The sequence below is a fragment of the Halomonas sp. AOP12-B1-6 genome (assembly GCF_052379225.1).
GTDB classification, from domain to species: Bacteria; Pseudomonadota; Gammaproteobacteria; order Pseudomonadales; family Halomonadaceae; genus Vreelandella; species Vreelandella casei.
This window is the reverse complement of sequence record NZ_JBQSYK010000006.1, coordinates 1-221,596: the sequence shown is the minus strand read 5'-3', so window position 1 is coordinate 221,596 and position 221,596 is coordinate 1. Positions and strand designations below refer to the sequence as shown.

The 221,596-nt window shown below is 54.4% G+C and carries 213 protein-coding genes, 7 tRNA genes, 1 other RNA gene, 4 pseudogenes and 1 CRISPR repeat array; of the genes and pseudogenes, 134 read left to right on the top strand and 91 right to left on the bottom strand.

Annotation, left to right across the window (positions count from 1 at the left end):
• Nucleotides 1-21: 21 nt before the first annotated feature.
• From ACT3TR_RS16970 to uvrA, 4 genes and pseudogenes are all read right to left on the bottom strand, one after another.
• Nucleotides 22-288 (bottom strand): annotated as a pseudogene (locus ACT3TR_RS16970) (SDR family NAD(P)-dependent oxidoreductase); the annotation flags it as partial.
• A 155-nt stretch (nucleotides 289-443) separates the two neighbouring features.
• Nucleotides 444-974, bottom strand: coding sequence for a hypothetical protein (locus ACT3TR_RS16965; protein ID WP_444625724.1), 531 nt, complete (start codon nucleotides 972-974; stop codon nucleotides 444-446).
• 47 nt (nucleotides 975-1,021) lie between these two features.
• Nucleotides 1,022-1,765 (bottom strand): Crp/Fnr family transcriptional regulator, encoded by a 744-nt coding sequence (locus tag ACT3TR_RS16960; protein ID WP_096276611.1) that lies wholly within the window; start codon nucleotides 1,763-1,765, stop codon nucleotides 1,022-1,024.
• 162 nt (nucleotides 1,766-1,927) lie between these two features.
• On the bottom strand, nucleotides 1,928-4,774 hold the full coding sequence (gene uvrA / locus ACT3TR_RS16955; protein ID WP_096276609.1) for an excinuclease ABC subunit UvrA: 2,847 nt from the start codon (nucleotides 4,772-4,774) through the stop codon (nucleotides 1,928-1,930).
• A gap of 204 nt (nucleotides 4,775-4,978) precedes the next feature.
• On the opposite strand from uvrA, the gene ACT3TR_RS16950 reads away from it, so the two are divergent.
• From ACT3TR_RS16950 to ACT3TR_RS16935, 4 genes are all read left to right on the top strand, one after another.
• Nucleotides 4,979-6,358 carry an MFS transporter gene (locus ACT3TR_RS16950; RefSeq protein ID WP_096276607.1) on the top strand — a complete coding sequence of 460 codons (1,380 nt, stop codon included), beginning with the start codon at nucleotides 4,979-4,981 and terminating at the stop codon, nucleotides 6,356-6,358.
• 78 nt (nucleotides 6,359-6,436) lie between these two features.
• On the top strand, nucleotides 6,437-7,102 hold the full coding sequence (ssb, locus tag ACT3TR_RS16945; protein ID WP_444625725.1) for a single-stranded DNA-binding protein: 666 nt from the start codon (nucleotides 6,437-6,439) through the stop codon (nucleotides 7,100-7,102).
• Nucleotides 7,103-7,154: 52 nt separating this feature from the next.
• Nucleotides 7,155-8,045, top strand: a complete 891-nt coding sequence (locus ACT3TR_RS16940; protein WP_096276603.1) for a sugar nucleotide-binding protein — start codon at nucleotides 7,155-7,157, stop codon at nucleotides 8,043-8,045.
• Nucleotides 8,042-8,776, top strand: a complete 735-nt coding sequence (locus tag ACT3TR_RS16935; protein ID WP_441685825.1) for a lysophospholipid acyltransferase family protein — start codon at nucleotides 8,042-8,044, stop codon at nucleotides 8,774-8,776. Before ACT3TR_RS16940 ends, ACT3TR_RS16935 begins: the two co-directional genes overlap by 4 nt.
• Before the next feature lie 141 nt (nucleotides 8,777-8,917).
• Here ACT3TR_RS16935 and fabB read toward each other — a convergent pair whose 3' ends face one another.
• The 11 genes from fabB to ACT3TR_RS16880 all read right to left on the bottom strand — a co-directional run bounded on the left by fabB (nucleotide 8,918) and on the right by ACT3TR_RS16880 (nucleotide 18,999).
• Nucleotides 8,918-10,141 carry a beta-ketoacyl-ACP synthase I gene (fabB, locus tag ACT3TR_RS16930; RefSeq protein ID WP_444625726.1) on the bottom strand — a complete coding sequence of 408 codons (1,224 nt, stop codon included), beginning with the start codon at nucleotides 10,139-10,141 and terminating at the stop codon, nucleotides 8,918-8,920.
• Nucleotides 10,142-10,154: 13 nt separating this feature from the next.
• A complete protein-coding gene (fabA, locus tag ACT3TR_RS16925) occupies nucleotides 10,155-10,670 on the bottom strand; it encodes a 3-hydroxyacyl-[acyl-carrier-protein] dehydratase FabA (protein ID WP_096276597.1) in 516 nt (171 codons plus the stop codon).
• Between the two features lie 294 nt (nucleotides 10,671-10,964).
• On the bottom strand, nucleotides 10,965-11,474 hold the full coding sequence (locus ACT3TR_RS16920; protein WP_444625727.1) for a DUF2878 domain-containing protein: 510 nt from the start codon (nucleotides 11,472-11,474) through the stop codon (nucleotides 10,965-10,967).
• Nucleotides 11,475-12,743, bottom strand: coding sequence for a class I SAM-dependent methyltransferase (locus ACT3TR_RS16915; protein ID WP_444625728.1), 1,269 nt, complete (start codon nucleotides 12,741-12,743; stop codon nucleotides 11,475-11,477).
• Nucleotides 12,740-13,495 (bottom strand): DUF1365 domain-containing protein, encoded by a 756-nt coding sequence (locus ACT3TR_RS16910; protein WP_444625729.1) that lies wholly within the window; start codon nucleotides 13,493-13,495, stop codon nucleotides 12,740-12,742. Before ACT3TR_RS16910 ends, ACT3TR_RS16915 begins: the two co-directional genes overlap by 4 nt.
• 17 nt (nucleotides 13,496-13,512) lie before the next feature.
• Entirely contained in the window at nucleotides 13,513-14,880 is a 1,368-nt protein-coding gene (locus ACT3TR_RS16905) for an NAD(P)/FAD-dependent oxidoreductase (RefSeq protein WP_444625730.1), read from the bottom strand.
• Nucleotides 14,877-15,662, bottom strand: coding sequence for an SDR family NAD(P)-dependent oxidoreductase (locus ACT3TR_RS16900; RefSeq protein WP_444625731.1), 786 nt, complete (start codon nucleotides 15,660-15,662; stop codon nucleotides 14,877-14,879). The genes ACT3TR_RS16905 and ACT3TR_RS16900 overlap by 4 nt, the downstream gene beginning before the upstream one ends.
• Nucleotides 15,663-15,698: 36 nt before the next feature.
• Complete coding sequence (locus ACT3TR_RS16895) at nucleotides 15,699-16,130, bottom strand: nuclear transport factor 2 family protein (RefSeq protein WP_096276586.1); 432 nt, start codon at nucleotides 16,128-16,130, stop codon at nucleotides 15,699-15,701.
• Between the two features lie 37 nt (nucleotides 16,131-16,167).
• Nucleotides 16,168-17,580, bottom strand: coding sequence for a deoxyribodipyrimidine photo-lyase (gene phrB / locus ACT3TR_RS16890; protein ID WP_096276584.1), 1,413 nt, complete (start codon nucleotides 17,578-17,580; stop codon nucleotides 16,168-16,170).
• Nucleotides 17,581-17,658: 78 nt separating this feature from the next.
• On the bottom strand, nucleotides 17,659-18,579 hold the full coding sequence (locus ACT3TR_RS16885; protein WP_176483346.1) for a MerR family transcriptional regulator: 921 nt from the start codon (nucleotides 18,577-18,579) through the stop codon (nucleotides 17,659-17,661).
• Between the two features lie 246 nt (nucleotides 18,580-18,825).
• Complete coding sequence (locus ACT3TR_RS16880) at nucleotides 18,826-18,999, bottom strand: hypothetical protein (protein WP_441685835.1); 174 nt, start codon at nucleotides 18,997-18,999, stop codon at nucleotides 18,826-18,828.
• 225 nt (nucleotides 19,000-19,224) lie between these two features.
• Here ACT3TR_RS16880 and ACT3TR_RS16875 point away from each other — a divergent pair, with 225 nt between their 5' ends.
• Nucleotides 19,225-20,127, top strand: coding sequence for a TIGR01777 family oxidoreductase (locus ACT3TR_RS16875; protein ID WP_444625732.1), 903 nt, complete (start codon nucleotides 19,225-19,227; stop codon nucleotides 20,125-20,127).
• A 13-nt stretch (nucleotides 20,128-20,140) separates the two neighbouring features.
• On the opposite strand, the gene rapA is transcribed toward ACT3TR_RS16875, so the two are convergent.
• On the bottom strand, nucleotides 20,141-23,086 hold the full coding sequence (rapA, locus tag ACT3TR_RS16870) for an RNA polymerase-associated protein RapA (protein WP_096276578.1): 2,946 nt from the start codon (nucleotides 23,084-23,086) through the stop codon (nucleotides 20,141-20,143).
• Between the two features lie 112 nt (nucleotides 23,087-23,198).
• On the bottom strand, nucleotides 23,199-24,002 hold the full coding sequence (locus tag ACT3TR_RS16865; RefSeq protein WP_444625733.1) for a redoxin family protein: 804 nt from the start codon (nucleotides 24,000-24,002) through the stop codon (nucleotides 23,199-23,201).
• A 77-nt stretch (nucleotides 24,003-24,079) separates the two neighbouring features.
• On the opposite strand from ACT3TR_RS16865, the gene ACT3TR_RS16860 reads away from it, so the two are divergent.
• The 3 genes from ACT3TR_RS16860 (at nucleotide 24,080) to ACT3TR_RS16850 (ending at nucleotide 27,218) form a co-directional block, all read left to right on the top strand.
• Complete coding sequence (locus ACT3TR_RS16860; protein WP_096276573.1) at nucleotides 24,080-24,316, top strand: hypothetical protein; 237 nt, start codon at nucleotides 24,080-24,082, stop codon at nucleotides 24,314-24,316.
• Nucleotides 24,303-25,850 carry a phospholipase D-like domain-containing protein gene (locus tag ACT3TR_RS16855; RefSeq protein WP_444625734.1) on the top strand — a complete coding sequence of 516 codons (1,548 nt, stop codon included), beginning with the start codon at nucleotides 24,303-24,305 and terminating at the stop codon, nucleotides 25,848-25,850. Before ACT3TR_RS16860 ends, ACT3TR_RS16855 begins: the two co-directional genes overlap by 14 nt.
• Nucleotides 25,851-26,009: 159 nt before the next feature.
• The gene (locus ACT3TR_RS16850) at nucleotides 26,010-27,218 is read left to right on the top strand and encodes an ABC transporter substrate-binding protein (RefSeq protein ID WP_096276569.1); all 1,209 of its coding nucleotides are present in this window, start codon (nucleotides 26,010-26,012) and stop codon (nucleotides 27,216-27,218) included.
• Nucleotides 27,219-27,332: 114 nt separating this feature from the next.
• Here the strand turns inward: ACT3TR_RS16850 and ACT3TR_RS16845 are convergent, their stop codons facing one another.
• The 6 genes from ACT3TR_RS16845 to typA form a co-directional block, all read right to left on the bottom strand.
• A complete protein-coding gene (locus tag ACT3TR_RS16845) occupies nucleotides 27,333-28,658 on the bottom strand; it encodes a branched-chain amino acid ABC transporter permease (RefSeq protein ID WP_444625735.1) in 1,326 nt (441 codons plus the stop codon).
• Nucleotides 28,658-29,662: a branched-chain amino acid ABC transporter permease gene (locus ACT3TR_RS16840; protein WP_193063255.1), complete on the bottom strand. Its 1,005-nt coding sequence runs from the start codon at nucleotides 29,660-29,662 to the stop codon at nucleotides 28,658-28,660. The genes ACT3TR_RS16845 and ACT3TR_RS16840 overlap by 1 nt, the downstream gene beginning before the upstream one ends.
• Nucleotides 29,663-29,678: 16 nt before the next feature.
• Complete coding sequence (locus ACT3TR_RS16835) at nucleotides 29,679-30,338, bottom strand: ABC transporter ATP-binding protein (protein ID WP_226938602.1); 660 nt, start codon at nucleotides 30,336-30,338, stop codon at nucleotides 29,679-29,681.
• A 181-nt stretch (nucleotides 30,339-30,519) separates the two neighbouring features.
• Complete coding sequence (locus ACT3TR_RS16830; RefSeq protein ID WP_444625736.1) at nucleotides 30,520-31,290, bottom strand: ABC transporter ATP-binding protein; 771 nt, start codon at nucleotides 31,288-31,290, stop codon at nucleotides 30,520-30,522.
• Nucleotides 31,291-31,339: 49 nt separating this feature from the next.
• Nucleotides 31,340-32,785 (bottom strand): sodium-dependent transporter, encoded by a 1,446-nt coding sequence (locus ACT3TR_RS16825; protein WP_444625737.1) that lies wholly within the window; start codon nucleotides 32,783-32,785, stop codon nucleotides 31,340-31,342.
• A gap of 274 nt (nucleotides 32,786-33,059) precedes the next feature.
• Nucleotides 33,060-34,910, bottom strand: a complete 1,851-nt coding sequence (gene typA / locus ACT3TR_RS16820; RefSeq protein ID WP_444625738.1) for a translational GTPase TypA — start codon at nucleotides 34,908-34,910, stop codon at nucleotides 33,060-33,062.
• A gap of 234 nt (nucleotides 34,911-35,144) precedes the next feature.
• Here typA and ACT3TR_RS16815 point away from each other — a divergent pair, with 234 nt between their 5' ends.
• From ACT3TR_RS16815 to rpsG, 16 genes are all read left to right on the top strand, one after another.
• Complete coding sequence (locus ACT3TR_RS16815; RefSeq protein WP_193063246.1) at nucleotides 35,145-36,152, top strand: biotin--[acetyl-CoA-carboxylase] ligase; 1,008 nt, start codon at nucleotides 35,145-35,147, stop codon at nucleotides 36,150-36,152.
• On the top strand, nucleotides 36,149-36,988 hold the full coding sequence (locus ACT3TR_RS16810; protein WP_444625739.1) for a type III pantothenate kinase: 840 nt from the start codon (nucleotides 36,149-36,151) through the stop codon (nucleotides 36,986-36,988). Before ACT3TR_RS16815 ends, ACT3TR_RS16810 begins: the two co-directional genes overlap by 4 nt.
• A gap of 131 nt (nucleotides 36,989-37,119) precedes the next feature.
• Nucleotides 37,120-37,203, top strand: a tRNA-Tyr gene (locus ACT3TR_RS16805).
• Nucleotides 37,204-37,348: 145 nt separating this feature from the next.
• Nucleotides 37,349-37,422, top strand: a tRNA-Gly gene (locus ACT3TR_RS16800).
• Nucleotides 37,423-37,435: 13 nt separating this feature from the next.
• Nucleotides 37,436-37,510 (top strand) — tRNA-Thr (locus ACT3TR_RS16795).
• Nucleotides 37,511-37,672: 162 nt separating this feature from the next.
• Nucleotides 37,673-37,748: transfer RNA gene (locus ACT3TR_RS16790), tRNA-Trp, on the top strand.
• Between the two features lie 71 nt (nucleotides 37,749-37,819).
• Nucleotides 37,820-38,203: a preprotein translocase subunit SecE gene (secE, locus tag ACT3TR_RS16785; protein WP_193063244.1), complete on the top strand. Its 384-nt coding sequence runs from the start codon at nucleotides 37,820-37,822 to the stop codon at nucleotides 38,201-38,203.
• Nucleotides 38,204-38,211: 8 nt separating this feature from the next.
• Nucleotides 38,212-38,745: a transcription termination/antitermination protein NusG gene (gene nusG, locus ACT3TR_RS16780; RefSeq protein ID WP_096276548.1), complete on the top strand. Its 534-nt coding sequence runs from the start codon at nucleotides 38,212-38,214 to the stop codon at nucleotides 38,743-38,745.
• 87 nt (nucleotides 38,746-38,832) lie between these two features.
• Nucleotides 38,833-39,264 carry a 50S ribosomal protein L11 gene (rplK, locus tag ACT3TR_RS16775; protein WP_007112017.1) on the top strand — a complete coding sequence of 144 codons (432 nt, stop codon included), beginning with the start codon at nucleotides 38,833-38,835 and terminating at the stop codon, nucleotides 39,262-39,264.
• 2 nt (nucleotides 39,265-39,266) lie between these two features.
• Nucleotides 39,267-39,959: a 50S ribosomal protein L1 gene (gene rplA / locus ACT3TR_RS16770; protein ID WP_193063242.1), complete on the top strand. Its 693-nt coding sequence runs from the start codon at nucleotides 39,267-39,269 to the stop codon at nucleotides 39,957-39,959.
• A gap of 323 nt (nucleotides 39,960-40,282) precedes the next feature.
• Entirely contained in the window at nucleotides 40,283-40,789 is a 507-nt protein-coding gene (gene rplJ, locus ACT3TR_RS16765; protein ID WP_096276544.1) for a 50S ribosomal protein L10, read from the top strand.
• Between the two features lie 112 nt (nucleotides 40,790-40,901).
• Entirely contained in the window at nucleotides 40,902-41,270 is a 369-nt protein-coding gene (gene rplL, locus ACT3TR_RS16760; protein WP_096276542.1) for a 50S ribosomal protein L7/L12, read from the top strand.
• Between the two features lie 278 nt (nucleotides 41,271-41,548).
• Nucleotides 41,549-45,625, top strand: a complete 4,077-nt coding sequence (gene rpoB, locus ACT3TR_RS16755) for a DNA-directed RNA polymerase subunit beta (protein ID WP_193063240.1) — start codon at nucleotides 41,549-41,551, stop codon at nucleotides 45,623-45,625.
• 10 nt (nucleotides 45,626-45,635) lie between these two features.
• Nucleotides 45,636-49,850: a DNA-directed RNA polymerase subunit beta' gene (gene rpoC, locus ACT3TR_RS16750; RefSeq protein WP_444625740.1), complete on the top strand. Its 4,215-nt coding sequence runs from the start codon at nucleotides 45,636-45,638 to the stop codon at nucleotides 49,848-49,850.
• 225 nt (nucleotides 49,851-50,075) lie between these two features.
• Nucleotides 50,076-50,450, top strand: coding sequence for a 30S ribosomal protein S12 (rpsL, locus tag ACT3TR_RS16745; RefSeq protein WP_008959173.1), 375 nt, complete (start codon nucleotides 50,076-50,078; stop codon nucleotides 50,448-50,450).
• Nucleotides 50,451-50,588: 138 nt separating this feature from the next.
• Nucleotides 50,589-51,059: a 30S ribosomal protein S7 gene (gene rpsG / locus ACT3TR_RS16740; protein WP_096276536.1), complete on the top strand. Its 471-nt coding sequence runs from the start codon at nucleotides 50,589-50,591 to the stop codon at nucleotides 51,057-51,059.
• Here the strand turns inward: rpsG and ACT3TR_RS16735 are convergent.
• Nucleotides 50,992-51,159 (bottom strand): pentapeptide repeat-containing protein, encoded by a 168-nt coding sequence (locus tag ACT3TR_RS16735; protein WP_444625825.1) that lies wholly within the window; start codon nucleotides 51,157-51,159, stop codon nucleotides 50,992-50,994. The two genes, rpsG and ACT3TR_RS16735, sit on opposite strands and share 68 nt — an antisense overlap.
• A gap of 145 nt (nucleotides 51,160-51,304) precedes the next feature.
• Here ACT3TR_RS16735 and fusA point away from each other — a divergent pair, with 145 nt between their 5' ends.
• From fusA to ACT3TR_RS16575, 32 genes are all read left to right on the top strand, one after another.
• On the top strand, nucleotides 51,305-53,428 hold the full coding sequence (gene fusA, locus ACT3TR_RS16730) for an elongation factor G (protein ID WP_444625741.1): 2,124 nt from the start codon (nucleotides 51,305-51,307) through the stop codon (nucleotides 53,426-53,428).
• A gap of 29 nt (nucleotides 53,429-53,457) precedes the next feature.
• Nucleotides 53,458-54,651 (top strand): elongation factor Tu, encoded by a 1,194-nt coding sequence (gene tuf, locus ACT3TR_RS16725; RefSeq protein WP_444625742.1) that lies wholly within the window; start codon nucleotides 53,458-53,460, stop codon nucleotides 54,649-54,651.
• Between the two features lie 159 nt (nucleotides 54,652-54,810).
• On the top strand, nucleotides 54,811-55,122 hold the full coding sequence (gene rpsJ / locus ACT3TR_RS16720; protein WP_096276530.1) for a 30S ribosomal protein S10: 312 nt from the start codon (nucleotides 54,811-54,813) through the stop codon (nucleotides 55,120-55,122).
• 163 nt (nucleotides 55,123-55,285) lie between these two features.
• Complete coding sequence (gene rplC / locus ACT3TR_RS16715; protein ID WP_008959169.1) at nucleotides 55,286-55,924, top strand: 50S ribosomal protein L3; 639 nt, start codon at nucleotides 55,286-55,288, stop codon at nucleotides 55,922-55,924.
• A gap of 15 nt (nucleotides 55,925-55,939) precedes the next feature.
• Nucleotides 55,940-56,545 (top strand): 50S ribosomal protein L4, encoded by a 606-nt coding sequence (gene rplD, locus ACT3TR_RS16710; RefSeq protein WP_444625743.1) that lies wholly within the window; start codon nucleotides 55,940-55,942, stop codon nucleotides 56,543-56,545.
• Nucleotides 56,542-56,838 (top strand): 50S ribosomal protein L23, encoded by a 297-nt coding sequence (gene rplW / locus ACT3TR_RS16705; protein ID WP_444625744.1) that lies wholly within the window; start codon nucleotides 56,542-56,544, stop codon nucleotides 56,836-56,838. Before rplD ends, rplW begins: the two co-directional genes overlap by 4 nt.
• Nucleotides 56,839-56,854: 16 nt before the next feature.
• Nucleotides 56,855-57,685: a 50S ribosomal protein L2 gene (rplB, locus tag ACT3TR_RS16700; protein ID WP_444625745.1), complete on the top strand. Its 831-nt coding sequence runs from the start codon at nucleotides 56,855-56,857 to the stop codon at nucleotides 57,683-57,685.
• A 33-nt stretch (nucleotides 57,686-57,718) separates the two neighbouring features.
• Entirely contained in the window at nucleotides 57,719-57,994 is a 276-nt protein-coding gene (gene rpsS, locus ACT3TR_RS16695) for a 30S ribosomal protein S19 (protein ID WP_096276522.1), read from the top strand.
• Between the two features lie 18 nt (nucleotides 57,995-58,012).
• Complete coding sequence (rplV, locus tag ACT3TR_RS16690; RefSeq protein WP_007112002.1) at nucleotides 58,013-58,345, top strand: 50S ribosomal protein L22; 333 nt, start codon at nucleotides 58,013-58,015, stop codon at nucleotides 58,343-58,345.
• Between the two features lie 10 nt (nucleotides 58,346-58,355).
• Nucleotides 58,356-59,054, top strand: a complete 699-nt coding sequence (gene rpsC, locus ACT3TR_RS16685) for a 30S ribosomal protein S3 (RefSeq protein ID WP_008959164.1) — start codon at nucleotides 58,356-58,358, stop codon at nucleotides 59,052-59,054.
• Between the two features lie 15 nt (nucleotides 59,055-59,069).
• Nucleotides 59,070-59,483 carry a 50S ribosomal protein L16 gene (gene rplP, locus ACT3TR_RS16680; RefSeq protein ID WP_007112000.1) on the top strand — a complete coding sequence of 138 codons (414 nt, stop codon included), beginning with the start codon at nucleotides 59,070-59,072 and terminating at the stop codon, nucleotides 59,481-59,483.
• Nucleotides 59,483-59,674, top strand: a complete 192-nt coding sequence (rpmC, locus tag ACT3TR_RS16675; protein WP_096276518.1) for a 50S ribosomal protein L29 — start codon at nucleotides 59,483-59,485, stop codon at nucleotides 59,672-59,674. Before rplP ends, rpmC begins: the two co-directional genes overlap by 1 nt.
• A gap of 1 nt (nucleotide 59,675) precedes the next feature.
• Entirely contained in the window at nucleotides 59,676-59,936 is a 261-nt protein-coding gene (gene rpsQ / locus ACT3TR_RS16670) for a 30S ribosomal protein S17 (RefSeq protein ID WP_096276515.1), read from the top strand.
• A 49-nt stretch (nucleotides 59,937-59,985) separates the two neighbouring features.
• Nucleotides 59,986-60,357 carry a 50S ribosomal protein L14 gene (gene rplN, locus ACT3TR_RS16665; RefSeq protein WP_096276513.1) on the top strand — a complete coding sequence of 124 codons (372 nt, stop codon included), beginning with the start codon at nucleotides 59,986-59,988 and terminating at the stop codon, nucleotides 60,355-60,357.
• A 14-nt stretch (nucleotides 60,358-60,371) separates the two neighbouring features.
• Complete coding sequence (rplX, locus tag ACT3TR_RS16660; protein WP_096276511.1) at nucleotides 60,372-60,686, top strand: 50S ribosomal protein L24; 315 nt, start codon at nucleotides 60,372-60,374, stop codon at nucleotides 60,684-60,686.
• An 18-nt stretch (nucleotides 60,687-60,704) separates the two neighbouring features.
• On the top strand, nucleotides 60,705-61,244 hold the full coding sequence (gene rplE, locus ACT3TR_RS16655) for a 50S ribosomal protein L5 (protein WP_096276508.1): 540 nt from the start codon (nucleotides 60,705-60,707) through the stop codon (nucleotides 61,242-61,244).
• A gap of 10 nt (nucleotides 61,245-61,254) precedes the next feature.
• Nucleotides 61,255-61,560, top strand: a complete 306-nt coding sequence (gene rpsN / locus ACT3TR_RS16650) for a 30S ribosomal protein S14 (protein WP_096276506.1) — start codon at nucleotides 61,255-61,257, stop codon at nucleotides 61,558-61,560.
• A gap of 32 nt (nucleotides 61,561-61,592) precedes the next feature.
• Nucleotides 61,593-61,985, top strand: coding sequence for a 30S ribosomal protein S8 (gene rpsH / locus ACT3TR_RS16645; protein WP_096276504.1), 393 nt, complete (start codon nucleotides 61,593-61,595; stop codon nucleotides 61,983-61,985).
• 9 nt (nucleotides 61,986-61,994) lie between these two features.
• Entirely contained in the window at nucleotides 61,995-62,525 is a 531-nt protein-coding gene (gene rplF / locus ACT3TR_RS16640; protein WP_444625746.1) for a 50S ribosomal protein L6, read from the top strand.
• 9 nt (nucleotides 62,526-62,534) lie between these two features.
• The gene (gene rplR, locus ACT3TR_RS16635) at nucleotides 62,535-62,885 is read left to right on the top strand and encodes a 50S ribosomal protein L18 (protein WP_008959159.1); all 351 of its coding nucleotides are present in this window, start codon (nucleotides 62,535-62,537) and stop codon (nucleotides 62,883-62,885) included.
• Between the two features lie 11 nt (nucleotides 62,886-62,896).
• Nucleotides 62,897-63,397 (top strand): 30S ribosomal protein S5, encoded by a 501-nt coding sequence (gene rpsE, locus ACT3TR_RS16630; RefSeq protein ID WP_096276500.1) that lies wholly within the window; start codon nucleotides 62,897-62,899, stop codon nucleotides 63,395-63,397.
• A 6-nt stretch (nucleotides 63,398-63,403) separates the two neighbouring features.
• Nucleotides 63,404-63,586 carry a 50S ribosomal protein L30 gene (gene rpmD / locus ACT3TR_RS16625; protein WP_096276498.1) on the top strand — a complete coding sequence of 61 codons (183 nt, stop codon included), beginning with the start codon at nucleotides 63,404-63,406 and terminating at the stop codon, nucleotides 63,584-63,586.
• A gap of 3 nt (nucleotides 63,587-63,589) precedes the next feature.
• The gene (gene rplO, locus ACT3TR_RS16620; protein ID WP_096276496.1) at nucleotides 63,590-64,024 is read left to right on the top strand and encodes a 50S ribosomal protein L15; all 435 of its coding nucleotides are present in this window, start codon (nucleotides 63,590-63,592) and stop codon (nucleotides 64,022-64,024) included.
• Nucleotides 64,025-65,356, top strand: coding sequence for a preprotein translocase subunit SecY (secY, locus tag ACT3TR_RS16615; protein WP_444625747.1), 1,332 nt, complete (start codon nucleotides 64,025-64,027; stop codon nucleotides 65,354-65,356).
• 69 nt (nucleotides 65,357-65,425) lie between these two features.
• Complete coding sequence (gene rpmJ / locus ACT3TR_RS16610) at nucleotides 65,426-65,539, top strand: 50S ribosomal protein L36 (RefSeq protein WP_008959154.1); 114 nt, start codon at nucleotides 65,426-65,428, stop codon at nucleotides 65,537-65,539.
• Nucleotides 65,540-65,663: 124 nt separating this feature from the next.
• Nucleotides 65,664-66,020 carry a 30S ribosomal protein S13 gene (rpsM, locus tag ACT3TR_RS16605; protein WP_008959153.1) on the top strand — a complete coding sequence of 119 codons (357 nt, stop codon included), beginning with the start codon at nucleotides 65,664-65,666 and terminating at the stop codon, nucleotides 66,018-66,020.
• A gap of 52 nt (nucleotides 66,021-66,072) precedes the next feature.
• Entirely contained in the window at nucleotides 66,073-66,459 is a 387-nt protein-coding gene (gene rpsK, locus ACT3TR_RS16600) for a 30S ribosomal protein S11 (protein ID WP_096276490.1), read from the top strand.
• A gap of 12 nt (nucleotides 66,460-66,471) precedes the next feature.
• Nucleotides 66,472-67,092, top strand: a complete 621-nt coding sequence (gene rpsD, locus ACT3TR_RS16595) for a 30S ribosomal protein S4 (protein ID WP_096276488.1) — start codon at nucleotides 66,472-66,474, stop codon at nucleotides 67,090-67,092.
• A 140-nt stretch (nucleotides 67,093-67,232) separates the two neighbouring features.
• Nucleotides 67,233-68,228 (top strand): DNA-directed RNA polymerase subunit alpha, encoded by a 996-nt coding sequence (locus ACT3TR_RS16590; RefSeq protein WP_113269833.1) that lies wholly within the window; start codon nucleotides 67,233-67,235, stop codon nucleotides 68,226-68,228.
• A gap of 39 nt (nucleotides 68,229-68,267) precedes the next feature.
• Nucleotides 68,268-68,654 (top strand): 50S ribosomal protein L17, encoded by a 387-nt coding sequence (gene rplQ / locus ACT3TR_RS16585; protein WP_096276486.1) that lies wholly within the window; start codon nucleotides 68,268-68,270, stop codon nucleotides 68,652-68,654.
• A 231-nt stretch (nucleotides 68,655-68,885) separates the two neighbouring features.
• Nucleotides 68,886-70,280: a D-alanyl-D-alanine carboxypeptidase gene (locus ACT3TR_RS16580; RefSeq protein ID WP_444625748.1), complete on the top strand. Its 1,395-nt coding sequence runs from the start codon at nucleotides 68,886-68,888 to the stop codon at nucleotides 70,278-70,280.
• A gap of 81 nt (nucleotides 70,281-70,361) precedes the next feature.
• On the top strand, nucleotides 70,362-71,237 hold the full coding sequence (locus tag ACT3TR_RS16575) for a DMT family transporter (RefSeq protein WP_444625749.1): 876 nt from the start codon (nucleotides 70,362-70,364) through the stop codon (nucleotides 71,235-71,237).
• A gap of 7 nt (nucleotides 71,238-71,244) precedes the next feature.
• Here ACT3TR_RS16575 and ACT3TR_RS16570 read toward each other — a convergent pair whose 3' ends face one another.
• The 5 genes from ACT3TR_RS16570 to thiM all read right to left on the bottom strand — a co-directional run bounded on the left by ACT3TR_RS16570 (nucleotide 71,245) and on the right by thiM (nucleotide 74,878).
• Nucleotides 71,245-71,982: a DODA-type extradiol aromatic ring-opening family dioxygenase gene (locus ACT3TR_RS16570; RefSeq protein WP_441686872.1), complete on the bottom strand. Its 738-nt coding sequence runs from the start codon at nucleotides 71,980-71,982 to the stop codon at nucleotides 71,245-71,247.
• Nucleotides 71,983-72,038: 56 nt separating this feature from the next.
• Entirely contained in the window at nucleotides 72,039-72,473 is a 435-nt protein-coding gene (locus ACT3TR_RS16565; RefSeq protein ID WP_441686758.1) for a DoxX family protein, read from the bottom strand.
• A 65-nt stretch (nucleotides 72,474-72,538) separates the two neighbouring features.
• The gene (locus tag ACT3TR_RS16560; protein WP_444625750.1) at nucleotides 72,539-73,459 is read right to left on the bottom strand and encodes a LysR family transcriptional regulator; all 921 of its coding nucleotides are present in this window, start codon (nucleotides 73,457-73,459) and stop codon (nucleotides 72,539-72,541) included.
• Nucleotides 73,456-74,079 (bottom strand): thiamine phosphate synthase, encoded by a 624-nt coding sequence (thiE, locus tag ACT3TR_RS16555; RefSeq protein ID WP_444625751.1) that lies wholly within the window; start codon nucleotides 74,077-74,079, stop codon nucleotides 73,456-73,458. The genes ACT3TR_RS16560 and thiE overlap by 4 nt, the downstream gene beginning before the upstream one ends.
• On the bottom strand, nucleotides 74,069-74,878 hold the full coding sequence (gene thiM / locus ACT3TR_RS16550; protein WP_444625752.1) for a hydroxyethylthiazole kinase: 810 nt from the start codon (nucleotides 74,876-74,878) through the stop codon (nucleotides 74,069-74,071). The genes thiE and thiM overlap by 11 nt, the downstream gene beginning before the upstream one ends.
• A 180-nt stretch (nucleotides 74,879-75,058) precedes the next feature.
• Here thiM and ACT3TR_RS16545 point away from each other — a divergent pair, with 180 nt between their 5' ends.
• A complete protein-coding gene (locus ACT3TR_RS16545) occupies nucleotides 75,059-75,427 on the top strand; it encodes a DUF6164 family protein (protein ID WP_441686754.1) in 369 nt (122 codons plus the stop codon).
• Here ACT3TR_RS16545 and ACT3TR_RS16540 read toward each other — a convergent pair.
• The 6 genes from ACT3TR_RS16540 to ACT3TR_RS16515 form a co-directional block, all read right to left on the bottom strand.
• On the bottom strand, nucleotides 75,424-76,089 hold the full coding sequence (locus ACT3TR_RS16540) for a cupin domain-containing protein (protein ID WP_441686753.1): 666 nt from the start codon (nucleotides 76,087-76,089) through the stop codon (nucleotides 75,424-75,426). The genes ACT3TR_RS16545 and ACT3TR_RS16540 overlap by 4 nt on opposite strands.
• A 158-nt stretch (nucleotides 76,090-76,247) precedes the next feature.
• Entirely contained in the window at nucleotides 76,248-77,411 is a 1,164-nt protein-coding gene (gene ampC / locus ACT3TR_RS16535) for a class C beta-lactamase (protein ID WP_444625826.1), read from the bottom strand.
• A gap of 146 nt (nucleotides 77,412-77,557) precedes the next feature.
• Nucleotides 77,558-78,643 (bottom strand): metal ABC transporter solute-binding protein, Zn/Mn family, encoded by a 1,086-nt coding sequence (locus ACT3TR_RS16530; protein WP_444625753.1) that lies wholly within the window; start codon nucleotides 78,641-78,643, stop codon nucleotides 77,558-77,560.
• Between the two features lie 36 nt (nucleotides 78,644-78,679).
• The gene (locus tag ACT3TR_RS16525) at nucleotides 78,680-79,570 is read right to left on the bottom strand and encodes a metal ABC transporter permease (protein WP_444625754.1); all 891 of its coding nucleotides are present in this window, start codon (nucleotides 79,568-79,570) and stop codon (nucleotides 78,680-78,682) included.
• Nucleotides 79,563-80,288, bottom strand: coding sequence for a metal ABC transporter ATP-binding protein (locus tag ACT3TR_RS16520; protein ID WP_444625755.1), 726 nt, complete (start codon nucleotides 80,286-80,288; stop codon nucleotides 79,563-79,565). Before ACT3TR_RS16520 ends, ACT3TR_RS16525 begins: the two co-directional genes overlap by 8 nt.
• Nucleotides 80,285-80,434: a hypothetical protein gene (locus ACT3TR_RS16515; RefSeq protein ID WP_176483343.1), complete on the bottom strand. Its 150-nt coding sequence runs from the start codon at nucleotides 80,432-80,434 to the stop codon at nucleotides 80,285-80,287. Before ACT3TR_RS16515 ends, ACT3TR_RS16520 begins: the two co-directional genes overlap by 4 nt.
• Nucleotides 80,435-80,914: 480 nt before the next feature.
• On the opposite strand from ACT3TR_RS16515, the gene cas1f reads away from it, so the two are divergent.
• From cas1f to cas6f, 6 genes are all read left to right on the top strand, one after another.
• Nucleotides 80,915-81,889 (top strand): type I-F CRISPR-associated endonuclease Cas1f, encoded by a 975-nt coding sequence (gene cas1f, locus ACT3TR_RS16510; RefSeq protein ID WP_444625756.1) that lies wholly within the window; start codon nucleotides 80,915-80,917, stop codon nucleotides 81,887-81,889.
• The gene (gene cas3f, locus ACT3TR_RS16505) at nucleotides 81,886-85,230 is read left to right on the top strand and encodes a type I-F CRISPR-associated helicase Cas3f (RefSeq protein ID WP_444625757.1); all 3,345 of its coding nucleotides are present in this window, start codon (nucleotides 81,886-81,888) and stop codon (nucleotides 85,228-85,230) included. Before cas1f ends, cas3f begins: the two co-directional genes overlap by 4 nt.
• A gap of 425 nt (nucleotides 85,231-85,655) precedes the next feature.
• On the top strand, nucleotides 85,656-87,038 hold the full coding sequence (csy1, locus tag ACT3TR_RS16500) for a type I-F CRISPR-associated protein Csy1 (RefSeq protein ID WP_444625758.1): 1,383 nt from the start codon (nucleotides 85,656-85,658) through the stop codon (nucleotides 87,036-87,038).
• Nucleotides 87,031-87,999 (top strand): type I-F CRISPR-associated protein Csy2, encoded by a 969-nt coding sequence (csy2, locus tag ACT3TR_RS16495; RefSeq protein WP_444625759.1) that lies wholly within the window; start codon nucleotides 87,031-87,033, stop codon nucleotides 87,997-87,999. The genes csy1 and csy2 overlap by 8 nt, the downstream gene beginning before the upstream one ends.
• Before the next feature lie 15 nt (nucleotides 88,000-88,014).
• Entirely contained in the window at nucleotides 88,015-89,040 is a 1,026-nt protein-coding gene (gene csy3 / locus ACT3TR_RS16490; RefSeq protein ID WP_444625760.1) for a type I-F CRISPR-associated protein Csy3, read from the top strand.
• 3 nt (nucleotides 89,041-89,043) lie between these two features.
• On the top strand, nucleotides 89,044-89,613 hold the full coding sequence (gene cas6f, locus ACT3TR_RS16485; RefSeq protein WP_444625761.1) for a type I-F CRISPR-associated endoribonuclease Cas6/Csy4: 570 nt from the start codon (nucleotides 89,044-89,046) through the stop codon (nucleotides 89,611-89,613).
• A 129-nt stretch (nucleotides 89,614-89,742) separates the two neighbouring features.
• Nucleotides 89,743-92,411: a CRISPR direct-repeat array (repeat unit 28 nt; unit sequence GTGCGCTGCCGCCCAGGCAGCTCAGAAA).
• 113 nt (nucleotides 92,412-92,524) lie between these two features.
• Here cas6f and ACT3TR_RS16480 read toward each other — a convergent pair.
• Together ACT3TR_RS16480 and ACT3TR_RS16475 are read right to left on the bottom strand one after the other, a co-directional pair.
• Nucleotides 92,525-92,827, bottom strand: a complete 303-nt coding sequence (locus ACT3TR_RS16480; protein ID WP_441686441.1) for a hypothetical protein — start codon at nucleotides 92,825-92,827, stop codon at nucleotides 92,525-92,527.
• A gap of 45 nt (nucleotides 92,828-92,872) precedes the next feature.
• Nucleotides 92,873-93,853, bottom strand: a complete 981-nt coding sequence (locus ACT3TR_RS16475; protein ID WP_444625762.1) for an alpha/beta hydrolase — start codon at nucleotides 93,851-93,853, stop codon at nucleotides 92,873-92,875.
• 101 nt (nucleotides 93,854-93,954) lie between these two features.
• Between ACT3TR_RS16475 and ACT3TR_RS16470 the strand changes: the two genes are divergently transcribed.
• The 4 genes from ACT3TR_RS16470 (at nucleotide 93,955) to ntrC (ending at nucleotide 99,773) form a co-directional block, all read left to right on the top strand.
• On the top strand, nucleotides 93,955-94,983 hold the full coding sequence (locus tag ACT3TR_RS16470) for an acyltransferase family protein (RefSeq protein ID WP_096276450.1): 1,029 nt from the start codon (nucleotides 93,955-93,957) through the stop codon (nucleotides 94,981-94,983).
• Nucleotides 94,984-95,586: 603 nt separating this feature from the next.
• The gene (gene glnA, locus ACT3TR_RS16465; RefSeq protein ID WP_444625763.1) at nucleotides 95,587-96,993 is read left to right on the top strand and encodes a glutamate--ammonia ligase; all 1,407 of its coding nucleotides are present in this window, start codon (nucleotides 95,587-95,589) and stop codon (nucleotides 96,991-96,993) included.
• A 292-nt stretch (nucleotides 96,994-97,285) separates the two neighbouring features.
• Nucleotides 97,286-98,347, top strand: coding sequence for a nitrogen regulation protein NR(II) (gene glnL / locus ACT3TR_RS16460; RefSeq protein WP_096282218.1), 1,062 nt, complete (start codon nucleotides 97,286-97,288; stop codon nucleotides 98,345-98,347).
• Entirely contained in the window at nucleotides 98,340-99,773 is a 1,434-nt protein-coding gene (gene ntrC / locus ACT3TR_RS16455) for a nitrogen regulation protein NR(I) (RefSeq protein WP_444625764.1), read from the top strand. The genes glnL and ntrC overlap by 8 nt, the downstream gene beginning before the upstream one ends.
• Nucleotides 99,774-99,776: 3 nt before the next feature.
• Here ntrC and ACT3TR_RS16450 read toward each other — a convergent pair whose 3' ends face one another.
• From ACT3TR_RS16450 to ACT3TR_RS16400, 11 genes and pseudogenes are all read right to left on the bottom strand, one after another.
• Complete coding sequence (locus tag ACT3TR_RS16450) at nucleotides 99,777-99,950, bottom strand: DUF6435 family protein (protein ID WP_441686420.1); 174 nt, start codon at nucleotides 99,948-99,950, stop codon at nucleotides 99,777-99,779.
• A 42-nt stretch (nucleotides 99,951-99,992) separates the two neighbouring features.
• A complete protein-coding gene (locus tag ACT3TR_RS16445; protein ID WP_444625827.1) occupies nucleotides 99,993-100,559 on the bottom strand; it encodes a YqiA/YcfP family alpha/beta fold hydrolase in 567 nt (188 codons plus the stop codon).
• Nucleotides 100,560-100,564: 5 nt separating this feature from the next.
• Entirely contained in the window at nucleotides 100,565-100,693 is a 129-nt protein-coding gene (locus tag ACT3TR_RS16440) for an entericidin A/B family lipoprotein (RefSeq protein WP_441669175.1), read from the bottom strand.
• 1,120 nt (nucleotides 100,694-101,813) lie between these two features.
• Nucleotides 101,814-102,353, bottom strand: a complete 540-nt coding sequence (locus tag ACT3TR_RS16435; protein WP_444625765.1) for a phosphatase PAP2 family protein — start codon at nucleotides 102,351-102,353, stop codon at nucleotides 101,814-101,816.
• Nucleotides 102,316-103,479, bottom strand: coding sequence for a glycosyltransferase family 4 protein (locus ACT3TR_RS16430; protein WP_444625766.1), 1,164 nt, complete (start codon nucleotides 103,477-103,479; stop codon nucleotides 102,316-102,318). The genes ACT3TR_RS16435 and ACT3TR_RS16430 overlap by 38 nt, the downstream gene beginning before the upstream one ends.
• Before the next feature lie 561 nt (nucleotides 103,480-104,040).
• Entirely contained in the window at nucleotides 104,041-104,706 is a 666-nt protein-coding gene (locus ACT3TR_RS16425) for a glutathione S-transferase family protein (protein WP_444625767.1), read from the bottom strand.
• Between the two features lie 44 nt (nucleotides 104,707-104,750).
• Nucleotides 104,751-105,041 (bottom strand): hypothetical protein, encoded by a 291-nt coding sequence (locus ACT3TR_RS16420; protein ID WP_444625768.1) that lies wholly within the window; start codon nucleotides 105,039-105,041, stop codon nucleotides 104,751-104,753.
• An 87-nt stretch (nucleotides 105,042-105,128) separates the two neighbouring features.
• Nucleotides 105,129-106,229: a TRAP transporter substrate-binding protein DctP gene (gene dctP, locus ACT3TR_RS16415; RefSeq protein WP_441686431.1), complete on the bottom strand. Its 1,101-nt coding sequence runs from the start codon at nucleotides 106,227-106,229 to the stop codon at nucleotides 105,129-105,131.
• Between the two features lie 213 nt (nucleotides 106,230-106,442).
• Nucleotides 106,443-108,062, bottom strand: a complete 1,620-nt coding sequence (locus ACT3TR_RS16410) for an acyl-CoA synthetase (protein WP_444625769.1) — start codon at nucleotides 108,060-108,062, stop codon at nucleotides 106,443-106,445.
• An 18-nt stretch (nucleotides 108,063-108,080) separates the two neighbouring features.
• Nucleotides 108,081-108,641, bottom strand: a complete 561-nt coding sequence (locus ACT3TR_RS16405; protein WP_444625770.1) for a LuxR C-terminal-related transcriptional regulator — start codon at nucleotides 108,639-108,641, stop codon at nucleotides 108,081-108,083.
• A 331-nt stretch (nucleotides 108,642-108,972) separates the two neighbouring features.
• Nucleotides 108,973-109,201, bottom strand: a pseudogene (locus tag ACT3TR_RS16400) (IS3 family transposase); the annotation flags it as partial.
• A gap of 572 nt (nucleotides 109,202-109,773) precedes the next feature.
• Here ACT3TR_RS16400 and ACT3TR_RS16395 point away from each other — a divergent pair.
• Complete coding sequence (locus tag ACT3TR_RS16395) at nucleotides 109,774-110,775, top strand: porin (protein WP_444625771.1); 1,002 nt, start codon at nucleotides 109,774-109,776, stop codon at nucleotides 110,773-110,775.
• A 181-nt stretch (nucleotides 110,776-110,956) separates the two neighbouring features.
• Nucleotides 110,957-112,594, top strand: a complete 1,638-nt coding sequence (locus ACT3TR_RS16390) for a bifunctional metallophosphatase/5'-nucleotidase (protein WP_444625772.1) — start codon at nucleotides 110,957-110,959, stop codon at nucleotides 112,592-112,594.
• 26 nt (nucleotides 112,595-112,620) lie between these two features.
• Here the strand turns inward: ACT3TR_RS16390 and ACT3TR_RS16385 are convergent, their stop codons facing one another.
• From ACT3TR_RS16385 to ugpB, 4 genes are all read right to left on the bottom strand, one after another.
• Nucleotides 112,621-113,676 (bottom strand): sn-glycerol-3-phosphate import ATP-binding protein UgpC, encoded by a 1,056-nt coding sequence (locus ACT3TR_RS16385; RefSeq protein WP_444625773.1) that lies wholly within the window; start codon nucleotides 113,674-113,676, stop codon nucleotides 112,621-112,623.
• Nucleotide 113,677: 1 nt separating this feature from the next.
• Nucleotides 113,678-114,526, bottom strand: a complete 849-nt coding sequence (gene ugpE, locus ACT3TR_RS16380) for a sn-glycerol-3-phosphate ABC transporter permease UgpE (RefSeq protein WP_444625828.1) — start codon at nucleotides 114,524-114,526, stop codon at nucleotides 113,678-113,680.
• Nucleotides 114,527-114,560: 34 nt separating this feature from the next.
• The gene (gene ugpA / locus ACT3TR_RS16375) at nucleotides 114,561-115,445 is read right to left on the bottom strand and encodes a sn-glycerol-3-phosphate ABC transporter permease UgpA (RefSeq protein WP_096276418.1); all 885 of its coding nucleotides are present in this window, start codon (nucleotides 115,443-115,445) and stop codon (nucleotides 114,561-114,563) included.
• A 161-nt stretch (nucleotides 115,446-115,606) separates the two neighbouring features.
• Nucleotides 115,607-116,935, bottom strand: coding sequence for a sn-glycerol-3-phosphate ABC transporter substrate-binding protein UgpB (ugpB, locus tag ACT3TR_RS16370; RefSeq protein ID WP_441686898.1), 1,329 nt, complete (start codon nucleotides 116,933-116,935; stop codon nucleotides 115,607-115,609).
• Nucleotides 116,936-117,141: 206 nt separating this feature from the next.
• Here ugpB and argE point away from each other — a divergent pair, with 206 nt between their 5' ends.
• Nucleotides 117,142-118,305: an acetylornithine deacetylase gene (argE, locus tag ACT3TR_RS16365; RefSeq protein WP_444625774.1), complete on the top strand. Its 1,164-nt coding sequence runs from the start codon at nucleotides 117,142-117,144 to the stop codon at nucleotides 118,303-118,305.
• A gap of 89 nt (nucleotides 118,306-118,394) precedes the next feature.
• On the opposite strand, the gene ACT3TR_RS16360 is transcribed toward argE, so the two are convergent.
• Nucleotides 118,395-118,706, bottom strand: a complete 312-nt coding sequence (locus tag ACT3TR_RS16360; RefSeq protein ID WP_096276403.1) for a hypothetical protein — start codon at nucleotides 118,704-118,706, stop codon at nucleotides 118,395-118,397.
• A gap of 186 nt (nucleotides 118,707-118,892) precedes the next feature.
• On the opposite strand from ACT3TR_RS16360, the gene ACT3TR_RS16355 reads away from it, so the two are divergent.
• The 9 genes from ACT3TR_RS16355 (at nucleotide 118,893) to ACT3TR_RS16315 (ending at nucleotide 128,530) form a co-directional block, all read left to right on the top strand.
• Complete coding sequence (locus tag ACT3TR_RS16355; RefSeq protein ID WP_444625775.1) at nucleotides 118,893-119,366, top strand: YchJ family protein; 474 nt, start codon at nucleotides 118,893-118,895, stop codon at nucleotides 119,364-119,366.
• The gene (locus tag ACT3TR_RS16350) at nucleotides 119,359-119,658 is read left to right on the top strand and encodes a GIY-YIG nuclease family protein (RefSeq protein ID WP_096276399.1); all 300 of its coding nucleotides are present in this window, start codon (nucleotides 119,359-119,361) and stop codon (nucleotides 119,656-119,658) included. Before ACT3TR_RS16355 ends, ACT3TR_RS16350 begins: the two co-directional genes overlap by 8 nt.
• 9 nt (nucleotides 119,659-119,667) lie before the next feature.
• Nucleotides 119,668-120,705: a histone deacetylase family protein gene (locus ACT3TR_RS16345; RefSeq protein WP_444625776.1), complete on the top strand. Its 1,038-nt coding sequence runs from the start codon at nucleotides 119,668-119,670 to the stop codon at nucleotides 120,703-120,705.
• Between the two features lie 88 nt (nucleotides 120,706-120,793).
• Complete coding sequence (locus ACT3TR_RS16340) at nucleotides 120,794-121,129, top strand: hypothetical protein (protein WP_096276395.1); 336 nt, start codon at nucleotides 120,794-120,796, stop codon at nucleotides 121,127-121,129.
• 263 nt (nucleotides 121,130-121,392) lie between these two features.
• Nucleotides 121,393-123,249: an ABC transporter ATP-binding protein gene (locus tag ACT3TR_RS16335; protein WP_444625777.1), complete on the top strand. Its 1,857-nt coding sequence runs from the start codon at nucleotides 121,393-121,395 to the stop codon at nucleotides 123,247-123,249.
• A gap of 113 nt (nucleotides 123,250-123,362) precedes the next feature.
• The gene (locus tag ACT3TR_RS16330) at nucleotides 123,363-124,892 is read left to right on the top strand and encodes an ABC transporter substrate-binding protein (protein ID WP_444625829.1); all 1,530 of its coding nucleotides are present in this window, start codon (nucleotides 123,363-123,365) and stop codon (nucleotides 124,890-124,892) included.
• 97 nt (nucleotides 124,893-124,989) lie between these two features.
• Nucleotides 124,990-125,913, top strand: a complete 924-nt coding sequence (locus ACT3TR_RS16325; protein WP_096276391.1) for an ABC transporter permease — start codon at nucleotides 124,990-124,992, stop codon at nucleotides 125,911-125,913.
• Nucleotides 125,914-125,915: 2 nt separating this feature from the next.
• The gene (locus tag ACT3TR_RS16320; RefSeq protein ID WP_441686398.1) at nucleotides 125,916-126,770 is read left to right on the top strand and encodes an ABC transporter permease; all 855 of its coding nucleotides are present in this window, start codon (nucleotides 125,916-125,918) and stop codon (nucleotides 126,768-126,770) included.
• Entirely contained in the window at nucleotides 126,767-128,530 is a 1,764-nt protein-coding gene (locus ACT3TR_RS16315; RefSeq protein WP_444625778.1) for a peptidase M14, read from the top strand. Before ACT3TR_RS16320 ends, ACT3TR_RS16315 begins: the two co-directional genes overlap by 4 nt.
• Before the next feature lie 77 nt (nucleotides 128,531-128,607).
• Here ACT3TR_RS16315 and ACT3TR_RS16310 read toward each other — a convergent pair whose 3' ends face one another.
• Nucleotides 128,608-129,654: a hypothetical protein gene (locus tag ACT3TR_RS16310; RefSeq protein WP_444625779.1), complete on the bottom strand. Its 1,047-nt coding sequence runs from the start codon at nucleotides 129,652-129,654 to the stop codon at nucleotides 128,608-128,610.
• 321 nt (nucleotides 129,655-129,975) lie between these two features.
• Here ACT3TR_RS16310 and ACT3TR_RS16305 point away from each other — a divergent pair, with 321 nt between their 5' ends.
• Nucleotides 129,976-130,758 (top strand): TSUP family transporter, encoded by a 783-nt coding sequence (locus ACT3TR_RS16305; RefSeq protein ID WP_441686392.1) that lies wholly within the window; start codon nucleotides 129,976-129,978, stop codon nucleotides 130,756-130,758.
• A gap of 21 nt (nucleotides 130,759-130,779) precedes the next feature.
• On the opposite strand, the gene ACT3TR_RS16300 is transcribed toward ACT3TR_RS16305, so the two are convergent.
• From ACT3TR_RS16300 to ispB, 3 genes are all read right to left on the bottom strand, one after another.
• The gene (locus tag ACT3TR_RS16300; protein ID WP_444647239.1) at nucleotides 130,780-131,925 is read right to left on the bottom strand and encodes an MFS transporter; all 1,146 of its coding nucleotides are present in this window, start codon (nucleotides 131,923-131,925) and stop codon (nucleotides 130,780-130,782) included.
• Between the two features lie 231 nt (nucleotides 131,926-132,156).
• Nucleotides 132,157-132,233, bottom strand: a tRNA-Pro gene (locus ACT3TR_RS16295).
• A gap of 90 nt (nucleotides 132,234-132,323) precedes the next feature.
• The gene (gene ispB, locus ACT3TR_RS16290) at nucleotides 132,324-133,328 is read right to left on the bottom strand and encodes an octaprenyl diphosphate synthase (RefSeq protein ID WP_441686388.1); all 1,005 of its coding nucleotides are present in this window, start codon (nucleotides 133,326-133,328) and stop codon (nucleotides 132,324-132,326) included.
• Nucleotides 133,329-133,655: 327 nt separating this feature from the next.
• Between ispB and rplU the strand changes: the two genes are divergently transcribed.
• The 4 genes from rplU to proB all read left to right on the top strand — a co-directional run bounded on the left by rplU (nucleotide 133,656) and on the right by proB (nucleotide 136,851).
• Nucleotides 133,656-133,967 carry a 50S ribosomal protein L21 gene (rplU, locus tag ACT3TR_RS16285; protein WP_444625780.1) on the top strand — a complete coding sequence of 104 codons (312 nt, stop codon included), beginning with the start codon at nucleotides 133,656-133,658 and terminating at the stop codon, nucleotides 133,965-133,967.
• 29 nt (nucleotides 133,968-133,996) lie between these two features.
• A complete protein-coding gene (gene rpmA / locus ACT3TR_RS16280) occupies nucleotides 133,997-134,254 on the top strand; it encodes a 50S ribosomal protein L27 (RefSeq protein WP_096276340.1) in 258 nt (85 codons plus the stop codon).
• Nucleotides 134,255-134,425: 171 nt separating this feature from the next.
• Nucleotides 134,426-135,613 (top strand): Obg family GTPase CgtA, encoded by a 1,188-nt coding sequence (gene cgtA, locus ACT3TR_RS16275; RefSeq protein ID WP_444625781.1) that lies wholly within the window; start codon nucleotides 134,426-134,428, stop codon nucleotides 135,611-135,613.
• Nucleotides 135,614-135,711: 98 nt separating this feature from the next.
• Nucleotides 135,712-136,851: a glutamate 5-kinase gene (gene proB / locus ACT3TR_RS16270; RefSeq protein ID WP_444625782.1), complete on the top strand. Its 1,140-nt coding sequence runs from the start codon at nucleotides 135,712-135,714 to the stop codon at nucleotides 136,849-136,851.
• Here the strand turns inward: proB and ACT3TR_RS16265 are convergent.
• Nucleotides 136,846-137,853 carry a DUF1853 family protein gene (locus ACT3TR_RS16265; RefSeq protein WP_444625783.1) on the bottom strand — a complete coding sequence of 336 codons (1,008 nt, stop codon included), beginning with the start codon at nucleotides 137,851-137,853 and terminating at the stop codon, nucleotides 136,846-136,848. The two genes, proB and ACT3TR_RS16265, sit on opposite strands and share 6 nt — an antisense overlap.
• A gap of 147 nt (nucleotides 137,854-138,000) precedes the next feature.
• Nucleotides 138,001-138,477 carry a PepSY domain-containing protein gene (locus ACT3TR_RS16260; protein ID WP_441686380.1) on the bottom strand — a complete coding sequence of 159 codons (477 nt, stop codon included), beginning with the start codon at nucleotides 138,475-138,477 and terminating at the stop codon, nucleotides 138,001-138,003.
• Nucleotides 138,478-138,625: 148 nt separating this feature from the next.
• On the opposite strand from ACT3TR_RS16260, the gene ACT3TR_RS16255 reads away from it, so the two are divergent.
• The 8 genes from ACT3TR_RS16255 (at nucleotide 138,626) to ACT3TR_RS16220 (ending at nucleotide 146,057) form a co-directional block, all read left to right on the top strand.
• Nucleotides 138,626-138,994, top strand: a complete 369-nt coding sequence (locus ACT3TR_RS16255; protein ID WP_441672895.1) for a PepSY domain-containing protein — start codon at nucleotides 138,626-138,628, stop codon at nucleotides 138,992-138,994.
• A 30-nt stretch (nucleotides 138,995-139,024) separates the two neighbouring features.
• Nucleotides 139,025-139,699 (top strand): response regulator transcription factor, encoded by a 675-nt coding sequence (locus ACT3TR_RS16250; protein WP_096276329.1) that lies wholly within the window; start codon nucleotides 139,025-139,027, stop codon nucleotides 139,697-139,699.
• A complete protein-coding gene (locus ACT3TR_RS16245) occupies nucleotides 139,696-141,075 on the top strand; it encodes a sensor histidine kinase (protein WP_444625784.1) in 1,380 nt (459 codons plus the stop codon). The genes ACT3TR_RS16250 and ACT3TR_RS16245 overlap by 4 nt, the downstream gene beginning before the upstream one ends.
• 15 nt (nucleotides 141,076-141,090) lie before the next feature.
• Nucleotides 141,091-143,022 carry an alkaline phosphatase family protein gene (locus ACT3TR_RS16240; protein ID WP_444625785.1) on the top strand — a complete coding sequence of 644 codons (1,932 nt, stop codon included), beginning with the start codon at nucleotides 141,091-141,093 and terminating at the stop codon, nucleotides 143,020-143,022.
• A gap of 162 nt (nucleotides 143,023-143,184) precedes the next feature.
• A complete protein-coding gene (locus tag ACT3TR_RS16235; RefSeq protein WP_444625786.1) occupies nucleotides 143,185-143,814 on the top strand; it encodes a histidine phosphatase family protein in 630 nt (209 codons plus the stop codon).
• Between the two features lie 67 nt (nucleotides 143,815-143,881).
• Complete coding sequence (locus tag ACT3TR_RS16230) at nucleotides 143,882-144,394, top strand: C40 family peptidase (protein ID WP_441686845.1); 513 nt, start codon at nucleotides 143,882-143,884, stop codon at nucleotides 144,392-144,394.
• A gap of 236 nt (nucleotides 144,395-144,630) precedes the next feature.
• On the top strand, nucleotides 144,631-145,209 hold the full coding sequence (locus ACT3TR_RS16225; RefSeq protein ID WP_441686844.1) for an antibiotic biosynthesis monooxygenase: 579 nt from the start codon (nucleotides 144,631-144,633) through the stop codon (nucleotides 145,207-145,209).
• A 176-nt stretch (nucleotides 145,210-145,385) separates the two neighbouring features.
• Nucleotides 145,386-146,057, top strand: a complete 672-nt coding sequence (locus ACT3TR_RS16220) for a glutathione S-transferase family protein (RefSeq protein WP_441686843.1) — start codon at nucleotides 145,386-145,388, stop codon at nucleotides 146,055-146,057.
• Between the two features lie 43 nt (nucleotides 146,058-146,100).
• Here the strand turns inward: ACT3TR_RS16220 and nhaD are convergent, their stop codons facing one another.
• Nucleotides 146,101-147,579, bottom strand: coding sequence for a sodium:proton antiporter NhaD (gene nhaD / locus ACT3TR_RS16215; protein ID WP_444625787.1), 1,479 nt, complete (start codon nucleotides 147,577-147,579; stop codon nucleotides 146,101-146,103).
• Between the two features lie 467 nt (nucleotides 147,580-148,046).
• Between nhaD and ACT3TR_RS16210 the strand changes: the two genes are divergently transcribed.
• Complete coding sequence (locus tag ACT3TR_RS16210; RefSeq protein ID WP_444625788.1) at nucleotides 148,047-149,024, top strand: TAXI family TRAP transporter solute-binding subunit; 978 nt, start codon at nucleotides 148,047-148,049, stop codon at nucleotides 149,022-149,024.
• 110 nt (nucleotides 149,025-149,134) lie between these two features.
• The gene (locus ACT3TR_RS16205) at nucleotides 149,135-150,937 is read left to right on the top strand and encodes a TRAP transporter permease (RefSeq protein WP_444625789.1); all 1,803 of its coding nucleotides are present in this window, start codon (nucleotides 149,135-149,137) and stop codon (nucleotides 150,935-150,937) included.
• Here ACT3TR_RS16205 and ACT3TR_RS16200 read toward each other — a convergent pair.
• Nucleotides 150,899-151,477 (bottom strand): hypothetical protein, encoded by a 579-nt coding sequence (locus ACT3TR_RS16200; RefSeq protein ID WP_444625790.1) that lies wholly within the window; start codon nucleotides 151,475-151,477, stop codon nucleotides 150,899-150,901. The genes ACT3TR_RS16205 and ACT3TR_RS16200 overlap by 39 nt on opposite strands.
• Nucleotides 151,478-151,566: 89 nt before the next feature.
• Nucleotides 151,567-152,523, bottom strand: a complete 957-nt coding sequence (locus tag ACT3TR_RS16195; RefSeq protein WP_441686514.1) for a calcium/sodium antiporter — start codon at nucleotides 152,521-152,523, stop codon at nucleotides 151,567-151,569.
• Between the two features lie 351 nt (nucleotides 152,524-152,874).
• Between ACT3TR_RS16195 and ACT3TR_RS16190 the strand changes: the two genes are divergently transcribed.
• From ACT3TR_RS16190 to ACT3TR_RS16175, 4 genes are all read left to right on the top strand, one after another.
• Nucleotides 152,875-153,081, top strand: coding sequence for a cold-shock protein (locus ACT3TR_RS16190; RefSeq protein WP_007111857.1), 207 nt, complete (start codon nucleotides 152,875-152,877; stop codon nucleotides 153,079-153,081).
• A 214-nt stretch (nucleotides 153,082-153,295) separates the two neighbouring features.
• Entirely contained in the window at nucleotides 153,296-153,694 is a 399-nt protein-coding gene (locus tag ACT3TR_RS16185) for a lysozyme inhibitor LprI family protein (protein ID WP_444625791.1), read from the top strand.
• Nucleotides 153,695-153,976: 282 nt separating this feature from the next.
• Nucleotides 153,977-154,717, top strand: coding sequence for a TIGR04255 family protein (locus tag ACT3TR_RS16180; RefSeq protein WP_444625792.1), 741 nt, complete (start codon nucleotides 153,977-153,979; stop codon nucleotides 154,715-154,717).
• A 347-nt stretch (nucleotides 154,718-155,064) separates the two neighbouring features.
• Nucleotides 155,065-155,691 carry a hypothetical protein gene (locus ACT3TR_RS16175; RefSeq protein WP_444625793.1) on the top strand — a complete coding sequence of 209 codons (627 nt, stop codon included), beginning with the start codon at nucleotides 155,065-155,067 and terminating at the stop codon, nucleotides 155,689-155,691.
• A gap of 3 nt (nucleotides 155,692-155,694) precedes the next feature.
• Here the strand turns inward: ACT3TR_RS16175 and ACT3TR_RS16170 are convergent.
• The 4 genes and pseudogenes from ACT3TR_RS16170 to ACT3TR_RS16155 all read right to left on the bottom strand — a co-directional run.
• Nucleotides 155,695-155,928: pseudogene (locus ACT3TR_RS16170) on the bottom strand (tyrosine-type recombinase/integrase); the annotation flags it as partial.
• Nucleotides 155,929-156,021: 93 nt separating this feature from the next.
• Nucleotides 156,022-156,189 (bottom strand): annotated as a pseudogene (locus ACT3TR_RS16165) (transposase); the annotation flags it as partial.
• Nucleotides 156,190-156,236: 47 nt separating this feature from the next.
• Nucleotides 156,237-156,443 carry a hypothetical protein gene (locus ACT3TR_RS16160; RefSeq protein WP_444625794.1) on the bottom strand — a complete coding sequence of 69 codons (207 nt, stop codon included), beginning with the start codon at nucleotides 156,441-156,443 and terminating at the stop codon, nucleotides 156,237-156,239.
• Nucleotides 156,440-156,670: a DUF1654 domain-containing protein gene (locus ACT3TR_RS16155; RefSeq protein ID WP_444625795.1), complete on the bottom strand. Its 231-nt coding sequence runs from the start codon at nucleotides 156,668-156,670 to the stop codon at nucleotides 156,440-156,442. The genes ACT3TR_RS16160 and ACT3TR_RS16155 overlap by 4 nt, the downstream gene beginning before the upstream one ends.
• A gap of 196 nt (nucleotides 156,671-156,866) precedes the next feature.
• Between ACT3TR_RS16155 and ACT3TR_RS16150 the strand changes: the two genes are divergently transcribed.
• Nucleotides 156,867-157,523 carry a hypothetical protein gene (locus ACT3TR_RS16150; RefSeq protein WP_444625796.1) on the top strand — a complete coding sequence of 219 codons (657 nt, stop codon included), beginning with the start codon at nucleotides 156,867-156,869 and terminating at the stop codon, nucleotides 157,521-157,523.
• A gap of 365 nt (nucleotides 157,524-157,888) precedes the next feature.
• Here ACT3TR_RS16150 and ssrA read toward each other — a convergent pair.
• Nucleotides 157,889-158,267, bottom strand: a transfer-messenger RNA (tmRNA) gene (ssrA, locus tag ACT3TR_RS16145).
• A 45-nt stretch (nucleotides 158,268-158,312) separates the two neighbouring features.
• Nucleotides 158,313-158,804 carry an SsrA-binding protein SmpB gene (gene smpB, locus ACT3TR_RS16140; protein WP_235041110.1) on the bottom strand — a complete coding sequence of 164 codons (492 nt, stop codon included), beginning with the start codon at nucleotides 158,802-158,804 and terminating at the stop codon, nucleotides 158,313-158,315.
• Between the two features lie 125 nt (nucleotides 158,805-158,929).
• On the opposite strand from smpB, the gene ACT3TR_RS16135 reads away from it, so the two are divergent.
• Nucleotides 158,930-159,364 carry a type II toxin-antitoxin system RatA family toxin gene (locus tag ACT3TR_RS16135; RefSeq protein WP_441686520.1) on the top strand — a complete coding sequence of 145 codons (435 nt, stop codon included), beginning with the start codon at nucleotides 158,930-158,932 and terminating at the stop codon, nucleotides 159,362-159,364.
• Nucleotides 159,354-159,671 (top strand): RnfH family protein, encoded by a 318-nt coding sequence (locus ACT3TR_RS16130; protein ID WP_441686521.1) that lies wholly within the window; start codon nucleotides 159,354-159,356, stop codon nucleotides 159,669-159,671. The genes ACT3TR_RS16135 and ACT3TR_RS16130 overlap by 11 nt, the downstream gene beginning before the upstream one ends.
• Before the next feature lie 7 nt (nucleotides 159,672-159,678).
• On the opposite strand, the gene ACT3TR_RS16125 is transcribed toward ACT3TR_RS16130, so the two are convergent.
• Nucleotides 159,679-160,137 carry an outer membrane protein assembly factor BamE gene (locus tag ACT3TR_RS16125; protein ID WP_441686527.1) on the bottom strand — a complete coding sequence of 153 codons (459 nt, stop codon included), beginning with the start codon at nucleotides 160,135-160,137 and terminating at the stop codon, nucleotides 159,679-159,681.
• Nucleotides 160,138-160,209: 72 nt separating this feature from the next.
• On the opposite strand from ACT3TR_RS16125, the gene fur reads away from it, so the two are divergent.
• A complete protein-coding gene (gene fur, locus ACT3TR_RS16120; RefSeq protein WP_096276274.1) occupies nucleotides 160,210-160,662 on the top strand; it encodes a ferric iron uptake transcriptional regulator in 453 nt (150 codons plus the stop codon).
• Nucleotides 160,663-160,869: 207 nt separating this feature from the next.
• Here fur and recN read toward each other — a convergent pair whose 3' ends face one another.
• Nucleotides 160,870-162,543 (bottom strand): DNA repair protein RecN, encoded by a 1,674-nt coding sequence (recN, locus tag ACT3TR_RS16115; RefSeq protein WP_444625797.1) that lies wholly within the window; start codon nucleotides 162,541-162,543, stop codon nucleotides 160,870-160,872.
• 198 nt (nucleotides 162,544-162,741) lie between these two features.
• Here recN and grpE point away from each other — a divergent pair, with 198 nt between their 5' ends.
• The 4 genes from grpE to ACT3TR_RS16095 all read left to right on the top strand — a co-directional run bounded on the left by grpE (nucleotide 162,742) and on the right by ACT3TR_RS16095 (nucleotide 167,738).
• On the top strand, nucleotides 162,742-163,383 hold the full coding sequence (gene grpE, locus ACT3TR_RS16110) for a nucleotide exchange factor GrpE (protein WP_441686523.1): 642 nt from the start codon (nucleotides 162,742-162,744) through the stop codon (nucleotides 163,381-163,383).
• 136 nt (nucleotides 163,384-163,519) lie between these two features.
• Entirely contained in the window at nucleotides 163,520-165,454 is a 1,935-nt protein-coding gene (gene dnaK, locus ACT3TR_RS16105; RefSeq protein ID WP_441686524.1) for a molecular chaperone DnaK, read from the top strand.
• Between the two features lie 138 nt (nucleotides 165,455-165,592).
• Nucleotides 165,593-166,738 (top strand): molecular chaperone DnaJ, encoded by a 1,146-nt coding sequence (dnaJ, locus tag ACT3TR_RS16100; RefSeq protein WP_096276265.1) that lies wholly within the window; start codon nucleotides 165,593-165,595, stop codon nucleotides 166,736-166,738.
• 88 nt (nucleotides 166,739-166,826) lie between these two features.
• Nucleotides 166,827-167,738 carry a DMT family transporter gene (locus ACT3TR_RS16095; protein WP_441686525.1) on the top strand — a complete coding sequence of 304 codons (912 nt, stop codon included), beginning with the start codon at nucleotides 166,827-166,829 and terminating at the stop codon, nucleotides 167,736-167,738.
• Here the strand turns inward: ACT3TR_RS16095 and ACT3TR_RS16090 are convergent.
• Genes ACT3TR_RS16090 through ACT3TR_RS16080 form a run of 3 tightly spaced genes read right to left on the bottom strand, consistent with a single transcriptional unit; the run spans nucleotide 167,716 to nucleotide 170,667 of the window.
• Complete coding sequence (locus ACT3TR_RS16090; RefSeq protein WP_444625798.1) at nucleotides 167,716-168,465, bottom strand: ABC transporter ATP-binding protein; 750 nt, start codon at nucleotides 168,463-168,465, stop codon at nucleotides 167,716-167,718. The two genes, ACT3TR_RS16095 and ACT3TR_RS16090, sit on opposite strands and share 23 nt — an antisense overlap.
• Nucleotides 168,459-169,544, bottom strand: a complete 1,086-nt coding sequence (locus tag ACT3TR_RS16085; RefSeq protein WP_444625799.1) for a FecCD family ABC transporter permease — start codon at nucleotides 169,542-169,544, stop codon at nucleotides 168,459-168,461. The genes ACT3TR_RS16090 and ACT3TR_RS16085 overlap by 7 nt, the downstream gene beginning before the upstream one ends.
• A complete protein-coding gene (locus tag ACT3TR_RS16080; RefSeq protein ID WP_444625800.1) occupies nucleotides 169,534-170,667 on the bottom strand; it encodes an ABC transporter substrate-binding protein in 1,134 nt (377 codons plus the stop codon). The genes ACT3TR_RS16085 and ACT3TR_RS16080 overlap by 11 nt, the downstream gene beginning before the upstream one ends.
• A 311-nt stretch (nucleotides 170,668-170,978) precedes the next feature.
• Between ACT3TR_RS16080 and ACT3TR_RS16075 the strand changes: the two genes are divergently transcribed.
• The 5 genes from ACT3TR_RS16075 to greA all read left to right on the top strand — a co-directional run bounded on the left by ACT3TR_RS16075 (nucleotide 170,979) and on the right by greA (nucleotide 177,500).
• Nucleotides 170,979-171,260 carry a DUF2218 domain-containing protein gene (locus ACT3TR_RS16075; protein WP_444625801.1) on the top strand — a complete coding sequence of 94 codons (282 nt, stop codon included), beginning with the start codon at nucleotides 170,979-170,981 and terminating at the stop codon, nucleotides 171,258-171,260.
• A 92-nt stretch (nucleotides 171,261-171,352) separates the two neighbouring features.
• A complete protein-coding gene (gene dapB, locus ACT3TR_RS16070) occupies nucleotides 171,353-172,159 on the top strand; it encodes a 4-hydroxy-tetrahydrodipicolinate reductase (RefSeq protein WP_444625802.1) in 807 nt (268 codons plus the stop codon).
• Between the two features lie 393 nt (nucleotides 172,160-172,552).
• Nucleotides 172,553-173,698 (top strand): glutamine-hydrolyzing carbamoyl-phosphate synthase small subunit, encoded by a 1,146-nt coding sequence (carA, locus tag ACT3TR_RS16065; RefSeq protein WP_444625832.1) that lies wholly within the window; start codon nucleotides 172,553-172,555, stop codon nucleotides 173,696-173,698.
• Nucleotides 173,699-173,796: 98 nt separating this feature from the next.
• On the top strand, nucleotides 173,797-177,027 hold the full coding sequence (gene carB / locus ACT3TR_RS16060) for a carbamoyl-phosphate synthase large subunit (protein WP_444625803.1): 3,231 nt from the start codon (nucleotides 173,797-173,799) through the stop codon (nucleotides 177,025-177,027).
• Nucleotides 177,024-177,500, top strand: coding sequence for a transcription elongation factor GreA (gene greA, locus ACT3TR_RS16055; protein WP_444625804.1), 477 nt, complete (start codon nucleotides 177,024-177,026; stop codon nucleotides 177,498-177,500). The genes carB and greA overlap by 4 nt, the downstream gene beginning before the upstream one ends.
• A gap of 122 nt (nucleotides 177,501-177,622) precedes the next feature.
• Here greA and yhbY read toward each other — a convergent pair whose 3' ends face one another.
• On the bottom strand, nucleotides 177,623-177,949 hold the full coding sequence (yhbY, locus tag ACT3TR_RS16050) for a ribosome assembly RNA-binding protein YhbY (protein ID WP_096276247.1): 327 nt from the start codon (nucleotides 177,947-177,949) through the stop codon (nucleotides 177,623-177,625).
• 114 nt (nucleotides 177,950-178,063) lie between these two features.
• Here yhbY and rlmE point away from each other — a divergent pair, with 114 nt between their 5' ends.
• The 19 genes from rlmE to ACT3TR_RS15955 all read left to right on the top strand — a co-directional run bounded on the left by rlmE (nucleotide 178,064) and on the right by ACT3TR_RS15955 (nucleotide 199,155).
• The gene (rlmE, locus tag ACT3TR_RS16045; protein ID WP_096276245.1) at nucleotides 178,064-178,711 is read left to right on the top strand and encodes a 23S rRNA (uridine(2552)-2'-O)-methyltransferase RlmE; all 648 of its coding nucleotides are present in this window, start codon (nucleotides 178,064-178,066) and stop codon (nucleotides 178,709-178,711) included.
• 254 nt (nucleotides 178,712-178,965) lie between these two features.
• The gene (ftsH, locus tag ACT3TR_RS16040) at nucleotides 178,966-180,969 is read left to right on the top strand and encodes an ATP-dependent zinc metalloprotease FtsH (RefSeq protein WP_096276243.1); all 2,004 of its coding nucleotides are present in this window, start codon (nucleotides 178,966-178,968) and stop codon (nucleotides 180,967-180,969) included.
• A 103-nt stretch (nucleotides 180,970-181,072) separates the two neighbouring features.
• Nucleotides 181,073-181,999, top strand: coding sequence for a dihydropteroate synthase (folP, locus tag ACT3TR_RS16035; protein ID WP_444625805.1), 927 nt, complete (start codon nucleotides 181,073-181,075; stop codon nucleotides 181,997-181,999).
• The gene (gene glmM / locus ACT3TR_RS16030) at nucleotides 181,996-183,345 is read left to right on the top strand and encodes a phosphoglucosamine mutase (RefSeq protein WP_096276239.1); all 1,350 of its coding nucleotides are present in this window, start codon (nucleotides 181,996-181,998) and stop codon (nucleotides 183,343-183,345) included. The genes folP and glmM overlap by 4 nt, the downstream gene beginning before the upstream one ends.
• 93 nt (nucleotides 183,346-183,438) lie before the next feature.
• Complete coding sequence (gene tpiA, locus ACT3TR_RS16025; RefSeq protein ID WP_444625806.1) at nucleotides 183,439-184,188, top strand: triose-phosphate isomerase; 750 nt, start codon at nucleotides 183,439-183,441, stop codon at nucleotides 184,186-184,188.
• 4 nt (nucleotides 184,189-184,192) lie between these two features.
• Nucleotides 184,193-184,552 (top strand): preprotein translocase subunit SecG, encoded by a 360-nt coding sequence (secG, locus tag ACT3TR_RS16020; protein ID WP_096276235.1) that lies wholly within the window; start codon nucleotides 184,193-184,195, stop codon nucleotides 184,550-184,552.
• A 45-nt stretch (nucleotides 184,553-184,597) separates the two neighbouring features.
• A tRNA-Leu gene (locus tag ACT3TR_RS16015) sits at nucleotides 184,598-184,684 on the top strand.
• A gap of 162 nt (nucleotides 184,685-184,846) precedes the next feature.
• Nucleotides 184,847-184,923: transfer RNA gene (locus ACT3TR_RS16010), tRNA-Met, on the top strand.
• Nucleotides 184,924-185,235: 312 nt separating this feature from the next.
• Entirely contained in the window at nucleotides 185,236-185,697 is a 462-nt protein-coding gene (gene rimP / locus ACT3TR_RS16005; protein WP_096276233.1) for a ribosome maturation factor RimP, read from the top strand.
• Nucleotides 185,698-185,769: 72 nt separating this feature from the next.
• Nucleotides 185,770-187,284 (top strand): transcription termination factor NusA, encoded by a 1,515-nt coding sequence (gene nusA, locus ACT3TR_RS16000; RefSeq protein WP_096276231.1) that lies wholly within the window; start codon nucleotides 185,770-185,772, stop codon nucleotides 187,282-187,284.
• 27 nt (nucleotides 187,285-187,311) lie between these two features.
• Nucleotides 187,312-189,879, top strand: a complete 2,568-nt coding sequence (infB, locus tag ACT3TR_RS15995) for a translation initiation factor IF-2 (RefSeq protein WP_444625807.1) — start codon at nucleotides 187,312-187,314, stop codon at nucleotides 189,877-189,879.
• Nucleotides 189,880-189,897: 18 nt separating this feature from the next.
• Complete coding sequence (rbfA, locus tag ACT3TR_RS15990) at nucleotides 189,898-190,332, top strand: 30S ribosome-binding factor RbfA (protein WP_441685309.1); 435 nt, start codon at nucleotides 189,898-189,900, stop codon at nucleotides 190,330-190,332.
• Complete coding sequence (truB, locus tag ACT3TR_RS15985) at nucleotides 190,332-191,252, top strand: tRNA pseudouridine(55) synthase TruB (protein WP_444625808.1); 921 nt, start codon at nucleotides 190,332-190,334, stop codon at nucleotides 191,250-191,252. The genes rbfA and truB overlap by 1 nt, the downstream gene beginning before the upstream one ends.
• Before the next feature lie 192 nt (nucleotides 191,253-191,444).
• On the top strand, nucleotides 191,445-191,714 hold the full coding sequence (gene rpsO, locus ACT3TR_RS15980) for a 30S ribosomal protein S15 (protein WP_007111823.1): 270 nt from the start codon (nucleotides 191,445-191,447) through the stop codon (nucleotides 191,712-191,714).
• Nucleotides 191,715-192,028: 314 nt separating this feature from the next.
• Nucleotides 192,029-192,829: a DUF4886 domain-containing protein gene (locus tag ACT3TR_RS15975; RefSeq protein WP_441685313.1), complete on the top strand. Its 801-nt coding sequence runs from the start codon at nucleotides 192,029-192,031 to the stop codon at nucleotides 192,827-192,829.
• Between the two features lie 163 nt (nucleotides 192,830-192,992).
• Nucleotides 192,993-193,916: a hypothetical protein gene (locus ACT3TR_RS15970; RefSeq protein ID WP_441685314.1), complete on the top strand. Its 924-nt coding sequence runs from the start codon at nucleotides 192,993-192,995 to the stop codon at nucleotides 193,914-193,916.
• 57 nt (nucleotides 193,917-193,973) lie between these two features.
• Complete coding sequence (locus tag ACT3TR_RS15965; RefSeq protein WP_444625809.1) at nucleotides 193,974-195,497, top strand: porin; 1,524 nt, start codon at nucleotides 193,974-193,976, stop codon at nucleotides 195,495-195,497.
• A gap of 200 nt (nucleotides 195,498-195,697) precedes the next feature.
• A complete protein-coding gene (gene pnp, locus ACT3TR_RS15960) occupies nucleotides 195,698-197,866 on the top strand; it encodes a polyribonucleotide nucleotidyltransferase (RefSeq protein ID WP_444625810.1) in 2,169 nt (722 codons plus the stop codon).
• Nucleotides 197,867-197,985: 119 nt separating this feature from the next.
• Nucleotides 197,986-199,155 (top strand): MFS transporter, encoded by a 1,170-nt coding sequence (locus ACT3TR_RS15955; RefSeq protein WP_441685320.1) that lies wholly within the window; start codon nucleotides 197,986-197,988, stop codon nucleotides 199,153-199,155.
• 75 nt (nucleotides 199,156-199,230) lie between these two features.
• Here the strand turns inward: ACT3TR_RS15955 and ACT3TR_RS15950 are convergent, their stop codons facing one another.
• From ACT3TR_RS15950 to dksA, 11 genes are all read right to left on the bottom strand, one after another.
• The gene (locus ACT3TR_RS15950) at nucleotides 199,231-200,409 is read right to left on the bottom strand and encodes an acetyl-CoA C-acetyltransferase (protein WP_444625811.1); all 1,179 of its coding nucleotides are present in this window, start codon (nucleotides 200,407-200,409) and stop codon (nucleotides 199,231-199,233) included.
• 189 nt (nucleotides 200,410-200,598) lie between these two features.
• Entirely contained in the window at nucleotides 200,599-200,979 is a 381-nt protein-coding gene (panD, locus tag ACT3TR_RS15945; protein ID WP_096276210.1) for an aspartate 1-decarboxylase, read from the bottom strand.
• A gap of 28 nt (nucleotides 200,980-201,007) precedes the next feature.
• Entirely contained in the window at nucleotides 201,008-201,880 is an 873-nt protein-coding gene (gene panC / locus ACT3TR_RS15940) for a pantoate--beta-alanine ligase (protein WP_444625812.1), read from the bottom strand.
• Nucleotides 201,881-201,963: 83 nt separating this feature from the next.
• Nucleotides 201,964-202,755 (bottom strand): 3-methyl-2-oxobutanoate hydroxymethyltransferase, encoded by a 792-nt coding sequence (panB, locus tag ACT3TR_RS15935; protein WP_444625813.1) that lies wholly within the window; start codon nucleotides 202,753-202,755, stop codon nucleotides 201,964-201,966.
• Between the two features lie 146 nt (nucleotides 202,756-202,901).
• On the bottom strand, nucleotides 202,902-203,399 hold the full coding sequence (folK, locus tag ACT3TR_RS15930) for a 2-amino-4-hydroxy-6-hydroxymethyldihydropteridine diphosphokinase (protein WP_444625814.1): 498 nt from the start codon (nucleotides 203,397-203,399) through the stop codon (nucleotides 202,902-202,904).
• A gap of 6 nt (nucleotides 203,400-203,405) precedes the next feature.
• Nucleotides 203,406-204,794, bottom strand: coding sequence for a polynucleotide adenylyltransferase PcnB (gene pcnB / locus ACT3TR_RS15925; protein WP_096276202.1), 1,389 nt, complete (start codon nucleotides 204,792-204,794; stop codon nucleotides 203,406-203,408).
• 873 nt (nucleotides 204,795-205,667) lie between these two features.
• The gene (locus tag ACT3TR_RS15920) at nucleotides 205,668-207,056 is read right to left on the bottom strand and encodes a sigma-54-dependent transcriptional regulator (protein WP_444625815.1); all 1,389 of its coding nucleotides are present in this window, start codon (nucleotides 207,054-207,056) and stop codon (nucleotides 205,668-205,670) included.
• Nucleotides 207,034-209,982 (bottom strand): ATP-binding protein, encoded by a 2,949-nt coding sequence (locus ACT3TR_RS15915; protein WP_444625816.1) that lies wholly within the window; start codon nucleotides 209,980-209,982, stop codon nucleotides 207,034-207,036. The genes ACT3TR_RS15920 and ACT3TR_RS15915 overlap by 23 nt, the downstream gene beginning before the upstream one ends.
• Nucleotides 209,972-210,148, bottom strand: coding sequence for a hypothetical protein (locus ACT3TR_RS15910; RefSeq protein ID WP_007111811.1), 177 nt, complete (start codon nucleotides 210,146-210,148; stop codon nucleotides 209,972-209,974). Before ACT3TR_RS15910 ends, ACT3TR_RS15915 begins: the two co-directional genes overlap by 11 nt.
• Before the next feature lie 42 nt (nucleotides 210,149-210,190).
• Entirely contained in the window at nucleotides 210,191-211,084 is an 894-nt protein-coding gene (gene gluQRS / locus ACT3TR_RS15905; RefSeq protein ID WP_444625817.1) for a tRNA glutamyl-Q(34) synthetase GluQRS, read from the bottom strand.
• A 109-nt stretch (nucleotides 211,085-211,193) separates the two neighbouring features.
• The gene (gene dksA / locus ACT3TR_RS15900) at nucleotides 211,194-211,631 is read right to left on the bottom strand and encodes an RNA polymerase-binding protein DksA (RefSeq protein WP_007111809.1); all 438 of its coding nucleotides are present in this window, start codon (nucleotides 211,629-211,631) and stop codon (nucleotides 211,194-211,196) included.
• Nucleotides 211,632-211,827: 196 nt separating this feature from the next.
• Between dksA and ACT3TR_RS15895 the strand changes: the two genes are divergently transcribed.
• Complete coding sequence (locus ACT3TR_RS15895; RefSeq protein WP_444625818.1) at nucleotides 211,828-212,988, top strand: aminotransferase class I/II-fold pyridoxal phosphate-dependent enzyme; 1,161 nt, start codon at nucleotides 211,828-211,830, stop codon at nucleotides 212,986-212,988.
• Complete coding sequence (sfsA, locus tag ACT3TR_RS15890; protein WP_444625819.1) at nucleotides 212,985-213,773, top strand: DNA/RNA nuclease SfsA; 789 nt, start codon at nucleotides 212,985-212,987, stop codon at nucleotides 213,771-213,773. Before ACT3TR_RS15895 ends, sfsA begins: the two co-directional genes overlap by 4 nt.
• On the opposite strand, the gene metW is transcribed toward sfsA, so the two are convergent.
• From metW to ACT3TR_RS15865, 5 genes are all read right to left on the bottom strand, one after another.
• Nucleotides 213,720-214,313, bottom strand: a complete 594-nt coding sequence (metW, locus tag ACT3TR_RS15885) for a methionine biosynthesis protein MetW (protein WP_441672411.1) — start codon at nucleotides 214,311-214,313, stop codon at nucleotides 213,720-213,722. The genes sfsA and metW overlap by 54 nt on opposite strands.
• Entirely contained in the window at nucleotides 214,313-215,524 is a 1,212-nt protein-coding gene (metX, locus tag ACT3TR_RS15880) for a homoserine O-succinyltransferase MetX (RefSeq protein ID WP_444625820.1), read from the bottom strand. The genes metW and metX overlap by 1 nt, the downstream gene beginning before the upstream one ends.
• Nucleotides 215,525-215,608: 84 nt before the next feature.
• Nucleotides 215,609-216,202, bottom strand: a complete 594-nt coding sequence (locus tag ACT3TR_RS15875; RefSeq protein ID WP_096276186.1) for a YggT family protein — start codon at nucleotides 216,200-216,202, stop codon at nucleotides 215,609-215,611.
• A 38-nt stretch (nucleotides 216,203-216,240) separates the two neighbouring features.
• Nucleotides 216,241-217,065 (bottom strand): pyrroline-5-carboxylate reductase, encoded by an 825-nt coding sequence (gene proC, locus ACT3TR_RS15870; RefSeq protein ID WP_444625821.1) that lies wholly within the window; start codon nucleotides 217,063-217,065, stop codon nucleotides 216,241-216,243.
• A 75-nt stretch (nucleotides 217,066-217,140) separates the two neighbouring features.
• Nucleotides 217,141-217,857, bottom strand: coding sequence for a YggS family pyridoxal phosphate-dependent enzyme (locus ACT3TR_RS15865; protein WP_441685339.1), 717 nt, complete (start codon nucleotides 217,855-217,857; stop codon nucleotides 217,141-217,143).
• 32 nt (nucleotides 217,858-217,889) lie between these two features.
• Here ACT3TR_RS15865 and ACT3TR_RS15860 point away from each other — a divergent pair, with 32 nt between their 5' ends.
• Nucleotides 217,890-218,933 (top strand): type IV pilus twitching motility protein PilT, encoded by a 1,044-nt coding sequence (locus tag ACT3TR_RS15860; RefSeq protein ID WP_444625822.1) that lies wholly within the window; start codon nucleotides 217,890-217,892, stop codon nucleotides 218,931-218,933.
• A gap of 47 nt (nucleotides 218,934-218,980) precedes the next feature.
• Here ACT3TR_RS15860 and ACT3TR_RS15855 read toward each other — a convergent pair whose 3' ends face one another.
• Nucleotides 218,981-220,123, bottom strand: a complete 1,143-nt coding sequence (locus ACT3TR_RS15855; RefSeq protein ID WP_444625823.1) for an anhydro-N-acetylmuramic acid kinase — start codon at nucleotides 220,121-220,123, stop codon at nucleotides 218,981-218,983.
• Nucleotides 220,124-220,252: 129 nt separating this feature from the next.
• On the opposite strand from ACT3TR_RS15855, the gene tyrS reads away from it, so the two are divergent.
• Entirely contained in the window at nucleotides 220,253-221,452 is a 1,200-nt protein-coding gene (tyrS, locus tag ACT3TR_RS15850; RefSeq protein WP_444625824.1) for a tyrosine--tRNA ligase, read from the top strand.
• Nucleotides 221,453-221,596: the final 144 nt, after the last annotated feature.

Genomic DNA, 221,596 nt, shown 5'->3' with positions numbered 1-221,596 from the left:
TCCGGGGGATTTTTTTTTGCATTACCATTCAATAGGCTTACCATTCCAATCCCAAAAACTTCCGCTGTCATCGGGAGTCCTCTGTGAAATCACCGCGAGCAGCTGTTCGGCTACAAATGCGGGACTAAAAAGCTTTTCGCTAGGCACTCTTGCCTGAAAGGGTTTAGAGAGGGCGGTATCGGTGGTGCCTGGATGCAGGCAAAGTACGACCGTCTGTTTGTTAAGCCGCTTAAGTTCTATGGCGGCGGTTTTGAACAGCATATTGTGTGCTGCTTTGCTGGCAAGGTAGCAGCGCCGTATAGTGATGAGGCAGCAAGCTAAACATGAGAGGCCTTTGAATGTCCGCTAGATCAAGGCTTCCATTGAAACGTCATGTGCAGAGCTTGTCGAGAGAATGGCGTGATCAGTCAGGGGCGTTAATTGAGTACAACGCTCTGCCGCGATTATTTAGAATCACCCGCACCTTCACACTGGCCAAGCATATGATTAATGGCCGTGTCGGCTCCTTTCAAGCTAAAGGTCATGTACCAAGGCTCTCGCTCTTCTTGATCAAAGCCAAGAAACAGCTGCTCACCCTGACGCATATCGGCCATTAACGTCGTTAAGTCGCTTAAGTAAAAATGTGCGTAAAATCCATCGTCGCCGCGTTCGGTAATAAACTCGGCCATGGTATCTATCACCGGCTGCTCATCGATGCGTAGCCGAGAGGGTACTAAGTTCACCGTGCGGCTCTCATCCTGCTGCTGATCAAGCGTGACGCGCATTTCTAGCCACGGTAGATCGCATATGCCAGCCGTCACGTTTAGGCTCAGCGTCGCGTCCGAGTAGCTAGAGGCTTCAACCGCACGATAGTGCTGTTCACCATCCAGCGAGAGTGTCATTGACTGCCAATCTTCATGGCTTTGCATGTCATCGGTATGAAACGTCACCGCGTTTGCCAAGGGCGTAGCGGCCATCCATGTGATGGCCGTCATAGTAGCAAGCGTTATCGAGCAAGAGCGCAGAGGGTGAATCGCAGACATTATACAGCGTCCCCTAATAGGGGCCGGACGTTGTCGTTGAGATAGCAGTTGTCAAACTCACCTTCGTCGCTGAGTGCTTGTAAGTCCGGAATCGTTAAATGATGGCGATCGCGAAAGACCAGCCCATCATCACTGAGCGCGGTGAAGGTGCGGCTAACGTGTACCGGGCTGAGGCCAAGCACATCGGCCAACTGCTCTTGTGAAAGCGGTAGGCGAAACTGGTTGCTAATATCCGGGTTAGTTTGGCGCAGCCGCAGAAACATCTCGTAAAGAAAATGGGCCATTTTCTGACGAGCGCTACGTCTAGCGAGGGTGATCAACCGTTCGGTTAGCAGTGCCTGCTGGCGGCTACTAATGGCAAACATAACGGATGTGAGTGGCAGCGACTGACGAAATATTTCCAGCATGCGCTTATGCGGGAAATGGCAAATAACGCCATCCTCAATCATGCGCACACTCTCAAGCCGTTGCGAGAATGCAAACTCGCTTAGCCCAATAATATCGCCAGGCAAAAATACTTCAAGAATTTGTCGATCGCCGTTTTCAAGGTGACGATAAGAATAGGCCCAGCCGCTTTTCAACGTGCAGAACTCATTGGCGGTATCGCCCACCTCCCAAAGTAGCGTGCCTGACTTAATCTCAGTAGGGCTTTCCTCGAGGTTGATGAGCAGCTGTTTCTCCTCATCGGTTAGCGAGCAATAGTGGCTAAAGTGACTGATAATACAGCTTTTTTCATGGCCCATAACGTGTCCCTTTAAGAGAGAGCAAGTATTTCTCTCTCCTGTTTTTGCTCAATACTACAAAAATATGGCTACCAAAAATGCATGGCCACTATACCCCTCTTGTCGCCAGGAGGGGCTCCCTTGTTACCCTGTGCAACTAAATTTAGCCGCCTTCTCTGGCGGTCAGCGTTTAGTCGCGCGATTACCGCGTGCCAGCAATGGTGCTAAGAAGTGGCCAGTATGCGAGACCTCAAGCTTGGCGATCTGTTCAGGCGTGCCTTCTGCAATAATCTGACCGCCACCTGAGCCACCCTCGGGACCTAGATCAACAATCCAGTCAGCAGTTTTGATCACGTCCAAATTATGCTCAATGACCACGATGGTGTTGCCGTGGTCGCGCAGGCGGTGGAGCACCGTGAGCAGTTGGCGAATATCTTCAAAATGCAGGCCGGTGGTGGGCTCATCCAAGATATACAGGGTTTTACCCGTATCACGTTTGGCTAATTCACGAGCGAGTTTAACCCGCTGTGCTTCACCACCCGATAGGGTCGTCGCGCTTTGCCCCAGGCGAATGTAGGAGAGCCCTACATCTAGCAACGTCTGTAGGCGACGAGCAATGGCGGGCACCGGGCTAAAGAACGCCAAAGCATCTTCCACTGTCATGGCCAGCACTTCGTGAATCGTTTTGCCTTTGTAGTGGATATCAAGCGTTTCACGGTTATAACGCTTGCCTTTACACACGTCGCAGGGCACGTAAATATCCGGCAAGAAGTGCATTTCCACCTTGATCATGCCTTCGCCCTGGCACGCCTCACAGCGCCCGCCCTTGACATTAAAGCTGAAGCGCCCTGGCTTATAGCCTCGCGAGCGCGCTTCCTGGGTGCCCGCGAACAGCTCGCGAATCGGTGTGAAAATGCCGGTATAGGTCGCTGGGTTGGAGCGCGGCGTTCGCCCAATCGGGCTTTGGTCAATATCGATAACCTTATCCAACTGATCGAGCCCCTCAATTTTTTGATAAGGCGCCGGGGTTAGCGTCGTTGCACGGTTCAGTTCTCTTGCCGCAATCGGCATTAAGGTGCCGTTGATCAACGTCGATTTGCCTGACCCAGAGACGCCGGTAATTGCGATAAATAGCCCTAATGGCAGTGTCAACGTAACGTCTTGCAAGTTGTTGCCGGTAGCGCCACGCACAATCAGCTGTTTTTCCGGGTTGCCGGGAATACGCCAAGGCGGTACGGCGATTTCACGCGTGCCAGAAAGATATTGACCGGTCAGTGAGTTAGGGTTGTCCATCACATCTTGCGGCGTGCCCTGGGCGACAATCTCACCGCCGTGGACGCCAGCCCCTGGGCCAATGTCCAGCACGTGGTCAGCGGCACGGATGGCGTCTTCGTCGTGCTCGACAACAATCACGGTATTGCCCAAATCGCGCAGTCGCTCAAGGGTTTTCAACAGCCGGTCATTGTCGCGCTGGTGCAAGCCAATTGAAGGCTCATCAAGAATATACATAACGCCGACGAGGCCAGCGCCAATCTGGCTGGCTAAGCGAATACGCTGCGCTTCACCGCCGGAAAGCGTGTCAGCGCTGCGCTCCAAGTTGAGATAGTCCAGCCCTACATTGACCAAAAACTCTAGCCGAGCGTGGATCTCATGAACGATTTTATCGGCAATCTCACCCTTGCGCCCCGGTAAGCTGAGGTCGGCAAAGTAGCGCCATGCTTCGCCAATCGGGAAACGCACAATCTCGGCAATGTTGTGATCATCCACGTACACATGGCGCGACTCTTGGCGTAGTCGCGAGCCACTACAGGTAGCGCAGGGCTGCACCGCGATATACTTAGACAGATCATCGCGCACCATGTTGGACTCGGTTTCCCGATAGCGGCGCTGCATATTGGGCAGAACGCCCTCGAAAGCATGCTCGCGTGTGACTTTGCGACCACGATCACCCACGTAGACAAACGGCACCTGCTCATCACCGCTGCCGTTTAAGATAATTTCCTGCTCGTGGCGAGCGAGCTCCTTCCACGGGGTTTCAAGCTCAAAGCGATAGTGCTGAGCCAACGCCTGGAGCTGAGTGAAGTAGTAAATATTGCGTCGATCCCAGCCTTTGATAACGCCCTCCGCCAAGGAAAGCTCAGGATGGCTGATCAGCTTGTCAGGATCGAAATACTGCTGCACGCCCAGGCCATCACAGGTGGGGCAGGCGCCGGCTGGATTGTTGAACGAGAACATGCGCGGCTCAAGCTCTGCCAGCGAGTAGCCGCACACCGGACAGGCAAAGCGCGAGGAGAAGGCAAGATCACCGCGCTCACCGTCCATGAAGTGAATCATGGCGGTCCCATCGGCTAGATTTAGCGCTGTTTCGAAAGATTCCGCCAGCCGTTGAGCAAGGTCATCGCGCACTTTAAAGCGATCAACCACCACGCTGATATCATGCTTTTTGCGCTTATCGAGCGGTGCAATGTCATCGAGTTCAAGCACCTGGCCGTCGACAAGTGCGCGAACAAACCCCTGGGCCCGCAGCTCAGCTAATAATTGAAGGTGCTCACCTTTGCGACCTTTAACGACCGGCGCCAGCAGCATCAGCTTGGTGCCTTCGGCGAGATTCATGACCTGATCGACCATCTGCGAGATAGTTTGCGCTTCTAAGTCTTCACCGTGTTCTGGGCAGCGCGGCGTTCCCGCGCGGGCAAACAGCAGGCGCAGATAGTCATAAATTTCGGTAATCGTGCCCACGGTTGAGCGTGGGTTGTGGGAAGTGGACTTCTGTTCAATAGAGATCGCAGGCGAAAGCCCTTCAATGTGATCCACATCGGGCTTTTCCATGATCGACAGGAACTGACGCGCATAGGTGGAAAGCGATTCCACGTAGCGGCGTTGGCCCTCGGCATATAACGTATCGAACGCCAACGACGATTTGCCCGACCCAGAGAGGCCGGTAATCACAATGAGCTTGTTACGGGGCAGTTCCACATCGATCTGCTTGAGGTTGTGGGTGCGGGCACCCCTGACCAGAATGCTGTCCATCAACACCTCGAATCGCGCGGTAAAAACGTGATTATACGTTTGTCGTGCCCCTCCCGGCAAAACCGCATTATTAACCTGCGGCAACGTGCGACGTTTCCAGCGTGAGCGCAAACCGCTAGAATGGAGGATTATCTCAAAACGTTATGCTTATTCACCGCATGTTTATCCATCACGTAGCTATTTTTCATTGTACACAGGGGCATTATGCGCAAGGTTTCCGCGTTATTGCTGGGCTCTGAACGCCGTGCAATTAGCGGTTTGGCCGGGCTTTATGCGTCTCGTATGCTGGGTTTGTTCATGGTGCTGCCGGTGTTGGCGCTATACGCCGACACGCTGGAAGGATCGACACCTCTGCTAGTGGGCGTGGCGCTGGGTATTTATGGTCTAACTCAGGCGACGCTGCAAATTCCGTTTGGCTTACTTTCAGACCGTATCGGTCGCAAACGGGTGATTGCACTGGGGCTGGTGATTTTTGCGCTTGGCAGCATGGTGGCGGCCCTTTCCGACACCATGGTGGGCATCATCGCCGGGCGGGCCCTCCAAGGCGGGGGCGCCGTTGCAGCGGCTATTATGGCGCTTCTTGCCGATCAAACCCGTGAAGAGGTTCGTACGGCCGCTATGGCGATCATTGGGTTATCGATTGGCGTGTCGTTTGCGATTGCCATGGTGTTAGGCCCTTGGCTGGCGGCCTGGGCAGGATTAGCCGGCGTTTTCTGGTTTACTGCGCTACTGACGCTGGTGGGGTTGCTAGTGCTGTGGCGTTGGGTGCCTGCCGCGCCACGCCGTCGCCGCCATCGTGATGTCAGCATGGATCGTCAGCAGTTCAAAAGCGTGATTATGCGCCCCGATTTATGGCGGCTTGACGTGTCGATTTTTTCACTGCATTTGGTACTGATGGCGATCTTCGTGGCGGTTCCTTTCCGTCTATTGGGTGCCGGTGTTCCGATTGAGTATCATGGGCTGGCTTATCTAGGCATTATGGCACTCTCGTTTGTCGCTATGGTGCCGCTCATTGTTGTGGCGGAAAAAAAGCAGCAAATGCGGCTGATGTGTTTGCTGGCAATCGGCGCTATTGTCATTAGCTTGGCAGGGCTCGGGTTGCCATTCTTCGCAGGAGATTGGCTGTTTGTATGGCTGTTTGTGTTCTTTACCGGCTTCAATTTGCTGGAAGCCACATTACCTTCCATGCTCAGTAAGTTGGCGCCAGCCGGAGCGAAAGGCACGGCGATGGGGGTTTACTCTACCAGCCAGTTTTTAGGTGCTTTTTTAGGCGGTACTCTGGGGGGACTTTTGGCCCATTTCGGAGGGCTCAATGCAGTCTTTATTGGCTGTGCAGGGCTGGCCCTTTGCTGGTGGGTGGCAATGTGGTGGATGCCGTCGCCACCGCCGCTATCCAGTGAAATAGTTGCGTTAGATGACACGCATGCGGATACGCTGGACCTACTCATGGAGCATTTAGCCGACGTGGTCGGTGTTGAAGACGTTATGCTGGTGCCGGAAGAACGCTTGGTCTATTTGAAAGTGAATCGCCAGCAGCTGGATCGAGCGACATTGACTAGGCTAATGTCGCCACCCCAATCATAACCAAGCAGGGCCGCGACATTGGCCTTGGCTGGCAATTAACCCTACGTGACACTTATTAAAAGATAAAAGGAGCACCTTATGGCTCGCGGTATTAACAAGGTCATTTTGATTGGTAACCTCGGGCAAGACCCTGAGATGCGCTTCACGCCAAGCGGTACAGCCGTGGCAAATTTGAACGTGGCGACCAGCGATACATGGATGGATCGCCAGAGCGGTCAGCGCCAAGAGCGCACCGAATGGCACCGTGTCGTTATGTTCAATAAGACGGCCGAAATCGCCCAGCAGTACCTGAAAAAAGGCTCTAAAGTCTACATCGAAGGGCGCCTGCAAACGCGTAAATGGCAGGATCAGAACGGCCAGGATCGCTACTCAACTGAAATCGTTGCTAACGATATGCAGATGCTGGATGGCCGTACGGGTGATTTCCAGGGCGGCGGCGCGCCGCAAAATAGCTATCCTCAAAATAACGCTGCCCAGGGTAACGCTGCTCAAAACGGCGCTTCTCAGAACGGCCCTGGTCAGAATGCACCGGCTCAAAATCATGCCGCACCGAGCAGCCCGGCCCAGCATAATCAGGGGGGCGGTTATTCTCAGCAGAATAGCCCTCAGTCGACGCCTCGCCCCGCGCAGCCAGCACCGTCGCATCAGGGCAATCAAGCACCTCAGCCTCACCAGCAAAACAACAGCTATGGCGCTCCAGATCCGGGCAACTTCGATGACTTCGACGACGAGATTCCGTTCTGAGAGCGCTATTAGCCGCGCACCTTAGAATGAGGCGTGACGAGGAGATGCTGTCTTGAAGCTGCTGATACTGGATGCCGGACATTGCCTGAGCCTGGCATTGGCCCGGGAAGTAAGTCGTCGCACCGACACAGAGCTGGTCATTGAGCAAGGTACGTCTATCTCGGCGTCACGTCTTGAGACAATCGCGCCTGACGCTGTGATTATTCCGCCGCTGGCACGTCCGCTGGAGATGGCGCCAGCGGAGGTCACGGCTCATGCTGATGCGGTTGATGCCTGCTTGGATGCCTGCATATCGCAAGACGTAGCGCTGATATGGTGTGTCTCTGATCAGCTCTATGAAGATGGTTTGGACGTTCCTATCGACGAACATGTCGTGCCTGCCCCGCGAGACGAAAGCCTGCGTCGGCTGGTGCAGGCCGGGGATCGTATCCGCGCCGAGCTGCAGCGTCATTTGATTGTGCGCCTAGGCCCGCTGTTTGCTTTAGAGGGCAGCCATGCGTGGCTCAATGACATCATCGATAGTTTGGTCGCTCAAGAAGCGGTACGCGCGGCGGAAGACGTGATTTTTTGCCCGACATCTGCAGATGCTGTCGCGATGGCGCTAATCGGCATGCTTCAGCAACAGATCGGTGGTGCGAATGCTTGGGGGGCGTATCATCTTGCCGGCACCGAGCCCGTCAGCGCTTTTACGTTCACCTCGATGATACGCACTCAGCTGTTAACGCACCTTGAAGGGCGTGGCGAGCAGATTGTGCTGGGTGAGGTGCAACCGCTGAAGCACCATCACGATGCTAAGCTACGGCGCGTTTTAAACTGTCGGCGAGTGCTCGATGTCTTCGGTGTTCATCAAAAACCTTGGCGTTTAGAGGCGGGGCGTATGCTCGATGCATGGTGTTTGACCCGTGAGAATGACCGTGCTGACGATACAGGAGCATCGGCTTGATAAATGTGGTTCGCAGCCTGATCTTTTATGCTGGCTATTTTCTAGCTATGCTGATGATTGGCGTACTCTTTTTACCGATCGCTCCCTTTTTGCCGCTGTCGGGCCGCTATCGATTACTGAATTTGTATAACTACTTCTTAATGGTGTGGTTTCGAATCGCGTGCGGGGTGAGCTACGATATTCAAGGGCGAGAAAATCTGCCTAGCGGCCCCTGTGTGATTCAAGCCAATCATCAGTGCGAATGGGAAACCGTGTTTCTACAGGTGATGAAACCACCGGTATGCACCGTGCTGAAACGCGAATTACTGCGTCTGCCTATTTTTGGCTGGGGGCTACGACTGTTGCGCCCAATTAGCTTGGATCGCTCTAAACCAGCGCGAGCGATGAAGCAGGTGTTGACTCAAGGCGTTGAGCGGCTGGGCACCGGGCTATCGGTACTTATTTTTCCGGAAGGCACGCGGGTTGACCCCGGTCAGCGTAAACGTTACAACAAAAGTGGCAGCGTAGTGGCATGCCGTGCTGGCGTGCCGGTGTTACCCGTTGCCCATAACGCAGGGGAGCGTTGGCCTGGGCGTCATTGGGTTAAGCGTCCTGGCGTGCTGCGTGTGCGCATTGGCAAGCCCATTGAAACAGCGGGGCGTATGCCCGATGAAGTGCTCGCCGAAGTGGAAGTATGGATCGAGGCACAGCTGCAAGAAATTTCTGAGGTGCCACGACCTACCACTCGATAACGACATAGCTTTTAACAACATTGTTTTTAAAAACAATGTTTTTAACGACATAGCTTTGAACCAATAATGGCGCCCATAGGGCGCCATTATTGTATCAACCGTCGATATTACCCTGCGGTACTTATCAAGCCGGTCGTCGCCCTAGCGTCCATCTTTATAGCGTTGGAAGACCAAGCACGCATTGGTGCCGCCAAAGCCAAAGCTATTAGATAACGCGCGCTCGATGGTCACGCCATCTCGGCGTTCGGTGACAATATCAAAGCCATCAGCCTGCTCATCCAACTCTGTGATATTCGCCGAAGCCGCTACAAAGCTGTGCTGCATCATCAGCAGTGAATAGATCGCTTCCTGCACGCCAGTAGCGCCTAACGAGTGGCCGGTGAGCGATTTAGTTGAGCTCATCGCAGGCGTTGTGTTGCCAAAGACCATGCGTATGGCTTTTAACTCCGCAACATCACCTACCGGCGTCGACGTGCCGTGGGTATTGATGTAATCAATAGTGCCGTCAACCGTGGCCATCGCTTGATGCATGCAGCGCATGGCACCTTCGCCGGAAGGGGCGACCATATCATGGCCGTCGGAGGTCGCGCCGTAACCCACCAGCTCGCCATAGATCTTGGCGCCGCGCGCTTTAGCATGCTCCAACTCTTCCAGTACCAGCATGCCGCCGCCGCCTGCAATGACAAAGCCATCGCGCGCTTTATCGTAGGGGCGCGATGCCTTATCAGGCGTGTCGTTGTAGTGGGTCGAGAGAGCACCCATGGCATCAAAGAGGCAGGAAAGTGTCCAGTGCTCTTCTTCACCGCCGCCGGCAAACACCACGTCCTGCTTGTTTAGCTGAATTTGCTCCATTGCACTGCCAATACAGTGTGCAGACGTCGCACAGGCAGAAGAGATAGAGAAATTCACGCCTTTGATTTTGAACGGCGTCGCTAAGCACGCAGAAACGGTGCTACCCATTGTGCGCGTGACTCGATAAGGGCCAACGCGGCGCAGGCCTTTCTCGCGCAGCACATCGGCTGCCTCGACTTGGTTGGCGCTTGAAGCGCCACCAGAGCCGGCAATAAGGCCAGTACGCTCATTGGATACTTGTTCGTCACTGAGACCCGCATCTTCGATAGCTTGTGCCATAGAAACATACGCGTAGGCCGCGGCGTCACCCATAAATCGGCGCAGCTTACGGTCGATCAGCGCGTCAAGGTCAATATCGACGCTGCCCGCTACATGGCTACGGAAGCCACGCTCAGCATACTCTTCCTTAAAACGAATACCGCTACGCCCATTTTTGAGCGCGTCCAGGACCTGTCGTTGGTCATTGCCAAGGCAAGATACAATGCCAAGGCCGGTGACTACCACTCGTCGCATGGGAGCCTCCTGTTCAGAAATTCGCAGTGGAGGTGAATAGGCCAACGCGCAGATCATTAGCCTGATAGATGTCGCGTCCGTCGACGGTTACCGTTCCGTCGGCGATACCCAAAATGAGGCGGCGGGTAATAATACGCTTAATATTAATACTATAGGTCACTTTTTTAGCCTCAGGCAGGATCTGTCCGCTGAACTTGACCTCACCACAGCCCAGCGCGCGTCCGCGACCTGGATGGCCTAGCCAGCCCAAATAGAAACCGACCAGTTGCCACATGGCATCAAGGCCTAAACAGCCAGGCATGACAGGATCGCCAGGGAAGTGGCAGTCAAAAAACCACAAATCAGAGGCGATATCCAGCTCAGCGATCAGTTCGCCCTTGCCATGCTCACCGCCTTCTTCGTGAATGTGCTTGATGCGATCAAGCATCAGCATGTTAGGAGCTGGAAGCTGTGCATTTCCAGGGCCAAAGAGCTCGCCACGCGAGCAGGCCAGCAGTTCTTCGCGATTAAAGGAATGTTGCTTGGTCACTGAATCGTTCCGAGTATCAAGATGGTTGTTGGCCGCATGCGGCACCTAGAGCCGAGGCATAGCACCGGAGCATAACACGTGAGTCTAGCGTCAACGCTCGGCCCGCAAGGCAAAGCCTAGTCTACTTCCCGAAACCGCTGAATGCACGCCATCCTCTACCTGCCCTGTATTTTTACCACTTCCTTGCTGCGTCTGAAAGCGTGTAATAAGAGATGGCAATTCCATTAAATAGGAGGAGTTTGCGATTTCGTACTTTAAATAGAGCATTATGGCTTGCTAAAGGCCAGGTAATCATTAGAGGCTACTTTGCCGAATAGTAATATACCGGCTAATGCCGTAACAAAGCGTTGCCCATACAAGCGCATGAACGGGAAGAAGCCAGGGAGCTAGGCTCACTCCCGCGAGCAGTGCGCCGCCGTAATAAGACAGCGGGGCGCTGACGGCGCCACACAGTGCGGCCAGCCACGGGAAGCGCCACAGCCAGGCAAGCGAGTGATAAACCAGCGTGGCAAACAGTGGCCATAGCATCCACAGCCAAAGCGGTATTAGGCCAAACACTAGTGCTTGGTTATGAAAATCAAAGCCGCCTAGTAGGCGTAAGCTGCCATCAATGACCAGCCCGAGCAGCGTAAACACGGCGATAAATTGCCATTCCCCTGGCCGCCTGAAGCACCACAGGTGCCATGTTAATAATCCGCCTCCTGCAACCGCTGCAACCCATGGGCCACCTAACACGCAGAGCAGCCAGCCCGCCTCAAAGCGCAGGGCGTTAAACAGCAGTGCTTGCCATCGGCGTGCTGCCATTTATAGTGCGCCCGTTAACGGCGTTGGTTTGGCGGCTGGTTTCGCCAGCAGGAGGTGGCAGGTGCCGATAGAGCGTTCAATAAAGCCGCCCTCGCAATAGCACAGATAATAGCGCCACATGCGGATAAAACGCTCGTCATAGCCCAGCTTGCGCACTTGCTCAAGGTTGGCTTCAAAACGATGGCGCCATTCGCGCAGCGTGCGCGCATAATGTGGGCCGATTTCGTCTAATGCCAGCACGTTAAACGACGTTTTGCGCATAACGCTGCTTAGCATGGCATGGTGCGAAGGTAAAAAACCACCGGGAAAAATGTAGCGTTTGATAAAATCCATGTCGCGCTTTGCATCTTCAAAGCGCTGATCACGAATGGTGATTGCTTGCAGCATGGCCTGGCCATCATCGGTCAGGAGGCTATCCAACTTATTTAGATAGGTGTCGAGATACTGATGACCTACCGCCTCTATCATCTCTACCGAAATGAGCCGGTCATAGCGGCCGGTTAATTCACGATAATCCTGCTTTAGCAGAGTGATTCTGTCGGCCAAGCGCTCTTCCTGAATACGGCGCTGGGTGTGAGCATGCTGCTCATCCGAAATAGTGGTTGTCGTGACACGGCAGCCGCGAGTTTTTGCTGCGTGAATGGCCAATCCCCCCCAGCCTGTGCCGATCTCTAACAGATGATGCTCTGGCTGTACGTCGAGCTTTTCAAGCATCAGATCAAGCTTATAGGTGGAGGCCTCTTCCAGGCTAGCTTCTGGATGAGGGAACACCGCGCTGGAATACATCCAGTGATGGCGATCTAAAAAAGTCGAAAATAGATCGTTACCTATATCGTAGTGCGCGGCGATGTTGCGTTTAGAGCCGCTTAGGCTGTTGCGCTGAAAGCGATAGGCCGCACCTAGCAGCCAGCGAGCTAAGCGCGCGCTGCCGTTTTCCATTTTGCCATTCACTTGCTCAAGGTTGGCAGCGAACAGGCGTACCAGGGCGACGAGGTCGTCTGCATCCCAATCGCCGTCCATATAAGATTCAGCCGCGCCGACGGTGCCCCCGAAAGCCAGCCGTTTCCAGGCCCTGGAGTGGCGAATGACCACGGTGACCTGCAGTGATCCTTCTTGGCCCAGATGATGACACTGGTCGCCTTCAATCAGCGTGATGCGACCGCCGCGAAAAGTATTCAACTGAGCCATGAGCCGTGGTTTTAACCAGCGAGTAAAGCGATCCTGGCTAACCGGTTGAACGTTCGGTGGCGTGGAATTCAGCGTGGTCATTTTGAGCTCTCCTTGCGCTTAGGATGGTTATGAATGGGGACACCCTTTAACCATACGCGCAGCGCTTCAAAATGGATGCCTGCGACCGTTTTTAAGCTCATCCATGGCTGGCGGAGCAGTGTTTTAATGAGCACCGGGCGGGTAGCCGGGGCGGCCTTGAGCATCAGCGTGGCGTCAAAATGGCGCTGCTCGTTTTGCCAGTTCTCCATATGTAAAAAGAGTATGTCTTCCGGGGTGTTAAATTTCCAACGGTAGGTCATGTCCATCGGATTGAAGGGCGATACGTGCAGGTCTTTATCAAAATGCGCATGATGGCTGTGCCTTAGAGGGTCCACGGCGCTAGCGTACCGAGTCCGTTCACGCCAAGGGGTGTTAGTCACTTCGCTTAACACCGCTGCCAGTCGCCCCTGCTGATCAAAGGCGTAATAGACTGAAATAGGATTAAACATGCAGCCTAACGTGCGCAGTTGGGTCAATACGCAGATTCGACCACTTGGCGCGCTACCCAGCTGGCGAATGAGTTCTTCGCGTACAGCCGTTTTAAGCGGGCGGTCTACCGGGCCGAGATAGTCTTCGCGGCGAAAGCGGGCTAGTGCCGGCCGCCGGGCGCTAAACCCCGGCACCTTGTCGAACAGTTCTGGCAGCTCATCAAGATCCAGCCACGCCATCCACACCTGGTAGCTAAAGGTATGAGACTTCGGCATAAAGCGGCGGTGGCGAAGGGTGCCGCGATAAATGCGCGAGCGGGGCATGGTAGTTGTCCCCGCCATCATCCCAGCCCCTCAGCACCTTGCGGCGTCACCAGTTCATGGGCAGGCAGTGCGGATGGCTCGTCGGGTGTTGGGGCCGACTCATCACACCCCAGCGCTTGGGCGACGCGCAGAGCACTCCATACGCCGTCTTCGTGGAAGCCGTTGCGCCAATAGGCGCCGCAAAAGTGAGTCCGCTGAGCCGTGGACGATATCTCGGCGTGGCGAGCCTGGGCGGCTTGGCCCTCCAGCGTGAACTGTGGATGCGCGTAGCGGTAGTGCCCCAGCACTTTGCTGGGGTCAATGCTGGCGCTGTCGTTCAAGGTGACACAAAACGTGGTGTCACTTTCTATGCGCTGAAGAATATTCATGTCATAGGTGACAGAAACCCGCTCATCGCTATCGCGCTTATCTAAGCGGTAATTCCAGCTCGCCCAGGCGCGCTTACGGCGCGGTAGAAGGGCGGTATCGGTATGTAGCACAACGTCGTTAGTTTGATACGGCATGGCGCCGAGCACGTCGCGCTCGACGTTACTCGCGTCGCCCAGCATCGCCAGTGCCTGGTCGGCATGGCAGGCCAGCACTACCTGATCAAAGTGCTGAGAACCGGATGCGGTGGTAATCGTGACACCAGCGCTTTCGCGGGTAATACGTGTCACCGGCGTATTGAGATGAATGCGCGACGCATAGGGCGCCGTTAAGCTGGGGATATAGCTTTTTGAACCCCCGATCAAGGTGTACCACTGAGGACGATGACTGACCGACAGCAGGCCGTGATTGCGAAAAAAGCGTACAAAAAAGGCCAGCGGAAAGGCGCGCAAATCGCTAATGCTGGCTGACCAAATCGCGGCCCCCATGGGCAGCAAATAGTGGCGTTGAAAATCGCGGCTGTAATGATGTTGGTCTAGATACTCGCCCAGCGTCATGTGATCGGGAAGCTGCTGACTTTCTAGCGCTTTGGTCGCCTGTTTATTAAAGCGCATGATATCGCCCAGCAGGCGATAGAAAGACGGATTGAACAGATTACGCCGCTGGGCAAATAGCGACGTTAAGGTATGCCCGTTGTACTCAAAGTCGCGCTTCGTTTCGTGAACCGAAAAGCTCATTTCTGTCGCCTGAGCGGCAACGCCCAGCGTCGCCAGCAAACGCTGAAAGTGCGGGTAGGTCCAGTCGTTAAACACAATAAAGCCGGTGTCAATAGCGTATGAGCGACCCTCAACGTCCACGTCCATGGTGGCTGTATGGCCGCCCAGGCGCGAGTCGGCCTCAAACAGCGTCACTTCATGCTGAGCGGACAGATACCAGCCAGCGGCCATACCGCTAATGCCGCTACCTACAATTGCAATACGCTGCGATGCCACTGGCCCGTGGGCTGCCGTGGAACTCATGACGATTCCTTCTGAGCGCGGGTCATGCGCAGGCCAATTAGGCGGCGTACGGCGGGGGGCAAAATGCCCAGGAACTTGACGAGATACGTAAAGCGGCGCGGAAAGTGGATATCCAGGCGACCTTTCACTAGCCCTGCAATAATGGCGTCGGCCGCTTGTTCTGCGGTCACCTGCATTGGCATGGGGAAGTCATTACGTTCGGTAAGCGGTGTCTTCACAAAACCAGGGTGGATAACGCTGACATCGATGCCTTCCTGGTCAAGATCTAAGCGCAGCGATTCCAGAAAGTAGCTGACGGCGGCTTTCGATGCCCCGTAGGCTTCCGCACGGGGAAGCGGGAGGTAGGCGGAGGCGCTAGACGTTGCCGCCAGTCGCGCGGGCAGGCCTTCTTGGCGTGCCGCTCGCAGTAGCGGCAGCGCGGCCTCAACGCCGTACAGCGTACCAAATAGATTCGGTTTAAATACCCGCTCGACTAAATCCATATCGAACTGCTGAGCATTAAGGTATTCGCAGGTGCCTGCGTTAAACAGCGCCAAGTCCAGCGCGCCTAAGCGCTCGCGGATGGTCTCACCAGCGTCAAGCACCGCCTGACGATCGCTAATGTCCAGCGCCAGATAAGAAGCATGAGGATGGCCCTCGCACAGAGCCTCCAACGCCTCAACGTTGCGTGCGCTAAGCACCACGTGATGGCCTTGGGCAATGAGCTTGCGTGACAGCGCCTCACCAATGCCGGACGTCGCGCCGGTTAACCAAATGCGTTGGGGCGTTTTCCATGTGCTCATCAAACCTCCTAATGCGCCCCAATGCTATATATCAGCTTAGTTAAGGCGTTTTTTTAACCAGCGAATGATGCTGCCCATCAGCGGTAAATGCTCATAAAGCATGGCGCCAGCATCAAAGTAATCGCGATGTTTAGAAACGCGGCCATCTTCAGCAAACGTTAAGGCGCTGCATCCGTCTATTTCTATCGTACGTCCGCCAGCTAACTTTGGATGCACAAACGCCATGGTCCAAGTCACGAATCCTTGGTCACCCTGACATTGTTGAACGTGATAGGTGAATTGGCAGCGCTCAACGTTTTCATACATGCTGGAAAAATAGCGCCCTAAGGCGTCGCGACCTTCAATGTGGTGCAGTGGATCGTTGAAAACAATATTTTCAGTATATACCTCGTATAATTTTTCTGTACAGGTTTTGTCTAGTTTGTTGAAGAAGCTACAAAATGCTGCCAGCGCCGTAGGATCAGCCATAAAAGTCTCCCTAACTGTACAGTGAATATAGTAGTGGCTATTTACTGAGCGCTTTAAAGGCATCTAAGGCACGCAGGCGAGCCGCCTTGTGATCGACAATGGGGGCAGGGTAGTCCACATCGGTGAGCAGGTCTTGGCGAGGCGCATGGCGCACTTTCGCCGGCAGTTCAGCCAGTTCGGGCAGCCAATGGGCAATAAACTCACCTTCTGCATCAAAGCGGGTCGACTGGGTCGTAGGATTGAAAATACGAAAATAAGGTGCAGCGTCCGTGCCCGTTGACGCTGCCCACTGCCAGCCGCCGTTGTTAGCGCAGAACTCACCATCCACCAGGTGGCGCATAAAGAAGGCTTCGCCGCGCCGCCAATCAATCAATAGATGCTTGCTCAAAAACATCGCCGTGACCATACGCAGGCGATTATGCATCCAGCCTGTGTTTACCAGCTGGCGCATAGCCGCATCGACGAGAGGATAGCCGGTGCGCCCTTCGCACCAGGCCTGAAAGCCTTCATCATCATCACGCCATGCCAGCTGTTTTGTGTGTTCCTGAAAGGGGTGATAGCGGCAGACCTGGGGAAAGCCAACTGCGACGTGTTGATAGAATTCGCGCCAGATCAGCTCATTGACCCAGGTGGTTAAACCCAGGTCGCCATCGCCTAAATGACCGCTATTTTCGGCCATTACCGCTTGTAAACACTGGCGGTGGGAGATCATGCCTAGCGCTAGGTAAGGGGAAAGTTCGCTGGTGCCGCGCACCTTAGGCAAGTCACGTTGGGCCTTATAATGGCGCCCGCGAAAGCGCAAAAACCGCGCTAAGTTATCGGCCGCAGCGCTTTCACCGGCCGGCCAAAGGCGCTCATCAATAGGCGTCTCGTTAAGTTTGGGCAGTGACGGCAGCGGGTCGCTATTAATCGCCAGTTTGGCCTGTACGCTGGGCGTATCGCGCAGCGCGAGCTGATCGGCGGTGATGTGCTTGTGCCATGCGTTGGAGAACGGTGTAAATACGCCATAGTAGCTGCCTTTGCCTGTTAGCAGGCTGCCGGGTGCGAAAGCCACGCTATCGTGATAGCCATGGGCCGCAATGCCGGCCTGCTTAAAGGCGTCCTGCACGACTTGGTCTCGGCGCCGTTCGTTGAGTGCGTATTCATGATTAAAATGCAGCTGTTCTACGTCGTGTTCGCGTGCGATTTCAAGTAATACCGCTGGCGCCTGGTCATAGCGCTCAATGTCGCGATGCAGCAGCGGGATATTCAAGCCGTTGAGCGCTGTTTTCAGCGCTGCTACGCCGCGCCCCCAAAAATCTAGCTTATTGGCACCGTGGCCGTGCTCTTGCCACTGGGGAATACTGCGCAAAAACACCGCTATTACAGGGCCTTTGGCCGCAGCGGCGGCGAGTGCGCTGTTGTCATCAATGCGCAGGTCGCTGCGCAGCCAAATCAACTGTCGTTTCATAGAATCTCCGGCGCGGCATAAACAAAAAAAATGGCCGCTCACCGCGAGGGCGAACGGCCAAGATAAAAATGAGCGGTTTTACAGTACGCCTGACTCGCGTAGCAGAGGGCGCAAGCGAGCAATCGCTTGAGGAAGATCATCGCCCAGCAGATGTAGCGGCCCATCGCGCAAGTCGTCCGCACGCAGGCGAGCGACCTCGCCACACACCCCAATAGGTACGTTGAGCGCCTTAGCCGCATTGGGTAGCTCGTGCTTGATATAGCGATCGCTTTCACGCTGGCCGCTGGAAAGCAGCACCATCGATGAGTGCAGTCGCGCCACGGCCTGTGGTAGCGCCTCTAATGGCAATGAGTGATCTAGCATTTGCACTCGGTAGCCCTGCTCGCTGGCCATTAACGCGGACATCAGCACCCACAGAGGCCCCGGATCATCGGGCATCGCATTGAGTAAAATCAGCGGCCCGCGAGTGGTTTGATTAGCATAGTGCAAGCGAATGCCGACTTGACTGCGTAAAAAGGCTTCCAAGGTGCGGCGCACTAGCGGATCTGGGCTAATCGCCCATTTAGCTTCTAGCGTTAAAATAACCGGTTGCCACAGCTCGTCGATCGCAATACTTAGCGGGTAAAGCGCCAGGCTTTGATGATAAAACGCCTCTAATTTCGGCAAATCTAGCGCTTCTATAATGCCTTGCAGCTGCTGGCGCTGGCTGGTCCAGTCACCGGCATCTGTCGCAGGGGCTTCAATTGTTTCTGGCTGGTCAAGCAAGTCCACGACTTGACTGACCGGCACACCACGATTTAACCACTGCAGAATGCGTTCGATGCGGGTAATGTCGTTCTGGGCATAGAGGCGGTGGCCTTTCGGCGTGCGCTGGGGGCGAATAAGCCCGTAGCGTCTTTCCCAAGCGCGGAGGGTGACGGAGTTCACGCCGGTTAAACGAGACACTTCCCGTATGGGGTAAAGCGGTGTATCGGGTGGGTGGGTCGCCTTGAAACTCATGGGCGCCAGTACCTCTTCTTAGTTAACTGCCGTTGAGTCGTAAACGTTGGCATCGTCGTTAGCTGCAGCATAGGGCTACAGGCGCATCGCATTGTTCGCCGCGGCGAAGATGATTCATATTCCATGTAACGTTGTCCGATTAAAAAGCTGAACATGAACACGGTACTGTATGCCCATTTGTACAACTTGTCGCTACTCGGTACAACCTTTATAAGAATCCTTCTTACTAGTAAATATTTGTAACTATTAAACCGACCGGCCTATTAGCGCTTCTCCTAAGCGATGCCCTGATAACCAGGCATCTTCAACACGGCCATCGCTAAAACTGCCACCGCATAACGCCAACCCATCTCGACTGTATAAGTATTCACTGTCGCAGGGCGTCGCCAGCTCAGCGTAGCGCCAGCGATGGGCGCCCATGTCAATGACCGATGGCAGCAGGGAAGGGGTCGGCAGAATGCTTGCGATGTCATCATAGTTCCTCTAGGCCTTCGTCTTTCGCAAACATAGTTTTCACGATAGTTAGGCGTGTATTAGTCAAATTGTAGCAGGTTGGTATAAATATCGTACAATGTAAGGGTCACTTTACGATGCCGCGTGACGCGGTGATGAGTTTGCTCAGGCGGCATCAACAGGAGTAATAGCATGCGCGTATTAATAACCGGCGGCAGTGGCTTTGTCGGCCAGCGACTATGCCAGCAGCTGATTGAGCAAGGCCATGAGGTGCAGGTGGTTTCCCGACACCCGCACAAGGTACGTCAACGACTGCCTAGCGGCTGTGACATACGCGATAGCGCTCAGGCATTTATTCAATCGCCGCCGGACGCCATGATTAATCTAGCCGGCGAACCAATTGCTGCCAAGCGCTGGAGCGACGAGCAAAAAGCCAAGCTGATTAACTCGCGAAAGGCGGCGACACAACAGCTAGTAGCGCTGTGTGAGCAGTTGCAGGCTAACGGCCAGCCGCTGCCGAAGGTTATGGTGTCGGGCTCGGCAATGGGCTATTACGGCGATCAGGGCAACCGTGAGGTAAGCGAAGACACGGCGCCCAACGAGGAGTTTGCCCATCGGCTATGCCAGCAATGGGAGGCTGCGGCCCAGCCGATTGAGGCGCTGGGTGTGCGCTTAGCGATTGTGCGGATTGGATTAGTGCTGGAGACAGGTGGAGGCAGCCTGCAAAAGATGCTGCCGCCATTTAAGCTGGGTTTAGGGGGCCGTTTTGGCAGTGGCGAGCAGTTTATGCCATGGATTCACCGCGATGATTTAGTCGCAGCGCTGCTATTCCTGGTTCACCAGAACAACCTAAGCGGTGCTTTTAATGCCAGCGCGCCGCATCCTGTCACCAATGCTGTCTTTACCAAAACCTTGGCCAAGCAGCTCAACCGCCCGGCCATTTTCCCGGTACCCGCCTTTGTACTCAAAGCGGGATTTGGTGAAATGTCACGGCTGCTGCTGACCGGTGCCGACATGCGCCCGGAACGCCTTGAGGCCGCTGGGTTTACTTTCCAGTATCCCACCTTGGACAAGGCGCTTGGGGCCATTCTTTGAGCAACAAAAAAGCTTAACGATCGGCGTCAACGGTGATAATCACCCGCACGGAATCAAGCCGCAGACGGGTGTTTTCAATCGCGTCGCTGAGCGCCTGGCGTTCGTCCTTCAGTGCGTCGATTTCAACACTACGCACCGCCGGGTTGTGCTCGGCCAGCGCGGTTAAACGAGCAAGCTCAGCGTCCAACTGATCACGCATGCGCGCCTCGGCATTTTCTACAATGCTGGGCAGCTGGCGCTCAGCTTCACTCTCACCTTGAGTGAGCAGGCCACGCAGCTGATCGTGACGGCTTTTGATCAGGTCGCGCGCCAGCGATTTATTGACCTTCTGCAGATTTTTACTCAGCCCAGTGAAGGAGATTTTGCTGGTCAGATTGGCGCCTGATTCATCCAGCAATACGCGCACGGCAGTGGGCGGCAAGAACCGGTTTAGATGCAGTTTTTTGGGCGCAGGACACTGGGTGCGAAACACCAGTTCGGTCATCAAACGGCCGCTGGGAATAGCGTCGTGGCGCAGCAGCGCGAGCGCCGAGTTACCCATAGTGCCGTCCAGTACGCGGCCCATCATTTCGCGTACCAGCGGGTGCTCCCAGGAAAGCCGCTGCACATCGTCGCGCGCTAGCGCCTGGCTGCGGCTATACGTGGCGGTAAAGCCTTCTTCGCCTTTCACCAGGCCGGGCAGCCCATCCAGCATGTGCTGGCTGGGCTGCAGGTGCATTAAACCCTTGCCAATCTCCTGGCTGTCTACCCCGAAAATATCCAGCGCGCGTTCAAGATAGCGCGGCAAGGCGGTGTCATCGTCAAGCTCGCGTACGGCATCAATGACCTGCTGAGCGCGGGCTGGACGGCAGGCATTCAGCTCCAGCAGGCGATTACGCCCCGCATCGTGCTCGGCCAGTTTGGCGTTAAATAGCGTGCGCGTTTCAGCGATAATCTCGTCAAGCGCTTCATCATCCAGCAGTGCGTCAGCCAGGGCGTCGCCAAAGGCATCATACAAATCGTTGCCGACCCCGTGAGGTGCGCTAAAAGCATCCATACCTTCGTGATACCAGCGCAGCAAGCGTTCGCCGGGGCTACCTTCAAAGGTAGGGATATGCAGCTCAATCGCATGACGCTGGCCAATACGATCCAGGCGGCCAATACGCTGCTCCAACTGATCCGGGTGTTGGGGCATGTCGAACATAACCAGATGGCGACAGAACTGAAAGTTGCGCCCCTCTGAGCCAATTTCCGAGCACACCAGCACCTGTACGCCTTCATCTTCATCGGCAAAGGCCGCCGCTGCACGGTCACGTTCTATCAGTGAAAGGTCTTCGTGGAATACCGGTGCGTTGTAGCCACCCAGTACACGCAGCCCTTCGGCGAGACCTTCTGCGGTTTCACGATGGTGAGCAATGACCAGGACTTTTTCGTTGGCGAAGCCGCTGTCGCTATCGTCGCTGAGTTTTTCCAGCAGCCAATTAACCCTAGGATCGATGTGCCACCAGTCTTCGCTATTGAGCGGGTCGTTGCTGAGTTCGCGGTAGGCGGCATCGGGATAGATCAGCACATCCGGGTGATCCATCCCGGTCTCAATTAGCAGTTCATCGAGGTAGTCGTCGTCACGCTCGAGGCGGCGAACGACGCGGCGGTAAGCTGAGGGCAGCGCTAGCGGGGCTAAGTTTAAGCGCCGCTCAGGAAAGCCCCCTACGTGGCGTCGGCTGTTGCGAAACATCACGCGCCCCGTGCCGTGGCGGTCAAGCAGTGCCTCTCTCAGCTGAGCGCGCGCGGCATCTTGCTGTTCGCTACTGGCCTCCACGTTGCAGAGGGTGGCCAACAGCGCCTGGCTATCACGGTCATCGGCGACGGCGGAAACGGCGGCGCGCGCGTTAGGATCGCTTGGCAGTGTCTCTAACGCATCGATGGCGCGAGCAACGTCGGTGTAATGGCCTTCTTCTGCCTGAAAGCGCGCTAGGTCGTGGTAGCGCTCGCCATCCAGCAAGCGCAGACGGGCAAAGTGGCTTTTGATGCCCATCTGTTCTGGCGTAGCGGTAAGCAGCAATAGGCCCGGAATGGCCGCGGACAGTTGCTCTACACACCGATAGCCGGGGCCGCTGCCTTCCTCGTTCCAGTCGAGGTGGTGGGCTTCATCGACAATCAGTAGATCAAACTGGCTGGCGAGTGCCTGTTCTTGACGCTTCGGGTTGGCAAACAGCCAGCCTTGGCTCGCCAGTACAAGCTGGGCATTTTCAAACGGGTTCTCGTTCCCGTAGGCCTGGCTTTGGATTTCATCTAACAGCGAGACCTTGAGTGAGAAACGCCGTAGTAGTTCGACTAGCCACTGGTGAGTAAGGCTATCGGGCACCAGGATCAGCGCGCGCTCTACGCGGCCATTGAGCAACAGGCGGTGCAGAATCAGGCCGGCTTCGATGGTTTTACCCAAACCCACTTCGTCCGCCAGCAGCACGCGTGGGGCGTGGCGATGGGCGACTTCATCGGCGATGTAGAGCTGGTGGGGAATTAAATCGATCCGCGGCCCAGAAAAGCCCAGCGCGCTATGCTGCTCAACGCGTTGGTAGTGGTGCAGGGTGCGAAAACGCAGGTCAAACCAGTCGTTACGATCGACTTGACCGGTCAACAGACGGTCGCGAGCCTGGTCAAACTGCATGGTATCAGCGAGCTTGGCTTCGGGCAGTTCGCGCGTGTTGCCCTCTTTGTCTTCACCAATGTAGGTGATCAGGCCATGGGATTCTTTGCTGTCATCGACAATGATCTGCCAACCGTCGGCTGAAAGCACGCGGTCGCCGCTACCGAACATCACGCGGGTGAGCGGGGCTTGACGGGTATTGTAGGTACGGGTTTCCTGGCTGGCACTGAACAAAATGGTAACGCTACGGGCGTCGCAGTTAAGCACGGTGCCAAGCCCAAGCTCAGCTTCGCCGTCGCTAATCCAGCGTTGGCCGGGAGAAAAATCGCTCATGATGCCTCGGAGGAGTCTGCAAAACGGGTTGTCTACCGCCGGAGGGGAAACCGGCGGCAACAGGGCGGGGGATTCTAACGCAAAGCGGCGGGGGGATTAAGGTGTATCGCTATCAATCTTCTAACCAGCGGTCCAGATGGGCGCGGGTGAGCTCACCCACGTGAACATCCAGCGTATTGCCCTGACGGTCGAACAGCACGGTGGTGGGCAGCCCGGGGGCTTTAAAAAGCGCCATTAATTGCTGGCTGGGATCACGCAGCGCATAGCGAAACTTCAGCTGCTGATCGTCCAGGTAGCGTACTGTGGGCAGTAGGTCTTCGCCCTGATTGGCGACGACGACGCTAATACCCTCACGCTGTGCGGCGGCCTCAAGTAGCGGCATTTCGCGTCGGCATGGTGGGCACCAAGTGGCCCACAAGTTGACGATAATGAGATCACCACTTTTCGTCAGCGAGGGTAGATGCACGTCATTACCGTCCACATCTTCCAGGGTCACGTCCGGCAGGCTATCAACGACAAAGTCATTGCCCAAAGGCCCAAGCATGACCAGCATCAGCCATAGACTAGACGCAGCGGCGAGCAGCGCCATCGCACCGCCCATTGCCATTAGCCGTGCGCGTAAGTTCCAGGCGGTCCATGCTAATCCCGCAGCGAGGCCCCATAGGCCGTGATAACCCGGTTGCCAAACTTTTAGTATTTCAAGCGGTGCGCTGCTGTAGCTATCAAGATTGAGCAGTATGTGGCCTGCTCGCGCGCCGATGAGCCAGGCAATAATCAGCCCGTAAAACCAGCGCTGATGGGCCTGGCGTGAAAGTCCTAACAACCACCCGGCGCACAGCAACAGCAGCAGTGCACAGCCAATGGCATAAAGCCGAGGCAGCGAAATTAACAGTGGCCCAAGAGCAATAGCGTTCATGAGTTTCCAATTATGTTTTCCGTGAAGCAGGTACACTAGCAGACCATACCCGGCGAGCAGAACATTACGGAGACGTTATGCCCCCCCCCGCTTTTGATCGGCTGCGCGCGTTAGCGATCGGCTCCCAAGCGATTGGCTTGATATTGATTATTACCCTGGAAACAGTCATGCGGGATGCGGCCCGTCCCTGGCAGGGCGTTGTTCTAGCCGTCATGCTTGTGACGGCGCTAGCGCTCGCGCTGGTGCGCCTTTATCGGCGTAATCAAGCTCGCAAACGTTGGGCTCAGCGCCTGGACGATCATGACGATGCCTAGCGCTGGCCGCTGGTCTCAATGGTTCTGCTTGCTGTGGCTGTGCAGCCTGTTGGTAGGCTGCACTCACGCGGTGGTGCGCGAACATCATACCGCGCTTTCCTTAACCGACGCGCGGGATACCTGGCTCGGCACGCGAGCGCATCAGGCGCTAGCGGAGCAAACGGAGCCTGATGGTTTTGCGTTACTGGCCAATGGGCAGCAAGCATTTGCCGCCCGGGTCGGATTGATTCGCCAAGCACAGCGCGAGTTAGATATTCAAACCTATCTGTTGGGCGATGGACAAACCACACGCTTGATTTTATCGCAGTTGCTCGAGGCGGCTGAAGAGGGCGTTCGCGTGCGGCTGCTGGTCGATGATATCGGCGCGATTGGGCAGGGTGAGCGCCTAGCGGCACTGGCAAGCCATCCGGGTATTCATGTACGCGTTTATAACCCGCTGCCGGTAGGACGGGGGCATCTACTCACGCGGGTATTGGCGTCCGCTGTGAACCCCGCGCAGCAGCATCGGCGTATGCATAACAAGCTGTGGGTGGCTGACAACAGCGTCGCTATCGTGGGTGGGCGTAACCTGGGCGACGAGTATTTTGATGCCAACGACTCGCGCAATTTTGCTGATTTAGATTTTGCGACCATTGGCGCCGTCGTGCCCGAGCTTTCGCGCAGTTTTGATGTGTATTGGAATCACGGTTTGGCGCAGCCGATTGAGCGCTATCACGCGGTCAATAGCGATGCTTGGCAAACGCTTAAAGCCGGGCTTGCGGCGTGGTTAGATGATAATGCCGACTCGGAATACTTTAACGAGCTGCGCCACCGGTCGCGTAATGCCCCGCCTTGGGAAACGTTGCACTGGGGAGAAGGGCTGGCTATGTGGGATTCTCCGGGCAAGCTGTCGTCCGCGACACCTGAGTGGTCTGACACTCTGCTTGGTGAGTTAACCGAGGCCACCGAGCTTAGCCAGCGGCTGGTGATTATTTCGGCCTACTTTGTGCCCACCGAGCCCGGCGTTAAACGCCTAACCGAGCTAGCAGACCGCGGTGTGACCGTTGAGATTATTACCAATTCATTGGAGTCCACGGATGCCGCCGTGGTGCACGGCGCTTATGCGCCCTGGCGTAAAACGCTGCTAGAGCACGGTGTCAGGCTGTACGAGCTGCGACCAGAGCAAGAAGCCGGCAGCGACGATGGTATGCGCGTGCCCGGCGCCTCTGCCTCGGCGCTGCATATCAAGGCGCTAAGTTTTGACGATCAGCTTTTCGTGGGGTCATTTAACGCTGACCCGCGGTCTATCTATTGGAATACTGAGCTTGGCGTGCTGGCGCGTAGTGAGTCATTAATGCAGGCATTTAACGAGCTGGTGGCCGTAGGGCAAGAGCCGTCGCTAAGCTACCGGATTGATCTGACGCCGGACGGTGAGCTGAGTTGGCACCTTGAAAGCGAGGGTGAAATGGAGGTTTTAACCGCTGAGCCCGGCAGCGCTTGGCGTCACTTCAACGCATGGTTAAGCCATACGCTCAAGCTAGAGCGCTGGTTGTAGTGTGTTTGTCGCTGGTTTTAGCTTGTTTATCAAAGTAGCGTTAGAAACCGGCGCTTGTATTTTTGGCGTTCCAGTTCCAGATTAATAGCAGCCCTGCATGTGAACAGTGGGGCGCATTAAAAAAACAGACAGGTTTTTTCACTGGGAGCGACAAACAATATGATCAATAAGCGCGTATTAGCCACCGCTGTGGCGGCCTCTTCGCTGGCAATGGCCGGATTTGCTCAGGCCGAGGTGAAGGTTGGCTTCTTGGGCGGCTTCACGGGCGGTATTGAGAGCTTAACGCCACCGATTTTTGCCGGTGCGCAGCTGGCCGTTCAGCAAGTGAATGAGCAGGGCGGCATTTTAGACGGCCAAACGTTAGTGATGCCATCTGGCGACACCACCTGCTCCGATGCATCGGCTGCCTCTAACGCCGCCGACCGTATGGTCAACTCTGAGAACGTTACCGCTATTGTCGGTGCGCTATGTACCGGTGCCACGATTGCCGCGGCTAATAACGCCGCCGTTCCTGGCGGCGTTCTGATGGTCTCGCCAGCCTCAACGGCACCGGCAGTCACCGAGCTTGATGACAATGACTTAGTTTTCCGGACGGTCCCCTCTGATGCTTTCCAAGGCGAGATGCTCGCTAAGCTATTGCTCGACAAAGGGATCGATGCGGTCGCCGTCACCTATGTCAATAACGACTACGGTCAAGGCCTGTCGGATGCTTTTGGCGAGGCCTTTGAAGCAGGCGGCGGTGAGGTGGCGGAAAACCTTGCCCACGAAGATAATCGTGCGGACTACCGCTCTGAGCTGGGTTCGCTCTCGGCCAGCGGTGTCGAGACGCTGGTAGTGCTGGCCTATGCCGACACTTCGGGTCAAACCGTGCTGCGTCAAGCCTATGAAAGCGGCATGTTTACGCAGTACGTGGGCGCTGACGGAATGGTAGGTGATAGCCTCATTGAGGCTATTGGCGCTGACGTGCTTGATGGCATGATCGCTACTCGCCCCGGTAGCCCCGACCTACCCGGTACGAATATCTTTATTGAAGCGGCGCAGGCTGCAGAGCTAGACCCGAGCGCGGTGTTTGCCGCCCAGGCTTATGATGCCGCGTTCCTGGTGGCATTGGCCATTGAGCAAAATGGCAGCGCTGATCGTGAAGGGCTTTCTGAGGCGCTGCGCAGTGTTTCCAGCGCACCGGGTGAGGTCATTCTGCCCGGCGAGTGGGAAAAAGCAGTTGAGCTGATTGCGTCAGGTACTGACATCAACTACGAAGGCGCCTCCGGCTCCCATGAGTTCGACGACAACGGCGATGTGCCCGGCGTAGTGGTTGAAATGGTAGTTGAAGATGGCACCTTTACCAGTAAAGGTCTGGTTGATCTTTAAGCGCAAAATGTCAGTAGTTTGAGCACCGGATGATGGTGCCCGACGACTGGCGCTACATGTAGAAATACCCGGCTGATGCAGCCGGGTATTTTTTTCGCTCAACATTGGCAAGGGTTAGCTGTGGTTCTTGATCTTTTCCGGTAGCAACCCTTTGGGCGCAAAGCGCAGCACCATCGTGATCAGCAGGCCAATCACCAGTACGCGTGCCTGTAGGGCGCGGCTATCCATATTGCTGGGTGCATCCCAGCCGAAGGCGCCTTCACCGAAAGCCACCGCAAGTTGCATCAAAAACAGCGCTAGCGGCTCGGACATAATCCAGATGATGTACACCGCCACGGCACCTAAAATCGTGCCCAGGTTATTGCCCGGCCCACCAAGGATCACCATGACTAGCACCAGGAACGTGTGGTTGAGTGGCAGGTAGCCTTGGGGGTCAAAAAGGCTGTTAAAGGTGCCAAGCATGCCGCCGCCTAATCCCATTAGCACGCAGCCCAGTACAAAGATTTCTAAGCGGCGCTTATTGATATCTTTGCCCATCGCGGCAGCGGAGACTTCGTTATCGCGAATCGCCCGGATCATTCGCCCCCAAGGCGCATGGTAGGCGCGATGGAGAAGAAAGAAGATGGCGGCAATCACTACCGCGGTAAATGACAGATAGATGGCCCGAGAAAGCGTGAAGCCTAGCTCTGCCGGCCCTGGCGTCGGCCAGGGTAGGGGAGACACCGTGGCGGTGCCGCGGGTGAGCCAGTCCGAGTTTTTCAGAAACGCTTTAATGATCTCGGCAATGCCTAGGGTGGCGATGGCAAGATAGTCGCTGCGTAAGCCTAGGCATATATGGCCGATAAAGTAGCCAACGCCGCCGGCTAATGCGCCGCCAACAATCCAACCGGTCCAAGCGGGCAGGCCAAAGCCGCCCACAAATCCTGCCCGCGATTGAATTTCACCGGTGACCTCACGCAGCAGGCTGATAACCACCATATAAAGCACGAGTGCCAAGGCAACGGCGATCAACGTACGCAGTTTCTTAGGCACGCCCAGGCGGTCAAGTTTGGTGGCTGCGACGACCAGAAGCGTGGCAGCGATACCATAGAGCAATACGCGCCCTAGCTCGCCCGGCAGCTCGGTTCCCCAGAAGGCATCGTTCACCGGTACGCTGAACAGCATCGCGCAAAAACCGCCGAGCGCGACAAAGCCCATGACCCCGGCATTGAACTGGCCGGCGTAGCCCCACTGGATGGTGAGGCCTAGGGCAAGAATGGCATAGCAGGCAGCTTCCACTAACATTCGCGTGCTGTAGGCGGCGCCCATGACGGCGTATACCGCTAACACGGCGATTAGCAGCACCCCGAACAAAATGAGCTCGCGCAGCGGGAAGCGACGTGCCTGAGTGGCGTCTTTAGGGGTATAGGCAGGGTTGCGCGTTTTGGCTGAATTGCTCATTAGATCACCTTGCCCTTAAAGAGTCCGGTGGGACGCCATACCAAAATGGCCACGAGAATGAAAAACGGCACCACGATTTTGTATTCTGTGCCTACAAAGGCCAGGTTCGACGGTAGCTCCAGCCAGGCCGGCAGGCTGTCGTGAAAGGGGCGTAGCAGTACGTTCCAGTTAAACACCGCTAGCGTTTCCGCAAACCCCACCACAAAGCCCCCGGCAATCGCGCCATAAGGGTGGCCCACGCCGCCCACAATGGCCGCAGCAAAAATAGGCAGCAGCAGAAAAAAGCTTAGGTCGGGCTTGAAGGTCACGTCCAGGGCGAGCAGGGTGCCGGCAGTAGCGGCCAGCGCTCCTGCAATCATCCATGTCACGGCCACAATGGTGTTGGTGTTAATCCCCGATGCCTGGGCAAGTTCAGGGTTGTCTGACATCGCCCGCATCGCCTTGCCAAGCCGTGAGCGATGAAGAAATAGATGCAGTGCGACAACGGCAACCAGCGTAAGCACAAACAGATAAATTTGCGGCTCGGTGATCACGATGGGCGCGCGAGCACCTTCAAAGGGCAGGGCGAGGCGAAAGATTTCTTTACGGTCATCGACATACAGACTTTGCCCGCTAGTGCCTGCAAATAGCCGGATAAGCCCCTGCAAAATAAGCGTGACGCCCAGCGAGCCAATAACCAGCACGATGGGCTTTACCCCATGAGCGCGCAGTGGTTTGTAGAACGCTTTGTCGATGCCTACCGCTAATGCAGCGGTCAGCAGCATGGCCAGCGGTAGCATTAAGATAGCGGTGGGGATGCCAAGGCTCGCACCTGCGGCTGGAAACAGGGTGGTGAGCAGTAGCACCATAAAGGCACCGAAGGTCATCATGTCGGCATGGGCAAAATGGGCAAAGCGCATAATGCTGAATATCAGCGTTACGCCGACGGCTCCTATGGCATAGATGGAGCCGCTCACGCTGCCCGCAATCACCACATTATTAATAAAAAAAGCCAGTTCGTTCACGTGTTTCTCCCTGGGGCTAGCCGCCCAAAAAGCTTTTAGCGACGTCCGGATTAGCCAGCAGTGCGGCCCCTGTGTCGGTAAAGCGGTTTTGGCCAGCGGCTAGCACGAAGCCTTTATCGGCAATCGCCAACGCCTGCTTGGCATTCTGTTCCACCATCAAAATGCCAACGCCTGCGGCATTGATCTGTTTGACGCGATCAAAAATTTCATTCATGTACAGCGGTGACAGCCCTGCAGTGGGTTCATCAAGTAACAGCAGGCTAGGCTCGGCCATAAGCGCGCGCCCCATGGCGACCATTTGGCGCTGACCGCCAGAAAGCTCGCCGGCGGGCTGGCGACGCTTCTCATGAAGCGGCGGGAAGAACTCATATACCTGCGCGAGCATCCGCTTGACGTTTTGCGGCTTTAAAAATGCGCCCATCTCTAGGTTTTCCTGCACGGAAAGACTAGGGAAAATATTTTTCTCCTGAGGCACAAAACCCATACCACGCTGTACCAGCTGGTTAGGCGGCAAGTTATGAATCGGCTGGCCGAGGAGCAGTATGTCGCCCTGGTTGACATGTAAAAGGCCAAAAATCGCCTTCAGCATGGTGGATTTACCTGCCCCGTTAGGGCCAACGATAACGCCAATTTCATCCGCTGCTAGCGTCATGTTTACCCCGTTAAGGATATTCATACTGCCGTAGCCACCGTGCACATCGCGCGCGTCGATTAATGGCCGGTGTGCCGTTTCAATGGTTGAAGCCCCGGCTGTTGAGGGGCCGATGTTTGCAGGCATAGGGTAAGGAGTCTCTGCTAGGTCACTTACAGGAAGCGACATCATTGTAATCATTGGGTGTGGCTAGAGTCGGTCACGCTTAGGCGGCATCGCTGCCAAAGTAAGCTTCGATGACCTCTGGGTTATTCTGAATATCGCTAATGTGGCCTTCCACCATGACGCTGCCTTGGGCCAGCACAATGACCGGATCACACAAACGGGCAATCATTTCCATGTCGTGCTCAATGACTAAGAAGGTGTAGCCCATCTCGCGATTCAAGCGCTCGATATTGCCCATTAAATCGCCCAGCAGCGTGCGGTTTACCCCGGCGGCGATCTCATCTAAGAGCACGACTTTGGCATCGCTCATCATGGTACGGCCTAGCTCAAGCAGCTTTTTCTGCCCGCCCGACAGATTGCCCGCCAGCTCGTTACGCACGTGGTGCAGACCCACGAAGTCGATGACTTCCAGCGCGCGGCGGCGCACCTCGGCTTCTTCCCGGCGCACCGTGGCAGGCCGTAACCACGCGCTAAATAAATCCTCACCGGCTTGTTCGGGCGGCACCATCATCAGGTTTTCCAGCGCGCTCATCTGGCTAAATTCGTGGGCAATCTGAAAGGTGCGCAGCAACCCTTTATGAAACCGCTGGTCGGCGCTGAGCGCCGTTATATCTTCACCATCAAGCAACACGCGACCGCTGTCGGGGGGCAGTGAGCCGGCAATCAGATTAAACAGCGTCGATTTGCCCGCGCCATTGGGACCGATCATGCCGGTAATGGAGCCTTTTTCTACTTGTATAGAGCAGTCGTTAATAACCTGCAGGCCCCCAAATGCTTTGTTGACTCGCTGTACTTCAATAAGAGGGATCATGGTGTCTCCACGCGATGCAGGCGGCTAAGAAGCCGCCTGCGCACTATTATTAAATTGTTTGTCGTGGTTTTTTGAGCCACCGCTGGCTGGCAGCAAATGCGCCGACGATCAGTAGCGCGCCAAGGGCGGGGATAAGATAGCCATCCACCAGAGGAATCGTGCGTAAAAACACAAAGGCTACCGCCGCGGGCGCGACAAAGCGCACCAGGAACCGCCAGAATCTAAACCAAGTGACGTTGGTGCCCAATTCTTTCATCACCTCGCTTTGGGTGAGCGTCCACCCTGCAAACAAGGCAATCATCAGGCCCCCTACGGGCATAAAGATATTGGTCAGTAGTTCAATGAAATCAAACGCGGTGCGCCCAAAGAGGAGGTGGAAAATCGTCCCCTCGGCCCACACGTTAAAGCTCACGACGGTTAATAGCCCCATCGCCCAGGCGGCGGTGGCCATAATAGCGACCGCCTGCGGGCGGGTCATATCAAAGCGCTCCACCAGAAAAGCCGCAACGGGTTCAATCAGCGAAATAGATGAGCTGATCGCGGCGCCAAGCACCAATATAAAGAATACGCCACCGACCAGCGCGCCCATCGGCATGTCAGAGAACGCTAGTGGTAAGGTAACAAACATAAGCCCAGGGCCTTGCCCCGTTTCCAGGCCTGCGCCAAATACCAGCGCGAAAATAGCTAAGCCGGCCACCATCGCTACGGCGGTATCAACAATGGCCACGGCAAAGGCCGTGCGGGTCAGCGACACGTTGCTGGGCATATAGGCGCCATAGGCCATGATTGCCCCCATCCCTAGGCTCAGCGTGAAGAATGATTGCCCCATTGCCTGAAGCCAGCCCTCTAAGCTGAGGTCGGCAAGATTGAAGGTGAATAAGAAGGTCGCAGCGGCGCCCACATCGCCATTGATCACGCTGTAGGCCAGCACTACCAGCAGAATCACAAACAGCGCAGGCATCATAATGCGTAGCCCGGCTTCGATGCCGTTATGAATGCCCATGCCGACAATAAGCGCCGAGGCGGCAATAAATAGCGTGTGGTAGAGCGTCATCAAGCCCGGTGCCGCCAGTAGCGCATCAAAGCCTTGGCTAATCGTTTGCGCATCGGCACCGACTAGCGAGCCGGTGAGCATCAGCCAGGTGTAGTGAATCGCCCAGCCGGCAATCACGGAGTAGAAGCTTAAAATTAAAAAGGCGGAGGCGGCGCCCAGCCAACCAATCGATTCCCACGCACGGGAAGTGCGGTGTGTTTTGGTGAGGTGTCGCATACCCATAATCGGGCTTTGACGGCTGGTGCGCCCCAGCATGATTTCAGCAATCAAAATAGGAATGCCGACCGCGAAAATCGTCAGCGCGTAAATCAGAATAAAAGCGCCGCCGCCGTTTTCACCGACCAGATAAGGAAAACGCCATAAATTGCCCAGACCGACGGCAGAGCCAACGGCGGCCAGAAGAAACGTGCCTTTGTGCGTCCAGACGTTATGACCGCTCATGGATAAGAGTGTCCAGGTTCGGGTGCAAGAACGGGGATAAGTATCCAAACACCTGTATGAATATAGATAAGTCAGCGTGCCATGGACGCGCCGAAGTTAACGTTACTGTGCGATAGAATGCGCCGTCTTTCCAGAGCACTAGCGTTTAGGTTGCGTTAAGGAGCATGGCTTGGCAATTGGCTCGCGGTTAATGAAACATTGAAAAGCGCGGCGTACAGGCACAAAAAAGCCCGCTTGCGCGGGCTTTAATGATTTACCTATACGACTAATAGGCTTACTTCTTGCTATAACGCTTACGCTCGGTTTCTTTGAGCAGCTTTTTACGCAACCGGATGTGTACCGGCGTTACTTCGACTAGCTCGTCGGAATCGAGGAACTCAATCGCCTGCTCCAGCGAGAATTTCACCGGCGGCGTCAACACGATGTTCTCGTCGTTACCGGTAGAACGCATGTTGTCGAGCTTCTTACCTTTAGTGGGGTTAACCACCATGTCGTTAGCACGATTGTTGATACCAATCAGCATGCCTTCGTAAACTTCCGTGGCGTGATCGATAATCAGCTTGCCGCGCTCTTGCAGTGCATACAGCGCATAGGCAAGGGCTTTGCCGTCAACCATCGAGACCAATACACCGTTACGACGCTCGATAGAGGCATCAGGCTTCAGTTGACCGTAGTGATCAAAGCGGCTGGTCAAAATGCCGGTGCCGGAGGTCAGGGTCAGGAACTGACCGCGGAAACCGATCAGACCGCGTGCAGGAATAATAAAGTCGAGGCGAACCCGTCCTTTACCATCGGGCAGCATGTTGGTCATCTCGCCTTTGCGGTAACCCAGCTCTTCCATGATAGAGCCTTGATGCTGCTCTTCACAGTCGATGATGACTTCTTCGTACGGCTCTTGCTTCTCGCCGTCGATTTCTTTGATGATAACTTCTGGGCGGCCAACGGCCAGCTCAAAGCCTTCACGACGCATGGTTTCGATCAGCACCGAAAGGTGCAGTTCGCCACGGCCTGACACTTTGAATTTCTCAGGGGTTTCGCCCTGTTCAACGCGCAGCGCTACGTTGTGAATCAGCTCTTGCTCAAGACGATCCTTGATATTACGGCTGGTCACAAACTTACCGTCTTTACCTGCGAACGGTGAATCGTTGACCTGGAAGGTCATCGAAACGGTCGGCTCGTCGACAGATAGCGGCGGCAGTGCTTGGACATTCGCAGGATCACACAGGGTGTCAGAAATCGACAGATCATCGATGCCGGTGATGCAAACGATGTCGCCTGCGGTGGCTTCATTGGTCTGCACACGCTCAAGACCCATATGCGTCATGACCTGGCCGATTTTGCCCTTGCGTACGTTGCCGTCAACGCCGATCACTGAGATCTGCTGGTTCGGCTTCACCGCGCCGCGCTTGATGCGGCCAAGGCCGATAACGCCTACGTAGCTGTTGTAGTCCAGTGCAGAGATCTGCATCTGGAAGGGGCCGTTAAGCTCAACCTGAGGCGGCTCAACGATATCGACGATGGCTTGGAACATGGGATCCATGTTGTCAGCCAGCGCGTCAGGATCCATGCCCGCAATGCCGTTTAGGGCAGAGCAGTAGATGATCGGGAAGTCGAGCTGTTCGTCGGATGCGCCCAGGTTGTCGAAAAGATCGAAAATCTGGTCGATAACCCAGTCAGGGCGAGCGCCGGGGCGGTCAATTTTATTGACGACCACGATCGGACGAAGGCCTTGGGCGAACGCCTTTTGGGTTACAAAGCGAGTTTGCGGCATCGGACCGTCGACGGCGTCTACTAATAGTAGTACCGAGTCGACCATCGACATAACGCGCTCAACTTCACCGCCGAAATCGGCGTGCCCAGGCGTATCCACGATGTTGATGTGGTAGTCATTACCGTGACTGTCTTGCCACTGGATGGCCGTATTCTTGGCCAAAATAGTAATGCCGCGCTCTTTTTCCTGATCGCTTGAGTCCATAACGCGCTCTTGACCTTCCGCTTTGCGGTCAAGGGTGCCGGACTGGCTCAGGAGTTTATCGACCAGAGTTGTTTTGCCGTGGTCAACGTGGGCAATGATCGCTACGTTGCGCAGGTTATTAACCGCGCTGGAATTTTGCTGGTTTTGCATGCTGGGAGAGAACTCTTGTGAACACCCGTTTGTCCACGGGTCGGAAAATGCGGGTCGCAAGGGCTGGCAAATGCCGACCATCTTGGCTCAGGGCTTGCGTCCAACGATTATTCTACCATGTTGAAGGCTTCGCTGATATTACTGGCGCACTTATCGACCTTCGTCGCCCCCAGGAAAGTTTTCGGACTGGGGCTCCATCCGCTAGAATAGCGCTTTTCCCACTGGGGCAGGAGCATGACCATCGGTAATCTGATGCGTTTATTAAGCGATGGCGAGGTTCATTCTGGCGAGCAGCTGGGTGAGACGCTGGGTATTTCTCGTGCTGCGGTGTGGAAGCAGTTAAAAAAATTAGAAGTGCTGGGCGTTGAAATTATCGCAGTGAAAGGCCGCGGCTATCGACTGTCGCAGCGGCTGGAGCCCCTGGAGGGCGCTAAAATCGTTGAGCGGCTGCCTGCTCAAGCGCGTCATCACCTTACGCGGCTGTTTGTTGAAGATCAGTTGCCCTCCAGCAATGAGTATCTGCGCCAGCGTTTTGAGCAGGGTGCCGGGCATGGCGAAGTTTGTTTGGTTGAGCTGCAAACCGCTGGGCGCGGCCGGCGTGGGCGGGTTTGGTCGACGCCCTGGGGGCAAAGCCTCATGCTCTCGTTGGGCTGGCGGTTTGAATCCGGTATTGCGGTGCTGGAAGGTTTGAGTCTGGCGGTCGGCGTGGTCGTGGCCCAGGTGCTTGAGCAGCACGGCGTGGCGCCGAAGTTGAAATGGCCGAACGATATTTTGCTCTCTGAGCAGGCACCGACGGGCGACGCTGGCGCGCATAGTGAACTGGGCAAGCTGGCCGGTATTCTTGTCGAAGTCACGGGGGATGCTGGCGGTCCGTGTGAAGTGGTGATCGGCATGGGTATGAATCTGTGGCTACCGGCTGCACAGCGTGCCGCGATTGATCAACCTGTAGCGGCGCTTTTCGAGCGCCTGCCCAATATCTCGCGTAACCAGCTGGCCTCCGATGTGGTGGCGGGTTTATTGTCCATGCTGGCTAATTTTGAGCGAGTGGGTTTTAGTGCTTGGCGCGATGACTGGAATGATCGTCATGCCTATGCAGGGCTGCCCGTTCGCGTTATTCAAGGACAACAAACCAGTGATGCCGTCGCAGGGGACGTGGATGAGAGTGGTAATCTATGGGTTACTGAAAATGATCACTCTCGACGCCTCGCTGGCGGTGAGATCAGCGTGCGTAGGCGTTTATGATTCTGGATCTTGATATCGGCAACACGCTGTCTAAATGGCGGCTGAAGGATGCCGAGAGTAGCGAGATACGTTCACGCGGGGCAGTCTGGACGCGTGAAGAGTGGCGCCCCGGAGCTGATATTCCCGATCTCGATGTCGTCGAGGCGGTGCGTATCTCCAGCGTGGCGCGAGCGGCGGTGTTGGAGGAGACGGTCGCGTTACTGCGCCGCCTCGTTCGCCATGTGCATGTTGCCCACTCGACGTATGAAGCGCTGGGAGTTATTAACGGCTATGAAGAGCCGGGGCGCTTAGGTGTCGATCGCTGGATGGGAGCGCTGGCCGGCTATCAGTTGGCCGGTGGGTGCTGCGCGGTGGACTGCGGTAGCGCAATTACTATCGACTTCGTACTGCCGGGAGGCAGCCATCTCGGTGGCTATATCATTCCCGGCCTGCGGCTGATGAAAGAGAGTTTAAAACTTGGCACCCGCAACGTAGCGATCGATCCAGAAAGCGAGGCCGACGAGCTGCTAGAGCCTGGCCGGCGGACGGTTGACGCGGTGAATCACGGTATCTATATGGCGGCGGTCAGTGCTATTAATCGCATCTATAGTGAAGTGTGCGATCAGGAGGGCATTGCACTGCCGATGTTGCTAACCGGTGGCGATGCGCGGGTAGTGTCGCGGGGCGTGCAAGTGCCTCATGCGGTATGGCCCGATATGGTTTATGGCGGACTAGAGGCCTGTTTTCCAATGACCTTCGCTGAGCGAGCGGGTAAAATGTCCGGCGCACCGCGAGTACCTGAACCTGTTTCGTTAGAAAAGATTCGTGCAGGACTTGCATTCTCAATGCTGCTTTGACAAAATGCAGCGCGCTCTAGGGCGTGTCACAGATGCAACATTTCGCTAAAAGTTATGCGATGAGCTTTGATAAATAAGTGATTATCTGGCTTGACACTGTGATAGAGGTTGGCATAATGTGCCGCCACGTTGGAGAGATTCCCGAGTGGCCAAAGGGAGCAGACTGTAAATCTGCCGCGTAAGCTTCGAAGGTTCGAATCCTTCTCTCTCCACCAGATTTATATGCCAGCGATTGTTTTCGATGAGATTGCTTTCGATGGCGTAGAATGAAAAGCCGGTAGCGGGCACGGTCTACAGTTCAGTTTTACCAAGCTGTAGATTGGCAGGGCGGCGCAGCGGGTTGTCATTCGAGACAGGTTCGCGGGCGTAGTTCAAAGGTAGAACCTCAGCCTTCCAAGCTGATGGTGCGGGTTCGATTCCCGCCGCCCGCTCCAGTTGATGTGTTTCGCTCATGTAGCTCAGGGGTAGAGCACACCCTTGGTAAGGGTGAGGTCGACGGTTCAATTCCGTCCATGAGCTCCATATTGCGAAAAAAGCGAGCCGAGCTCGCTTTTTTTGTTTCTGTAGTTAGGCGAAGATTGGTGCCTGAGTGCAGGGTGGGGGTTGCCAGGAGTGGTTTTCTCCGCTACCATGGCGCCCGCTGTTGTCTAGGCGTTTTAAAGCGCTTGTGCAATGTGATGATACAGGCCAGTGGCTCAATTGGCAGAGCAGCGGTCTCCAAAACCGCAGGTTGGGGGTTCGAGTCCCTCCTGGCCTGCCAACCTTCCCCAGGTTGGCATGTTATTTTTCAGAATTCCTTTACTGTAGCTGCACCCTAAGGAGTCTCGTTTTATGAAGCCTGGTTCTGTAAAGCACGGTACCGAGGTGCAACAGGCGCGCCATGACGGGCTCAAGTGGGCAGCGGTTATAGCGCTGCTTGTCGTTGCTGTCGTTGGTAATACCTATTTCGCCAATATTGGCCTGCTCTACCGCGTCATTGGCGTAGTGGTGTTGTGTGTGATTGCTGGTTTGATCGCGCTGACCACTGCCAAAGGTCGTGATTTAGTGGAGCTAGCCGTTAGCGCCAAGAAAGAGATTCAGCGCGTTGTATGGCCGACCCGTCCCGAAACAATTCAGACCACCGCAATTGTTCTGGTGGCTGTTGTTGTGGTGGGTTTGATGCTGTGGTTGATTGACACTCTTCTTGGCTGGGCAATGTCCGGCGTCATTGGTTAGGAGTTTTCATGTCCAAACGTTGGTACGTCGTTCACGCTTATTCTGGGTTTGAAAAGCATGTCATGCGTTCACTGATTGAGCGTGTGAAGATGTATGGCATGGAAGATCGCTTTGGCGAGATTCTGGTGCCGACAGAAGAAGTCGTCGAAATGCGTGACGGTAAGCGACGCAAGAGTGAGCGAAAATTCTATCCCGGCTACGTACTGGTCGAGATGGAAATGGCCGACGAAACATGGCACCTGGTTAATGAAACACCCCGCGTTATGGGTTTCATTGGCGGTACCAAAGAAAAGCCGGCTGCTATTACCTCTCGCGAAGCGGATGCTATTTTGCTGCGCGTTAAAGATGGTACTGACAAGCCGCGGCCCAAAACAATGTTTGAGCCGGGTCAGTCAGTGCGTGTAGTCGATGGTCCGTTTGCAGATTTCAACGGCGTCGTTGAAGAAGTGAATTATGAAAAGAGTCGCCTGCAGGTCAGCGTGCTGATCTTTGGGCGCTCTACGCCTGTTGAGTTAGAGTTCTCGCAGGTTGAGAAAGAGTAAGCACGATATTCGTGCGAGGCGGCTAAATAGCCGTTTCGCTGGTACCGGGGAGCCTTCGGGCGTTATTACCCAATTGGAGTAAAAACGATGGCCAAGAAAGTACAGGCTTACATCAAGCTGCAGGTTGCTGCAGGTAAAGCCAATCCAAGTCCGCCGGTAGGTCCAGCACTGGGTCAGCACGGCGTGAACATCATGGAATTCTGTAAAGCGTTCAACGCCGCGACTCAAGAAATTGAGCCGGGCCTGCCGACGCCAGTTGTGATCACTGTCTACTCAGACCGTAGCTTCACGTTCGTCACCAAAACACCGCCTGCTGCCGTGCTGCTGAAAAAAGCCGCTGGTATCAAGTCGGGTTCCGGTGAGCCGAACAAGAAGAAAGTCGGTACCGTTACGCGTGAGCAGCTTGAAGAGATCGCCAAGACTAAAGAGCCTGATTTGACGGCTGCTAATCTTGACGCCGCAGTGCGCACCATTGCTGGCAGTGCTCGCAGCATGGGCCTAAACGTGGAGGGTCTTTGATCATGGCTAAACTGTCTAAGCGTGCGAAGGTAATTCGCGAGAAAGTAGACACTAATAAAGCTTACTCTATTGAAGAAGCCGTAGCGCTGCTCTCTGAGCTGTCTACCGTTAAATTCAAAGAGTCTGTTGATGTTGCCATCAACCTAGGCGTTGACCCACGTAAATCTGACCAGGTAGTGCGTGGCGCTACGGTTATGCCTAACGGCACTGGTAAAGATGTACGTGTCGCGGTCTTCACTCAGGGTGCCAATGCCGAAGCCGCTAAAGAAGCGGGCGCCGACATTGTGGGCATGGAAGATTTAGCTGAGCAAGTGAAAAAAGGCGTGATGGATTTTGACGTCGTTATCGCTTCTCCTGACGCAATGCGCGTTGTCGGTCAGCTGGGTCAGATTTTAGGTCCGCGCGGCCTGATGCCTAACCCCAAAGTTGGCACCGTGACGCCTGACGTCGCGACAGCGGTTAAGAATGCTAAAGCTGGTCAGGTGCGTTTCCGTACCGACAAAAACGGCATTATCCACACTACCCTGGGTAAAGTGGATTTTGACGTAGCAGCCATTAACGGTAACTTAGAAGCACTGGTTGCCGACCTTAAGCGCCTCAAGCCGAGCGCGTCGAAAGGCATTTACTTCAAAAAAATGACGCTGTCCACTACTATGGGCCCGGGTCTAACAATCGATCACTCTGCTTTTGCGTAAAGCGGGCGATCGTTGGTTTTTTTGAAAGAACAGAGCAAGAACTTTGCGGTCCCCCGTTTGGTGACTACCACTGGCCGGGGCATCGTCAAAGACCGCAGGTGCCGCACTTAGTACGTACAGCTTGTACGCACAAGGGCGGCTTAATTGCCCCATAAGCGCCTGCGCAGATGGTGTGGCCGCCAGTTGGTTAAAGCTTTAAGCAGCTTTCTGGTGAGCACCATCCCTAAGGCTTCTCACGCTTTCTAGCTGTATGGCAGGGCGGTGTGGGAAGAGATGGTAACCACCGGAACCTTCTTGGGTTCCGGCACGAAGGAGTGATCACTGTGCCACTAGCACTTGAAGGCAAGAAAGCGATTGTTGCCGAGGTCAGTGAAGCGGCCAAGGGCGCACTCTCCGTCGTAGTTGCTGATTCTCGCGGCGTAACGGTTGGTAAAATGACCGATCTGCGTAAGCAGGCGCGTGAGAATGGCGTAGAGCTACGTGTTGTCCGTAACACGTTGGCTCGCCGCGCACTCGAGGGCACTCAGTGGGAGTGCTTAAACGATAGCTTCGTTGGTCCTACGTTGTTGGCCTTCTCTACAGAACACCCGGGCGCTGCCGCTCGACTGTTCAAAGAGTTTGCTAAAGTAGACAAAAACTTCGAAGTGAAAGCGTTGGCCTACGAAGGTGAGCTGATTCCGGCTGCTGACATCGATCGTCTAGCAACCCTACCGACTTACGACGAAGCAATTGCCAAGTTGATGTCGGTAATGAAAGAAGCCTCCGCTGGCAAGCTGGTTCGTACTCTGGCCGCCCTGCGCGATCAGAAGCAAGAAGCAGAAGCTGCATAAGCAGCGTTTCTTGCAGGCAGCGTGAACTGTTTTATCGGCGTGCTGCCTGAACCAAGCAATGAATCCTGAGTTCTCGGCTGACCGAGACTCCCGCAAAGTTAGGAATGAGACAATGGCACTGACCAAAGACGATATCATCAATGCAGTAGCCGACATGTCCGTAATGGAAGTTGTCGAGCTGATCGAAGCAATGGAAGAGAAATTCGGCGTTTCTGCAGCGGCTGCCGTTATGGCTGGTCCTGCTGCTGGCGGCGAAGTTGCTGAAGAACAGACTGAGTTTGACGTTGTTCTGACCTCTGCTGGTGAGAAGAAAGTTAACGTGATCAAAGCAGTTCGTGAGATCACCGGTCTTGGCTTGAAAGAAGCTAAAGGCGCTGTTGATGGCGCTCCTGCGACCATCAAAGAAGGCCTGTCTAAAGACGACGCTGAAGCTGCTAAAGCTAAGCTGGAAGAAGCGGGCGCCACCGTCGAGCTCAAGTAATTTTTGTGCGGACGGCTTTGCGCGCTGCGTAAGCTTCCACGGCTGGCGGCGGGATATCCCGCTGCCGGCCTTTTTCTGTTGTAACTGATGTTTACTAGCAGCAGCGGCAGAAATGTAAGAACGTAATTGAATATAGTGTTATCGACTACAGTGTTATCGAACTAGATTTTCGACGGCGAGCTACCGATTTAGGAGCTTGCTGTCTGCGTCTGACGAAGCCCGCCGGGCAGCGATGACCACGCATCGGTCACCCATGGTGAACAAGCTGGGGAATACAGATGGCTTACTCATATACTGAGAAAAAACGCATCCGCAAGGATTTCGGCAAACTGCCCCAAGTGATGGATGTGCCTTACTTGTTGGCTATCCAGCTTGATTCCTATTACGACTTCCTCCAGCAAGATCGTTCGCCCGACGAGCGTCACGAAGTCGGCCTGAACGCGGCGTTTAAGTCCGTGTTTCCGATTGAGAGCTTCTCCGGCAATGCGGCGCTTGAGTATGTCAGCTACCGTTTCGGCACGCCGGCGTTCGATGTTAAGGAATGCCAGCTACGCGGCGTCACTTACTCCGCTCCGCTGCGCGTTAAGGTTCGCTTGATCATCTATGATCGCGACTCTTCGAACAAAGCAATCAAAGATATAAAAGAGCAGGAAGTCTACATGGGGGAAATCCCCCTGATGACCGAGAACGGTACCTTTGTTATCAACGGTACTGAGCGGGTTATCGTTTCCCAGCTCCACCGCTCGCCCGGTGTGTTCTTCGATCACGACAAAGGCAAGAGCCACTCTTCCGGCAAACTGCTCTACTCAGCCCGCGTTATTCCTTACCGTGGCTCCTGGTTAGACTTTGAGTTTGATCCCAAAGACAACGTCTTTGTGCGTATTGACCGTCGCCGTAAATTACCGGCCTCGGTGTTGATGCGTGCGCTGGGAATGAGCACCGAAGAGATCCTGGCCGAATTCTTTGAAACCAGCGTCTTCCACATCGAGAAATCAGGTTTCTCTGTGGAGCTGGTGCCGTCGCGTCTACGCGGTGAAACCGCTACGTTTGATATCAAAGATACCGCCGGTGAGACGATTGTTGAAGAAGGTCGTCGGATTACCCAGAAGCACATTCGTCAGCTTGAAAAAGCCGGCCTTGAGCGCCTGGATGTGCCGATGGAGTATCTCTTTGGTAAAACGCTAGCCAAAGACCAAATCGACACTAAAACCGGTGAGCTGATCTGTCCGTGTAATACCGAGATCACCCCGGAAGTGCTGGAGCGTATGGCTCAGGGCGGCATTGCGCTGATTGAGACCCTATACACCAACGATCTAGACTGCGGTTCTTTCGTTTCCGATACCTTGAAGCTGGATGCTACGAATTCCGCGCTTGAAGCATTGGTCGAAATTTATCGCATGATGCGTCCAGGCGAGCCGCCCACTAAAGAGTCTGCAGAGACGCTGTTCAACAACCTGTTCTTCTCTGAGGACCGCTACGACCTGTCGGGCGTTGGCCGCATGAAGTTCAACCGTCGCCTGCGTCGCGAGACTGACACAGGCTCTGGCGTATTGGATCGCAAAGACATCCTCGACGTGCTGCGCGAGCTGATCAGTATTCGTAACGGCTTCGGTGACGTTGACGATATCGATCACCTGGGTAACCGCCGTATTCGCTGTGTAGGCGAAATGGCCGAAAACCAGTTCCGCGTTGGCTTAGTGCGCGTAGAGCGCGCCGTTAAAGAGCGTCTTTCCATGGCGGAAAGCGAAGGCCTGATGCCCCAAGACTTGATCAACGCCAAGCCCGTAGCGGCGGCGGTGAAAGAGTTCTTCGGTTCCAGCCAGCTTTCGCAATTTATGGACCAAAACAACCCGCTTTCCGAGGTTACCCACAAGCGTCGTGTGTCTGCACTCGGCCCCGGTGGTTTGACCCGTGAGCGTGCTGGCTTCGAAGTACGTGACGTACACGCCACGCACTACGGGCGTCTATGCCCAATCGAAACGCCAGAAGGCCCGAACATCGGCCTGATTAACTCCCTGGCAACATATAGCCACACCAACAGCTACGGCTTTCTAGAAACGCCGTACCGGAAAGTGGTTGATCGCCAGCTGACTGACGACATCGTTCACCTTTCGGCGATCGAAGAGGGCGATTTCGTTATCGCTCAGGCGTCGGCGGCGGTCGATGAGTCTAACAAGCTGACCGATGATCTGGTGCAGGTGCGTCACCGCGGTGAAACCACCTTTATGCGTCCCGAGCAGGTTACCCTGATGGACGTATCGCCTCGTCAGGTAGTTTCGGTCGCTGCGGCATTGATTCCGTTCCTGGAGCACGATGACGCCAACCGCGCCTTGATGGGTTCGAACATGCAGCGTCAGGCAGTGCCGACACTGCGTGCTGATAAACCGCTCGTAGGTACCGGTATGGAGCGCTTTGTTGCTCGTGACTCCGGTGTCTGTGCGGTCGCGAACCGTGGCGGCGTGATTGACTCCGTTGACGCTCGCCGCGTGGTCGTACGTGTCAATGAAGATGAAATCATCGGCGGTGAAGCCGGTGTTGATATCTACAACCTGACCAAGTACACCCGCTCGAACCAAAACACCTGTATGAACCAGCGCCCCATCGTGCGTCCTGGTGACAGCGTAGCGCGCGGCGATATTCTTGCCGACGGCCCGTCTGTCGACATGGGTGATCTGGCCCTGGGCCAGAACATGCGCATCGCGTTCATGCCTTGGAACGGTTACAACTTCGAAGACTCCATCCTGCTTTCTGAGCGGGTGGTTCAAGAAGACCGTTTCACTACGATTCACATTCAGGAACTGACCTGTGTTTCTCGTGACACCAAGTTGGGCTCGGAAGAAATCACTGCCGATATTCCTAATGTAGGTGAATCCGCGCTCTCCAAACTGGATGAAGCCGGCGTCGTTTACATCGGTGCTGAAGTAGGCCCTGGCGACATTCTGGTTGGTAAAGTAACGCCGAAGGGTGAAACCCAGCTGACGCCTGAAGAGAAGCTGCTGCGTGCCATCTTCGGTGAGAAAGCGTCTGACGTTAAAGACACCTCGCTGCGTGCCCCTACCGGCATGAAAGGGACGGTCATTGATGTCCAGGTCTTCACCCGTGATGGCGTAGAGAAAGATTCGCGCGCGCTGACCATTGAACGGATGCAGCTTGATGAGGTTCGTAAGGACCTTCAAGAAACATACCGTATTGCCGAAGAAGCGACGTTTGAGCGTCTTCAGCGCACCCTGGAAGGTCAAGCGGTTAACGGCGGCCCGAACCTTAAGAAAGGCGATGTGCTTGATGATGCCTATCTTGAAGAGCTGCCACGTCAGCAGTGGTTCAAACTGCGTATGCAGGATGAGTCGTTTAATGAGCTGCTTGCTCAGGCCGACGAACAGCTGGAAAACCGTCGTAAAGAAATGGACGAGCGCTTTGAAGATAAGAAGCGCAAGTTAACCCAGGGCGATGACCTCGCGCCGGGCGTGCTGAAAATCGTCAAAGTTTATATGGCCGTCAAGCGCCGCATTCAGCCGGGCGATAAGATGGCCGGTCGTCACGGTAACAAAGGTGTTATCTCGGCGATTATGCCGATTGAAGATATGCCGTTCGATGAGAAGGGCGAGCCGGTCGACGTGGTGCTTAACCCGCTGGGTGTACCGTCACGTATGAACGTCGGTCAGATCCTTGAAACTCACTTGGGTATGGCGGCACGTGGCTTAGGCGTCAAGATTGAAGCCATGCTGCGCGATGCACGCGGTCAACAAGTTGCCGAAATTCGCGACTTCTTGGGTCAAATCTACAATACGCCAGGTACTCGCGTTGAAGATCTCGATTCTCTGACCGATGATGAAATCATCGCGCTGGCGAAGAACCTGAAAGGCGGTGTGCCCATGGCGACGCCGGTGTTTGACGGTGCTAAAGAGCACGAAATCAAGCATCTGCTGAAACTGGCGGACATTCCTGAGTCAGGTCAGATGGCCCTGTTTGATGGCCGTACCGGTGACGTCTTTGATCGTCCGGTTACCGTCGGCTATATGTACATGTTGAAGCTTAACCACTTGGTAGACGACAAGATGCACGCGCGTTCTACCGGTTCTTACTCGCTGGTTACCCAGCAGCCCTTGGGTGGTAAGGCGCAGTTCGGTGGTCAGCGCTTCGGTGAGATGGAAGTGTGGGCGTTGGAAGCTTACGGCGCGGCATACACGCTACAAGAAATGCTCACCGTCAAGTCGGACGACGTCGAAGGCCGCACCAAGATGTATAAAAACATCGTGGATGGCGACCACACCATGCAGGCAGGCATGCCGGAATCCTTCAACGTACTCGTGAAGGAAATCCGCTCGCTGGGCATCGATATCGAGTTAGAGAGCTAGGAGCCGTCCCATGAAAGATTTGGTGAAAGTACTCAAATCGCAGTCTCAGTCCGAAGAATTTGACGCGATCAAGATTACCCTGGCGTCGCCGGACATGATTCGCTCCTGGTCGTTTGGCGAGGTGAAGAAGCCTGAGACCATTAACTACCGTACCTTTAAACCGGAGCGGGACGGCTTGTTCTGCGCCAAGATTTTTGGCCCGGTAAAGGACTATGAGTGCTTGTGCGGCAAATATAAGCGCATGAAGCATCGCGGTATTATCTGCGAAAAATGTGGCGTTGAAGTCACCAAAGCCGCCGTGCGCCGTGAGCGCATGGGGCACATTGAGCTTGCCTCACCGGTCGCTCACATTTGGTTTCTGAAGTCATTGCCGTCGCGTATCGGCATGTTCCTCGATATGACGTTGCGTGATATCGAGCGCGTGCTGTATTTCGAAAGCTTTGTGGTGATCGATCCAGGCATGACCACGCTAGAACGTGGTCAGCTGCTGAACGACGAGCAGTACTTCGAGGCACTGGAAGAGTTTGGCGACGACTTTGATGCCCGCATGGGTGCCGAAGCCGTTCAAGAACTGCTGAAAGACATCGATCTGGAAGAAGAGATTAATCATCTGCGTGAAGAAATTCCGCAGACGAACTCTGAGACCAAGATCAAGAAGCTTTCTAAGCGCCTGAAACTGCTTGAAGCGTTCTACCACTCTGGCAATGCGCCCGCGTGGATGGTCATGGAAGTGCTGCCCGTGCTGCCGCCGGATCTGCGTCCGCTGGTACCGCTGGACGGTGGCCGCTTCGCGACCTCTGATCTCAACGACCTTTACCGTCGTGTGATCAACCGCAACAACCGTTTGAAGCGTCTGCTGGATCTTAATGCGCCGGATATCATTGTGCGCAACGAGAAACGCATGCTTCAAGAAGCCGTTGATGCGTTGCTCGATAACGGTCGTCGTGGCCGTGCGATCACGGGCTCTAATAAGCGTCCGTTGAAATCACTTGCCGACATGATCAAAGGTAAGCAGGGCCGCTTCCGCCAGAACTTGTTGGGTAAGCGCGTCGATTACTCGGGCCGTTCAGTAATCACCGTGGGCCCGACGCTGCGTCTGCACCAGTGTGGTCTGCCGAAGAAAATGGCGCTGGAGCTGTTCAAGCCGTTTATCTACTCCAAGCTTCAGTCGCTGGGCTACGCCTCGACGATTAAAGCCGCCAAGAAGATGGTTGAGCGCGAGTTGCCGGAAGTATGGGACATCCTTGCCGATGTTATCCGCGAGCATCCGGTACTGCTTAACCGTGCGCCTACGCTTCACCGTTTGGGTATCCAGGCGTTTGAGCCGCTGTTGATCGAAGGTAAGGCGATTCAGCTGCATCCGCTGGTCTGTGCTGCCTACAACGCCGACTTTGACGGTGACCAGATGGCGGTACACGTACCGTTAACGCTGGAAGCGCAGCTTGAAGCGCGTGCGCTGATGATGGCGACAAACAACGTGCTGTCGCCTGCTAACGGCGAGCCGATTATCGTACCGTCGCAAGACGTTGTTCTGGGTCTGTACTACATGACCCGCGAAAAGATCAACGCCAAAGGCGAGGGCATGGTGTTCTCTGACCTCAACGAGGTAGAGCGCGCGTTTGGTACTCAGTCGGTCGCGCTACACGCTCGTGTCAAAGTGCGTTTAGACGAGATCGACGTAGAAGAAGAAACTGGCGAGCGCAGCTTCCACCGCCGCATTTATGACACGACGGTGGGTCGTGCCATGCTATTCCGTATTTTACCGGAAGGCGTGCCGTTCGCGCTGATTGATCAGCCGATGAAGAAGAAGGCGATCTCCAGTCTGATCAACGAAGTGTATCGTCGTGCTGGTCTGAAGCCGGCCGTTATTTTCGCTGACCAACTGATGTATACCGGCTTCCGTTTGGCCACCTGGTCCGGTGCTTCTATCGGTGTTAACGACTTCGTTATTCCCGATGAAAAAACCGCGATTGTTGACGCCGCTGAAGCCGAAGTTAAAGAAATTGAAGACCAGTTCTCTTCTGGCCTAGTAACAGCGGGTGAGAAGTACAACAAGGTTATCGATATTTGGTCCAAGGCCAACGATAAAGTCGCCAAGGCGATGATGGTCGGTATCTCTAAAGAAACCGTCATCGATCGTGATGGCAACGAAGTTGAGCAGGATTCGTTTAACAGCGTCTTCATCATGGCTGATTCCGGGGCGCGTGGTTCTGCTGCCCAGATCCGTCAGTTGGCCGGTATGCGTGGCCTGATGGCCAAGCCGGATGGTTCGATCATCGAAACGCCGATTGTTGCCAACTTCCGTGAAGGTTTGAACGTACTTCAGTACTTCATCTCGACTCACGGTGCGCGTAAAGGTTTGGCGGATACGGCACTAAAAACAGCTAACTCCGGTTATCTGACGCGTCGTCTGGTCGACGTGGCGCAAGACTTGGTTATTACCGAAGTTGATTGCGACACTGAGAACGGTTTGACGCTGCACCCGATCATCGAAGGCGGCGACATCATTGTACCGCTCTCTCAGCGTGTGTTGGGTCGTGTTGTTGCACAAGAAGTCGTGCATCCGGGTACCGGCGAGATCTTGATTCCTCGCACAACATTACTGGACGAGAAGTGGTGCGCCGAGCTTGACACCATGGGTGTCGACGAAATTATCGTGCGCTCGACCATTACCTGTGAAACTGCTCACGGTGTATGTGCTTCTTGTTACGGTCGTGACTTGGCGCGTGGCCATCAGGTCAACATTGGCGAGGCTGTCGGCGTTATCGCGGCACAGTCAATTGGCGAGCCGGGTACCCAGCTGACCATGCGTACGTTCCACATCGGTGGTGCGGCATCGCGTTCTTCTGCGGTTGACAGCGTACAGGTTAAGCACGGCGGCAAGGTTCGTCTGCATAACATCAAGCACGTTGAGCGTGTCGACGGCAAATTGGTCGTGGTCTCTCGTTCCAGCGCCTTGGCAGTTGCCGATGAGCATGGCCGTGAGCGTGAGTACTACAAGCTGCCCTATGGTGCTGAGCTTTCCGTACGTGACGGCGATGTCGTTGATGCCGGTGCCATTGTTGCTAAATGGGATCCGCACACTCACCCGATCGTTGCTGAAGTAGAAGGTAAGGCGCAGTTTATCGATCTCGACGAAGGTGTCACCATGCACCGCAGCGTCGATGAAATGACCGGCCTGTCTTCTATTGAAGTTATCGAATCGGCGGCACGTCCGATCTCTGGTCGCGATAAGCGCCCGATGGTAATGCTGCAAGATAGCGCGGGCGAGTACGTGTCTGTTTCCGGTTCAAACACGCCGGTACAGTACTTGCTGCCTGGTAACTCGATTATTTCGGTTGATGACGGTGTCACTATCGGTGTGGGTGAAGTGGTTGCCCGTATTCCTGTAGAGGCTTCGGCTAACAAAGATATCACCGGTGGTCTGCCACGGGTTGCTGACTTGTTTGAAGCGCGTAAGCCGAAAGAGTCGTCTATCTTGGCGGAAATCAGCGGTGTTGTTAGCTTCGGTAAAGAAACTAAAGGTAAGCGCCGCTTGATGATTACCCCGGAGTCTGGCGATCCGTTTGAAGCCTTGATTCCGAAATGGCGTCAAATCGCCGTCTTCGAAGGTGAAGCCGTCGAGAAGGGTGAAGTTATTTCTGATGGCCCGAGCAATCCTCACGATATCCTGCGTTTGCTGGGTGTTGAGGAACTTGCCAAGTACATCACTGCCGAAGTGCAGGACGTTTATCGTCTGCAGGGCGTAGGTATCAACGATAAGCACATCGAAGTGATCGTGCGTCAGATGCTGCGCAAGGTAGAGCTTACCGACTCAGGTGACTCTGATTTCATCACCGGCGACCAAGCTGAGCTGGTTCGCGTGCTGGAGCAGAACGTTCGTCTTGAGAAAGAGAAGAAATTCCCGGCTAAGTATCAGCGTATGCTGCTGGGTATTACCAAGGCCAGTTTGGCCACCGAGTCGTTCATCTCTGCGGCCTCCTTCCAGGAGACAACACGAGTACTGACCGAAGCAGCGGTGACCGGCAAGCGCGATTATCTGCGCGGCCTGAAAGAAAACGTGGTAGTGGGTCGTCTCATACCAGCCGGTACGGGTTTGACTCACCACGCAGAGCGTCGTCGCAAGCGCGAAGACGTTGAGCAACTGTTCAACCCCTCGGCCACCGAGGTAGAGCAGGAGCTAGGTGCTCAGCTAACCGCTCTCGATTCTGACGATGAGCTGTAACGCTGGGGCTAGAAATAGTAAGTGAAGACAGTAAGTGAAAACGTAAGTAAAACGAATAGCTGACCTGAAAAGCGCAGTCTTGCCGGTTAAACCGCCGGCAAGGCTTGACGCCACATAGGGTCAGCCTTTAGAATGCGCAGCCTTTAACAGTGGGGTGGGTGCGCCCGCATCCGCTGCTTGTATTTGTTAAAAGGCTAAGGCAACCATTGGAGTCAGCTAAACACCATGGCAACGATTAATCAGCTAGTGCGCAAGCCGCGCAAGCGCCCCGTCACCAAAAGTGACGTGCCAGCGCTGCAGGCCTGTCCGCAAAAACGCGGCGTATGTACGCGCGTTTACACCACCACCCCGAAGAAGCCTAACTCGGCCCTGCGTAAGGTTTGCCGTGTGCGCCTTACCAACGGTTTCGAAGTATCTTCTTACATCGGTGGTGAAGGTCACAACCTTCAAGAACACTCTGTCGTTTTGATTCGTGGCGGCCGTGTAAAGGATTTGCCAGGTGTGCGTTATCACACCGTTCGTGGCGCCCTTGACACCTCCGGCGTTCAAAATCGTCGTCAGGGTCGTTCTAAATACGGTACTAAGCGTCCTAAGTCCTAAGTCTACGCTTAGAGTCTGCTGAGTAACGTTTTTCACGAATTTGACGGTCTGATAAGAGTAAGGTCGGGCGCCGCGAGTACTAGTAGGCGCAGCACGAGTCCCGGGTTTACCTGAAAGATCCTTAATTGAGGGCTTATCATGCCTAGAAGAAGAGTAGTAGCTAAACGCGACATCCTGCCGGATCCTAAGTTCGGAAGTGAGCGTCTGGCGAAGTTCATGAACCACCTGATGGTCAGCGGCAAAAAGTCCATAGCTGAGCGCATCGTCTACGGTGCGTTGGACAAGGTTGCCGAGCGTAGTAAAGAAGATCCGCTGGAAATCTTCGACAAGGCGTTGGAAGCCATCCAGCCTATGGTCGAAGTGAAGTCGCGCCGTGTGGGTGGTGCGACCTATCAGGTGCCGGTTGAAGTTCGTCCGTCACGCCGTCAAGCGCTTGCAATGCGCTGGCTGGTAGACGCTGCGCGTCGTCGCGGTGAGAAAACCATGGTGCACCGTCTGGCTGGTGAAATGCTGGATGCTGCTGAAGGTAAAGGTTCTGCTGTTAAGAAGCGCGAAGACGTGCATCGCATGGCAGAAGCCAACAAAGCCTTCTCGCACTACCGTTTCTAGATTTCGCGTTTTTAGATTTTTTAAAATCGGCGTTTCTAAAATCGGCGTTTTTAAACTCGGCGTTTTTGAGTACGACGTTTTTAAGTTCGGGTTTATATATGCACGTAGTTCAGCATGCGAATGTACGCTGAGTCGCTGTGTTGCAATACTTAGCCACTATCCTTCTAGGGTAGTGGCGGTAGCATAAGCCTCGCTTGCATGCGCCGCTAAATTAACGAGCATCGCCAACAAATGGGAGTTTCATCGTGGCACGCAAGACTCCACTGAATCGTTATCGCAATATCGGTATCGTTGCTCACGTTGACGCGGGTAAAACCACGACAACTGAGCGCGTACTGTTCTACACCGGCCTTTCCCACAAAGTGGGTGAAGTGCACGACGGTGCTGCGACGACAGACTGGATGGAGCAGGAGCAGGAGCGTGGTATCACTATCACCTCTGCTGCTGTTACTACCTTCTGGCAAGGCATGAGCAAGCAGTTTCCTGAGCACCGTATCAATATTATCGACACCCCAGGGCACGTTGACTTCACCATTGAAGTTGAGCGTTCTCTGCGCGTACTCGATGGTGCGGTGGTTGTACTGTGTGGTTCTTCCGGCGTTCAGCCCCAGACCGAAACTGTATGGCGTCAAGCCAACAAGTATGAAGTTCCGCGCATGGTGTTCGTCAATAAGATGGACCGTACCGGCGCTGACTTCTTCATGGTTGTTGAGCAGCTCAAAGAGCGTCTAGGTGCTAACGCTGTGCCGATCCAGATTAACTGGGGCACGGAAGAAGACTTTAAAGGCGTTATCGACCTTCTCCAGATGAAAGCCATCCTTTGGGATGAGGCAAGTCTGGGTATGAACTATGAGCTCGTCGATATTCCTGCTGACTTGCAAGAAACGGCTGAGAAGTATCGCGAAGAAATGGTTGAAGCCGCTGCCGAAGGCTCTGATGAGCTGATGGAGAAGTATCTCGACGGTACTGAACTCAGCATCGAAGAGATCAAGGCTGGTCTGCGCGCGCGTACTCTGCGTAACGACATCGTGCTGGTCACCTGTGGTTCTGCCTTTAAGAACAAAGGCGTTCAAGCAGTGTTGGACGGCATTATCGAATACATGCCTTCGCCGACTGAAGTTAAGGCGATCGAAGGTGAGCTTGACGATAAAGACGGTACCATTGCCACACGTATCGCCGATGACAGCGCGCCGTTTGCGGCGCTGGCGTTCAAGATCGCGACCGACCCCTTCGTTGGTACGCTGACCTTTATCCGCGTCTATTCGGGTGTTCTGAAATCTGGTGACGGCGTTTATAACTCCGTTAAACAGAAGAAAGAGCGCGTTGGTCGTATCGTTCAGATGCACGCCAACTCACGCGAAGAGATCAAAGAGATCCTGGCTGGCGATATCGCTGCTTGTATCGGTCTGAAAGACGTCACCACCGGTGACACACTGTGCGATATCGACAACAAAATTGTTCTCGAGCGTATGGAGTTCCCGGATCCGGTTATTTCGGTTGCTGTTGAGCCGAAGACCAAGAGTGACCAAGAGAAGATGGGTGTTGCTCTGGGCAAATTGGCTCAGGAAGACCCTTCCTTCCAAGTTAAAACCGACGAAGAAACCGGCCAGACGATTATTTCTGGTATGGGCGAGCTTCACTTGGACATTATCGTTGACCGTATGCGTCGCGAGTTCAAGGTTGAAGCTAATATCGGTAAGCCTCAAGTAGCCTACCGCGAAACGATTCGCGGCAGCGTTGAGCAAGAAGGCAAGTTCGTGCGTCAGTCCGGTGGTCGTGGTCAGTATGGTCACGTTTGGCTGCGTATCGAGCCGCTGACTGCAGCAGAAAAGGGTGAAGGCGAAGATGAAATTTTCTTCAAATTCAACTCTGAAGTCGTGGGCGGTACGGTTCCTAAGGAATACATCCCCGCGGTTGAGAAGGGTGCTTATGAGCAGCTCAAAAACGGCGTCATCGCGGGTTACCCGATGATCGACGTTAAAGTGTCGCTGTTCGATGGCTCTTTTCACGACGTGGACTCTAACGAGACTGCGTTCAAGATTGCTTCTTCTATGGCCGTTAAAGAAGGTGCCAGGAAGGCCAAGGCCGTGCTGCTGGAGCCGGTGATGAAGGTCGAAATCGTGACCCCCGAAGAGTTTATGGGTGACGTCATGGGCGACCTGAGCCGTCGTCGCGGTCTGGTGCAGGGCATGGATGACTCTTCCGCAGGTAAAGTCATTCGTGCAACGGTACCGCTGGGTGAGATGTTCGGTTACGCAACCGACCTACGCTCGCAATCCCAGGGCCGTGCGAGCTACTCTATGGAGTTCTCGAAGTACGAGGAGGCGCCCTCCAGCGTCGTTGAAGCCGTCATCAATCAAAACGGTTAACCGTTAGCTAACGTAAAGAGGTTATAGCAGTGGCTAAGGAAAAATTTGAACGTTCCAAACCGCACGTCAACGTCGGCACCATTGGTCACGTCGACCACGGTAAAACGACTCTGACAGCGGCCCTAACCCGCGTGTCTGCTGAAGTTTTCGGCGGCGACTGGAGCGAGTTCTCGTCTATCGATAACGCTCCTGAAGAGCGCGAGCGCGGTATCACGATCGCTACGTCCCACGTGGAATACCAGTCTGAAATGCGCCACTACGCGCACGTTGACTGCCCAGGACACGCTGACTACGTCAAGAACATGATCACCGGTGCTGCGCAGATGGACGGCGCGATCCTGGTATGTTCTGCCGCTGACGGCCCGATGCCGCAAACTCGCGAGCACATCCTGCTGTCTCGTCAGGTTGGCGTACCGTACATCGTTGTGTTCCTGAACAAAGCGGACATGGTTGATGACGAAGAGCTGCTCGAACTGGTAGAGATGGAAGTTCGTGAACTCCTCGATCAGTACGACTTCCCGGGCGACGACACGCCGATCATCACAGGTTCTGCGCTGATGGCGTTGAACGGTGAAGATGAGAACGGAATGGGTACCACCGCGGTTGCTAATCTGATCAAAGCTCTGGATGATTACATTCCTGAGCCGGAGCGTGCGATCGACCAGCCGTTCCTGATGCCGATCGAAGACGTGTTCTCTATCTCTGGCCGCGGTACTGTTGTAACCGGTCGTGTAGAGCGCGGTATCGTGAAAGCGGGCGAAGAAGTTGAAATCGTCGGTATTCGTGACACCACTAAAACGATCGTTACTGGCGTTGAAATGTTCCGCAAGCTGCTCGACGAAGGTCGTGCTGGTGAGAACGTTGGCGCCCTGCTACGTGGTACTAAGCGTGATGACGTCGAGCGTGGTCAGGTACTGGCCAAGCCAGGCAGCATTCATCCGCACACTACCTTCGAAGCAGAAGTTTACGTTCTGTCCAAAGAAGAAGGTGGTCGTCATACGCCTTTCTTCAAGGGCTACCGTCCTCAGTTCTACTTCCGTACCACCGATGTAACGGGTACTTGTGAACTGCCGGAAGGTGTTGAAATGGTTATGCCTGGTGACAACGTGCAAATGGTTGTTACCTTGATCGCTCCGATTGCCATGGACGACGGTCTACGCTTCGCAATTCGCGAAGGTGGTCGTACTGTCGGTGCTGGCGTTGTAGCTAAGATCGTCAAGTAAGCTATTTGCTTGAATGATGAAGGGGGCTCTGATGAGCCCCCTTTTCTGCGCACCATCAGCAAATGTTTGACATGGGCTTGTGGCGTGCCTATAATGCGCATCCTTTGAATGCGTGGGTAGACGGCTCGCGCCGTCGACATCCATTGGAGTTTAGGGCAAATGCAGAACCAAAAGATTCGCATTCGGTTGAAAGCGTTCGACCATCGCCTGATCGATCAGTCCACAGCGGAGATTGTTGAAACCGCTAAGCGTACTGGTGCTCAGGTTCGTGGGCCGATCCCGCTGCCAACCAACCGTGAGCGCTTCACCATTCTGATCTCGCCGCACGTCAATAAAGATGCGCGTGACCAGTATGAGATTCGTACTCACAAGCGTGTGCTCGACATCGTTGAGCCGACTGAGAAAACTGTTGATGCACTGATGAAGCTCGATCTCGCCGCTGGCGTTGACGTGCAAATCAAGCTCAACTAATTACACTAGTCACTTTGCGGCCCAGCGTTCATCGCTTGTTTTAAACAAGCTTAGTATGATCAGCAGCCGCCACGCCGTGAGGCGCCATACAATGTGCTAGTGGAATGCTCTGGAAAGGGCAGCCATAGCGGGTGATAGCCCCGTACACTATAGGAGACTGAGTATGACTATCGGTTTAGTCGGTAAAAAGGCCGGGATGACCCGTGTCTTTACCGAAGACGGCGCGTCTGTGCCCGTAACCGTTATTGAAGTTGATCCTAATCGTGTTACACGCGTTAAATCTGTCGAGTCTGACGGTTACGCAGCGATTCAGGTCACATCTGGTTCTCGTAAAGCCAAGCACCTCACCAAAGCGCAAGCTGGACAGTTTGCCAAGGCGGGTGTTGAGGCTGGTCGTGCACTGATGGAATTCCGTCTTGCAGAAGGCGAAACAATTCCTGAGGTGGGTGGCGAAATCACCGTATCCCTCTTCGAAGCTGGTCAAATGGTTGACGTGACTGGCACCTCTAAAGGTAAAGGCTTCCAGGGTGCTGTTAAGCGCTGGAATTTCCGTACCCAAGACATGACTCACGGTAACTCTCTGTCGCATCGCGCGCCGGGTTCTATCGGCATGTGTCAGACTCCGGGTCGCGTTTTCAAAGGCAAAAAGATGGCCGGTCAAATGGGTAATGCCCGTTGCACCGTTCAAAGCCTTGAGATCGTCCGTGTCGACGCCGAGCGTAACCTGCTGCTGATCAAAGGCGCAGTGCCGGGTGCTCCCGGTAGTGACGTTATCGTTCGCAGCGCCGTGAAAGCTGGCTGAAGGGGATAATTACCAATGAATCTGAATCTTGCTGCAGGCGCGGGTACCGTTGAAGTAGCCGACGCCACTTTTGGCAAAGAATTCAACGAAGCGCTCGTTCACCAAGTGGTTACTGCCTATTTGGCTGGTGGCCGTCAGGGAACTCACGCACAAAAGAGTCGTTCCGACGTTCGTGGCGGTGGTAAAAAGCCTTGGCGTCAGAAAGGCACCGGTCGTGCACGTGCCGGTACTATCCGCTCTCCGCTATGGCGTGGCGGCGGCGTAACCTTCGCGGCTCGTCCGCAAGACTACACTCAGAAGGTTAACCGCAAGATGTACCGCGCAGCGATGCGCTCCATCCTGTCTGAGCTGGTACGTCAAGAGCGTCTAGTCGCGATTGAAGAGTTCAGCGTCGATGCGCCTAAGACCAAGCAGGTAGCTGCCAAGCTGAAAGAGCTCAACCTTGAAAAAGTGTTGATCGTCACTGAAGAAGTTGACGAAAAACTCTATTTGGCCGCACGCAACCTTCCCCACGTTGATGTGGTGGATGTCGCGGCAGCTGACCCGGTAAGTCTGGTAGCCTTTGATAAGGTCCTGATTACCGTCTCCGCCCTGCGTAAATTCGAGGAGAAGCTGGCATGAACCAGGAACGCGTATTCAAGGTTCTGCTTGGGCCGCACGTGACCGAAAAGGCCGCGATGGCAGCCGAGCGCAACCAGTACGTTTTCAAGGTGGCACGCGATGCTACCAAGCCCGAGATCAAGAAAGCCGTAGAAGCACTTTTCGGCAAGAAGGTCGGTAGTGTTCAGGTACTGAACATGAAGGGTAAAACGAAGCGTACTGCGAACGGTGTTGGCCTACGTAAGGGTTACCGCAAAGCGTATGTGACCCTGGCTGCGGGTGAAACGCTCGAAGACTTCACAGGCGCCGAATAGGGCAGGAGTACGGATAATGGCAATCGTCAAGACCAAACCCACTTCCGCCGGTCGTCGCCACGTCGTCAAGATCGTTGGCGAGGAACTGTTCAAGGGCCGTGCTTATGCACCGCTTTTGGAAAAACAGTCCAAGTCCGGTGGCCGTAATAATAACGGTCGCATCACCACTCGCCACATAGGCGGTGGTCATCGTCACCACTATCGGTTGATCGATTTCAAACGTACCAAGGATGGCGTTCCAGCCACCGTTGAGCGTTTAGAGCACGATCCCAATCGCAGTGCGCACATTGCACTGCTGATGTATGCCGATGGTGAGCGTCGTTACATCATTGCACCGAAAGGTGTCAGCGCGGGTGACGTGCTGGAATCTGGTGTTAATGCGTCGATCAAGAAAGGCAATGCATTGCCGCTGCGCAACGTCCCATTGGGTTCTACGGTGCACTGCATCGAACTCAAGCCGGGTAAAGGTGCGCAGATTGCACGCAGTGCCGGTACAAGCGCCCAGTTGGTAGCTCGTGAAGGTAACTACGCCACGCTACGTCTTCGCTCTGGCGAAATGCGTAAAGTATTGGCTGAGTGCCGCGCGACGTTGGGCGAGGTGAGCAACTCTGAGCACAGCCTGCGTCAACTTGGCAAGGCCGGTGCGAAGCGCTGGAGAGGCGTGCGTCCGACTGTTCGCGGTGTCGCGATGAACCCGGTGGATCACCCACACGGTGGTGGCGAAGGCCGCACCAGTGGTGGTCGTCACCCGGTCTCCCCTTGGGGTGTGCCGACTAAGGGTCACAAGACGCGTAAGAACAAGCGCACCGACAAGCTGATCATCCGTCGTCGTAATAAGACGCGCTGATCTAAATTGCCCAGACACTAAGAGGTAACGGCTGTGCCACGTTCACTAAAGAAAGGTCCCTTCATTGACCTTCATCTTTTGAAGAAGGTAGAGGCTGCAGTGGAGAAGAACGATCGCAAACCAATTAAGACTTGGTCGCGCCGTTCAATGATCCTGCCAAACATGGTAGGCCTCACTATCGCTGTCCATAATGGTCGTCAACACATCCCGGTGCACGTATCCGAGGAAATGGTTGGCCACAAATTGGGCGAATTCGCTGCTACTCGCACTTATCGCGGGCATGCGGCGGATAAAAAAGCCAAACGGTAAGCCAGAGAGGATTGAGAGATGGAAGTCACAGCTAAGCTGCTTGGCGCTCGTTTATCCGCCCAGAAGGCCCGTTTGGTGGCTGACCAGGTGCGCGGTAAACCTGTCGCCGAGGCACTCGACCTGCTGACCTTCTCACCGAAGAAGGCTGCTAAGCTGGTTAAGAAGGTGCTGCAATCCGCCATAGCAAACGCGGAAGAAAATAACGGCATGGATATTGACGAGCTGCGTGTCTCGACCATCTGCGTCGATGAGGGCATGACGCTCAAGCGTATCAAGCCGCGTGCCAAAGGGCGTGCGGATCGTATCTTGAAGCGCACGTGCCACATCACCGTCAAGGTAGCCGAGAAGTAGGAGTCGACCGATGGGTCAGAAAGTCAATCCAACAGGCATTCGACTGGGCATCGTCAAAGACCATGCTTCTGTCTGGTATGCTGAGCGCGGCGCTTACGCCGATAAGCTCAATAACGATCTCGAAGTGCGTAGCTTCTTGGAAGAGCGTCTTAAAAGCGCTTCTGTGAGCCGCATCCACATCGAGCGTCCGGCGAACAACGCCCGCATCACCATTCACACCGCCCGTCCGGGTATTGTGATTGGTAAGAAAGGTGAAGATGTCGACCGTCTGCGTCGCGATCTCACCCAGATGATGGGTGTCCCCGTGCATGTGAACATCGAAGAAGTTCGCAAGCCGGAGCTGGATGCCAAGCTAGTCGCTGCTAACGTAGCGGGTCAGCTTGAGCGTCGCGTGATGTTCCGTCGTGCTATGAAGCGCGCGGTACAAAACGCAATGCGTCTTGGCGCTGGTGGCATCAAGATTCAGCTGTCAGGTCGTCTTGGTGGCGCTGAAATCGCACGTACCGAATGGTACCGCGAAGGTCGCGTTCCGTTGCACACGTTGCGTGCGGATATCGACTACGCCACTTACGAAGCTCACACCACCTATGGCGTTATCGGCGTCAAAGTGTGGATCTTCAAGGGTGAAATCCTCGGCGGTATCGAGGAAGTACGTGCCAAGGCCAAACAGCCTGCCGGCAACGCGCCCAAGAAGAAAGGTTCCAGGTAAGGGGAGAGCGAGTCGATGTTACAGCCCAAGCGTATGAAATTCCGCAAGATGATGAAAGGCCGCAACCGTGGCCTGGCGCATCGCGGAAGCAAGATCAGCTTCGGGGAATATGGCCTTAAAGCTACCGGTCGCGGCCGCATCACTGCGCGTCAGATCGAAGCAGGCCGTCGTGCGATCACACGTCACGTTAAACGTGGCGGTAAGATCTGGATCCGCGTCTTCCCTGATAAGCCGATCTCTAAGAAGCCGCTCGAAGTTCGTATGGGTAAAGGTAAAGGTTCTGTTGAGTACTGGGTAGCCCAGATCCAACCGGGTCGGGTCCTTTATGAAATAGAAGGCGTGTCGGAAGAGCTCGCTCGTGAAGCGTTTGAGCTCGCCGCACAGAAAATGCCCTTATCCACCACCTTTGCGAAACGGACGGTGATGTGATGAAAGCCCAGGAAATTCGTGAAAAGTCCGCAGGAGAGCTCCAGGAGCAACTCCTCGAACTCCTCCGCGAGCAGTTTAACCTGCGCATGCAGAAGGCCACTGGCCAACTGAGCCAGACTCATCTGCTCAAGCAGGTCCGTCGGGATATCGCCCGCGTTAAGACTATGCTCAACGAGAAGGCAGGTGATTGAGATGGCCGAAGAGAAAACAACGCGTACGCTCACCGGTAAAGTGGTGAGCGATAAGATGGACAAGTCCATCGTCGTTATGATCGAGCGGCGCGAGCGTCACCCGATCTACGGAAAATACGTTAAGCGCTCCACCAAGCTGCACGCCCATGATGAGGCGAACCAGGCAAAGGCAGGCGATACGGTTTCCATTCAGGAGTGCCGTCCGCTTTCCAAGAAGAAAGCCTGGACGCTCGTCGAGGTGGTTGAACACGCCAAGGGTTAATCCCGAGGCTGTCCAATCAGTGTAGTCAGATTAGGTTTGGAGAAAACCGATGATTCAGACTCAGACAATGCTGGATGTCGCCGACAACAGCGGAGCGCGCCGGGTGCAATGCATCAAGGTGCTAGGCGGTTCACACCGTCGCTACGCTCGTATAGGTGATGTCATCAAGGTCACGGTTAAGGAAGCGATTCCGCGTGGCAAGGTCAAAAAAGGCCAGGTGCTAAAAGCGGTCGTGGTCCGGACCCGTAGTGGCGTCCGTCGTCCCGACGGTTCGCTCATCCGTTTCGATGGAAATGCGGCAGTTTTGTTGAATAACACCAACGAACAGCCCATCGGTACCCGTATTTTTGGGCCGGTGACTCGTGAACTTCGTAATGAAAAGTTCATGAAGATCATTTCCTTAGCGCCTGAAGTGCTGTAAGGAGCGAGGCGGATATGCAAAAGATCAAACGTGACGATGAAGTCATCGTCATCGCCGGGAAGGATAAAGGCAAACGTGGCACTGTTAAGCGGGTATTAGAAAGCCGCTTCTTGGTGTCCGGTGTGAACATGATTAAACGTCACACCAAGCCAAATCCCATGGCGGGTAATCAGGGCGGTATCGTCGAGCGTGAGGCTCCGATTCACGCGTCCAACGTAGCCATCTTCAATTCGGAGACCGGTAAGGCGGATCGCGTCGGCTTCCAAGTTAAGGAAGACGGTACCAAGGTACGTATCTACAAGTCGACGCAGACGCAGATCGACGCCTAACGCGAGTCGGGTAGCAAAATGGCGAACTTGAAAGAACGTTATCAAAACGAGGTAGCAGCTGAACTTAAAGAACAGTTTAGCTATGCCAACGTTATGCAGGTACCCCGGATCACGAAAGTGACTCTGAATATGGGTATCGGCGAAGCAGTCAACGATAAAAAGTTGATTGACAATGCCATCGGCGACCTAGAGAAACTCTCTGGTCAAAAACCGTTGGTGACCAAGGCACGTAAGTCCATCGCGGGCTTTAAGGTGCGCGAAGGTTGGCCAATTGGCATCAAGGTAACTCTGCGCGCTGAGCGTATGTGGGACTTCTTGGACCGTTTGGTTTACATCGCGATTCCCCGCGTGCGTGACTTCCGTGGTCTCAACCCGAAGTCCTTCGACGGTCGCGGCAACTATTCTATGGGTGTGCGTGAGCAGATCATCTTCCCGGAGATCGAGTATGATAAAATCGATCGCATCCGTGGGTTGGACGTCACTATCACTACTACCGCCAAAACCGATGAGGAAGGTCGTGCGCTGCTAGCGGCGCTGAACTTCCCCTTCAAGAAATAAGGGTGGGATCATGGCTAAGAAAAGTATGATAGAGCGTGAGCTCAAACGTACGCAATTGGTGGCGAAGTATGCCACCAAGCGTGCCGAGCTCAAGAAGATCATCTCAGGCGTTGATTCGTCTGAGGAAGACCGCTTCGAGGCGACGCTGAAGCTGCAGCAACTGCCGCGCGACTCAAGCCCGGTGCGTCAGCGTAACCGCTGCCGCATCACTGGTCGTCCGCACGGTTTTTACAACAAGTTCGGCCTCGGCCGTAACAAGCTGCGTGAAGCCGCCATGCGTGGCGACGTCCCTGGACTCAAAAAGTCCAGTTGGTAACGCCACGTAGAATCATCAGGAGCGCACATTAAATGAGCATGCAAGATACTCTAGCGGATATGATAACTCGTCTCCGCAATGCGCAGATGGCCACCAAGGAGACGGCTACCATGCCGTCCTCCAAGTTGAAAGTGCAAGTGGCCCGAGTGCTAAAGGAAGAAGGCTACATTGCCGACTTTACGGTTGCAGAGGGTGTTAAGCCTGAGCTGACCGTGACTCTCAAATACTTTGAGGGTAAGCCGGTTATTGAGCATATTCAGCGGGTTTCCAAGCCGTCCCTGCGCCGCTATATGGGCAAGGACAACCTGCCTAAGGTCGCCGATGGTCTTGGTATTGCGATTGTCACTACGTCAAGTGGTGTCATGACCGATCGTGCCGCGCGCCAAGCCGGTGTGGGTGGCGAAGTCATCTGCACCGTATTCTAGGAGGCTGGAATGTCCCGCATAGCGAAATATCCGGTTAAAGTGCCCGCCGGTGTTGATGTTAAAATCAATGCTGACCAGCTGACCGCCAAGGGCGGCCAGGGCACGCTATCTTTGACCATCCACTCAGATGTAGTGGTCGGTCAAGAAGATGGCCAGCTGACCTTCGCCCCGAGCGAATCTGCCAAGAGCTGGGCAATGGCCGGTACTACCCGCGCCTTAGTTCAGAACCTGGTAACGGGCGTATCCGAGGGTTTCACAAAGACTCTCGAAATTGTTGGCGTCGGTTATCGTGCCCAAGCTAAGGGCCAGACGCTCAATCTTTCACTGGGCTTCTCGCACCCGGTCGACTACGAACTGCCTGAAGGTGTCTCAGCGGAAACGCCGAAAAACACCGTGATCGTGCTGAAAAGCGCGAACAAGCAGCAGCTCGGTCAGTGCGCCGCGGAAATCCGCGCTTTCCGTCCGCCTGAGCCATATAAAGGCAAGGGTGTACGGTACGCCGACGAGCAGGTGCGTCGCAAAGAAGCCAAGAAGAAGTAAGGCAGGGTTATGAACGCGAAGAAAGAATCTCGTCTCCGTCGTGCCCGCCGCGCTCGCGCAAAGATCCGCGAGCTGGGCGTGTATCGCCTGTGCGTCAACCGTACCCCGCGTCACATCTATGCGCAGATTATCTCGCCGGATGGTGGCAAAGTGTTAGCCAGTGCTTCTACGCTGGACAAAGCACTGCGCGAGGGTGCGACCGGTAACTCAGATGCTGCCTCTAAAGTAGGTGCACTGATTGCCGAACGCGCTAAAGAAGCAGGCATCACCCAGGTGGCCTTCGACCGTGCTGGCTTTAAGTATCACGGCCGCGTCAAGGCTCTGGCCGACGCCGCACGTGAAGGCGGCCTGGAATTCTAAAGGGTTTTACGATGGCGAAGAACGAACAGCAAAGCGGTGATCTGCAAGAGAAGTTAGTGCAGGTCAACCGCGTCGCCAAGGTGGTCAAGGGTGGTCGTATTTTCGGCTTCACCGCACTGACCGTCGTTGGTGATGGTAAAGGTCGTGTCGGTTTCGGTCGTGGCAAGGCGCGTGAAGTGCCGGTCGCAATCCAGAAAGCGATGGATCAAGCTCGTCGCAATATGGTCAAGGTGAACCTTGCTGGCCACACGCTGCAGTACCCGATTAAAGCCCGTCACGGTGCTTCTAAGGTGTACATGCAGCCGGCTTCCGAAGGTACCGGTATTATTGCCGGTGGCGCCATGCGCTCTGTATTAGAGCTCGCTGGTGTCCACGATGTACTGGCCAAGTGCTACGGTTCCACCAACCCGGTTAACGTGGTACGAGCGACTGTTAAAGGTCTCTCCTCCATGCAAGCACCGGAAGACATCGCCGCTAAGCGCGGTCTGTCTGTCGACGCGATCACGGGGTAAGACACCATGGCAGCAACGATCAAGTTTACTCAGATCCGCAGCACCATCGGCATTTTGCCTAAGCACAAGGCCACTATGAAAGGCCTGGGTCTGCGTCGCATCGGTCAGACGGTTGAACTGGAAGACACCCCAGCCGTACGCGGCATGATCAACAAGGTTAACTACCTTGTGCGCGTTGAGGGAGAGTAATCCATGAAACTTAATACCTTAAGCCCGGCACCGGGCTCCAAGCACGCTGCAAAGCGCGTTGGTCGTGGTATCGGTTCCGGTCTTGGTAAGACCGGTGGCCGTGGTCACAAAGGTCAGAAATCACGCAGTGGCGGTAGCGTCAAGCCTGGTTTCGAAGGCGGTCAGATGCCTTTGCAGCGTCGTTTGCCGAAATTCGGTTTTACGTCTGCAAAATCATTAGTATCTGAAGAAGTACGCCTGGCCGAACTTGCTAAAGTAGCCGGTGGCGAAGTCACTATGGCGACATTGAAGCAAGCCAACGTGCTGAAGGACTCTACGCTACACGCGAAGATTATCCTTTCTGGCGAATTGAAAACGGCAGTTACCGTTCGCGGAATCAAGGTCACCAAAGGTGCCCGTGAAGCGATCGAAGCTGCTGGCGGCAAGGTAGAGGACTAAATGGCCAAGTCAGGAAAAATGCCGGCGATGGGCAGCGGTCTGAGTGAACTGTGGGCGCGTTTGCGCTTCGTGCTCCTCGCCATCGTGGTGTACCGTATTGGTGCCCACATTCCCGTTCCCGGTATCAATCCTGACCAGCTTGCTGCCTTGTTTAGGGAGCAACAGGGTACTATCTTAGGCATGTTTAACATGTTCTCGGGTGGTGCCCTGGAGCGCATGAGTGTCCTCGCCCTGGGTATAATGCCCTATATTTCGGCGTCGATTATCATGCAGCTCATGACTGCGGTCTCCCCTCATCTTGAGCAGCTCAAGAAAGAGGGTGAGGCTGGCCGCCGCAAGATCAGCCAGTACACCCGCTACGGCACGGTGATACTGGCATTTGTCCAGGCTACCGGCATGTCCGTCGGTCTGGCTAGCCAAGGTATCGCGTACAGCGCTGACTTCAGTTTCTTCTTCACCGCCGTGGTTACGTTTGTATCAGGCGCGGTGTTTATGATGTGGCTGGGTGAGCAAATTACCGAGAAGGGCATCGGCAACGGTATTTCGCTGCTGATCTTCTCCGGTATTGTCGCTGGGCTACCGAGTGCCGTGGGCCAAGCCTTTGAGCTTGCCCGTAACGAAGGCGCCTGGAATGTTCTGCCGCTGTTAGCGTTGTCTGTGTTAGGTATTGCCACTGTCGCTTTCGTGGTTTTCATTGAGCGCGGCCAACGCCGTCTTAAGGTTAACTACCCACGGCGTCAGGTGGGCAATAAGATGTATGCAGGCCAAAGCAGTTACCTGCCTTTGAAGGTTAATATGGCTGGCGTTATTCCAGCTATCTTTGCCTCCAGTATTCTACTCTTCCCGGCCTCTATTGGTCAGTGGGTAGGTGCCGGTGAAGGTATGGAGTGGTTGCAGCGTGCATCCCAGGCATTAGGTCCAGGTCAACCGCTTTACATCTTGCTTTTCGCGGCGGCAGTGGTATTCTTCTGCTTCTTTTACACAGCGCTGGTCTTCAACCCCAAGGATGTGGCTGACAATCTTAAAAAGTCAGGCGCTTTCCTGCCGGGCATTCGCCCCGGCGAGCAGACCGCTCGCTATATCGACAAGGTCATGACACGCTTGACCCTGTTCGGTGCCTTGTATATCACTGCGGTTTCCTTGATGCCCCAGTTCTTGATTGTGGCGTGGAACGTGCCGTTCTTTTTCGGCGGTACCTCGTTGTTAATCGTAGTCGTGGTCATCATGGACTTCATGGCCCAGGTGCAATCGCATCTCATGTCGCATCAGTATGACTCAGTGATGAAGAAGTCCAACCTGAAAGGCTACGGTAGCGGCGGTATCATGCGCTGAGAGGCGCCGCCCACCCCTATTAAGTTAGTTAAGGTGGCGAGCCGCGAGCCGGTTTTTGGAGAAAGATCGATGAAAGTTCGAGCTTCCGTAAAGAAAATGTGCCGTAACTGCAAGATCATTCGTCGCAATGGCGCTGTCCGCGTCATTTGCAGCGAACCACGGCACAAACAGCGCCAGGGTTAATACCCCTGGGTTGTTTTAAGCGGGTGCCAGCATACCCCTTGCCCTCGGGCAAATGAAGGGGTATGCTGTTGCGCCTTTTGTAGATGAATAAACGAGCAAGCCGCTCAAATTTCGGAGTAAGCTGATGGCCCGTATTGCAGGCGTCAATATCCCGGACAACAAGCATGCGGCGATCTCGCTGACCTATATCTTCGGGATTGGCCGTACTCGTGCTGAGCACATCTGTGCAGCAGCCGGTATCGCCACTACTGCCAAGATCCAGGATCTGTCTTCTGAAGAAGTCGACACCCTGCGTTCTGAAGTTGGCAAGTACACCGTAGAAGGTGACCTTCGTCGTGATGTTACGCTTAATATTAAGCGTCTCATGGACTTAGGTTGCTACCGTGGTCTGCGTCATCGTCGTAGTCTTCCGCTGCGTGGTCAGCGGACTAAGACTAACGCGCGCACCCGTAAGGGCCCGCGTAAGCCGATCCGCAAATAATACGCAGGCTCTTTAATAGAGAGCCGGCGTAACGACAGGAATAGACATCAACATGGCTAACCCGCGTAGTAACCGTAAAAAGGTTAAAAAGCAGGTAGTGGACGCGATTGCGCACATCCATGCCTCTTTTAACAACACGATCGTGACGATCACAGACCGCCAGGGCAATGCGCTTTCTTGGGCAACTGCCGGTGGTTCGGGTTTTCGTGGTTCTCGCAAGAGCACCCCGTTCGCTGCTCAAGTGGCAAGTGAACGTGCAGCAACTGCTGCAGCCGAGTATGGTGTGAAAAACGTAGACGTACTGGTTAAAGGCCCCGGTCCTGGTCGTGAATCCGCCGTGCGTGCACTTAACGCCGCCGGCTTCCGCGTGCAAAGCATCACAGACGCGACGCCCATTCCTCACAATGGCTGCCGTCCGCCTAAGAAACGCCGCGTTTAAGGAGACAGATTCATGGCTCGTTATATTGGACCGAAGTGCAAACTGTCTCGTCGTGAAGGCACCGATCTCTTTTTGAAGAGTGGTGTGACTCCCTTCGAGAAAAAGTGTAAATCCGAGCAAATCCCGGGTGTACACGGCCAACGTCGTCAGCGTCTTTCAGACTACGGCTTGCAGCTTCGCGAGAAGCAAAAAGTACGTCGCATGTATGGCGTACTCGAAAAACAGTTCCGCAACTACTACAAAGAAGCTGCTCGCCTGAAAGGCGCGACCGGTGAAGTATTGTTGCAGTTGTTAGAATCCCGACTGGATAACGTCGTCTATCGTATGGGCTTTGGCTCGACTCGCTCTGAAGCGCGTCAGCTAGTAAGCCACAAGGCGATTTCAGTGAACGGACGTACCGTTAACGTGGCTTCCTATCAAGTTAAGCCGGGTGACGTTGTTTCCATTCGCGAAAAGGCGAAGAACCAAGCACGTATTCAAAGCGCACTGTCCATTGCGGCAAACCGTGGCGATATTGTTTGGATCGAGATCGACGCCAAGAAGATGGAAGGCACTTTCAAGGCTCTGCCTGAACGCGGTGACCTGACTGCCGACATCAACGAAAACCTGATCGTCGAGCTGTACTCCAAGTAAGCAGCGTTAATTAAGTAAGAGTCTGCTTCTTGAAGCCCGGACGGGTAGCGTAGCTCTCCGTCCGGTTGCTCTTGAGTACATGCTCTTGAGCCTATGCTCTTGAGACTGAGTATCCGTTTGGCAGCCTGAAAGGTGTTCATATGCAGCGTTCAGTGACAGAGTTTCTCCGCCCTCGCGACATCAAGGTCGAAGAAATCAGCGCACATCACGCCAAAATCGTACTCGAACCATTCGAGCGCGGATTTGGTCACACCCTTGGGAATGCACTGCGTCGCATTCTGCTTTCGTCTATGCCCGGCTGTGCCGTGGTAGAGGCTGAAATTGCCGGTGTAGAGCATGAGTACAGTGCGCTCGAAGGGGTGCAGGAAGATGTTATTGAAATCCTCCTGAACTTGAAAGATGTTGCGATCAAGATGCACAGCCGCGATGAGGCGGTGCTCACGCTGAACAAGCAGGGCCCAGCCGTCGTCACCGCTGGCGACATTGCGCTTGATCATAGCGTCGAAATCGTCAACCCGGACCACATCATTGCTCATGTCAATGAAGGTGCCGAGCTGAAAATTCAGCTTAAGGTAGCGCTGGGTCGTGGCTACGAACCGGCTGACGCCCGCGGCTCTGATGAAGAGTCACGTGCTATTGGCCGCCTGCAGCTGGATGCCACCTTCAGCCCTGTCCGCCGTGTTTCCTACTCGGTTGAGGCCGCTCGTGTTGAGCAGCGCACCGACCTCGATAAGCTAATTATCGATTTGGAAACCGACGGTACCCTGGATCCGGAAGAGGCTATCCGTCGCAGTGCGACCATTCTGCAAGAGCAGCTGGCCGCCTTCGTCGACCTGGAAGCTGATAAAGAACAGGAAGTCGAAGAAGAAGAGGATCACGTTGATCCAATTCTATTGCGCCCCGTAGACGATCTTGAGTTGACCGTTCGTAGCGCGAACTGCCTAAAAGCCGAGAATATTTACTACATTGGTGATTTGATTCAGCGCACAGAAGTTGAGCTGTTGAAAACACCTAACCTCGGTAAAAAGTCTTTGAATGAAATCAAAGATGTATTGGCGGCGCGCGGCTTGTCCCTCGGCATGCGGTTGGAAAATTGGCCACCGGCAAGCCTGAAGGACGACAAGGCCTCCGCGTGAGTGTCGACTTGAGTCCCAGTTTGGTAAGGAATTACAACCATGCGTCATCGTAAGAGTGGTCGTCATCTGAATCGTACCAGCTCGCATCGCCAGGCAATGTTTAAAAACATGTCTGTCTCGCTGGTCGAGCATGAAGTCATTAAGACAACCCTGCCGAAAGCCAAGGAACTGCGTCGCGTTATCGAGCCGCTGATCACCTTGTCTAAGCAGGATAGCGTTGCAAACCGTCGCTTGGCGTTTGCCCGTACGCGTTCTAAAGAAGCGGTCGGCAAACTGTTCAACGAATTAGGTCCGCGTTACGCTGAGCGTCCGGGTGGTTACATCCGTATTCTTAAGTGCGGTTTCCGCACCGGCGACAACGCGCCTATGGCGTATGTTGAGCTAGTTGATCGTCCCGTTGTTGAAGAAGCCGCAGCAGAAGAGTAATCCTCTGTCGTCAGCGTCTTGAATAGCGAATGAAAACCGACCCTTTGGGTCGGTTTTTTTATACCTCTCAGCTAACACTCTCTAGGTGAGCCGAACTGGGTATATACTGCGCCTATTATAGATAGCCATAATGACTACCTTGCCGCCATGGGAAAGCCTTGTGTTGCGCCTTGAGTGTGGCATGGTAGTGGAACAGTACGAGCGCGTTGATAACGAGCAAGGGGCAGAGGCATGTATGCGAGGGTAAAACACGCTGTCGGTAAAGCATCGGCAGCATGGGCAGTGAGTATGGGGCTACTACTCATGCTGTCGTTGATCACCAGCGCTCACGCTGATAATCCGCGCTACGCGGGCATTGTGGTCGACTTGGATAATGGTGAAGTGCTGTATGCCGAAAATATTGATGATCAGCGTTATCCTGCATCGCTGACGAAAATGATGACGCTGTATTTAGCCTTCGAGGCGCTTCAAGCCGGTACCCTGCGTATCGACCAGCCCTTACCCGTTTCTAGCGTTGCCGCTGCTAAGCCTGCCGTAAAACTCTGGCTGGCGGCGGGCAGCTCTATTCCTGTTGATACGGCGATACGTGCACTGGCGGTGCGTTCAGCTAACGATGTCGCTGCGGTGATAGCGGAAGCGCTGGGCGGCACCGAAGAGCGCTTCAGTGACATGATGACGACCAAAGCGCGCGAATTAGGCATGCACGCCACGACCTTTCGCAATGCATCCGGTTTACCAGATGACGGCCAGGTGACTACCGCGCGCGATATGCTGACGCTTTCTGTACGCGTGATGCAGGATTTTCCTCAGTACTATCATTATTTTGGCCTGCAAGAGTTTACTTACCGTGGCACCCGGCATACCAGCCACAACCGCTTAGTGCGTGATTACCCCGGGGCTGATGGCCTGAAAACTGGATTTATTCGCGCCTCTGGTTTTAACGTGGCGACGACGGCCGTGCACGGCAATCGCCGGCTGATGGCTGTGGTGATGGGTGGCTTTTCCGCTCAGTCTCGTGATACCCATATGGCTAACTTGCTCGACCGCGGCTTTTTGCGCGCGTCACTACGCGACCAGTCAACCTGGATGGCCAGCACCAATGTCGCGCAGGAATTTATGACATTTGGCCCGGCTGCTTTGACGCCGCCTCAACCGGCTACGCCGCCGTCGCAGCGCCAGCCCATGCTGGCCGTCGTGGAAACCACGCCGGCAGCATCCCCATCGCCCTCACTGTCGTCAACGCCTGCTCAAGATCTCGATGCTCAGCTGGCTGATGTGTCGAATATACAGCGCCCCAATGAGCAGCAAGCCGCGCCGCAGCAAGATCCCTTACAGACGTTTATTGAGCGTGAGCAGCAGATGGCCTCGGTATCTGAATCCGGTGGCAGTTGGGGAATTCAGGTAGGCGCCTTTAGCCAAGAAATGCAGGCAAGACATCTTGCCCAGCAGGCGGCGCAGCGGGTAGACCAAAGCGTCGGTGGCCGTGTTGAAGTAGATACCATTGCTGGTCAAACGCCTGTTTACCGTGCTCGTGTAGTCGCGCTTGATGAGCAGCGCGCGCGTCAGGCATGCCGCCAACTGCACTCTCAAGGCATGGACTGCATGGTGGTCAACGCCAGCTTATAGCGCATTTCACTGGCATATCACCCCGCCAATCTGCATTGGCGGGGTTTTTTGTTTTGGGCGATTAATAAACAGGAGGCTGCGGTGACAACGTCGCTAAAGGGCATACTCAGCATGTGTATCGGCGTATTTTTTCTAGCGCTGGGTGATGCCGTCGCCAAGTGGCTTGGTGAGGTGCACTCGCCCCTGCAGATTATTTTCTTTCGTACACTGATATCGCTGCCGCTGATTGCGCTGCTGGCCCATTTTTCGGGAGGGCTGCGTAAACTGGGTACTCGAAGGCCAGGGGTGCATGCCGTTCGAGGTTTGATTTATACCGGCACCATGGTGTTCTTCGTGGTGGGCTTAACACTGCTTCCGCTGGCTGAGGCGACGGCGATTGCCTTTGTCGCTCCGCTGTTTGTCACACTGCTGTCGGTGCCTTTGCTTGGCGAGCGAATTGCACCGCCGGTGCTCGCTGCCTCATTGGTGGGTTTTATCGGTGTGCTGGTGGTGGTTCGTCCTGGCGAGGGTGCGTTTCACATTGGTACGCTCAGCATGATAGCGGCGGCCCTGTTTTATGCACTGATGATGATTACGGCGCGTCGCTACGGCGCTCGCGAGAATCTCTGGGCTATGGTGTTCTATGTCACGCTAGTGCCGTTTATAGTGACCGCGGTGAGCCTGCCTTGGGTGTGGCAAACGCCCCAACTCTGGCACTGGGCAGGTTTTATGGCATCGGGCGTGCTTGGCGTGGCGGCAACGGTGTTTATCACGTTGGCCTTTCGGTTTGCTCCGGCGGCCATCGCCGCACCGTTTGATTACACCGCCATGCTGTGGGCAGTGATACTGGGCTGGTGGTTTTGGGGTGAAATGCCGGACATCTGGGTGTGGGTGGGCAGCGTCTTGATTGTGAGTAGTGGGATTGCCGTGGCGTACTACGACCGTCGGACTACCTTAAAACGCCGCCCAACCTCTTAATCTGCCCTCAAGCAAACTGGTAGACATCCATCGCCAGCACGCCGTGCTCAACGCTGTGATGTAGCTGAGTTGCCTCGTTACCGGCGCCCATCGCGACAAGCAGCGGTTGAAAGTGCTCAGGCGTAGGGTGATTTCTATTGGCCTGCGGCGCCTTTTCCCAGTGCAGCAGCGCATCACGATCATTGGCGACTATATGGGTTGTCACCCAGCTTGAAAACTCATCTACCCAGGTAGGCATTTGACTGCCCATCGGCATCAGCTCATACAAGTTATGGGTCAGGCTGCCTGAGCCGATAATCAAAATACCTTCTTCTCGCAGTGCCGACAGCTGTTCGCCGAGTGCGACAAGCTCGCTATTACGCCAGTGCACGGGCAATGATAGTGACACGACGGGCACATCAGCAGCTGGAAACATCAACGAAAGTGGCACCCAGGCACCGTGGTCCATGCCACGCTCTACTCGCTCGGCATCGAGTAACAGCGCCAGCCGTTCGGCAAGCTCAGGGTCGCCTGAAGCAGGGTACTGACATTCGAAAAGCGCCCGCGGAAATCCTCCGAAGTCATGAATCGTTTCTGGCTTGGCGGTGGTGTTTACTTTGAGTGACGAACTCTCCCAATGTGCCGATATCACGATGACGGCTTTAGGCGAGAGACGTTTGCCCAATTCGCGTAAAAAAGCATGAGCGGGAGTTTTGTTCAGCGCCAGCATAGGCGAGCCGTGGGATATAAACAGGCTAGGTAACATGAGTGACTCTCCATCGCAGTGCCAGCGCTAGCGGTAAGCAAGCGCCGGCGATAACGTTAGGCAAAGCGGCGATCTAACACCCAGCGCCCACTTCCTAGGCCGGCTTGAACCATCAGCGCCAGCGTCCAAAATACTGGGAATTCCCAACCGCCTCCGGCATTAGAGAACATCCAGCCGTTGCCGAGGTGTACCCAGGTGGCGCCCAGTAGCACCGGAATTAACGCCAGACTCACCCAGCGGGTATACACACCCAGCAGCAGCGCAGCGCCGCCGCCAATTTCCGCAGCGATAGTCAGGTAGGCCAAAAACCCCGGTAACCCAAGTGACTCAAAGTAGCCGACAGTGCCGGGCAGGGTAAATACAAATAGTTTGAGCGAGCCGTGGGCGAGAGCCATCACGCCTAGCGCGACGCGCAGCAGCGAAATAGCATGAGGCTGTAGAGAGGTGGCTGTCGCAGGCGGTGAGAGAGTGGTCATATGAGTCGCTTCCATCAAGGGTGGTCGATGGAGCTACTTTACCGCCAGACTTAGCTGAGATAATCAGCGCGCATTGCACATCACTGTTGCGCTGGCTGCGACAATCCGATCTGTTGTTCCCAAATAGGGGGGTCGCCCCATGCTACTGATAGCTGCTCGACAAAGCGTTCCACTTTGGCAGGTAGGTAGCGCCTAGCGGGATAAAGGGCGTGAACATCGAGTCGCACGGTGGGCTCATCGATCAAAATAGGCACTAAACGGCCACTGGCGATACTCTCAGTGACTAAAAAGCTGGGCTGCTGGGCGATACCCAGTCCGGCTTCTGCTGCGTGGGTTAATACATCGCCATTGTTGCTTTCCATCGGGCCACGAACGCTGATGGGCTGCGTTGCTAGCTGCCAGTCTGCGGTATTTTGGCCGCTGCGATAACGCAGGCAGCGGTGGTGTGCCAGCGCTTGAATACTTTTGGGCTCCCCGTGGGTGGCCAGATAATCCGGCGATGCGCAAAACAGTAAACGGCAGCGGGTTAGACGGCGGGCGATTAAGCTGGAGTCAGGCAGGCTGCCGATGCGAATTGCGACGTCATAGCCTTCTTCCAATAAATCAACGCGGCGATCGTTAAGGTCCAGGCGAACTTCAAGCGCTGGATGCGCGAGCATAAACTGAGCGACCAGCGGCGCCAGGTAGCGAGTACCGAAGCTCATGGGCCCATTGACGCGCAGCTGCCCGCGCACATCGCTGGTGCCCTGGCCGACCTCCGAGGCGGCTTCGTCAAGCGCCTGTAAAATGCTTTGAGCACGTGCCAGATAGCGCTCTCCGGCCTCAGTGAGATGCAAGCGTCGCGTAGTGCGCTGAATCAACCGCGCCCCCAGCGATGCTTCCAGTGCCATGACCTGACGCGACACTCGAGTGCGTGAAAGATCCAGCGCCTGCGCTGCTTGTGTATAGCTACCCAGCTCGGCAACGCGCACAAACGTAACGAGATGCTCTAGCTGATTCATGAGGCTGTTACCGCTTTAAACGCCCGCGCGGCTTGAGCCGGGTCAGGCTGGCCGCAAATAGCCGAAATGACCGCTAAGCCGTCTGCGCCTGCGCGCCGTACATGGTTCGCGTGTTCAGCCTTTAGCCCACCAATGGCAACGCTGGGGAGCCGGCATGCGGCTACCAGCGTGGCTAAGCCGTCAAAGCCAATTGGCTGTGCGTGATCTTGCTTACTTCCGGTGGCAAACACCGGGCCAATCCCTACATAGTCGAGCAGTGCCAGTGGCGCTGCATCAAGCTGGGAAGGCGTGTTGATCGAAAGGCCAATAATCGCCTGCTCGCCCATCGCCGCCCGCGCCGCTTGCACGGCGGTGTCGCTTTGCCCTACGTGCAAACCGTCTGCCTGGCTTTCTAGCGCCACCGTTAAGCGGTCGTTAATAATCAGCGGTACGCCGGTGCCTGCCAGTACGCTTTTCAGCCGTTTTGCTTGCGCAATCATCTGGGTGTCGCTGGCGTGCTTATCGCGTAGCTGGACGATCGTCACGCCGCCGTTTACCGCGGCTTCGACCGTGCTTTCCAATCCGTAATCGTGGCATAGCGCAGCATCGGTGACTAAATACAGCGACAGATCAAACCACATAGACCGCCTCCAGATGAGTATGAGTAGTGAGATCCGCAGGGGTGAGCTGGTAGAGCGCATCCAGAAGGGCTACTTGAAAGCTACCGGGGCCTTGCGCGTGGCTGCCTGCACGTTCGCCGGCAACGGCAAAACAGGTCAATGCTGCCGCTGTTGCGCCCAGTGCCGCCTTGCGATTAGCGGCCACAAAAGCGGCTACTAGCGCGCTCAGCCCGCAGCCCAGCGTCGTGACATGCGGCATCAATGAGTGGCCGCCCTCAATTCGATAATGCTGTGTGCCATCGGTCACCCAGTCGCTTTCACCGGTCATGGCCACCACGCAGCCGTGCTTTTGAGCCAGCGCGATTGCAGCCTCGACGGCTTGTCCTGTGGTGGCCGTCGCATCCACGCCGCGGCCCTGGCTGGTCAAGCCATTGAGGGCGAGAATTTCAGAAGCATTGCCGCGAATAACGCCAGGCTTCAAGGCCAGCAGTCGTGTGCAAAGCGTTTGACGATAGCGCGTTGCGCCAACGGCGACAGGGTCTAACACCCACGGGATAGCGTGTTGATCGGCGGCAGCCGCAGCGATCAGCATAGCATCGGCCCAGTGTGCAGAAATCGTACCAATATTGACAGACAGTGCCGCAGAGATAGCGGTGAACTCAGCCACTTCCTCAGGCGCATGCAGCATGGCGGGCGAGGCCCCCGTGGCTAGCAGCAAGTTAGCGGTGCTATTCATCGCGACGTAGTTCGTCATGCAGTGAACCAGCGGTGTCTCTGAGCGAAGTGCCTCAAGGTAATCGCCAAGCGGGCGGAGGGGCATAGTCTGTTCCTATAAAGCGGCCAGCGTTACTGGCTGAATGCCAGCATGGTAACGATTATTCATCATCAGTGCTGACCGAGATTCATGAAAGACAGCGCTTGATGACAGGCTTAGGGTAATAAAAGCCTATAGACTTGCCATAGAATCAATCTGCGAAGCAGCGATACATGAGGAAAACCAATGGCTGAACTACTGTTCCGGCTGCGCCACGTGACCGATGAGGAAGCGATGGAAGTGCGCGATCTATTCGCAGCGCACGGCTTTGATACCTATGAAACCCAGGCGGGCTTTTTCCGCTTGGGTGTCGATGCCATTTGGCTGCGTAATCCACATCAGCATGAAGCGGCGACCGCTGCGTTGAACGCTTATCAAGCCGAGCGCTTTGAGCGCGTGCAGCGTGAGCACCAGGCGACGGTTGAGCGCGGTGAGGCGGCAACGCTGTGGCGCCGCCTAGCCGCGCACCCGGTACAAGTTGTGCTGGTGCTGATAGCGGTAGTACTTATTGCCGCCCTCACGCTGCTCCCTTTTGTGGGTCTATCGCACGCCTAAGCGGCCGGTAAATGACCGCGTTTAAGATACATCATGACGCCTTCGCTACCGGCGGTGAGCGCCGGGGCCGCGCCGCTAGGGTAGCGGCACCAAGTACCCGCAGAGTAGCTTTGCTCAGTATCGCTGAGGGTACCTTCTAAGACCAAAAACTCCATGCCCCCTATCAGGGTCGGGTACGTAATAGACGTGCCCGCAGCCCAGTTTTCTAGGCTGATGCGCTCCTGCTTATAGGTGTGCAGCATTTTGTAGACAATGCGCGGGCGCCTATCAGGTTGCCAGGGAAGCCGGTGGGCAGGCACTGCCAGCTGTAGCGTGTCGTTAGGATCAAACTGATGCAGTTTGACAAAAATCAGCGCGCCTTCCTCGCCAATCTGCGGCGTATGGCCGGTACCCACAGGGTTTCTTAAGTAGCTACCCGCTGCGTAGCGGCCATGTTCATCGGCAAAGACACCCTCTAACACCAAAATTTCTTCACCGCCGCCGTGCGTGTGCCGCTCGAACTGCGAGTGGGGGGCGTAGCGAACCAGGCTAGTCGCACGTGCGACTTCGTCACCAATCCGGTCAAACATCATGCGTTCTACTCCCGGACTGGGGGAGTCGACCCATTGATACTCTTCCGGGGTAACACAGGCAAAGTGGCTAAAATCAGCGTTTAGGCGCATAGGAAGGCTCTTCGCAGGGGACGTAAAGTAAGGGGGAAGGGGTGCTAGTCTCCTTATCGAGAGCCGAGAATGCAACTTTCAGTGGTGCGATACGCGCGGTGACGGCATAAAAATACCGCCCGAAGGCGGCATTCTTTTAAGCATATGTGAAGATTACTTCAGGGCGCGTCGGTCAGCGCGGCAATAATATGATGAGCCGCTTCAATACGCGCACTGTTGGGGTAGCTACGATTAGCCAACAGTACAATGCCTATTTTCTCGCTAGGCACAAAGGCCACGTAGGCGCCAAAGCCGTTAGTCGAGCCGGTCTTGTTGTACCACATGGCTTGGTTTGCCGGTAACGGCGGCTGCAAACGACTTGCTTCATTGGCTTCCATAACCATTTCAAGCGAATTCCCTGCACGCAATTGCTCAAGCTGCACAGGATAGCTATAGCGCTCCCAACCCAGGCCTTGGGTCATGTCGCCCATATTGAAATAGCCCATTCGCGTCGTTTCTAGTGCCTCACGCAGAACCTCGTCCAGCGCTGAATCGTCCATGTTGGCTTCAACGAATGTCAGCATGTCAGCGGCATTCGACTTCAATCCGTACGCCTGGGCGTCCAGCACGCCAGGGTTCACCCGAATAGGCTCATCCTGCTTTGAATAACCAAAGGCATAATTCGCCTGCTCCTCTTCGGGCACCTGCAGATAGCTATGCTCAAGCCCAAGCGTTGAGAACAGGTGCTCTTGCATCGATATAGCATATGGCTCATCAAGGCTTTGGGCCGCCAGATAGCCTAGCAAGCCAATGCTTGGGTTAGAGTACCGACGGTAGGTGCCAGGAGCGTACTCAGGCGTCCATTGACGATAGTAGGTGATCATATCATCTTCATCTTGAACGTCTTCTGGGAACTGCAAAGGCAGCCCACCTGCCGTGTAGGTGCCGAGTTCAAGCAAACTGACGTCATCGAAGGCGCTACCTTCAAGCGCAGGCAGATACTGGCTAGCGGGGTCAGAGAACGATAGAGCGCCGCTGGCCTGAGCATAGGCAGCCAGCGCGGCGGTAAAGGTCTTACTCACCGAGCCCAGCTCAAACAGCGTGTCTGCCGTTACCGGTACTCCGGCCGCTTGATCGGCAACACCATAATTAAAGTAATAACGCTGCCCCTCAACACTGAGTGCCACCGCCATGCCCGGAATGCGATATTCCGCCATCAGGGCCGTTATGGTGTCATTGACCATGGCCTCGGTTTGGGAGCTGCTCAGCTTTTCGGTAGCCCAGCTTGAGGTACCGAGAAGTAGCGAACCTGCCACGATAAAACCTGCTTTGGCTGCTAGCATCCTATCCATATGAAACCTGCCTTCTTGTTTGTGAATACCGCATGATACGTCCTAGCAACGATAAAGCGTGGCCAGTAAGTCGTCGACAAACGTAAAAAAGCGCCCGTAGGGCGCTTTGGTTATCATTTTTCGCTACATTGTTCAGTTTAGTGGGCATGCTCGCTGTGATCGTGATCGTGATCGTGATCGTGATCGTGATCGTCGTCAGACGCATGATCATCATGACCTGCTTCTGCCAGCGAGTCGTGCAGCACGCGAGCATTGTGGCGCATCATACCCAGATACGTGCTGGCCTCGCCTTCACTTGCTAGCGCGTCCGCGTACAGCGTGCCTGCAATGGGCAAGCCGGTTTCTTCGGCTAGCTGGGTGATGATCGACTGGTTGGTCATGTTCTCGTGGAACAGTGCCTTAACGTTCTCTTGATTAATCACGTCTACCAGCGCTGCCATGCTGGCGCCACTAGGATCCGCTTCCGTGGAAAGTCCCACTGGAGACAGGAAGTTAACGCCATAAGCGTTTGAGAAGTAGCCAAACGAGTCATGGCCGGTAATCACGCTAGTGGAGGCCGGAATCTCGTCAATCAGCGCATGAATCTCGGCGTCTACCTCGGCTATTTCCTGTAAATACTGCTCCGCATTGGCGCGGTACGCATCGGCGTTGTCAGCATCAGCGGCGATTAATCCATCGCGAATGTTGGCAATATACACCTCAGCTTGGTGCATATCCTGCCATGCGTGCGGGTCCTCATCACCATGATCATGACCGGCATGGTCGTCGCCATGATCGGCATGCTCATGCTCATGCTCATGCGCTTCGTGATCGTGTCCTTCATGATCGTGGCCGTGATCGTCATGTCCGGCATAAGAGAGGGGCTCAATGCCGTCGGTCGCGGTGACCAGGGCGCCATCGTAGTCACTGGCGCTAATTAGCCGCTCCATCCAGCCTTCAAATAGCAGGCCGTTAAACACGACTAAATCGGCATCGGCCAGTGAGCGTGCATCGCCAGGGCTGGGCGAGTAAACATGGGCGTCGCCATCGGCCGCGACCAGGGAACTTACCTCAACATGGTCACCGCCTACGTTTTCCACCATGTCCGCCAATATAGAGAAACTGGTCACGACCTGAATACGCTCATTAGCCATGGCAGCAGGCAGTGCCAACAGGGCAGAAACACCGACTAACCAGCGTGCCGACCGGTGTGATAACCGGTATGAAACATGGCTAAGCGACATATAAAACTCCTTACGATTAAGCGTGAACGGGCGCCATTAACACCCGTGATCGACGGCCAGCGGCGTCGTTTTACGCCGTAGCTTGGCTGCTAAACTGTGATAACGGCCAAACAGCGCCGAGAATAGATAACCCGCCCCGGCCAGCAGAATAATGCTCGGGCCTGAAGGGATATCCAGGTGGAACGAAAGCAGTAGGCCGCCGGTGCTAGACACCATGGCCAGCACAATCGAAATACCGATCAGCCCTTCTAAGCGCTTGCTCCAAAAGCGTGCCGAGGTGGCGGGAAGCATCATTAAGCCCACCGCCATCAGCGTGCCTAGAGTTTGAAAGCCGGCCGTTAAATTCAGCACCAGCAGCCCCAAAAACACGCTATGCACCCAGCCGCTACGGCGGCTTTGGCCGCGCAAAAATAGCGGGTCTAAACACTCCACCACTAAGGCACGAAAAACCACCGCCAGCGTCACCACAATCAGCGTACTGATACCGGCAATCAGCATTAGGGCGGTGCCATTAATCGCCAAAATAGAGCCAAACAGCACGTGGGTTAGATCCACGCTGCTACCGCCTAGCGAAATCAGCATGACGCCCGCAGCCAGCGAAATAATAAAAAAGCTCGCCATGGCCGCATCTTCACGCTGGCCGCCCATTTTCGATACCGCGCCCGCCAGCAGTGCCACCAGCAAACCAAACAGCACGCCGCCAATACTCATAATGGGTAGCGAGAATCCTGCCAGCAGAAAGCCGAGCGCCACACCGGGGAGAATCGCGTGAGCCATGGCGTCGCCAATCAGGCTCATCCCGCGTAACACCAAAAACACCCCCAGCGCAGGGGCCGCCAGCGAAAGCGCTAAACCGCCCACCACCGCACGGCGCATAAAGCCGTAGTCGAATGGCGCGACAAACCATGCATTCAGTAGGTCAAGCATGCTGATCCCCCACGCTAAACGGCATCGCCTGAACGGGCGCATGCTGATGAGTCAGCGCAGCGGGGGCAACCCAGCGCGCGTGGCCGCCGTTGAGCATCAGCACTTCATCGGCAAGACGGCGCAAATGATCCATATCGTGTAACACCACAATAATCGTCGCGCCGTCATCGGCCATCTGACGCAGGATACGAATCAAAATGTCGACCGTTTCACTGTCCACATTGGCAAACGGCTCATCCAACAGTAATAGCTCGGCTTCCTGCATCAGCGTGCGCCCAATCAGCGCACGCTGGCGCTGGCCGCCGGAAAGCTCGCCCAGCGGGCGGTGGGCCAAGTGCGAGATACCCAGCCGCGCCATAATCTCGCGGCCTTTTCGATAATGCCCGGCGCAATAGCCGGTTAGCGCGCCGTGGCTAGGCCAGCTGCCGGTCATGACCAATTCTTCCACGCTCATTGGGAAGGTAAGGTCCAGCGCTAGCTGCTGGGGCAGCCATGCCCGGCGCTCTTTTGCTACCGTGCAGACCACTTCGCCGCTAATCGGCCGAAGCTCCCCCATGATCGCCTGAATCAACGTGCTTTTACCGGCACCGTTAGCGCCAATCAGTGCGGTAATGGCGCCTGGCTTGAAGTCGCCTTCAATGTGTTCCAGCACCGTGCGGCGCGCCTGGGCCAAATGTAGGTCGTGCAGCTGAAGACGAGAGACAGAACGCTCACTCATCCCCACCACCCGCCAGCCCAACTCACTAAACCCCACAGCGCTAGCAGCGGCACGGCAACAAACAACAGCCGTTTAACCGCCGACAATGACATTAAGGAGAAGTGACAAGGACCTTCCTTGTTATGGCGGTGCGTATGCTCACTCATCAAGCGGCCTCGTGTAATATAAAATAGGTTATAACATAACATGTTGCAAAGCCAAAAAATTGCTGGATATTTTACGCCTAAACGCCGCGCTGGCAATCATAAAGCTCAGGGTTAAGTAGTGCCGTAAATGCCGCCCCAGCCCGCCTGCCAAATAATGGCCGGGTACGCACCGTTCTCAAACACCGAATCGTATTCGCGCCGCTGCGCTTGTGCAGGATGAATCCGGCTGTGGATAAGTCTTTGGGTAAGGGTGTGAATAAGGCTGTGTATAAGTCAGAAGAGTAATAATCGGAGAAATAACCAACGCCGCTAACAAGCGGAAAAGATACAGGCGTACTGATGCATTTAATGGCGCTAAGAGTAGCACGGCGCTGGCACGTATCTAACGTGGAAACAGCATTGGCTAAGTAAGACTAAGTTTAATAGCGCTTAAGGGTAAAGAATGGTTTGATGAGGCAAGGTGATGACTAGGAGCGTGCCATGGATGATTTTTCGCCGTCTGATTTGAAAACGATACTCCATTCCAAGCGTGCAAACCTCTACTACTTACAGCATTGCCGCGTGCTGGTGAATGGTGGCCGGGTCGAGTACGTCACCGATGAAGGTAGTAAGTCGCGCTACTGGAACATCCCTATTGCCAACACCACGTCGATACTCTTGGGCACCGGCACTTCTATCACTCAGGCAGCCATGCGTGAACTAGCCAAGGCGGGGGTCTTAGTCGGGTTTTGTGGTGGCGGGGGAACACCGCTGTTTGCGGCTAATGAAGTCGATGTTGATGTCGCGTGGCTCACCCCGCAAAGCGAATACCGGCCTACAGAGTATCTCCAATACTGGGTGCACTTCTGGTTTGATGATGCAAAGCGCCTGGATGCCGCCCGTGCATTTCAGCAGGCGCGCCTGACGCGCATTGAAGCTCTGTGGACAAGCCGTGTGATGAAAGACGCAGGTTTTAGCATTTCAATGGATCAGCTGCATAGCGCTCTTAGCTACCACCGTGAAGCGATCAAGAAAGCACCTAGCACCGTTGACCTGCTCACCCTGGAAGCGCGCTTAACCAAAATGCTGTTTAAGCTGGCGGTGAATGCTACCGAGTATGGCGACTTCACCCGCGCCAAGCGCGGAACAGGCGTAGATCCCGCCAACCGCTTTCTTGATCACGGCAACTACCTCGCCTACGGATTGGCCGCCACGGCCACCTGGGTGCTGGGTATTCCCCATGGACTTGCGGTACTACACGGTAAAACTCGCCGGGGCGGCCTGGTGTTTGATGTCGCTGATTTAGTCAAAGACGCCGTTATTCTGCCTCAGGCGTTTATTTCCGCTATGCGCGGCGATGAAGAGCAGGAGTTTCGCCAAGCCTGTATCGAGCGGCTGACCCGCACCGAATCCCTCGACTTCATGATCGATACGCTCAAGGAAGTGGCTCAGGCGTTGGGGAGCGCCAAGCAATGAACGTGCTGCTGATTTCCCAGTGCAATAAAAATGCGCTGAAAGAAACCCGCCGCATTCTTGACCAGTTTGCCGAGCGCCGCGGTGACCGCACCTGGCAAACGCCCATCACCCAAGCCGGGTTGGATACCTTGCGCAAACTGCTGCGCAAAAAAGCCCGCAAAAACACCGCCGTTGCCTGCCACTGGATTCGGGGTCACGACCACAGCGAGCTGGTGTGGGTGGTGGGGGACGCCTCGCGGTTTAATATCAATGGCGCGGTGCCCACCAATACCACTGCCCGAGATATCCTGCGCCGCCGCGATGAAAACGACTGGCACAGCGGTGAAGACATTCTCCTGCTCACCGCCTTCGCTGCGTTACTGCACGACCTGGGCAAAGCCTGCGACGCCTTTCAGCAGCGGCTTAAAGGCAAGCTGGAAGGGCGCAACTTATACCGCCATGAGTGGATATCGCTTCGCCTGTTCCAAGCGTTTGTAGGCAGTGACGGCGACGCCACCTGGCTGGCACGACTGGCCGAAGGCAACTATCAAGAGCAGGACTGGCTGGATGGTTTAGAGCGTGACGGATTAGATAGCCCCACATCGGCGGTATTTAGTCGTTTGCCGCCGCTGGCTGCTACGCTGGGTTGGCTAGTGCTTAGCCACCACCGCCTGCCGTTAAAACCGCCGGAACAGGATGGCAATACTGAAAGGCGCTGGGGCAGAGGAAAGGCGCCACTACAGGCGGAGCAGTTGGGCGAACTGTTTGCTTCTATCCATGCCGAGTGGAATGAAATTCCCGAAACCCAAGACTCTAAGCGTATTGCCCCATACTGGCAGTTCAGCGGTGGGTTGCCGCTGAGTACCTCCCGCTGGCGTGAACGCGCTGCTAAGCTCGCAACGCGGCTACAGGCACGGCTAAAAGCGGATCGTCACTGGCTGGAAAGCCACTACGTCATGCACTTAGCGCGGCTAAGCCTAATGCTCGCCGACCATTACTACTCAAGCCTGGAAGATCTCCAGCACCGCGTGCGCGGCGAACCCAACTATCCGCTAATAGCCAATACCGTGCGTAAAACCGGCAAGCCCAACCAGCCGCTTGATGAACATATCCTGGGGGTGGAAAAACACGCTGCGGCGGTCGCCCGGGCACTGCCCAGTGTCGATAGTCACCTACCCCGTTTAGCGCGCCATAAAGGCTTTCGTAAGCGCAGCAGTCACCCGCGCTTTCGTTGGCAGGATAAAGCCTTTGACCTGGCCCAATCGCTAAGGGAGCGCAGCCAACGGCAAGGCTTTTTTGGTATCAACATGGCCTCCACCGGCTGCGGTAAGACCCTGGCGAATGGGCGCATCATGTATGCGCTGGCTGACCCTCAACAGGGCGCGCGTTTTAGCATTGCGTTGGGGCTGCGCACCCTGACCCTGCAAACTGGCCAAGCCCTTCGCGAGCGCTTGCATCTGGGGGAGGATGAACTTGCCGTGCGCGTAGGCGGCAGCGCCAATAAAGCGTTATTTGAGCATTACGAACAAGAAGCCGAAGCCAGTGGTTCGGCGTCTAAACAGGCGCTAATCGAAGAAGACGCCCACGTGGTGTTTGACGGCAATTTTGATAGTCATCCGGTGCTGCGCCGTTTGAGCGATGAGCCGGGCACTCGCGCGCTTATCGCCGCACCCATTTTGGTATGCACCGTTGACCACCTTGTGCCTGCCACGGAAAGCACACGAGGCGGGCGGCAGATCGTGCCCATGCTGCGGCTAATGAGCAGTGATCTAGTGCTCGATGAAATCGACGACTTCGATATCAACGACCTGCCTGCGCTTACTCGATTAGTGAATTGGGCAGGGCTGTTGGGATCGCGAGTGCTGCTGTCATCGGCCACCTTGCCACCCGCATTGGTCGAAGGGCTGTATGAAGCTTATCGCAGCGGTCGCGAAGCTTTTCAACGCCATCGTGGCGAGCCGGGATTAGCGACGGATATCTGCTGCGCCTGGTTCGACGAACATGATCGTCAGCATGCAAACTGCGCCAGTAGCGAGACCTTCAAGGCCGCGCATCACGCCTTTGCCAAGCGCCGGTTAGAACGCTTATCTATTAGCCCGGTGCGCCGCCGTGGCGATATTTTAGCGTTGCCAGCGTTGGGTAAACGGCCAGAAGAAATAAGGCCCGCGGTTGCAGCGTTGCTACGCGAGCATGCGCTGGCGCTGCACCAGCAGCACCACTCCATTGACCCCCACACCAGCAAACGCGTTAGTTTTGGCCTTATTCGTATGGCCAATATCGACCCATTGGTGGATGTAGCCAGGGCACTGTTTCAGCAGGGCGCGCCAGAAGGTGTGCGCATTCACCTCTGCGTTTACCACTCCCGCCACCCGCTGGTGATGCGCTCGGAGATTGAACGCCGCTTAGATAAAACGCTGCAACGAGCCGAACCCGAGCGCGTGTTTCAGCAGCCGGATATCCGCCGCCTACTCGACAGTAGCGAAGAAAACGACCACCTGTTTATTGTGCTGGGCTCGCCGGTAACGGAAGTGGGTCGCGACCACGATTACGACTGGGCGATAGTAGAGCCTTCTTCCATGCGCTCGATTATCCAGCTAGCGGGCCGGGTACGCCGACACCGTGAACAGGCGTGTGATTCGCCCAATATATTATTGCTTGATACCAACCTCAAACATTGGGAGCAGTTGGGAAAGCCCGCGTTCCACAAGCCTGGCTTTGAAACAGACAGTTATTGGCGGCTAAGTAGTCACTTCCTTAGTGAGCTGTTAACGAAAGATGAGTACCAGGTGATAGATGCCCGCCCCCGCGTTCTGGCGCGGGAAGTGCTGCACGCTAAAGAAAGTCTCGTCGATTTGGAGCATAAGCGGCTGCACCAGCTGATGATTGAACAACCCGCCGAGCCGTTAACTAAAAAAGAGATAAGAATGGAGAAAACGCCCAAGCCGCCGCCATTGGGAGCCTATAGCTGGCATGTCATGCCGCAACTGCATTTAACCGGTGTATTGATTCAGCGTGATCCATTTCGCAAGCAGCTCGAACCTGAAATAACCCTAGCGCTGCTGCCCGATGAGGGCGGTGAAACCTGGACGCTGCACCGCGTAGACGACGGCGCAAGACGCGGTGAGAAGCTTTATATCCCGGTGGAAGAGAGCCTGCTGGTGCGGGTAGACCTAGCAAATGAACGGGGCGAACGGATTCAGACTTGGGGCGCAAGTGACTACCTAACGGCTCTGGCCGATTTGGCGGAAGACCTGGATATCTCTCTTGATCGCGCTGCCCGTACCTTCGGCACGGTAACGGCCTCGGCCAGAAATCAGCGGTGGGGGTATCACCCGGTGTTGGGGTTTTGGCGGAGTAAATGAGGGCCGGTGATTGACACCGGCCTGCTGCCTGTGCGGCAGATGATGCTTATAAATAAAGCGAATGATGATATTTCTGAGCTGCTTGTCCGGCAGCCAATATCGTAACCCTACCAATCCATTTTATAGGTTTTTCAATTATGGTGCTGCTGGTTAATTTTATAATTAAAAAGTGAATGTTGATAGGGATTGATTGTTAGGGTGGGTAGGTCTATTCTTGAAATCACTCGGCAGCTGGCACTGCCGAGTGGTGAGACAAAAATCAGGCTGGTAGCTGCTGTAAGCAGTAAGGAGGTGAGAGAGTGGTTGGCTATTGCTCCGTGAGAAGAGTTTAGCGCTTTTCCAACACGCCCCGAGGAGTCTTGCCTCGGGGCATATATTGGCACGAATTATCGTGTTCCCCAAATATGAGTTTGAAAGGATGTTTAATGCCCACCATTCCTAGTGGAAGCTGGCAGCAACTCCGAACATTGATCGAAGTCTTTTTAAAAGAACGCTTCGATACCAAAGCGGAAAAGCTGCAGCCTGACGATCCGAAGTACCAAGCTCTAGTTGAACAATTTAAGTTCGATACCTGGATCAACGATGCGGCAAGGCGTGTAGGCCAGCTGCAAGTGGTTACCCACTCACTAAAACCTATTCACCCTGATGCTAAAGGCTCCAGCCTTTACGCCCCGCCAGAATCGTTAAATAAACATCATCTTGTCGGCAGTCATACGCTACCTGCTAATTTTGCGGGTGATGTCGTGGGAAACGCTGCAGCTTTGGATGTTTATAAATTTTTAAAGCTGACGTTTGAAGGGAAATCGCTGCTTGAACGCGCGCTGGAAAACGATAGCGATTTTGCCAAAGCGTTAAGTGACAACCCCGAACAAGCTCAGGCGTGGATCAACGCCTTCGCGGCGATTACCGAGCCGCGTGGTGAGCACGCCTCGCATACCCGCGCAAAACAGCTCTATTGGCTGGTGGGGGATGATGCCGCAGACCTGGAAAATGACGCCGATAACTTTCGTTTACTAGCCCCGCTCTATGCCACCTCGTTGGCCCACTGCGTCTTCCAAACCATTAACCATGACCGCTTTAGCGAAGAGGCCAAAGACGCTCGTAAGGCTAAACGGGAGGGCAAATACGCTGAGCAACCCGTGCACAGCTATCCCAACTTAGCCGTACAGAAAATGGGCGGCACCAAGCCACAAAATATTTCACAGCTGAATAGTGAGCGGGGTGGTAATAACTATTTGTTGGCATCGCTCCCGCCCAGTTGGAATGTGCGTGATAGTCGCCCGCCGCTAAAAGTAGCATCGGTTTTCTCCCACCCAGGAGTATTTGGCAGCCGTTCAGAAGTGCGCTCGCTGGTTAAAGACCTCAAGCGCTTTTTGGAGACCAACCCCTCTACGGATATGCACACCCGCAACCTGCGCGATGACTATACCGCCATGCTGATGGATGAGCTGGCGCTGTTTGCAATGCAAATGCACAGCCTACCCGCCGGGTGGAGTACGGATGAAAAATGCGAATTGGTCGCCGAAGAAGCCTTCTGGCTAGACCCTGGTCGCGCCGAGGAAGAAGCTGCTTTTCGTGAGGCACGAAGCAGCGTGGAGTGGGCCGATGACATTCGTCACCGCTTCGCTAACTGGCTCAACGCGGCGTTGGGTGAAAAGCTCCCATTAGGCGATGTGGAATTTCGTCACTGGCAGAAAACACTGGCGAAAGATGCTACCCATCAACGCCTGCAGGATCGTGACCGTCGATGGATGGAAAGCCTAATGGAAGACTTAGCCAACTTGCCAGGAGGTGATGACGATGAGTGAAGTGAAAAACCTCCTGGTTTTACCACGCCTGCGGGTACAAAACGCCAATGCGATTTCCAGCCCAATGACCTGGGGCTTTCCTGCAATGAGCGCTTTTGTGGGTTTAATGCACGCCTTGGAGCGCAAGCTCTTTTCGGCAGGTATCAACGTTTCGCTTAGCAGCGTCGGTGTTATTTGCCACGACTTTGAAGCCCAGGCCACTGAAGGCGGTTATATCCGTGGTTTTCATCTCACCCGTAACCCTGTGGATAAAACTGGCGGCACGGCAGCGATTGTAGAAGAAGGGCGCATCCACCTGGATATCACGCTGATCTTCAAGATTGATACAGCGGCGGCAGAAAGTGAGCATGATGATATTGCCCATCAAATCGGCGAGATCGTGGCGGGTATGCGTATTGCCGGTGGCAGCGTCATTCCTAACCGCGCCGTGCCAAGCCACAAGCAACGCCCGCAATGGGTCGCGCTTGATGACGATGAAGAGCGGCGTCAAAAACAGTTCACCCGCCTAAAGCGCCGCTGGCTGCCGGGCTTTGCGTTAACCCTGCGCGATGACTACCTCACCCAGCATCACCAAACGCTGCAACAGCAGAACCCGGAAGCCAGTTTGCTAGGTGCGTGGCTAGACCTTTCTCGTCTTAACCATGCCTGCACATTAGAAAATGAGGGCGAACCCAACGAGAAGCCCGTTTGGGAGGTGCAGCGCCCCTATCGCGGCTGGCTGGTGCCAATCCCTGTGGGTTATGGCGCCATTTCCGATCTTTTTAATCCCGGCGAAGTGGCCAATGCCCGTGATGCCAAGACGCAGTTTCGCTTTGTTGAAAGCCTCTATTCTATTGGCGAATGGGTCAGCCCCCACCGCATGAAGCAACCAGAAGACCTGCTTTGGTACGTTGATAACGACGAAGAAGCGGAGCTTTACCGACTCAATAACGACTACCACCTTCGCGCCACTGCACAGTAAACCAGGAGCTTTATCATGGCTAAAAACGATACCCTTAAAACCGCTTCCGTCCTCGCCTTTGAGCGCAAGCTTGATCCTTCCGATGCCCTGCTTTACGCCAGCAGTTGGGATAAGCGGCAAGATGAACCGCAGTGGCAGCCGGTAGAAGTGCGCGAAAAGTCGGTGCGCGGCACCATTTCTAACCGCCTGAAAGCCAAAGACCAAGACCCCGCTAAGCTAGACGCGGCGATTGAAAACCCCAACCTGCAAACGGTAGATGTCGCTACGCTGCCCCACGATGCAGACACCTTGGTTGCTCGTTTTACGCTGCGCGTACTGGCGGGTGCTGGAACGCCTTCGGCCTGTAATAACGCTGAGTACCAAGCCAAGCTGGAACAGGCAGTTGCCGAGTATAAGCAAGCGCAAGGCTTTGGCGAGCTGGCGCATCGCTATGCCAATAACCTCGCTAATGGCCGCTTTCTGTGGCGTAACCGCATGGGCGCAGAGCAAGTTGAAGTAAGCGTTCGCCAATTGGCGCAGGGTAAAACCACCAAAGAGTGGACGTTTGATGCACTGTCGCTATCGTTGCGGGCCTTCGAAGACACCGCCGAGCTTAAAGAACTCGCCGGTGTTATCGCCTCCGCACTGGCCGGTGAGGAGCACTTACTGCTAGAGGTAGTGGCTTATGTGCGTGTGGGCAGTGGCCAAGAAGTGTTCCCTTCGCAAGAGCTGATTCTTGATCGGGGCCGGGGTGATAAGAGCAAAACGCTTTATCACATCAGCAAGATCGCCGGTATTCACTCGCAGAAACTGGGTAACGCCATTCGCACCATCGACACCTGGTACCCCAATGAGAACGATGAAGATCTAGGCCCTATTGCCGTTGAGCCGTATGGCTCAGTGACCACCCAGGGTAAAGCGTACCGCCAGCCCAAGCAGAAAGCTGATTTCTATTCACTCCTAGATAACTGGATGATCAAGGATCAAGTGCCTACGAAGGAAGACCAGCACTTTGTCATGGCGACCCTGATTCGTGGCGGTGTGTTCGGCGAAGCGGGGTAAACCATGGATCACTATATCGACATTCGTTTGAGGCCCGACCCTGACTTTGCCCCGGCAATGTTAATGGGCGCGCTTTACAACAAGTTGCACCGGGCACTTTTCGACCTAGAAGCAAACGGTATCGGCGTAAGCTTTCCGTTATGTAAGCACGGCGTTCGCGCTCGTACATTAGGGGTAAAGCTGCGCGTGCATGGCACTCAGGCAAACCTTGGGCAACTGATGACCGTAAACTGGCTGACCGGTATGCGTGACCACGTTAGCATCAGTGAAATATTGGCGGTGCCTATCGATGCAAAGCACATCAACGTAGCGCGTAAGCAGTTCAATACAGGAAGCCTCAGCCGCGCAAAGCGCTATGCCAAACGGCATGAGATTTCTGAAGAAGCAGCGCGACAAATCTACGCCAAGGTAGCGGAAAAGCGCATTGAACTGCCCTTTGTGCAGATCAATAGTCGCTCTACGCAACAGCGGTTTGCTCTGTTCATACAGCACAGCAAGCCGCAGGGGCAGCCAGTTGCAGGGACGTTTAACCATTATGGATTAAGCAGTGATGCCACTGTGCCCTGGTTTTGACCCTTTTTTCTAGCATGAAAAAGGACGACCAGTAATCAATCACTTAGCGGTTTCTCTCGAAAAAGGGTGATACCGCTTTTTTTGGCTAAAGCTCTTTAACAATCAGCCTTTTATTTTTGGTAAGCTCTAGTGCGCTGCCGCCCAGGCAGCTCAGAAAGGTACGACTACGCTGGGAGAGTCCAACGGCAGGTGCGCTGCCGCCCAGGCAGCTCAGAAAGATAACGGGCGGCCATTCGTTGATATTGGCTCGTGCGCTGCCGCCCAGGCAGCTCAGAAAACAAGACGAGTGGGGTGTGTTCTCTCTAATCTGTGCGCTGCCGCCCAGGCAGCTCAGAAACAGCGGCAAGAGCTTGTGGAAGCGCAGCTTGGGTGCGCTGCCGCCCAGGCAGCTCAGAAAGCCGTAATTTGCGCGGCTATGACCATCGCAATGTGCGCTGCCGCCCAGGCAGCTCAGAAAAACACAAATTTAACGATAGTGACTAACCGCCGGTGCGCTGCCGCCCAGGCAGCTCAGAAATGGGGCCGCTGCCGAAAGCAACCAACACAATGGTGCGCTGCCGCCCAGGCAGCTCAGAAAAGCATCGGACAGATCCGGGAGCTCGGCCTCGGGTGCGCTGCCGCCCAGGCAGCTCAGAAAGTATTGGAATGCGGCCGTATCAACGACGTAAAGTGCGCTGCCGCCCAGGCAGCTCAGAAAATCGCGTGCCAGGTCATTTTTTCTTTACCGAAGTGCGCTGCCGCCCAGGCAGCTCAGAAACGGCCAACTTAGCGTCAGTTCGGAAGAAGTGAGTGCGCTGCCGCCCAGGCAGCTCAGAAAAATGCCCACGCCTCAGCAACAGCCGCCACGCCGTGCGCTGCCGCCCAGGCAGCTCAGAAACTGAACAACTGAAAACATGGCTATATGCGGACGTGCGCTGCCGCCCAGGCAGCTCAGAAAAAAACCCCAGGTGCCCACAATGCGGGCTATGGGTGCGCTGCCGCCCAGGCAGCTCAGAAATGAGCGTGCCGATGGTAAAGGCTTAGGCGCAAGTGCGCTGCCGCCCAGGCAGCTCAGAAATTGATAATGGAGTGGGTAGCCATCCCTGGATCGTGCGCTGCCGCCCAGGCAGCTCAGAAACAAGCCCACGCGGAAGCATGATAGTCGCTTCAAGTGCGCTGCCGCCCAGGCAGCTCAGAAACAACGGGATCATCTACTCGCCGCCCTCAACACGTGCGCTGCCGCCCAGGCAGCTCAGAAATAAATGATGGCATGACGCTAAAAAGCCTGCGCGTGCGCTGCCGCCCAGGCAGCTCAGAAACATAGGCGGTCATGAGCGAGAATGGCGAATAGGTGCGCTGCCGCCCAGGCAGCTCAGAAAAGGTGGGGATTGCCGACGATGACATCGACATGGTGCGCTGCCGCCCAGGCAGCTCAGAAAAAAAACTCGCAGACGCAAGAAAGGCCATCACGTGCGCTGCCGCCCAGGCAGCTCAGAAAACTAACCATCGTGACGTTAGGGCACTGCGTGGGTGCGCTGCCGCCCAGGCAGCTCAGAAAGAAAAGATCACAATTTCCATTATTGTTGATCCGTGCGCTGCCGCCCAGGCAGCTCAGAAAGTCGCGGTGTTCAATATCCGGTAAATGCTGCGGTGCGCTGCCGCCCAGGCAGCTCAGAAACAACCGTGTGAATAGTTTTATTGTTTGGCATTGTGCGCTGCCGCCCAGGCAGCTCAGAAATGGGCCACCGAAAGCGTTACGCGCTGCATCCGGTGCGCTGCCGCCCAGGCAGCTCAGAAAATTGAAGCGTAGGATTTTCGGCCAGTCGCAGTGTGCGCTGCCGCCCAGGCAGCTCAGAAATAAAAACACCGGTTTTCAGTTCACTGATAGCAGTGCGCTGCCGCCCAGGCAGCTCAGAAAAATACGACCGCGAGGCGCTAAAACAGCGCTCAGTGCGCTGCCGCCCAGGCAGCTCAGAAAAACGTCACACCATTAGGCCCAACGTCCTGGGGGTGCGCTGCCGCCCAGGCAGCTCAGAAAAGTTGCCACTGCCGCTGCGCTGTAGCGAGCCTGTGCGCTGCCGCCCAGGCAGCTCAGAAAATACATCTTTAAGGCGGTTCCAGCTCTCTTTCGTGCGCTGCCGCCCAGGCAGCTCAGAAAAACAAAGGGGGCAGCGCCTCCCCAGCAGCGACGTGCGCTGCCGCCCAGGCAGCTCAGAAAGACTAAAACCCATACGAGAAGCGCCGCGCACTGTGCGCTGCCGCCCAGGCAGCTCAGAAATGTGTGGGCTATGAAGACCAGCAGGCAGGCTTGTGCGCTGCCGCCCAGGCAGCTCAGAAAGTAAGAAGGTTGACGATAATGGCTAATTATTCGTGCGCTGCCGCCCAGGCAGCTCAGAAATACAGAATCTTGAAGTTTGCTCGGCGGTATTCGTGCGCTGCCGCCCAGGCAGCTCAGAAATGAGTGCTAAGACTCTTGCTTTCATCTTTTCAGTGCGCTGCCGCCCAGGCAGCTCAGAAAGTAATTAGGCGCATCGACAAACGCAGCCTCTGGTGCGCTGCCGCCCAGGCAGCTCAGAAAGTGGATATTAAGCGCGCCGCGATGATGATGGTGTGCGCTGCCGCCCAGGCAGCTCAGAAACGACTCGTAGATGTCACGAAGCTCACAGTCTATGTGCGCTGCCGCCCAGGCAGCTCAGAAACCATGCGATGGCGGTTGAGTGCCGGTTACGCCGTGCGCTGCCGCCCAGGCAGCTCAGAAATCACGAAATGCCCGGCGATTGGGATATTGGCCGTGCACTGCCGCCCAGGCAGCTCAGAAAGTTAGGCCGTGGTTTTCGGAGTGGCTTCTGCCGTTCGGCTCAGAGCAACACCACCCACAAAAAAGCCACCCCGTAAGGTGGCTTTCAGTGCTGCGTTATCAACGCTAGTGCGTTTAACCTTCTTTCGGTGACGTTTCCATGGCGCGTTTGTCGTCGGGCACTCTGACCATGTTGCCGACTTCCAGTTTTTCATGGCGCTGGTGGCGGCCGCCGTTGGCGTCAATGATCGCGGCCACTTCGCCAATGCTAACGGCGTCATCTTCTCGATAGGCTTCTACTTTGACGCGTACCATAGCGCCTTGGTAGCGCGCGGAAATAATATCGCCCGAGTCGGGGGCGTGATGGTCAGGGTCGTTCTTAAAGTACTCAGATACGCTGGCGCTGCCTGGGGCGTCCCATTCGATATGTTGATGCATCGCTGTTTTCCTTATCGTGTTGGGTGTTTCTGCAGTGTAGTGCGTTCAGCCGCTCACTTCCTCTGTGCTGTGCTCCTCCGCTGATTTTTCTGTTGTTTCCACGCTGTTTTCTTGCCCAACGTATTGAAATAAGAAGTTGAGCGCGGCCGGTAAGCTGGCGCGCCAGACTTGCCAAGTGTGGCCGCCAGGATAAAGGTCGAGACGCACGTCGTTAGGTTGAATGCGCTCCATGGCTTGGCGCATTAGGCGGGCATGAAACTCAGCGTCGTAAACGTCACTGCGCCCCGCGCTGATATACAGCGGCACGGGTGGAGTCTCGGCCTCTTGTCCAGCGCCGCGAGGTGTTACGCGTAGCCGGTACTCCTCAAGATGAGCGGTATAGTTGAGCGATTCCCACAGGTCAGGATCAAACCGACCCTGTTCATCGAGAAAGGCCGGATGACGATGGGCCGATGAGTTGCGCGGTGGCTGCGGTGAGTAGCTGGCAGGGCTTAACGCTGCAACAGCGGCGAATAAGTCAGGCCGTTCCAGCGCGAAGTTAAGCGCGCCATAGCCACCGGCTGAAAGGCCGGCAACGCCACGTAGGCGGCGTTCTTGGCCTACACGGTAGGTAGCTTCCACGTGGGGCATTAAATCGTTAAAAAACGCGCTGCGAGCGGGCTCGTTGTAGCCATCTACCCACCAGCTGCGGCTGCCGGGCATAATATAAACGGCAGGAGGAATGTGCCCTGCGCTAATTAACCTGTCGGCGACTTGCTGCAGGTTGCCGCGTGACACCCAGTCGCGGTCGGTTCCAAACGAGCCGTGCAGCATATAGATAACCGGGTACGCGTCTGTCGCCTGAGCGTCATAATGATCGGGTAAATAAACGCTGTACGGATAGTCGTAGCCGAGCGTGGGTGAGAAGAATTGATGATGCTCAACCTCGCTGGCCAAACTGTGGCCGCTAAACGTTAGCCACCCAATTAGCGCTGTTAAAAGGGCTTGAGATCGGTACGAGCACAGCGATAGCTTGAGTTTGGGCACCTTGCCTCCGGGAATTAAAACGGTTCAATAAGGTCGGACAACGGGACGGCATTAGATGTTCATTATAGTAAGGATGGCGTTGTGTAGCGGCGGGAGGCCCAATGCGGAAAGTTGAAGAGATTTATTGGCTGCGTGCTTACGGCTGCATCGCCGTTTTTTTATTTCACCTATTAGACCATGTGAATCAACGCGTTGATAACGTTGCCACCGATCTCTTGCGCTTGCCACTTGTGTTGGGTACGCCCATTTTTCTGTTTATTTCGGTGTTTGTTTTTGCCGTTCGCTACGATAAATCGGTGCCAGAAGGTTTTCTCATCCAGCGCGTAAAATATGTGATGGTGCCGTATTTTGTGTACGGCTTTATTTACTCAACGGCCGAGTGGGTGCGCTTACAAGGATCGGATGAGCCAGTGGGGTTTATCGCCAATGCCATTGAGTATTTTGTCTACGCGGGTTGGCACGGCTATTTTTTAATCATTGCGATGCAGTTTTATATGGCGTACTGGCTGTTTACACGCTTTCAGCTGTGGCGCTTAAATCCGGTGCCATGGTTATGGGGCTCTTGTGTGATCAGTATGGCCTACTGGGGGCTTGCTTACTGGTTGGGTATTGACCTGCCCGGCTACTTGCTGTGGGTCGCGCCACTAGGTTGGATCTATGTGTTTTTCTTAGCATTGGTGCTGGTACGTTATTACCCGCTAGCGCCAGAAAGCGTGCTTGCCCTACGGCCAACTTGGATGCAGCGACTGGCTCAGCCCGTTTGGCTGGCGCTGCTCGTTGCGCTGATCATTGCGGGCACTTTCGCGGGCCAGCTGGCCTTCTCATCGAAAGAAGTATGGGTGATCCCTTTTTTTGTGCTGTTTACGCTTTGCGCGATGCGCTACTTAGCCGGGCGACCGGTGCCGGTGTGGGTACGTCACGTGAATGCGCATTCGTTTGGCATTTACTTAGCGCACCCCATGTTTTTTGTGCTGGCCGATTTGGCCGTTGCGCCGCTGGCGTTGCCGGTTGTGGTATATGCCTTGGTGCTTATCGTGGTGGGCATAGTGGGGTCGGTAGCGCTTAATAAGCTGGCGAATACCTTTACGCTGGGGGCGATGTTGTTTGGTAAACAGCTTAAAGTGGCTTAAGGGCGGAAGGCGTAAAATAGGCATTAAAGGCGCAGCGTGTATGCAGTACTAAGCGTGTTTGACGCAGCCGACTCCGTGAGTGTTAACTTCCCATAATGTAGCTTATCGCAGTGTATTATTTCTTTAGGTAACAAGAAAAAATGTGCGAGCCAAACAAGAGCACCATCATGTCGAGCGCCCCTTTTTGGGGCATTGACGGGTGTTTTTGTTCTATTTTGGTGCATTGAGCGTGTTTTTAGCCCCTGCCTGGCTTCAGTGAGCGCGCTATGCGCCATCACGAGGCACTAAAGAGTATTTTTTAATGTTTATAAAACAAATGGTTGTTGTTTTTTAATACCATAATGGTGCAGTGTTGGCATGATCTATGCTTTCTCCTGTGCAGTAGGTTTTACAGCGGCTACAGGTCGTAGGCAGAAGCCTTGCGGCATGATAAAACGATAGCCGGCCTGAAAGGCTCGCTCAGCGCTTTGTTTATATTTTTCAGCAAGCGCTTGGGGAGCAAAAAATGACAGGCGTGCGTTTTTGCACGTATTTTGTCGCACAACACTTTTATCGGTAGCTTACTGTCGTTAGCTTTAAGCCACGCTCATACCGGAGGACACTATGTCAGCCAAGACCATAGCGCTAATTGAAGAACATGATGTTAAGTGGGTAGACCTGCGTTTCACTGATACGCTCGGTAAAGAACACCATGTCACCGTGCCTGCTCGCGACGTGACCGAAGAGTTTTTTGAAAATGGCCAGATGTTTGATGGTTCTTCCATCGGCGGCTGGAAGGGCATCAACGAATCCGACATGATTCTGAGCCCAGAGGACGGCTCTGCCTACCTCGATCCTTTCACTGAAGACGCTACGCTGGTGCTGCGTTGCGACATCATCGAACCTGCGACGATGCAAGGCTATGATCGTGATCCGCGCTCCATCGCTAAGCGTGCAGAAGCGTTTCTGCAGTCTACAGGCCTTGGCGACACCGCCTTCTTTGGTCCTGAGCCTGAATTCTTTATCTTTGACGAAGTACATTGGAAAACCGACATGCAGGGTTCCATGTACAAAATCTCTTCTGATGAAGGCGCTTGGGCGACTGACAGCGTCGTGGAAGGTGGTAACTTGGGCCACCGTCCGCGCCTGAAAGGCGGCTACTTCCCGGTTCCGCCGGTTGATAGCTTCCATGATATTCGTGGCGCTATGTGTAATACGTTGGAGGCGATTGGCCAGACCGTGGAAGTTCATCACCACGAAGTTGCCAACGCAGGTCAGAACGAAATCGGCGTTAGATTCAATACGCTGGTGAAGAAAGCTGACGAAGTGCAGGAAATGAAGTACGTGATCCACAACGTGGCGCACGCTTACGGTAAAACGGCCACCTTCATGCCCAAGCCGCTAGTAGGCGACAACGGTTCTGGTATGCACGTCCACCAGTCGTTCTGGAAAGATGGTAACAACCAGTTCGCCGGTGATGAGTACGCAGGCCTGTCTGAAATGGCGCTTTACTACATTGGCGGCATCATCAAGCACGCTCGTGCGTTGAACGCGTTCACCAACGCTTCTACCAACTCGTACAAGCGTCTGGTGCCTGGCTACGAAGCGCCGGTAATGCTGGCCTACAGCGCGCGTAACCGTTCAGCTTCTATTCGTATTCCTTACACCGCTAGCCCGAAAGGCAAGCGCGTAGAAGCTCGCTTCCCTGATCCGACCGCTAACCCGTACCTGGCGTTCTCTGCCATGTTGATGGCTGGTATCGACGGCATTAAAAACAAGATTCACCCTGGCGACGCCATGGATAAGAACTTGTACGATCTGCCGCCAGAAGAAGGTAAGGCGATCCCTACGGTCGCGAACAGTTTGGATCAAGCATTGGAAGCGCTCGACGCTGACCGTGCGTTCTTGACCGAAGGTGGCGTGTTCACTGACGATATGATCAATGCTTACATTGAGCTCAAAATGGAAGAAGTTAATCGTGTTCGCATGACGACTCACCCGATTGAGTTTGATATGTACTACAGCTGCTAATCAGCGCATTAGCCGTTGACTGTTGCTGGCGAGATGTTAATAGCAGTGATAAACCCCGCTTCGGCGGGGTTTTTTTATAGCGAGCACCAAGTTGGTGCAATAATAAAAGCGTTAGTGCAGTGCGATGCGATAAAAGGGCTCGATTCTTGGTATTACGTTGCTCGCAGGCCGTGCAATCGGGCATAGGTGCGTAATTGGCGCGCTTATTGCAGTCTCTCATTCATCATCCACCTGTAGGTCTGTAATGGCGATGGAAGACGCGATTTCTCAGGACGGTTTCTCAGAGCATGCAATGCACCAGCGCTTGCTCGAACATCTCACTACGGCAGTATTGCTGCTAGATGGCGAGCTGAGCGTGCGCTGGATGAATCCAGCGGCCGAGGCGCTGTTAGCGGTTAGCCTGAGCCGTGTGCGTGGGAGCAGCCTGGATACGTTACTAGGCGGTGATGAAAGCATTGATGAGGTGTTGGCCAAGGCCCGCGATGCCTTTCACCCTTATACCCAGCGTGAGGCGCGTATTACGCCGCTGAATAGCGATCCGCTGACGGTCGACTATACGGTCACGCCGCTATCAGACAATGAGCTGCTGCTGGAAGTAGAGCCTCGCGATCGATTGATGCAGATCTCCCGAGAAGAGGCGCTGACCACGCGCCAAGAAACCATCAAGATATTAGCCCGAGGGCTTGCCCACGAAGTTAAAAACCCGCTAGGCGGTATTCGTGGTGCCGCACAGCTGCTAGAGCGAGATTTAGACGATCCGGCGCTGCGCGAATATACCCACATTATTGTGGAAGAAGTGGATCGGCTTCGCGATCTGGTCGATTCCATGCTGGGCCCCAATCGGATTCTTAAACATGAGCCGGTGAATATTCACCGGGTGCTGGAACGCGTACGCACGCTATTAATGGCTGAGCATCCCGATGTGGCTATTAATCGCGATTATGACCCTAGCTTGCCCGATCTTTCCGGCGATGAATCGCAGGTAATTCAAGCCGTGCTCAACGTGGCGCGTAATGCGGTGCAGGCCATGAGCGATGCCCAAACGCCTGAGCCCACCCTAATACTGCGTACTCGTGCCCGGCGCCAGTTTACCCTCGGTGCAGAGCGTCACCGCTTAGTCAGTGAAGTTGCGGTTATTGATAACGGCCCTGGCGTTCCCGATGCGCTACACGAAACGCTTTTTTACCCCATGGTATCGGGGCGTGCTGAAGGCAGTGGCCTTGGGCTATCTATTGCCCAGTCGATTTTGCACCAACATCAAGGGTTGATTGAATGCGATTCCCGAGCCGGACATACCGAGTTTCGCTTACTGATTCCATTGGTCTTAATTTCACCGGAGAAACGTCATGACTGAGGCGACACGTACTGATGTTGCGCGGGTGGTGATTGTCGATGACGATCGCGCTATCCGTTGGGTACTTGAACGCGCATTAGCGCAACCCGATCTTGACGTTGAATGCATCGAGCGTGCGGATGTTGCATTGGCCCGCGTGCTGGAAAGCCCGCCGGATGTGTTGGTGACCGATATTCGTATGCCGGGTATCGATGGGTTGGATTTAATGTCGCGAGTCCGCGAGGCGCATCCTGACCTGCCGGTCATTGTAATGACGGCGCACTCCGATTTAGACAGCGCCGTCGCTTCTTATCAAGGCGGCGCGTTTGAGTACCTGCCCAAGCCGTTTGATGTTGATGAAGCGCTGGCGTTAGTACGCCGCGCGGTGGCGCATGCCCGTGAGCGCGAACGTCAGCGCCCGGCCACTGTGCCGGAAGGCTTAAATACCGAAATTATTGGTGAAGCCCCGGCGATGCAGGAAGTATTTCGCGCGATTGGCAGGCTTTCGCACTCGCATATCACGGTGTTGATTAACGGTGAGTCTGGCACCGGTAAAGAGCGTGTCGCCCAGGCGCTTCATCAGCATAGCCCGCGATCAGGAAAGCCGTTTATCGCCTTAAACATGGCGGCCATTCCACGCGACTTGATTGAATCGGAGCTGTTTGGCCATGAGAAAGGCGCCTTTACAGGGGCCGCGCAGCAGCGCCAAGGGCGCTTTGAACAGGCCAACGGCGGCACGCTGTTTCTAGATGAAATTGGCGACATGCCCGCTGAAACCCAAACGCGCTTGCTACGTGTGCTGGCCGACGGTGAGTTTTATCGCGTCGGGGGGCATACGCCGGTCAGGGTCGATGTGCGCATTATCGCCGCTACCCATCAAAATTTAGAGGTACTGGTGGACGATGGTCGCTTTCGCGAAGATCTATTCCATCGGTTGAACGTGATTCGCATTCATCTGCCCAAGCTTGCTGAGCGGCGCGAAGACATTCCCCGGCTAACGCGGCATTTTTTAGCCGAAGCGGCAAAAGAGCTAACCACCGATATTAAAGTGCTCACCAGTGAAGCAGAAACACATCTGACGCATTTGCCGTGGCCTGGCAACGTCCGTCAGCTAGAAAACATCTGCCGCTGGCTGACCGTCATGGCCTCAGGGCGTGAAATTCTTGTTGAGGATCTGCCTCCCGAACTGCGTTCGCCCAACGCCACGGATAGCCGTGTTCACGGCGACTGGCGCACGGCGTTTCGCGATTGGGCCGACCGTGCGTTGGCAGAGGGCCACACGCATTTGCTGGAAGAAGCGGTGCCGGATTTCGAACGGATTTTAATTGAGACTGCCTTGAAGCATACCGGCGGTCGCAAAGGGGAGGCAGCAGAGCTGCTTGGTTGGGGACGCAATACGCTGACCCGTAAATTGAAAACGCTATTACCGGCGCTGGCAGATGAGTGAGCGCTATTGTTGCGCTTCTATACGCAGGATCTCGGCCCTGATGGCCTCGGCTTCTTCCGTCAGCGTGGCGTTGGCGCGCATGTCGCCATTACGTGATGCCTCCATCGCCGCCTGAAGTTTGCGTTCATAACCTTGCTGCAGTTTCTTTTTGGGGTCGCGCTTAAACATGCCTAACATGAGCAAACTCCGCACTGAAATGTATACTATTTGTATAGCTTTTTAAGGCTCGTGTCGAATGTTTGTTGTATGTTGGCCGGCAAGGGCTTGACGGGCATCGGCACCGCACTGATGTAAGAAGCGTTCGAAATCGAGCAATATCGTATCGAGGCAGGCATGCAGACGATGATCGTCATCGACCATGCGTAGCGACAGCCGCTGAAGGCGGGCGCGTTCGATCACTGGCCCCGGAGCAATCACATCATCACGCCAGCCGTGAATAATGTGAGTATGGCGTGCTTGAATGTTGGGGGACGTTTCAGGGTAATCAATTAAACCCAGAGCCGGGGCCAAGAGAAAACAGCCCAGCACCGGCTGCTGGGCACTGACCGTCGCACTTAGCCAGCCACCTAAGCTTGAGCCTGCTAGCACGCAGCAGGCGGGGTCATCTCCACGTTCGGCCAACACCGCCAGCAGGTGAGTTAGGCGTTGCTGCGGTTCTGCCATACCCCGGTAGTCCATGACGACGGGTTCGCAGTCGTCCAGCTTTTCGGCGATGCTCTTCAGTGCTTGAGTTTTCAATGCACCCGGCCCGCTCTCCAAGCCGTGAGACAAGTAAACAGTCATCATCATCGTTATTCCGCTGAGCGTTGGATAGCCTGGCCACCCTGTTCAATGTCTTCCCCTGCGCCGCGAATAGTATTGCAGCCGCTGAGAAGCAGCGCGGTGATGATGAGAATACCAATGGCAACAGCTGATTTCATGGCGGCCTCCTTGAAGGCATAGTTTGCTAATAGTATTGACTGAGCGCTAACGGTTGGCACCCCTTGGCGAGGGCACTCTTTTCACCATCAGATACTTTTCACCATTAGATAATAAACTAATCCCTGTCGCGTCGTTTCGCTACGGCTGAGTGAAAGAAATGCGCACTTATGTCGTGTGCTTATGTCGCATGTGTCAGTTCTATACATTAATTAGGTATTTTAAAAGACGTTTTTGAGCGTGATTTGTTTTTTAAGAATATGTTTTTAAATGTTTTATTTTTTTATACGGTGAATTGGCCCAGCGTGTGCAACAACTAATTTGTAGCGATAATCGCAGCCATCGATAGGTAGTCAAAGATTTGCATTCAAAGACAGGCATCGCTACACAAGGTTAGGCAACAGTTATTGAGCATCGTTATTAAGCGTCGTTTTTCATTTTAATTAGTCATGTCTAAGTCGTCCTTATGGGGCGGGCTAGATTTTAGAAGTTAAGAACTTAGGAATTGAGAACTTAGAAACCAAAAATTCAAAAACCGAGTGAGTGGGCTGAGTACATAAGGAAGGCAGGAAGCCGAGTAAAAGTACAGGGAGCAAAAGGACAACCCGCTTACTCATTGGTTGCAGCGCAAAGAGGCGCTGTTCATCAACGCCAGGGACCGGAATCGATGCGAAACAGCCATCTCATGAAAATGAGGTGGCTTTTTTGCGTCTGGCGTTTACTAGGGTAAATAAATATTGTTCTTTATGTTTTTTGTGCATAGGTTTTGCATAAGTAAAAATTTTGTACAGATTAACACCTTGTTTTGGTCTATCCTTTTAGCAAGTGTAAATATGCTGCGGTTAGAAGGCGTCAACGTCACAGCCGCACACTGACAGGGACAAGACTATGGCCATGGCATTGATGTTGTGCATGTTTTTTTTGTTCTTAGGATTTTCGGGCGTTGGGCTGTATATGATGTTTAAAACATCTTTTATGGCGCGGCTGGATGAGCGCGACGACATGCCACCCGGTATGTAATCCACCACGGTTCCAGTATGGCTCGTGTCTTCTAGTAATTTGCCCGTATTTTGAGATTTTTATAGGCATATGAAAAACGCCCGCTTAGCGGGCGTTTTGCGTTTAGCCCACCCAATAAAGACTGATCAGCGCAAATGCGTAGCCCAAGGCGGCGCCTGCCAGCACATCGCTTACGTAGTGCAATCCCAAGCCCACGCGCGAAATCGCAATTAGCAGGGTTAACGGCACAATCACCGGCAGCAGCCAGGGAGTGTGCGCGGCGACTAATACGCTAAACATGACTGCATGCATGGTATGGCCGCTAGGAAAGCTGTAGCGATCACGCGCGGGTTCGCAGCACTGAATATCCTCACCGTAGGTAATAAACGGTCGCTCGCGGCATAGCCGTGTTTTCACCAGTCGATAAACGGCCATGGCAAACAGCGCGACGACGCTGTACTGCATGACTCGCCAAGCGCCATCCGGTTGAAGCCAGGGTTGGGCCATGATGAGCAGCGCCCAGGCAGGCCAGTCGCCTAAACGGCTGGCGGCCTGCAGCGTGAAACGCCACGGCGAGTACAGCGATAGGCGGGAGATACGCTGGCAAAACTGCCATTCCAGCAGGTCAAGACGATCGAATACGACAAGCGGACGCGGGCGCATGGTGTGCCTCCTGGGCTTGGTGTAAATAACGCAGAAACTGCTCGGTAATACCTGACCAACTTTGCTCAAGCGCGCGTAAGCGTGCCACGCGGCCTAGGCGTGCGTAGTCAGCGGGATGCTGGCACAGATCTACCGCTGCCCGGCGAAACGCAGCACTATCTCCTGCGGTGACGGTGACGCCATTGCGGCCGCTGCTGATGAGCTCAGCGCTGGCGGCGTGATCATAGGCCATCACTGCCAAGCCGCTAGCCATGGCTTCCCCCACCACGTTGCCCCAGGTTTCTGAAAGCGAGGGAAAAATAAATAAGTCGGCACTAGCATAGTGGCGAGCGAGGGCCTCCTGGTTAATGAAGCCAGTGAAATGCACATCGGGTAGAGCCCTTTGTAATTGTGCCCGAGCGGGGCCATCACCCACGATCACCTGGGCCATGTCGGGGCGCACTTCACGCATAGCGTGAAAGCTTTCTTGCAGTAAGGTGAGATTCTTTTCGGCGGCTAATCGACCAACGTACAGCGCGACTGGCTGGTGCTCGCTAACGCCCCAACGGTTACGTAACTGTGGGTCACGGTATGCAGGTGAAAACCGCTCGCCGTCTAACCCCCGTGAAAGCACGTGAACGCCTCGAATGCCTTGGTGCGTTAACGCAGCAGCCTGTGCGTGAGTAGGCACCAATGTTGAGGCGCAGCCGTTATGAAAGTAGCGAAGATAGCGAAGGGCCGTCGACGCCAGCCATGTGACGCCGTAATCTTTGCAGTAGTGGTCGAAATTGGTGTGCCAACCGGCTACCAGGGGAATGTTGAGCCGCTTTGCCGCTTGGCGCGCCGCCCAGCCTAGGGGGCCTTGAGTGGCCAAATAGATCACATCGGGACGATGTGTTCGCCAAAATCGTCGCAGCGCGGCCGGTGTTGCCAAGCCCACCTGGACATCGGTATAGCCGGGTAGTGCAACGCGTGAAACCTGTAGCTCGTGGTTAATGCGCGTGGTATTTCCAGCCACGCGTGGGCGTGGGCGAATAACGTCAACCGGCACTCCTTGCCGATTGAGCTCACAGCTTAGCCGGCTCAGCGTATGGGCGACGCCGTTGATGTCCGGTGACCATGTTTCACTAACGATACAGAGCCGCATGAGCGATTCATCCCTTCATCACGTTTATACGCAGTGTGGGAGAGGAGAATGACACTGCTGAGTCAAACCGATGAATAAGCGATGACTCGCGGGCATTAGTCCGGAAGAAACAGGGTGGCTGACCGGGAACAATGCGGGATGGACTTAGATTTAGATGACCTTGTCCTGAAGAATTGATCAAGACGATGAGCATGAAGTTCCGTTTTTTACTCCCCCGGCCCGGCACTCATCTTCAAGCGCTAATTGGAATGCCCCAGCTTCGCCGAACCGAGATATCTTAAAAAAGGCCGCCCGGTACTACGCAAGCCTGCCCGAGTGAAGTAGCGGTTTATTGCTGACAACAGTGACGACTTTCCTGTGCGCACAATGTGTAACCTGCTTCATGTCTCACGAAGTGGCTACTACGAGTGGCGCTTCAGGCCGTTATCAGAGAGGACTATCGACGACGCCCTGGCTACTCTGGTGGTGGGGAGATTATCCAATGACCGTATCTTTCATTCTAAACCTCAGGGTAAATAAATCGTAAAATATAACATCACCTACCTGTGGTAAGAGAAAATTTTACCTAACCCTAGGAGAAGCAGTCAAAGAAACACATTGCCTTTTAGCTTCACGCTCTTGTATTTTTAATGACCTCATATAAGCTTCTCTACTCCTTAGCTTATCCCAGTATTTTTTAATGCCATCTCCAAACTTTTCTTCCATATCTAAATATGAGGCTAGCATTAGGGAGTAACCAACGGATACGTCGGCAGCAGTGAACCTCCCGGAACAAATATAATCTTCGGACAATAGTCTATCGTTAATAAATTTAAGCCTTGAAAGAAACCAGCGTTCATAATCGTTCGCCACTTGTTCTATTCTTCTTTCTAACGATTCAAAGTACTTGTATCTAAGGATAAGGGTCTGCGGAAAAGTAAGTGTAGCTTCTCCGAAATGAAGAAAATTTAAATAGCAGCCATAACTTGGTTCCGCTACTCCAACCCCCATTTTATTAGCAGAGTAGCGGTCGGCTAGGTATTGGCACACTGCCGATGACTCTGTCATAAAGGTGTTATCATCATAGAATGCTGGAACAGTTCCCAAGGGGTTTGTTTTTTTGTAATCTTTTTCTAAATGCCTTGGGGGAAAGTCATGCATCACCAAATCATACTCCATCCCCAGCTCTTCCAGCATCCATAAAATCCGAAATGACCTAGCACTCATACAGTGGTGTAAAGTAATCATAAGTACTCCTAAAAATTATATTGAATGTAAAAACTAAAAATTACTTAAAGACCATTTCCAGCAGCAATAATATAATTGCTAGTAATAGGGCTATCAGCACACAGGCCAATGTGATTAGAGCCACAAAGGGATTGCCGCGCGGTAAAGGCCAACGATCTCCACCCCAGGCGGCATCGATGGAAAACACTCCGGTAAAGGCAGTGTCTTCCCACCACCAGCATTACCATAGTGGTGGTCTTGCTGGCCTCGATCAGCGTGATAACAGCAAACAGCGGGGCCATCAGGCGGCCGAACCACTCATTGAGTGCATCTATACCCCTGGCAATGGTGTTCATGAAAAGGCTCTCTGAAACGAGTGAATCAAACGTATCGGGGTGTTGGAGGTGCCAGAAAGAGGCCGGGGCGCGTAAGCCCCGACCTGATTACTGGTTTATACAAGCTTCAAGTTCTTCAAGGGAGGGTAGGTTGTCTGTGGTGCGGCTCATGTTGAAGGGCACGGTCAAGTCGCGCCAGATGGAGTAGTGCTCTAGATAGCTGACCATGGAGTGATACACTTGTGCTGTCATTGGATTTTCACATGCACTTTGAATAATAACTTGATTAGTAATTTCTTGGATTGTTTCTAAGTCTTCCTCTGATAGCCTATGAATCTCAACTCCTGCCTCAAGAAAACTTTCAGCCCCTTCAGTTGATTTTCTTTCAAGCCACGAGAGCGACCAAGCCATAGTGGATTCAGCGGCAATTTTTAGTTTATCTTGGGTTTGCTCTGAAAGATTATCCCAGGCATCCTTATTGATCATTACGCCCAGAACACTTCCTGTTTGATGCCAGCCAGGAACAGTCCAATGTTCAACGACCTCTGCAAACCCAGCGTCGTAATCTACTCCAGGAGTATTAAACTCCATTGCGTCTACAATGCCTCGCTCAACAGCTTGATAAATCTCAGCGCCAGACAGCGATACTTGAGAACCTCCCAGGCCACTCAAGACTCTTCCTTGATCTCGCCCAGCCAGGCGAACCCTTTTTCCGTCAATGTCATTTAAACTAGTAATTGGAACCCCTCCCATCAAGCCAGATTCGCTACCAACAATGCCATAAGGGAGATAGACTATATTATATTCCCCATAAACCTCTTGATAGAGTTCCCAACCGCCCCATTGCATTATCCAATTAAGGTAGTCAACACCATTGAACAACATGGTTGTAGTGCCTAACGGAGAAAAGGCCGAGTCAGTACCTGCCCAATAACCTGGCCAGTCACCAGAAGCTTCGATGCTTCCTGTTTCTGTGGCATCGAAGACTTCTGTGCTTGGCATAAGGGTTCCGCCAGCACGAAATTCAATAGACAACTCGCCATCCGTAAGCTTATTTACAGTCTCGACCCAGTGTCGATCGATCTCAATTAACCCCAAGCTCTCTGGCCAAGTCGATGTCATAGTCCATGTATCTTGAGCATTTGCTGTTGCCGATAAGCTCAGCAAAACTGTTGAAATGATCGTTTTAATTAAATTTGTTTTTTTCATGGCCATCTCCAGTTGTTATAAAACATCGTCTTTTGGGTAGTTTTTCAACATGATAGGAGCTAATTAATTTTCTTAAGTTGCAATAAAGTCTCCAGGTGGATTAAAATTCATCGTCGTTTTGGTCCTCTTCAAATCAGTGCCATGAGCAATGATATTTATGTTGGAATTGTTCGTAAATACTAGATAAGCAATGCAGTTCCATATAATTTTTTGTTACATTCTTTTAAGCTTCCCACGTATAATTTTTCCAGTAGCTGTCTGCGGAAGCTCATCGATGAATGTTATTTCACGCGGATATTCATGTGCTGCTAAACGCTTTTTAACATGACTTTTAAGCTCTTCCGAAAGTTCCTCGGTTGGCTCATACCCTTCCGCCAACACAATAAATGCCTTTACTATTTCAGTCCTCAGTGCGTCAGGCTTTCCTACTACAGCAGCAAGTCGTACAGATGGGTGTTTAAGTAAACAATTTTCAATTGGTGCGGGGCCAATTCGATAACCCGCACTAGTTATGACGTCGTCATCTCTTCCAACAAACTTAAAGAAGCCATCTTCATCCTGCACACCCAAATCACCGGTTACCAACCAATCGCCAATAAATTTTTCTTTAGTGGCCTTGGGGTTGTTCCAGTATCCAATAAACATAACAGGGTCAGGGGATTTGATAGCTATACTTCCTAACTCACCACTTTTAAGAATATTTCCCTTGTTATCTATAACTGCAACTTTATGACCTGGTACAGACTTACCTATATGCCCTGGCTTATGAACGCCCATCTGTGCGCTAGATGAAACCACAATATTGCATTCAGTCTGCCCATAAAATTCATTTATTGTTACATCAAAAATTTTGCGCCCCCAGTCAAGAAGTTCTTCCCCTAGTGACTCTCCGCCACTTGCAATACTTCTAACATTCAGGTCCCACTTATTCTTAGGGCTCTTCTCTTGCCGCATAATCTTAAGTGCTGTTGGGGGAAGAAATACATTTCTTACCCCAAAACTTTCAATGAGAGAGAATGCTTCTTCAGCATTAAATTTTAACATTCGCCTAGCAATTACAGGGACACCAAAATACAGCGATGGCAATAAGACATCTAATAGGCCGCCAATCCATGCCCAGTCCGCAGGTGTCCACATCACATCTCCGGTTTGTGGAAACCCATCATGTGAAATTTGAACACCGGGGATATGGCCAATCAGCACCTTATGAGAAAGAACAGCACCTTTCGAGCTCCCTGTAGTACCTGATGTGTAAATTATCATGGCCGGGTCATCTGCTGACGTTTTCTTCGCTGAAAAATGCTCATCAAACAGAGATATATCTTTATGAAAGTCAATAGAACTAATATCTGACTTACAGGGTTCTATAGAATAAATTATCTCAATGCTATTAAGATCATTGATAATAGGTAATAAATTCTCGCCTCCCCTAGCATCCGTTATAACCACACGCATGGAGCAATCATTCATTCTATGAAAAACAGCATCTGGACCAAACAAGCTAAACAAAGGAACAGCAATAGCACCTAATTTATAACAAGCAAAATGAGAAACGGCCGTTTCAGAACACTGTGGCAGGTAAATGCCAATTCTATCTCCAGACACCACCCCCTTTGCAGCCAAACTATTTGCTAACCTATTTGACTTTTCCTGCAACTCTTTGTAGGTTATCTCTTTACTCCCCCCTTGGTCGTCGACCTCTATCAGCGCAACTCGTGAATTATCTTTGTTAGCCCATTTATCACAACAAACATCCGCGATGTTAAAATCTCGACAACTCGGCCAAGAGAAATTGCTGACAATATCTTCATAATTTGAAAAAGAACTAATCATATCCCCTCCTTAAAATTATTATTGAAGCCTGATAATTTTTGATATCATCTCCGCCATATTTCGACAGCCAAGCTTTTTCATAACCTTAGATCTATGCGCTTCAACTGTCCTGTAGGATATACCAAGCTCTTTAGCTATTTCTTTACACGTCAGGCCGTTAGCAATATATCCTGAAACCTCTCTTTCCCTAGCTGATAGGATCTTACTTGGCCCAGAGAAATCTTCAGCTTCAGAAAAGCTCCAAACTGCCAGCTTGAAAGGATCTTGTGGAGTTAATGTTCTACCCGAAGCTCTAGCCCAAAAGATCTTGCCCCCCTTGGTTTGCATAAACCTCTCATCTACATAAGAGGCAGACTCCATCAATTCTGAATAACTTTTCTCACCAATCTTGTTGAAGTCGGCAACGGAGGGATAAAGCTTCAAAATCAATTCTCCTAAAAGCTCCTCCTTTTCATACCCAAACAACTCGCAAAATTCTGCATTACAAATTTTTATTGATCTACGCTCAGTCAGCACAAGGGCAACAGGAGCATATTCAAAAACTAGGTTCTCAACTTCATCACTAAGCACAGAGCTCATGGGCGGCATCATCTAGTCATTTGATAGCGTGACTTGTTTTTAGTTACGCGCTTCAATCCAATGTTGATTCATTAGAGATTATCAGCACGCACTACGTTCCTCTATACGTAGTACTACGTATAGAGGAACGCATAATCTTCTACTATTGCATATCTTTTCAATGGTCAAGTAAAAACAGCCTGCGATTTATAATTAACCCTGTGCTTTGTCGCCATCTCGGCGATACTGCGCGTACCCGCAGATCCTTCGCTCTCGCGAAAGAGCTCTTTGACCTTGGCTATTTCCTTTGCCGTTGCGACACATGCAGACCTTTTTGAACGTTGTACCCAGTGTTTAAAGCAGCTGCTATGTACGCCAAACAGCTTTTTCACTGGATAGCTCGTCTTGAGTTTCTCGATTAGCGAAAAGTGTTCAGGGAGTCCGACATCAAGAGAGCGGTAGCTTTTTTAGGATGTCTTTTTCCATCTCAATATCACGGATGCGCTTTTAAGCGCGCGAATATTGAGCTGATCGGGTGTCATGGGCGTTGCTTTAGGGCGTTGGCCATCGCGCTCTTGGCGACGTCAACCCTGGATCGAGATTCGGCGGTCTCAAGTTCAGGGCCGTCGACGCCAGCCATGTGACGCCGTAATCTTTGCAGTAGTGGTCGAAATTGGTGTGCCAGCCGGCACTCCTTGCCGATTGAGCTCACAGCTTAGCCGGCTCAGCGTATGGGCAACGCCGTTGATGTCCGGTGACCATGTTTCACTAACGATACAGAGCCGCATGAGCGATTTATCCCTTCATCACGTTTATACGCAGTGTGGGAGAGGAGAATGACACTGCTGAGTCAAACCGATGAATAAGCGATGACACGCGGGCATTAGTCCGAAGAATGCAGGGTGGTCAGACCGAGAAAGATGCGGAATGGGCTTATATTTAAATAACGTTAATCTGAATATTAGTTAACATCTATATGTTAACGTTTTATGGCGTTTTTATTTTTTCATTATAAATAAAATTAAGTCCAAAAAAATTAAAACGTTAAAATTAATGAAATATAACTGCTTTAAGGTTCCCAGCGCTAAGGCGTTATTTGTTCTTCGCCGTGACTAGCAATGCTCAAGTATTGACTACTTCAATGGGAACACGCATGTTTAAAAAAATGACTCTGGCCCTAGCCGTTAGCAGCTTATTAGGAGCCACTGCAGCACAAGCAGCCACCGTTTATGATCAAGATGGTACTGATCTGGAGATCTATGGTCGTATCGCGATGGGTTTTGAAGGCGGTGGTGTTAAGAACGGTGTAGACAACGGTGAGGAGTTCCGTAACTTTGGCTCACGCCTACGGATTACCGCTGGCCACCAGGTCTCTCGCGATCTGCGCGCTTTTGCTCGCGTTGAGTGGCGCTTTAGAGCCGATGAGCGAAGCAGCCCTGGTTTTGATGAAGTCCGCAACAGCTACCTTGGTTTAGAAAGTAAGCAGTTCGGTACCTTTATGGCCGGTAGCTACAATAGCTTCTACGATAACTACGTGATGGCACCGTTCGACGTTTACGTTGAGCGTGGCTATGAATTCGCTGGCGGTGGCTTGCAGTCACGTGGTGACTCTGTTGGCTACAAATCACCTAAAATCAATGGCTTTCAAGCTATGCTGTCTGCGAAACACTTTTCTGAACGCGGCTTAACCGACGTTGAACAGAACGGTGAAGGTAGCGCTATCGCAACGCAAGGTGGCGTGGTTTATGAAACGGGGCCGGCTCGTTTAGCGCTAGGCTACGTTGAAGACACTGTGCGTGGCGGCGGTAACGGTGACATGCGATATGGTGCTACAGGCGAGTTTGCCATTACCGATGGTGTCTCTGCTCGTGTTGGTTATGAAACCCGCGGCGATGATGATGTCTACGGCGGCGGTTTCGATAAAATCGGTGTTGGTGCTACTTTCGCGATTGATTCATGGAAGTTCTTTGCCGATTACTACAACATCGAGGTGGACGGTGCTAGCAGTGATCGCAACGCTTGGGCGTTAGGGTCAATGTACAAGCTGTCTAGCAATTTCGATATGTTCCTTGAGCTTAATGATCGTAATCTAGATGCTGTTAACGATTACGAAGAAGATACGTACTTCGCATTAGGCGCTCGCTACCACTTTTAATTAACAGAATGTTTTTAGCAGTCGCGTTATTTTAGTTCTTTTCTCTTAGTTAGCTCGCATGTTTCGATCTTTACCGGTGTGGATGCTTCCACACCGGTTTTTAGTGTGTCCGAAAAGTTATTTAAGTGATGGGGCATTTTTTTGCTAATATTATAAACTCGATATAAAAGGAGCCGTTAAAATGCATTTTAATCGATATAGTCTTGCGCTAGGGACAGCACTGTTCATTACCGCCTCCCCTGTGTTGGCCGATAGCTACACGCTGACGATTTTTCATACCAACGATCTCCACGGGCGGACCGATCAGTATCCCTATTTGGTGACCGCGTTGAATCACGCGCGTGAGCAGTATGGCGAAGGGCTATTACTCGATGCTGGTGACATCTTTTCTGGCACGCTGTATTTCAATGAGTTTCAGGGCCAAGATGCGCTGGAGTTTATGAATCTCATGGGTTACGAAGCCTTGGTTCCCGGTAATCATGAGTTTGATTTGGGTGACCCGGAAGAAGGGCATCAGGCGCTAGCGGCGTTTTTTGCGGGTGCTGACTTCCCTATTTTAGGCGCCAATCTAGACTTCTCGGCAGCCCCTGAGTTTGCACACATGCTGGGCGAGCCGCTTAGCGCCGACTCCCAAGCGGGCAAGCTTTATGACGGTATTATTATCGAACATCGCGGTGAGCGAATCGGCATCTTTGGGCTAAGTACTCAAGATAGCGAGACAATTTCAAGCCCCGGCCAAGTCGCTATCAGTGATTATCAACAAGCTGCTGAGGACATGGTGACAAGCTTTGAAGATCGAGGCGTGAACAAGATTATTGCGCTGACTCATTTGGGTTACGACAGCGACCCAAGCGTGGGCAATGACCTGCTGTTGGCCCAGCACGTGGAAGGGGTGGACTTGATCATCGGTGGGCACAGCCATACGCATCTGGAATCGCCCGTCACGGTGGCCGAGAACGACCTGGGCGAGCCTAAAGCGCCCACGGTGATTGGTCAGGCGAACGAGTACGGCAAGTACCTGGGCGTGATGCAAGTCACCTTCGATGACGGCGGCTTGGTGCTCGATGCCAGTGGTGAACTGCTGGCGGCAGAGGATTTCGAGCCTGATGCTCAAGCGCTTGAGATGCTCGAGCCGTACACCGCTCGAATCGAAGAAGTACGCGATACCCAAGTGGGCGCTCACCTGAATACACCGCTTCCCAACCCGCGTCATGGCAATGGCGATGAACAAAGTGTGCGTGCCGATGAAACCGCGCTGGGTAACCTGATTGCCGATGGTCAGCTTGCGGCCGCCCGCCGGGTGAACCCGGACACCGTGCTGGCGCTACAAAACGGCGGTGGCATTCGCGAGCCGATTGCCGAGGGCGATATCACCGTCGGCGAGCTGATCGCAGTGCAGCCCTTCGGCAATCGGTTGACGCTAATGGACGTGACGGGCACCGAGCTTCTTGAAACCATCGAGATTGCCTTGGCGGGCGCGCCGGATGAAAGCGGCGCTTTCTTGCAGATATCGCGCGGCACCCAAGTGGAATATGACAGCCGCGAACCCGCTGGTGGGCGCGTGGTGAGGCTGAAAGTGACTGAAAGTGGCAAGTTGCAGGACGTTGACCCTGCGCGTACCTACACAATCGCCACCAATAACTTCACCGCTGCCGGCGGCGACAGCCATGCTGCGCTCAAGGCCGCCTATGATGACGAACGCAGCACCATCGTGGGTAACACCGACTGGGAGATGCTGCGTGACTACATGGTGACGATTGGCGAAGTGGATTATCAGGTTGAAGGGCGGATTATCGACATTGCTGCCAGGGAGTCTTAAGACTACTTGCGGCGTTAACTTATGGACTAATCCCCCATGCGTTGCCCCGTGTCGCTGTTGAAAGGATGCAGCGCTTCGCGGGTTACAAAAAATCGCAGTGTTTCACCTTCGGCGACCGGCGGCTGGCCTGAAACGCGAATGACGATGGGCTGGTCGCTTTCGGCAAGCGTCACGTACAGATGGCTTTCGGCACCGGCGGCTTCAAATAGCGCAAGGGTTGATTCGACGATTAAGTGGGGCGTGGCAGGGGGTATTAAGTGCATATCATCAGGACGAATGCCGACGATATCGGTGCCTTCTGGCAAGTCATCCAGCAGGCCGCAGGCGCCTTTTTCCATTAGATAGTTCACCGGCAGCATGTTCATGGCGGGGGAGCCGATAAATCCCGCAACGAATAGGGTTGCCGGTCTCGCATAAATTTCCATTGGCGTGCCGACTTGCTCAATCCGCCCGGCATTTAAAACGACTAAACGGTCACCTAGTGTCATGGCTTCCAACTGGTCGTGGGTGACGTACAGACTGGTCGTTTTCAAGCGCCGTTGGAGCTGCTTAATTTCGACACGCATTTGCACGCGCAGTTTGGCATCCAGATTAGACAGCGGCTCGTCGAACAAAAACGCGGCGGGGTCGCGGACCAGCGCCCGTCCCATCGCAACGCGCTGGCGCTGGCCGCCGGAGAGCTTGCGCGGCTTGCGTTCTAGGAACTCCTCAATTTCGAGCATTTTGGCCGCTTTACGCACGCGCACTTCGATCTCGGGCTTTTTGAAGCCACGGTTCTTTAATCCGTAAGCGAGATTGTTGTACACCGTCATGTGTGGATAAAGCGCATAGTTCTGAAACACCATGGCAATATCGCGTTCGGCGGGTTCGAGTTTATTGACCACGCGATCGCCGATCTTAAGCGTGCCCTGAGTAATCGTTTCCAGCCCCGCGACCATGCGCAAAAGCGTCGACTTTCCGCAGCCTGAAGGGCCTACCAGCACCACAAACTCGCCGTCTTTAATCGCTAGATCAATGCCCTTTACCGCATGCACATCGCCCGCGTAGGTTTTCTCAAGCCCTTCCAAGGTAATACTGGCCATGTTATTTCTCCGTCTCGGTCAGGCCTTTCACAAACATTTTTTGCATGAACAGCACCACTAATACTGGTGGCAGCATGGCAAGCATCACGGTCGCCATAATCAGGTTCCAGGCGGGTACGCGGTCGGATGATGCCATCAGCCGCTTGATGCCCAGCACGATGGTATAGAAGTCTTCGTCGGTGGTGACCAGCAGTGGCCACAGGTACTGCACCCAGCCGTAGATGAACATGATTACGAAAAGCGCGGCGATATTGGTGATCGATACCGGAAGCAGAATGTCCTTAAAGAACTTCATCGGCCCGGCGCCGTCCACCCGGCTCGCTTCCATCAGCTCTTCAGGCACCGTCATGAAGAACTGACGGAATAGGAAGGTCGCGGTAGCTGAGGCAATCAATGGCAGCGTCAACCCCGCGTAGGAGTTGAGCATGCCCAGGTCGGCAACGACCGCATAGGTGGGGATGATACGAACTTCGACCGGTAGCATTAGGGTGATGAAAATGATCCAGAATGCCAGCATGCGAAACGGAAAGCGGAAATAGACAATCGCAAAGGCGGATAGAATCGAAATGGCGATCTTGCCGATGGCAATGGTCAGCGCCATGATCAGCGAGTTGCCCAGCATCAGCAACACCGGCGGCGTGCCGCCCACCTGCCAGCCGGAGCCCAGCATCTGTTTATAGGAGGCCCACATATTTTCGCCGGGCAGTAGCGGCAGCACGCCGCGCACGAAGGCGCTGGATTCGTGAGTCGAGGCGATAAACGCCACGTATACCGGAAACGCCACGACCAGCACGCCAGCGATCAGCACCAGGTGGGTCAGGATGTTCAGATAGGGTCTGTTTTCAACCATGTCGATACTCAAATAAGTGAATAGCCTTAACGCGCTAGTAGTTGACCCGACGCTCCACATATCGGAACTGGATAAACGTCAGAATGATCACAATGCCCATCAGCAGCACCGACTGCGCGGATGAGGAACCAATATTCAGCCCCGCCACACCATCGGTGTAGACCTTGTAGACCAGCGTCATGGTCGCCTGGCCTGGCCCGCCGGCAGTGGTGGCATCAATCACCCCGAAGGTGTCGAACATCACATAGTTGATGTTGATGATCAGCAAAAAGAAGGTAGTGGGCGATAAAAGCGGCAGCACGATGGTCCAGAAACGCTTGAAGGGCCCCGCGCCATCAATGGCTGCCGCCTCCATCAGCGACTGTGGCACCGATTGCAGCCCGGCCAGGAAAAACAGAAAGTTGTAGGAAATCTGCTTCCAGGCGGCTGCAATGGTGATCAAAATCATCGCCTGAGTGCCCGAAACGCGGTGGTTCCAGCTGATGCCGAACCAATCAAGCAGATGCGGTAAAAGGCCGATGGTGGGATTGAACAGAAACCACCACAGCACCCCGGCAACCACCGGAGCGACGGCGTAAGGCCAGACCAGCAGCGTGGTGTAGAACTTGGCGCTCTTCAGTACGCGGTTGACACAAACGGCGAGTAAAAGCGCCAGACTCATCGAAAGAACCGTCACCGAGAGGGAAAAAATCGCGGTGCGCCCTAGTGCATTCAGATAGCTGGGGTCGGCCAGAATACGTGCATAGTTCTCAAGGCCGATGAACGTCGTCTTGAAGCCAAACGCATCGGTACGCTCGAAACTCGATTTGACCGCCTGGCTTGCCGGCCAGATAAAAAACACCAGCGTGATCGCTAATTGCGGCGCCAAGAGTAAAAAAGGGAGCCACCGATTTTGATAGGTGGAGCGTTTGGTCTGCATGGCACATCCTGTCTTACTATCGTTGGTGCGGCTGGCCGCTGTGGACAGCTGCCAGGAAGTAAGCCATCCCATAGGCTCCGGTGATCAGGGCGTATGGGATGGCTCCTATAACAAACCCCGGCTATAAAAGCCGGGGCCTTTTTACCAGTAACGAGAAGGGCTTAGTTATTGGCAGCCTCGAAGTCGCGCAGGATCTGATTGCCGCGACGAGCCGCATCATCCAGCGCTTGCTGGCCGCTCTTGTTGCCAGCCAGTACGGCCTGGAACTCTTCGTCCAGAACCATGCGCACCTGTGGGTAGTTGCCAAAGCGCAGGCCCTTGGAGTTTTCCGTAGGCTCGTTTAAGTTGATCTGCTCGATGGCGATATCTGCGCCCGGGTTCTCGTCGTAGTAACCCTGCTCCTGGCTCAGCTCATAAGCGGCGGCGGTAATCGGCAGGTAGCCGGTGCCCTGGTGCCATTCGGCCTGAACTTCGGGTAAGGAGAGATACTCGAGGAATTCGGCAACGCCTGCGTACTCGCTTTCTTCGTGGCCGGAAAGCACCCACAGGGTCGCGCCGCCAATGATGGAGTTCTGCGGTGCGCCGTCCACGTCATCATAGTAAGGCAGCATGCCAAAGCCCACGTCGAAGTCGGAGTTGGCCAGAACGTCGGCCCGCGACGCTGACGAGTTCATGTACATCGCGCAGTCGCTTGAGTAGAACGAGGGCGCCGCGTCCGGGCCGTTCGCCGGGCCTGCGTAGCTGTAAACGCCGCTATCCGACCACTCCTTCAACTGATCCCAAAAGCGCGCTTGCACCTCACCGTTGAAGACGAACTCGGTATCCAGTCCGCCGAAGCCGTTTTCCTGGGTGCCGATGGGCTGATTGTGCAGCGCTGAGAAGTTCTCAAGGCCCACCCAGTTGGCGGCATAGGCCATGGTGAAGCCACAGGAGGCTGCGCCCTCGTCGACGATTTGCTGGCCCATCTCGCCCATTTCTTGCCAAGTGGTCGGTGGCGTTTCCGGGTCGAGGCCAGCGGCTTCAAAAATGGCTTTGTTGTAGTAAAGAATCGGCGTGGACGAGTTGAACGGCAGGGAGAGCATGTTGCCGTTGGTGTCGGTGTAGTAACCCGTCACTACGGGCAGGTAGTCGTCCGCGTCAAAGGTGTTGCCGTGCTCTTCCATCAGCTCGTAAACCGGGTATATGGCGCCCTGGGCGGCCATCATGGTGCCGGTGCCCACCTCATAAATCTGTACGAGGTGTGGCTGCTCGCCTGCGCGGAAGGCGGCAATGGTGTTGACCATGGTCTGTTCGTATTCGCCCCGGTAGGAGGGCGTGACACGGTACTCATCCTGGGTGGCGTTGAAGTCCTCGGCCAGCGCGCTCAAACGATCGCCCAGCTCGCCGCCCATGGAGTGCCACCAAGTTATTTCGGTCGCTGCGTGAGCCGACAAGCTAAGGCTTGCCGCTGCGATACCTACTGAGAGGGCGTGCAACGTAAAACGAGACATAACAGCTCCTTGTGAGCCTGAATTTCATCAGGCAGTGCAGTACGTTTTTTAAGATTTTTGAATGCACTGAACAATAGAGAGTGTAGGTGACGTTTTGATGAATGCGAGGTGAATACGAAATGAAATTCAGCATTAGGTAAGCAGAGTAGGTTTCATAAGGTGGGAGTGGTAGGGTTAGCGCCATATCACTTGAGAAAGAGAAGATCATGTCTGACACCATCGCGCTTTTGGAAAAACTGGTCGCCTTTGACACCACCTCTAGCGAATCTAATTTAGCGCTGATTGAGTACGTTGAAGGTTACTTAGCTGGGCATGGCGTTAGCGCTGACCGTGTGATGAGTCCTTGTGGCACCAAAGCTAACCTAGTCGCCAGAATTGGCCCTGATGCACCGGGTGGCGTCATGCTTTCTGGGCACACTGACGTGGTGCCGGTGGCCGGACAGCCGTGGTCGAGTGACCCGTTTACGCTGCGCGATGGTGGCGATGGGCGTTTGTATGGGCGTGGCACTTGCGATATGAAAGGCTTTATTGCCTGCGTGTTGGCCAGGGTGCCTACCTGGGTGAAAGCACCGTTGCAGCAGCCGATTTATCTAGGCTTCTCGTACGATGAAGAAATTGGCTGTGTCGGCGCGCCGGACCTTATCCGTTTCTTCTGTGAACACTACTCACAAACGGCCAACGTCATTGTGGGTGAGCCAACCAGCATGCAGCCGGTGGTAGCGCAAAAGGGCGCAACGAACCTGCGTACCACGGTGATTGGTCGTGAAGCGCACAGCAGTCAGGTCAACCAGGGTACGTCAGCGATTCATGTGGCGGCGCGGCTAGTAACCGTTATTGAAGACACAATGGCAGCCTTAGTCGAAGAAGGACGTGTGGATGAGGCCTTTAACGTGCCGCATACCAGCCTGCATGTAGGAAAAATTAAAGGCGGTACGGCGATCAATATTATGGCGCGAGAGTGTCAGTTTGATTGGGAAATCCGCCACCTGCCCACCGAAACGTTTGAGTCGGTCTATGCGCGTTTCGATGCATTTTGTGCACAGTTAACCGCTGAACTACAGGCGAAAGGCAAGCACGTTGAGATCACCACTACGCCCCTTAGCCCGACAGTGCCGGGGCTGGCTGATCGTGATAATGACTACGTACTACGTTTAGCCAAAGATCATTTGCCAGCTGCCTGCTGCAACCACGCAGTGGCTTACGCCACCGAGGCCGGGCAGTTTCAAGGCCAAGGCTTGCAAACCATTATTCTCGGCCCTGGCAGCATCGCCCAGGCGCACCAGCCCGATGAGTATGTTGAGATAGAACAGCTGCAAGCCTGCGATGATTTTCTAGCTAAGATGGGTAAAGCGCTGGAGCAGCCGGCTTAACAAGCGCGCTGCCTGATAACAAAAATCCCACCCTGTTAAAGGGGTGGGATTGTTTTCAAGCACACATTAAATAAGATGTTTATAGCGCATCAGTGCTGAGAGTGTTGCTCATAAAGCTCGGCTTTGGCATGACGCATCACGTCTTCGCACGCCTGCTGCTGGGCTAACTGCGTTAGCAGACGCTGAGTGACTTCAAAGCCTTTACCTAAACACGTGTCTACTTCTTGGGGGCTAACCATTGGCGTCACGCGGTAGTCAATTTTTACCGTGCGCCCGCCGCCTTCCAGTCGATCCGCAACACCCCTGAGCCGCCATGCGACTCTCTCTTTCCAAGTGGCTGATTCTTCCGCGCCTTCGTTTACGCTAAACGTGCACTGCCATTCCGGTTTGTAAACCTTCATAGGGAGAACCTCCAAAATTTTGGAAAGAATGATTGGTCGTTATTCGTACTCCGTCGTTTAAATATTTTGCGTTACCACTATATACCCAACCCAGCGGAAATATCGACACAAAACGTATACATGCCGGGCGACGCGCATAGCACCTTTCGGTTAGGCTATGAGCGATGTTGTGAAAGAGCACCTGTTATGACCTTAACGACCCCTAAAACGTGCCACTGTGGTAGCGATTTAACGCTGGATAGCTGCTGTGGTCGCTATCATCACGGTGAGGTGGTGCCTACGCCTGAAGCACTGATGCGTTCTCGCTATGCCGCCTTTGCGCTAGGTCTTAGCGACTACTTACTCGCGACATGGCACACCTCAACGCGGCCAAGCAGCCTGCCGCCTGACCCCGATACCGAGTGGAAAGGGCTCACTATCGTGGCCGCCGAGCCGCCGCTTGCGAATGTCGGTTACGTACATTTTCGCGCCTTTTTTTGTGAACGAAAGCGAGAGCATGGCCGTTGGCATGTGCTTGATGAAGTGTCTCGCTTTACGCACGAAGAACAGCGCTGGTGGTATGTGGACGGCACGCCCACGCTAACGCGTTTAAAGCCGCGCCGTAATGATCCGTGCCTATGTGGTAGCGGGCGTAAATTAAAGGTGTGTTGCGTTGAATAGTGGCATCGTTGAGCCTCAGCAAGCCGGTACTCAATGGTATCTGTACTTACTTGAGTGCCAGCGCGGCACCTATACCGGGATTACCAATAACCTAGCGAAGCGTTATCAGGCGCATTGCCTTGGTAAAGGGGCGCGTTACACGCGGGCGAACCCTCCCGTTGCGCTATTAGGCGCCGAGCCGTTTGAAGATCGCGCCGCCGCTAGCCGTGCTGAATACCAGTTAAAGCAGCAAACAGCGAGCCAGAAACGCCGCTGGGCCAAACAGTGGCCGTATCAATTAGATGCCGATTAAGGAACCTGCATGCTGACGTTTTACTCAGAAAAAAGCCGTTTGCGCCAAGCGCGTACCGAGTTACATGATGGCGCGTTGGTCACACCATTTGAGTGCCCTGAACGCCTTGATCTGGTGCTTAAAAAAATCCGTCAATCTGGCCTTGGCGATATTTGTACGCCCAACGATTATGGCCTGGCACCGGTACTGGCGGTGCATGACGAGCACTACGTCACGTTTTTAGCTAACTGTTGGAAAGAGTGGGGAGCGGCAGGGCACGAAGGTGAGGCGATTCCCAACATCTGGCCGGCGCGGAGCATGCGTGGTGACCGCATTCCGCGCTCTATTAGTGGTCAGCTAGGTTACTACGCTCTGGCGGCGGAAACGTCGATTTCTGAAGGCACCATTGAAGCCGCCATGGCGAGTAAAGATGTGGCACTTGGCGCGGTGGAGCACACTCTACAAACCGGTGAACCAAGCTTCGGACTATGCCGACCGCCCGGCCACCACGCCGCTTATGATCAGTTCGGCGGCTACTGCTTTTTCAATAATGCCGCGGTTGCTGCCCAGCGAGCGTTGGATGCAGGCAAGCGCCGCGTTGCAATTCTGGACGTGGATTTTCACCACGGCAACGGCACCCAGCAGATCTTCTATAGCCGTGACGATGTGCTGTTTATATCGCTGCATGGCGATCCCGAGGTCACCTTTCCCTATTACTTGGGCTACGCTGATGAACAAGGCGAAGGTAATGGCAAAGGCTATAACGTCAATTACCCCATGCCTCCAGGCACCAGCGTCGCTACCTGGATGGCGACCTTGGAAACGGCATTGGCGCAGATTAAGGCCGCTGAATGCGATTGCCTAATTGTGTCATTGGGGGTCGATATCTTTGAGGGCGATCCGATTAGTGCCTTCACCTTTGCGAGCGCCGATTTTGTCGCGCTAGGTAAACGCCTCGCGGAGGCAGGCCTGCCTAGCGTGTTTCTGATGGAAGGGGGCTATGCGGTGGATGCAATTGGTGTCAATGTAGTCAATGTGTTACAAGGTTTTGAACAAGGTCTTCACTAATATTCAACAACGGACAAAGTTTAACCAGTGACAGCGGCCAGTAAATCGGGCAGGCTGACGCCCTTTAAACGGGGCAGGGAGCTTAAGCGTGGCAGTGTATGGCGGCATTCAGGCACATGAATTGGAACGTTGGCTCAACGCGTTGACCAACGCAGCGTATGATCGACGCTGTCCGCTGGCAAAAGTACACGGTGGTAATGCCCGCGCACGCACTGCCCGGCAGAATTTATTACTGTTAGCCCATGATTACCGCAGTGGCCAGCGCACCCGCGAAGAGAGTGCTTTTATCCTGGGGCGCTGGTGCGAAACGTACCTTTCCGAAGCGGAATGGTACGTGCTGGTCGGCACCCGCCAGGCACCTTCCCAGCCCCAAAATGAAGAAGAACGCAGCCTTACCGTTCTCAAGCAGCACCGGGTGGGATAATTTCGTGTGCATGCAAAGCGTATAGGTACGCAGCTTTAAAACTCCCGAAATGGGAGTTTTTTGTGCGTGTACTGAAATTTTCAGGTGTTAACGGCGGGATGAATTCGCGGGTGTTATACGATTATAAATTGACAAAAGTTTAACAATATAAGTAGTTTGAAGTAATTACTACATACGACTAATGGTTTACGAACGCTCTGGGCAGCCTACATTGACGCTGATCAAAAGACAGCGCTGCCCACGAGCAGGGAGCATGGCATCTTGTGATAACGACACCCGCGCTATCGGTTCGCTCCTTGAGCGTGAATTTTGGTTCTAACTGCGTTGTTAATAATCTAAGTTTTGATGTTTATCCTGGCAAGACAACCGCCATCGTCGGTGAGTCAGGTTCAGGAAAGTCGGTGACGTCACTTGCCATCATGCGTTTAGTTGAATACATGAACGCTGAGATTACCCAAGGCTCGATACATTTTTGTCGCGATGCCGAGGGTGGGCAAACGCAAGACCTCGCGCAGCTTTCCGATAAGGCGATGCGCAAGATACGTGGCAAGGAAATTGCCATGATCTTTCAAGAGCCGATGACGTCGCTGAACCCGGTTTACACTATCGGTGACCAAATTACCGAAGTACTCGTCCTGCATGAAAAACATACCAAGGCCACGGCACAAGCTGAGGCGGTCAAATTGCTTAAGTTGGTGCGCTTGGCCGATGCAGAAGCACTGCTGAAGCGCTACCCTCATCAGCTATCGGGCGGCATGCGTCAGCGGGTAATGATCGCCATGGCGTTAGCTTGCCGACCGAAGGTGCTGGTAGCCGATGAGCCTACCACGGCACTGGACGTGACGATTCAGGCCCAGATTCTTACCATCATGCGCGACCTTCAGCAGGAGCTGGGGATGGCGGTTATCTTTATTACGCATGACATGGGCGTAGTGGCGGAGATGGCCGATCAGGTAGTGGTCATGCGCCATGGCGAGAAGGTAGAGGAGGCCACAGTGGAGGAGATATTTGCCAATCCGCAGCATCCCTACACTCAAGCCTTGCTCGCCGCAGTGCCAACGCTGGGGAGTATGCGAGGCGAGCCGCTGCCACGAATGGACCCTTTGGTTGAATTTAAGGCTAATGCGGCGGTGACGCGGGGTGAAAGCAAAACGCAGGATACCGCTAAAACCGATGCCACTCCGGTGGTAGAGGTGGAAAACCTAGTGACTCGCTTTGATATTCGTAAGGGTTTCTTTGGCGGCATTAGCCATCGAGTGCATGCGGTAGAAAATGTCAGCTTCACTATTTTCCCTGGTGAAACCTTGGCGCTAGTCGGTGAGTCAGGCTCTGGAAAATCGACTATCGGACGCACTATTCAGCAATTGCAAGAAAGTACCAGCGGCACGATACGCTTTAACGGCCAGGCGGTAGCAGACATGTCGCGCGCCGAAAAAATGCGCCTGCGCCAGGAGGTGCAGTACATCTTCCAAGACCCGTTCGCCTCCTTAGATCCACGCAAAACGGTGGGCTTTTCGATTGCTGAGCCGATCCGCACCCATGGTTTGTTGCACGGTACAAAAGCGATACGCCATCGGGTTGATCAACTGTTGGAACGCGTTGGGCTAAGCGCAGAGCAGGCTGATCGCTATCCTCACGAGTTCTCGGGCGGCCAGCGGCAGCGAGTATGTATCGCGCGTGCGCTGGCATCCAAGCCTAAGCTGATTATTGCGGACGAAGCGCTGTCTGCACTAGATGTGTCAATTCAGGCGCAGATTATTCATCTGCTCATGGAGTTGCAGCAAGACGAAGGCTTGGCCTATCTATTCATTAGCCATGACATGGCGGTGGTGGAAAAAATGAGCCATCGCGTTGCAGTGCTGCACTTAGGCCAAGTTGTCGAGCTGGGTGAGCGTCAAGCGGTATTCGATACACCTCAGCACTCTTACACCCGCAAACTCTTGAACGCTGTGCCAGTGGCGGACCCTGGCCATCGGCGAGAGCGAGTGTTGCTACAAGGCGATATTCTCAGCCCCATTCGCAAGGTCGGTGATGAGCCTGAGCATGTGCCGTTAGTGCAGGTGAGCACCGGTCATTTCGTTGCTCAGGAAACCGACACTGACGCGCGTTTGGCATCTTAGTTGCCTGTTGAGCGACCGCCCGGCAGATAGTGCTCTAAAAAAACACCTTGCTCGTTATTTTCTAGCAAGGTTAGTGACAAAAAACAGGAGTGAACCTCATGCAAAAACCTAACATGCTAAAAACTAAAACGGTGCTCAATAGCGTGATCGCGAGCCTGGCCTTAAGCGTTGCCTTTTCAGCATCGGCACAAGCGGGTTCGTTAACTATCGCATCACCCCAGGACCCTGGTACCTGGGATCCTATCGATACTTTTCTAGTCAATTGGGCGTCGGTTGCCACCAATATTTTCGATGGCTTAACGTATCGCGGGCCTGATTTGGAGCTGGTGCCCGGCCTGGCTACCGAGTGGGAGGAGCTGGATGACGGCACCCGTATTCGTTTCACGCTACGCGAAGGCGTCACCTTCCATAACGGCGAACCCTTCAATGCCCAAGCGGTAAAGTTCACTTTTGATCGTTTACTGGGCGAGGAAGGTTCGCGAGGGCCGCAGCGTTCTAACTACACCGCGATTGAAAGCGTCGAAATCATTGATGATTACACCGTTGACTTCCATCTCAATGAGCTGGATCCGGTGTTATTGACCAAGCTTGCTGGTTACGGTGCAATGATCGTACCTCCGGCTTACCTGGAAGAGCATGGCGACGAGTATTTCAATACTCATCCCGTTGGCACTGGCCCCTTCAAGGTGGTGGCGTACAATCCTCGTGAGGATATCCAGCTGGAAGCCTTTGCCGACCATTGGGGCGGGGCGCCGAAGCTGGAAAATGTAACCTATCGCTTTATTTCTGAACCCTCCACCGCTGTTGCTGAGCTGCAGGCAGGGCGTGTTGATATCGTCATCCCACCGACTATTCCTATCGGTATGATTGATACGATCCAAAATCACGACGGTGTGAGCATTGTCAGCGTACCTTCACCGACCGTGGAAGCGATTCGTTTTAACACCCAGTCAGGTATTACCGCCGATGAGCGCGTGCGTAAAGCATTAATCATGGCCGTCGACCGCCAGGCTATTATTGACGCAATTTTAGCGGGTGAAGGCGAGATGATTGCCAGCTTCCAGGGCGCTCAGTCGTTTGGTCATGATCCTGAAATGGAACCGCTGCCCTATGATCCACAGCAGGCTCGCCAGCTGTTGGATGATGCCGGCATCGAGCCTGGCGCTACCGTGCAGATTGATGTGCGAGGTAACGATGCGACCTTTGGCGAGGTGGCTCAAGTCGTCGCTTCCTATCTGCAGGCCGTAGGCGTGACCGCCTCAATCCAGCCTTATGAAACCAATGTGCTGCTGAATGACATTATTCCCGCAGGGCGTACGGGCGAGATGTTCCAACAAAAGTGGGGTGGTTGGACGTTCGATTTCGATAATACGGCCTACCTGATGTACCACAGCGGCGAGCGCTGGAATCCTTACGACAGCGACCCTGAATTAGATGAAATGCTAGAAGCACAGCGCAGTATTTCAGACAAGGATGAGCGTGAAGACCTGCTTCAGGCGATTGCACGCTATACCCAAGATCGCGCGCTGGAAATGCCGCTTTACAGTATTAATGCCTTGTACGGTGTGAACGATCGCGTCGAGAACTTTGAGCCTGCTCCGGATAACCGTATGCGCCTGACCGATGTCGATGTCGCTGACTGAAACGTGATGCAACCTGGCCGCTTGAAAGAGCGGCCGGATACGTGACAGCAGGCACTTCATCTAACGGCGATACGCGCTTAAGAGCAAAGGGGTCATAGTGGCAAAGTTTCTTTTATATCGAATACTGCAGGCTATTTTCGTGGTGATTGCCGTTACGCTAATCGTGTCTTTTGCGATTCGGCTTACCGGCGACCCAGCAGTGATGCTAGCGCAGGGCGCGGGCAGTATTACCGAGGCAGACCTGGTAAAAATTCGTGAAGCGTTAGGCTTGAATCAATCTTTCCTGGCGCAGTATCTGGAGTTCTTGCGTGGCTTATTAGTGGGCGATTTTGGCCGCAGCTTTATGGGTGGCACCCCGGTAAGTGACCTCATTGGGCGTGCTTTACCTGCGACCCTCGCGTTAGCCTTCGTTTCATTGCTGTTGTCTATTGTGATCTCTATTCCGTTAGGCATTAAAGCGGCAGTATCGCGAGGCAAGTGGCCGGATCAAATGATTAGGATTTTTTCCCTGATAGGGCTCTCTTTTCCTAATTTTTGGCTAGCTATCATGCTTGTGCTGCTCTTCTCGATTACCTTCAATCTATTGCCGCCCAGCGGTATGGAGGGAATCGCTAGCTTTATTATGCCCGCTGCCACAATGGCGATCATTTTGACCGCTACTAACGTACGCCTAGTGCGAACGACCATGCTGGATACGCTGCGGTCGCAATACATTATGGTGGCGCGTGCCAAAGGGCTTTCTAATAACGTGGTGCTCTACAAGCATGCGCTACGCAACTGCTCTATCCCGCTGATTACTTATTTCGGTTTGCAGTTTGGCGGGCTGCTGGGCGGTATTGTCGTGGTCGAGCGAGTCTTTAACTGGCCGGGGCTGGGCACGCTAGCTTTCGAAGCGGTGTCGTCGCGTGACTATCCCGTCTTACAGGGCGTAATTACGGTGCTCTCGTTAATGATCATCTCTATCAATCTGATCGTTGATATCGCTTATGGCTTGGTCGACCCTAGGGTACGTAAGGAATAACCATGATGGCTGCTCTCAAAACCGATAAATTAAAACGTTTTAAAAACCTAGAGTTTATTCTCGGTGTGCTGCTATTTGGTGGTATTGGCCTGGCGGTTATTTTCTCTGGCTGGTTGTTTCCGGGCGGCGGCTCGGAGTTAAATTTAGCCTATCGCTTAACGCCGCCGTTAACAGAAGCTGGCTTTCCCTTCGGCACGGACCCGTTAGGTCGGGATGTACTGGCTCGGGTCATTATCGGCGGAGAAATCTCGCTGAAAGTCGGGGTGTACTCTGCACTTGGTGCGGTAGTTATCGGCATTATTATGGGCTTAATATCCGGCTACTACGGCGGATTTGTAGACATGATTGTCATGCGCTTTGCCGATGTACAGCTCGCGCTGCCTTTCATTCTATTGGCGATTACCTTTATTGCGGTGATTGGTGGTGGCCTGACCAACATGATCATCTTGCTGATTATTTCCCAGTGGGTGCAGTACGCGCGCCTAGTTCGGGGGTCGGTGCTTTCGCTACGAGATCGCGAGTTTATCCTGGCGGCCAAAGCGATCGGGGTAAAAGATATCCGCATTCTCTTCCAACATCTGCTGCCCAATTTGATTGGCCCCGTCATCGTGCTGATGACCCTTAACGTGGCGAATAACATTTTGTTGGAAAGCAGCCTGACCTTTTTAGGGCTAGGCGTAGACCCCGTCATTCCTAGCTGGGGCGGCATGTTGGCGGAAGGGCGCACTTATCTGCAAACGGCGTGGTGGGTTAGCGTGTTTCCTGGCCTAGCTATTTTGTTAACCGTGCTAGGGCTTAACTTGCTCGGCGACTGGCTGCGCGATGCGCTTGATCCCACCGGACGTACCTCGCTATGAATAGGCCCAATAGCACCCAGGTCAAGACGCTGCTTGAGCGCTCTTTTCCCCGCACCACGCGTGCCTTGCTGGAAACATACGCCACGCCCGCCTATCAAGGATATCGCCTAGAGGCCTGGGTGTTTGATGACGAAGCCGAGCGTCAACGTACGCAGGCTGCTTTCAAAGCGGCCGGGGTCAGCGCTTGCCTACGCAGTGCCTACAAGCCGCTAGTGCATTTCTTTTTGGAAGAGCTTAGTTGGGTGTCACTGACGTCACTGGTGATTGAGTATCCGGTGTTGGAGCCTTCGTCGCGTCGGTTTCTTCTAGAAGCTTATCCGCTTGCCGCACTGCTTCCAAAAGACGTTACGTTACGCTGGGAGGGCGTTGAGACATCGGCGACCCACTACAGCGTTAAGGTGGAACGCAGCTCAGGTAATCAGGAAACGTATCGTGTCGCCGCGCCCAACCGGTATCATCAAGATCATGTTGGCGAGGACCAGTATTCACCCTGCGGTTGGCTGCGGCTAACCTCGCCTGAGGGCGAAATGAGTGAATCGGTGATTGAGACAGACTACGAAGCGCTCTATCAGGCGGCGATGTCGACGCTAGCGTCAGCGCGGTGGCAGAACGCATCGCCGTACTTCGAAGAACTCAATTTCACGGTGCATTTGCCCAGCAGCGACCGCCGCTTGGCGTGGGACGATGAGCATATTAGCCTCAGCGAAGCGCTCCACGAAGAGCTGTATTTTTCTACTCTGGAGTATTTTCAGCGCCAGGCGGGCTTAGCATTGGGAGATCGTTCGATTCAACCGGGCCAGATTGTGCCGGAAGTGTCGACCCAGGGTGAAACTGCCTACTTGCGAGTGAGCTTACGGCCCTTGGACTCATCGCCGTCGCCACGTGCCGCCGTGGCGCTAGAGACTGCTTCGCAGGCTATTGGCACTGAGCAGGTCAAGCAGACGTTGGCCGCGCTGAGCGGCCAAGCGCTGTATGCAAGTACTCGTGCGGGCAGAGCGGTAGAAGCGCGCTATGTCGTCGGCAGTGACCGTGCTGTGATGATCAGTGCTGGGCAGCACGCCAACGAAACATCGGGTGTTGTCGGGGCATTGCGTGCTGCTGAGCAGCTTGGCGCGCAACCGCAGGCACACTTTGTTATTTCTCCTTTAGAGAATCCCGACGGCTACGCTCTGCAGAATCGGCTCATCGCCACGCAGCCGCGTCATATGCATCATGCCGCGCGCTATACCGCTTTTGGTAATGATCTGCAGAGTCAGCCGCTAGGCCAACCTTTCGAACACGCTATTCGCGAACAGGCTTTTGCGGCCAGCGGTGCCGGGCTGCATGTTAATCTGCATGGCTATCCTGCTCATGAATGGACGCGACCATTAACGGGCTACGTGCCCCGTGGCTTTGAAATGTGGACGATTCCTAAGGGATTCTTTTTGATTCTTCGCCACCAGCCAGGGTGGGAAGTGGCGGCGATGCAATTAGTCGAAGCCGTTACTCAGGCGCTTGCGCAAGTGCCGGGGCTTGTCGAGCTTAATGCCACGCAAATCGCGCTGTTTGAAACCCATGCGGGCGCGCTCACGTTTCCGGTGCTGAATGGCTTTCCTTATCTCATGTCGGAAGATGCTGATCAGCTAACACCATTAATGCTGATTACCGAATATCCTGACGAGACCGTAACCGGCGATGCATTTGTGCAAGCTCATACCGCCCAAATGGCAACGGTAGTGGCGGCCTATAAAGCTTTCCAAACACTCGTATTGAACGACTAAGCACTAGCAGCAGGCGGGATGACATTGAAGCGCCCGGCGATTGGAGTTAACCCCAATCGCCGGGCGTTTTGCTTAGCTTAAGCGATGCGGCGCTTAGTTTGCGTTTTGCTACCCGCAAAACCGGCAGCGCTGCTGATCAGTGCCGCGATAATCATGGCAATGAAGATCATCAGAGCAGAGTTGCGGATGCTCTCGGTGGCGTTTTCGGCAGTTTCACGCAGCGATTGCTCTGCCTGCGCAAGTTCTTCTTGAGCCTGCTGAATGCGGGATTCTAAGCGGTCGATTTGACGCTCAAGCTCATTAATACCTGAATCAAGACGCGCCATGGACTCATCGACGAAGTTTTCAGCTTCGGGCTCGGTCATATCCGTGTTGCTTGTTAGGGCATTGACCAGTGCATCGCGATCTACGTCCTGCTGGATATTTTCAAGCCGAGCGCGCTCTTTTTCAAGCAGCTCATTGAGGATGGCTTCGTACTCCATAGGGTTATTGGCAAGGCTTCTAACGGCTGTTTGAATATCGCCGACGGCATCTTGCGCTTGGTTACGTAGGTGCTCTGGCTGCAGTGACTCAGCGCCGGTGTCGCGCAGTATCTGGTTAACCTGATTACGAATGTTCTGGTCATCCAACGGTGAGTCAGTGCCTGGGTCGAAGTCGAAATTCTCGCTCAGCTGTTCGCCAAGTGACGATGTTGCACTGCCGATGCCTTGCGCAACGCTCCCCGTCACCTGCCCGGCGCCTGATAAAATCGAGCCAATAGCGCTAGCGCCACTCGATGCTACTTGACCAGCAGCGAAGCCAATCAGCGCTAAAGACAGAATGGTTGCGGTTGCCCAGCTCAAAAATCCGTGTATGAAGCCGTTACTATTGGCCAAGCGGCCAGCCACAAAACCACCTGCGGCAAAGCTTACAATCAAGAAAATGGCAGAAGAAATGCCAAAGGCAGTACCCAGCCCATCAAAGGGGTTGTCGGACATCGGGTCAATCACGCTAGAGCCGATCGCCGTCCCAAGAAGTGACAGCAGAGCAGAAAGGGCGAGGACGGTCACAACACCAGCAATGACGCTTCCCCATGACACGCGGTCGATTGACTCGCGAAACGATCCAATAGTGGTCTCTGGCATGGTCTACTCCTTTTATCGAGCACTTACTAAGGTGCCCTTCAGCAAGTCGGCACTGGTGGGCAGCGACCTGTCGTCCGTTGAAATAAGCCGTATTCGTGGTTGGTCGTATTGACGCCCTCATACATTTTCAAGATAGCAAAGGATGTGACGATAAGAGTTGTTATTTTTGTTTTGTTTTCTTTAATCTTTAAAGGGCTGAGGATTGAACTGCTTTATGACCTGAGAAGGTACAGGCAAGGCCTCTTGGACAACGCTGGAAAGCCACTCTTTTTGCGTGCGCTGGGCGATTACTTTCACTTATAAAGACCAGTAAGCGAGCCAATGACCGATTTATTCTGGTACCAGTATCTTCTTATCGGGTTGATTTTCGCCTGGAGCGGCTTTGTGAGAACCAGCCTGGGCTTTGGCGGTGCGGTGCTGGCGCTACCATTTTTGCTGTTAGTGGTGAACGAGCCACTCGTCTTTCTGCCGATTATCGCTATTCATCTGATGATTTTTTCCAGCTGGATTGCATGGAGCGGGCATCGCCAACTGCAAAAAGAAGGGCTGGGGGCTCCAATTGCAGAGAGCAATATTGACTGGGGCTATCTTTTCAAAGCCTTGAAAATCATGATCATCCCTAAGCTTATTGGCGTGATAGGGCTGCTGACGCTGCCCGCTCAGGTCATGACCAGTATTATTTTTGGCATTGTTTTCATTTATGCCATTGGCTACGTACTCAACAGACCGTTCAAGAGTAAAAATAAATACGTTGATTACGTACTGCTGGCGCTCGGTGGGTACGTCAGCGGCACCTCGTTGATTGGTGCACCGCTGATTGTGGCGGTGTTCGCCACGCATGTGGCCAAAGAGCAGCTGCGGGATACCATGTTTGTGCTGTGGTTTATCCTGGTAGTCATCAAGATGGTCTCGTTCCTGATTGCAGGCGTAGACCTTCAGCTAATCCATCAGCTGTGGCTGCTGCCCTGCGCTTTTCTTGGCCATCTTCTGGGCGAGAAGGCCCACCGCTATATGCTTAAAGCGGATACGGGCCTATTCTTTCGCATTCTGGGTGGGGTATTACTGCTGGTGAGCGTGGTGGGGCTGGTTCATCCGCCAGCGTAACGTGGGCTAAAGCGCCGCAGCCTAAAGCTGGCTGTCGGCGCGTAAATAGGTGTTGCTCAGTATCAGCAGCGCGGCTGCTAATAGGCAGCAAAGCACCGCCATTGCGGTGTAAACATTGCGCAAGGAGTCGAGCCAAATCAACGCGGGGGCGACCACGACCGGCGACACAAACTGCCCGAAAAAGAAGGTCGAGGTAAAGCCGCCAAACACTCGGCCGCGCACCCGTTGAGGCGTAATGCGCATTAGCCAGGTGGTGGTGTTGGGCATAAAAGCGCCCAGTCCTAGGCCGGAAATAGCCGCACCGACGATCGCCATGGCATAGCTTGTGGTTAATCCCACCACCAAAAATCCGACGGCTGCCAGCAAGAAACCTAAGATATAAATCGTCATGACCGATAGGAAGGGCTTGTAGTAACCATAACCAAAGGCAACGATACTGGCCGTAAGAGCGGCCATGGAAAGCGCAATACCGATCAGCAAACCGCTGATTTCGCCTGACTGAGAAAGCAAAAAGGGAAGTTGCGCGGGAAACATGTAAAACATCATCATACTTATCATGGCGATAAAATAAGCCAGCCCGGTACGCCAATAGTCCACGGTGACAGGCGCATCGCTTATACCACTGCTGGTGATGCCAGTGTTTTTGGGCTCCTGAAGTACCGCCAATGCGTATGGCAGCAGCAGAACGCCGGTTAGATAAAGTAAAAACGGCCCTCGCCAGCTCCAATCGGAAAGTATTCCCCCCAGATTAATGAAAACTACTCCGCCCAGCGCCATACAGCTACTTTGCAGCCCCAGAAAGCGCATGCGCTCGTGGCCATCGAAATAATCGCCCACCAGCGTGGTGCTGATACTGAGAATGCCTGCCACCGCTATGCCCATTAAGGCCCGTGAGCTTAAGAGTAAATCCACGCGATCGATAAAAAAGCCCGCAACCCCTGCAAAACCATAGATAAACAGCATCATCAGCAGCAGTTTCTTGCGCCCAAATCGATCGGCCAGATAGCCCATGAGCGGGCTAAACAGCGTAATCATCAGCGCAGGGATAGTCAGAATTAGCTGGATCAACACCTGAGGCTGGTCAGGGAAGTGACGGCTGATACCCGGTAGCGCCGGCGCAATGATTGCACCCGACATCACCGTCATGGTGCTGGCAAACAGCAGCACGGCTTTAATATGCGTTAATGAGCTAATAGTCTTTTTCCACATCAAGAGAGAGGGGGAGAGCGTTTAGAGCGAAAGCGCTAATCTTAACATGTTTATTAGCAGGCTAGTTATCACCTGGGGTGAGCCCGGCATCAAGGCCTAAAGGCTAGCCGTTATGTCTGGAGGCCCAACGATTATCCAAAAAAAACGGCCATCGCTTGATAAGCGAAATGGCCGTTTTTAGTAATTCTATGGTCGGAATAGCAGGATTCGAACCTACGACCTCTGCCTCCCGAAGGCAGCGCTCTACCAAGCTGAGCTATATTCCGAAAGCTGCCGAGCACTGCTCAACAGGGGGAGTGGATCATACTTATCCAAGGCCATTTTTTCAAGCCCTTGATAGCGTGATCGAGCAATTTTTATGCTTTACGATCAACGGCTAAACGGGCTAGCTGCGCCATGCTGTCGCGATAAGCACTGGGCGGTAGAGCGTCCAGTTGCTCAAGGGCTTTGTCGGCCATTTCTTCGGCGCGCTGGCGGGTGTAGTCGAGTGCGCCGGTGGCATGAACAATTTCCAGTACGGCGTCTAGCTGCTCAAGCCCGCCTTGGCGAATCACCTGGCGAATGAGTTTGGCCTGCTCTGGGGTGCCTTGCTCCATGGCGTGAATCAGCGGCAGCGTCGGCTTGCCTTCGGCCAGGTCGTCGCCAACGTTCTTGCCCATGGCGTCAGCGTCGCCTTGATAATCCAGCAGGTCATCAATCAGCTGAAACGCGAGACCCAGATAGCGGCCATAATACTGAAGCGCGTGCTCTTGTTCGGGAGTAGCTTGGGCCAGCACAGCTCCGCTGTGGGAAGCCGCCTCAAACAGCATGGCGGTTTTACCCAAAATGGTCTCGAAGTAGTCCGCCTCAGAAATGCTGGGATTGCCAATGTTGGTGAGCTGCAGCACTTCTCCTTCGGCGATGATGCAGGTGGCGCCAGAAAGAATCGCCATGATGCGCATGGAACCCACGTCGACCATCATCTGAAAGGAGCGGGCATAGAGAAAGTCACCCACCAACACCGACGGCGCATTGCCCCAGGCATCGTTAGCGGTTTTCTTGCCCCGGCGCATGTGTGATTCATCAACCACGTCATCGTGCAGCAGCGTCGAGGTATGCATAAACTCAATCAGCGTTGCCAACGGGATGTGTTTTTCGCCGGTGTAGTTGAGCGCGCGCGCAGCTAAAAGCGCCAATAGAGGGCGCAGGCGCTTACCGCCACTTTCAATGATGTACTGGCCGATGGTTTCGACCAGCGGCACTTTAGACGTGAGCTGCTCAATAATTGTCCGATTGACGGCTGCGAAGTCATCGGCCACCACGGCGTGCAGCGGTGAAGGCGTTGGGCTGACGGGTTGGGCTGAGGAGACGTTAGCGGTCATTGGATCCGTTCATCGCGGCAGGTGAAGGCGGTAAGTGCCGCCCGTAGTTATGTCATTCGTTAGGATGATGCGTTGGGCTCATGCTATGGCGCTGCCTGTTGGTCGTCAAGGCGCGCTCAGCCGTGATGGCTTCTCCCAACCATTGACGAGTACAGGTAGTCTTGTGGTAAGAGGAGATAGTCGTTATAATCCGCGACCCACTCATCATGCTCCCTGTCAGATGGCTCCAGAAGGGGCGCCACTCGCAGCAGGTCGATAAGAGCGGAAGGCGATGAGCGCTGGTTACGCGGGGCGTAATTGGCATTAACGACAAGTCCGGAGAGTGACATGTACGCAATTATTAAAAGCGGTGGCAAACAGTACCGCGTTCAAGAAGGTCAGACCCTCAAGCTCGAAAAAATCGAAGTCGCTACCGGCGAAACGATTGAGTTTGATGAAGTGCTGATGGTTGCAGACGGCGATGACTTCAACATTGGCGCGCCAATGATTGACGGCGCTAAAGTCTCTGCCGAAGTGGTTTCCCACGGCCGTGGCGATAAAGTGACGATCATCAAGTTCCGTCGCCGTAAGCACAGCATGAAGCGTCAGGGCCACCGTCAGTGGTTCACTGAAGTCAAAATTACCGGAATTTCCGCGTAAGCGGTTTGTCCCTTTAGGAGGTTTTTGCAATGGCTCATAAGAAGGCAGCTGGCTCCACGCGTAACGGTCGCGATTCCGAGTCTAAACGCTTAGGTGTGAAACTGTTCGGTGGCCAATCGGCGACTGCGGGTAACATCATCGTGCGTCAGCGCGGTACGCGCTTCCACGCTGGCACAGGCGTTGGCCTAGGCCGCGATCACACGCTGTTCGCGCTGAGCGACGGTTTTGTGAAATTTGAGACCAAAGGTCCCAAAAACCGTAAGTTCGTTAGCATCGTTTCTGCATAAACGAAAAACGCAGCGCTAGATAGATGCTGCGTAAAAAAGCCCCGCTATGGCGGGGCTTTTTTGTCGGTTAAAACTCTTTTCGCATACGCTTTGCTACCACGATGGTGGATAAAAGCGCCGGTGAAAAAAAGTATTGCATATTAGGGCGGCGGAAGCGGCCGGGAGAATCCAATGCAGTTCGTCGATGAAGCCTCGATTATTGTTGAGGCGGGCAAAGGCGGCAATGGCTGTCTGAGCTTTCGCCGCGAAAAATATGTGCCCAGGGGCGGCCCCGATGGGGGCGATGGCGGCCACGGTGGTAGCGTGTACCTGATTGGTGACGATGCGCTTAACACCTTGATCGACTTCAAATTCCAGCGTTTTTATAAAGCGCAAAACGGCCAGGGCGGCATGGGCCGTCAAATGAGCGGCAAGGCCGGCGAAGACCTGCACGTAAAAGTGCCGGTCGGCACCACGGTAATTGACGAAGATACCTTGGAAGTCATCGCGGATGTAACCGAGATCGGCCAGGTGGTATTGGTGGGTGAAGGCGGTCGGCGTGGATTGGGTAACATCCACTTTAAGTCTTCGACCAACCGCGCGCCGCGTCGTACCACAACCGGTACCGACGGTGATCGCCGTAACCTGCGTTTGGAAATGAAGGTAATGGCCGATGTGGGTCTGCTGGGTATGCCTAATGCGGGCAAGTCCACGCTGATTCGCTCTGTGTCTGCCGCCAAGCCCAAGGTCGCTAACTATCCGTTCACTACGCTAGTACCCAATTTAGGCGTGGTGAAGCTGGGCATGCACGAACACTTCGTAATGGCCGATGTGCCGGGTCTGATCGAAGGGGCTTCTGACGGTGCCGGCTTAGGGCTGCGCTTCTTGAAGCACCTGACGCGTACGCGGCTGCTGTTTCACGTCGTCGACGTAGCGCCGTTTGATGAGTCTGATCCGGTCGCGGCATCGAAGGCGATTGTGCGCGAGCTGGGGCAGTTCTCACCGGCGCTGTCTGAGCGTCCGCGCTGGCTGGTCTTGAATAAGTTTGACCTGCTGCCGGAAGACGAGCGCGAAGAGCGCGCCCAGGCGATTATTCAGGCGCTTAACTGGGAAGGCCCGGTGTTCCGTATCTCGGCTATCAGTAACGATGGCACCGATAAGCTGGTTCAGGCGGCGTATCGCTGGCTGACCGAACAGCGTCGCCTTGAGCACGAAGATGAAGAAGCGCTGATTCGTGAGCAAGAAATGCGCCGTCGCATGGAAGAAGAATCGGTCGCGCGTACTGAAGCGCGTCTGGGTCGTCGGCGTAAGCGTGACGATGAAGACGACGAAGATTTCGACGACGATGATTATGATGTTGAAGTTGAATACGCCCCATAGCTTGGCAAAATAGCGTGACCTAGCTAAGGGTGTAAGATAGTAAGCTAATAAGGGCTGCGTTCGCGCGGCCCTTATTGTGTCTGATAAAGGTGGGGCGGATGGAAAGTAACGAGCAAATTCTCGGACGCAGCGCATTGAGTCGGGCGCGTCGAGTCGTGGTAAAGATCGGCAGTGCGCTACTGACTAACGATGGTCGCGGCCTGGACGAACCGGCCATCGGCGGCTGGGTGGATCAAATAGCAGCCTTGCATCAGCGCGGTGTTGAGGTGGTGCTGGTTTCCTCTGGCGCCGTGGCTGCTGGCATGGTGCGCCTTGGCTGGCAGGTGCGGCCCAGCGCGGTGCATGAGCTTCAGGCAGCTGCGGCGGTGGGTCAAAACGGACTCACCCAGTGCTATGAGCAGCATTTTGCGCGCCACAATATGCTCACGGCGCAGGTGTTGCTCACCCACGACGATCTTTCTAACCGCAAGCGCTACCTCAATGCGCTTTCGGCGCTGCGCACGTTGGTGGAAATGCGCGTGGTGCCGGTGATCAATGAAAACGATACCGTGGTCACCGATGAGATTCGCTTTGGCGATAACGATACGCTCGGAGCGCTGGTTGCAAATCTATTGGAAGCCGATGCGCTGCTGCTGTTGACCGATCAGGAAGGTCTGTTTGATGCCGACCCGCGGCATAATCCGAATGCTCAGATGATAGCCGAAGGGCGCGCCGACGACCCTCGCTTAGCGGCTGTTGCAGGCAGCGGCGGTGCGCTAGGGCGTGGTGGCATGAGTACTAAAGTGCGTGCGGCGCAGCTGGCGGCGCGCTCTGGGGCGGTCACGGTGATTGCTAGCGGGCGTCAGCCTGACGTTATCAATCGGATAATGGCGGGTGAGTCGCTGGGCACGCTGCTGCGCCCTGATCAGGTGCCGATCGCGGCGCGTAAGCGTTGGCTGGCGGGGCAACTGCAGGTGCGCGGCACGCTGGTGCTGGATGCCGGCGCGGTGAAAGTGCTGCGCGATAAAGGCTCTAGCCTATTAGCCGTTGGGGTGCGCAATGTGCAGGGCAGCTTTAAGCGTGGCGATATGGTGATATGCGTGGACGAGCAGGGCGCGTCAGTGGCCAAAGGCTTAGTGAACTACGGCGCTGATGAGGCGCACCAGCTAGCGGGGCAGCCCAGCCATCAAATTGAAGCAATCCTTGGCTATGTGGAAGCCCACGAGTTGATTCACCGCGATAATCTTGTGGTCTTATAAGCGAGCTGGCGGCGGTAAAGGCACTTGGTGCGGCCAGTCGTCAGGCACCAAAAAAACGCGCTCATAGCGCCGTTCATTCTGGTAATACAGCATGACCTGCTGGGGTGAGCGCCAAGCTTGTACTCTACCGATGACGCCGGGCAGCACTTCATCAATGGGGCGAAAAACGCTGGGTAGCGGTGGTGCCAGCCAGTGCGGTTTTTCCAGCCAGGCTATCGTGGGTACTGCAGCTGAGCTGGCGACAAACGCAGGCCAGTCGCGACAATAGCACCAGCGGCCACGGCGGTGATCCAGCGTGGCGCCCTCTGGTGGAGGCATCTCTGTGTGCCAGGGCGTTTTCCAGGGGTAGTACAGAACGCCCGGTATGGCTAGCCGTTGCGTTAACTGCTCACCCAGCGTTAGTTTAGAGGCGCCCAGGTCACGCGGTGCCAGCCAATGATTCAGGGTTGCCAACGCAGGTAGCGTTGTGGAAAGCGGCAACTGGTGGCGCTGTAAATGGGCACACTTAAGCGCTAGGCTATCTGCTCCGCCAGGGCCAATCCAGCGGCTTTGGCTACGCAACTCCCCAGGCCCTTCCGGCAAACCCAGATAGAACTTAATCGCCACCTCCAAATGTATCGGTGCCGGGTTGTCGCGAGTGCGATAAAGCATATCCAGCTCACCCAGCGTAATGCGCTGACGCGTAATGCGTACGTTGTGCGCTAGCATGCGTGTGTTGGGGGAGTGATCGAGCAACGTGTGCCAAAGGCGTTCGTGATAATGCCCCATGCGATTGGCCCGCGACCCCGTTAAAGCTGTTAGCGAAGGTGTTGGGAGTTGACGCAGCCAGGGCAACAGCGAGTTTTCCAGCCCTAGTTCTTTAAGCGTCGGGCGGCCTGCGCAGGGAATCGGTGGCGCCATCTCAATAAGGTCCGGCGTGGCGGCTAGCCAGGCTAAATCACGCAGCGCCGCGGTGGGTAGCGTGTCGCCGGGGGCTTGGCCATCAATGTCGTCATTTTGCACGGCGTTCTCCTCAGTCTGCGGCTATATTCGCTTCCTGCTGAGGCCATTATGACGCTTGGCTATTGCTGGGGCTATAACGCAGCGGGCTCCCTTGAAGGGAGCCCGCAGGGCGGCTTAAAACACCGCTAGTAGAGATGATGCGATAGATTAGTCGCGATCAATCTCGCTGACTTGATCAGCGCCTTGGCGTACGCTGATTTCCAGCTCACGGCCATTTTCGTCACGGCCTTCAACATCGATCATGCCGCTTTTATCCATGTCGAGGTCTTCAAACTCCACCATGCCTTCCTGGCTGGCAACATTCAGCGCTTGGCGAATATCGTCTTCGCTCATACCCCAGGCACCGGTGACTAGGCGCTCGCGTTGCTCTTGCAGCGTTTCGCCGTCATCTAGTGAGAAATCAATATCGGCATACCACTCATCGTCCAACCAGCCTTCTACTTCCACACGGCCACGGTTTTTAATGCTAATTTCTTCGTAATGGGTGAAACCGTAGTCGCTTGCGTGGGTCAATACGTCATCAATACGATCCATTGGCAGTGAATCAGCCTGAGCACTGCCAGCCGCAGCGGCAAGTAGTAGGGCAGAGGTCGGGATCAGCAGCATTTTTTTCATGGTGTTCATAGCAAATTCCTTCTTTACGTGACGAATCATTTACGTGAATCAATGGCACTCAGCCAATGCGACAGGGAATTTATACCACTGGGATACTTTCCTTAAGCTGACAAAACCGTTCATCTAACGTTCATGTTGTCTTAGGCATTCTGGCACTATGAGTAATGTCGTACGTCACCTTATAACGCCACTAGGCCGCTTCCAAAAAAGCGCTTGCCGCAGTGTTGCCAGTTTAGCCTTAGCGCTATTACTGGTCAGTAGTGCAGTGGGCGATCAGCCCTGGGAATCTCTGCATGGCGAGGTGAATCGTGGTGAAGTGGTGCCGCTGGACACTATTTTAGATTGGCTTGAAGCTCACTATATTGGTGAGGTGCTCGAAGTTGAGGTGGAGCGTGAGCGCGGGTTTGTAGAGTATGAAATTAAGCTGCTCGGACCCCAAGGCCAGATCGTTGAATTTGAATTTGACGGCCAAAGCGGTGAGCTAATGTCTATTGAAGGTGTGCGCATTAACGATATGCGCCGTTAGCTTTTTTATATAAGAAAAGGGTAGTCAGTCATGAAGTGTTTGCTGGTAGAAGACGACCACGCGCTCGCCCGCGAGCTAAGTCAGGCGCTGCGCGACGGCGACTGGCTTGTAGAGCATGCGGCCACGGGCCAAGATGCCGATTTCTTGGTGCGCACGGAAGCTTATGACACGCTCATTTTGGATGTAGGCTTGCCCGACGGTGACGGTACTCGCTGGCTAGCGGCTTGGCGCGAAGATGGTATTGACCTGCCCGTGCTCATTCTTACCGCCCGTGAGCGCTGGGCCGATAAAGCGGCAGGCTTTACCGCAGGTGCCGATGACTATGTCACTAAGCCTTTTGAACCGGCGGAAGTGCTTTTTCGCCTGCGCGCCCTGGTTCGCCGCAGCCACGGGCATGCACACCCGATATTGAAAGCCGGCGAGCTCAGCTTAGATACGCATACGCAGCACGTCGCATTGGCGGGGCGTCCGGTGGGATTAACCGCCCAAGAGACGCGCCTGCTCGGCTACTTAATGCATGCCGCACCGCGCGTGGTGAGTCGTACCGAGCTTTCAGAGCACGTATACGACCGTGACCATGAGCCGGACTCTAACGTGATCGACGTGCAGGTCAGCCGCCTGCGCCGTAAGTTGGGCAGCTGGCGCATTGCCACGCTGCGGGGGCAGGGGTATCGGCTCTTGGAAGAAGAGCCCGCCAGCGAATGAGTCACCCCCGTTCTGCGTGGCGTAATCAATGGAAAAAGCGTTGGGCCGGGCGTTCCATCGGCGTGCGGCTACTATTGGCGGTGCTGCTGATGGTGGGGCTGGCCCTTCCTGTTGCCGGTACGCTGCTTTCTCATCATTACCATTTATCAGCGACCCAGGCCTTTGATGAGCGCCTGGAGGCCACGCTCAATGTGATCATTGCCGGCGTCACCTATGACCGCACCACCCAGCAGCTTGTCCACGATCGGGCGCTGGGTGACCCACGGTTTGATAACGTTTACTCCGGCTGGTACTGGCAAATAACCGATGCTGGCCAGCATACATTGGCTTCCCGCTCGCTGTGGGATCAACGCCTGCCGGTTATTGCCAATGACACTCTCAGCGCGCGCTCATTGTCAGGCCCGCGCGGGCAATCGCTGCGCGTTGTTGAGCGTGATATCTATTTAGCGCCTTTGGAAAGACCCCTGCATATCAGCGTTGCCGCGCGGGACGATGTATTAGCTGCGGATATTCGCGAATTCCAACGTCTTCTTTGGGGCGGTTTGGCGGGCCTAGGCATTTTGCTATTAGGCGTTTTGGCGCTGCAAGTTCGCTGGGGGTTAGCGCCGCTGCGGCGTATGCGTGCCAACCTGCATGAGGTAGAGCAGGGGCATGCAGAGCAGCTGGACACCCGCTTGCCCGACGAGCTGGCGACCCTGGCCGCCTCAATGAATGCGGTGCTGGCGCGGGACCAACGCTTAATTGAGCGCGGGCGTCACACGGCCGGTAATCTGGCCCACGCGCTGAAAACACCGCTGAGTGTGATGCGTCTACAGCTTCGCCAGCTGCCGGAAGACAGCCGTGCTGCCTGGGACGTGGAGTTAACGCGCTTAGACAGCGCGGTACGCCATCATTTAGCGCGTGCATCGGCGGCGGGCGAGGGCGCTCGCTTTGCCCCCATTGATCTGCATGCCACGTTAGCGCCGCTGCTAACCGGGCTGGCCAAGCTTGGCCAGCGGCGCGGCATTACGCTGCGCCAAACATGGCAGCGTGACGTGAACGTGCATATGGATGGGCAAGATATTCAGGAGCTGGTAGGTAACTTAATGGATAATGCGCTGCGCTGGGCGCACAGCGATGTTCAGCTGCAGGTCCAGGTTAACGAACAACAGCTCACTATTATCGTGAGTGATAATGGCCCCGGCATGTCTGACGCGCAGTGCCAGCAGGCGGTGCAGCGAGGAAAGCGTCTGGATGAGCAGCGCTCTGGCAGTGGTTTGGGGCTGGCTATCGTCACCGACCTTGTCGCTTTGTACAGCGGCCATATGCAGCTTTCCCGCGGCAGCGAAGGCGGCTTAAACGTAGAAGTTGGGCTGCCCGTGGTGGCGAACGGATAACGGAGATTTCATTGGATGCATGGCACGGATACGCTGCCCGATATTTTAGTGGGTCCTTTATTACGGCGCATCAGCACGACCCGGCTAGTAATGTGGATTGTCGCCACTCGGCCACTGACCATGACGCTGGTGCTACGGCCTGGCCAGCATGACGCCGAGTCCATTGGTTTGGCGCACCACCATCAGTGCGTTGCCATCGGTAAGCGCGCTTTTATCCATCTGATTGATATTGAACTTGATACGCCGCTGCCTTGCGACGAGCGTATCGAATACGACCTGCAGATTGAAACGATGCAGGGTGGCGTGCAGTCGTTGCCTGAGTGGGCGCCCTGGCTGCGCTATGAAGGCGCCGATTACCCTGCCTTTGTAATTGCCTCGCGCCATCATCGGCTGATGCATGGCTCTTGCCGTAAGCCACATCACGATAGCCCCGATGGTTTGGTGCGTGCCGACAGCTGGCTTGCCGATCAGCAGGCAGCGCCTACCGAGTGGCCTGCCTGGCTACTGATGACCGGTGATCAAGTCTACGCCGATGACGTTGCTGGGCCGATGCTGCGCGCCGTACATGTGTTGATTGAACGCCTAGGATTAGTCGACGAACAGTTAGAAGGCGCCACGGTAGACGATAGCCAAGCGCTGTACGACTCGCCTGACAGCTATTATTGCCGCGCAGCGCTGCTGCCGGATTTCACCAGTAACGCCGCGCTGCGCGAGCGCTTTTTCGGCGGTGTCAAAAAGCCGGTGTTTACGTCAGCCAATGCCCACAACCATTTAATGACGCTGGCGGAAATGCTCGCCATCTACTGTTTGGTGTGGTCGCCGGTGGCCTGGCAAGTGATTGCTCCCACGCCGCCCGCATTAGATGAAAAAGATGCCGAGCTTTATCGCCAAGAGCAGAAGGTGATCGATACCTTTGTTGAGGGCTTGCCCCAGTGTGCGCGGCTGATGGCGCACTTGCCGAGCCTGATGATCTTTGATGATCACGACGTAACCGATGACTGGAACCTTACCGCTGACTGGGAGCAAACCGCCTACGGCCATCCGTTCTCTAAGCGCATTATCGGTAATGCCCTGGTCGCGTATTCGCTCTGCCAAGCATGGGGTAATGATCCGGATAAGCTCAATCCATTAATTCACCATGCCGCTACGCTGCTGGGCGATGGCCGCGAGGTGCTCGCGCGTGCTGAGCAAGATGGATTAATTGAGCGGTTGCTGCGTTTTCAGGGCTGGGAGTTTCAAATCCCCGGTACGCCTGCGCTTATTGTGCTCGACACCCGCACCCGCCGTTGGCGCAGTGAGCGCAGCCCCAAGCGGCCTTCTGGTCTCATGGATTGGGAAGCGCTGATGGAAATGCAGCAGGCACTCATGGGCGCTAAAAGCGCGGTGATTATTTCGCCTGCGCCGATGTTTGGCGTCAAATTAATTGAAAGCATTCAAAAGCTATTTACCGCCGTGGGTAAGCCGTTAGTGGTGGATGCTGAGAACTGGATGGCGCACCGAGGCGCTGCTAACGCGCTGCTGCAAATTTGGCAGCACTCTAAAACGCCGGGCAATTACGTGATTCTTTCTGGCGATGTGCACTACTCGTTTGTCTACGACATTGTCGTGCGCCATCAGCGGCGCGCTCCTCACCTGTGGCAGATTACTTCAAGCGGGATCAAAAACACTTTTCCCAAGAATCTTCTCAATACCTTTGATCGACTGAACCGCTGGATGTATGCCCCGTGGTCGCCGCTTAACTGGTTTACGAAGCGCCGCAAACTCAGCGTTCATCCCCGTGACCCTGACCGGGCGAGTGCCGGGGAGCGGCTTTGGAACGCCAGCGGCATTGGTTTAGTCACACTCGACGAGAAAGGCTACCCAACGGATATCCGCCAGCTCGATGTGAACGGTAGCGATGTGGTGTTCCCGCCGCCCGAGCGCCTCAAGCAAAAAGGCGGGCGTTAATCGTTGGTGAGTGGGTCTTGCCGCGATGGCGCCACCCGTTTTCCAAAGCGTCATTAACTCGTCACAGAAGTGCCCCAGTGCTGTCATCTGAAGGGGGCAGGATATCGCTATCTGCTGACTACATTTAAGCGCGCTGATGCGTTAAAAAACCAGGGGCCTAAAATGCGTTTTTCTGATGCAACCGCTACCACCATTGATTTGTTACGTCATGGTGAGCCGGTGGGTGGGCGTATGCTGCGGGGCTCAACTGACCATCCTCTGAGTGACGCAGGATGGCAGCAGGTGAAGGATGCGGTCATGCGCCATACGGTCGAAGGCCATTTACCTTACGATGCGATTGTCACTTCGCCGCTGATGCGCTGCCGTGAGTTTGCCCTGTGGCTAGGCGAAGAGTTTGATCTCCCTGTGCAGGTGGAAGATGATCTCGCCGAGCTACACTTGGGGCAGTGGGAAGGTAGAACTTATGCAGAGGTAACCGCCGTAGAAGGCACCGCACGAATGAGTGCGTTTTGGCATAATCCGGCCGAGGTCGCGCCCCCTGATGGCGAAACTCTGCAAGCATTTGATGCCCGGCTCGCTGAGGTATGGCAGCGGCTACTTCTCCAGCCGCCCGGTCAGCATGTGCTGGTCGTGGCCCATCTGTTTGTCTGCAACGGCCTGCTGCGACAGGTTCTTGAACAGCCGCTTTCGCGAGTGCTGGCGATGGATCTGCCCTATGCGGCGATGAGCCGAGTGCGCCATGAACGCCATGCGCTTGGCGACACCAGCTTTATTGAGTGGATAGGGCGTTAAGCATTGTTGGCGGCTAGGCATGCTTTACGCCATTATGAGGGCAGTTAGCTTACCGGAGCGCCTGTCCATGTCATTGGTTCGCCTGTCGTCTTTACCTTATGCGGTTATATCGCGCAGCGGATGGTGGCTGCCCTGCCTATTCATGCTTGTGTTGGCGGGCTGTGCCAGCCGCGAGCTGACGCCGATAGATGCACTACCCGACCGCGCCGGTATTTCTATGGAGCGTGCGCTCATTCTTTCCCATGCCCAGCAAGCCATTGGCACGCCGTACCGCTTCGGAGGCAATACGCCAGAAGGTCTAGACTGCTCGGGGCTGGTGGAAATGACCTATCGAGCGGCGGGCATTCGTGTACCGCGCACCGCCAATGAACAGTTTCAAGCCTTGCCAAAGGCCGATGCCCCGCGCCCCGGCGACCTGCTTTTCTTTGGTGAGCGCCGCAAAGCGACCCATGTCGGTATCTATCGTGGCAACGGCCAAATGATTCATGCGCCCGGTAATGGTCGTCGCGTGGTGAGCGTGCCGTTAGAAATCGATTACTGGCAGGCGCGCTTTTTAGGTGCCGCCAGCCCTGCCCCTTAAGTAACCGTGCTCTCTACCGATATATTGCTTTGCAGCGCCTCATAGGTGAGCGCTCCAAGCGAAGCCCATTCGTGTGGGGCATACCTTTCTCATCCGCAGTAGGTTTTTGCGTTTCTGGCATAACATGGCATCAACATTGCTTGTATAATGTGTCCATTGGACTTTCAGGCTTATCCGCTTGAAAGCAAACAGCCTGCCTACCCGGCCTGCGCTGTCAGCACATCAGGAGATATACCATGTCTGCCTCACCTGTCACATTGATGGTGGCTCGGCGCGTTGAGCACGGCCGCTATTTCGATTTTAATCGTTGGCTTAACGAGGGGCGGGAGCTAGCGGCTGATTTTGCTGGTTATCTCGGCTCTGGCGTATTGGCACCACCGGTTGACGATGATGAATATCAGATCATATTTCGCTTTAGCAGTAGTGAGACCTTAGCAGCCTGGGAGCATTCCGCTTCACGCCATGCGTGGCTCGAACGCGGGGCAGGGCTCTATGAGGCGCCCCATGAACATCGCGCCACGGGGCTGGATACTTGGTTTCAAACTAGCGTTAGCAGCATTCCTCCGCGCTGGAAACAGGCGGTGGCCGTCTGGCTGGCGTTTTTCCCTATCTCACTGCTGTTTCAGTGGTTATTTGGCGGCGTATTAGCCGAGTGGGCACTAGTGCCGCGGGTAGTAGTGAGCACCTTAATGCTAACGCCTGTCATGGTTTTTGTGTTTATTCCACTCTCTATGCGCCTATTAGCGCCCTGGCTGCAGGGTAAATGGTCACCGCTAGATATGCTGGCGCGCTGGCGCCAAACGTCTCGATCATAATCATGCTTGGCAGCACTGAGATGATGCTAGTCTTGGCCCATAGGTTCTATGTAAGCTGACCTTGATAATCGTGGTTTCAAGCAATAGGCGCAATGTACTAGTAGAAATGTACTGGCAGAAAAGGATCGCTGTCGCTGGTGCAATGCGTGCGGCTAACTCAGTCCCAAGGAGCTTTTATGATTCATGTCCACCATCTGGAAAAATCGCGTTCTCATCGCATTCTGTGGCTACTCGAAGCCCTTGAGCTGGACTACGAACTGGTTGTTTACCAGCGTGATGAGAAAACGCAGCAGGCGCCAGCATCGCTGAAAAAAATTCATCCGCTGGGCAAGTCGCCGGTGATTACGGATGGTGATCTGACCGTGGCCGAGTCGGGGGCTATCATCGATTATCTGCTGCAACGCTATGGGCAAGGCCGGCTACAGCCTGCCCAGGAAGATATGCATGCGTGGGTAGATTATCGGTACTGGCTGCATTATGCCGAAGGCTCGCTGATGCCGCTGCTGGTGATGCAGCTTGTGTTTGGACAGATACCTAAACAGTCGCCGTGGCTGATAAAGCCGCTAGCGAAAGGCATTAGCGATACGGTGAGTAAGCGCTTCTTAGCGCCTCAAATTAAGCAGCATCTTAGCGTTATTAACGAACACTTATCTGCGCACGGTAATTTTGCCGGGCCGTGGCCGAGCGGTGCCGATATTCAAATGAGCTTCCCGCTGCAGGCAGTTGCTGCCGTTCAGTCGCTGGAGAAATATCCGGCCATTGCCGCCTTTGTGTCGCGTATTGAACAAGACGCTGCGTGGCAGCGGGTGATAGCGCGAGCCGGCCCGCTCACGATGCCGGGCCAGTGATTCGCCGTCATGGGCTTAATGTCGCTTGGGCCGCTAGCCTGAGTTAATTGAAAAGCGCAAAGCTATCAGCATTGATCCACATGTGGACCAGGATGCTAGCGATATAGCCGAGCAGAATCACCGGCGACCAGCGTAAATGCCCCATAAACGTATATGACCCACGTGCCTGCCCCATCACTGCCACGCCGGCCGCTGAGCCAATCGACAGCAGGCTGCCGCCAACCCCCGCGGTTAAGGTGATGAGCAGCCATTGGCCGTGGGACATGTCGGGATCCATGGTCAGCACGGCAAACATTACCGGAATGTTGTCGATCACCGCGGAGACAACGCCTAGCGTAATGTTTGCCGCGGTAGGATTCCAGCCGGTATATAGCGCTTCTGACAGCAGGCCGAGATAGCCCATAAAGCCTAGCCCGCCCACGCACATGACGACCCCATAGAAGAATAGGAGCGTGTCCCACTCGGCGCGCGCCACGCGATTAAAAACATCGAAGGGAACCACGCTACCCAACTGCGCCAACTTACGGTTATCGCCTTCCCGGCTGTAAATCTCACGTTTGCGCTTTAGTGAACGAGGCAAGCTACGGCGCAGGTAATAGCCAAAGAATTGCAAATAGCCCAGGCCTGTCATCATGCCCAGTACGGGCGGCAGGTGAAGCACTACATGGCAGAGTACCGCGGTGATAATGGTCAATAAAAACAGCGCCACGATGCGTCGCGCACCGCGCTTCATCCAGACGTCTTCATGAACGCTGGCGGGCTTCTCATCCTTGATAAATAGACTCATGATGGCGGCGGGGATCAAGAAGTTGACCAACGCCGGAATAAAGAGAATGAAGAAATCTTGAAACGCGACCATGCCTGCCTGCCACACCATTAGCGTGGTTATATCGCCAAAAGGGCTAAAGGCGCCGCCTGCATTGGCGGCAATCACAATATTGATACATGCCATGTTAATAAAGCGCTGATCTCCTTCGGCAACTTTCGTCACGACGGCGCACATGAGTAAAGCGGTGGTAAGGTTATCGGCAACGGGAGATAGCACGAAGGCAAGGCCGCCCGTTAGCCAAAAAAGTGCGCGGTAGTTGAAGCCTTTGCGCAGCATCCATGACCGCAGCGCGTCGAACACGTGACGCTCTTCCATCGCATTGATATACGTCATCGCAACCAGTAAGAATAGCATCAGCTCGGTGAACTCTAACAACGTCATTCTAAACGCGTATTCTGATGCCTCAGACATGCCATTTTGGACATACACCCAGCCGATAAGCCCCCAAATAATGCCGGCGGCTACTAGTACGGGTTTTGACTTGCGCATATGAATCTTTTCTTCTGCCATGACTAACGCATAGGCCAAGACAAAAATAGCGACGGCAAAAAAGCCCACGAGTGAGGTGGTTAAATTTAATTCGCCGGTGACGGCAAAAACGCTAGGACTGATGAATAACAGTAAGGCTGCTAATAAAAAAAGCCAGCGACGATGTAATCGTGGCTGGCAAGAGTGTTTGCTCAACGTAGACATGTGAGGTCTGTCCCATGGTTAAGTTATTAGAAATTGTTTAAAAGGGATTCCATGTTATCAGCCTGTGTTGCGGCGCAATACGTTATAAAAACGAATGAAGATCGTCGTTATTAAAAGAATCAGATCTTTTTTTAGTAAATTAATCTTTTAGGTAATGGCAACTTTAGAAATAATGATTCTGGAAGTTAATTCATTATCTTATCAATATGATACTAAGTGTTAATAGTGAAGCTGATTAAATTTTATTTTTAGATGCTTTTGTTAACGTCGCTAGTGTCGTTTTTAAAATGCAGCGTGCAGAAATGGATGAAGTGGTTTGATGGCCGGTGGCGTTAGAGTACATTCAACAGGGGAGTGCCCGATTAAGCACAGTCGTGCTATTTTGAGGCGCGCCACGCTCACGGCTTGGTAAGATAAAAATGAGGCCGGCTAGAAAGCGGCTACTGGACACGTTGAGGAATAAAAGAATGCGCAACCCATTTCGCTCCCTAAACCGCACGCTTGGCATGTCAGTAGCGACGTTAGCCCTAGCCAGTGCCGCGTTTTCCGCCCATGCCGAAACGCGTGTGACCTATAAATCGGCTTCTGCAGGAACCGCCTATTACCAGATGGGCGTAGAGCTTTCTGAGGCGATTCGCCAGGGCACGGGCGACGACATTATTCTTACGCTGGAAGAAAGCCAAGGCTCCGTACAAAATGTAATGGAAGTCATGGCCCGTCAGGGTAACTACGTTTTCACGACACCTCCCGCGCTAGTCGAACAGGCGATGGCGGGCGAAGGCCCCTTTGCTGAGCGGCAGAGCCCTCGCTTTCAAGAGATACGCGGCTTATTCCCAATCCCTTCTATTACCATGCACTTCGTGCTTGCGGGCGATGAAGGCGTGACCGATATTTCCGCCTTGGAAGGTAAGCACCTGTTGATTGGTAAAGGCACGTTTGGTGCCCGTGAAGCGGCTCGCTATCTAGAGCTGTTCGGCCTGGCAGACGACGTTCAAATTGCCGATGCTGCTATTGGTAGTGGCCCTGATGCGCTTAAAAATGGCCAGATTGACGGTTTTGTGACCGCCAGCTCGTTCCCGTCACCTAACGTGATTGAGACGGCTGCCAGCATGCCTGTCTCTATGGTAAGCCTGACCGATGAGCAAATCGAACAGACGGGTGCGCCGCGTCAAACCATTCCTGGCGGCACTTACCCAGGTGTGGAGAAAGATGTTGAAACGACGTCACTGCCGGTCATTGCCTACACCACTACGCAGATGGATGACGACACCGCTTACCTGCTGACGAAGACGTTCTGGGAGCGTCGCGATGCCATGGCCGAAGAGGCCGCCTGGTGGGGCAGTATTGCGCCGGAAATGCTTGAAAATATGTTGGGTACGCTTCACCCCGGTGCACTGCGTTACTACGATGAAGCGGGTATCGATATACCGGATGCCCTGCGCTAACGCTGTTCGATAGTCCTGTGCGATAGCCCTTTTCGATAGCTTCTTTCGTTCCTCTTCCCACTGCCACGGCGCTTGTGCCGTGGCAGTGCTGTATCAATAGGCAACTTGGCATGCGTTTTTCCTTTTCGTCGCAAGCAGCGACGCCCTCCGCAGCGGACAACGCGATAGCGCCTGGCTGGATAGCGCTTGGGGCAGTCAGTGTTGTATTCCACCTTGGGCTGATTTTTTACGGCTTAACGCCTGCGCTGGTGAGTCGGCCGCTGCACATGGCGCTGCTGTTGCCGTGGGTATTGATCTTTATGGCGAAAACGCCGGCTCAGCGCATAAGCGGTTGGCTTTTAACGCTGCTGGGCATTGCGGCGTGCAGCTATATCGCCTTTAACGAAGCGGCGTTGGCCAATCAGTATGGCTTTATCGATACGCATCTACAGATGGCGATTGGCGTGTTTTTAATTGCGCTGGCGCTTGAGGCTGCCCGCCGAGCGATTGGCTGGCCGCTGCCGCTAGTAGCCTTATTGGCACTGATGTACGGTGCCTTTGGCCAGTATGTGCCCGGTGCCTTTGGGCACCCAGGTCTGCCGCTGCAGAGCATGGTCGGTACGCTGACCATTGCCGAAGGCGGCCTGTGGGGATCATTGACCGGCGTGAGCGTGAGCGTTGTCGCTATTTTTGTGATTTTTGGCGCAGTGCTCAATGCCGGGGAAGCTGGACAGGGCTTTATGAATTTAGCCAGCGCTGTGGCGGGCCGCCTGACGGGCGGGGCTGCCAAAGTGGCGGTGATTTCATCGGCATTGATGGGATCCATCTCTGGTTCAGCCTCGGCCAACGTGGCCTCAACCGGGGCGATCACCATTCCTTCGATGGTGCGTTTGCGTTATCCGCGTTCGTTGGCTGGTGCGGTGGAGGCGGTTGCTTCTTCCGGTGGGCAGATTATGCCGCCGCTGATGGGCGCGGGCGCGTTCGTGATGGTTGAGCTTACGGGAACGCCCTACACGCAGATTATGGCTGCCGCTATGCTGCCGGCGGTGCTGTATTTTCTGACCGTTTGGGTAGGCATTAATGCGTATGCGACGCGGCATGATTTACAGCCAGTCGCTGAGAGTGAGCGGCCCCATGCGAAGGAGGTGCTGATTACCTCACTATTTTTCGCGATACCGTTCGTACTGCTGTTAGAGCGCATTTTTCACGGTGGCTATACCCCGCAATACGCGGCCAGTATCGCGATTTTTGCAGGCATTGCGCTGCTGTTGTTCAATGTCAAACTACGCTTCTCGCTGCCTGATTTTGCGCATCGCTTAGCGGAAGCGGCGGTGACCGCCGGACGCCAGATCGCGGTGATTGGCGCCATTATTTTGTGTGCTTCTCTGGTGGTTGGGGTGCTGTCGCTGACGGGGTTAGGCGTTAAAATTACCTCGGGTATTTTGTCGCTTTCCAACGACGCCCTGTGGCCGGCGCTGCTCTTGACGGCGTTGGCGTGTTTGATTCTCGGCATGGAGGTGCCGACCACGGCTGCCTACGTAATTTGTGTTTCGGTTGCCGGGCCCGCATTAACCTCTTTAGGTTTAGAGCCGCTCTTGGCGCATCTTTTCGTGTTTTGGTATGCGCTGCTCTCAACCATTACGCCGCCGGTGTGCGGGGGTGTGTTTATTGCAGCGGGCATGGTTGGCGAGAACTGGCTCAAAGTGGCGTTTAAGGCGATGGCGCTGGGTATTGGGCTGTATATCATTCCGTTGGCGATGGTTGCCAACCCTGAGATAATCCAGCTAGCTTTTAATCCTTCGGGCGCTCTGCTTTACGCGTTGAAAGTGGCGGTTGGGTTAACGGCCATTTCATTTGGCGTTATTGCACGCAAAGCCCTATGGCATCGCGTGGCGTTAGTCGCAGCGGGCATCATCATCATCTTTGTGATTTAGCCGCAGCGGTGAAGAGGCGGGCAGGGGACTATTAGCAAACATCACCCAGGTATCTAGCGCAGGGCCAAGCGACTGCACCATACGCAGTTGCTCAGGCGCCAGCGCTAGTACTTCTTCAGCACAGATGCCCGCTTCAAAGCGGCCGTCTAACAAACCTTCGGCTACCGCCACGGTGGTAGGGGCCTCAATGATGGCTGGATAGCGGCTTATATCTGCGTAATAGCGCGTTGCTGGCTGCAGCGCGACGTGAGCGGGCTGAGCAATAGCGCGCTGTGCGAGCAGCGCCAGGGGTTTGCTGCCAGCAATAAAGGTGTCCACGGGATAGGCTCGGTGCATATAGCGGCCGACGCAATCGCTGTGCGAGGCATGGGCAGTGCATTGCAGTACGTGGCTTACCTGCCCCCTCATAAGCGCTTGGAATGCGTCTTCAAACTGCGTGAAAAGCACCACGCTTCCCACGTCTGAACAGCGCATTTTAAGATAGCGTTTGGCAATCAGTTCGTGATTGTTACCACTCGGCCCTAGCGTCGCGATTTGCATGATAATTCTTCCCTGTAAAAAGTGGCTTAAATGAATAAGCCAAAAGCGCAGGGTGCTTTTGGCTCAATGCAATCAGCGAGCAGATGCGCTTAGAAGATAGTAAAGCTTAGCGCTAAGTAAGCGGCATAGCCTGCCAGCAGCGCAGCACCTTCCCAGCGTGATAGGCGCATGCCAGTATATAAAAACAGTACCAGCAGGCCTGCCGCGCCCAACATGACCCACTGATCAAACATCGCCACTCGCGGTGCCAGCGGAAGCGGCTGTAAGAACGCTGAGATACCTAAGATGCCAAGCAGGTTGAAAATATTACTGCCAAGAATGTTCCCGACGGCAACATCGGCATGACGCCTTAGCGCTGCAATCACTGATACCGCCATTTCAGGTAGCGAAGTACCCACGGCGACGATGGTTAAGCCGATAACCGTCTCGGAAATCCCCATGGCCTGGGCCAGGCCAATGGCGCCATAAAGGAGTAACTGCGAGCCACCAATTAGCATGCCTAGGCCGGCAATCAGCGCTAAGGTCATCATCCAGCCTGTGGTGGGTAGCTTGGTCATTTCCTCCGCTTCTGAGGTGTGCATCTCGGTCGCCGGAACATGCTGGCGGCTTTCGCTTACGTAGGCCCAAACGAGATAGCAGACTAGGCCGGTAAGAAAAATCCCGGCATCAACGCGTCCTAATGCCCCGCTAAACGAAAGTGCTATAAACAGCAGGCTGGCCAAAACGACGACCAGCCCATCACGGCGCAGTGCTAAAGGCTGTACGACCATTGGGCAGATAACCGCGCACATTCCCAAGATCAATAAAATATTGCCAATGTTGCTGCCCACTATATTGCCAATAGCAATGTCCGGCTGCTGGTTCATAGCGGCATGGATAGAAACGACCAGCTCGGGCGCCGAGGTGCCAAAGCCGACCACGACAAGCCCTGTCAGCAAGGGCGAGACACCCACTCTTCTAGCGCCCGCTACTGCGCCGCGAATAAGTGATTCCCCTCCTAGGGTGAGTAGCACAATGCCTGCTAACAAACTAAGTCCGTATAGCATGTTCAAGACCTCTTCCTGAGTACCTCCCCGACCGCGAGTGACGCGGGGTTTGTCGGGTCGGTTAAGCGCGCTAGGCGATCGGATTAATAGTGCCCAGCTCACTGGCAAGATTACGGCTATTTTTATGTCTTTGCTCTTTTTTACTGCGGTTGTCAGAAAGAAAAAGGTGAAAGGCTTTGACCTAGTTGGGTATCCGTGGCAAGGTGTGCGCAGTAAGTTAGCAAGCAGCATAGTTCCAGAAACATTCGAATTCTTTCGGTAGTCTGTAATTGTATTCCTTGTTCTACTCACTATTTATCTGGGTAATACCAGGATTTTTACAATTCGCAAATTGCGAAAAGGATTTATAACATGGCAACTGGCACAGTTAAGTGGTTCAACGATTCTAAAGGTTTTGGTTTCATTGCACCGTCTGACGGCAGTGACGACGTTTTTGCTCATTTTTCTGAAATTCAGTCTGATGGCTTCAAAACCCTTCCAGAAGGCGCTAACGTTTCTTTTGACGTTACCCAGGGTCAGAAAGGCCTTCAAGCTTCAAACATCAAGCTGCTTTCTTAATCCTAGCTAGCTAGTGATTATGTAAGTGTTCGAATCGTTTAGATTCGATAATCGGGCCCCACTTCGGTGGGGCCCGATGCGTTTGTGCTGTCAGAAAATAATTTTCTCCCCACTTAGCAATGCCACTCCTCTAAGATTAGAATTGATAAAGTGCTGGGGTCGATGCCTTGGCTTAGCTGGCATTTTATTTTTATCAGACATAAGGGGTATCACTATGCGTCTATCGCCACTCTTTCTTGGTATGGGCTTATTGATCGCAAGCGGTTTCACTATGGCCAGTGAAGGGTGCGAGAGCCCTACCACTCAGCTGGAAATGACCGAGTGCTCGGCTCAAGCCTATGAAGCAGCCGATACGGAGCTGAATGAGTCCTACCAAGAGCTTGTTAGCCAACTGAAAGGTAATGCGCCTGCGTTAGAAAAGCTGAGGTCGGCGCAGCGGGCATGGGTTGGGTTCCGCGACGCTGAGTGTACATTTGAAAGCAGCGCCGTTGAGGGCGGTAGTGCCCAGCCTATGGTACGCAATGGATGCCTTGAAAAGGTGACTGCAGCACGTACAGAAAGGCTGCAAGACTACGCTAGTTGCGAGGAAGGGGATCTAAGCTGCTCGCACTAAGTAATGCTTCGGCGTGGCGGATGGTGATTCTCAGAAGCGACAAAAGCACCCGAGGGTGCTTTTGTCGAAGGAGTGTCTGGTGGAGGCGGCGGGAATTGAACCCGTAGCATGTTTAATGAAAACATATGGTTACGTGATTTGCTGACAAATTATTGACTTTTACACTAGTAAACGCGTAAGAAAGAGAACTGGCTTGTATGAATTTGTCCCGCACGTTCTATGCTATTATTCATTCGCCACTGCGTGCATGGGCGTTCAAATTACAATGGGAAAATGATACACATGCTACCGAAGAAGCTAGGCAAGGAACCAATTCTAGACGCAATCTTTGAATTGAGGTTCACTAGCGATGTGTCAGTATCAGACATTTTACCTGGTATCCTTTATATGAAGGATGGCGGCGAGTGGAAGTTTGAGCGCACTCAAATCGCTGATATGCCTAAACAATTTAGAGATAGTGACTCCAGTCTTAAATATGCCATATTAACGTATATGAATTATGGTAACTATACGATAGGTGTGGGAGATAAAGTTTTAAATGTTTCCTCCCGCTTACCTTACAAAGGTTGGGGAGATTTCAAAAAAACAATAGTTTGGTCTTTAGGTGTTTTGGCGGAATCCGGCATTGTAAAACACATTGAAAGATTTTCATTGAAATATATTGATTTGCTAGAATCTAGCGACACTGGACATCAAGTAAAATGTCTAAATGTTGATATGACGGTGGCTGGGAAGAAATTAGATAATCAAAATTTTAACCTTCAAATTGGCCTTGAGGGTAATAACGCTCGTCATCTGGTAACTTTAGTGACTGATGCAAGCGTAAATGTACGTAACGCAGGTGTTAAGCGTGGTGTGATAGTTGATGTTGATTCCCAAATTGATGCGGCCACAATTAATGCAGAGAAATGGCATGATGATCTTTTGAGCAAGTTGGATATGCTACATCTTGAAAACAAAGAAATGTTTTTCAACTGCCTGACTGATTACGCTTTAGATATATTGGAGCCTAGCTATGAATGATGTCATGTCGCCTACGAGTCGACTGTGTGCCAATAGCCTTTTAATGGGAGTTGGGATTGCTGCATTTCTGAGTAGTGCTTTCTCTGCGAATCAGGTTCCCACAGAATGCTCAGCAGTTCAGAGCGATGGGAATTTAAATTATAGATATAATATGCTTGGCTTAGATTTTACTCGGGGGGCTAGTTATAGCGCCCATTCTCAAGCTTATACCTCTACGGGAACAGCGCGCCTTGAAACTGCTGTTTCTGCTGTGTACCAAGATCTTGTAGCCGAGCAAGAGTCTCTAGGTGAGGAGTTTACTACTTCACTTTCCTCACGCCTATGGGATTTGTATGAGGTCTAATTGAGTGAATGATATAAGTCTGGAGACAATAGAAAGGCAAATACCCTATTATCTTGCTGAGGATCAAAAAGGGGCATTAGCAGATGCTCTGAATGACTTCAGTCAAGGTAGGGGGATTCAGTATTATATTGATCGTTACCATAATGAAGCTATGCAGGGTGATTGCTGGGCAGGACTTCCTCTCATTAATTTTGAGACAGGGGAAATAAAAAGAGTAAAAGGTGTGGTTTTAACTAATACTTGCGATATGTTTTCTGGTAACTCCCGGGTTACTGTGCCTCGTGTAGTATTTGCACCTTTGATAAGTCTGCCTGGTTATTTAGAAGGTCTACGCCAAGACGGTGTTGCCCCAAATAGTATTGATGATAAGGCGCGTGCAATAAGAAACCAAAAAGTTTCAAATATTGTTTATTTTCCTCCTACTGCGGGGTTGAATAACGAGGCAATTATATTGCTTGACGACGTTCACTCTGTGCCTGCGTCGCAGTTAAATCCTATTGAAGGTGAGAAAGCATTTACTTTGAGTATGGTTGGTTTTTATCTCTTTTTACTAAAGCTATCTGTTCACTTCTGTAGGTTTCATGAAGATGTTGATCGCTCTAGCGAAATGGCCGGAACGCTCGATAGCTAGTTCTCAGGTCATTGCGAACTTCTGTGTAGCCAGCATGCCTGCTTCACTCTTTGTAGTCGGTATCCAGCTCGAATAAATCCTCGCCGTAGTCACAACGCTAGTATGCCCCATTTGTTTAGAGACCCACGCCAGCGGCTCGCCGGCGCTGACCATCATTGATGCGTAAGTATGGCGAGTTTGGTAGGGTCGGCGGTACCGGACGCTGGCGCGTTTGAGGGCATAGGCCCACATGGTCTTACGAATTGCCTGATCGCCTGTCCACGGCTCCCCGTTGCGTGGGTTAAGGAATATCCGGCCACTTATGTGAAGGTAACTCATGGCTTTCTGTGCTTTGAGTCGCTTGGCGTCCGGTACGCTTATTCCGCCGAACTTGCTGCGCCAAAGATAATAGCTGGCTTCTGAGAAACCGTGCCGACGGCATAGCTCCTTGATGGGCAGTCCCGCTTCGGCTTCGCCCAGGAAACCAATGATCTGTTCTTCGCTGAAACGCTTCTTCATGTCCAGTCTCCTTACGCATAGGATCGGACTCTAAAGTGTAGCGCAACTCAATCAGGGGGGGCGTCGCCCTTCGCGCGCAAATAATAAGTAGCGCTTGGGTGCTGAACGAGGTGGTCGACAAGATCAAGCTCAGCTTCAAGGTAGTCATCAGCAGAGCTGGGAAAGCCGGTGCGTACCTCTCCTGCAAATAGGGGAAGCTTTAACGGTGGTGCCGTAGTGTCGACACGGCCGAGGATGGAGAGGAGTAAGCTCATGACATCGACTCCTCTGGATTCCACGCGATAAGCACATTATTTGGATCGTCATTAATTGGGGTCAGCGTGACGTTCTCGATTGTGTCGAGGTCAGCAAGCATGCGCTCCCTATCATCCGCTTCCTCTTCCGGCTGGCGTTGAAGCTTCGCTTTATGCTCTGACTGAGCTCGAGGGCTATTGATCTTACGCTGCACGCGTTGGACTAATTGCTCGTATGATTTTGACATAAGCGACTTCTTAAATAACTGATGATATATGCAGCATGTTGTGAAAGTATAGCCAGGATTAGTTAGGTACGTCTAGCGCGCTTTGAATTGAAAGTGTTACTAAGTAATGAATTGTTTTTTTAATTATAGTTTCAGCTGATTTTTTAGTAGTATCATAGGCTAGCTATTATTTTGAATAAATAAATAGGGCGGCGTTATGAAAGGCGTTAATTTATCTTTTTTTGTATTTTTTGCTTATTGTGTTTTGGTCATGGTGTTTTATTTTTTTAATATAAATGAACCCTTGATCTTGTCGCCAGGAGTGAGTGGTGTAAATCTTTCTGAATTTGCTACATATTTTGCAGGAGTCGTATCTCCTTTTGCTGCTTTATTTGCAGGTTATTTGGTTTATAAAAGCATAATGCTTAGCTCGTATCAGAAAAAAATAGACCTTATTAGAGATTCTCTTGAAAGGCTAGATATAACTACTCAAGCTGCATTAGATAGACCGATTAAAAGTAATGTTTTTGGTGAGGATTATTATGGGGCTCCATTTTTAAATATTGTGTATGATGTTTCTAATGGGGTTTTGCCTAGATCAGAGCCTGTTGATTCAGTTATATTGTCTCAAATAAGTAATATGGCAATTTTGGCTGGCTCAATCAGTGCGTACTTTATTTTGATTGAGAAATTTCCGAGTAATAAAAAAGACATAAACTGGCTTAGAGATTTGGAACATTGTTATTGGGTTGATAGGTATTCTGCAGTTTGTCAGCGCATGGTGAAAATTGTTGGGGATGAAGCGGTTAAAAGTAAATGCAGGGAACACCACCGGGTAGGATTGGAGAAAGTATTTCTCTTCCGAGAGCTGTAATAAATAAAGATTTATAGATCAGCTCCGTTTGTTCTTTTGAAACGAAGATCCATCTGACTCTATGCTTTGAATAGGTGCCCGTAAGTGACAGCAATACTGTAAGTATTCGTATATATCAGCAGGTACGTACAATGCAGAGTACATGTCATGCGGTGAGATCAGGTTGATAAACATGCCTTGAGTGCAGTGCAGCAGTGAGATACATGCCATAACCACAGACTAGGTCATTAGCCGACATCAGTTACATCAAGAGGTTAGGAATGAAAATGTTGACTCAAATGTTGACATAGCTATGCCTAAACAGGCCCTTTTGAGCCCATAGATACAAAAAAAGCACCCGTAGGTGCTTGATTTGTATAGTAAGGTGGTGGAGGCGGCGGGAATTGAACCCGCGTCCGCCAGCACGCGCCTATTGGCTCTACATGCTTAGATTCCGTCATTTAGTTTAGCGCGACTGACTCCGACGGTCAGGATTCAGCAACGCGAGCCTTCTAAAGTTTAACGGTTGGCGAGAAGACACCACCAGCCGCGGTCCTATCAGCTTTGGCTCATATCCCCTCAGAGATGAATAGGCACATCACCTTGGGGCCAGACAAGAAGCTAACAGTTTAAGCTGCTAGCGCGCCTTGAGCGTAGTTTTCGTCATTTGCGACTATTTTTTCGTGATGTGGGATTTACGAGATACATCACGCTCTCGGCATGCACCGCAAGGGTTGTCACCGGCGTCGAAACCATGTCGCCCCCTTATTACAGGTGAGTATTCTAACGTGCTCACTTCCAATTGACCAGTTATGCCTTGGTATGTTCCCGCATGATTCGCCCTTTTTGACGATTCCAGTCGCGATCTTTTTCCGTGGCACGTTTGTCGTGCAGCTGTTTACCGGTCACGAGCGCCAGTTCGCACTTCACCTTGTTACGTGTCCAGTAAAGTTTTAAGGGCACGCAGGTGTGTCCTTTGTCCTGAGTGATCGAAAAGATTTTGGCAATCTCTTTGCGATGTAGCAGCAGTTTGCGGGTACGCGTTGGGTCAGCAATTTCGTGAGTGCTGGTGGTATTGAGCGGCATGAAATGGCTACCCAGTAGAAACGCTTCGCCGTTACGAACCAAGATATAGGTGTCGGTGAGCTGGGCTTTTCCTGCGCGCAGGCTTTTGACTTCCCAGCCAGCAAGCACTAATCCGGCCTCAAAGGTCTCGTCGATATGGTATTCAAACCGCGCCTTCTTGTTCTGGGCGATAACGCCGCTGCCAGATACTTTGCTTTTACCTTTCTTAGTGGCCATGGAACCTCATATTTAATCTGTCAGTGGCATCCCCTTCGTTATTGGGGGAGGCGTGATACCATTTAGGGTCTGAAAAATGTTTCCCATGATACGCTTTGGGCACTGTGAAGTCAGCGGAGAGGTCAATGCCAACCGTCAATCGTTCCGCCTTAGTGCGGCACACCCCCCAGAAAATGTTCGACCTGGTCAACGACTTTGAGCGCTACCCTGAGTTTTTGCCTGGGTGTCGTCAAGCGCGTCTGGTAGAGCATGATGATGTGCATCTCATCGGCGAAATGACCCTTGGTCGCGCCGGTGTTGAACAAACGATTACTACCCGTAATGATCTTTTCGAGCCTGAGCGGATAGATATGTCGCTAGTAAAAGGACCGTTTAAGCAGCTCAAAGGTCGTTGGATGTTTACTCCTATGGGGGAGGGCGCCTGTAAAGTCAGCCTGGAAATGGAATTCGAATTTACCAACCGGTTTTTAGGCATGGCCTTTGGAAAGATCTTTCAACAAATAGCGGGGCAGCTCGTTGATGCCTTCACCAAGCGCGCTAACGAGCTATATGGCCGCTGAAACGCTTGCGGTTGAAGTTGCCTATGCCTTGCCGCACAAACAGCGCCTGGTGGCTCTACGCGTGCCTGAAGGCACCACAGCGCGCCAAGCCGTTGAGCGTGCCGATTTGCCCGTGCTGTTTCCGGAATTGCCCAGCGGCACGTTCGCACAAGCGCCGCTGGGTATTTTCGGTAAAGCGCTACGTAGCCCCGACACCCAGGCCCTGCGTGAGGGCGATCGAGTCGAGGTATATCGGCCGCTGGCCATCGACCCCAAGGCAGCTCGCCTAGAGCGCGCAAAGCGCCAAGCGAGCGACCAGGGGCGCTAGCGCCGCATCAAAGCTGTGAGGCGGGCTGTGTGCTTATGGGCGCTACGTTTTGCGTGCTTTCATCAGGCTGCATAAGCATTGGGTTAGACCCTTCGGTTGCGGGCCCCATGTTACTGTCCACATCTATGGGCAGCTCTTGGGACAAATCGCCTTCTTGCTCAATATTGGCTAAACGGCCCTGGGGGTCGAAAGCAAGGGTGACGCGGCGCTGCTCGACACCGCCATAGGCTTTGTCTACGCGGAATACATAGTCCCACTGGCTAGCGTCGAAGGGCGCTTCCAGCAAAGGTCTGCCCATCACATAAACCACCTGTTCTTGGGTCATGCCCGGCTGAAGCTGGCTCACCATCTCTTGGGTTACCAGATTACCTTGGGGGATGTCGCGTTTGTACACGCCGACGTAGCTGCAGCCACTAACAACGGTAAGGGCGACGGAAAGTGTGATGATTCGAGTCAATTTTTGCATTTGGGCCTGTTCTTCACTATCGTGGTTTCGGTTGATCATACCCGACCTAACCTGTTACTGCGAAGAGCGACCATGGCCGATCAGAACCATGAATTGCGCAAAGCCGGTCTGAAAGTGACCCTGCCGCGCGTCAAGATACTTCAAATTCTCGAAAATGTTTCGGGCCAACACCATCTCAGCGCTGAAGAAGTGTACAAAACACTGATTGACGCGGGCGAAGATGTTGGCTTGGCAACCGTGTACCGCGTATTGACTCAATTTGAGTCAGCGGGTCTGGTTATTCGTCATAATTTTGACGGAGGCCACGCGGTATTTGAGATGACTCAAGAGGATCACCATGATCATATGGTGTGCCTTGAAAGCGGCGAAATCATTGAGTTTGTAGATGAAATCATTGAGCGCCGTCAGCAAGAGATTGCCGAAGAGCATGGCTACGAGTTAGTAGACCATGCGCTGGTGCTTTATGTTCGCCCGCGCGGGTCTGACGTAACGCGCCAGGACAGTGGCCCGACGAATAGGAAGTAATATTCGTAGGTCGGATCTGTTTGTGAAGAGAAAGCATAAGCGCCCTGCCTATTTGGTCGAATTCCCTAAGCATGGAATTCGCCAAGTAGGCAGGGCGCTTTCTTGTTTGTGTAGATTGTTTGTGTAGATTGTTTGCGTAGATTGTTTGTATAGATTGTTTGTGTGAAGCGCCGCGCTAATGTTGAAAAATGCGTGCGTTTAAAGCAATTAGTGCGTCGGACGTTGGCTGGCGTGAAGCATCTCACGGGCGTGTGCGAGCGTTTGATCAGAGAGCGTGACACCGCCAAGCATGCGCGCTAGCTCGCTGATACGGCCGCGTTCATCGAGCAGTGCCATTTGAGTGAGAGTGGTGTCGCGTTTTGCCTGCTTTTCGATATGTAAGTGTTGATGCGCCTGTGCCGCCACCTGGGGCAGGTGCGTAACGGTCATTACCTGGCCGTTTTGGCCTAGCTTGCGCAGCAGTTGGCCAACAATTTCTGCCGTGGCGCCCGATATGCCTACGTCTACCTCATCAAACACTAGGCTGGGGACGGTTGAGTGCGTCGCGGCAACCACTTGAATCGCCAAACTGATCCGCGATAGCTCGCCACCGGAGGCCACCTTGGTGAGCGGTCTCGCGGGCTGCCCAGGGTTGGCGCTGATCAAAAACTGCACGCGGTCCAGTCCTTCTGGGCTAGGCGCATCTTTCGCAATGACGCCTACTTCAAAGCGTGCTTTGCCCATGGCTAAGTAGCCCAACTGCTGCTGGACCTCTTTGCTCAGGCGAAGCGCGGCTTTGTGACGGCTATCACTAATTTTTTTGGCTTCTTGACGATAGCGCTCACGATATTCGACGACTTGAGCGCTTAAGGCTTCAAGATCATTGCCCCCTCCATTGAGCTGCGCAACTTCTTGCTGTAAATCGGTATGCAGGGCGCAGAGCTCTTCAGGGGCAACATGATGTTTACGGGCAATCCGATGGACATCGGTCATTCTTTCCTCAACCCAGGCGAGCCGTTCAGGGTCTAGCTCGGTGGTGCTGGCGAGGCGGTTTAGCTCGCTAGACGCTTCTTCTACCTGAATGCGCGCATCGCTGAGCATGGCGAGCGTATTGGCCAAGGTGCCTTTGTCGCTGCCTGGCAGCGCGCTTAAGTGCGCGAAGGCTTGATTTAATAACGACAGCGCGCCGCTTTCATCACCGGCGCAGCAGTCGGCGGCAAATTGCGTTTCACGCAGGGTCTCTTCGGCATGGGCGAGCGTGTGCTGCTCTTCTTCTAATGTTGCCAGCTCACCTTCCGCTAACGCCAACTGGTCAAGTTCTTCAACTTGGTAGCGCAGTAGCTGGCGTTTGGCCTCTACTTCACTGCCTTCTTCGCTGATTTTTTTAAGCTGGCGGCGCGCGTTGCGCCACTCACGAAACGTCTCCGCTAATTGAGAGGTTGCGCTATTGAGACCGGCATAATCATCCAGTAAGGCAAGGTGCGTCTCTTCGCGCATTAGCGCATGGTGAGCGTGCTGTCCGTGGATCTGAATAAGCTGTTCGCCGAGCGATTTTAGATCCGAGATAGTGGCGGGATGACCATTGATCCATGCTTTGGAGCGGCCGCTGGCGGTCACGACGCGACGCAGCAAGCATTCTTCAGAAGGCAGGTCGCGTGCGGTTAGCCACTCAATGGCGGCGGGCAGGTGCTGAATGTCGAAGCGTGCAGAGAGGTCGGTGCGTTCGCGTCCGTGGCGCACGCAGCCGGCATCGGCACGTTCGCCCAGACACAGCCCGAGGGCGCCTAAGAGAATCGATTTACCCGCCCCGGTTTCCCCGGTAATGGCGGTCATGCCACCGGTTAAGTCGAGCTCTAAGTGATCGACAATGGCGAAATCTTGAATAGCTAGCTGAGTGAGCATGACGCCTCCTGAGGCGGTACGGCGCAGAAGCTGGATACTTATCCAATAGTTGTTGATTTATACAGTAGTTAATAACTCACTTCAATGCACCTCTTGAGATGGCGTTTATGGCCCCCATATAGCGTGCATAGCTAATTATGAACTTGTCTCTTTGCGCGCAACTCGGTGTAGAAGCGCCTTACTTTCTAGGAGCACAACATGGCGAAAGAACCGCAAACTCCGTTGGATGACGAACTGAACCGCCACGAGCATGAAGCAGACGGCGCTGAACAGGCGGCTGAAAAAGCCGCCGAAGAGCGTTTGCTGGAAGGCGAGCTGGAAGGGCTAATTAACGACGACGAGCCGTTAGACGGCGGTCTTGATAACCCAGAAGCTGAAATGCTAGCCGCCAAGGTTGATGAACTAGAGCAAAGCTTAGCCGAAGCGAAAGACCAAGCGCTGCGCGCCGCTGCCGAAGCACAAAATGTGCGCCGCCGTGCCGAGCAAGAAGCCGACAAAGCCCGCAAGTTCGCGCTCGAAAAGTTTGTCAAAGAGCTGCTGCCGGTGGTGGATAGCCTTGAGAAAGCGCTGGAAAACATGGAAGAAGATGCTTCCGATGTGCACCGTGAAGGTGTTTCCATGACGTTAAGAATGCAGCTGGATGCGCTCAACAAATTTGGCGTTGAGAGTATCGAGCCCCATGGCGAGCCTTTCGACCCTCAAGTGCATGAGGCGATGGCCATGGTACCCAATCCGGAGCTTGATCCTAATACCGTGATGGATGTCATGCAGAAAGGTTATTTGCTTAACGGACGCCTTGTGCGCCCGGCGATGGTCATCGTGAGCCAGAAAGCCAATTAAGCAATTGGTGACACAAGGTGTGAAAAAACCCTTGAAAAGCTAGCGGCGGCCCCCAGATATAGGGCAACCCCGCGGGGAAACCCGCAGTTATGTTTTAAATTTTTTGTTTATAACTACCAAATTCGAGGTTATTGCTATGGGACGTATTATTGGTATCGACCTGGGCACCACCAACTCTTGTGTGGCCGTGCTTGATGGTGACAGTGCTAAAGTTATTGAAAATGCCGAAGGTGGTCGTACCACGCCTTCTATCATCGCCTATACCGACGATGGTGAAACACTGGTCGGCCAGGCCGCCAAGCGTCAAGCGGTCACCAACCCAGAAAATACGCTGTATGCCATCAAGCGCTTAATTGGCCGTCGTTTTAAAGACGACGTTGTCCAGAAAGACATCAAGATGGTGCCTTACAAAATTGCCGAAGCAGACAACGGGGATGCGTGGGTTGAAGTAAAAGGCAAAAAAATGGCACCCCCGCAGGTTAGTGCGGAAGTGCTGAAGAAAATGAAAAAGACCGCCGAAGACTACTTGGGCGAAGCGGTGACCGAAGCGGTTATTACTGTGCCGGCCTACTTTAACGACAGCCAGCGTCAGGCGACTAAAGATGCCGGCCGCATCGCGGGTCTAGACGTTAAGCGCATTATCAACGAGCCGACCGCTGCCGCACTGGCCTACGGTATGGACAAGTCGCGCGGCGACAAAACCATCGCGGTTTATGACCTGGGTGGCGGTACTTTCGATATTTCTATCATCGAAATTGCTGACGTTGACGGCGAAACTCAGTTTGAAGTGCTGGCCACCAATGGCGACACCTTCCTGGGCGGTGAAGATTTCGATTTGGCGCTGATTAACTACCTGGTTGACCAGTTCAAAGCGGATAGCGGTATTAATCTTTCCGGCGACAACCTGGCTATGCAGCGCCTGAAAGAAGCGGCTGAGAAAGCTAAAATTGAGCTGTCTAGCGCGCAACATACCGACGTCAACCTGCCGTACATCACGGCTGATAACACCGGTCCGAAACACCTTAACGTTAAAGTGACACGCGCTAAGCTTGAATCACTGGTAGAAGACCTGGTTCAGCGTTCGCTTGAGCCGTGCAAAATGGCGCTGAAAGACGCTGGTTTGTCCGCTTCTGAAATCGACGAAGTCATCTTGGTCGGTGGTCAGACACGTATGCCGATGGTGCAGAAGAAAGCCGCTGACTTCTTTGGTAAAGAGGCCCGCAAAGACGTTAACCCTGACGAAGCGGTTGCTGTAGGTGCAGCGATTCAGGGCGGTGTATTGGGCGGTGACGTTAAAGACGTGCTGCTGCTTGACGTGACGCCGCTGACCCTGGGTATCGAAACCCTGGGCGGCGTAATGACGCCGCTGATAGATAAGAACACCACTATCCCGACCAAGAAGACGCAAACCTTCTCGACCGCGGACGACAACCAAACGGCGGTCACCATTCACGCCGTGCAGGGTGAGCGTAAACAGGTCTCGCAAAACAAATCGCTGGGTCGTTTTGACCTTGCCGACATCCCGCCTGCACCGCGCGGCGTGCCGCAGATCGAAGTCGCTTTTGACTTGGATGCTAACGGTATCCTTAACGTGTCGGCGAAAGACAAGGCAACGGGTAAAGAGCAGTCCATCATCATCAAGGCGTCTAGCGGCTTGTCGGATGAAGAAGTCGAGCAGATGGTGCGCGACGCTGAAGCACACGCGGAAGAGGACAAAAAGTTCGAAACGCTGGTACAGCTGCGCAACCAGGCTGATGGCATGATTCACGCCACGCGCAAAACGTTGGAAGAAGCTGGTGATAAAGCGACTGATGACGAGAAACAGGCTATCGAGACCGCTATCACTGAGCTGGAAGAGGCCGTGAAAGGCGACGATGTCGATAACATCCAGAAGAAGCTGGATGCGCTGACCGAAGCTTCTGGCCAGCTAGCTCAGAAGATGTACGCCGAGCAGGCAGAAGCGGCTCAGCAAGAGGGCGGTGAAGGCGATGAAAATGCAAGCACCAAGCCGGAAGATGATGTCGTTGATGCCGAGTATGAAGAAGTTAACGACGATCAGAAAAAGCCGTAAGTAACGTCTTTCTGACAAGCAGTGCGGTGACGCGGGAGCCTACTCCCGCGTTGCTGTTTCCGCAGCCAAGACGCGCGTCGTTAAATGTGTGTTAAAAGGCGCAGTGAAATGCGCAGCTAACCAGGAGGCGTAGGGCCTATGTCCAAACGCGATTATTACGAAGTCCTGGGTGTTGAAAAAGGGGCCGATCAGAAACAGATCAAGCAGGCCTATCGCCGTCTGGCGCAAAAATTCCACCCTGATAGAAACCCGGACGATAACACCTCAGCAGAGAAATTCCGCGAGGTGTCTGAAGCCTATGAAGTGCTTAGCGATGGCGAAAAGCGCGCTGCTTATGACCAGTTTGGCCATGCGGGCGTTGACGGTCAGGGCGGCGGTTTCGGCGGCGCGGGTGCCGGCGCAGGTGATTTCAGCGATATCTTTGGCGATGTGTTTGGCGATATCTTTGGTGGCGGCGGTGGTCGTCGTCGTGGCCCTAACGCACCCGCTCGTGGTTCAGACCTACGCTACAACCTAGAGCTGGATCTGGAAAGCGCGGTGGCTGGCACCACGGTCGATATTCGCGTACCGCGTCATATTGAATGCGATCGCTGCGATGGCGGTGGCGCTGAACCCGGTTCCTCTAAAGATACGTGCCCTACCTGCCATGGCCACGGCCAGGTGCGCATGCAGCAGGGCTTCTTTGCCGTGCAGCAAACGTGCCCGACGTGTCACGGGTCTGGTCAGCACATCAAGGTGCCTTGCCATAAGTGTAATAGCGAAGGGCGCGTGCGCGAAACGCGGACACTCTCCGTTAAGATTCCGCCCGGCGTGGATACCGGTGACCGCATTCGTTTAAACAGCGAAGGCGAAAGCGGCGTCAACGGTGGTCCGGCAGGCGATCTTTACGTTCAGGTATCGATCAAGCCGCACCACATCTTCCAGCGTGACGGTAAGCATCTGCAGTGCGAAGTGCCGATCAACTTTGTTGATGCTGCGCTAGGCGGTGAGCTTGAGGTGCCGACGCTCAATGGCCGTGTGAAGCTGAAGATTCCGCCGGAAACTCAAACCGGCAAGCTTTTCCGCTTACGTGGTAAAGGCGTTAAGCCGGTACGTGGCGGCGTCGCTGGCGACCTACTGTGCAAAGTGGTCGTGGAAACGCCGGTGAAACTTAACGACGAGCAGCGTGATTTACTGCGCCAGCTTCAGGAGAGTTTTGACGGCAGCAACAGCCATAGCCATTCGCCTAAGAAAAGTGGCTTCTTCGATAGCGTGAAAAGCTTCTTCGAAGATATGAAGCCCTAATCTGAGATGATGGATCTACGCTAGATATCTGGTTCAAAAACCCTCGGTTCGTCCGGGGGTTTTTGCTGTTTAGGAAATGCTACGCGCCATGGATAATCTTCAAGAAAAAGTGTCTCTGGGCATCTGGCTGAGGATTCTCTCAGGGATGCTGTTCACGGGAATGCTGGTGTGCATTAAAGCCGTGAGTGATGACGTGCCGGTCGGGCAGTCGGTCTTTTTTCGCTCGCTGTTTGCATTACTCCCCGTGGTGATTTTTCTCATGCTGCGGCGAGAATTTCCGCGCGGACTGGCCACTCGCCGCCCGGTAGGGCATGCGCTGCGTTCAGGGTTGGGAGCGGCGGCAATGTTTGCCTCTTTCGCAGCCGTTGCGTTACTGCCGGTGGCGGAGGCGACGCTGCTGGCCCAGCTTACGCCGGTGTTTATGGCGTTGGGTGGCGTGCTGCTACTGGGTGAACGGTTCTCGCGCTACCGTATGGGGGGCGTGGCGCTAGCGCTTGCTGGGGTGGCGGTGCTGATATTGCCTGGGTTAAATGCGAGTGCCGCCAGTGGGCAAGCGACCGGGTATGCGCTAGGCGCACTCGGTGCGCTGTTAACGGCGGGAGCGCTATTAACCGTCCGGCGAATTTCGCGAACCGAAAGTGCGGCTTCGATTGCATTCTACTTTATTGTGGTCGCGACGCTGGCTGGGCTTGCCACGCTTCCGTTGGGGTGGGCCGCATTGACGCGAATGGAATTTGTGCTGTTAGTGCTGTCGGGCCTGTTTGGCGGCGCTGCCCATATCGCGATGACATTAGCGCTGCGCTATGCCGAGGCGTCGCGGTTGGCGCCTTTTGAATATATTGCCCTGGTGTGGCCTGTGCTCGCCGATTGGGTGTTGTTTGGCATACCGGTCTCCAGCGGCTTCCTACTAGCGCTACCGCTGATGTTAAGCGGGGTAGCGCTAGCGGCGATGGAAGGGCGGCGGCTTAGGTTAACGGCTAAATGGCTGCTTCGACGATAAGCTGCGGCTGGCCTTTCGAGCACGGTTCAATTCGGGCCGTGACTTTATATACTTGCTGCAACAGCGCTGGCGTAATCACTTCAGCGGTGGGGCCGCAGGCAATCAGGCGGCCATTTTCCAGCAGCATAGCGGCGTCGGCGAAGCGTAGCGCATGCCCCAGGTCGTGGAGTGCCACCAGAATCAGCATCTGGCGCTCGTCGGCCAGCCGGCGCAGCACCGCCAACAGACTAATTTGCCGGTTAAGGTCGAGTGCCGAAGTGGGCTCATCCAGCATCAGAATCTCCGGCTCTTGCACCAGCGCTTGGGCGGCGCTGACCAACTGGCGCTGGCCGCCGCTGAGGTCGCCAATATCGCGCTCGCCAAGGGCTGTAATCGCCAGCTCGTCCAGTGCGCGATCCACCTGGGCTAAATCCTCAGGCTGCACTTTTAATCCACGCCCTTGCATGCGCGCCAAAAGCACCGATTCGTATACTGTGAGTACTGCTTTAGCGCCCGTGTCTTGGGGCATATAACCCACTGGCCGCTCGGCGCTGGTGCCGCTAATTGTCACCTCGCCTTCGCCTTTCAAGAGCCCTAAAATGCGCCTAAAAAGCGTCGACTTACCCGCCGCATTGGGGCCCAGCAGCGCGACGACTTGCCCGCCTTGAAAGCAGGGCGTGGTGATCTCTTGCAGAATAGGGCGTCGCCCATAGCGGGCGGATACGCGGCTCAGTTGTAGCGTTACCATGAGGCCTTCTTGTGGTTAAGCACTAGAAATAGAAAGAAGGGAATGCCCACCAGCGAAGTGATAATGCCAATGGGGATGATGGTGCCGGGGATAATGATCTTGGAGATAACCGAGCCCACCGAAAGGATGAGCGCGCCGCACAGCGCCGAACCGGGCAGGAAGAAGCGCTGATCTTCACCCAGCAAAATGCGCGCAATATGCGGGCCCACCAAGCCAATAAACCCGATGGTGCCGACAAATGCTACCGCGATAGCAGCGAGTAGCGACACCAGCACCAGCACTTCCAAGCGCAGCGCGCGGGGATTGACGCCCATGCTCTCGGCTTTGGCATCGCCCAGGCGCATAGCGGTCAGTGCCCAGCCGTGCCGGGCAAGCAGCGGCATCGACAAAGCGAGAATGCTGAGGGCGATCCAGAACTTGGGCCAGGTGGCTTTGGTCAAGCTGCCCATGGTCCAGAATACCACCGCGGATACCGCCTCCTGGCTGGCAAAGAACTGAATCAGTGCCATCAAAGAGTTAAAGATAAACACCATGGCGATGCCGAGCAGCACAATCGTCTCCACCGTCACGCCGCGCTTTAGGCTTAAGGCATGAATTAAAAACGCGGTAAACATGGCCATCACGAAGGCGTTGATAGGCACCACAAACTCAATGGCGGCGGGCACAATAGCCACCCCAAAAGCGAGGCCCAGCGCGGCGCCAAAACTAGCCCCGGCGGAAATTCCCAGGGTAAACGGGCTAGCGAGCGGGTTGCTCAGAATGGTCTGCATCTGCGCCCCGGCAACTGACAGGCTGGCGCCCACCACCAATGCCATCAGTGCCACCGGCATGCGGATTTCCCAGACAATTACCCGCGCCTGCTGGCTAACGCTGCCCGGCGTGAATAGTGCCGCGATGACTTCGCCCAGGCTGTAGCGGGCGGGGCCGAGGGCCAGGTCAACGCAGAGGCTAAAAAACAGCGCTAACACCAGTGCAACCAATATCAGTTGGCGGCGGAACACCTGGCTATGGTAAAAGGCGCGCCCCTGTGAAAGGCGCTCTGTTACCTCCGTTTCCGTTATCCTCGTATCAGTCGTCATGGAGCGATATCCAGTAGCCGGGTTCATAGTCGATGGGCAGGAAGCGTTCGTGCAGTTCTTCCATGGTGGCTTCCGGGTCCAGGTCTTCAAATAGCTCGGGGTGTAGCCACTTGGCTAATTGCTGTACCGCCACGAAGTAGTAAGGGCTGTTGTAAAACTGGTGCCAAATAGCGTGGAAGTTGCCAGATTCAACGGCCTTAATGCCGGTCATCGCGGTGCGCTCGGTCAGCGCTTCCAGCTTGGCGTGAGCCTGTTGCTTATCTGAGCCAGGCCCGACGCCCACCCAGTCGCCGCCAGGTACGTAGGCATCCCAGTTGCCGCCGGTAACAACCACATGGTCGGGGTTAGCGGCAATAATCTGCTCAGGGTTCAGGTTGCCGAAGCTGTTAGGAATAATGCCTTCGGCAATATTGGTGCCGCCAGCGAGGGTTACATATTCGCCAAAGTTGGCTGGGCCAAAGCTCATGCAGCACTCATCGGAGTAGCCGCCGGCGCGGTCGATAAATACGCTTGGGCGATCAGGGTTTGCCTCGGCAATCACATCAGTGACGCGTGCCAGCTGGCTCTCTGCAAACTCGATGAAGGCTTCGGCCGCGGCTTCATCGTTCATGATTTGGCCGATGATCCGCATGGACGCAATAGTGTTTGCCAGCGGATCTTCACGAAAGTCTACATAGATAATAGGAATGCCCAGCTGTGCCAGTTTTTCATCATAGGCAGCGTCCTCTGTGGCCGCTTTCGCTTCGATATTCATCAGTACTACGTCGGGATTAAGAGAGGCTGCCTGTTCCACATCGAAGGTGCCGTCTTTAAAGCCGCCAAAGGTAGGAATCGCTTCAATCTCTGGGAAGCGCTCGAGATAGCGGGCGTAGTTGTCCGGGTCAGCCTGAGAAAAATCTTCGCGCCAACCCACTACATGGGCAAAGGGGGCTTCTGGCTCGAGTAGCCCCAGTAGGTAAATTTGCCGCCCTTCCCCTAAGATAACGCGCTCTGCAGGTCCGTCTAGCGTGACTTGGCGGCCAGCGATATCGGTAATGGTGATGTCATCAGCTATTGCAGTGGCGCAGAAGCCAGATGCTATGAGAGTGCCAAGCAGGCGTTTTAAGTGCTTAAAGCTGAGCATTTTTTTCTCGGAGGTCGGTGTTGATAAAAAATCGAGGTTGATTGACGAATCGATATTGGGAAGTTGCACGCGACAGATAAGCAATGAAGGGACTTTTCTGGCGCGTTATCGTGATCTGATCGCATTAAAGATGCAAACTGTATTATAACTGATTCTCATTGTTTTTTGTGGGATGCGATTTTTGTCGATTTAAGCGCGCTTGTCATTGCTTAGCCACGCAAATTGCCGTGAAGGCACGGCGTTTTTTCATCCATAATGCTAATGTTAGAGCGGCTTTAAGCGTGTGAGTACTTATAAAATGGAGCAGTACTATGCCTTTATCTCGTGCAAAAATTGAAACCACGTCGGCTGAGCGATTGATCAACCGTTTATGTAAACACTGGGCGCATAAGCTGGACGTTGAACAGGACGACCAGCAAGGCAAGATCACGTTTGCGACGGGCACCTGCTTAATGCGCGCTGAGTCCGGTACATTATTGATCGCTATTGAAGCGCTGGAAGAGGAGCACCTGGATGAGCTTGAAGGTGTGGTTGAGCGCCATCTAATCCGTATGGCTGGCGATGAAGAGATAGTCGTGGTGTGGGAGAACTGAGCGAGTAAAGAGAGCTTTTGTGCATCTGCTATAATCGCGGCCAATTAGTGAGCACTTTCTTTTACCTATCAAGTCGTAGCACAGGAGTTTGCATGACTCGAATTGCCATTGTAGGCGTGGCTGGTCGAATGGGCCGCACGTTGGTAAATGCGATAGAGCTAGAGGCTGAGGCGACGCTGGCGGGCGGCGTTGTAGCGCAAGGCAGTTCCTTGGCGGGGGCTGATATTGGTGAACTTGCCGGTGTGAGTAAGCGCGGCGTTGTCGCGGTCGATTCGCTTGAATCGATTGTCGATGACTTTGATGTGCTAATTGACTTCACGTCGCCTCAGGTCACGCTGGCCAACCTGGCATTCTGCGCCGAGCATGGCAAGCGCATTGTGATTGGCACCACGGGGATGAGTGATGACGAGCTAGCAACGCTGGATAGCTATCGCGATCGCGTGCCCATGGTGTTTGCGCCCAATATGAGCGTTGGCGTCAATCTTACCCTGAAGCTGCTGGAGACCGCTGCTAGGGCGCTGGGCGATGAAGGCTATGATATTGAAGTGATTGAGTCGCATCATCGCCATAAGGTCGATGCCCCATCAGGCACTGCGATCAAAATGGGCGAAGTCATCGCCGCAAGCCTGGGGCGTAACTTGAAAGAGCACGGCGTGTTCGAACGAGTTGGCCAGTGCGGCCCGCGCACCGACAAAGAGATCGGCTTCGCCACCGTGCGCGCAGGCGATATTGTCGGCGAGCACACGGTGATGTTCGCGACCGAAGGTGAACGTATTGAAATTACCCACAAGGCCTCCAGCCGCATGACGTTTGCCAAAGGTGCCGTACGCGCCGCTCGATGGGTCGCGGATAAAGACAACGGCCATTACGATATGCAGGATGTGCTGGGGCTGGCTTAAGGCGTTGCCGCTATTTTAGTAGAGACCCTTCGCTAGGATAGTTCTATGTAGAATGGTTCTATGTAGGATCGCTCTATGATTAAGGGGTAGTCTTAGGTCTAAAATTCCTGTAACATTTCAAAAATTTTGGCCGGGTGGCTAAGAAGACTCAAACGGCGCGCTTGTTGCGTTGGCCAGCCCAAAGCCTGCCCGAGTCCGCTTTCATATTGATGTTAAGTGAGCGGCTCTGAAAGGGCATCGAACAACAAGCGGGATGAAACCGATTCTTTTTATCGGCTTCGTCCCGCTTTTTTACGGCCCTTATTTCAAAGAAGTTTTAATGCAGAAATTGCTGAGCCTGCGCCCAACAGGCTCCCACCAGCATGGGAGGATCTTGTTTTGAATAACACCGCATTGAGCAAACCCGCAATATTGGCTCTGGAAGATGGTAGCGTTTTCCATGGAATCGCCATTGGCGCGGATGGACTAACAAGCGGTGAGGTGGTGTTCAATACGGCCATGACCGGCTACCAAGAAATCCTCACTGACCCTTCCTACACTCGCCAAATCGTTACGCTCACCTATCCTCATATCGGCAATACCGGCATTAATGCCGAAGACATCGAGTCTGGGTCGATTGCGGCGGCGGGCTTGGTGATTCGCGATTTGCCGTTAATGGCCAGCAGCTTTCGCTCTGAGCAATCGCTGTCGGATTATCTGAAAAGTCAGAACGTGCTGGGCATTGCCGATATTGATACTCGCCGCCTAACGCGCATTCTGCGCGATAAGGGTGCCCAGAACGGGGCTATTCTGGCGGGTGCTGACGCCGAAGGCGATGACGCAGTAGCGCGGGCGCTAGACGCCGCCAAGGCATTTCCTGGTCTGAAGGGAATGGATCTGGCTAAAGAAGTGTCGTGCAAAGCCCCTTACGAGTGGACGGAAGGCGAGTGGACGCTGGGCCAAGGCTACGCGGATACCACGAAAAGCGAGCGCCCTTACCACGTGGTGGCGTTTGATTACGGCGTTAAATTCAACATTCTGCGCATGCTGGCTGCGCGCGGCTGCCGGCTTACCGTGGTGCCAGCGCAAACGAGCGCTGCTGATGTGCTGGCCATGAACCCTGATGGGGTCTTTTTGGCCAATGGCCCGGGCGACCCAGAGCCCTGTGATTACGCCATTAAAGCCATTCAGGACGTGTTGGAAGCCGATATTCCGCTGTTTGGGATTTGCCTGGGCCATCAGCTGCTGGCGCTCGCCTCTGGTGCGAAAACGCTCAAGATGAGCCATGGCCATCACGGCGCTAACCATCCGGTGCAAGATCTAGACACTGGTAAGGTGATGATTACCAGCCAAAACCATGGTTTTGCGGCAGATGAAGCGACCTTGCCTGCCAATCTGCGGGCTACGCATCGTTCGCTGTTCGACGGCACCCTGCAAGGTATTGAGCGCACTGACCGCTCAGCGTTCAGCTTTCAAGGCCACCCAGAGGCGAGCCCCGGCCCGCGAGACGTAGCACCGCTGTTTGATCGCTTTGTGGCCATGATGCAGGCGCGTCGCTAAGGCATCGAGTTGCTGCTGAAAGCTTTCGCCTAGCACCGCTGCATCACTTTATCGCCGTCTTTTGTCGCTCATCGTCATCATTTTTTGTGGGAACCGTTATGCCTAAGCGTACCGATATCAACAGTATTTTAATCATTGGCGCTGGACCGATTGTGATCGGCCAGGCCTGCGAATTTGACTACTCCGGCGCTCAGGCGTGTAAAGCGCTGCGTGAGGAGGGTTACCGCGTTATTTTGGTTAACTCCAATCCCGCGACCATCATGACCGACCCGGCGATGGCCGACGCCACCTACATTGAGCCGATTACCTGGCAGGCGGTGGAAAAAATCATTGAAGCCGAGCGACCCCAGGCTATTTTGCCCACCATGGGTGGTCAAACGGCGCTTAACTGTGCGCTGGAGTTAGACCACCACGGCGTACTCGCAAAATACGGCGTTGAGATGATCGGTGCTAACGCCGATGCGATTAACATGGCCGAAGATCGCGACCTGTTTGACCAGGCCATGAAGCGCATCGGCTTGGAATGCCCCAAAGCCAAAGTCGCGCACAGCATGAGTGAAGCCTGGGAGATTCAGGCTGAGCTGGGCTTCCCAAGTATTATTCGCCCCTCCTACACCATGGGTGGCTCCGGTGGCGGTGTCGCGTACAACAAAGAAGAGTTTGAAGAGATTTGTACGCGCGGCTTTGAGCTTTCTAACAACCATGAGCTGCTCATTGATGAGTCGCTGCTGGGTTGGAAAGAGTATGAAATGGAAGTGGTGCGCGATAAAAACGACAACTGCATCATCGTCTGCGCGATTGAAAACTTCGACCCGATGGGCGTGCACACCGGTGATTCCATCACCGTAGCACCAGCGCAAACGCTGACCGATAAAGAATATCAGATCATGCGTGACGCCAGTCTAGCCGTACTGCGCGAGATTGGTGTGGAAACCGGTGGCTCCAACGTGCAGTTCGGCATGGACCCGAAGACTGGTCGCCTGGTTGTTATCGAGATGAACCCGCGAGTGTCTCGCTCCTCGGCGTTGGCCTCTAAGGCGACCGGCTTCCCGATCGCTAAAATCGCCGCTAAGTTGGCGATTGGCTACACGCTGGACGAGCTGCAAAACGATATTACCGGTGGCCGTACGCCGGCGTCCTTTGAGCCGTCGATCGACTACGTGGTTACTAAAATTCCGCGTTTCACCTTTGAAAAATTCCCACAGGCCAATGACCGTTTAACCACGCAAATGAAGTCAGTGGGCGAGGTGATGGCGATTGGCCGCACTTTTCAGGAGTCGCTGCAAAAAGCATTGCGCGGCCTGGAAACCGGTAACGATGGCCTAGACCCGATCATCACTGATTTCACGCCGGAAAATATGGCGACTATCCAGGGCGAGCTGCAGGCCGCCGGCGCCGAGCGTATTTTCTACGTGGCCGACGCCATGCGCTCAGGGATGAGCGTTGATGAGGTCTTTGCACTGACCAATATCGACCCTTGGTTCTTGGTGCAGCTTGAAGATTTAGTTCTCACTGAAAATGCCGTTGCTAAGCGCTCGCTGCCCGATCTTTCTGCCCGTGAGCTTTACCAGCTTAAGCGCAAAGGCTTTGGTGATGCGCGTCTGGCAACGCTGCTGAGCGTGAGCGAAAAAGACTTTCGTCAAACGCGTCAGGCTGCCGGTATTCGCCCTGTCTACAAGCGCGTTGACACCTGTGCCGCTGAGTTCGCGTCGGACACCGCCTATATGTACTCCACATACGAAGAGGAGTGCGAGGCGGATGTATCTGATCGTCAGAAAATTATGGTGCTGGGCGGTGGCCCCAACCGTATCGGCCAAGGCATTGAGTTTGATTACTGCTGTGTACACGCCGCTATCGCGATGCGTGACGACGGTTATGAAACCATCATGGTCAACTGCAACCCCGAAACCGTGTCCACCGACTACGACACCTCTGATCGTCTCTATTTTGAGCCGGTGACGCTGGAAGACGTGCTCGAAATTGCGGATAAAGAGAAGCCGGTCGGCGTTATCGTGCAGTTTGGCGGCCAGACGCCGCTGAAGCTCGCGCGTGAGCTGGAAGCCGCTGGCGTACCGATCATCGGTACCACCCCGGATGCTATTGACCGTGCAGAAGACCGCGAGCGCTTCCAGGTGATGATCGATAAGCTTGGCCTGAAGCAGCCGCCTAATGCGACAGCGCGGAGCTTTGCAGAAGCGTTTGATAAAGCCGAGGTGATTGGTTATCCGCTAGTGGTGCGCCCAAGCTACGTACTTGGCGGCCGCGCTATGGAAATCGTTTACGACGCCTCTGAGCTTGAAAACTACATGACTCACGCGGTGAAAGTCTCTAACGACTCACCGGTATTGCTGGATCACTTCCTGAGCGCGGCGATCGAGATCGATATCGATGCGGTGTCAGATGGCCAGCAGGTTGTGATTGGCGGCATTATGCAGCACGTCGAGCAAGCGGGTGTTCACTCCGGTGATTCAGCTTGTGCGCTGCCGCCTTATTCGCTACCTGCTGACGTGCAGGACAAAATGCGCGATCAGGTGAAGCAAATGGCCGTTGAGCTGGGTGTTAAGGGCTTAATGAACGTGCAGCTGGCTTGGCAGGACGGCGAGATTTACGTGATCGAAGTGAATCCGCGCGCCTCACGTACCGTGCCTTTTGTGTCTAAATGCATCGGTATTTCGCTGGCCCAAATTGCCGCTCGTTGTATGGCGGGTAAAACCCTAGCGGAGCAGGGGTTTGAACACGAAATTATCCCGCATTTTTATAGCGTGAAAGAAGCCGTCTTCCCATTCAATAAATTTCAGGGCGTGGATCCGATTTTATCGCCAGAAATGAAATCAACCGGCGAAGTTATGGGCTCTGGTGATACTTTCGCTGAGGCGTTCTTCAAAGCGCAGTTAGGGGCGGGAGAGGCGATTCCTGCGCTTGATGGTTCGCGTAAAGCCTTCCTTTCCGTGCGTGAACCGGACAAGGCGGGGATTATCGAAGTCGGGCGTTCTCTGTTAGCATTAGGTTTTACACTATGCGCAACACGCGGAACAGCGGCTGCTTTGGAAGCTGCTGGGCTTGCCGTGGAGCACGTTAACAAAGTCTACGAAGGTCGTCCCCATATCGTCGATCTGCTCAAGAACGACGAAATTGCCTACATCGTGAACACTACTGAAGGTCGTCAGGCAATTAACGACTCTTCGGTCATTCGCCGTACTGCTCTCTCGCGCAAGGTGCCCTATGCCACCACCTTGGCGGGCGCTAATGCTGTTTGCATGGCGCTTGAGTACGGTAGGGAAATTACGGTGCGGCGCCTTCAGGATCTGCATGCAGGAGCAAATAAATGAACAAGGTCCCGATGACAGTTGCGGGGGAAAGAAGCCTTCGTGAAGAGCTTGATCATCTGAAAACCGAAGCTCGCCCCCAGGTAATCGCGGCCATCGCTGAAGCGCGTGAGCACGGCGATCTGAAAGAAAACGCCGAGTACCATGCTGCACGCGAGCAGCAAGGATTTATCGAAGGACGTATCCAGGAGATTGAGGGCAAGCTCTCCGTCGCCCAGGTGATTGATGTCGCTAAGTTGCCAAACACGGGAAAAGTGATTTTTGGCGTCACCGTGTCGATGCAAAATTTAGACACCGATGCCGAAGTCACTTACCGGATCGTTGGTGAGGACGAGGCGGATATTAAATCCGGACGCATCTCGGTGACATCCCCTATTGCTCGCGCCCTAATCGGCAAGGAAGAGGGGGATATTGTGGTGGTTAGAACACCGGGCGGCGATGTCGAGTACGAAGTCGGTAGCGTCGAATATATTTAATAAAAAACGCCCCTCAGCATGCTGAGGGGCGTTTGATATGCCGTTACGTGCTATGTCGTTACGAACACAGTCGGCGGCGCGTCAGTTTAATGCGCTGCCCGCTTAGTGATTACGTTTAACGTTTAGTAGCGGCCGTGGTGGTTCTCAAAGCGGGTAACATTAGACAGCTTCGGATTTACCTGTGGATTCCTGCGATAAAGCAGAGCCATTTTACCAATGGTTTGCACGAGGTCAGCACGGCTGTTGGTGATCAGTTCGGCTACCATGGCAGCACGTTCATCACGTTCAGGAAGAGCGAGCTTCACTTTGATCAGTTCGTGATCGGTGAGCGCGCGGTTAAGTTCTGCGAGCAAATTTTCGGAGACGCCGTTCTCAGAAACGGTGACCACAGGGTTAAGGTGGTGGCCAATGCTACGAAATGCTTTCTTTTGTGCCTGTGACAAGCTCATGGTATCTTGCGGTATCCCGGTTAGCGCTTAACGCACCATCTTACGGTGAAACGCCATCGAGTGAAAGCGATCGCGTAAACGCGCCCCTCTCTTATTCTAGTGTTAGATTTTCACATGCAGCAAAAGCCCCCAAGTCGTAAGCATTCGGTAAGCAAGACCAGTAATAACTGGAAGAAGGAGCATTTTGACGACCAGTACGTCAAGCAGAGCTGGCAAGATGGGTATCGTTCGCGCGCTAGCTACAAGCTGCTTGAGTTGGATGAAAAGGATAAGCTACTGCGTCCTGGTATGACGGTGATCGATCTGGGCGCTGCGCCCGGAGGCTGGAGCCAGATCGCTGCGGAGAAAGTAGGGCCTGAGGGTATTGTTATCGCCTCCGATATTCTGGAGATGGATGCCTTGGCCGGTGTAGACTTTATCCAGGGCGATTTCACAGAAGAGGCGGTGCTTGAAGCGATACTAAAACGCCTCGATAATCGTCGTGTAGACCTTGTGATGTCAGACATGGCCCCCAATATGAGTGGGATGGCTGCGATAGATCAGCCCCAGGGGATATATTTAGTGGAGCTGGCATTAGAGCTGGCGCGCGAAACGCTGTCACCCGGTGGTCGGTTTTTAGCGAAGGTATTCCAAGGTGAGGGGTTTGACGCCTACTTGAAGGAGCTGCGCGGTAGCTTCAGCAAAGTGGTGACTAGAAAGCCAGATGCGTCGCGGGCGCGCTCTCGTGAGGTGTATTTCCTGGCAGAAGGTTTTCGCGGGTAGCTGACCTTGTGAGCGTTCTTATGACAGGGGCAAATAACCGCGTGGTTCATAGCCAAGATTTATTAGCGCAATTGCCAGACAGGCAAATGCAATGCGTGTCACATTAGACGCAGCCAATGCGCGTGACACAGATGGCCCGAGGCAGAACACGCTTTGGCAATGGTTGAGTACTTGATGCTGATATGCGGTCTTAACGGCAGCGTTTATTTGGCATCAGGGTTTAACTGACGGATTCTTGTAATGAGGGTAGCCCCTTGAATGATATGGCGAAGAACCTGATTCTGTGGTTGGTCATCGCGGCCGTCTTACTGACAGTGTTCAATAATTTCAGTACGGAAAGCGCACCGCAAAGCACAAATTATTCCCAATTTGTGCAGCAGGTGCAAAACCAGCAGGTGCGTAGCGTGACGATTGATGGTTACACCATCAGCGGTGAGCGTACGGACGGCTCTGAGTTTCAGACGATTCGCCCTTCGGCGGAAGACCCTAAGCTGATGGACGACCTGCTAAGCAATAACGTCACGGTTGTGGGTAAGGCGCCAGAGCAGCAAAGCATCTGGACGCGCCTGCTGATCGCTAGCTTCCCGATTCTGCTGATTTTGGGCATCTTCATGTTCTTTATGCGCCAAATGCAGGGTGGGGCCGGCGGTGGTAAAGGCGGCCCAATGAGCTTTGGTAAATCAAAGGCTAAGCTGCTCTCTCAGGATCAGATTAAAACGACCTTTGCCGATGTGGCGGGTTGTGATGAAGCCAAAGAAGAAGTGGAAGAGCTGGTCGACTTTCTGCGTGATCCGACTAAGTTTCAGCGCCTAGGCGGTATGATTCCGCGCGGCGTGCTGATGGTGGGGCCGCCGGGTACCGGTAAAACGCTGCTGGCAAAGTCGATTGCAGGCGAAGCCAAAGTGCCTTTCTTCTCTATCTCAGGCTCTGACTTTGTTGAAATGTTCGTCGGCGTGGGTGCGTCTCGAGTACGCGACATGTTCGAGCAGGCTAAGAAGCAGGCGCCGTGCATTATCTTTATCGATGAAATCGATGCCGTGGGCCGCTCGCGTGGTACCGGTATGGGCGGTGGTAACGACGAGCGTGAGCAGACGTTGAACCAGCTGCTGGTCGAGATGGATGGCTTTGAAGCTAACGAAGGCATCATCGTGATTGCGGCCACCAACCGTCCAGACGTGCTTGACCCCGCACTGATGCGTCCAGGTCGCTTTGACCGTCAGGTAACCGTGGGCTTGCCAGATATTCGTGGTCGTGAGCATATTTTGGGTGTTCACCTGCGCAAAGTGCCGCTTGCCGATGATGTTAAGCCACAGCTGATTGCTCGCGGTACGCCGGGCTTCTCCGGGGCCGATTTAGCTAACCTGGTCAACGAGTCTGCACTGTTTGCTGCGCGCCGTAACAAGCGTGTTGTCAGCATGGAAGAGCTTGAGCTGGCCAAGGACAAGATCATGATGGGCGCTGAGCGCAAATCGATGGTTATGACCGATAAAGAAAAGCTCAATACGGCTTACCATGAAGCCGGTCACGCCATTATTGGTTTGGTCGTGCCGTCTCATGACCCGGTTTACAAGGTGACGATTATCCCCCGTGGCCGAGCGCTGGGCGTGACGATGTTCTTGCCTGAGGAAGATCGCTATAGCCTTTCACGCCAACAAATTTTGGGCCAGATTTGCTCGCTGTTTGGTGGTCGTATTGCTGAAGAGATGACGCTAGGCCCGAACGGTGTGACTACCGGTGCCTCTAACGACATCAAGCGTGCTACCGAGCTGGCGCATAATATGGTCGCTAAGTGGGGTTTGTCGGACGCCATGGGGCCGATCATGTATGACGAGGACGAGTCGCATCAGTTCCTTGGTGGCCCAGGTCAGGGTGGAGGCAAGATGAAGTCTGGCGATACCACCACGCGTCTTGATAAAGAAGTGCGCAAAATTATTGATGACTGCTATGAGCAGGCACGTCAAATCTTGGCCGATAATCGCGATAAGCTTGATGCGATGGCTGAGGCGCTGATGAAGTATGAAACTATTGATGCCTCTCAGTTGAAGGACATCATGGAAGGCCGCGATCCGCGTCCGCCGGAAGGTTGGAATGATGGCGACTCGCCGGGCGGCGGCACGCCTGCCGGTGGTGAAAAGTCTAACGTTCAGGCCGGAGATAACGTTGCTTCTGGCCCACCTGACAGCGATGCTGAAGAGGATGACGACGATACGCCGCGCCGTCGCCCCTCAGACCCGCTGGGCGGTCCGGCAGGGCCATAGTGACAGCGTTGAATGAGCCAAAAGGCGCCCCGTCAAGGGGCGCCTTTTTTGTTATGCTGTGCACATACGACTGCCACGTTTTTCTTCTTGACTAGGCTGCAGCATGAAATCAACTTTGGACACATATCCTCAGCGCGTCGCTGGCAGTGATTCACAGCTGCGCTGTGGGCGTCATCTGCTGGATTTATCCTTCCCGCGTGTGATGGGTATACTAAATGTGACGCCGGACTCTTTTTCCGATGGCGGGCAGCACGTGGCGCTAGATGACGCGTTACGGCATGCCGAGCAGATGCTGGCAGAAGGGGCGGCGATCATTGATGTCGGTGGCGAATCGACACGCCCCGGCGCTCTAGCGATTGGCTCCCAAGAGGAGTTGGATCGAGTGGCTCCAGTGGTAGAGCGCTTGGTGCGCGAGCTGGATGCGCTGGTCTCTGTGGATACCAGCTGCTCGGCCGTGATGCGGGAGGCAAGTGGGCTGGGCGCCGGGATGATTAACGACGTACGTGCGTTAGAGCGCGAAGGAGCGCTGTTGGCGGCGGTGGGCAGTGGCTTGCCGGTGTGTTTGATGCATCGCCAGGGCGAGCCTCAGGATATGCAGCAGGCGCCGAATTATCAGCAGCCTGTTGAGGTCGAAGTGGCCGAGTATTTGGCGCGGCGAGTGGCCGAGTGTGAAGCGGCCGGTCTGCGTCGGAATAGGTTGTTAATCGACCCGGGCTTTGGTTTTGGAAAGACCGTTGAGCACAACTTACGCTTGCTCAAGTACATGGCGTCTCTTCAGGCGCTGGGGCTTCCGCTATTGGTTGGTATGTCACGCAAAAGCATGATTGGCAAGGTGTTGGGCCGCCCGGTAGAAGAGCGTCTGTTTGGTGGCTTGGCGCTGGCTGCGATGGCGGTGGAGCGGGGTGCGAATATTCTTCGCGTGCATGATGTCGCTGCAACGGTTGATGCCGTCAATATGACCTGGGCGGTGCTGCAAGAAGGTTGCGAGCCGCCGTTTGAGCTGTCTATGATTAAGGAGTTTGGTGCATGACAAGGCGCTATTTTGGTACGGATGGTATTCGCGGCACCGTGGGAAAAGCCCCCATTACCGCTGATTTTATGCTCAAGCTGGGGTGGGCCGCCGGTCAGGTGCTGCGCCGTGATAAGGGCCGAACGCGAGTGCTCATCGGTAAAGATACGCGTATCTCTGGCTATATGTTTGAGTCCGCGCTTGAGGCAGGGCTTTCTGCCGCGGGAGTCGATGTGTCGCTGCTGGGGCCCATGCCAACGCCGGGTATTGCCTACCTAACCCGCACATTTCGTGCGGATGCGGGAATTGTTATTTCAGCATCGCATAATCCTTTTGATGACAACGGCATCAAGTTCTTCTCAGCAGAAGGCAAAAAGCTGCCTGATGAAACGGAAGATCGTATTGAGGCGATGCTAGAGGCGCCATTAACCACGGCGGAGGCCGCTCAGCTGGGTAAGGCAACGCGTATTGATGACGCGGCGGGCCGCTATATTGAATTTTGTAAATCGACGCTTCCCGACCGGCTGAGCCTGCATGGCCTGAAAGTCGTGTTGGACTGTGCTCACGGCGCTACTTATCATATCGCACCCAATGTTTTCCGTGAGTTAGGAGCTGACGTCTCGACGATTGGCGCCTCGCCTAACGGGCTAAACATTAACCAGCTGGTGGGTTCAACGCATCCTGCTGCGCTGCGTGCGGCGGTCATTCAGCAGAGTGCTGATTTGGGCATTGCGTTTGATGGCGACGGCGACCGCTTGCTGTTGGTCGACGCTGACGGTCGTGAAATTGATGGCGATGATATTCTTTACCTTATTGCCCGAGACCGCCACGAGCGCGGTTTGCTCGAAGGGGGTGTTGTTGGCACTCTGATGTCCAATTTTGGATTAGCCATGGCGCTAGATAAGCTAGGCATACCCTTTGAGCGTGCTAACGTCGGTGATCGCTTTGTGATGGAGCGCATGGCCACGAACGGCTGGGAGCTGGGCGGCGAGTCTTCGGGGCATATTGTCTGCGGCCATGTGCAAACGACCGGCGACGGTATCGTATCGGCGCTGCAAGTGTTGGCGCTGATGATGCGAGAGCAAAAGAGCCTGCCAACGCTGTTAAGAGAGCTAGAAAAAGTCCCGCAAGCGCTCGTCAACGTGCGCCTGCCCGCTGATACCAATGCCAAAGAAGTGATGGCATCGGCGCCGCTTCAGCAAGCGGTTGCTGCATTGGAGCAGGCGTTGGGTGATGAGGGTCGCGTATTGCTCCGGCCTTCCGGTACAGAGCCTTTAATTCGCGTGATGGTAGAGGGTCGTGCCCATCTGGATGTGGATCGATTGGCGAACGACCTGGCCGCTCAGGTGAAGGCTTTACTGGATTAATGATGCCGTAAACTGAGTCTGTGCTTGTAACAGCGGTTGTCTTGACAAGGCCGCTCCTATACCATTTCGCTCCACCTTGAGTGAGGACAGTCGATGCGTACGCCTTTAATTGCCGGTAACTGGAAAATGAACGGTTCCGTGGCGTTGATCAATGAGTTCGGTCAAGCCTTCTCCGCCGCCGTGTCGCCAGCGAATGTAGATGTCGTTATTATTCCGCCGTTTCCTTATTTGGATGCGGCGCGTCATGCGTTCGAAGGAACAGTGCTGGCACTAGGCGCGCAAACATTGAACCCTCTTCACTCAGGGGCACATACCGGTGAAGTCAGTGGTCGTATGCTCAAAGAATTTGCGGTGTCCTATGTGTTGGTAGGACATTCGGAGCGCCGCCAGCTCTATAAAGAAAGCGACGAGCAGATTTTTGCCCGCCTGCTGGCAGCCTTAAATGTCGAGCTTACGCCGATTCTCTGCGTGGGTGAGTCTCTTGAAGAGCGCGATGCAGGGCGTACGATGGATGTCGTGCTTCGTCAGGTCGGGCATGTGATGTCGCGTTTAGAGCCCGATCAGCGCCAGCAGGTAGTCATTGCCTACGAGCCCGTTTGGGCAATTGGTACGGGGCGCACGGCGTCGCCTGAGCAGGCACAAGAGGTGATGGCGGGCATTCGCGCCTACCAGGCCGGTTTTGATAAAACGCTCGCCGAGCAGCTGCGGCTGTTATACGGCGGCAGTATGAATGCAAGTAATGCGGCGGAGCTGCTTGCTCAGCCGGATATAGACGGCGGTCTAGTGGGCGGAGCCTCACTTAAGATCGATGATTTTTATGCCATTTGTCAGTCAGCAGGATAACGCCATGCAAGTTGCAATACTTATGATCCATGTGGTGATTGCGATCGCCCTAGTGGTACTCATTCTGCTTCAGCAGGGTAAAGGTGCCGAAGCCGGTGCTGCCTTCGGAGGCGGTGCGTCGCAAACGGTCTTCGGCTCGCGCGGTAGCGGCAACTTTTTGTCGCGTACGACGGGGCTGCTTGCTGCCGGGTTTTTCGTCACCTCAATGGCGTTAGCTTACTTTGCTACCCAGGCTGGCCAAGCACCGGAAGCAGGCATCCCAGACTCGCGTTTGATCGAGCAGCAGCAAAGCGTGCCAACGCTTGACGATAGGCCTGCAGGTGTGGATAATACCGCGCCAGTGCTAGAGGAAAGCAGCGACTAAGTGGTTGATGACTTAGCAGCAAACGTTTCTTTAGCCTCCCCTGATGCCGAAGTGGTGGAATTGGTAGACACGCTATCTTGAGGGGGTAGTGACCGTATGGTCGTGCGGGTTCAAGTCCCGCCTTCGGCACCATCTGTTAGGCTGATTTATCAGCTTCCCAGAATGTCTGTTTTGTTCTCAGAGTGCACAGTTTGGTGCCTGAGTCGGAAAAGGCAGTTTCAAGTAAGTGGTTCTTGGAACAAGTAGTTCTTGACGTAAGTAGATTAAGTGTCTATTATCGTCGACCTAGATTGATGCGGGGTGGAGCAGTCTGGTAGCTCGTCGGGCTCATAACCCGAAGGTCATCGGTTCAAATCCGGTCCCCGCTACCATTTTCTAGTAGCATGTAAATAGGATAGGTTGTTTTCTCATGTTGTTATTTGAATGCAGTCAGACTTGGCAGGTTTAACCCGCCGCATGTTGTTAAGATGGTACCCAAGGTTTCTTTTAAAAAGCCCCTTCCAGTGAAGGGGCTTTTTGTTAGTAGCTTTTGGTTAGCCGGCGCTTTTGTGAACAAGAGTGCTTTAAAGCGGATGCCGCCCGGGTTGCCGGAGGCACATTTCCGAGTAACGCCAATCAGTCACCTCGCTTTTCTTATAACTCCTGGCCAGGTGTCTGACTCAACGGCTATAGGAGCTTTGTCTGTGGCCACTAAACACGCTGCGCTTCATGCGCTGATCGAACCTGTCGTTGCCGCCATGGGCTTTGAGCTATGGGGTATTGACCATCTTTCCCAGGGCAAAAACTCGCGGCTGGTGATTTATATCGAAAGCGAGAATGGCGTCAGCGTGGAAAATTGCGCAGATATTAGCCGCCAGGTCAGTGCCGTCATGGATGTAGAAGACCCCATTGCCGGTGAGTATCGGCTGGAAGTTTCCTCGCCAGGCATGGCACGTCCCTTGTATTCCCTGGATCAGTTTACCCGCTTTCAAGGTCACCACGTCGCGCTGAAACTGCGCACTGCCTTTGATGGGCGGCGCAAGTATCAAGGGCTGCTGGTGGGTGTTGAGGGAGATGAGGTGCTGCTACAGCTGGATAGCGAAGAGTACTGCTTTCCAATTGAAAGTATTGATTCTGCTCACATTGTACCGCAGTTCGACAATTGACCGAGTGGCGGCGCTGCCGGCAGGCTGCCGGGGTGATGCACATAAGGATAGGTTTTCTGGCGAGGCATACGCATGAGTAAAGAAATTTTAATGGTCGTTGACGCGATCTCCAATGAGAAGGGCGTCCCGCGTGATGTCATCTTCGCAGCGGTAGAAGCCGCTCTTGCGAGCGCGTCACGCAAGCGTTTTGATAAAGAAGAAGCCAATGTGCGCGTGCATATTGACCGCCGCACCGGCGAATACGAAACCTTCCGTTTCTGGACAGTCGTGGAAGATGACGAATTCGAAACGCCTGATTACGAAATCAAAGAGACCATCGCCGAGCAGCGTGACCCGCCGCTTAAGCTAGGCGACGTGGTTGAGAAAAGCATTGAAAGCGCGTCTTTTGGCCGTATTGCTGCGCAAACCGCCAAGCAAGTGATCGTGCAAAAAGTGCGCGAGGCTGAGCGTGCAGAAGTGGTGCGTCAGTACGCTGATCGTGAGGGCGAGCTGGTTGCCGGTATTGTTAAAAAGACCACTCGTGATGGCCTAATCATTGATTTGGGCGAAAATGCTGAAGCATTTTTACCGCGCAATGAAATGATTCACGGCGAACGCTACCGCATGAACGAGCGGGTGCGTGCGCTGTTAGTTAAAGTGGATCCTGAGGCTCGCGGTGCACAGCTTCAGCTGTCACGCACATGTCCTGAGTTCATTATTGAACTGTTCAAAATTGAAGTGCCTGAGATCGCTGAGCAGCTAATTGAGATCAAAGGGGCTGCGCGCGATCCCGGTTCACGCGCTAAAATTGCGGTAAAAACGAATGATCGCCGTATTGATCCCGTGGGTGCCTGTGTCGGCATGCGCGGTTCACGCGTTCAAGCCGTTTCATCTGAACTGCAAAATGAGCGTGTCGATATCGTGCTTTGGGACGACAACCCCGCTCAATTGGTGATCAACGCCATGGCGCCGGCTGACGTTGGGTCGATCCTGGTGGATGAAGACGCCCACGCGATGGATGTGGCGGTGGCGCAAGATAATCTTGCCCAGGCCATTGGCCGTAGTGGTCAGAACGTGCGTTTGGCCTCAGAGCTAACCGGCTGGCGTATCAATGTCATGACCGAAGAAGAAGCTGAGACCAAGCGCGATCAAGAAATTGATAGCCTGGTCGACTCTTTTGTCCAGCACCTTGAAGTGGATGAAGACGTTGCCCGCCTGTTGGTGGAAGAAGGGTTCACAACCCTAGAAGAAGTCGCCTACGTGCCGCTGGAAGAAATGCTCGAAATCGAAGAGTTTGATGAGGATTTGGTCGAGGAACTTCGTGCACGTGCGAAAGACGAGCTGCTGACGATGGCGATTGCCTCGGAAGAAGCGCTAGACGGTGCCCAACCAGCGGCCGATCTGCTGGAAATGGATGGCATGGAGCGCCATCTGGCCTTCATTCTGGCCAGTCGCGGCATTGTTACCATGGAAGATCTCGCCGAGCAGTCTGTCGACGATCTGGTCGATATCGAGGAGTTGGACGAAGCGCGCGCAGCGGCATTGATCATGACTGCCCGTGCGCCCTGGTTTGAAGTCGATGACGCATCGGATTCGAACACACAGTAAACAGGTCTCGGGCTGAGGAGGGTCACTATGTCAGATATGACAGTTAAAGATTTCGCAGTAAAGGTGGGCCGTGATGCGCCCCGCCTATTAGAGCAAATGAAAGAAGCGGGTTTGAAGCACGCTTCTGAAAGCGATGCTGTATCTGAAGAAGATAAGCAAAAGCTGTTGAGTTTTTTGCAGAAAAGCCATGGCGGTAGCGATACGGCCGAGGCAGGTAAAAACCGCATCACGCTGACGCGTAAAACACGCAGCCGCATCAATACCGGCGAGCGCGGTAAAACCATCGAAGTGCAGGTACGTAAAAAGAAAACTTACGTAAAAAGCGCTGAAAATGAAAAGCCGAAAGCTGCCGAGCCAAGCTACACGGGCCCGCGCCAGCTGGTAGGCGATATGGCTGAAGCCGAAGCTGAGCGTAAAGTGTTGGACGCTCGCCAAGCTGAAGAGAAAGCCGCTGCGCAGAAAGCCCAGACAGCTAAAGCCACCGAAGAAGCTGCTAGTAAGAAGGCTGCTGACGCTAAGCCGAAAGCACCTGCTGCAGCGAAAGCGCCGGCGACGCCTGATATCGAAGTGCCTAATCTTGAAATCGACGATGCACCATCGGGTGAAGATATGCCGCCAGCGCCGCCGAAAGAAGGCCGCACTGACCGTCGTACTGCTCCGCCTAAGAAAGCGGCAGCTAAGAAAGGTCGTCGTGACGATGAAGATCGTGGTGATCGAGAAGAGCGTAAACGCGGTGGCGCGGGCAAGAAAGTAAAACGTGCCGAGCAGCGTCGCGGTGGTCGCCGTGGTGGCAACCAGACCGGCAATGGCAAGCACGCTTTCCAAAAGCCGACCCAGCCGATCGTGCGTGAAGTATCGATCCCTGAGTCTATCAGCGTGGCGGAATTGGCCGACAAAATGTCGATCAAGGCCAACGAAGTCATCAAGGCCATGTTTAACATGGGCGCGGCGGTCACCATCAACCAAACCATTGATCAAGATACAGCAGCGATCGTGGTAGAAGAGATGGGCCATACGCCGAAGCTAGTCAAAGATGATGCGCTGGAAACGGAAATGCTGGAAGGCATCTCCTATGAAGGCGAAGAGATTACGCGTTCGCCCGTCGTTACCGTAATGGGTCACGTTGACCACGGTAAAACCTCGCTGCTGGATTATATCCGTAAAGCGAAGGTCGCAACCGGTGAAGCGGGTGGTATTACGCAGCACATCGGTGCCTACCATGTGGAAGATAACCACGGCGGTGTGACCTTCCTGGATACTCCTGGCCACGCAGCGTTTACCGCTATGCGTGCCCGTGGTGCCAAGGCAACGGACGTCGTGATTCTCGTGGTCGCAGCGGACGACGGCGTTATGCCGCAAACCGTTGAGGCGATTGAGCACTCCAAAGCTGCTGGCGTACCGATGGTCGTCGCGGTCAATAAGATTGATAAGCAAGGCATCGATCTGGATCGCATTAAGAATGAGCTTTCCCAGCACGGCGTTATCTCTGAAGAGTGGGGCGGGGACACGCAGTTTATTCACGTGTCTGCCAAGACCGGTGAAGGTATGGAAGAGCTGCTGGAAGCGATTCAGCTGGCCTCCGAAGTGCTTGAGCTAAAAGCCGTGCCTTCCGCACCGGGTAAAGGTGTTGTCGTTGAGTCACGCCTTGATAAAGGTCGTGGCCCGGTCGCTACTGTACTGGTTCAGAACGGCACGCTTAAAAAGGGCGATATCGTTCTTGCTGGCCTGCACTACGGCCGAGTGCGTGCACTGACCAACGAACTTGCCCAGCAAGTTGATGCGGTTGGCCCGGCCATGCCGGTCGAGATTCAAGGCTTGGGCGGTACGCCGGATGCCGGTGACGACTTTATGGTTGTCGCGGACGAGAAGAAAGCGCGTGAAGTCGCTAACTTCCGTCAAGGCAAATACCGCGAAGTGCGCCTAGCGCGTCAGCAGAAGGCCAAGCTGGAGAACATGTTCAGCCAGATGGGCCAAGACGAAGTGGCCAAGGTCAACATCGTCCTCAAAGCCGACGTTCAAGGTTCACTGGAAGCGATCAAAGGTGCCTTGGAAGAGCTCTCGACGGAAGAAGTTGAAGTGGCCGTGGTGTCCTCGGGTGTTGGTGGTATCACCGGTACCGATGCCAACTTGGCGCTAGCATCTGAAGCCATCGTTGTTGGCTTTAACGTCCGTGCTGACGCCGCTGCCCGCGAGATTATCGAGCGTGAAGGCTTGGATCTGCGCTACTACAGCGTCATCTACCACTTGATCGATGAGGTCAAACAGGCGATGAGCGGTATGCTCGCACCTGAGTGGAAAGAAGAAATCGTGGGTATTGCTGAAGTGCGCGATGTATTCCGTGCACCGAAGATTGGCGCGATTGCTGGCTGTATGGTTATTGAAGGCAGCGTACATCGTAATAAGAAGATTCGCGTACTGCGTGATGACGTCGTTATTTACGAAGGTGAACTCGAATCGCTGCGTCGCTTCAAAGATGATGTACAAGAAGTGCGCAACGGTATGGAGTGTGGCATCGGCGTGAAGAACTACAACGATGTTCAAGTCGGTGACAAGATTGAAGTCTTCGACCAAGTGAAGGTCGAGCGTAGCCTGTAAGGTTACGAGGAGCTAACCATGCGCGAATTTAAGCGTACCGACCGGGTAGCCGACCAGCTCCAAAAGGAGCTGGCGGTACTTATTCAACGCGAAGTGAAAGACCCGCGCTTAGGCATGGTCACGGTAAGCGGTGTCACCGTTAGCCGCGACCTTGGCTACTCCGATGTGTATGTCACCCTGCTGGGTGAGCAGGAGCCTGAGCGTATTAAAGAGAATCTCCAGGTGCTTAAACGTGCCGCTGGTTTTCTAAGAAGCCAAATTGCTAAGCGTATCAAGCTGCGTCATGTCCCGGAGCTACGCTTTCATTTCGATGAAAGCGTGGTTCGGGGTCAGCATCTCTCTTCATTAATTGATGAGGCGGTGACGACTGACCGCGCGCGCTATCAAGACGATAGCGATGGCGATTATCAGGACAGTGACCCAGACGCCGAGCAAAGTGAGGAAACTCGCTAGTGGCACGTCAACGTCGCGGCTTGCCGGTTAACGGCGTACTGCTGCTGGATAAGCCCAAAGGGCTTTCCAGCAATCATGCGTTGCAGCGTGTTCGCCGTTTGTTTCAGGCCCAAAAAGCCGGTCATACGGGCACGTTAGATCCGATGGCAACCGGCTTGTTGCCGATTTGCTTAGGCGAAGCCACCAAGTTTTCATCGCACTTGCTGGAAGCCGATAAGGTATATCGCACTCGTGTAGAGCTGGGTGTGATGACCGATACCGGCGATGCAGAAGGCAGGATTATCGCGCAGCATGACGTACCCAGTTTAACCATTGATGACGTGGAAGCAGTGCTAACACGCTTTCGTGGTGAGATTGACCAAGTGCCGCCCATGTATTCTGCTCTCAAGCATCAGGGAAAAAAGCTTTATGAGCTGGCCCGCGAAGGCAAGCACGTAGAGCGTGCAGCGCGGCGAGTAAGCGTGTATGATGCGCGCCTATTATCGTTTGACGGCACCGCTTTTGAGCTGGAAGTAAGCTGCAGTAAAGGCACTTACATCCGCACGTTAGCCGAAGATATTGGCCAGGCACTGGGCTGTGGTGCGCACATTAGTCAGTTAAGAAGGCTTAAAACAGGGCCTTTTTTAGCCGATGCAATGTGGACACTAGAGGCGCTAGAAGCGTTGGCCGATCAAGCCGCTTTAGAAGCTGAGCTAATGCCGGTGGATGTGTTGGTCAATCACCTGCCGTCATTAACGGTCGATGACATCGCGCATTCGCGTTTGGCCTATGGCCAGCCCGTTACGCTCGAAACCGGCGCCTTAGGGCCGGACGACGTAGCCAGACTTTATTATGCCGAGACGTTTATCGGCCTTGGTGTAGTGAAAGGCGCCCAGGAAGTGGCGCCTAAGCGACTGTTAAGTACCGTCGCTATCTCGTAAACAGCGTTGCAAGGATGCCGCCGTCTACGTAAAAATGGTAAGACGAAGATAGTAAGACGAAAATAGTACGAGCAAGAACGTAAGGCGAGCATTGCAATTCGTAAATTGTAAGTCGCAAATAGCAGATTGAGACTGCAAATATGCGTGGTCTCACCCATTCATTTTTAGGCATATTGCTTACTGGAGATACAGATGGCTTTAACCGCTGAGAAGAAGGCCGAGATCGTCACCGAATACGGCCGCGGCGATAACGATACGGGTTCCCCTGAAGTGCAGGTTGCACTGCTGAGCGCCAACATCAATGGCCTGCAGGATCACTTCAAGACCAATAAGCAGGATCACCACTCACGTCGTGGTCTGATCCGCATGGTTAACCAGCGTCGTAAGCTGCTGGACTACCTAAAGCGTAAAGATTTCGAACGCTATCAGTCTCTGATTCAGCGTTTAGGTCTTCGCCGCTAAGTATTACTGGCAAAGATTGAGAAACGGGCAGCTCCTTGTGAGCTGCCCGTTTTGCGTTGGTGGATAGGCCATGAAGTACAAGTGTTAGTGAGCGGAAATCTGCACAAACGTCGATTTTAATCGTGCGGATTTCCATCCATCGGCAGGTGTGGGCCTTTCGACGTTTGTCGCGTGTGAAATTTTCAACTGTTTGAAATAAAGAAGTAAAGCAGTGAGCGGAATGTAGTTTGCACAAGTATTTGTGAGGTACTGAGGTGTCTGGACTTAATACGCCTTAGATTTTACAAACGACTCCTTGGATGGAACTAACACCAATGAAAACATCCCTCGCCAGCATTGGCATTCTCGCCATAACCGCGCTACTCCCAGTTTCAGCCATGGCCGAAGCCGAAACCGAAACCCAGTCCAATGCCCTTGGCTCACCAAACCCGCAGCAAATCCTCTATGTAGGCAATAGTTATCAGTACTACAACAATAGCCTGCACAACTACGTTAAGCGTATGGCGGAAGCCGCCTACCCGGACACTGCCGATCAGCTCAAGAGCAAGTCTGTGACCATTTCAGGCGCTTCTTTATCGCAGCACGAAGTCAAAAACTATCTGTTCCCAGGGGCCTTGGGGTTTCCTAACCCGTTTGATGTTGTTGTCCTTCAGGGGCACAGCGCGGCTGCATTGAGCGACGAGCAGCAGCAGGAATTTCGTGATGCTGTTCTGCGGCATCATAATGCCATTGAGGCGACGGGGGCAGAGACCGTCCTTTACATGACGCCTGCCTACAGTGAAGATCATGATAGTTACGATGCTGGCATGATCGATAAGATCGAAGAGCTATATACCTCTGTGGGTAATGAGATCGGCGCCCCGGTGATTCCCGTTGGTCTTGCTTTTCAAAATTCCTACGAGCAACGCCCAGAGTTGGCCTTGCATGTTGATTACGATGGCAGCCACCCCTCTCCAGAAGGCACCTATCTAGCCGCCGCCACCGTGTTTGCCACACTCTACGACAAATCGGTCGTCGGTAATCCGTACACCTATTACGGCCGTATCGATGAAGATACGGCGGCTTTTTTGCAGCAGGTCGCCGAAGACACGGTAGCCGAGTACAACCGCCGCTAACGCGCTAAGACCCAAGTCTGGTTGAGTGAGTTGTCTACTGCCAGCGCAGTTCGACTGTCGGCCTGCGCTGCTAGGCGCGCGTGTAACCGTGATTTGTACACGCCAGGTAGAAGGTTCTGAGCAAGGCTATCCACATCTGAATAAATAAAATAAGAGAGCAAAAATGAGAATCCTATGGTTCGCATTAATGGTGCTGTGCCTGCCATTGTCGACGGTCGCCGCTAATGAGCGCGTGGCAAGCCTGGAGGCCGGTGCTGGGCGCTATGTATTTGAAGACCCCTCTACACGCCAGGAGGTGGGGGTCTATTACTATCAGCCGAGCAACTATACGTCGGATACGCCGATAGTTCTCATTCTGCACGGGCTGCGACGCAACGCGAAGGAGTATCGTGACAACTGGGCCGAACTTGCTGAGCGTGAGGGGCTGATGGTCTTGGTGCCTCGGTTTAGCGCGCAGGCCTATCCAGGCGGAAATGGTTTCAACTTGGGTAACGTATTCAAGGCCGGGTCAGCAGAGCAAGCGCGTGGTTTTACTCAGTTAGAGGAGATGAACCCGCCAGATCAGTGGGTCTTCACTCTTGTTGAGAGAGTGTTTGCTGACTTCAGAACGCACCGCAGCCATAGTAATCGTGAAACCTATTATCTGTATGGCCACGGCGCCGGTGCACAGGTAGCCCATCGCTTCGCAATGTTCATGCCCGAGTCTAATGTAGAGGAAATTATCGTCGGTGCAGCAGGCTGGTACACGATGCCTGATGAGACGATTGCGTGGCCGTATGGGACCGGTGGTGTACCGATGCTGAATGCCACCGCGATAGAAGCTTTTTTTTCTCAGCCGATGCTGTTGCTGGCAGGTGGAGCGGATACGGCCACACTTCACACTGTTATGCGCCAGACGCCTGAGACCAATGCGCAGGGCGAGACTCGCGTGGAACGAACTCGCCACTATTTTGAATTTGGTGAACGCCAAGCCCGGTCTTTGAACACCACATTCAATTGGCGGCATTGGGTTTTACCCGGCGTGACACACAGCCCCAGTCAGATGACGCCCTTTGCGGCTCGCTATATTGCATCGCGAGCACGCTAGTCGAGCGGTTTGCACAACAACAATCAGAATCCGATCCTCAAGGGTCATGGGACAATCATGCTAAATAAAACTAATTCAGGCCGCAGTGTCTTGCTATCTGCGGCCACCCTCGGGTTATTTGTTTTACCTGTCTTTAGTGGTAGTGCATTGGCCAGTGAGGCGACACCTGCCGAACTTGCTGAACTGATTGCGCGCCAGTCTGAGCTGCTGGCTCGTCAGGCGCAGCAATTGGAGGCTATGCAGGCCCGTTTAGGACAGCTGGAGTCTTCTCGGGATACAGTTCCCGTAGCATCAGCGCAGAACCAAACCACGGCGTCTACACAACCCAGCGCTGAGGCGACAGCGTCGGGAGATAGTGCGGCCATTGCAGAGCTACAAAGCCAGGTCGCATTGCTAGAGGCATCCCAGGTTGACCAGTCGCGTATTGACTGGTCGGGTGGTGGGCCCGAATTTATCAGCGCCGACGGCAGCCGTCGTCTGGAGATAGGGGGGCGGCTACAGTTTGACACCTCGGCCACGCGTGGCTCTGATTTTGAAGATCGTAATATCAGCGGCTCAACGGCAAGGCGCTTGCAATTGGATCTTGCTGGTCAGCTATCTGAACGCGTTGGTTACAAGCTGGGCTACGACCTGTCCAACAACTCTGTCAGCATGCGTGATGCCTATATATCTAGCCTATTTAACTGGGGCGGAAGAGATGCAGAGCTGTATGTCGGCAATAAATATGACGACCGCACGATGGATGGTGCTACTTCATCCAACAATACTTGGTTTATGGAGCGAAACTTCGTTAATGAAGCAGTTGCTCCAGACCGTGGCTCATACGGGCTGGGGGTGAAAGGCAAAGTATTCGGCAACAACCGTGACTGGCATGCATCTTTAGCAGTGACCAATGGCAGGCTCGGCGGCAACACCGATCGCTCTGATACGACCACCTACATGAGCCGAGCCCACTGGAATCCCTGGCATAGCGGTGGTGATATGGTCCACTTAGGTGGCTGGGGATTCTATGAAGATTTTGATAGTAGTTCAGGTAATGTGACCAACAACATCAATGCCGCCGATGATTTCAATGACAACGTTACTATTCGTAGTCGTGCTGTCACTGATCCTGAGTCGAGCACTGCTTATGGACTCGAATTGGCTACATCGCTGGGTTCATTTGCGGCGGCCGCAGAATATGGCCAGCGCACCGTTGATCAGCGTGAAGTTGCTGGAGGTCAGAGCCTGAGCTATGACGCTTGGGCTGTTCAGGCCAGCTATTTTTTAACGGGTGAGCAGCATGGCTACTCTCGTAAATCAGGCCTCTGGCGGAGCCCGAATATCAAGAGCCCGGTTTCGTCGGGGGGAATGGGGGCATTTCAGTTTGCCGTCCGCTATCAGGAGTTGGATTTTTTCGATGAGCCCAATTATCTCGGTGGCGAGGGGGACGCAACGACACTTGGTCTGAACTGGTATCCGAACGACTGGGCGCGGGTGATGCTTAATTACACGCTCTGGGACACCCATAATCGCTCTGTCTCCTTCAGGGGGCCAGATGCTGGTGATACGCTCTCCGCTCGATTGCAGTTAGTGTTCTAATAAGATCGCTTTAGATGTTGTGAAGGGCAGTGTCTGGCACTCAGTTTTATCCGTGTGACAACGGGCAGCTCCTTGTGAGCTGCCCGTTTTTTTATGTTTTGGCTTGCCCAAAGAGGGAACTGGTAGCCCTATCGCGTTCCAGCGCCTAGAATGGTATCGAGTCAAAACGACCTAAACGAATAGACAAGTAGATATTGATAATGCTGAAGGAAGTCGCTGTGAATCCGGTAAAGAAAACGTTCCAGTACGGTCGTAGCACCGTCACGCTCGAAACCGGGCGTATTGCTCGCCAGGCTAGCGGCGCTGTCATGGTTACCATGGACGACACTGTCGTGCTGTGTACCGTGGTCGCCAGAAAAGAAGCTAACCCGAGCCAGCCCTTTTTCCCCCTCTCGGTACATTACCAAGAGAAGACCTACGCGGTGGGTAAAATTCCTGGCGGCTTCTTTAAGCGTGAAGGGCGACCCACTGAAAAAGAGACGCTGACCTCGCGTCTGATTGATCGCCCTATTCGCCCGCTGTTCCCAAAAGGCTTTATGAACGAAGTACAGGTCGTCTGTACCGTTCTTTCCACCGATCGCAACCACGATCCGGATATTGCTGCACTGCTGGGTACCTCTGCGGCGCTGAGCATCTCTGGCGTGCCTTTTAAAGGCCCAATCGGTGCTGCGCGCGTTGGCTTTAATGAAGAGCAGGGCTACTTCCTCAACCCGACGGTTGAAGAACGGGCGACCTCTGAGCTTGACATGGTCGTTGCCGGTACTGAAAAAGCCGTATTGATGGTTGAGTCTGAAGCCAAAGAACTGCTTGAAGATGAAATGCTCGGCGCCGTGCTGTTTGGCCACCAGGAAATGCAGGTCGCCATTACGGCGATCAATGAACTGGTCGCTGAAGCGGGCAAGCCACGCTGGGAGTGGCAGGCCGCTGAAGAAAATGCGGAATTAAAAGCTGCCATGAGCGATGCTTTTGAAGCCAAGGTAGGCGATGCTTACCGCATTACCGATAAAATGCAGCGTCAGGATGCGCTGGCGGCGCTGAAAGATCAGGCGGTTGAGCAACTAGTCGCCGTTGAAGGCGAGCCCGTTAACGATAAGTTTACTAAAGATGAAGTGAAAGGTGCTTTCGCGGGTCTTGAAAAACGCGTCGTGCGTTCACGTGTGGTCAAGGGCGAGCCGCGTATTGACGGCCGTGATAACCAAACAGTGCGCCCGCTAGCCATCGAAGTGGGTGTGTTGCCGAAGACTCATGGGTCGGCCGTGTTTACTCGCGGTGAAACGCAGGCTATTGCCATTGCCACGCTGGGCACGCTGCGTGACTCTCAGCTGATTGAGTCTTTAGAAGGCGAGCGTAAAGACCGCTTTATGCTGCACTACAACTTCCCTCCTTATTCCGTTGGTGAAGCTGGCTTCATGGGTGGTCCGAAGCGTCGCGAAATCGGTCACGGCCGCTTAGCGCGCCGCGGCATTCAGGCAATGCTGCCTTCCGCTGACGTTTTCCCGTATACCATTCGCGTAGTATCTGAAATCACCGAGTCTAACGGCTCAAGCTCAATGGCTTCAGTCTGTGGCTCTTCATTGGCCCTGATGGATGCAGGCGTACCGCTGAAAGCGCCGGTAGCCGGTATCGCCATGGGCCTGGTGAAAGATGCTGACGGCTTTGCGGTATTGACCGATATCCTGGGTGACGAAGATCACCTCGGCGACATGGATTTTAAAGTCGCCGGTTCTGAAGAGGGCATTACCGCCCTGCAGATGGACATTAAGATCGAAGGCATCAACGAAGAGATTATGGAGCTCGCACTGCAGCAAGCACTGGCTGCGCGACTGAGTATTCTTGAGCAAATGAATGTCGTGATCAGCCAGAGCCGCACCGATGTCTCTGACAACGCACCGTCCATGGCGACGATCAAAATCGATCCTGACAAAATCCGTGATGTCATTGGTAAAGGTGGTGCGACGATTCGCAAAATTTGCGAAGATACCGGCGCCTCGATCGATCTTGACGATGATGGCACCGTACGTATTTACGCGGAAGACAAAGCCGCCGCGAAGCGAGCCATTGATACCGTATTGGCGATTACCGCTGAAGCGGAAATTGGCAAGCTGTACAACGGTAAGGTCGTACGTATTGCTGACTTCGGCGCCTTTGTGAACATCATGCCGGGTACCGATGGTCTGGTGCACATCTCGCAGATCGTTGCCGAGCGTGTTAATAACGTGCGCGACTTCTTGAACGAAGGCGATGACGTGATCGTGAAAGTGCTCGATATTGACAACCGCAATCGCGTGAAGCTGTCGATGAAAGAGATCACCGAAGAAGAAAAGACTGCTTTCGCAGCGCAAGAAGCGGAAACCGACACCACGATTTAACATGCAGGTCGTTAAATCGTAATTCGGTTTCTGATACCGCCCTCGTAGCCTCTGGTTACGAGGGCGGTGTTGTTTGATAGGCACGCTTATATTGTCAGCAGCAGTAAGAGAGAGTCGCTATGGAGCAGGAACAAGCGCCGCGGTGGAGAGCGGTGGTGGCCGTGATGATCGGCATTTTTTTATTGGTGACCGCTGAGCAGTTGCCTATCGGGTTATTGTCTCAAGTGGCCTCGGCGATGGGCGTGACGCCAGGCACGGCGGGGTTAATGGTGACCGTGCCCGGCGTCATTGCGGCTTTTTCAGCCCCGCTTTTGCCGGTAGCCGTGGGGCGCTTGGATCGGCGCATCATGCTCACGCTGCTGATGATGGTGATGGTGCTGGGCAGTGTGTTGACGGCGCTGGCAAGCAGCTTTGCACTGCTGCTTGCCGCGCGCGTGCTGGTCGGGTTGAGTATTGGTGGATTTTGGGCGGTAGCTGGAAGTATTGCGCCACGCCTAGTGCCCGAAGCTAAGGTGCCGAAGGCGATGACGCTTATTTTTGGTGGCGTAGCGGCGGCGTCAGTACTGGGTGTACCGCTTGGCACGCTGCTGGGAGATCTTAGCAACTGGCGAGTCGCCTTTGGTGCGCTAGGCGGGTTCAGCCTGCTAACGGCCATCGCGCTATGGTGCTGGCTACCCCCTTTGCCGCCGAGAGAGCCGGTGCGTTTACGCGTGCTAGCGCAGCAGCTAAGTAATCGTGGCGTGCGGGTGGCCGTGCTCACAACGGGGTTTGTGGTGGTGGGGCACTTCGCGGCCTATACCTTTATTAGCCCTATTCTGCAGGAAATAAGCGGTATTTCTCAGCGCCATGTGGGCAGCCTGCTGCTGCTTTACGGCGCAGCGGGTATTTTGGGCAATATAGCGGCAGGCGTATTTGCCGGGCGCCACCCGTACCGTGCCGTGCTGGCCATTCCTAGTTTGCTACTACTGGTTGTCGCGGCCTTCCCATTGCTGGGCATTCAACCGCAAAGCGGCGTTATCTTGCTGATGATTTGGGGGGCGGTTTTCGGCAGTGTATCGGTGAGTATTCAGACCTGGATTCTACGCACCGCGCCGAATACGGAAGCCGCCACGGCCTTGATGGCCTTTGCGTTTAATATGTCGATCGGCCTGGGAGCGATGCTGGGCGGGCGAATCGTCGATGGCACTAGCTTGCCCATTGCCATGTGGGCTGCATCGATATTCTTTCTGATGGGCGCGTTGCTAGTGTTGAGGACGCCACCTAGGGTGGTGGGTGTAAAGACTCGCTGAAGGCATGGCATTAAAAAAGCCCTCATCTACTGATGAGGGCTTGTTGAGGCTAGCTAAATAACGCAGGCGAGGCCGTTAAGGACGCTCAATGGCAAGCGCTACACCCTGACCGCCGCCGATACATAGCGTCGCTAGGCCTTTCTTGGCGTCTCGGGCGATCATTTCGTGTAGCAGTGTGACCAATACGCGACAGCCTGAGGCACCGATAGGGTGCCCGATAGCAATGGCGCCACCGTTAACGTTTACCTTGCTGACATCCCAGCCTAGCTCTTTATTAACAGACAGGGCTTGGGCAGCGAAGGCTTCGTTGGCCTCGATAAGATCAAGGTCATCCAGGCTCCAGCCAGCTTTTTCTAAACAGCGGCGGGTGGCCGGTGCCGGGCCGATGCCCATAATCGCAGGGTCTACCCCAGCGTTGGCATAGCCTGCAATGCGCGCCAGCGGCTCAAGGCCTAACTGCTTGGCTTTTTCAGCGGAGCAGAGCATAACCACTGCCGCACCGTCGTTCAGCCCCGACGCGTTACCGGCGGTGATCGTACCGTCTTTCTTAAACGCAGGGCGCATGCCGCTGAGTTTATCGGCCGTGACTTCTCGCGGATTTTCATCGGTATCAAAGACCAGCGGATCGCCTTTACGCTGGGGAATTTCCACCGGCACGATCTGGCCCTTAAACTTACCTTCTTTGATCGCCGCTGCGGCTTTTTGCTGAGACGACGCCGCGAATTCATCCATCGCTTCGCGGGTGATGCTGTATTTCTCGGCTAAATTCTCGGCGGTAATACCCATGTGATAGTCATTGAACGCATCCCACAGGCCATCGTGGACCATGGAATCAATGGCTTTCCAGTCACCCATGCGTTGTCCGGTGCGTGAGTTGGGTAGCACGTGAGGTGATGCGGACATATTCTCCTGGCCGCCTGCCAAAATGATGTCAGCGTCGCCACAGCGAATGGCCTGAGCCGCCAGATGAAGCGCTTTAAGACCTGAGCCGCAGACTTTATTGATGGTCATGGCCGGTACCGAGTCTGGCAGGCCTCCTTTAATCGCCGCTTGGCGAGCCGGATTCTGGCCTACGCCAGCGGTGAGCACTTGGCCTAGCAGCACTTCGTCAACTTGATCAGGGGCAACGCCGGTAGATGCAAGGATATCTTTGATCACCAGCGCACCAAGGTCGCTGGCTGGAATGCCCGCGAGAGAGCCGCCGAATGCGCCCACGGCGGTACGGCGTGCCGCAACAATGACTACTTCTTGCATAAAATGACTCCTGGAGTAAATAACAGACAGTCTGATGCCAGATGCCCGGTAGGCGTACTCTGTCAGCCGACACTCTCAGCCGTCCTTTCAGGATAGAGGAAGGGTGTGCGTTGCGGCAATACGCATTTATAAGCAAATAAAAGCGGGCCACGTCAGGGCCCGCTGCTTAATCTGTCTAGCACCTTCTACTTAGGCTAACTGCACTGGAATAATGTTGCTGGTGTGGCTAACGTCATTACCTTCTTGTAGGTAGACCAGCGCGGGCTGATGGCAGGCCAGTTCGGCTTGTGAGTAGTGAGCATAGCTGCAGATAATGATGCGATGACCAGGAGCCGCCAGGTGGGCAGCGGCACCGTTGATCGAGATTAGTTTGGAGCCTTCCTCTCCGCGAATGGCGTAGGTCGTGAAGCGCTCGCCATTTTCGACGTTATAAATCTGAATCTGCTCATTTTCACGAATGCCGGCCAGATCCAGCAGGTCGCCGTCGATGGCGCAGGAGCCTTCGTAATTAAGTACCGCGTGGGTGACGCGGGCCATGTGCAGCTTGGCTTTGAGCATAATGGTATGCATGTGAGCTCCTTTATTTCCCTGTATTTTTTTATTTTGTAGCGGTGTTGATAGCGCTAGCCGGTAGCTCAACGCAGAGATTGTCGATTAAACGTGCCGGGCCGAGCTTGGCTGCCGCCAGCAGCACCGAGTGATGAGTAGCACCGCTGATCGGGCCGAGCATGAGCTCACGTAGTTCAAGATAGTCCGGCGTAAAACCAGCGTCGCTGAGCTCGGCTGTGCCTTGCTGCAAGGCGGCCTCTACCGGGGCGCCGCGCTCCAGGGCATCGCGCAGCGAACACAGAGTGCGATAAAGCGCCGGTGCTGCAGCGCGCTCTTGCTTACTCAAGTAGCCATTGCGCGAGGAGAGCGCTAAGCCATCATCAGCACGCACAATCGGCACACCGATGATGTCGATCGGCATGTGAAGATCGCGCACCATTTTACGGATTACCGCGAGCTGCTGGTAATCTTTCTCTCCAAAGCAGGCAATGTCGGGCTGTACGAGATTAAACAGCATGCTGACGACGGTGGAAACGCCGTCAAAATGCCCGGGACGCGAGCCGCCACACAGCCCTTCGCCCACGACGGGCACATGGACACGCGTCTGGGCATCTAACCCGTTTGGGTACAGCGCGCTGACGGTCGGGGAAAACAGGACGTCGCAGCCTGCATCGCTCAGCTGCGTTTGGTCAGCGCTGAAGGTCCGCGGGTAGCCGTCTAAATCCTCACCTGGGCCAAACTGCATCGGGTTCACAAATAGGCTCGCAACCACAATGTCGGCGTGCTTTCGGGCACAGGCGATCAGCGCTAGGTGGCCGGCATGAAGATTACCCATTGTGGGTACCAGGGCGATGCGCTGGCCGCGTAGGCGATGCTCTCGCAGGATGCTACGTAACTGATCAATATCTCGCAAAGTGCGCATAGTCGTTTCGCGTTATTAACAAAATAAAAGAGATGGCGGGCTAATCGAGCCGGCTTCTAAAAATGTTCTTTTAAAAAAATGTTTTAAAAGCAATGCTCTGGCGCTGGGAAGGTGCGGTTTTTAACGGCCTCATGATAGTGCTGGAAAGCCGTTTGGATGCTATCGGCCTCTGCCATAAAGTTCTTCACAAAGCGTGGCGTACGGCCATGAGTTACGCCAAGCACATCGTGCATGACGAGAATCTGGCCATCGGTGTCCGGTCCTGCACCGATGCCAATTACCGGCACATCCAGTGCTTCTGTTACTGCTTTGCCTAGGCTGGCGGGCACGCACTCAAGCAAAATGACCGCAGCGCCCGCATCGGCAAGCACCTTGGCATCATTGATGATTCGCTCAGCGTTAGCGGCGTCGCGCCCCTGTACTTTATAGCCGCCGAGCTGGTGAACGGTTTGCGGTGTTAGGCCAAGGTGCGCGCATACCGGCACGCCGCGGCGTGTGAGTTCACGAATGCCTTCGGCCATCCACGCTTCGCCTTCAAGCTTCACAAGTTCGGCTCCAGCGCGCATCAGCGCACCGGCATCTACCAATAGGCGCTCGGTTGAAATGTTGCTCATAAAGGGCAGGTCAACCATCAGCAGGCTATGGCCTTTACCGCGAGCGGCACAGCGCGTGTGATAAATGATGTCTTCCATGGTGACAGGCAAGGTGCTGTTGTGGCCTTGTAGCACCATGCCTAGCGAATCGCCGACCAAAAGCACGTCAATACCGGCTTGGCTTGCCGCATGGGCAAAGGAGGCATCGTAAGCAGTCAGGCAGCTAAACGTTTCACCCGCCTGCTTATAGGCTTGCAGCGTGCTTAGGGTAACGGTTTTCATGGCATGCTCTCATCGTGTGCGTGAGGCCAGCGCTGCATAGGCGATCGACCATTATTAGCGCAGTCTTAAATAGTTGCGTGCTGCGATACCGTGATTGTTACCTGATTGCGCGCGCGCTGTCGAGATTTGGGTAAAAAAGTAACAGTTTACGAGGGCGCGTCTTCAACTAACCGCTGAATGCCGGGGTTGGATATCTGGCCAAGCCACGCAGTGAGCGGCTTATGATGCAGTAGGAGTGCAGGCGCAATTTCTGCCAGCGGTGCCAGCACAAACGCTCGCTGGGTCATCTGTAGATGTGGAACGCATAGGCGCGGGGTTTCGATGTGCTGATCGCCGTAGACGAGCAGATCAAGATCCAGCGTGCGTGGGCCCCAATGACGCTGGCGACGGCGTTGGTGCTGCTGTTCTAGCGCTTGGAGCTGATCAAGCAGCGCCAGTGGCGAGAGGCTGGTTTCCAGCGCCGCCACGGCGTTGATAAAGTCCGGTTGATCTTGCGGTCCAACGGGGCGGCTGGCGTAGAGCGATGAAGCTATCACTAACCGGCTCAATGGCAGCCCAGCGAGCCCGTTCAGCGCTTGGCGAACCTGTTCAACGGGTGACGCTAGATTGCTGCCTAGGCCAATATAGGCGAGTTGGATCGGCATTGCTGGCTACTCTGGATCTTGGCTGCGCGGTTTCCGCCGTTTTTTACGGCGACGATCACCCTGGCTGGCCGGATCGCCACCCACTTTTTGCAGCAAGCGGCGCTGTTCATGTTCATCGCCGCGCTGGAAGGCAGTCCACCAGTCGCCTAAGCCACGCGGTATTTCGCCAGCCTGTTCACGTAGCAATAGTAGGTCGTAACCCGCCCTAAAGCGCGGATGCTCGCGGGTCTGGAAGGCTTTCTTGCCGCGTCGTTGGGGTAGGCGTTGCTGTAGCTCCCAAATTTCGCGCATGGGGATGCCGAAGCGCTTGGGAATCGAGGTGTGCTCTAACTGGCGAGATACCACCTGTTGAGCGGCCGCCTGTAGTGCGGGAATGGCCGCCATGCCCTCTTGCTCTAGCTCTTCCATACGATGCTTAACCGGCGCCCAAAGGAAGGCCGCCAGCAGAAATGCAGGCGTAACCGGGCGCTCTTCAGCAATCCGCTTGTCGGTATTGGTGAGCGCTTGCTCAATCAGCTCTTCTGCCCAGGCAGCATCGACCATCGCTTCTTCGGCTTCGGGGAACAGCATGCCGAACAGGCCGTAATGACTGAGCAGACGAAACGCGACTAAGCCGTAGCCCGACATAAACAGCTTGAGTACTTCATCGAACAAGCGTGCGGGAGGAATCTGTAGCAGCAGCGATGCCTGTTCATACATCGGGGCTTCAGTGGCTGGGTCTATCGTGAAGTCCAGCTTGGCCGCAAACCGTACCGCGCGCAGCATCCGCACCGGGTCTTCACGATAGCGTGTAGCCGGGTCGCCAATCAGGCGCAGGGTGCGGGTTTCAATGTCACGCACGCCGTTGGCAAAATCGGTGATACTGAAGTCAGCGATGTTGTAGTAGAGCGCGTTCACGGTGAGGTCGCGGCGCACCGCATCCTCTTCGATATTGCCCCATACGTTGTCGCGCAGCAGTAAGCCCTCATCGGACTGATGGGCAATATGGTCGCTATGCTCGTCTTGGGGTTTGCCACGGAAGGTGGTGACTTCAATGACCTCGCGGCCAAAGCGCACATGGACAATCCGAAAACGGCGGCCGATCAGGCGCGAGTTACGAAACAGATCACGTACCTGTTCGGGTGTAGCGTTGGTGGCCACATCGAAGTCTTTGGGCATCTTGCCCAGCAGCGCATCGCGAATGCATCCGCCTACCAGATAGGCGTCATAACCTGCGCCGCTCAGCCGATAAAGCACTTTTAGTGCGGCATCGCTAATTTGCTGGCGAGAAACAGGATGCTCGGACCGAGGAATATGGCGTGGAGAGAGGGCAGTGGTAGAACTCTCTTGGGGATCGAGCAACGTTTTCAATTGCTCCCCCGGACTGTGTAGGAAACGGGTAAATCCTTTAAACATGCGATGATTTCAACTCGCAGGGTACGAAGAAATGGTCGTCAATAGTTGCTACAAAGCACTTCAAATAAGTACTCAATAAAAACAGTTAGTGGATGAGTGTAGCCGACCCCTTTGAGCTTGCAAAGCACTTGACGCTAGCGTGTGCTAACTCAATCCTCAAATACGGAAAGGGGAGGCTAAGAGAGCCTCCCCTATAAAGCAGTGAATCAGCGTCCATGCTGCTGTTTTTATTCATGATGGCACATCGCTCTGAATACGCACCGCAGTCGGTAGGCGTAAGGATCACGTTAGTTCCGACCGCCTCGTATTCAAAACAATAATCCAACCGCGAACTTTTTCTTACCCCGGGGAATTATTGTTGGCGCCGGGGTGTACACCTGACTGCTATTGTTATTGTTAGTATGCAAGCTGCTGTGTACGTCGCGTCCTTTCGGGCTACTTACTGTGTTTATTATTGTTCTCAGCGCCTGTCTTGCCTGCGCTAGCAAGTGATGAGATTCAAGCCTGTTGTTGTTATTAGTGCCGTTATCTCTACCTGGCCCTGTTGTATTTGTTATGGCTCAGGTGGTGGCAAGGTCATGTTGTTTTTGTTGGTGACCTACCGCTATGCCCAGTTTGTTTTTCTTACCCAGTAATATTGCAGTCGCTGTGCCACCTCTTAGATAAATGATAAGTTTCAGAAGGTTGGCATTTTTTAAATTGTCGAGGAACTTTTTCTAGCAAGAAGTGTTACCCCTTTTGCTCCCGTTTGTGGGCGACGTTGTGTGGGAAGGTAACAGTGTTAGCAGCGTATAAAGTTAGATATTTCTTATTTAAATCAGAATATTAGACAATAGTCGTAAGGAGGCTGGCGTCAAGCCAATGCCCAGGTGGTTAGCCTGGGCGACGAGCGGTCTTTTTGCGCGGAATGCCAAGCCTTTGGCGCCGCTCCCAAAGGTTTTTCCGGCTAATGCCAAGTTTTTGCGCCAGCTCGGTTTCGCTCATTTGGTCCTGGTGCTCTAGCACAAAGTGCTGAAAATAGTCCTCTAAAGAGAGATCGTCTTCATTCTCTTCAACGCTTTTATCTACCTCACCGTTGGCCGCTGAGGCAATAGCGGATGGTGCATGGACGCGTGCGGAGGTCGGCGCTAGCCCAAGATCATCAGGATGAATAAGGTGCCCTTCAGCGAGAATAACGCCGCGTTCAAGCGCATTTTCTAGCTCGCGCACGTTGCCGGGCCATGGATAGTCGCGCAGATCTTGTCGGGCAGCGCGGGACAGCCGCAGGCCCGTGCGCTCATGGCGTTTACATGCCTTGTCGAGCAGGATGTCGGCGATTTCGAGGACATCATCTTCTCGCTCGCGCAGCGGCGGCAGCTCTATCTGCATGACATTCAATCGGTAGTAAAGGTCGAGGCGAAACTCGCCGGTTTTCGACAGCTCCCGTAGGTCGCGGTGAGTGGCGGCGATTAAACGGACGTTAACGTGACGGGTTTCCACCGAGCCAATTTTGCGGATTTCACCCTCTTGAAGCACGCGAAGTAAACGTGCCTGGGCGTCTAGCGGCAGCTCACCAATCTCATCCAGAAACAGGGTCCCGCCGTCGGCAGCTTCTACCAGGCCGGTGCGCGCAGCACTGGCGCCGGTAAAGGCACCTTTTTCATGCCCGAATAGCTCAGATTCGATCAGCGTTTCTGGAATCGCTGCACAGTTAACGCTGATCAGCGGCGCTTTGGCACGTTTGCTTTGCTGATGAATGGCCCGCGCTACCAGCTCTTTACCAGTGCCTGACTCGCCTAGAATCAGCACGGTGACATCGGCGGGTGCGGTTTTTCGAATGCGGGTATACACCTGCTGCATGGCAATGCAGTTGCCAATCATGGTTTGTCGACCGCCGCCTGCGTCAGTGATGTCGGGTGGCGGGCTCTGCTGCATCGCCTGCTGGTGGAGGATGCGCTCGACGGTTTCGAGTAGCTCAGCGTGGTCAAATGGCTTAGCGACGTAGTCGATGGCACCCAGTTTCAGCGACTCTACCGCTGAGCGCATGCTTGCGTAACTGGTCATAATCAATACCGGCACAGGCGCCGCTTTGGCAATCAGAGTGATGCCTTGTTCGCCGGGCAGACGCAGGTCGCTGATGATGAGATCGAACCCTGTGAGCTCAAGCTTGCAGGCTTCCTCAGCGCTGCCTGCTTCGCTGACCATATAGTCGTTGCGTTCTAGCAACCGCTTCAACGCGCTGCGAATAATCGCTTCATCTTCAACAATCAGAATCCTGGGCATGGGCTGGCTGATCATCCTGTTGGTAAAGCGGCAACCATAATGTAATGGCAGTGCCGCGAGGCTGTCCGGGCGGTGGCGAGGCCACGTCTATTTTACCCTGGTGTTCATTGATAATTTGATACGCCAGCGACAGGCCCAAGCCGGTGCCTTCACCTGCTGGCTTGGTGGTCGTAAACGGTTCAAATAAGTGGTCGCGTACCCTGGGGTCGATACCCTGGCCGTTATCGGTTATTCGCCACCAGGCAAGCTGTTGATGGGCGCCTGCATCAATATGGACCTGCCCGCCTTGGTCGCAGGCATCTCGAGCATTGCTGAGCAGGTTGACCATCACCTGCGTCAAGCGCTGCGCATCACCACGGACCACTACGTTCTCGGGCGTATCATTAGACAAGGTGACATCCTCTCCCGAGCGGGCGAGGTGGATCAAGTGCAATGCATCTTCGCTAATCGATGAAAGCGTCACCGGTGAAGCGGGGGGCGGTGTTGCTTGGCGCCCGCCGTGGGCAAAGCCAACCAAGGAGTTGACGATTTTAGTTACTCGCTGGGTTAGCTGTTGGATTTGGTCCGCCGTTTCCAGCAGCGCCGGGTCGTTGGTGTCGTAGCGAAGATTCTGCGCCAATGATGAAATGCCGGTAATCGGATTGCCGATTTCATGGGCAACGCCCGCAGCTAGCTGGCCGATCGAAGCTAAGCGTGCCGCATGTACCAGCTCATCTTCCAGCCACTTCATTTCAGTATGATCTTCTATCAAAATAACGCTGCCACCACGGCTATCGTGGCCGCTTAGAACGGCTTTATGCAGAGTTAAAAAGTAGTCTTTTTCGTGCAGCGTGACGGCCTGTTTGTAGAGTGGGCCTGGCGTTGCGTCGAGCACGCTGCCCAGCAAACTTGGCCAGGGGGCTGGGAGACTATCGCGGCGCGAACCTATCACGCTTTCACCGCCAATGCCTGAGAGCTGTGAAAGCGCCTGATTCCACATTAGCAGCTCGTCGTCATCGCCCAGCACACAAAGCCCAACGGGCAGGTAGGCCAGCGTTTGACGATGGTGGCGGCGCAGGCCGTCGAGCTCGCGGGCTAGCCCCGTTAGCCGCGAGCGATAAGCTTCCAGTCGGCTTTCGACAAAATGAATGTCGTCGGTTTCTGGGGCGTCGTCATGGCGATAAGGCAGGTAGCGATCAACGATGTCTCGCGCGACCGACGGCCCCATTAGGCCCGAGAGATTCGCTTGAATGCGATCGCGTAAGCGGCGCAGCGCGTAGGGTCGACGCTCTTGAGGCGTAAAGTTGAGTGCCTTTAAAGCACGGGCAACTTCGCGCTGCGCCGCTTCGTCGCCGATCGCCTGCGCCAAATGGGTGGCAAAGTCGTTAGCCGTGGCGGCTTCTAATGGAGAGCGCTTAGAGCGGATAACCGCATCGACCGAACATGCTTCGGCGGCAGAGCGCTCGCCTTCAGAGATACGTGTAAAGAGTGATATGACGATTAGCAGCAGAATATTAACGGCTAAAGAAAGCAGCGTAACGTTATACCACAGCGGCGAATCAGCAGTCGTGAGGGGCGTTGAAGGCAGCGGTGGTAAGGGCAGTGAAAGAATGAGAGGTAGCCAAAGGCCCCAAAGCCATACGCTGACGCCAGCGACCAGCCCTACAATCATGCCTTTACGATTAGCGCCCGGCCAATAAAGTAGTGCCAGCATGCCTGGCAAGCACTGGGCCATGCCCACAAACGCAGCTAACCCCAGCCCAATTAAGCCGTGGTGGCGGCCTATCCACTGATAGAACAGCCAGCCACTGATAATCACCGCGACCACCAGGCCACGCCGCAGCCATAGTAGCCAGCCGTAAAGATCACTGCGTGCTTCAGGGGGTCTTGCCACTAATACAATGTGGTTGAGCACCATGCCGGAGAGCGCCAGCGCGATCATCATCATCGTGCCGGAGGCGGCGGCTAGCCCGCCGATAAATGCAAGCGCGCCGACCCACCAGTGTTCCGTCATCAAATAGGCGGCATAGGCCGTTATGGGGATGTCGGGATTGACCGACTGTGCGGCCCACCAAATTACCGGTACGGGTAGCGCCATGAGCAATAGAAACAGCGGTAACGCCCAGCTGGCCTGTAGCAGGGTGTGCCGCGATAAGCTTTCTGAGAAGCTGATATGGAAAAGATGCGGCATCATAAACGCCGCGGCAAAGAACAGCAGCAGCAGGGTGCGCCACTGCGCAGGATCAAGCTGTGGGGTTTGCTGTTGAAGTATCGCGCCGGGCCCTTCCAGCCACAGCTGCAGATCGCCAGGGCCGTCGAAGACCATCCATAGCGCCACTGCCCCTAACCCCAGCATGGCCAGCAGTTTGACGATGGATTCAAACGCGATGGCGCTGAGCAGGCTATCGTGGCGGTCATGCGCTTGACTATGACGTGCGCCGAAAATTACCGCAAAAGCGGCAATGAGCGCGCAAAAAAGCAGCGCAACGCTACTCCCTGCCTGGCTGGCCGTCATAATATTAATGGCATTGCTCAGCGTTTGTACTTGAATACCCAGCAGCGGCAATACTGCCAGCAGACTGACGACCGTGACCAGCGTGCCCGCCCACCGAGAGCGAAAGCGAAAAGCAAATAGGTCAGCTAGTGACGTTAACTGATAGGTACGCGTAATGCGCTGGATGGGCACCAGCAGCACGGGCGCGAGCAGGAAGGCGCCAGCGGCGCCTAGGTAGTAAGCAAGAAAGCCAAACCCCGCGCTGGCCGCCATTTCCAGGCTGCCGTAAATTGCCCAGGCGCTGGCATAAACGCCTAGCGCAAGCGTGTAAACAACGGGATGGCGGGTAATGCGCACCGGCACCCAGCCGCGCTCAACGGCAAAACCGCAGCCGAACAGCAGGGCCAAGTAGCCCAGGCCGAGCGCTAATACTCCGATTAACTCAGCGTTCATCAAGCTTTCTCTTTTGCTCTAGCCAGAGCGTCAAGGCAATTAGCCCGCCCCAAATTGCAAACGGCCGGTACCAGGCGGCCTCTGGGTCGCTCCAGCCATTCATAAGCAGCGGAGAGAGTAAATAACCGCCAAACACCAAAAACAGCATGATGCGATAGACGTACATGTCACTCTCCTGTGGGTATTGGAAAAGATAGTCACAAGGATATTAAGCTGGCGTTCGGCGATGAGCCGTGGGGCGCAGCTGCGCCGGTGACCAGTTTGCTACTGCCCAGTGTAACTGAGTCGACGGTGGTTCATCGCCAAGCGCCTTAGGTGGTGCTTGGTCAAGTGCTTGTAGCGCCTGAAAGAGCTGCAGGCGGACACCGTGGTCATCCGTTGCCAGCGCGGGGGCTAAGTTTTGTTTTGAAAGCTTTTGGCCTTCAGCGGTCACGATTAGAGGCAAGTGCAAATAGCGAGGCCGCGGTAGCTGAAGGGCGATTTGCAGCTGGCATTGCCAAGGAGTGTTATCCAGAAGATCTACTCCCCGTACAATGTCAGTAATTTGTTGCTCGGCGTCATCGACGATAACGGCAAGCTGATACGCCCACAGGCCATCTTTGCGCTTTAATACCACATCGCCTAGCGTGATTGGGTCAAGCTGCTGTTCACCAAATAGCCGGTCATGCCAGCGGATAGGGCGTTCGCCGCGGTCGCTACGCAGCCGCCAGGCCGCTGGCTTGGTGGGGGCGCATACGCCGTTGCGACACCAGCCGGGGTAGATGTCGTGCCCTTGCCACTGCTTGCGAGAACAGCTGCAGGGATAGGCCTGGCCTAGCTTGAGAAGCTGCTCTAGCCCATGTTGATACGCCTCGCCACGGGCGTGCTGCCACATGACCGCTTCATCCCACGCCAGGCCGAACGTTTCTAGTTGGCGCAAAATAGTACTCGCTGCGCCCTGGGGGCAGCGGGGAGGATCGATATCTTCAATGCGCACCAGCCACTGTCCGTGAGCCGCACGGGCGTCTAAGTAGCTGCCTACGGCGGCGACGAGTGATCCAAAGTGCAGCGGGCCTGAAGGCGTTGGGGCAAAGCGGCCACGGTAGCGAGCAGAGGAGGGCATATCAGCATTGTCCTAGGGGGTACAGGCAAGCGCCTCGTCGTTAACAAAAACGGGCACCCGAAGGTGCCCGCGTTCACGTAGAGCATTCTTTAAAACACCGCTCTAGAGATCAGCCGCCGAGCTGCTTCTCTTTGAGTTCCGCCAACGTTTTGCAATCCACGCAAAGCGTGGCAGTGGGGCGGGCTTCAAGACGGCGAATACCAATTTCAACGCCGCAGGCTTCGCAGAAGCCATAATCGTCGTCGTCAATATTATCCAGAGTCTCGTTAATTTTTTTGAGCAACTTACGCTCGCGATCCCGAGTGCGCAGTTCCAGGCTAAAGCCTTCTTCCTGAGTCGCGCGGTCCGCGGGGTCGGCGTAATTGTTAGCATCTTCTTGCAGGTGGCGTACTGTGCGATCCACCTCTTCCATGAGATCCTGTTTCCAATCCAGCAGCAGCTGTCGGAAGTGCGCTAGCTGCTGCTCGTTCATATACTCTTCACCCGGTGCTGGCTCATACGGAGTGAAGGACTTGGACGCTTCCGGTTTCTTTTCTGCTACTGGCATGGGACTGCCCCTTACATATGTGACTACTGATCGACCATGAGCCTATGTCACGATCTCACGCCAAAGGGATGCTTGTTTATCTGAAAAATGGCGACGTTGCAAGCATAATAGTGATTTTGCGACCATGGTCTTGCATAGAATGTGGCGAGTGCCATGTTTTAAGTGACGTTAATAATAGCTTGGTGAAGGAGCCGTTATGGCCTGGAATTCACGTGTCGATCACGTTGCCCCTTTTCGGGTCATGCATTTGCTGGAAATGGCTCAGGCGCGAGAAGCCGCTGGCCACGATGTGATTCATCTGGAAGTTGGCGAGCCGGATTTCGCTACTCCGGAGCCGATTGTGGCCGCCGGGCAGCAAGCGCTTGCCAATGGCCAAACCCGCTACACGCCGGCGGCTGGGCTGCCCGCCCTGCGTCAAGCGATTGCGGAGCATTGCGCTGAGCATTTCAATGCCGCGGTTGACCCTGCGCGCATATTGGTAACGCCCGGCGCATCGGGGGCGCTACTGTTAGCCAGTCAGCTATTAGTTGAAACCGGCTCGCGAGTGCTGATGGCCGACCCTAACTATCCCTGTAACCGCCACTTTATGGCGTTAGCGGGCGCTGAGATTGATGCGGTGTCGGTGGGGCGCGAGAGTGGCTGGCAGCTAGACGCCGCGCTGGTTGCCGAGCACTGGCGCAAGGAGACGAGCCTAGCGATGCTGGCCTCGCCTTCTAACCCGACTGGCCACACCCTGAGCGCTGAGCAGCTTTGTGCCGTGCTGGCCGCGGTCGCCGAGCGTGAAGGTGAGGTGATTGTTGATGAAATTTATCAAGGCCTCAACTATGACGATGCGCCGCTGTCGGCGACCTCGCTTTCAGCAAATGCTTTTGTGGTGAACAGCTTCTCAAAATATTTTGGGATGACCGGCTGGCGCTTAGGCTGGCTGGTGGCGCCCGAACATGCCATAGAGCCGCTCACCCGCTTGGCGCAGAATATGTTTCTTGCCGCCTCAACGCCTGCCCAGCATGCGGCGTTGGCAGCTTTTACCCCCGAGTGCCGGGGTATTCTTGAACAACGCCGAGCAACCTTGAAGCAGCGCCGAAAAGTGTTGTTAGAGGGCTTAGCAAGATTGGGGTTGGCGCCGGATCTGCCACCCCAAGGGGCCTTCTATGTATGGCTGGATATTTCCCGCTACAGCCGCGATAGCCAGGCGTTCTGCGAGCGCCTGCTACAGGAAGAGAATGTAGCCATCACCCCCGGCATTGATTTTGCCGTGCGGGGTGGCGAACACCATGTGCGCATTGCCTTCACTAATGACGTTGCCCGTCTTGAAGAAGCCATAGCGCGCATCGCGCGTTTTGTGAGCCGACTATGACGCTTAACTATCCCGCGCTTGTGCCGGGCATGCTACTCAAGCGCTACAAGCGATTTCTTGCCGATGTTCGTTTAGATGATGGTCGTGAGGTCGTGGCGCACTGCCCTAATACGGGGTCGATGAAAGCGGTGAGCGTGCCGGGCTGCCGCGTGTGGCTTTCACCCAGCGATAACCCTAAGCGTAAGCTTGCCTGGACCTGGGAGTTTATTGAGCTACCGCAAGCCGATGGGCAGGTGGCGCTTGCTTCTGTGCATACCGGCCGTGCTAACCGAATAGTGGAGGTGGCGCTAAACGACGGGCGTTTAGCGCCCTTGGCGGGCTACGCCACGCTGCGTCGTGAGGTGAAAGTGGCCGATGCGCGGCTTGATTTTATGCTTGAAGATCCTGAACGGGGGCGGGTGTATATCGAAGTGAAGCAGGTCACCCTCAAAGAATCGGACGGCCACGGCTACTTTCCTGACTCGGTGAGCGTGCGCGGCACCAAGCATCTGCATACCTTGCGGGCGATCGCTGAGCAGGGCGAGCGAGCAGTGCTGCTATTTTGCGTGGCTCACGAAGGTATTGCTGACGTGGCCGCCGCTGCGCATATTGATGCGACCTATGCAGCGGCCCTAGCGCAGGCCTCGGCCAGCGGAGTGGAGGTGCTGGCCTATGGTATTGACGTGATACGGGAACAGGGTTGCCCCAGCGGGGTGAGGTTAAGCCGTGATCTGCCCGTGCGGATTGAGAGGCTAGCGGCGCCGAACGCGGAAGATGGCAATTTCACCAAACAGATTGGGCCATAGCCGTGATTTCCAGTGCCCCTGATGGTCCCCAACGCCCACGGCGCGATCAACAATGACCAAGCCTTTCTCGCGACATAGGTGCTCAAAGTCATTGAACGTCGAGAGGTGGATGTTGGGCGTGTCGTACCAGGCGTGAGGCAGCGACTTCGATACCGGCATATAGCCGCGCAGGCCTAAATGGATGCGGTGTCGCCAATAAGCAAAGTTGGGAAACGTAATAATCCCTTCTTCGGCGACCCGCAGCATTTCATCCAGCATCTTGTCTGGGCGACGCAGCGCCTGCAGCGCTTGAGTCATGATTACTTGATCGTAGCTGTTATCGCAGAAGCTGCTTAAGCCATCGTCTAGGTTGTGCTCTATGACGCTAACGCCGCGCGCCACGCAGGCGTTGATGCCGTCATGATCAATTTCTAACCCATAGCCGGTGACGCCCTTATTGCGCGCTAGGCTCTCGAGCAAATCGCCGTTGCCACAGGCAAGATCAAGCACGTGTGATCCTTCGGGCACCCAGTCGTAAATCAGTTCAAGATCGGCGCGCATTATGGCGTCTCCTCTTTGCCCAGCACATTGATGCCCAGCTCGTTGAGATGAAGCTCGCCGGCAGCGCGGCTCATGAAGGCGCTTAAAATGGCATCGTAACGTGGCTCTGAGAGTAAGAAAGCATCGTGGCCATGGGGCGAGTCGATATTGGCATAGCTGACTGATTTACCCGCCCGAGTAAGCGCATCCACCAGCTCGCGCGAGCGCGACGGCGGAAAGCGCCAGTCGGTGGTGAAGCTAACAATCAAAAACGGACACTGGACAGGCGCTAAGGCTTTGGCAAAGTCGCCCCCTTGGGTGGCGGCAGGGTCAAAGTAGTCGAGTGCTTTCGTCATCAGCAGATAGGTGTTGGCGTCAAAGGCGGTGGAGAATGTATCGCCTTGATAGCGCAAGTAGGACTCCACCTGGAACTCAACGTCAAAACCGAAGTTGAGATCATCACTACGCAGGTCGCGCCCAAACTTGCTGCCCATGGCGTCTTCTGACAAGTAGGTAATATGGCCCACCATGCGTGCCAGCTTCAGACCACGCTTAGGCACCGTGTCATGCTCAGCGTACCAGCCGTCGAAGAACTCAGGATCAGAGCGAATCGCCTGGCGAGCCACTTCGTTAAAGGCAATATTTTGCGCCGAGAGTCGGGGCGTTGCGGCAATCACCACCGCGTTGGCGACGCGCTCTGGGTAGGTCATGGTCCACTGCATTACCTGCATCCCGCCAAGGCTGCCGCCCACCGCTGCCGCCCAGCGCTCAATGCCCAGATGATCGGCAAGCTGCGCCTGGCTGGCGACCCAATCGCTAACGGTCACCATGGGAAATTCCGGCCCCCACTGGCGGCCGGTTTCGGGGTTGTGGCTCACGGGACCGGTGCTACCATGGCAGCCGCCTAAGTTGTTGAGCGATACAACAAAAAAACGGTTGGTATCGATCGCCTTGCCGGGGCCGATATGGGCATCCCACCAGCCGGGTTTACGATCTTCCTCTCTATGGTAGCCCGCCGCGTGGTGGTGGCCGGAGAGCGCGTGGCAAATCAATACTGCGTTACTGCGCTCAGCGTTCAGCGTGCCGTAGGTTTCGTAAATCAGCTCGTAAGCAGGCAGTACTTTGCCGCAAGCCAGGGCGAGCGGCGTGTCGAAGCGTGCCACGTGCGGAGTAACAAGGCCGACGGAGCCCGTCGGCCGGTCTGCAAACGCAAGCGTATCTGAATCAGGCATTGAAGGCGCGAGTCCTGCTAATTAAGAGTGCGGCTGAATAGACCCTGCTGATCGAATCCATGATGAAAATGGGTTGGGCCGCTATCACAGCCCGACTAGCGCGCCGGAAATGCCGGCAGCACGAATCATCGAACCAACGATCAAGCTATCGATTAGGTTAATGGCAATAAACACGACGATAGGCGAGAGGTCGATCATGCCAAGTGCAGGAACTACTTTGCGCACCGGTGCCATAATCGGTTCTACCAACTGCATTACCAATAGAGCACCCGGGTGGCTGGCATTGGGAGCTACCCAGCTCAAGATAATCATCACAATCATGGCGAAGAAGTAGATTTTTAAAATCGCATTCGCCAAGGCGGCGATACCCGCTATTAATAGCCCTGGAATAGGCGGCATGCCGATACCGATGACCATGAAAATAGCGATGATGCTGACTACTTTTAACACGAAGCCAGCGGCGAGCGTTGCAAGATCAAAGCGACCGGCCACGGGGCCTAAAAAGCTCTGAAATAAGCCGACCAGCGGCTGAGTGATCTTAACCACCGACTGACTTAGCGGGTTGTAGTAATCCGCCCGTGACGCCTGCAGCAGAAAGCGCAGCATGAGTAAGAACAGATAAATATTGATCAGTGTGTTGACCAACATTAACCCTGCACTGCCTAATCCGTTGCCCATTATGATGTCTCCTTGGTGATTCGTTGCTGAACGGTTCTTTAGTCGCCGCTAAGTTCTTTGGCCATAGCCTGAGCACGATCGGCGCAGGCCTGCATAGCATCGGCAATGGTGGTGCGCAATTGTGCCGTTTCCATGTGCGCAATGGCACGCTCGGTGGTGCCTCCGGGTGACATGACATTGTTCTTCAATGTCGCCGGGTCTTTGTCACTCTGCTGTGCCATGGTGGCGGCACCCAGCGCTGTTTGAATAGCGAGCCGGCGCGCGGTGGCGGCGGGTAGGCCGAGCTTAACCGCCGCCTCTTCCATGGCCTCGAACATCAAAAAGAAGTAGGCCGGTGCACTGCCCGAAACGGCGGTGACGGCATCCAGCAGCGCTTCTTCTTCAACCCATTCCACAATGCCTACCGCTTCCATAAGCTGAGTAGCCACGTCGCGCTGTGCATCGCTTACCTTGGCATTGGCATAAAGGCCGCTGGCGCCGTAGCCCACCAGCGATGGCGTATTGGGCATGCAGCGTACCATGGCATTGTGATCGCCTAGCCAGCGGTCGATAGTGCCTGCATCAAGGCCGGCTGCAATCGAGATAACGAGCGGCTGCTGACGCTGAACGCTGTCGCGCAAATTTTCGCATACGCTGCGCATAATTTGAGGCTTTACCGCTAATACCACGACGTCTGCATCGGCGACTGCCGCATTGTTATCTGTCGTTGTGTGTATGCCCAGACGCTTTGCCAGCGTTGCCAGCTCTTTGTCATTAGGTGCAGTGGCGGTGATGGTAGAGGGCGCCGCGCCGCTGTCGATTAGTCCGCCGATAATGGCGCTCGCCATATTGCCGGCTCCAATAAAGGTAATTTTACTCGCCATTCTAGGTGTCCTTTAATAAACGTTGGCTCAGTGAAAGAGTGGGCTGCAGTAGGCAGCCGGCTAGTTGTGGTTCGCTTAAGCCCTCTGGCGGGCACCAAAAATGGCGGTGCCTAAACGCACCAGCGTAGCGCCCTCCAGTACTGCCGCTTCTAAGTCGTCGCTCATGCCCATCGAAAGCGTATTAAGGGGCGTCTCAGGCAATTGGCTCTGTAGAGCCGTTAACGCCTCACGCAGCGCGGCCATTGGCTGGCGCTGGGCGGCTAGCGTTTCCGCCGGGGCAGGAATCGCCATTAAACCGCGCAGGCGCAGGTTTGGCAGCGTGGCAACGTCGCGTGCTAGCGCTTCCAGTGCTTCCGGCAATACACCCGCTTTGCTATCTTCGTGGCTAATATTAACCTGTAGGCAAATATTGAGGGGTGCAAGGTGCGCCGGGCGCTGTTCGTTAAGGCGCTGGGCGATTTTTAACCGGTCGACGCTGTGCACCCAGTCAAAATGCTCGGCGACGGCGCGGGTTTTGTTGGATTGCAATGGCCCAATAAAATGCCATACAAGGCCTTCAAGGTCCGCCAGCTCGGCCTGTTTTTCTAGGGCTTCTTGCAGGTAGTTTTCACCAAACTCACGCTGGCCAAGCTGCCAGGCCTGACGAATCATCGCTGCCGGTTTCGTTTTGCTGACGGCCAATAGCGCCGCAGCGTTCGGAGCCCGCTCTGCGTCCTCTAGCGCTTGGCGCAGGCGTTCACACGCTTGTTCATATGAATGGGCGAGCGACTCGTTAAGCGCGATGTCTGACATACTCAAGCACCTTACCGCAGCTGGGAGGAGAGATGGATATTACCGAACTGCTAGCATTCTCGGCAAAGCAGAATGCCTCTGACGTGCATCTTTCGGCAGGTTTGCCGCCCATGATACGTGTTGATGGCGACATTCGTCGGCTCAATGTGCCCGCTATCGATAATAACGGTGTGCGCAAGTTGATTGACGACATCATGAATGATCGCCAGCGGCGCGACTACGCTGAAAGGCTGGAAACTGATTTTTCGTTTGAAATGCCGGGCATCGCACGCTTTCGCGTTAATGCGTTCACTCAAGCCCGCGGCGCGGGAGCCGTGTTTCGTATTATACCTAGCCAGGTGCTGCCTATGCAGGCTCTGGGGCTGGGTGAGATGTTTGAGCGCTTAGCCATGCTGCCGCGCGGGCTGGTATTAGTCACCGGGCCGACCGGGTCGGGTAAAAGTACGACGCTTGCGGCGATGATTGATCACATTAATGACCATCGATATGGGCACATCCTGACCATTGAAGATCCGGTTGAATTTGAGCATTCAAGCAAGCGCTGTTTGGTTAATCAGCGCGAAGTGCACCGCGATGCGCATAGTTTTGCAGATGCGCTGCGCAGCGCGCTACGCGAGGACCCAGATGTGATCCTGGTCGGTGAGTTGCGCGATTTAGAGACTATTCGCCTAGCGCTGACCGCGGCAGAAACGGGGCATCTGGTGCTGGGTACGCTGCATACCACCTCGGCGGCTAAAGCCGTTGACCGCATTATCGATGTTTTTCCTGGCGACGAAAAAACCATGGTGCGTTCGATGCTTTCTGAATCGCTCCAAGCGGTAGTGTCGCAAACGTTGCTTAAGCGTCAGGGCGGCGGGCGCGTAGCGGCTCACGAAGTGCTCGTCGCCACGTCGGCAGTGCGCAACTTAATTCGGGAAGACAAAACGGCGCAAATCTATTCGGCTATTCAAACCGGCGGAAGTCTGGGTATGCAAACGCTAGACTTTGCGCTCGCTCAGCTAGTAAAAAAAGGCTTAGTGAGCGCAGAAGAGGCGCAATTGCAGGCCAAAGGAGCGCACGCTCTGCAGGTGTCATAGCGCAACAGTGCGCGCACTTTCGTCACGGTGTTTACGTGTGGCGGGAATCAGCCTGCGTAAATGCCGCCGAGTACCCGTGGGCCTGCTGCACCGGTGACCGATGGCAAGTTGCCCGGCAAATGGTGTAACCGCTGGTGAGCCAGCCAAGCAAAGGCGCCTGCTTCGATCCAATCCTCAGGCCAGCCGTGTGCTGCGGGGGATGTGAACGTTGCCCCCGGTAGATGATAGGCAAGACGCTGCATCAAGTAGGTGTTATGAGCGCCGCCGCCAGCGGTGATAAGCGTGAGCGGGCCGTCATGGATTTTTAAGTGGGTAATGCCCTGGGCAACGCTAACCGCAGTGAGCTCGGCCAATGTCGCCTGTACATCTTCGGCGGCTTCCTGGCCGCTGAGATGTTTTTCTAACCACGCCATATGAAATAGCTCGCGCCCCGTGCTGCGCGGCGGCGGCTGCTGGAAAAAGGGTTCTGAGAGCAGCCGAACCAACAGCGCGTTATCTATTGTTCCACTTGCGGCCCAGGCGCCGTCCTGATCAAAGCGCCCGCCTTGGTGCCGCGCAAACCAGCCGTCCAGCAATGCGTTGGCAGGGCCGGTATCAAAGCCAATCACCGGGTCTGTCGGCTGGCTGGATAGCCACGTTAGATTGGCAAAGCCGCCTAGGTTAAGCACCAGCTGATGTGCGCTGGCTCTGCCAAATAGAGCCTGATGGAAGGCGGGGGCTAGCGGGGCAGCCTGGCCACCGGCGGCTAAGTCGCGGCGCCGAAAGTCAGCAACAACGGTGCAGCCGGTAAGTTCAGCCAGCAGGCTCGGATTATCCATCTGGAGGGTGTACGCCGGGCCGCCGTTGTGACCTAGAGGCGCATGCTCAATGGTTTGGCCGTGGCTGCCAATAGCACTGATCTGCGCATGGCTTATCGAGAGTGGCGCCAACAAACGTTGAACGGCTTGGGCCTGTGACTGGCAGAACGCATGCTCAGCGGCTGCAAGCTGTGCAAAGCTGACCTGCTTGGCATGACAAAGCGAGAGCAGCAGATGATGCAGCGCGTCAGGCATGGGTTCGGCATGCGTTGCCACTAAGTGTGGTGGTGAATCACCTTCGATAGCGATCAGTGCGGCATCAATCCCGTCCAGGCTGGTGCCGGACATCAGGCCAATATAATAAAGCGGCGACGAAGCAGTAGGCGTTTTCATAAGCTAACTCGTGCAAAGCAGGGCGAAGTCTCAGCCAAGGCTCAACCAAGGCGAGCGAGCATGGTAACATCGTCGGCTATTTATCACCTGAGCCCGGCAAGGGCGGTTTTTTTATAGTGGAGAGAGGCAATGAGTGAGGTGGATCAGGCTTTAGCGCTGCTGTCGCGCGGTACGCAAGAAATCCTGGTAGAGGACGAGTTAAAACAGAAGTTAGCCTCAGGCCGCAAGTTGCGTATTAAAGCGGGTTTTGATCCCACGGCCCCTGACCTGCACTTGGGGCACAGCGTTCTGCTGACCAAAATGCGCCAGTTTCAGGACTTAGGACATACGGTCATCTTTCTGATTGGTGACTTCACCGGGCGTATCGGTGATCCCACTGGAAAGAACGTTACCCGTAAGCCGCTTACCGAAGAGGACGTTAAAGCCAACGCTGAAACGTATAAGGCGCAGGTGTTTAAAATCCTTGATCCCGAAAAAACGGAGGTGCGCTTTAACGCCGAGTGGTTTGGCGAGCTGACCGCCGCCAAAATGATTGAGCTTGCCGCTCAGAGCACCGTTGCGCGCATGCTTGAGCGTGATGACTTTGAGAAGCGCTACAAGGCCAATCAGTCGATTGCTATTCACGAGTTCCTTTACCCGTTGGTACAGGGCTATGACTCAGTCGCGCTTGAGGCCGATATTGAACTTGGCGGTACCGATCAGAAGTTTAACCTGCTGATGGGTCGTGAGATACAAAAGCATTTCGGCCAGGAGCCTCAGGTGGTCATCACCATGCCGCTGCTTGAGGGTTTAGACGGCGTGCAGAAGATGTCGAAGTCGCTGGGCAACTACATTGGTGTCGATGAAGCGCCTGGTTCTATGTTCAATAAGCTGGTTTCCATGCCAGATAGTTTGATCTGGCGCTACTTTGAACTTCTTTCGTTAAAATCTAACCAAGAAATTCAAGCGCTGAAAGACGCCGTTGAGCAGGGCGCCAACCCCCGTGATGTGAAAATGGAGCTGGCGCGTGAGTTAATTGCCCGCTATCACGGTGAGGAAGCTGCGGCCAATGCTCACAAATCAGCGGGTAATCAGTTGGCGGATGGTGAGCTGCCAGACGATCTGCCAGAAGTGACGGTGGATTTTGAAGGCAATGAGCAGGCACCAATAGGCGCGATCCTAAACAGAGCAGGGCTGGCCAATAACAGCGCCCAGGCTAAAGATATGCTGGGTAACGGACGCGTTAAAGTAGATGGCAACGTCGTTGCTAAAGACGCAATGCTGGCCACGGGAAGCAGCTATGTGATTCAGGCGGGCAAGAAGCGTTACGCCCGTGTGACGCTTGTGTGAACTTTTTGTGCTTATTTTCACCAGAGCCCTTGCCAACCCGTCAGCGAGTCCGTAAAGTACGCATCCGCTGCCGGGGACGCCTAGCGTTACCAGCGGTGGGTGAAGGTGAAAACCTTCGGTTTGTCAGCAGGTTAGCGTTTTCAA

What these genes read in the sequence shown, in the direction of transcription:
- rplE (WP_096276508.1), top strand. Translation starts at nt 60,705, where the DNA reads ATGGCGAACTTGAAAGAACGTTATCAAAACGAGGTAGCAGCTGAACTT.
- rpsN (WP_096276506.1), top strand. Translation starts at nt 61,255, where the DNA reads ATGGCTAAGAAAAGTATGATAGAGCGTGAGCTCAAACGTACGCAATTG.
- ACT3TR_RS16390 (WP_444625772.1), top strand. Translation starts at nt 110,957, where the DNA reads ATGCATTTTAATCGATATAGTCTTGCGCTAGGGACAGCACTGTTCATT.
- ampC (WP_444625826.1), bottom strand. Translation starts at nt 77,411, where the DNA reads ATGCTAGCAGCCAAAGCAGGTTTTATCGTGGCAGGTTCGCTACTTCTC.
- ACT3TR_RS16580 (WP_444625748.1), top strand. Translation starts at nt 68,886, where the DNA reads ATGTATGCGAGGGTAAAACACGCTGTCGGTAAAGCATCGGCAGCATGG.
- ACT3TR_RS16590 (WP_113269833.1), top strand. Translation starts at nt 67,233, where the DNA reads ATGCAGCGTTCAGTGACAGAGTTTCTCCGCCCTCGCGACATCAAGGTC.
- ACT3TR_RS15875 (WP_096276186.1), bottom strand. Translation starts at nt 216,202, where the DNA reads ATGGGCAACGGATTAGGCAGTGCAGGGTTAATGTTGGTCAACACACTG.
- rplW (WP_444625744.1), top strand. Translation starts at nt 56,542, where the DNA reads ATGAACCAGGAACGCGTATTCAAGGTTCTGCTTGGGCCGCACGTGACC.
- tpiA (WP_444625806.1), top strand. Translation starts at nt 183,439, where the DNA reads ATGCGTACGCCTTTAATTGCCGGTAACTGGAAAATGAACGGTTCCGTG.
- smpB (WP_235041110.1), bottom strand. Translation starts at nt 158,804, where the DNA reads ATGGCCACTAAGAAAGGTAAAAGCAAAGTATCTGGCAGCGGCGTTATC.
- metW (WP_441672411.1), bottom strand. Translation starts at nt 214,313, where the DNA reads ATGCGCGCCGATCTTGAACTGATTTACGACTGGGTGCCCGAAGGATCA.
- cas6f (WP_444625761.1), top strand. Translation starts at nt 89,044, where the DNA reads ATGGATCACTATATCGACATTCGTTTGAGGCCCGACCCTGACTTTGCC.
- metX (WP_444625820.1), bottom strand. Translation starts at nt 215,524, where the DNA reads ATGCCTGATTCAGATACGCTTGCGTTTGCAGACCGGCCGACGGGCTCC.
- rplF (WP_444625746.1), top strand. Translation starts at nt 61,995, where the DNA reads ATGTCCCGCATAGCGAAATATCCGGTTAAAGTGCCCGCCGGTGTTGAT.
- ACT3TR_RS16090 (WP_444625798.1), bottom strand. Translation starts at nt 168,465, where the DNA reads ATGGTAACGCTACAACTGAGCCGCGTATCCGCCCGCTATGGGCGACGC.
- ACT3TR_RS15910 (WP_007111811.1), bottom strand. Translation starts at nt 210,148, where the DNA reads ATGTACGTCTATCGCATCATGCTGTTTTTGGTGTTTGGCGGTTATTTA.
- glnL (WP_096282218.1), top strand. Translation starts at nt 97,286, where the DNA reads ATGCACCAGCGCTTGCTCGAACATCTCACTACGGCAGTATTGCTGCTA.
- ACT3TR_RS16240 (WP_444625785.1), top strand. Translation starts at nt 141,091, where the DNA reads ATGCATGGCACGGATACGCTGCCCGATATTTTAGTGGGTCCTTTATTA.
- ugpE (WP_444625828.1), bottom strand. Translation starts at nt 114,526, where the DNA reads ATGGTTGAAAACAGACCCTATCTGAACATCCTGACCCACCTGGTGCTG.
- proB (WP_444625782.1), top strand. Translation starts at nt 135,712, where the DNA reads ATGGAAAGTAACGAGCAAATTCTCGGACGCAGCGCATTGAGTCGGGCG.
- ACT3TR_RS16845 (WP_444625735.1), bottom strand. Translation starts at nt 28,658, where the DNA reads ATGAGCAATTCAGCCAAAACGCGCAACCCTGCCTATACCCCTAAAGAC.
- ACT3TR_RS16260 (WP_441686380.1), bottom strand. Translation starts at nt 138,477, where the DNA reads ATGAACACCATGAAAAAAATGCTGCTGATCCCGACCTCTGCCCTACTA.
- ACT3TR_RS15950 (WP_444625811.1), bottom strand. Translation starts at nt 200,409, where the DNA reads ATGCAAGAAGTAGTCATTGTTGCGGCACGCCGTACCGCCGTGGGCGCA.
- ACT3TR_RS16185 (WP_444625791.1), top strand. Translation starts at nt 153,296, where the DNA reads ATGCGTCTATCGCCACTCTTTCTTGGTATGGGCTTATTGATCGCAAGC.
- ACT3TR_RS16205 (WP_444625789.1), top strand. Translation starts at nt 149,135, where the DNA reads ATGCGTTTTTCCTTTTCGTCGCAAGCAGCGACGCCCTCCGCAGCGGAC.
- csy1 (WP_444625758.1), top strand. Translation starts at nt 85,656, where the DNA reads ATGCCCACCATTCCTAGTGGAAGCTGGCAGCAACTCCGAACATTGATC.
- greA (WP_444625804.1), top strand. Translation starts at nt 177,024, where the DNA reads ATGAACAAGGTCCCGATGACAGTTGCGGGGGAAAGAAGCCTTCGTGAA.
- ACT3TR_RS16430 (WP_444625766.1), bottom strand. Translation starts at nt 103,479, where the DNA reads ATGCGGCTCTGTATCGTTAGTGAAACATGGTCACCGGACATCAACGGC.
- panB (WP_444625813.1), bottom strand. Translation starts at nt 202,755, where the DNA reads ATGAAAACCGTTACCCTAAGCACGCTGCAAGCCTATAAGCAGGCGGGT.
- ugpA (WP_096276418.1), bottom strand. Translation starts at nt 115,445, where the DNA reads ATGCAGACCAAACGCTCCACCTATCAAAATCGGTGGCTCCCTTTTTTA.
- ACT3TR_RS16860 (WP_096276573.1), top strand. Translation starts at nt 24,080, where the DNA reads ATGCCCCCCCCCGCTTTTGATCGGCTGCGCGCGTTAGCGATCGGCTCC.
- ACT3TR_RS16850 (WP_096276569.1), top strand. Translation starts at nt 26,010, where the DNA reads ATGATCAATAAGCGCGTATTAGCCACCGCTGTGGCGGCCTCTTCGCTG.
- gluQRS (WP_444625817.1), bottom strand. Translation starts at nt 211,084, where the DNA reads ATGCCCTCCTCTGCTCGCTACCGTGGCCGCTTTGCCCCAACGCCTTCA.
- ACT3TR_RS16150 (WP_444625796.1), top strand. Translation starts at nt 156,867, where the DNA reads ATGAAAGGCGTTAATTTATCTTTTTTTGTATTTTTTGCTTATTGTGTT.
- ugpB (WP_441686898.1), bottom strand. Translation starts at nt 116,935, where the DNA reads ATGTCTCGTTTTACGTTGCACGCCCTCTCAGTAGGTATCGCAGCGGCA.
- rpsJ (WP_096276530.1), top strand. Translation starts at nt 54,811, where the DNA reads ATGCAGAACCAAAAGATTCGCATTCGGTTGAAAGCGTTCGACCATCGC.
- secE (WP_193063244.1), top strand. Translation starts at nt 37,820, where the DNA reads ATGAAGCCTGGTTCTGTAAAGCACGGTACCGAGGTGCAACAGGCGCGC.
- ACT3TR_RS16130 (WP_441686521.1), top strand. Translation starts at nt 159,354, where the DNA reads ATGGCCGCTGAAACGCTTGCGGTTGAAGTTGCCTATGCCTTGCCGCAC.
- ACT3TR_RS16950 (WP_096276607.1), top strand. Translation starts at nt 4,979, where the DNA reads ATGCGCAAGGTTTCCGCGTTATTGCTGGGCTCTGAACGCCGTGCAATT.
- rpsM (WP_008959153.1), top strand. Translation starts at nt 65,664, where the DNA reads ATGGCCCGTATTGCAGGCGTCAATATCCCGGACAACAAGCATGCGGCG.
- rpsO (WP_007111823.1), top strand. Translation starts at nt 191,445, where the DNA reads ATGGCTTTAACCGCTGAGAAGAAGGCCGAGATCGTCACCGAATACGGC.
- cas1f (WP_444625756.1), top strand. Translation starts at nt 80,915, where the DNA reads ATGGATGATTTTTCGCCGTCTGATTTGAAAACGATACTCCATTCCAAG.
- nusG (WP_096276548.1), top strand. Translation starts at nt 38,212, where the DNA reads ATGTCCAAACGTTGGTACGTCGTTCACGCTTATTCTGGGTTTGAAAAG.
- dctP (WP_441686431.1), bottom strand. Translation starts at nt 106,229, where the DNA reads ATGAAAAAAACAAATTTAATTAAAACGATCATTTCAACAGTTTTGCTG.
- ACT3TR_RS15855 (WP_444625823.1), bottom strand. Translation starts at nt 220,123, where the DNA reads ATGAAAACGCCTACTGCTTCGTCGCCGCTTTATTATATTGGCCTGATG.
- rplN (WP_096276513.1), top strand. Translation starts at nt 59,986, where the DNA reads ATGATTCAGACTCAGACAATGCTGGATGTCGCCGACAACAGCGGAGCG.
- ACT3TR_RS15895 (WP_444625818.1), top strand. Translation starts at nt 211,828, where the DNA reads ATGGCCTGGAATTCACGTGTCGATCACGTTGCCCCTTTTCGGGTCATG.
- rpsQ (WP_096276515.1), top strand. Translation starts at nt 59,676, where the DNA reads ATGGCCGAAGAGAAAACAACGCGTACGCTCACCGGTAAAGTGGTGAGC.
- ACT3TR_RS15975 (WP_441685313.1), top strand. Translation starts at nt 192,029, where the DNA reads ATGAAAACATCCCTCGCCAGCATTGGCATTCTCGCCATAACCGCGCTA.
- ACT3TR_RS16545 (WP_441686754.1), top strand. Translation starts at nt 75,059, where the DNA reads ATGGCTGAACTACTGTTCCGGCTGCGCCACGTGACCGATGAGGAAGCG.
- rpsD (WP_096276488.1), top strand. Translation starts at nt 66,472, where the DNA reads ATGGCTCGTTATATTGGACCGAAGTGCAAACTGTCTCGTCGTGAAGGC.
- ACT3TR_RS16195 (WP_441686514.1), bottom strand. Translation starts at nt 152,523, where the DNA reads ATGCTATACGGACTTAGTTTGTTAGCAGGCATTGTGCTACTCACCCTA.
- thiM (WP_444625752.1), bottom strand. Translation starts at nt 74,878, where the DNA reads ATGCCCCTCCGCCCGCTTGGCGATTACCTTGAGGCACTTCGCTCAGAG.
- tyrS (WP_444625824.1), top strand. Translation starts at nt 220,253, where the DNA reads ATGAGTGAGGTGGATCAGGCTTTAGCGCTGCTGTCGCGCGGTACGCAA.
- ACT3TR_RS16155 (WP_444625795.1), bottom strand. Translation starts at nt 156,670, where the DNA reads ATGTCAAAATCATACGAGCAATTAGTCCAACGCGTGCAGCGTAAGATC.
- ispB (WP_441686388.1), bottom strand. Translation starts at nt 133,328, where the DNA reads ATGACCGCTAACGTCTCCTCAGCCCAACCCGTCAGCCCAACGCCTTCA.
- ACT3TR_RS16895 (WP_096276586.1), bottom strand. Translation starts at nt 16,130, where the DNA reads ATGGCTGATCCTACGGCGCTGGCAGCATTTTGTAGCTTCTTCAACAAA.
- ACT3TR_RS16875 (WP_444625732.1), top strand. Translation starts at nt 19,225, where the DNA reads ATGCGCGTATTAATAACCGGCGGCAGTGGCTTTGTCGGCCAGCGACTA.
- recN (WP_444625797.1), bottom strand. Translation starts at nt 162,543, where the DNA reads ATGCTCACTCAGCTAGCTATTCAAGATTTCGCCATTGTCGATCACTTA.
- ACT3TR_RS16560 (WP_444625750.1), bottom strand. Translation starts at nt 73,459, where the DNA reads ATGAATCAGCTAGAGCATCTCGTTACGTTTGTGCGCGTTGCCGAGCTG.
- ACT3TR_RS16880 (WP_441685835.1), bottom strand. Translation starts at nt 18,999, where the DNA reads ATGGGCGCCCATCGCTGGCGCTACGCTGAGCTGGCGACGCCCTGCGAC.
- rplC (WP_008959169.1), top strand. Translation starts at nt 55,286, where the DNA reads ATGACTATCGGTTTAGTCGGTAAAAAGGCCGGGATGACCCGTGTCTTT.
- ACT3TR_RS15860 (WP_444625822.1), top strand. Translation starts at nt 217,890, where the DNA reads ATGGATATTACCGAACTGCTAGCATTCTCGGCAAAGCAGAATGCCTCT.
- ACT3TR_RS16330 (WP_444625829.1), top strand. Translation starts at nt 123,363, where the DNA reads ATGCTAAAAACTAAAACGGTGCTCAATAGCGTGATCGCGAGCCTGGCC.
- dnaJ (WP_096276265.1), top strand. Translation starts at nt 165,593, where the DNA reads ATGTCCAAACGCGATTATTACGAAGTCCTGGGTGTTGAAAAAGGGGCC.
- ACT3TR_RS16810 (WP_444625739.1), top strand. Translation starts at nt 36,149, where the DNA reads ATGATTCTGGATCTTGATATCGGCAACACGCTGTCTAAATGGCGGCTG.
- ACT3TR_RS16450 (WP_441686420.1), bottom strand. Translation starts at nt 99,950, where the DNA reads ATGTTAGGCATGTTTAAGCGCGACCCCAAAAAGAAACTGCAGCAAGGT.
- ACT3TR_RS16305 (WP_441686392.1), top strand. Translation starts at nt 129,976, where the DNA reads ATGACCGATTTATTCTGGTACCAGTATCTTCTTATCGGGTTGATTTTC.
- rpmJ (WP_008959154.1), top strand. Translation starts at nt 65,426, where the DNA reads ATGAAAGTTCGAGCTTCCGTAAAGAAAATGTGCCGTAACTGCAAGATC.
- ACT3TR_RS16515 (WP_176483343.1), bottom strand. Translation starts at nt 80,434, where the DNA reads ATGAGTGAGCATACGCACCGCCATAACAAGGAAGGTCCTTGTCACTTC.
- ACT3TR_RS16385 (WP_444625773.1), bottom strand. Translation starts at nt 113,676, where the DNA reads ATGGCCAGTATTACCTTGGAAGGGCTTGAGAAAACCTACGCGGGCGAT.
- ssb (WP_444625725.1), top strand. Translation starts at nt 6,437, where the DNA reads ATGGCTCGCGGTATTAACAAGGTCATTTTGATTGGTAACCTCGGGCAA.
- rpmC (WP_096276518.1), top strand. Translation starts at nt 59,483, where the DNA reads ATGAAAGCCCAGGAAATTCGTGAAAAGTCCGCAGGAGAGCTCCAGGAG.
- fur (WP_096276274.1), top strand. Translation starts at nt 160,210, where the DNA reads ATGGCCGATCAGAACCATGAATTGCGCAAAGCCGGTCTGAAAGTGACC.
- rplO (WP_096276496.1), top strand. Translation starts at nt 63,590, where the DNA reads ATGAAACTTAATACCTTAAGCCCGGCACCGGGCTCCAAGCACGCTGCA.
- glnA (WP_444625763.1), top strand. Translation starts at nt 95,587, where the DNA reads ATGTCAGCCAAGACCATAGCGCTAATTGAAGAACATGATGTTAAGTGG.
- rpsL (WP_008959173.1), top strand. Translation starts at nt 50,076, where the DNA reads ATGGCAACGATTAATCAGCTAGTGCGCAAGCCGCGCAAGCGCCCCGTC.
- ACT3TR_RS16885 (WP_176483346.1), bottom strand. Translation starts at nt 18,579, where the DNA reads ATGAGTTTCAAGGCGACCCACCCACCCGATACACCGCTTTACCCCATA.
- ACT3TR_RS16230 (WP_441686845.1), top strand. Translation starts at nt 143,882, where the DNA reads ATGTCATTGGTTCGCCTGTCGTCTTTACCTTATGCGGTTATATCGCGC.
- ACT3TR_RS16865 (WP_444625733.1), bottom strand. Translation starts at nt 24,002, where the DNA reads ATGAACGCTATTGCTCTTGGGCCACTGTTAATTTCGCTGCCTCGGCTT.
- ACT3TR_RS16965 (WP_444625724.1), bottom strand. Translation starts at nt 974, where the DNA reads ATGACGGCCATCACATGGATGGCCGCTACGCCCTTGGCAAACGCGGTG.
- ACT3TR_RS16815 (WP_193063246.1), top strand. Translation starts at nt 35,145, where the DNA reads ATGACCATCGGTAATCTGATGCGTTTATTAAGCGATGGCGAGGTTCAT.
- ACT3TR_RS15970 (WP_441685314.1), top strand. Translation starts at nt 192,993, where the DNA reads ATGAGAATCCTATGGTTCGCATTAATGGTGCTGTGCCTGCCATTGTCG.
- rplQ (WP_096276486.1), top strand. Translation starts at nt 68,268, where the DNA reads ATGCGTCATCGTAAGAGTGGTCGTCATCTGAATCGTACCAGCTCGCAT.
- ACT3TR_RS16470 (WP_096276450.1), top strand. Translation starts at nt 93,955, where the DNA reads ATGCGGAAAGTTGAAGAGATTTATTGGCTGCGTGCTTACGGCTGCATC.
- ACT3TR_RS16835 (WP_226938602.1), bottom strand. Translation starts at nt 30,338, where the DNA reads ATGAATATCCTTAACGGGGTAAACATGACGCTAGCAGCGGATGAAATT.
- ACT3TR_RS16210 (WP_444625788.1), top strand. Translation starts at nt 148,047, where the DNA reads ATGCGCAACCCATTTCGCTCCCTAAACCGCACGCTTGGCATGTCAGTA.
- rplD (WP_444625743.1), top strand. Translation starts at nt 55,940, where the DNA reads ATGAATCTGAATCTTGCTGCAGGCGCGGGTACCGTTGAAGTAGCCGAC.
- rpoB (WP_193063240.1), top strand. Translation starts at nt 41,549, where the DNA reads ATGGCTTACTCATATACTGAGAAAAAACGCATCCGCAAGGATTTCGGC.
- rpsH (WP_096276504.1), top strand. Translation starts at nt 61,593, where the DNA reads ATGAGCATGCAAGATACTCTAGCGGATATGATAACTCGTCTCCGCAAT.
- pnp (WP_444625810.1), top strand. Translation starts at nt 195,698, where the DNA reads ATGCTGAAGGAAGTCGCTGTGAATCCGGTAAAGAAAACGTTCCAGTAC.
- ACT3TR_RS16315 (WP_444625778.1), top strand. Translation starts at nt 126,767, where the DNA reads ATGAATAGGCCCAATAGCACCCAGGTCAAGACGCTGCTTGAGCGCTCT.
- ACT3TR_RS16520 (WP_444625755.1), bottom strand. Translation starts at nt 80,288, where the DNA reads ATGAGTGAGCGTTCTGTCTCTCGTCTTCAGCTGCACGACCTACATTTG.
- ACT3TR_RS16250 (WP_096276329.1), top strand. Translation starts at nt 139,025, where the DNA reads ATGAAGTGTTTGCTGGTAGAAGACGACCACGCGCTCGCCCGCGAGCTA.
- ACT3TR_RS16570 (WP_441686872.1), bottom strand. Translation starts at nt 71,982, where the DNA reads ATGTTACCTAGCCTGTTTATATCCCACGGCTCGCCTATGCTGGCGCTG.
- rpoC (WP_444625740.1), top strand. Translation starts at nt 45,636, where the DNA reads ATGAAAGATTTGGTGAAAGTACTCAAATCGCAGTCTCAGTCCGAAGAA.
- ACT3TR_RS16410 (WP_444625769.1), bottom strand. Translation starts at nt 108,062, where the DNA reads ATGATTAGTTCTTTTTCAAATTATGAAGATATTGTCAGCAATTTCTCT.
- ACT3TR_RS16225 (WP_441686844.1), top strand. Translation starts at nt 144,631, where the DNA reads ATGTCTGCCTCACCTGTCACATTGATGGTGGCTCGGCGCGTTGAGCAC.
- ACT3TR_RS16125 (WP_441686527.1), bottom strand. Translation starts at nt 160,137, where the DNA reads ATGCAAAAATTGACTCGAATCATCACACTTTCCGTCGCCCTTACCGTT.
- ACT3TR_RS16320 (WP_441686398.1), top strand. Translation starts at nt 125,916, where the DNA reads ATGATGGCTGCTCTCAAAACCGATAAATTAAAACGTTTTAAAAACCTA.
- panD (WP_096276210.1), bottom strand. Translation starts at nt 200,979, where the DNA reads ATGCATACCATTATGCTCAAAGCCAAGCTGCACATGGCCCGCGTCACC.
- grpE (WP_441686523.1), top strand. Translation starts at nt 162,742, where the DNA reads ATGGCGAAAGAACCGCAAACTCCGTTGGATGACGAACTGAACCGCCAC.
- ACT3TR_RS16360 (WP_096276403.1), bottom strand. Translation starts at nt 118,706, where the DNA reads ATGAAGGTTTACAAACCGGAATGGCAGTGCACGTTTAGCGTAAACGAA.
- rpmA (WP_096276340.1), top strand. Translation starts at nt 133,997, where the DNA reads ATGGCTCATAAGAAGGCAGCTGGCTCCACGCGTAACGGTCGCGATTCC.
- ACT3TR_RS16310 (WP_444625779.1), bottom strand. Translation starts at nt 129,654, where the DNA reads ATGCCAGAGACCACTATTGGATCGTTTCGCGAGTCAATCGACCGCGTG.
- uvrA (WP_096276609.1), bottom strand. Translation starts at nt 4,774, where the DNA reads ATGGACAGCATTCTGGTCAGGGGTGCCCGCACCCACAACCTCAAGCAG.
- rpsC (WP_008959164.1), top strand. Translation starts at nt 58,356, where the DNA reads ATGGGTCAGAAAGTCAATCCAACAGGCATTCGACTGGGCATCGTCAAA.
- panC (WP_444625812.1), bottom strand. Translation starts at nt 201,880, where the DNA reads ATGCGCACTTTGCGAGATATTGATCAGTTACGTAGCATCCTGCGAGAG.
- ACT3TR_RS16425 (WP_444625767.1), bottom strand. Translation starts at nt 104,706, where the DNA reads ATGATTACTTTACACCACTGTATGAGTGCTAGGTCATTTCGGATTTTA.
- sfsA (WP_444625819.1), top strand. Translation starts at nt 212,985, where the DNA reads ATGACGCTTAACTATCCCGCGCTTGTGCCGGGCATGCTACTCAAGCGC.
- dksA (WP_007111809.1), bottom strand. Translation starts at nt 211,631, where the DNA reads ATGCCAGTAGCAGAAAAGAAACCGGAAGCGTCCAAGTCCTTCACTCCG.
- ntrC (WP_444625764.1), top strand. Translation starts at nt 98,340, where the DNA reads ATGACTGAGGCGACACGTACTGATGTTGCGCGGGTGGTGATTGTCGAT.
- ACT3TR_RS16190 (WP_007111857.1), top strand. Translation starts at nt 152,875, where the DNA reads ATGGCAACTGGCACAGTTAAGTGGTTCAACGATTCTAAAGGTTTTGGT.
- rplP (WP_007112000.1), top strand. Translation starts at nt 59,070, where the DNA reads ATGTTACAGCCCAAGCGTATGAAATTCCGCAAGATGATGAAAGGCCGC.
- ACT3TR_RS16960 (WP_096276611.1), bottom strand. Translation starts at nt 1,765, where the DNA reads ATGGGCCATGAAAAAAGCTGTATTATCAGTCACTTTAGCCACTATTGC.
- glmM (WP_096276239.1), top strand. Translation starts at nt 181,996, where the DNA reads ATGACAAGGCGCTATTTTGGTACGGATGGTATTCGCGGCACCGTGGGA.
- ACT3TR_RS16135 (WP_441686520.1), top strand. Translation starts at nt 158,930, where the DNA reads ATGCCAACCGTCAATCGTTCCGCCTTAGTGCGGCACACCCCCCAGAAA.
- ACT3TR_RS16405 (WP_444625770.1), bottom strand. Translation starts at nt 108,641, where the DNA reads ATGAGCTCTGTGCTTAGTGATGAAGTTGAGAACCTAGTTTTTGAATAT.
- ACT3TR_RS16540 (WP_441686753.1), bottom strand. Translation starts at nt 76,089, where the DNA reads ATGCGCCTAAACGCTGATTTTAGCCACTTTGCCTGTGTTACCCCGGAA.
- typA (WP_444625738.1), bottom strand. Translation starts at nt 34,910, where the DNA reads ATGCAAAACCAGCAAAATTCCAGCGCGGTTAATAACCTGCGCAACGTA.
- ACT3TR_RS16075 (WP_444625801.1), top strand. Translation starts at nt 170,979, where the DNA reads ATGCCTTTATCTCGTGCAAAAATTGAAACCACGTCGGCTGAGCGATTG.
- ACT3TR_RS16255 (WP_441672895.1), top strand. Translation starts at nt 138,626, where the DNA reads ATGAGTAATGTCGTACGTCACCTTATAACGCCACTAGGCCGCTTCCAA.
- ACT3TR_RS16200 (WP_444625790.1), bottom strand. Translation starts at nt 151,477, where the DNA reads ATGCAAATCGCGACGCTAGGGCCGAGTGGTAACAATCACGAACTGATT.
- rplK (WP_007112017.1), top strand. Translation starts at nt 38,833, where the DNA reads ATGGCCAAGAAAGTACAGGCTTACATCAAGCTGCAGGTTGCTGCAGGT.
- nhaD (WP_444625787.1), bottom strand. Translation starts at nt 147,579, where the DNA reads ATGTCTACGTTGAGCAAACACTCTTGCCAGCCACGATTACATCGTCGC.
- ACT3TR_RS16920 (WP_444625727.1), bottom strand. Translation starts at nt 11,474, where the DNA reads ATGGCAGCACGCCGATGGCAAGCACTGCTGTTTAACGCCCTGCGCTTT.
- ACT3TR_RS16420 (WP_444625768.1), bottom strand. Translation starts at nt 105,041, where the DNA reads ATGAACACCATTGCCAGGGGTATAGATGCACTCAATGAGTGGTTCGGC.
- ACT3TR_RS16435 (WP_444625765.1), bottom strand. Translation starts at nt 102,353, where the DNA reads ATGCGCCCGCGTCCGCTTGTCGTATTCGATCGTCTTGACCTGCTGGAA.
- cas3f (WP_444625757.1), top strand. Translation starts at nt 81,886, where the DNA reads ATGAACGTGCTGCTGATTTCCCAGTGCAATAAAAATGCGCTGAAAGAA.
- ACT3TR_RS16565 (WP_441686758.1), bottom strand. Translation starts at nt 72,473, where the DNA reads ATGGAAGCGACTCATATGACCACTCTCTCACCGCCTGCGACAGCCACC.
- ACT3TR_RS15955 (WP_441685320.1), top strand. Translation starts at nt 197,986, where the DNA reads ATGGAGCAGGAACAAGCGCCGCGGTGGAGAGCGGTGGTGGCCGTGATG.
- ACT3TR_RS16395 (WP_444625771.1), top strand. Translation starts at nt 109,774, where the DNA reads ATGTTTAAAAAAATGACTCTGGCCCTAGCCGTTAGCAGCTTATTAGGA.
- ACT3TR_RS16830 (WP_444625736.1), bottom strand. Translation starts at nt 31,290, where the DNA reads ATGATCCCTCTTATTGAAGTACAGCGAGTCAACAAAGCATTTGGGGGC.
- thiE (WP_444625751.1), bottom strand. Translation starts at nt 74,079, where the DNA reads ATGTGGTTTGATCTGTCGCTGTATTTAGTCACCGATGCTGCGCTATGC.
- ACT3TR_RS16530 (WP_444625753.1), bottom strand. Translation starts at nt 78,643, where the DNA reads ATGTCGCTTAGCCATGTTTCATACCGGTTATCACACCGGTCGGCACGC.
- dnaK (WP_441686524.1), top strand. Translation starts at nt 163,520, where the DNA reads ATGGGACGTATTATTGGTATCGACCTGGGCACCACCAACTCTTGTGTG.
- ACT3TR_RS16220 (WP_441686843.1), top strand. Translation starts at nt 145,386, where the DNA reads ATGATTCATGTCCACCATCTGGAAAAATCGCGTTCTCATCGCATTCTG.
- ACT3TR_RS16910 (WP_444625729.1), bottom strand. Translation starts at nt 13,495, where the DNA reads ATGCCCCGCTCGCGCATTTATCGCGGCACCCTTCGCCACCGCCGCTTT.
- folP (WP_444625805.1), top strand. Translation starts at nt 181,073, where the DNA reads ATGAAATCAACTTTGGACACATATCCTCAGCGCGTCGCTGGCAGTGAT.
- phrB (WP_096276584.1), bottom strand. Translation starts at nt 17,580, where the DNA reads ATGAAACGACAGTTGATTTGGCTGCGCAGCGACCTGCGCATTGATGAC.
- yhbY (WP_096276247.1), bottom strand. Translation starts at nt 177,949, where the DNA reads ATGAGCTTGTCACAGGCACAAAAGAAAGCATTTCGTAGCATTGGCCAC.
- ACT3TR_RS16480 (WP_441686441.1), bottom strand. Translation starts at nt 92,827, where the DNA reads ATGCATCAACATATCGAATGGGACGCCCCAGGCAGCGCCAGCGTATCT.
- secY (WP_444625747.1), top strand. Translation starts at nt 64,025, where the DNA reads ATGGCCAAGTCAGGAAAAATGCCGGCGATGGGCAGCGGTCTGAGTGAA.
- ACT3TR_RS16235 (WP_444625786.1), top strand. Translation starts at nt 143,185, where the DNA reads ATGCGTTTTTCTGATGCAACCGCTACCACCATTGATTTGTTACGTCAT.
- argE (WP_444625774.1), top strand. Translation starts at nt 117,142, where the DNA reads ATGTCTGACACCATCGCGCTTTTGGAAAAACTGGTCGCCTTTGACACC.
- rbfA (WP_441685309.1), top strand. Translation starts at nt 189,898, where the DNA reads ATGCGCGAATTTAAGCGTACCGACCGGGTAGCCGACCAGCTCCAAAAG.
- rplR (WP_008959159.1), top strand. Translation starts at nt 62,535, where the DNA reads ATGAACGCGAAGAAAGAATCTCGTCTCCGTCGTGCCCGCCGCGCTCGC.
- ACT3TR_RS16855 (WP_444625734.1), top strand. Translation starts at nt 24,303, where the DNA reads ATGACGATGCCTAGCGCTGGCCGCTGGTCTCAATGGTTCTGCTTGCTG.
- ACT3TR_RS16095 (WP_441686525.1), top strand. Translation starts at nt 166,827, where the DNA reads ATGGATAATCTTCAAGAAAAAGTGTCTCTGGGCATCTGGCTGAGGATT.
- ACT3TR_RS16525 (WP_444625754.1), bottom strand. Translation starts at nt 79,570, where the DNA reads ATGCTTGACCTACTGAATGCATGGTTTGTCGCGCCATTCGACTACGGC.
- ACT3TR_RS16180 (WP_444625792.1), top strand. Translation starts at nt 153,977, where the DNA reads ATGCTACCGAAGAAGCTAGGCAAGGAACCAATTCTAGACGCAATCTTT.
- ACT3TR_RS16825 (WP_444625737.1), bottom strand. Translation starts at nt 32,785, where the DNA reads ATGAGCGGTCATAACGTCTGGACGCACAAAGGCACGTTTCTTCTGGCC.
- nusA (WP_096276231.1), top strand. Translation starts at nt 185,770, where the DNA reads ATGAGTAAAGAAATTTTAATGGTCGTTGACGCGATCTCCAATGAGAAG.
- ACT3TR_RS15915 (WP_444625816.1), bottom strand. Translation starts at nt 209,982, where the DNA reads ATGAACGCTGAGTTAATCGGAGTATTAGCGCTCGGCCTGGGCTACTTG.
- ACT3TR_RS16245 (WP_444625784.1), top strand. Translation starts at nt 139,696, where the DNA reads ATGAGTCACCCCCGTTCTGCGTGGCGTAATCAATGGAAAAAGCGTTGG.
- infB (WP_444625807.1), top strand. Translation starts at nt 187,312, where the DNA reads ATGTCAGATATGACAGTTAAAGATTTCGCAGTAAAGGTGGGCCGTGAT.
- ACT3TR_RS16085 (WP_444625799.1), bottom strand. Translation starts at nt 169,544, where the DNA reads ATGACGACTGATACGAGGATAACGGAAACGGAGGTAACAGAGCGCCTT.
- csy2 (WP_444625759.1), top strand. Translation starts at nt 87,031, where the DNA reads ATGAGTGAAGTGAAAAACCTCCTGGTTTTACCACGCCTGCGGGTACAA.
- rpsE (WP_096276500.1), top strand. Translation starts at nt 62,897, where the DNA reads ATGGCGAAGAACGAACAGCAAAGCGGTGATCTGCAAGAGAAGTTAGTG.
- rapA (WP_096276578.1), bottom strand. Translation starts at nt 23,086, where the DNA reads ATGAGCGATTTTTCTCCCGGCCAACGCTGGATTAGCGACGGCGAAGCT.
- rpsG (WP_096276536.1), top strand. Translation starts at nt 50,589, where the DNA reads ATGCCTAGAAGAAGAGTAGTAGCTAAACGCGACATCCTGCCGGATCCT.
- rpsK (WP_096276490.1), top strand. Translation starts at nt 66,073, where the DNA reads ATGGCTAACCCGCGTAGTAACCGTAAAAAGGTTAAAAAGCAGGTAGTG.
- fabB (WP_444625726.1), bottom strand. Translation starts at nt 10,141, where the DNA reads ATGCGACGAGTGGTAGTCACCGGCCTTGGCATTGTATCTTGCCTTGGC.
- rlmE (WP_096276245.1), top strand. Translation starts at nt 178,064, where the DNA reads ATGCAGCAAAAGCCCCCAAGTCGTAAGCATTCGGTAAGCAAGACCAGT.
- pcnB (WP_096276202.1), bottom strand. Translation starts at nt 204,794, where the DNA reads ATGTTTAAAGGATTTACCCGTTTCCTACACAGTCCGGGGGAGCAATTG.
- ACT3TR_RS16160 (WP_444625794.1), bottom strand. Translation starts at nt 156,443, where the DNA reads ATGAGCTTACTCCTCTCCATCCTCGGCCGTGTCGACACTACGGCACCA.
- rplX (WP_096276511.1), top strand. Translation starts at nt 60,372, where the DNA reads ATGCAAAAGATCAAACGTGACGATGAAGTCATCGTCATCGCCGGGAAG.
- folK (WP_444625814.1), bottom strand. Translation starts at nt 203,399, where the DNA reads ATGCCGATCCAACTCGCCTATATTGGCCTAGGCAGCAATCTAGCGTCA.
- ACT3TR_RS16905 (WP_444625730.1), bottom strand. Translation starts at nt 14,880, where the DNA reads ATGAGTTCCACGGCAGCCCACGGGCCAGTGGCATCGCAGCGTATTGCA.
- ACT3TR_RS16355 (WP_444625775.1), top strand. Translation starts at nt 118,893, where the DNA reads ATGACCTTAACGACCCCTAAAACGTGCCACTGTGGTAGCGATTTAACG.
- proC (WP_444625821.1), bottom strand. Translation starts at nt 217,065, where the DNA reads ATGGCGAGTAAAATTACCTTTATTGGAGCCGGCAATATGGCGAGCGCC.
- carB (WP_444625803.1), top strand. Translation starts at nt 173,797, where the DNA reads ATGCCTAAGCGTACCGATATCAACAGTATTTTAATCATTGGCGCTGGA.
- rplV (WP_007112002.1), top strand. Translation starts at nt 58,013, where the DNA reads ATGGAAGTCACAGCTAAGCTGCTTGGCGCTCGTTTATCCGCCCAGAAG.
- rplL (WP_096276542.1), top strand. Translation starts at nt 40,902, where the DNA reads ATGGCACTGACCAAAGACGATATCATCAATGCAGTAGCCGACATGTCC.
- dapB (WP_444625802.1), top strand. Translation starts at nt 171,353, where the DNA reads ATGACTCGAATTGCCATTGTAGGCGTGGCTGGTCGAATGGGCCGCACG.
- cgtA (WP_444625781.1), top strand. Translation starts at nt 134,426, where the DNA reads ATGCAGTTCGTCGATGAAGCCTCGATTATTGTTGAGGCGGGCAAAGGC.
- csy3 (WP_444625760.1), top strand. Translation starts at nt 88,015, where the DNA reads ATGGCTAAAAACGATACCCTTAAAACCGCTTCCGTCCTCGCCTTTGAG.
- ACT3TR_RS15920 (WP_444625815.1), bottom strand. Translation starts at nt 207,056, where the DNA reads ATGCCCAGGATTCTGATTGTTGAAGATGAAGCGATTATTCGCAGCGCG.
- ACT3TR_RS16915 (WP_444625728.1), bottom strand. Translation starts at nt 12,743, where the DNA reads ATGACCACGCTGAATTCCACGCCACCGAACGTTCAACCGGTTAGCCAG.
- ACT3TR_RS16440 (WP_441669175.1), bottom strand. Translation starts at nt 100,693, where the DNA reads ATGAAATCAGCTGTTGCCATTGGTATTCTCATCATCACCGCGCTGCTT.
- rpmD (WP_096276498.1), top strand. Translation starts at nt 63,404, where the DNA reads ATGGCAGCAACGATCAAGTTTACTCAGATCCGCAGCACCATCGGCATT.
- ACT3TR_RS16445 (WP_444625827.1), bottom strand. Translation starts at nt 100,559, where the DNA reads ATGATGACTGTTTACTTGTCTCACGGCTTGGAGAGCGGGCCGGGTGCA.
- ACT3TR_RS16900 (WP_444625731.1), bottom strand. Translation starts at nt 15,662, where the DNA reads ATGAGCACATGGAAAACGCCCCAACGCATTTGGTTAACCGGCGCGACG.
- rplB (WP_444625745.1), top strand. Translation starts at nt 56,855, where the DNA reads ATGGCAATCGTCAAGACCAAACCCACTTCCGCCGGTCGTCGCCACGTC.
- ACT3TR_RS16345 (WP_444625776.1), top strand. Translation starts at nt 119,668, where the DNA reads ATGCTGACGTTTTACTCAGAAAAAAGCCGTTTGCGCCAAGCGCGTACC.
- secG (WP_096276235.1), top strand. Translation starts at nt 184,193, where the DNA reads ATGCAAGTTGCAATACTTATGATCCATGTGGTGATTGCGATCGCCCTA.
- ACT3TR_RS15965 (WP_444625809.1), top strand. Translation starts at nt 193,974, where the DNA reads ATGCTAAATAAAACTAATTCAGGCCGCAGTGTCTTGCTATCTGCGGCC.
- rplA (WP_193063242.1), top strand. Translation starts at nt 39,267, where the DNA reads ATGGCTAAACTGTCTAAGCGTGCGAAGGTAATTCGCGAGAAAGTAGAC.
- ACT3TR_RS16080 (WP_444625800.1), bottom strand. Translation starts at nt 170,667, where the DNA reads ATGCTCAGCTTTAAGCACTTAAAACGCCTGCTTGGCACTCTCATAGCA.
- rplU (WP_444625780.1), top strand. Translation starts at nt 133,656, where the DNA reads ATGTACGCAATTATTAAAAGCGGTGGCAAACAGTACCGCGTTCAAGAA.
- ACT3TR_RS15865 (WP_441685339.1), bottom strand. Translation starts at nt 217,857, where the DNA reads ATGTCAGACATCGCGCTTAACGAGTCGCTCGCCCATTCATATGAACAA.